At 65.1% G+C, this 225,320-nt stretch carries 218 protein-coding genes, 5 tRNA genes and 3 pseudogenes (2 of these 226 only partly in view); 114 read left to right on the plus strand and 112 right to left on the minus strand.

Annotation, left to right across the window (positions count from 1 at the left end; genetic code table 11):
• A protein-coding gene (locus Q5701_RS07335) for a peptide ABC transporter substrate-binding protein (protein WP_306754620.1) crosses the window boundary here: on the minus strand, positions 1–471 show its 5' portion. It extends 1,131 nt beyond the left edge of the window; 471 of the gene's 1,602 nt are visible here — the first part of the coding sequence; its start codon is at positions 469–471; the stop codon falls past the left edge of the window.
• A 598-nt stretch (positions 472–1,069) separates the two neighbouring features.
• Between Q5701_RS07335 and Q5701_RS07340 the strand changes: the two genes are divergently transcribed.
• Positions 1,070–1,711 (plus strand): TRAP transporter small permease subunit, encoded by a 642-nt coding sequence (locus Q5701_RS07340; RefSeq protein ID WP_234853081.1) that lies wholly within the window; start codon positions 1,070–1,072, stop codon positions 1,709–1,711.
• Positions 1,708–3,567 carry a TRAP transporter large permease gene (locus tag Q5701_RS07345; protein WP_306754621.1) on the plus strand — a complete coding sequence of 620 codons (1,860 nt, stop codon included), beginning with the start codon at positions 1,708–1,710 and terminating at the stop codon, positions 3,565–3,567. The genes Q5701_RS07340 and Q5701_RS07345 overlap by 4 nt, the downstream gene beginning before the upstream one ends.
• 102 nt (positions 3,568–3,669) lie before the next feature.
• Here the strand turns inward: Q5701_RS07345 and Q5701_RS07350 are convergent, their stop codons facing one another.
• The 4 genes from Q5701_RS07350 to Q5701_RS07365 all read right to left on the minus strand — a co-directional run bounded on the left by Q5701_RS07350 (position 3,670) and on the right by Q5701_RS07365 (position 8,494).
• The gene (locus Q5701_RS07350) at positions 3,670–4,791 is read right to left on the minus strand and encodes a TRAP transporter substrate-binding protein (protein WP_234855787.1); all 1,122 of its coding nucleotides are present in this window, start codon (positions 4,789–4,791) and stop codon (positions 3,670–3,672) included.
• Between the two features lie 196 nt (positions 4,792–4,987).
• Positions 4,988–6,262, minus strand: a complete 1,275-nt coding sequence (gene eno / locus Q5701_RS07355) for a phosphopyruvate hydratase (protein WP_306754622.1) — start codon at positions 6,260–6,262, stop codon at positions 4,988–4,990.
• A gap of 68 nt (positions 6,263–6,330) precedes the next feature.
• Positions 6,331–7,011 carry an endonuclease/exonuclease/phosphatase family protein gene (locus Q5701_RS07360; protein WP_306754623.1) on the minus strand — a complete coding sequence of 227 codons (681 nt, stop codon included), beginning with the start codon at positions 7,009–7,011 and terminating at the stop codon, positions 6,331–6,333.
• Between the two features lie 82 nt (positions 7,012–7,093).
• Positions 7,094–8,494: a protein adenylyltransferase SelO gene (locus Q5701_RS07365; protein ID WP_306754624.1), complete on the minus strand. Its 1,401-nt coding sequence runs from the start codon at positions 8,492–8,494 to the stop codon at positions 7,094–7,096.
• 112 nt (positions 8,495–8,606) lie between these two features.
• On the opposite strand from Q5701_RS07365, the gene obgE reads away from it, so the two are divergent.
• From obgE to Q5701_RS07380, 3 genes are all read left to right on the plus strand, one after another.
• Entirely contained in the window at positions 8,607–9,638 is a 1,032-nt protein-coding gene (gene obgE, locus Q5701_RS07370; RefSeq protein ID WP_234853076.1) for a GTPase ObgE, read from the plus strand.
• Positions 9,638–10,738 carry a glutamate 5-kinase gene (gene proB / locus Q5701_RS07375; protein ID WP_306755365.1) on the plus strand — a complete coding sequence of 367 codons (1,101 nt, stop codon included), beginning with the start codon at positions 9,638–9,640 and terminating at the stop codon, positions 10,736–10,738. The genes obgE and proB overlap by 1 nt, the downstream gene beginning before the upstream one ends.
• A gap of 101 nt (positions 10,739–10,839) precedes the next feature.
• Complete coding sequence (locus Q5701_RS07380; RefSeq protein ID WP_306754626.1) at positions 10,840–11,115, plus strand: hypothetical protein; 276 nt, start codon at positions 10,840–10,842, stop codon at positions 11,113–11,115.
• 58 nt (positions 11,116–11,173) lie between these two features.
• Here Q5701_RS07380 and Q5701_RS07385 read toward each other — a convergent pair whose 3' ends face one another.
• The 7 genes from Q5701_RS07385 to Q5701_RS07415 all read right to left on the minus strand — a co-directional run bounded on the left by Q5701_RS07385 (position 11,174) and on the right by Q5701_RS07415 (position 18,620).
• On the minus strand, positions 11,174–13,357 hold the full coding sequence (locus tag Q5701_RS07385) for a 3-hydroxyacyl-CoA dehydrogenase NAD-binding domain-containing protein (protein WP_306754628.1): 2,184 nt from the start codon (positions 13,355–13,357) through the stop codon (positions 11,174–11,176).
• Positions 13,354–13,821, minus strand: a complete 468-nt coding sequence (locus Q5701_RS07390; protein WP_306754629.1) for a cupin domain-containing protein — start codon at positions 13,819–13,821, stop codon at positions 13,354–13,356. The genes Q5701_RS07385 and Q5701_RS07390 overlap by 4 nt, the downstream gene beginning before the upstream one ends.
• Positions 13,821–15,032, minus strand: coding sequence for an acetyl-CoA C-acetyltransferase (locus tag Q5701_RS07395; protein ID WP_306754630.1), 1,212 nt, complete (start codon positions 15,030–15,032; stop codon positions 13,821–13,823). The genes Q5701_RS07390 and Q5701_RS07395 overlap by 1 nt, the downstream gene beginning before the upstream one ends.
• Positions 15,029–15,670 (minus strand): glutathione S-transferase family protein, encoded by a 642-nt coding sequence (locus tag Q5701_RS07400; RefSeq protein ID WP_306754631.1) that lies wholly within the window; start codon positions 15,668–15,670, stop codon positions 15,029–15,031. The genes Q5701_RS07395 and Q5701_RS07400 overlap by 4 nt, the downstream gene beginning before the upstream one ends.
• A 272-nt stretch (positions 15,671–15,942) precedes the next feature.
• Positions 15,943–17,715: an acyl-CoA dehydrogenase C-terminal domain-containing protein gene (locus Q5701_RS07405; RefSeq protein ID WP_306754632.1), complete on the minus strand. Its 1,773-nt coding sequence runs from the start codon at positions 17,713–17,715 to the stop codon at positions 15,943–15,945.
• A gap of 4 nt (positions 17,716–17,719) precedes the next feature.
• Complete coding sequence (locus Q5701_RS07410) at positions 17,720–18,118, minus strand: MerR family transcriptional regulator (protein ID WP_234853069.1); 399 nt, start codon at positions 18,116–18,118, stop codon at positions 17,720–17,722.
• A 121-nt stretch (positions 18,119–18,239) separates the two neighbouring features.
• Positions 18,240–18,620 (minus strand): MerR family transcriptional regulator, encoded by a 381-nt coding sequence (locus tag Q5701_RS07415; protein ID WP_234853068.1) that lies wholly within the window; start codon positions 18,618–18,620, stop codon positions 18,240–18,242.
• A gap of 154 nt (positions 18,621–18,774) precedes the next feature.
• Here Q5701_RS07415 and Q5701_RS07420 point away from each other — a divergent pair, with 154 nt between their 5' ends.
• From Q5701_RS07420 to Q5701_RS07430, 3 genes are read left to right on the plus strand one after another with little or no spacing between them, the layout of a single operon-like run.
• Positions 18,775–19,197, plus strand: coding sequence for a PaaI family thioesterase (locus Q5701_RS07420; RefSeq protein ID WP_234853067.1), 423 nt, complete (start codon positions 18,775–18,777; stop codon positions 19,195–19,197).
• 3 nt (positions 19,198–19,200) lie between these two features.
• Complete coding sequence (locus Q5701_RS07425) at positions 19,201–19,701, plus strand: PaaI family thioesterase (protein ID WP_306754633.1); 501 nt, start codon at positions 19,201–19,203, stop codon at positions 19,699–19,701.
• A 10-nt stretch (positions 19,702–19,711) separates the two neighbouring features.
• Positions 19,712–21,010, plus strand: coding sequence for an MATE family efflux transporter (locus Q5701_RS07430; RefSeq protein ID WP_306754634.1), 1,299 nt, complete (start codon positions 19,712–19,714; stop codon positions 21,008–21,010).
• Between the two features lie 33 nt (positions 21,011–21,043).
• Here Q5701_RS07430 and Q5701_RS07435 read toward each other — a convergent pair whose 3' ends face one another.
• Complete coding sequence (locus Q5701_RS07435; RefSeq protein WP_234853064.1) at positions 21,044–21,361, minus strand: DUF1476 domain-containing protein; 318 nt, start codon at positions 21,359–21,361, stop codon at positions 21,044–21,046.
• Positions 21,362–21,486: 125 nt separating this feature from the next.
• On the opposite strand from Q5701_RS07435, the gene purC reads away from it, so the two are divergent.
• From purC to Q5701_RS07470, 7 genes are all read left to right on the plus strand, one after another.
• Entirely contained in the window at positions 21,487–22,248 is a 762-nt protein-coding gene (gene purC, locus Q5701_RS07440; RefSeq protein WP_234853063.1) for a phosphoribosylaminoimidazolesuccinocarboxamide synthase, read from the plus strand.
• 14 nt (positions 22,249–22,262) lie between these two features.
• A complete protein-coding gene (purS, locus tag Q5701_RS07445; RefSeq protein WP_234853062.1) occupies positions 22,263–22,502 on the plus strand; it encodes a phosphoribosylformylglycinamidine synthase subunit PurS in 240 nt (79 codons plus the stop codon).
• Positions 22,503–22,583: 81 nt separating this feature from the next.
• The gene (locus Q5701_RS07450) at positions 22,584–23,381 is read left to right on the plus strand and encodes an ABC transporter ATP-binding protein (RefSeq protein ID WP_373568624.1); all 798 of its coding nucleotides are present in this window, start codon (positions 22,584–22,586) and stop codon (positions 23,379–23,381) included.
• A 28-nt stretch (positions 23,382–23,409) separates the two neighbouring features.
• Positions 23,410–24,132: a transporter substrate-binding domain-containing protein gene (locus tag Q5701_RS07455; protein WP_306754636.1), complete on the plus strand. Its 723-nt coding sequence runs from the start codon at positions 23,410–23,412 to the stop codon at positions 24,130–24,132.
• 48 nt (positions 24,133–24,180) lie between these two features.
• On the plus strand, positions 24,181–25,062 hold the full coding sequence (locus Q5701_RS07460) for an ABC transporter permease (protein WP_234853060.1): 882 nt from the start codon (positions 24,181–24,183) through the stop codon (positions 25,060–25,062).
• On the plus strand, positions 25,059–25,883 hold the full coding sequence (locus tag Q5701_RS07465) for an ABC transporter permease (RefSeq protein WP_234853059.1): 825 nt from the start codon (positions 25,059–25,061) through the stop codon (positions 25,881–25,883). Before Q5701_RS07460 ends, Q5701_RS07465 begins: the two co-directional genes overlap by 4 nt.
• A 4-nt stretch (positions 25,884–25,887) precedes the next feature.
• Positions 25,888–27,219 carry a glutamine synthetase family protein gene (locus Q5701_RS07470; protein ID WP_306754637.1) on the plus strand — a complete coding sequence of 444 codons (1,332 nt, stop codon included), beginning with the start codon at positions 25,888–25,890 and terminating at the stop codon, positions 27,217–27,219.
• Between the two features lie 31 nt (positions 27,220–27,250).
• Here Q5701_RS07470 and Q5701_RS07475 read toward each other — a convergent pair whose 3' ends face one another.
• The 4 genes from Q5701_RS07475 to surE all read right to left on the minus strand — a co-directional run bounded on the left by Q5701_RS07475 (position 27,251) and on the right by surE (position 30,259).
• The gene (locus Q5701_RS07475) at positions 27,251–27,547 is read right to left on the minus strand and encodes a PRC-barrel domain-containing protein (RefSeq protein ID WP_306754638.1); all 297 of its coding nucleotides are present in this window, start codon (positions 27,545–27,547) and stop codon (positions 27,251–27,253) included.
• A gap of 66 nt (positions 27,548–27,613) precedes the next feature.
• Complete coding sequence (locus Q5701_RS07480; protein WP_306754639.1) at positions 27,614–28,750, minus strand: LysM peptidoglycan-binding domain-containing protein; 1,137 nt, start codon at positions 28,748–28,750, stop codon at positions 27,614–27,616.
• 37 nt (positions 28,751–28,787) lie between these two features.
• Positions 28,788–29,450: a protein-L-isoaspartate(D-aspartate) O-methyltransferase gene (locus tag Q5701_RS07485; RefSeq protein WP_306754640.1), complete on the minus strand. Its 663-nt coding sequence runs from the start codon at positions 29,448–29,450 to the stop codon at positions 28,788–28,790.
• Positions 29,447–30,259: a 5'/3'-nucleotidase SurE gene (surE, locus tag Q5701_RS07490; RefSeq protein ID WP_306754641.1), complete on the minus strand. Its 813-nt coding sequence runs from the start codon at positions 30,257–30,259 to the stop codon at positions 29,447–29,449. Before surE ends, Q5701_RS07485 begins: the two co-directional genes overlap by 4 nt.
• 170 nt (positions 30,260–30,429) lie before the next feature.
• On the opposite strand from surE, the gene Q5701_RS07495 reads away from it, so the two are divergent.
• Together Q5701_RS07495 and Q5701_RS07500 are read left to right on the plus strand one after the other, a co-directional pair.
• On the plus strand, positions 30,430–31,344 hold the full coding sequence (locus tag Q5701_RS07495) for a sulfite exporter TauE/SafE family protein (protein ID WP_306755367.1): 915 nt from the start codon (positions 30,430–30,432) through the stop codon (positions 31,342–31,344).
• Positions 31,344–32,183 (plus strand): TIGR02186 family protein, encoded by an 840-nt coding sequence (locus Q5701_RS07500; protein ID WP_306754642.1) that lies wholly within the window; start codon positions 31,344–31,346, stop codon positions 32,181–32,183. Before Q5701_RS07495 ends, Q5701_RS07500 begins: the two co-directional genes overlap by 1 nt.
• On the opposite strand, the gene Q5701_RS07505 is transcribed toward Q5701_RS07500, so the two are convergent.
• Positions 32,180–33,136: an L-malyl-CoA/beta-methylmalyl-CoA lyase gene (locus tag Q5701_RS07505; protein ID WP_306754643.1), complete on the minus strand. Its 957-nt coding sequence runs from the start codon at positions 33,134–33,136 to the stop codon at positions 32,180–32,182. The two genes, Q5701_RS07500 and Q5701_RS07505, sit on opposite strands and share 4 nt — an antisense overlap.
• A gap of 147 nt (positions 33,137–33,283) precedes the next feature.
• Here Q5701_RS07505 and Q5701_RS07510 point away from each other — a divergent pair, with 147 nt between their 5' ends.
• The gene (locus tag Q5701_RS07510; protein ID WP_306754644.1) at positions 33,284–34,144 is read left to right on the plus strand and encodes a D-amino-acid transaminase; all 861 of its coding nucleotides are present in this window, start codon (positions 33,284–33,286) and stop codon (positions 34,142–34,144) included.
• Here the strand turns inward: Q5701_RS07510 and Q5701_RS07515 are convergent.
• Positions 34,141–35,049, minus strand: a complete 909-nt coding sequence (locus tag Q5701_RS07515; protein ID WP_306754645.1) for a 1-acyl-sn-glycerol-3-phosphate acyltransferase — start codon at positions 35,047–35,049, stop codon at positions 34,141–34,143. The genes Q5701_RS07510 and Q5701_RS07515 overlap by 4 nt on opposite strands.
• A gap of 42 nt (positions 35,050–35,091) precedes the next feature.
• Complete coding sequence (gene pepN, locus Q5701_RS07520; RefSeq protein WP_306754646.1) at positions 35,092–37,683, minus strand: aminopeptidase N; 2,592 nt, start codon at positions 37,681–37,683, stop codon at positions 35,092–35,094.
• Between the two features lie 199 nt (positions 37,684–37,882).
• On the opposite strand from pepN, the gene Q5701_RS07525 reads away from it, so the two are divergent.
• The 5 genes from Q5701_RS07525 to Q5701_RS07545 all read left to right on the plus strand — a co-directional run bounded on the left by Q5701_RS07525 (position 37,883) and on the right by Q5701_RS07545 (position 43,570).
• On the plus strand, positions 37,883–38,512 hold the full coding sequence (locus tag Q5701_RS07525) for a hypothetical protein (RefSeq protein ID WP_306754647.1): 630 nt from the start codon (positions 37,883–37,885) through the stop codon (positions 38,510–38,512).
• A 176-nt stretch (positions 38,513–38,688) separates the two neighbouring features.
• Positions 38,689–40,260 (plus strand): Re/Si-specific NAD(P)(+) transhydrogenase subunit alpha, encoded by a 1,572-nt coding sequence (locus Q5701_RS07530; RefSeq protein ID WP_306754648.1) that lies wholly within the window; start codon positions 38,689–38,691, stop codon positions 40,258–40,260.
• A 10-nt stretch (positions 40,261–40,270) separates the two neighbouring features.
• Positions 40,271–41,713 carry an NAD(P)(+) transhydrogenase (Re/Si-specific) subunit beta gene (locus tag Q5701_RS07535; RefSeq protein ID WP_306754649.1) on the plus strand — a complete coding sequence of 481 codons (1,443 nt, stop codon included), beginning with the start codon at positions 40,271–40,273 and terminating at the stop codon, positions 41,711–41,713.
• Positions 41,714–41,773: 60 nt separating this feature from the next.
• Positions 41,774–43,081, plus strand: coding sequence for a DUF3422 family protein (locus tag Q5701_RS07540; RefSeq protein WP_306754650.1), 1,308 nt, complete (start codon positions 41,774–41,776; stop codon positions 43,079–43,081).
• Between the two features lie 147 nt (positions 43,082–43,228).
• The gene (locus Q5701_RS07545; protein WP_306754651.1) at positions 43,229–43,570 is read left to right on the plus strand and encodes an arsenate reductase family protein; all 342 of its coding nucleotides are present in this window, start codon (positions 43,229–43,231) and stop codon (positions 43,568–43,570) included.
• 3 nt (positions 43,571–43,573) lie between these two features.
• Here the strand turns inward: Q5701_RS07545 and Q5701_RS07550 are convergent, their stop codons facing one another.
• From Q5701_RS07550 to Q5701_RS07565, 3 genes are all read right to left on the minus strand, one after another.
• The gene (locus Q5701_RS07550) at positions 43,574–44,059 is read right to left on the minus strand and encodes a protein tyrosine phosphatase family protein (protein ID WP_306755368.1); all 486 of its coding nucleotides are present in this window, start codon (positions 44,057–44,059) and stop codon (positions 43,574–43,576) included.
• Positions 44,060–44,476: 417 nt separating this feature from the next.
• A complete protein-coding gene (gph, locus tag Q5701_RS07560) occupies positions 44,477–45,157 on the minus strand; it encodes a phosphoglycolate phosphatase (RefSeq protein ID WP_306754653.1) in 681 nt (226 codons plus the stop codon).
• Positions 45,154–45,519: a thioredoxin domain-containing protein gene (locus Q5701_RS07565; RefSeq protein WP_306754654.1), complete on the minus strand. Its 366-nt coding sequence runs from the start codon at positions 45,517–45,519 to the stop codon at positions 45,154–45,156. The genes gph and Q5701_RS07565 overlap by 4 nt, the downstream gene beginning before the upstream one ends.
• Before the next feature lie 417 nt (positions 45,520–45,936).
• Here Q5701_RS07565 and acs point away from each other — a divergent pair.
• From acs to Q5701_RS07580, 3 genes and pseudogenes are all read left to right on the plus strand, one after another.
• Positions 45,937–47,466 (plus strand): annotated as a pseudogene (acs, locus tag Q5701_RS07570) (acetate--CoA ligase); the annotation flags it as partial.
• A 181-nt stretch (positions 47,467–47,647) separates the two neighbouring features.
• Positions 47,648–49,444, plus strand: coding sequence for an MFS transporter (locus tag Q5701_RS07575; RefSeq protein WP_306754655.1), 1,797 nt, complete (start codon positions 47,648–47,650; stop codon positions 49,442–49,444).
• A gap of 65 nt (positions 49,445–49,509) precedes the next feature.
• The gene (locus Q5701_RS07580; RefSeq protein ID WP_234855237.1) at positions 49,510–49,872 is read left to right on the plus strand and encodes a response regulator transcription factor; all 363 of its coding nucleotides are present in this window, start codon (positions 49,510–49,512) and stop codon (positions 49,870–49,872) included.
• A gap of 4 nt (positions 49,873–49,876) precedes the next feature.
• On the opposite strand, the gene Q5701_RS07585 is transcribed toward Q5701_RS07580, so the two are convergent.
• The 6 genes from Q5701_RS07585 to Q5701_RS07610 form a co-directional block, all read right to left on the minus strand.
• Positions 49,877–50,149, minus strand: coding sequence for a hypothetical protein (locus tag Q5701_RS07585; protein ID WP_306754656.1), 273 nt, complete (start codon positions 50,147–50,149; stop codon positions 49,877–49,879).
• Positions 50,150–50,200: 51 nt separating this feature from the next.
• Positions 50,201–50,593 (minus strand): hypothetical protein, encoded by a 393-nt coding sequence (locus tag Q5701_RS07590; RefSeq protein WP_306754657.1) that lies wholly within the window; start codon positions 50,591–50,593, stop codon positions 50,201–50,203.
• A gap of 136 nt (positions 50,594–50,729) precedes the next feature.
• Entirely contained in the window at positions 50,730–50,960 is a 231-nt protein-coding gene (locus tag Q5701_RS07595) for a hypothetical protein (RefSeq protein WP_306754658.1), read from the minus strand.
• A 197-nt stretch (positions 50,961–51,157) separates the two neighbouring features.
• Entirely contained in the window at positions 51,158–51,940 is a 783-nt protein-coding gene (locus tag Q5701_RS07600) for a metal ABC transporter permease (RefSeq protein ID WP_306754659.1), read from the minus strand.
• Positions 51,940–52,686: a metal ABC transporter ATP-binding protein gene (locus Q5701_RS22820; protein WP_373568625.1), complete on the minus strand. Its 747-nt coding sequence runs from the start codon at positions 52,684–52,686 to the stop codon at positions 51,940–51,942. The genes Q5701_RS07600 and Q5701_RS22820 overlap by 1 nt, the downstream gene beginning before the upstream one ends.
• Positions 52,683–53,180: a Fur family transcriptional regulator gene (locus Q5701_RS07610; protein WP_306754660.1), complete on the minus strand. Its 498-nt coding sequence runs from the start codon at positions 53,178–53,180 to the stop codon at positions 52,683–52,685. Before Q5701_RS07610 ends, Q5701_RS22820 begins: the two co-directional genes overlap by 4 nt.
• A 94-nt stretch (positions 53,181–53,274) precedes the next feature.
• Between Q5701_RS07610 and Q5701_RS07615 the strand changes: the two genes are divergently transcribed.
• Positions 53,275–54,213, plus strand: a complete 939-nt coding sequence (locus tag Q5701_RS07615) for a zinc ABC transporter substrate-binding protein (protein WP_306754661.1) — start codon at positions 53,275–53,277, stop codon at positions 54,211–54,213.
• Between the two features lie 103 nt (positions 54,214–54,316).
• On the plus strand, positions 54,317–54,493 hold the full coding sequence (gene hemP, locus Q5701_RS07620) for a hemin uptake protein HemP (protein WP_306754663.1): 177 nt from the start codon (positions 54,317–54,319) through the stop codon (positions 54,491–54,493).
• A gap of 54 nt (positions 54,494–54,547) precedes the next feature.
• Here hemP and Q5701_RS07625 read toward each other — a convergent pair whose 3' ends face one another.
• Complete coding sequence (locus Q5701_RS07625) at positions 54,548–56,212, minus strand: pseudouridine synthase (protein WP_306754664.1); 1,665 nt, start codon at positions 56,210–56,212, stop codon at positions 54,548–54,550.
• A gap of 113 nt (positions 56,213–56,325) precedes the next feature.
• On the opposite strand from Q5701_RS07625, the gene Q5701_RS07630 reads away from it, so the two are divergent.
• Together Q5701_RS07630 and Q5701_RS07635 are read left to right on the plus strand one after the other, a co-directional pair.
• Positions 56,326–56,778 (plus strand): nucleoside deaminase, encoded by a 453-nt coding sequence (locus tag Q5701_RS07630; RefSeq protein ID WP_306754665.1) that lies wholly within the window; start codon positions 56,326–56,328, stop codon positions 56,776–56,778.
• 41 nt (positions 56,779–56,819) lie between these two features.
• Positions 56,820–56,893, plus strand: a tRNA-Gly gene (locus Q5701_RS07635).
• 13 nt (positions 56,894–56,906) lie between these two features.
• Here Q5701_RS07635 and Q5701_RS07640 read toward each other — a convergent pair.
• The 6 genes from Q5701_RS07640 to Q5701_RS07665 all read right to left on the minus strand — a co-directional run bounded on the left by Q5701_RS07640 (position 56,907) and on the right by Q5701_RS07665 (position 63,118).
• Positions 56,907–57,227 (minus strand): hypothetical protein, encoded by a 321-nt coding sequence (locus Q5701_RS07640; protein ID WP_306754666.1) that lies wholly within the window; start codon positions 57,225–57,227, stop codon positions 56,907–56,909.
• A gap of 72 nt (positions 57,228–57,299) precedes the next feature.
• Positions 57,300–58,166: a 3-hydroxyisobutyrate dehydrogenase gene (gene mmsB, locus Q5701_RS07645; RefSeq protein WP_306754667.1), complete on the minus strand. Its 867-nt coding sequence runs from the start codon at positions 58,164–58,166 to the stop codon at positions 57,300–57,302.
• A complete protein-coding gene (locus Q5701_RS07650; protein ID WP_306754668.1) occupies positions 58,163–59,170 on the minus strand; it encodes an enoyl-CoA hydratase/isomerase family protein in 1,008 nt (335 codons plus the stop codon). Before Q5701_RS07650 ends, mmsB begins: the two co-directional genes overlap by 4 nt.
• 3 nt (positions 59,171–59,173) lie before the next feature.
• Entirely contained in the window at positions 59,174–60,319 is a 1,146-nt protein-coding gene (locus Q5701_RS07655; protein WP_306754669.1) for an acyl-CoA dehydrogenase family protein, read from the minus strand.
• Positions 60,320–60,352: 33 nt separating this feature from the next.
• Positions 60,353–61,516 (minus strand): carboxylate-amine ligase, encoded by a 1,164-nt coding sequence (locus tag Q5701_RS07660; protein WP_306754670.1) that lies wholly within the window; start codon positions 61,514–61,516, stop codon positions 60,353–60,355.
• A gap of 102 nt (positions 61,517–61,618) precedes the next feature.
• Complete coding sequence (locus Q5701_RS07665; RefSeq protein WP_306754672.1) at positions 61,619–63,118, minus strand: CoA-acylating methylmalonate-semialdehyde dehydrogenase; 1,500 nt, start codon at positions 63,116–63,118, stop codon at positions 61,619–61,621.
• Between the two features lie 97 nt (positions 63,119–63,215).
• Here Q5701_RS07665 and Q5701_RS07670 point away from each other — a divergent pair, with 97 nt between their 5' ends.
• The 4 genes from Q5701_RS07670 to Q5701_RS07685 all read left to right on the plus strand — a co-directional run bounded on the left by Q5701_RS07670 (position 63,216) and on the right by Q5701_RS07685 (position 66,090).
• A complete protein-coding gene (locus Q5701_RS07670) occupies positions 63,216–64,127 on the plus strand; it encodes a LysR family transcriptional regulator (protein WP_306754673.1) in 912 nt (303 codons plus the stop codon).
• Positions 64,128–64,184: 57 nt separating this feature from the next.
• A complete protein-coding gene (locus Q5701_RS07675) occupies positions 64,185–64,646 on the plus strand; it encodes a CBS domain-containing protein (RefSeq protein WP_306754674.1) in 462 nt (153 codons plus the stop codon).
• A gap of 76 nt (positions 64,647–64,722) precedes the next feature.
• Positions 64,723–65,217: a pantetheine-phosphate adenylyltransferase gene (gene coaD, locus Q5701_RS07680; RefSeq protein WP_306754675.1), complete on the plus strand. Its 495-nt coding sequence runs from the start codon at positions 64,723–64,725 to the stop codon at positions 65,215–65,217.
• 72 nt (positions 65,218–65,289) lie between these two features.
• Positions 65,290–66,090 carry a DUF2189 domain-containing protein gene (locus Q5701_RS07685; protein WP_306754676.1) on the plus strand — a complete coding sequence of 267 codons (801 nt, stop codon included), beginning with the start codon at positions 65,290–65,292 and terminating at the stop codon, positions 66,088–66,090.
• On the opposite strand, the gene Q5701_RS07690 is transcribed toward Q5701_RS07685, so the two are convergent.
• The 5 genes from Q5701_RS07690 to Q5701_RS07710 form a co-directional block, all read right to left on the minus strand.
• Complete coding sequence (locus Q5701_RS07690; protein WP_306754677.1) at positions 66,087–66,809, minus strand: SDR family oxidoreductase; 723 nt, start codon at positions 66,807–66,809, stop codon at positions 66,087–66,089. The two genes, Q5701_RS07685 and Q5701_RS07690, sit on opposite strands and share 4 nt — an antisense overlap.
• 1 nt (position 66,810) lies before the next feature.
• Positions 66,811–67,659, minus strand: coding sequence for a fumarylacetoacetate hydrolase family protein (locus Q5701_RS07695; RefSeq protein ID WP_306754678.1), 849 nt, complete (start codon positions 67,657–67,659; stop codon positions 66,811–66,813).
• Between the two features lie 154 nt (positions 67,660–67,813).
• The gene (locus Q5701_RS07700; RefSeq protein ID WP_306754680.1) at positions 67,814–68,314 is read right to left on the minus strand and encodes a bactofilin family protein; all 501 of its coding nucleotides are present in this window, start codon (positions 68,312–68,314) and stop codon (positions 67,814–67,816) included.
• The gene (locus Q5701_RS07705; RefSeq protein WP_373568626.1) at positions 68,304–69,602 is read right to left on the minus strand and encodes a DUF5930 domain-containing protein; all 1,299 of its coding nucleotides are present in this window, start codon (positions 69,600–69,602) and stop codon (positions 68,304–68,306) included. The genes Q5701_RS07700 and Q5701_RS07705 overlap by 11 nt, the downstream gene beginning before the upstream one ends.
• A gap of 180 nt (positions 69,603–69,782) precedes the next feature.
• The gene (locus tag Q5701_RS07710; protein ID WP_306754681.1) at positions 69,783–71,180 is read right to left on the minus strand and encodes a helix-turn-helix domain-containing protein; all 1,398 of its coding nucleotides are present in this window, start codon (positions 71,178–71,180) and stop codon (positions 69,783–69,785) included.
• A 175-nt stretch (positions 71,181–71,355) separates the two neighbouring features.
• Between Q5701_RS07710 and Q5701_RS07715 the strand changes: the two genes are divergently transcribed.
• From Q5701_RS07715 to Q5701_RS07785, 15 genes are all read left to right on the plus strand, one after another.
• Entirely contained in the window at positions 71,356–72,612 is a 1,257-nt protein-coding gene (locus Q5701_RS07715) for a helix-turn-helix transcriptional regulator (RefSeq protein WP_306754683.1), read from the plus strand.
• Between the two features lie 66 nt (positions 72,613–72,678).
• Positions 72,679–73,035 (plus strand): response regulator transcription factor, encoded by a 357-nt coding sequence (locus Q5701_RS07720; RefSeq protein ID WP_306754685.1) that lies wholly within the window; start codon positions 72,679–72,681, stop codon positions 73,033–73,035.
• Between the two features lie 5 nt (positions 73,036–73,040).
• Positions 73,041–73,322 carry a hypothetical protein gene (locus Q5701_RS07725; protein ID WP_306754687.1) on the plus strand — a complete coding sequence of 94 codons (282 nt, stop codon included), beginning with the start codon at positions 73,041–73,043 and terminating at the stop codon, positions 73,320–73,322.
• The gene (locus Q5701_RS07730; protein WP_306754688.1) at positions 73,312–75,972 is read left to right on the plus strand and encodes an ATP-binding protein; all 2,661 of its coding nucleotides are present in this window, start codon (positions 73,312–73,314) and stop codon (positions 75,970–75,972) included. Before Q5701_RS07725 ends, Q5701_RS07730 begins: the two co-directional genes overlap by 11 nt.
• 60 nt (positions 75,973–76,032) lie before the next feature.
• Entirely contained in the window at positions 76,033–77,103 is a 1,071-nt protein-coding gene (locus Q5701_RS07735) for a FliM/FliN family flagellar motor C-terminal domain-containing protein (RefSeq protein WP_306754689.1), read from the plus strand.
• 86 nt (positions 77,104–77,189) lie between these two features.
• Positions 77,190–77,408: a translation initiation factor IF-1 gene (infA, locus tag Q5701_RS07740; protein WP_036636451.1), complete on the plus strand. Its 219-nt coding sequence runs from the start codon at positions 77,190–77,192 to the stop codon at positions 77,406–77,408.
• 13 nt (positions 77,409–77,421) lie between these two features.
• On the plus strand, positions 77,422–78,030 hold the full coding sequence (locus Q5701_RS07745) for a Maf family protein (RefSeq protein WP_306754693.1): 609 nt from the start codon (positions 77,422–77,424) through the stop codon (positions 78,028–78,030).
• Positions 78,027–79,076: a ribonuclease E/G gene (locus Q5701_RS07750; RefSeq protein ID WP_306754694.1), complete on the plus strand. Its 1,050-nt coding sequence runs from the start codon at positions 78,027–78,029 to the stop codon at positions 79,074–79,076. The genes Q5701_RS07745 and Q5701_RS07750 overlap by 4 nt, the downstream gene beginning before the upstream one ends.
• The gene (locus Q5701_RS07755) at positions 79,076–79,282 is read left to right on the plus strand and encodes a DNA gyrase inhibitor YacG (protein WP_234855269.1); all 207 of its coding nucleotides are present in this window, start codon (positions 79,076–79,078) and stop codon (positions 79,280–79,282) included. Before Q5701_RS07750 ends, Q5701_RS07755 begins: the two co-directional genes overlap by 1 nt.
• 38 nt (positions 79,283–79,320) lie before the next feature.
• A tRNA-Phe gene (locus Q5701_RS07760) sits at positions 79,321–79,396 on the plus strand.
• A gap of 216 nt (positions 79,397–79,612) precedes the next feature.
• Positions 79,613–80,731, plus strand: coding sequence for a 3,4-dihydroxy-2-butanone-4-phosphate synthase (gene ribB, locus Q5701_RS07765; protein ID WP_306754696.1), 1,119 nt, complete (start codon positions 79,613–79,615; stop codon positions 80,729–80,731).
• A 3-nt stretch (positions 80,732–80,734) separates the two neighbouring features.
• Positions 80,735–81,208: a 6,7-dimethyl-8-ribityllumazine synthase gene (locus Q5701_RS07770; RefSeq protein ID WP_306754697.1), complete on the plus strand. Its 474-nt coding sequence runs from the start codon at positions 80,735–80,737 to the stop codon at positions 81,206–81,208.
• A gap of 91 nt (positions 81,209–81,299) precedes the next feature.
• A complete protein-coding gene (locus Q5701_RS07775; protein ID WP_306754698.1) occupies positions 81,300–82,286 on the plus strand; it encodes an ABC transporter substrate-binding protein in 987 nt (328 codons plus the stop codon).
• A complete protein-coding gene (locus tag Q5701_RS07780) occupies positions 82,279–83,055 on the plus strand; it encodes an ABC transporter permease (protein WP_306754699.1) in 777 nt (258 codons plus the stop codon). The genes Q5701_RS07775 and Q5701_RS07780 overlap by 8 nt, the downstream gene beginning before the upstream one ends.
• Positions 83,045–83,635, plus strand: a complete 591-nt coding sequence (locus Q5701_RS07785) for an ABC transporter ATP-binding protein (protein ID WP_306754700.1) — start codon at positions 83,045–83,047, stop codon at positions 83,633–83,635. The genes Q5701_RS07780 and Q5701_RS07785 overlap by 11 nt, the downstream gene beginning before the upstream one ends.
• A gap of 127 nt (positions 83,636–83,762) precedes the next feature.
• On the opposite strand, the gene Q5701_RS07790 is transcribed toward Q5701_RS07785, so the two are convergent.
• Entirely contained in the window at positions 83,763–84,026 is a 264-nt protein-coding gene (locus Q5701_RS07790) for a hypothetical protein (protein WP_306754701.1), read from the minus strand.
• An 83-nt stretch (positions 84,027–84,109) separates the two neighbouring features.
• Here Q5701_RS07790 and Q5701_RS22825 point away from each other — a divergent pair, with 83 nt between their 5' ends.
• Together Q5701_RS22825 and Q5701_RS07800 are read left to right on the plus strand one after the other, a co-directional pair.
• Positions 84,110–84,649, plus strand: coding sequence for a hypothetical protein (locus Q5701_RS22825; RefSeq protein WP_373568627.1), 540 nt, complete (start codon positions 84,110–84,112; stop codon positions 84,647–84,649).
• Positions 84,646–85,311 (plus strand): DUF542 domain-containing protein, encoded by a 666-nt coding sequence (locus tag Q5701_RS07800; protein WP_306754702.1) that lies wholly within the window; start codon positions 84,646–84,648, stop codon positions 85,309–85,311. Before Q5701_RS22825 ends, Q5701_RS07800 begins: the two co-directional genes overlap by 4 nt.
• A 76-nt stretch (positions 85,312–85,387) precedes the next feature.
• Here the strand turns inward: Q5701_RS07800 and putA are convergent, their stop codons facing one another.
• Entirely contained in the window at positions 85,388–88,789 is a 3,402-nt protein-coding gene (gene putA, locus Q5701_RS07805; RefSeq protein ID WP_306754704.1) for a bifunctional proline dehydrogenase/L-glutamate gamma-semialdehyde dehydrogenase PutA, read from the minus strand.
• A gap of 109 nt (positions 88,790–88,898) precedes the next feature.
• Here putA and Q5701_RS07810 point away from each other — a divergent pair, with 109 nt between their 5' ends.
• Entirely contained in the window at positions 88,899–89,363 is a 465-nt protein-coding gene (locus tag Q5701_RS07810) for an Lrp/AsnC family transcriptional regulator (RefSeq protein ID WP_306754706.1), read from the plus strand.
• A gap of 350 nt (positions 89,364–89,713) precedes the next feature.
• On the opposite strand, the gene Q5701_RS07815 is transcribed toward Q5701_RS07810, so the two are convergent.
• A complete protein-coding gene (locus Q5701_RS07815) occupies positions 89,714–90,655 on the minus strand; it encodes a phosphatidylglycerol lysyltransferase domain-containing protein (protein ID WP_306754707.1) in 942 nt (313 codons plus the stop codon).
• A 139-nt stretch (positions 90,656–90,794) separates the two neighbouring features.
• Positions 90,795–95,645: a CapA family protein gene (locus Q5701_RS07820; protein ID WP_306754709.1), complete on the minus strand. Its 4,851-nt coding sequence runs from the start codon at positions 95,643–95,645 to the stop codon at positions 90,795–90,797.
• Between the two features lie 111 nt (positions 95,646–95,756).
• Here Q5701_RS07820 and Q5701_RS07825 point away from each other — a divergent pair, with 111 nt between their 5' ends.
• On the plus strand, positions 95,757–96,098 hold the full coding sequence (locus tag Q5701_RS07825) for a hypothetical protein (protein WP_306754710.1): 342 nt from the start codon (positions 95,757–95,759) through the stop codon (positions 96,096–96,098).
• Here Q5701_RS07825 and Q5701_RS07830 read toward each other — a convergent pair.
• The 5 genes from Q5701_RS07830 to Q5701_RS07850 form a co-directional block, all read right to left on the minus strand.
• Positions 96,073–97,398, minus strand: coding sequence for an HlyD family type I secretion periplasmic adaptor subunit (locus Q5701_RS07830; RefSeq protein WP_306754711.1), 1,326 nt, complete (start codon positions 97,396–97,398; stop codon positions 96,073–96,075). The genes Q5701_RS07825 and Q5701_RS07830 overlap by 26 nt on opposite strands.
• Positions 97,395–99,110, minus strand: coding sequence for a type I secretion system permease/ATPase (locus Q5701_RS07835; protein WP_373568628.1), 1,716 nt, complete (start codon positions 99,108–99,110; stop codon positions 97,395–97,397). Before Q5701_RS07835 ends, Q5701_RS07830 begins: the two co-directional genes overlap by 4 nt.
• A 12-nt stretch (positions 99,111–99,122) precedes the next feature.
• A complete protein-coding gene (locus Q5701_RS07840; protein WP_306754713.1) occupies positions 99,123–100,898 on the minus strand; it encodes a transposase in 1,776 nt (591 codons plus the stop codon).
• A gap of 274 nt (positions 100,899–101,172) precedes the next feature.
• The gene (locus Q5701_RS07845; protein ID WP_306754714.1) at positions 101,173–102,051 is read right to left on the minus strand and encodes an alpha/beta hydrolase; all 879 of its coding nucleotides are present in this window, start codon (positions 102,049–102,051) and stop codon (positions 101,173–101,175) included.
• 182 nt (positions 102,052–102,233) lie between these two features.
• Entirely contained in the window at positions 102,234–103,184 is a 951-nt protein-coding gene (locus tag Q5701_RS07850) for a phosphatidylglycerol lysyltransferase domain-containing protein (RefSeq protein ID WP_306754716.1), read from the minus strand.
• Between the two features lie 951 nt (positions 103,185–104,135).
• Between Q5701_RS07850 and Q5701_RS07855 the strand changes: the two genes are divergently transcribed.
• Positions 104,136–105,293, plus strand: a complete 1,158-nt coding sequence (locus tag Q5701_RS07855) for an alpha/beta hydrolase (protein WP_306754717.1) — start codon at positions 104,136–104,138, stop codon at positions 105,291–105,293.
• Between the two features lie 427 nt (positions 105,294–105,720).
• On the opposite strand, the gene Q5701_RS07860 is transcribed toward Q5701_RS07855, so the two are convergent.
• Positions 105,721–105,810 (minus strand) — tRNA-Ser (locus tag Q5701_RS07860).
• A gap of 94 nt (positions 105,811–105,904) precedes the next feature.
• On the opposite strand from Q5701_RS07860, the gene Q5701_RS07865 reads away from it, so the two are divergent.
• The 4 genes from Q5701_RS07865 to Q5701_RS07880 all read left to right on the plus strand — a co-directional run bounded on the left by Q5701_RS07865 (position 105,905) and on the right by Q5701_RS07880 (position 111,333).
• Positions 105,905–106,756 carry a hypothetical protein gene (locus tag Q5701_RS07865; protein ID WP_306754718.1) on the plus strand — a complete coding sequence of 284 codons (852 nt, stop codon included), beginning with the start codon at positions 105,905–105,907 and terminating at the stop codon, positions 106,754–106,756.
• Positions 106,753–107,808, plus strand: coding sequence for an NUDIX domain-containing protein (locus Q5701_RS07870; RefSeq protein ID WP_306754719.1), 1,056 nt, complete (start codon positions 106,753–106,755; stop codon positions 107,806–107,808). The genes Q5701_RS07865 and Q5701_RS07870 overlap by 4 nt, the downstream gene beginning before the upstream one ends.
• A gap of 80 nt (positions 107,809–107,888) precedes the next feature.
• Positions 107,889–108,920, plus strand: coding sequence for a cysteine synthase A (locus Q5701_RS07875; RefSeq protein ID WP_306754720.1), 1,032 nt, complete (start codon positions 107,889–107,891; stop codon positions 108,918–108,920).
• Positions 108,921–108,924: 4 nt separating this feature from the next.
• Entirely contained in the window at positions 108,925–111,333 is a 2,409-nt protein-coding gene (locus tag Q5701_RS07880; RefSeq protein ID WP_306754721.1) for a DUF3772 domain-containing protein, read from the plus strand.
• Positions 111,334–111,337: 4 nt separating this feature from the next.
• Here Q5701_RS07880 and Q5701_RS07885 read toward each other — a convergent pair whose 3' ends face one another.
• From Q5701_RS07885 to Q5701_RS07895, 3 genes are all read right to left on the minus strand, one after another.
• On the minus strand, positions 111,338–112,405 hold the full coding sequence (locus tag Q5701_RS07885) for an AI-2E family transporter (RefSeq protein ID WP_306754722.1): 1,068 nt from the start codon (positions 112,403–112,405) through the stop codon (positions 111,338–111,340).
• A gap of 50 nt (positions 112,406–112,455) precedes the next feature.
• Positions 112,456–115,191: a DNA gyrase subunit A gene (gyrA, locus tag Q5701_RS07890; RefSeq protein ID WP_373568652.1), complete on the minus strand. Its 2,736-nt coding sequence runs from the start codon at positions 115,189–115,191 to the stop codon at positions 112,456–112,458.
• Between the two features lie 116 nt (positions 115,192–115,307).
• Positions 115,308–115,772, minus strand: a complete 465-nt coding sequence (locus tag Q5701_RS07895) for a disulfide bond formation protein B (RefSeq protein WP_234855290.1) — start codon at positions 115,770–115,772, stop codon at positions 115,308–115,310.
• 175 nt (positions 115,773–115,947) lie between these two features.
• On the opposite strand from Q5701_RS07895, the gene ypfJ reads away from it, so the two are divergent.
• Positions 115,948–116,793 (plus strand): KPN_02809 family neutral zinc metallopeptidase, encoded by an 846-nt coding sequence (ypfJ, locus tag Q5701_RS07900; protein ID WP_306754723.1) that lies wholly within the window; start codon positions 115,948–115,950, stop codon positions 116,791–116,793.
• A gap of 96 nt (positions 116,794–116,889) precedes the next feature.
• On the opposite strand, the gene Q5701_RS07905 is transcribed toward ypfJ, so the two are convergent.
• On the minus strand, positions 116,890–117,096 hold the full coding sequence (locus Q5701_RS07905; RefSeq protein WP_234855292.1) for a hypothetical protein: 207 nt from the start codon (positions 117,094–117,096) through the stop codon (positions 116,890–116,892).
• 79 nt (positions 117,097–117,175) lie between these two features.
• On the opposite strand from Q5701_RS07905, the gene Q5701_RS07910 reads away from it, so the two are divergent.
• Positions 117,176–117,646, plus strand: coding sequence for a type II toxin-antitoxin system RatA family toxin (locus Q5701_RS07910; protein ID WP_306754725.1), 471 nt, complete (start codon positions 117,176–117,178; stop codon positions 117,644–117,646).
• Positions 117,647–117,679: 33 nt separating this feature from the next.
• Here Q5701_RS07910 and metK read toward each other — a convergent pair whose 3' ends face one another.
• From metK to Q5701_RS07945, 7 genes are all read right to left on the minus strand, one after another.
• Entirely contained in the window at positions 117,680–118,855 is a 1,176-nt protein-coding gene (gene metK / locus Q5701_RS07915) for a methionine adenosyltransferase (RefSeq protein ID WP_306754726.1), read from the minus strand.
• A 3-nt stretch (positions 118,856–118,858) separates the two neighbouring features.
• Entirely contained in the window at positions 118,859–120,250 is a 1,392-nt protein-coding gene (ahcY, locus tag Q5701_RS07920; RefSeq protein ID WP_306754727.1) for an adenosylhomocysteinase, read from the minus strand.
• Between the two features lie 333 nt (positions 120,251–120,583).
• Positions 120,584–121,258 carry a TetR/AcrR family transcriptional regulator gene (locus tag Q5701_RS07925; protein WP_306754728.1) on the minus strand — a complete coding sequence of 225 codons (675 nt, stop codon included), beginning with the start codon at positions 121,256–121,258 and terminating at the stop codon, positions 120,584–120,586.
• A 270-nt stretch (positions 121,259–121,528) separates the two neighbouring features.
• Positions 121,529–123,349: a translational GTPase TypA gene (gene typA, locus Q5701_RS07930; RefSeq protein WP_306754729.1), complete on the minus strand. Its 1,821-nt coding sequence runs from the start codon at positions 123,347–123,349 to the stop codon at positions 121,529–121,531.
• Positions 123,350–123,494: 145 nt separating this feature from the next.
• A complete protein-coding gene (locus Q5701_RS07935; RefSeq protein ID WP_306754730.1) occupies positions 123,495–124,646 on the minus strand; it encodes a hypothetical protein in 1,152 nt (383 codons plus the stop codon).
• A 206-nt stretch (positions 124,647–124,852) separates the two neighbouring features.
• Positions 124,853–125,614, minus strand: a complete 762-nt coding sequence (locus Q5701_RS07940; RefSeq protein WP_306754731.1) for a hydroxypyruvate isomerase family protein — start codon at positions 125,612–125,614, stop codon at positions 124,853–124,855.
• Complete coding sequence (locus Q5701_RS07945) at positions 125,614–126,156, minus strand: DUF1285 domain-containing protein (RefSeq protein WP_306754732.1); 543 nt, start codon at positions 126,154–126,156, stop codon at positions 125,614–125,616. The genes Q5701_RS07940 and Q5701_RS07945 overlap by 1 nt, the downstream gene beginning before the upstream one ends.
• A gap of 65 nt (positions 126,157–126,221) precedes the next feature.
• Between Q5701_RS07945 and Q5701_RS07950 the strand changes: the two genes are divergently transcribed.
• The 8 genes from Q5701_RS07950 to lpxB are packed head-to-tail and all read left to right on the plus strand — an operon-like array spanning position 126,222 to position 136,275.
• Positions 126,222–127,229, plus strand: a complete 1,008-nt coding sequence (locus Q5701_RS07950) for an AAA family ATPase (RefSeq protein ID WP_306754733.1) — start codon at positions 126,222–126,224, stop codon at positions 127,227–127,229.
• 7 nt (positions 127,230–127,236) lie between these two features.
• Positions 127,237–128,121 carry a DUF58 domain-containing protein gene (locus Q5701_RS07955; protein WP_306754734.1) on the plus strand — a complete coding sequence of 295 codons (885 nt, stop codon included), beginning with the start codon at positions 127,237–127,239 and terminating at the stop codon, positions 128,119–128,121.
• Positions 128,121–130,871, plus strand: a complete 2,751-nt coding sequence (locus tag Q5701_RS07960) for a DUF4159 domain-containing protein (protein WP_306754735.1) — start codon at positions 128,121–128,123, stop codon at positions 130,869–130,871. The genes Q5701_RS07955 and Q5701_RS07960 overlap by 1 nt, the downstream gene beginning before the upstream one ends.
• Positions 130,868–132,979 carry a hypothetical protein gene (locus Q5701_RS07965; protein ID WP_306754736.1) on the plus strand — a complete coding sequence of 704 codons (2,112 nt, stop codon included), beginning with the start codon at positions 130,868–130,870 and terminating at the stop codon, positions 132,977–132,979. The genes Q5701_RS07960 and Q5701_RS07965 overlap by 4 nt, the downstream gene beginning before the upstream one ends.
• Before the next feature lie 59 nt (positions 132,980–133,038).
• Positions 133,039–133,518, plus strand: coding sequence for a 3-hydroxyacyl-ACP dehydratase FabZ (fabZ, locus tag Q5701_RS07970; RefSeq protein WP_306754737.1), 480 nt, complete (start codon positions 133,039–133,041; stop codon positions 133,516–133,518).
• Positions 133,511–134,293 carry an acyl-ACP--UDP-N-acetylglucosamine O-acyltransferase gene (gene lpxA, locus Q5701_RS07975; protein WP_306754738.1) on the plus strand — a complete coding sequence of 261 codons (783 nt, stop codon included), beginning with the start codon at positions 133,511–133,513 and terminating at the stop codon, positions 134,291–134,293. The genes fabZ and lpxA overlap by 8 nt, the downstream gene beginning before the upstream one ends.
• Positions 134,290–135,096 carry an LpxI family protein gene (locus Q5701_RS07980; protein ID WP_306754739.1) on the plus strand — a complete coding sequence of 269 codons (807 nt, stop codon included), beginning with the start codon at positions 134,290–134,292 and terminating at the stop codon, positions 135,094–135,096. Before lpxA ends, Q5701_RS07980 begins: the two co-directional genes overlap by 4 nt.
• A gap of 24 nt (positions 135,097–135,120) precedes the next feature.
• Complete coding sequence (gene lpxB, locus Q5701_RS07985) at positions 135,121–136,275, plus strand: lipid-A-disaccharide synthase (RefSeq protein WP_306754740.1); 1,155 nt, start codon at positions 135,121–135,123, stop codon at positions 136,273–136,275.
• Here lpxB and Q5701_RS07990 read toward each other — a convergent pair.
• Both Q5701_RS07990 and Q5701_RS07995 read right to left on the minus strand, forming a co-directional pair.
• The gene (locus tag Q5701_RS07990; RefSeq protein ID WP_234855309.1) at positions 136,259–136,606 is read right to left on the minus strand and encodes a RidA family protein; all 348 of its coding nucleotides are present in this window, start codon (positions 136,604–136,606) and stop codon (positions 136,259–136,261) included. The genes lpxB and Q5701_RS07990 overlap by 17 nt on opposite strands.
• 2 nt (positions 136,607–136,608) lie before the next feature.
• Positions 136,609–137,364 (minus strand): sulfite exporter TauE/SafE family protein, encoded by a 756-nt coding sequence (locus Q5701_RS07995; RefSeq protein WP_306754741.1) that lies wholly within the window; start codon positions 137,362–137,364, stop codon positions 136,609–136,611.
• 277 nt (positions 137,365–137,641) lie between these two features.
• Between Q5701_RS07995 and Q5701_RS08000 the strand changes: the two genes are divergently transcribed.
• From Q5701_RS08000 to Q5701_RS08025, 6 genes are all read left to right on the plus strand, one after another.
• A complete protein-coding gene (locus tag Q5701_RS08000; RefSeq protein ID WP_306754742.1) occupies positions 137,642–138,745 on the plus strand; it encodes an ABC transporter ATP-binding protein in 1,104 nt (367 codons plus the stop codon).
• A 68-nt stretch (positions 138,746–138,813) separates the two neighbouring features.
• Positions 138,814–139,884, plus strand: coding sequence for an ABC transporter substrate-binding protein (locus Q5701_RS08005; protein ID WP_306754743.1), 1,071 nt, complete (start codon positions 138,814–138,816; stop codon positions 139,882–139,884).
• 93 nt (positions 139,885–139,977) lie between these two features.
• The gene (locus Q5701_RS08010; protein ID WP_234855313.1) at positions 139,978–141,054 is read left to right on the plus strand and encodes an ABC transporter substrate-binding protein; all 1,077 of its coding nucleotides are present in this window, start codon (positions 139,978–139,980) and stop codon (positions 141,052–141,054) included.
• Positions 141,055–141,109: 55 nt separating this feature from the next.
• Complete coding sequence (locus tag Q5701_RS08015) at positions 141,110–142,195, plus strand: ABC transporter substrate-binding protein (RefSeq protein WP_306754744.1); 1,086 nt, start codon at positions 141,110–141,112, stop codon at positions 142,193–142,195.
• Between the two features lie 61 nt (positions 142,196–142,256).
• The gene (locus Q5701_RS08020) at positions 142,257–143,555 is read left to right on the plus strand and encodes an ABC transporter permease (RefSeq protein WP_306754745.1); all 1,299 of its coding nucleotides are present in this window, start codon (positions 142,257–142,259) and stop codon (positions 143,553–143,555) included.
• 3 nt (positions 143,556–143,558) lie between these two features.
• Positions 143,559–144,509 carry an ABC transporter permease gene (locus Q5701_RS08025; RefSeq protein ID WP_306754746.1) on the plus strand — a complete coding sequence of 317 codons (951 nt, stop codon included), beginning with the start codon at positions 143,559–143,561 and terminating at the stop codon, positions 144,507–144,509.
• A 61-nt stretch (positions 144,510–144,570) separates the two neighbouring features.
• Here Q5701_RS08025 and Q5701_RS08030 read toward each other — a convergent pair whose 3' ends face one another.
• From Q5701_RS08030 to Q5701_RS08070, 9 genes are all read right to left on the minus strand, one after another.
• Positions 144,571–145,515 carry an AEC family transporter gene (locus Q5701_RS08030; RefSeq protein ID WP_306754747.1) on the minus strand — a complete coding sequence of 315 codons (945 nt, stop codon included), beginning with the start codon at positions 145,513–145,515 and terminating at the stop codon, positions 144,571–144,573.
• Positions 145,512–146,330 (minus strand): MBL fold metallo-hydrolase, encoded by an 819-nt coding sequence (locus tag Q5701_RS08035; RefSeq protein ID WP_306754748.1) that lies wholly within the window; start codon positions 146,328–146,330, stop codon positions 145,512–145,514. Before Q5701_RS08035 ends, Q5701_RS08030 begins: the two co-directional genes overlap by 4 nt.
• On the minus strand, positions 146,327–147,136 hold the full coding sequence (locus Q5701_RS08040; protein ID WP_306754749.1) for a TatD family hydrolase: 810 nt from the start codon (positions 147,134–147,136) through the stop codon (positions 146,327–146,329). Before Q5701_RS08040 ends, Q5701_RS08035 begins: the two co-directional genes overlap by 4 nt.
• Before the next feature lie 3 nt (positions 147,137–147,139).
• A complete protein-coding gene (locus tag Q5701_RS08045; RefSeq protein ID WP_306754750.1) occupies positions 147,140–148,240 on the minus strand; it encodes a DNA polymerase III subunit delta' in 1,101 nt (366 codons plus the stop codon).
• The gene (gene tmk / locus Q5701_RS08050) at positions 148,237–148,833 is read right to left on the minus strand and encodes a dTMP kinase (protein ID WP_306754751.1); all 597 of its coding nucleotides are present in this window, start codon (positions 148,831–148,833) and stop codon (positions 148,237–148,239) included. Before tmk ends, Q5701_RS08045 begins: the two co-directional genes overlap by 4 nt.
• Entirely contained in the window at positions 148,833–149,978 is a 1,146-nt protein-coding gene (locus Q5701_RS08055; RefSeq protein WP_306754752.1) for a D-alanyl-D-alanine carboxypeptidase family protein, read from the minus strand. The genes tmk and Q5701_RS08055 overlap by 1 nt, the downstream gene beginning before the upstream one ends.
• A gap of 90 nt (positions 149,979–150,068) precedes the next feature.
• The gene (locus tag Q5701_RS08060; protein ID WP_306754753.1) at positions 150,069–150,638 is read right to left on the minus strand and encodes a thymidine kinase; all 570 of its coding nucleotides are present in this window, start codon (positions 150,636–150,638) and stop codon (positions 150,069–150,071) included.
• Between the two features lie 127 nt (positions 150,639–150,765).
• The gene (locus Q5701_RS08065; protein ID WP_306754754.1) at positions 150,766–150,933 is read right to left on the minus strand and encodes a hypothetical protein; all 168 of its coding nucleotides are present in this window, start codon (positions 150,931–150,933) and stop codon (positions 150,766–150,768) included.
• On the minus strand, positions 150,902–152,251 hold the full coding sequence (locus Q5701_RS08070) for a DEAD/DEAH box helicase (RefSeq protein ID WP_373568629.1): 1,350 nt from the start codon (positions 152,249–152,251) through the stop codon (positions 150,902–150,904). Before Q5701_RS08070 ends, Q5701_RS08065 begins: the two co-directional genes overlap by 32 nt.
• A gap of 361 nt (positions 152,252–152,612) precedes the next feature.
• Between Q5701_RS08070 and Q5701_RS08075 the strand changes: the two genes are divergently transcribed.
• Positions 152,613–153,485: a calcium-binding protein gene (locus Q5701_RS08075; RefSeq protein WP_306754755.1), complete on the plus strand. Its 873-nt coding sequence runs from the start codon at positions 152,613–152,615 to the stop codon at positions 153,483–153,485.
• Between the two features lie 83 nt (positions 153,486–153,568).
• Here the strand turns inward: Q5701_RS08075 and dtd are convergent, their stop codons facing one another.
• A complete protein-coding gene (gene dtd / locus Q5701_RS08080; protein WP_306754756.1) occupies positions 153,569–154,018 on the minus strand; it encodes a D-aminoacyl-tRNA deacylase in 450 nt (149 codons plus the stop codon).
• Positions 154,018–154,242: a hypothetical protein gene (locus Q5701_RS08085; protein ID WP_306754757.1), complete on the minus strand. Its 225-nt coding sequence runs from the start codon at positions 154,240–154,242 to the stop codon at positions 154,018–154,020. The genes dtd and Q5701_RS08085 overlap by 1 nt, the downstream gene beginning before the upstream one ends.
• A gap of 111 nt (positions 154,243–154,353) precedes the next feature.
• Between Q5701_RS08085 and Q5701_RS08090 the strand changes: the two genes are divergently transcribed.
• The 5 genes from Q5701_RS08090 (at position 154,354) to dusA (ending at position 158,241) form a co-directional block, all read left to right on the plus strand.
• Positions 154,354–154,605: a DUF2312 domain-containing protein gene (locus Q5701_RS08090; RefSeq protein ID WP_234855326.1), complete on the plus strand. Its 252-nt coding sequence runs from the start codon at positions 154,354–154,356 to the stop codon at positions 154,603–154,605.
• A 156-nt stretch (positions 154,606–154,761) separates the two neighbouring features.
• Positions 154,762–156,642 (plus strand): DEAD/DEAH box helicase, encoded by a 1,881-nt coding sequence (locus Q5701_RS08095; RefSeq protein WP_306754758.1) that lies wholly within the window; start codon positions 154,762–154,764, stop codon positions 156,640–156,642.
• A 129-nt stretch (positions 156,643–156,771) separates the two neighbouring features.
• Complete coding sequence (locus Q5701_RS08100; protein WP_306754759.1) at positions 156,772–157,098, plus strand: HU family DNA-binding protein; 327 nt, start codon at positions 156,772–156,774, stop codon at positions 157,096–157,098.
• A 56-nt stretch (positions 157,099–157,154) separates the two neighbouring features.
• Positions 157,155–157,229, plus strand: a tRNA-Val gene (locus Q5701_RS08105).
• 25 nt (positions 157,230–157,254) lie between these two features.
• Positions 157,255–158,241 carry a tRNA dihydrouridine(20/20a) synthase DusA gene (gene dusA / locus Q5701_RS08110; protein WP_306754760.1) on the plus strand — a complete coding sequence of 329 codons (987 nt, stop codon included), beginning with the start codon at positions 157,255–157,257 and terminating at the stop codon, positions 158,239–158,241.
• Positions 158,242–158,301: 60 nt separating this feature from the next.
• On the opposite strand, the gene mazG is transcribed toward dusA, so the two are convergent.
• Positions 158,302–159,120, minus strand: coding sequence for a nucleoside triphosphate pyrophosphohydrolase (gene mazG / locus Q5701_RS08115; protein ID WP_306754761.1), 819 nt, complete (start codon positions 159,118–159,120; stop codon positions 158,302–158,304).
• 61 nt (positions 159,121–159,181) lie between these two features.
• Here mazG and Q5701_RS08120 point away from each other — a divergent pair, with 61 nt between their 5' ends.
• From Q5701_RS08120 to Q5701_RS08165, 10 genes are all read left to right on the plus strand, one after another.
• Positions 159,182–160,348 carry a M20 aminoacylase family protein gene (locus tag Q5701_RS08120; RefSeq protein ID WP_306754762.1) on the plus strand — a complete coding sequence of 389 codons (1,167 nt, stop codon included), beginning with the start codon at positions 159,182–159,184 and terminating at the stop codon, positions 160,346–160,348.
• Between the two features lie 122 nt (positions 160,349–160,470).
• Positions 160,471–160,806 (plus strand): preprotein translocase subunit YajC, encoded by a 336-nt coding sequence (yajC, locus tag Q5701_RS08125; protein WP_234855332.1) that lies wholly within the window; start codon positions 160,471–160,473, stop codon positions 160,804–160,806.
• A 36-nt stretch (positions 160,807–160,842) separates the two neighbouring features.
• Positions 160,843–162,507 carry a protein translocase subunit SecD gene (gene secD / locus Q5701_RS08130; RefSeq protein WP_306754763.1) on the plus strand — a complete coding sequence of 555 codons (1,665 nt, stop codon included), beginning with the start codon at positions 160,843–160,845 and terminating at the stop codon, positions 162,505–162,507.
• Positions 162,508–162,517: 10 nt separating this feature from the next.
• A complete protein-coding gene (secF, locus tag Q5701_RS08135; RefSeq protein ID WP_306754764.1) occupies positions 162,518–163,498 on the plus strand; it encodes a protein translocase subunit SecF in 981 nt (326 codons plus the stop codon).
• Positions 163,498–163,851, plus strand: a complete 354-nt coding sequence (locus Q5701_RS08140) for an Mth938-like domain-containing protein (protein ID WP_306754765.1) — start codon at positions 163,498–163,500, stop codon at positions 163,849–163,851. The genes secF and Q5701_RS08140 overlap by 1 nt, the downstream gene beginning before the upstream one ends.
• On the plus strand, positions 163,848–164,474 hold the full coding sequence (ccmA, locus tag Q5701_RS08145) for a heme ABC exporter ATP-binding protein CcmA (protein ID WP_306754766.1): 627 nt from the start codon (positions 163,848–163,850) through the stop codon (positions 164,472–164,474). Before Q5701_RS08140 ends, ccmA begins: the two co-directional genes overlap by 4 nt.
• The gene (gene ccmB, locus Q5701_RS08150) at positions 164,471–165,127 is read left to right on the plus strand and encodes a heme exporter protein CcmB (RefSeq protein ID WP_306754767.1); all 657 of its coding nucleotides are present in this window, start codon (positions 164,471–164,473) and stop codon (positions 165,125–165,127) included. Before ccmA ends, ccmB begins: the two co-directional genes overlap by 4 nt.
• Before the next feature lie 42 nt (positions 165,128–165,169).
• Positions 165,170–165,895, plus strand: coding sequence for a heme ABC transporter permease (locus Q5701_RS08155; RefSeq protein WP_306754768.1), 726 nt, complete (start codon positions 165,170–165,172; stop codon positions 165,893–165,895).
• The gene (gene ccmD, locus Q5701_RS08160) at positions 165,892–166,035 is read left to right on the plus strand and encodes a heme exporter protein CcmD (protein WP_234855339.1); all 144 of its coding nucleotides are present in this window, start codon (positions 165,892–165,894) and stop codon (positions 166,033–166,035) included. Before Q5701_RS08155 ends, ccmD begins: the two co-directional genes overlap by 4 nt.
• On the plus strand, positions 166,028–166,570 hold the full coding sequence (locus tag Q5701_RS08165; protein ID WP_306754769.1) for a DsbE family thiol:disulfide interchange protein: 543 nt from the start codon (positions 166,028–166,030) through the stop codon (positions 166,568–166,570). The genes ccmD and Q5701_RS08165 overlap by 8 nt, the downstream gene beginning before the upstream one ends.
• Before the next feature lie 35 nt (positions 166,571–166,605).
• On the opposite strand, the gene Q5701_RS08170 is transcribed toward Q5701_RS08165, so the two are convergent.
• From Q5701_RS08170 to Q5701_RS08195, 6 genes are all read right to left on the minus strand, one after another.
• Entirely contained in the window at positions 166,606–166,950 is a 345-nt protein-coding gene (locus Q5701_RS08170; RefSeq protein WP_306754770.1) for a DUF2934 domain-containing protein, read from the minus strand.
• A 20-nt stretch (positions 166,951–166,970) separates the two neighbouring features.
• Entirely contained in the window at positions 166,971–169,046 is a 2,076-nt protein-coding gene (gene glgX, locus Q5701_RS08175) for a glycogen debranching protein GlgX (protein ID WP_306754771.1), read from the minus strand.
• 13 nt (positions 169,047–169,059) lie between these two features.
• Positions 169,060–170,193 carry a sugar phosphate nucleotidyltransferase gene (locus Q5701_RS08180; RefSeq protein WP_306754772.1) on the minus strand — a complete coding sequence of 378 codons (1,134 nt, stop codon included), beginning with the start codon at positions 170,191–170,193 and terminating at the stop codon, positions 169,060–169,062.
• 86 nt (positions 170,194–170,279) lie between these two features.
• Positions 170,280–172,526, minus strand: a complete 2,247-nt coding sequence (gene treY, locus Q5701_RS08185) for a malto-oligosyltrehalose synthase (RefSeq protein ID WP_306754773.1) — start codon at positions 172,524–172,526, stop codon at positions 170,280–170,282.
• Positions 172,523–174,235: a malto-oligosyltrehalose trehalohydrolase gene (gene treZ, locus Q5701_RS08190; RefSeq protein WP_306754774.1), complete on the minus strand. Its 1,713-nt coding sequence runs from the start codon at positions 174,233–174,235 to the stop codon at positions 172,523–172,525. Before treZ ends, treY begins: the two co-directional genes overlap by 4 nt.
• Positions 174,235–175,092, minus strand: a complete 858-nt coding sequence (locus tag Q5701_RS08195; RefSeq protein WP_306754776.1) for an SDR family oxidoreductase — start codon at positions 175,090–175,092, stop codon at positions 174,235–174,237. The genes treZ and Q5701_RS08195 overlap by 1 nt, the downstream gene beginning before the upstream one ends.
• A 177-nt stretch (positions 175,093–175,269) precedes the next feature.
• Here Q5701_RS08195 and Q5701_RS08200 point away from each other — a divergent pair, with 177 nt between their 5' ends.
• On the plus strand, positions 175,270–175,485 hold the full coding sequence (locus Q5701_RS08200; protein ID WP_306755523.1) for a hypothetical protein: 216 nt from the start codon (positions 175,270–175,272) through the stop codon (positions 175,483–175,485).
• A 7-nt stretch (positions 175,486–175,492) separates the two neighbouring features.
• A complete protein-coding gene (locus Q5701_RS08205) occupies positions 175,493–175,726 on the plus strand; it encodes a hypothetical protein (protein WP_234855347.1) in 234 nt (77 codons plus the stop codon).
• On the opposite strand, the gene Q5701_RS08210 is transcribed toward Q5701_RS08205, so the two are convergent.
• The 3 genes from Q5701_RS08210 to Q5701_RS08220 all read right to left on the minus strand — a co-directional run bounded on the left by Q5701_RS08210 (position 175,723) and on the right by Q5701_RS08220 (position 177,674).
• Positions 175,723–176,352 (minus strand): cysteine hydrolase family protein, encoded by a 630-nt coding sequence (locus Q5701_RS08210; RefSeq protein WP_306754778.1) that lies wholly within the window; start codon positions 176,350–176,352, stop codon positions 175,723–175,725. The genes Q5701_RS08205 and Q5701_RS08210 overlap by 4 nt on opposite strands.
• A 93-nt stretch (positions 176,353–176,445) precedes the next feature.
• Positions 176,446–176,994 carry a response regulator gene (locus Q5701_RS08215; protein WP_306754779.1) on the minus strand — a complete coding sequence of 183 codons (549 nt, stop codon included), beginning with the start codon at positions 176,992–176,994 and terminating at the stop codon, positions 176,446–176,448.
• A gap of 242 nt (positions 176,995–177,236) precedes the next feature.
• On the minus strand, positions 177,237–177,674 hold the full coding sequence (locus Q5701_RS08220; RefSeq protein ID WP_373568630.1) for a pseudoazurin: 438 nt from the start codon (positions 177,672–177,674) through the stop codon (positions 177,237–177,239).
• A 197-nt stretch (positions 177,675–177,871) separates the two neighbouring features.
• On the opposite strand from Q5701_RS08220, the gene dinB reads away from it, so the two are divergent.
• Positions 177,872–178,990 carry a DNA polymerase IV gene (gene dinB / locus Q5701_RS08225; RefSeq protein WP_306754780.1) on the plus strand — a complete coding sequence of 373 codons (1,119 nt, stop codon included), beginning with the start codon at positions 177,872–177,874 and terminating at the stop codon, positions 178,988–178,990.
• A gap of 133 nt (positions 178,991–179,123) precedes the next feature.
• Here dinB and Q5701_RS08230 read toward each other — a convergent pair whose 3' ends face one another.
• The 7 genes from Q5701_RS08230 to Q5701_RS08260 all read right to left on the minus strand — a co-directional run bounded on the left by Q5701_RS08230 (position 179,124) and on the right by Q5701_RS08260 (position 184,508).
• Positions 179,124–179,957, minus strand: coding sequence for a shikimate dehydrogenase family protein (locus Q5701_RS08230; protein WP_306754781.1), 834 nt, complete (start codon positions 179,955–179,957; stop codon positions 179,124–179,126).
• A 9-nt stretch (positions 179,958–179,966) separates the two neighbouring features.
• Complete coding sequence (locus Q5701_RS08235; RefSeq protein ID WP_306754782.1) at positions 179,967–180,710, minus strand: amino acid ABC transporter ATP-binding protein; 744 nt, start codon at positions 180,708–180,710, stop codon at positions 179,967–179,969.
• A gap of 18 nt (positions 180,711–180,728) precedes the next feature.
• Positions 180,729–181,757, minus strand: coding sequence for a Gfo/Idh/MocA family protein (locus tag Q5701_RS08240; protein WP_306754783.1), 1,029 nt, complete (start codon positions 181,755–181,757; stop codon positions 180,729–180,731).
• Complete coding sequence (gene aroQ / locus Q5701_RS08245; RefSeq protein ID WP_306754784.1) at positions 181,754–182,200, minus strand: type II 3-dehydroquinate dehydratase; 447 nt, start codon at positions 182,198–182,200, stop codon at positions 181,754–181,756. The genes Q5701_RS08240 and aroQ overlap by 4 nt, the downstream gene beginning before the upstream one ends.
• 57 nt (positions 182,201–182,257) lie before the next feature.
• Positions 182,258–183,076 (minus strand): transporter substrate-binding domain-containing protein, encoded by an 819-nt coding sequence (locus tag Q5701_RS08250; protein ID WP_306754785.1) that lies wholly within the window; start codon positions 183,074–183,076, stop codon positions 182,258–182,260.
• A 105-nt stretch (positions 183,077–183,181) separates the two neighbouring features.
• Positions 183,182–183,832 carry an amino acid ABC transporter permease gene (locus Q5701_RS08255; RefSeq protein WP_306754786.1) on the minus strand — a complete coding sequence of 217 codons (651 nt, stop codon included), beginning with the start codon at positions 183,830–183,832 and terminating at the stop codon, positions 183,182–183,184.
• Positions 183,833–183,845: 13 nt separating this feature from the next.
• The gene (locus tag Q5701_RS08260; protein WP_306754787.1) at positions 183,846–184,508 is read right to left on the minus strand and encodes an amino acid ABC transporter permease; all 663 of its coding nucleotides are present in this window, start codon (positions 184,506–184,508) and stop codon (positions 183,846–183,848) included.
• A 207-nt stretch (positions 184,509–184,715) separates the two neighbouring features.
• On the opposite strand from Q5701_RS08260, the gene Q5701_RS08265 reads away from it, so the two are divergent.
• The 3 genes from Q5701_RS08265 to Q5701_RS08275 all read left to right on the plus strand — a co-directional run bounded on the left by Q5701_RS08265 (position 184,716) and on the right by Q5701_RS08275 (position 188,037).
• On the plus strand, positions 184,716–185,558 hold the full coding sequence (locus Q5701_RS08265; RefSeq protein WP_306754788.1) for a 3-oxoadipate:acetyl-CoA acetyltransferase: 843 nt from the start codon (positions 184,716–184,718) through the stop codon (positions 185,556–185,558).
• Between the two features lie 216 nt (positions 185,559–185,774).
• The gene (locus Q5701_RS08270; RefSeq protein WP_306754789.1) at positions 185,775–187,403 is read left to right on the plus strand and encodes a Na/Pi cotransporter family protein; all 1,629 of its coding nucleotides are present in this window, start codon (positions 185,775–185,777) and stop codon (positions 187,401–187,403) included.
• 130 nt (positions 187,404–187,533) lie between these two features.
• Complete coding sequence (locus Q5701_RS08275; protein WP_306754790.1) at positions 187,534–188,037, plus strand: YciE/YciF ferroxidase family protein; 504 nt, start codon at positions 187,534–187,536, stop codon at positions 188,035–188,037.
• Between the two features lie 159 nt (positions 188,038–188,196).
• Here Q5701_RS08275 and Q5701_RS08280 read toward each other — a convergent pair whose 3' ends face one another.
• Positions 188,197–188,355: a hypothetical protein gene (locus Q5701_RS08280; protein ID WP_373568675.1), complete on the minus strand. Its 159-nt coding sequence runs from the start codon at positions 188,353–188,355 to the stop codon at positions 188,197–188,199.
• On the opposite strand from Q5701_RS08280, the pseudogene Q5701_RS08285 reads away from it, so the two are divergent.
• Positions 188,302–188,418: pseudogene (locus tag Q5701_RS08285) on the plus strand (IS5/IS1182 family transposase); the annotation flags it as partial. The gene Q5701_RS08280 and the pseudogene Q5701_RS08285 overlap by 54 nt on opposite strands.
• 73 nt (positions 188,419–188,491) lie before the next feature.
• Here Q5701_RS08285 and Q5701_RS08290 read toward each other — a convergent pair.
• The 6 genes from Q5701_RS08290 to Q5701_RS08315 form a co-directional block, all read right to left on the minus strand.
• Positions 188,492–189,043 carry a VPLPA-CTERM sorting domain-containing protein gene (locus Q5701_RS08290; RefSeq protein ID WP_306754791.1) on the minus strand — a complete coding sequence of 184 codons (552 nt, stop codon included), beginning with the start codon at positions 189,041–189,043 and terminating at the stop codon, positions 188,492–188,494.
• A 263-nt stretch (positions 189,044–189,306) separates the two neighbouring features.
• On the minus strand, positions 189,307–190,863 hold the full coding sequence (locus Q5701_RS08295) for a 2-isopropylmalate synthase (protein ID WP_306754792.1): 1,557 nt from the start codon (positions 190,861–190,863) through the stop codon (positions 189,307–189,309).
• Between the two features lie 217 nt (positions 190,864–191,080).
• Positions 191,081–192,340: a DUF2254 domain-containing protein gene (locus Q5701_RS08300; protein WP_306754793.1), complete on the minus strand. Its 1,260-nt coding sequence runs from the start codon at positions 192,338–192,340 to the stop codon at positions 191,081–191,083.
• Between the two features lies 1 nt (position 192,341).
• Positions 192,342–193,727 carry an ABC transporter substrate-binding protein gene (locus Q5701_RS08305; RefSeq protein ID WP_306755373.1) on the minus strand — a complete coding sequence of 462 codons (1,386 nt, stop codon included), beginning with the start codon at positions 193,725–193,727 and terminating at the stop codon, positions 192,342–192,344.
• A gap of 92 nt (positions 193,728–193,819) precedes the next feature.
• Positions 193,820–194,512, minus strand: a complete 693-nt coding sequence (locus Q5701_RS08310; RefSeq protein ID WP_234854053.1) for a CDP-alcohol phosphatidyltransferase family protein — start codon at positions 194,510–194,512, stop codon at positions 193,820–193,822.
• Positions 194,513–194,561: 49 nt separating this feature from the next.
• Positions 194,562–195,287, minus strand: a complete 726-nt coding sequence (locus Q5701_RS08315; protein WP_306754794.1) for an SseB family protein — start codon at positions 195,285–195,287, stop codon at positions 194,562–194,564.
• A gap of 123 nt (positions 195,288–195,410) precedes the next feature.
• Between Q5701_RS08315 and Q5701_RS08320 the strand changes: the two genes are divergently transcribed.
• Positions 195,411–196,409, plus strand: coding sequence for a serine hydrolase domain-containing protein (locus tag Q5701_RS08320; protein ID WP_306754795.1), 999 nt, complete (start codon positions 195,411–195,413; stop codon positions 196,407–196,409).
• Between the two features lie 33 nt (positions 196,410–196,442).
• Here Q5701_RS08320 and Q5701_RS08325 read toward each other — a convergent pair whose 3' ends face one another.
• Positions 196,443–196,892 carry an outer membrane protein assembly factor BamE gene (locus Q5701_RS08325; protein WP_234854056.1) on the minus strand — a complete coding sequence of 150 codons (450 nt, stop codon included), beginning with the start codon at positions 196,890–196,892 and terminating at the stop codon, positions 196,443–196,445.
• A gap of 146 nt (positions 196,893–197,038) precedes the next feature.
• Between Q5701_RS08325 and Q5701_RS08330 the strand changes: the two genes are divergently transcribed.
• From Q5701_RS08330 to Q5701_RS08345, 4 genes are all read left to right on the plus strand, one after another.
• Positions 197,039–197,569 (plus strand): YceD family protein, encoded by a 531-nt coding sequence (locus Q5701_RS08330; protein ID WP_306754796.1) that lies wholly within the window; start codon positions 197,039–197,041, stop codon positions 197,567–197,569.
• Positions 197,570–197,804: 235 nt separating this feature from the next.
• A complete protein-coding gene (rpmF, locus tag Q5701_RS08335) occupies positions 197,805–198,011 on the plus strand; it encodes a 50S ribosomal protein L32 (protein ID WP_234854058.1) in 207 nt (68 codons plus the stop codon).
• Positions 198,012–198,033: 22 nt separating this feature from the next.
• A complete protein-coding gene (gene plsX, locus Q5701_RS08340) occupies positions 198,034–199,146 on the plus strand; it encodes a phosphate acyltransferase PlsX (protein ID WP_306754797.1) in 1,113 nt (370 codons plus the stop codon).
• Positions 199,143–200,117, plus strand: coding sequence for a beta-ketoacyl-ACP synthase III (locus Q5701_RS08345; protein ID WP_306754798.1), 975 nt, complete (start codon positions 199,143–199,145; stop codon positions 200,115–200,117). The genes plsX and Q5701_RS08345 overlap by 4 nt, the downstream gene beginning before the upstream one ends.
• 4 nt (positions 200,118–200,121) lie before the next feature.
• Here the strand turns inward: Q5701_RS08345 and Q5701_RS08350 are convergent, their stop codons facing one another.
• Positions 200,122–200,400 (minus strand): DksA/TraR family C4-type zinc finger protein, encoded by a 279-nt coding sequence (locus Q5701_RS08350; RefSeq protein WP_306754799.1) that lies wholly within the window; start codon positions 200,398–200,400, stop codon positions 200,122–200,124.
• Between the two features lie 157 nt (positions 200,401–200,557).
• Here Q5701_RS08350 and ihfA point away from each other — a divergent pair, with 157 nt between their 5' ends.
• The 4 genes from ihfA (at position 200,558) to Q5701_RS08370 (ending at position 202,712) form a co-directional block, all read left to right on the plus strand.
• Positions 200,558–200,860, plus strand: a complete 303-nt coding sequence (gene ihfA / locus Q5701_RS08355) for an integration host factor subunit alpha (protein WP_234854062.1) — start codon at positions 200,558–200,560, stop codon at positions 200,858–200,860.
• Positions 200,861–200,875: 15 nt separating this feature from the next.
• Positions 200,876–201,430, plus strand: a complete 555-nt coding sequence (locus Q5701_RS08360) for a MerR family transcriptional regulator (protein WP_306754800.1) — start codon at positions 200,876–200,878, stop codon at positions 201,428–201,430.
• A gap of 79 nt (positions 201,431–201,509) precedes the next feature.
• Positions 201,510–201,587: transfer RNA gene (locus Q5701_RS08365), tRNA-Pro, on the plus strand.
• A gap of 57 nt (positions 201,588–201,644) precedes the next feature.
• Positions 201,645–202,712 (plus strand): 2'-deoxycytidine 5'-triphosphate deaminase, encoded by a 1,068-nt coding sequence (locus Q5701_RS08370; RefSeq protein ID WP_306754801.1) that lies wholly within the window; start codon positions 201,645–201,647, stop codon positions 202,710–202,712.
• Between the two features lie 73 nt (positions 202,713–202,785).
• Here the strand turns inward: Q5701_RS08370 and Q5701_RS08375 are convergent, their stop codons facing one another.
• From Q5701_RS08375 to argS, 7 genes are all read right to left on the minus strand, one after another.
• Complete coding sequence (locus Q5701_RS08375) at positions 202,786–203,886, minus strand: THUMP domain-containing class I SAM-dependent RNA methyltransferase (RefSeq protein ID WP_306754802.1); 1,101 nt, start codon at positions 203,884–203,886, stop codon at positions 202,786–202,788.
• A gap of 38 nt (positions 203,887–203,924) precedes the next feature.
• Positions 203,925–204,128: a hypothetical protein gene (locus Q5701_RS08380; RefSeq protein ID WP_306754803.1), complete on the minus strand. Its 204-nt coding sequence runs from the start codon at positions 204,126–204,128 to the stop codon at positions 203,925–203,927.
• Between the two features lie 4 nt (positions 204,129–204,132).
• Complete coding sequence (gene scpB, locus Q5701_RS08385) at positions 204,133–204,732, minus strand: SMC-Scp complex subunit ScpB (RefSeq protein ID WP_306755374.1); 600 nt, start codon at positions 204,730–204,732, stop codon at positions 204,133–204,135.
• A 59-nt stretch (positions 204,733–204,791) separates the two neighbouring features.
• Entirely contained in the window at positions 204,792–205,631 is an 840-nt protein-coding gene (locus Q5701_RS08390; RefSeq protein ID WP_306754804.1) for a segregation and condensation protein A, read from the minus strand.
• 116 nt (positions 205,632–205,747) lie between these two features.
• Entirely contained in the window at positions 205,748–206,737 is a 990-nt protein-coding gene (locus Q5701_RS08395; RefSeq protein ID WP_306754805.1) for a glycoside hydrolase family 3 N-terminal domain-containing protein, read from the minus strand.
• Complete coding sequence (locus Q5701_RS08400; protein WP_306754806.1) at positions 206,737–207,867, minus strand: SPOR domain-containing protein; 1,131 nt, start codon at positions 207,865–207,867, stop codon at positions 206,737–206,739. The genes Q5701_RS08395 and Q5701_RS08400 overlap by 1 nt, the downstream gene beginning before the upstream one ends.
• Positions 207,868–207,940: 73 nt before the next feature.
• Positions 207,941–209,683 carry an arginine--tRNA ligase gene (gene argS, locus Q5701_RS08405; RefSeq protein WP_306755375.1) on the minus strand — a complete coding sequence of 581 codons (1,743 nt, stop codon included), beginning with the start codon at positions 209,681–209,683 and terminating at the stop codon, positions 207,941–207,943.
• A gap of 276 nt (positions 209,684–209,959) precedes the next feature.
• On the opposite strand from argS, the pseudogene Q5701_RS08410 reads away from it, so the two are divergent.
• Together Q5701_RS08410 and lnt are read left to right on the plus strand one after the other, a co-directional pair.
• Positions 209,960–211,576, plus strand: a pseudogene (locus tag Q5701_RS08410) (DEAD/DEAH box helicase); the annotation flags it as partial.
• A 480-nt stretch (positions 211,577–212,056) separates the two neighbouring features.
• The gene (gene lnt, locus Q5701_RS08415; protein ID WP_306754807.1) at positions 212,057–213,520 is read left to right on the plus strand and encodes an apolipoprotein N-acyltransferase; all 1,464 of its coding nucleotides are present in this window, start codon (positions 212,057–212,059) and stop codon (positions 213,518–213,520) included.
• 73 nt (positions 213,521–213,593) lie between these two features.
• Here the strand turns inward: lnt and Q5701_RS08420 are convergent, their stop codons facing one another.
• Positions 213,594–214,220, minus strand: a complete 627-nt coding sequence (locus Q5701_RS08420) for a J domain-containing protein (RefSeq protein ID WP_306754808.1) — start codon at positions 214,218–214,220, stop codon at positions 213,594–213,596.
• Positions 214,221–214,289: 69 nt separating this feature from the next.
• Here Q5701_RS08420 and Q5701_RS08425 point away from each other — a divergent pair, with 69 nt between their 5' ends.
• From Q5701_RS08425 to Q5701_RS08445, 5 genes are all read left to right on the plus strand, one after another.
• Positions 214,290–214,541: a BolA family protein gene (locus Q5701_RS08425; protein WP_306754809.1), complete on the plus strand. Its 252-nt coding sequence runs from the start codon at positions 214,290–214,292 to the stop codon at positions 214,539–214,541.
• 77 nt (positions 214,542–214,618) lie between these two features.
• A complete protein-coding gene (gene glpX / locus Q5701_RS08430) occupies positions 214,619–215,584 on the plus strand; it encodes a class II fructose-bisphosphatase (protein ID WP_306754810.1) in 966 nt (321 codons plus the stop codon).
• 67 nt (positions 215,585–215,651) lie between these two features.
• Positions 215,652–217,388, plus strand: a complete 1,737-nt coding sequence (gene recJ / locus Q5701_RS08435; RefSeq protein ID WP_306754811.1) for a single-stranded-DNA-specific exonuclease RecJ — start codon at positions 215,652–215,654, stop codon at positions 217,386–217,388.
• Positions 217,389–217,465: 77 nt separating this feature from the next.
• A complete protein-coding gene (locus Q5701_RS08440; protein WP_306754812.1) occupies positions 217,466–218,158 on the plus strand; it encodes a metal-dependent hydrolase in 693 nt (230 codons plus the stop codon).
• Positions 218,155–219,963 carry an aminopeptidase P family protein gene (locus Q5701_RS08445; RefSeq protein WP_306754813.1) on the plus strand — a complete coding sequence of 603 codons (1,809 nt, stop codon included), beginning with the start codon at positions 218,155–218,157 and terminating at the stop codon, positions 219,961–219,963. The genes Q5701_RS08440 and Q5701_RS08445 overlap by 4 nt, the downstream gene beginning before the upstream one ends.
• A gap of 57 nt (positions 219,964–220,020) precedes the next feature.
• Here Q5701_RS08445 and Q5701_RS08450 read toward each other — a convergent pair whose 3' ends face one another.
• From Q5701_RS08450 to gltX, 3 genes are all read right to left on the minus strand, one after another.
• Entirely contained in the window at positions 220,021–220,671 is a 651-nt protein-coding gene (locus Q5701_RS08450) for an SDR family NAD(P)-dependent oxidoreductase (protein ID WP_306754814.1), read from the minus strand.
• A gap of 88 nt (positions 220,672–220,759) precedes the next feature.
• Positions 220,760–222,052 (minus strand): citrate synthase, encoded by a 1,293-nt coding sequence (gltA, locus tag Q5701_RS08455; protein WP_306754815.1) that lies wholly within the window; start codon positions 222,050–222,052, stop codon positions 220,760–220,762.
• A gap of 77 nt (positions 222,053–222,129) precedes the next feature.
• Entirely contained in the window at positions 222,130–223,524 is a 1,395-nt protein-coding gene (gltX, locus tag Q5701_RS08460) for a glutamate--tRNA ligase (RefSeq protein ID WP_306754816.1), read from the minus strand.
• A gap of 98 nt (positions 223,525–223,622) precedes the next feature.
• Here gltX and Q5701_RS08465 point away from each other — a divergent pair, with 98 nt between their 5' ends.
• Positions 223,623–225,320, plus strand: the 5' portion of a protein-coding gene (locus Q5701_RS08465) for a ComEC/Rec2 family competence protein (protein ID WP_306754817.1). It continues 471 nt past the right edge of the window; the window shows 1,698 of its 2,169 coding nt (coding positions 1–1,698); the start codon lies at positions 223,623–223,625; the stop codon falls past the right edge of the window.

Here is a 225,320-nt window from a genome sequence, read left to right on the forward strand (position 1 = left end):
GCGCACGCCAAGCTGGTCGGGCGTCATCTCGCCCGCGATGATCTGGGTGGCGTTCTGGATGTTCATCAGTTCCAGGAACCAGGCGTATTCGGACGCGGTTTCGGGGTTCACAACGCGCTGCCAGGCATAGACAAAATCCCCCGCCGTGACCGGATCGCCGTTCGACCACTTGGCGTCGCGCAGGGTGAAGGTATGGGTCAGCCCGTCGTCGCTTTCCGCATGGCTTTCCGCCATGCCGGGGATCATGGCGCCGGTCTGGTCCTCGTTCATCAGCCCCTCGAACAACTGGCGCAGCACGTCCGAGCCTTCGACATCGGTGTTCTTGGCCGGGTCCAGCGTCTTGATCGCGTCCAGCAGCCAATAGGTATAGGTCTGGCTGTCGGCCAAAGTCTCACCCTCGGCGGGTTGCACGGCTTGGGCGGGCAGGGCCAGAGCGGCCAAAAGGGCGGTGGTCGTGAACAGCTTGGACATCGGCTCCCCTTGTCGTTGAATGGCGGCATCGTGATGCACGCAGGCGCAAAGCCTAGCCCATCAAGCGCGGCGGTAAAGATCGAACGCACCGTTCCCGGTTCCCATCCTTGTGAAGGGGCCGTATCGGCGTCAGATGCACGACCGGTGTCGGCCCGCTGGCGGCAAAGGCTCCGAGAGCAGGGTAGGTCGTGGGCTGAGCCACAGGACAGACGCTGAACCCGATCCACGCGAGGGTGTCTGCCGGGTAAGGGATCGGCGGAATGTTCAATTGGAACAACGTCCGTCGCCATCTGGCATGAGGGATCGGGAGGGGCGGGACGCTGAACTCGTGCTTTGCGCAGCGACCGCCAGACGGGACCGTGATCCGGCACGAAACTGGGCCAATGCGCCGGGACTGCACCAGGCAAGCGCCCTGGTCGCGACGTGGCGTCAGATGCGGACGGATGCCGATCCGGTGGCAAGATCGCCATGCGTGCAGCCCACATTACCCACCAGACACCGAACTTCTTGACCGGTTTTGGCGGTTCGCGCATATGCGAATGAATGAACAGTCGGCCAAATGGCTCATAAGGCTGGTATTCAAGGGGGAGTAATCTTGATGAACGGCCTTTTGGCCCTGTCGCGCGGCATCGACCGCGTCAACACAGTAATCGGACGCAGCGCGGCCTGGCTGATCCTGCTGGCGATCTTTGTCAGCGCAATCAATGCCGTCGTCCGCAAGGTGTTCAGCGTGTCGTCGAACGCCTATCTGGAATTGCAGTGGTATCTGTATGGCGCGGCGTTCCTGCTGGCGGCCGCCTATACGCTGCTGGAAAACGAACATATCCGCATCGACATCGTGTATGGCGCCTTTTCGCGCCGGGTGCAGCACTGGATCGACCTTCTGGGCACGATCTTCTTTCTGATGCCGGTGGTCTTGCTGACGCTGTATTTCGTCTGGCCTTGGCTCATGCGCAGCATCCGCGGCGGAGAGATGTCGATGAACGCGGGCGGGCTGATGCTGTGGCCCGCCAAGGCCATGCTGTTCGCGGGCTTCGTGCTGCTGTTCTTTCAGGGCATTTCCGAGATCATCAAGAAGATCGCCGTCATGCGCGGGCTGATCCCCGATCCCTTCCCGGCGACCAGCCACCATGCCCCGTTGGAGATCGACCCCGACCTGGCCGCCCAGGCGGGCTTCGCCGATCCCGACCATCCGCTGACCGATCTGGTCGATGACGTGCGCAAGGAACCCCGCAAATGATGGAGCTTATTGCGCAGAACATGGCGCCGATCATGTTCGTCTCGCTGATCGCCTTCTTGCTGGTCGGCTATCCAGTGGCCTTCGCCCTTGGCGCCAACGGGCTGTTGTTCTTCATCATCGGGGTTGAACTTGCGCCCCTGTCCAACGGCTCGATCAACCTCAGCTGGCCCCTGCTGGGGGCGATCCCCGACCGCTTCTTCGGTGGTGTTGTCGCGAACGAGACATTGCTGGCGGTGCCATTCTTTACCTTCATGGGGATCGTGCTGGAAAAATCCGGCATGGCCGAGGATTTGCTGGACACGATTGGCCAGTTGTTCGGCCCGATCCGGGGCGGCCTGGCCTATGCGGTGATCATCGTGGGCGCGCTGCTTGCTGCGACCACGGGCGTGGTGGCGGCATCCGTGATCGCGATGGGCCTGATCTCGCTGCCGATCATGCTGCGATACGGCTATGACCGGCGGATCGCGTCGGGGACGATTGCCGCGTCGGGAACATTGGCGCAGATCATCCCGCCGTCGCTGGTGCTGATCGTTCTGGCCGACCAGCTGGGCCGGTCGGTGGGCGATATGTACAAGGGCGCGATGATCCCCGGCCTGGTGCTGACCGGGCTGTATATGCTGTATATCTTCGTCATGACGATCCTGCGGCCGAATGCCCTGCCGGCCCTGCCGCCCGAGGCGCGGACTCTGGGATCGGGCATCACGTCGCTGCTCGTGGCGCTTTTGGTGGCGGGGGGCATTTTCTATGGGATGTGGCACTGGCTGCACGACACCCATGGCGCGGATGCCGACATCCTGGCCGTGGTCGTCGCGGTGCTGGTCATCTATGCGGCGGCATTGATCGACAAGACCATGAAGATCGGCCTGATGTCGCGGTTGGCCCAGCAGGTCATCATCGTGCTGATCCCGCCCCTGGCCCTGATCTTTCTTGTGCTGGGCACGATCTTCCTGGGCATCGCCACCCCGACCGAGGGCGGCGCGATGGGCGCGGTCGGCTCGTTGTTCCTGGCGGGTGTCAAGGGACGGCTGAACCTTGGCGTCATCAACCAGGCCCTGGCGGCGACCACGCGTTTGTCCGCCTTTGTGATGTTCATCCTGATCGGGGCGCGGATCTTCTCGCTGACCTTCTATGGCGTGAACGGGCATCTGTGGGTGGAACACCTGCTGACTTCGTTGCCGGGGGGTGAGCTTGGCTTCCTGATCGCAGTGTCGTTGCTGGTGTTCCTGCTGGCATTCTTCCTGGATTTCTTCGAACTGGCCTTCATCATCGTGCCCCTGCTGGCGCCTGCCGCCGAAAGCCTGGGCATCGACCTGATCTGGTTCGGCATCATCCTGGGCGTGAACATGCAGACCAGCTTCATGCACCCGCCCTTTGGGTTCGCGCTGTTCTATCTGCGGTCCGTGGCGCCCAAGGCGCCCTACAAGGACAGGGTAACCGGCCTGATGATGGATCCGGTCCGAACCGGCCAGATCTATTGGGGGGCGGTGCCCTATGTCTGCATCCAGATCGTGATGATCGCGGTGGTGATCGCCTTTCCGCAGCTGGTCATGCACTACAAGGGGCCAGCGATCGATCCATCAGGCGTGCGGCTGGAAATTCCGGCAGGCGGTTCGGGCGGCTTTGGCGGACTGGGCGGCGGTCTGGGATCGCCCTTCGGCCAGGGCGCGGCCCCGGGGGACGGCCAACCCGCGCCAGGCGGTCTGGGTGGCGGCTTAGGCGGCGCGCCGAGTTTCGGCACGCCAGCAACCCCCGCCGCGCCGCAAGCCCCGGCACCTGCGGCACCGCAGCCCGATCAGACCCAAGGCAGCGGCGGTCTGGGCCTAGGCGGTCCGCCGCCGGGCCTGGGCGGAAACTGACAGGATTGCAAAGGGCCGGGAGACCGGCCCTTTTTCCTTGCCGCAGTCACGAAAAAACCGCCACAGGCTGGGCTGCGGCGGTTTTCCATTCAGAAGATGGCCTCAGCCCTGGGTGGGGGCCAGCTTGCCGTTGCGCTGCTGGATCATCATGAAGGTATCGAAGGTGTATTCCGCAGTCTGGTTGTACAGATACCAGTCGTCGCGGAATTGCAGCTGCGCCTCGTATTGCCGCTTGAAGTGTTCGTTCTGCGTGGACAGCTCGGCATAAACCTCGTTCGCCGCCTGGAAGGCCGCGTTCATGATTTCCTCGCTGAACGACCTCAGCTGCGCGCCCGACGCGGCCAGTTCCTTAAGCGCAGTCGGGTTCTTGAAGTCGTATTTCGCCAGCATATTCTGATCGGCCGCCTGGCAGCAGGTGCGCAGAAGCGATTTGTAATGTTCGGGGAGCTCGTCAAACTTGCCCTTGTTGACGAAGAAGCTGACCGTCGGCCCGCCTTCCCAGAAGCCAGGGTAATAGTAATAGGGCGCGACCTTCTGGAAGCCGAGCTTGTTGTCGTCATAGGGGCCGACCCATTCGGCGGCGTCGATGGTGCCCTTTTCCAGCGACGGATAGATGTCGCCGCCCGCGATCTGCTGGGGCACCACGCCCAGTTTCTCGACGACGCGCCCGGCCAGACCGGAAATGCGCATCTTCAGGCCCTGCATATCGGCAAGGGTGTTCACCTCCTTGCGATACCAGCCGCCCATCTGCACGCCGGTGTTGCCGCTGGGATAGGCCACCAGTCCGACCGTTTCCAGGAACTGGTTATACTGGTCGATCCCGCCGCCATGATAGTTGTAGGCAGCCTTGGCGCGTGCGCTGAAGGTAAAGGGCAGGTCGGCGCCGCAGGCGAAGGCAGGATCCTTGCCCCAGTTGTAATAGCCCACGGAATGGGCGCATTCCACGGTGCCGTCCGCGGCAGCATTGATCGCGTCCAAGCCCGGAACGATCTCGCCCGCGGCAAAGACCTGAAGGTTGAACTTGCCATCGGACGCTTCACGCAGGCGCAGCGCGACCTCTTCGCCGCCGCCATAGATCGTGTCCAGCGACTTGGGGAACGACGAGGCAACCCGCCAGTTGATCGTCGGCGCCTCCTGCGCGATGGCGGGGGCGGCCAGCGTGGCACCGGCTGCGGCGGCAACGCCGCCCACCGAAGCCGTTGTCAGGAACGACCTGCGGTGCAGCGTCTTGGAATCTTTCATGAACTCTCCTCCGATCAGGGCTGTCGGGATGGCCTCCTCAGCGGGTTCCCGGCCCGAATGGGATGCAGTTTAGCCCGTGATCCTCGTCTGTCGAGGGGGCTGCGCCCTGTCCGCAGAAAAAATGAGGCCGCCCCGGCAGATGCAGGGGCGGCCTTGATGCTGGAACAGGTTTGGGCGATCAGCGCAGGATGCTGCGCCCCGCATATTCGGCGGTGGCGCCCAGCATTTCCTCGATGCGGATCAGCTGGTTGTATTTCGCCAGCCGGTCGGACCGGGCAAGGCTGCCGGTCTTAATCTGGCCGCAGTTGGTGGCGACGGCCAGATCGGCGATGGTCGCGTCCTCGGTTTCCCCGGAACGATGCGACATCACCGATGTATAGCCGGCCCGGTCGGCCATGCGCACGGCGTCAAGCGTTTCGGACAGGGTGCCGATCTGGTTCACCTTGACCAGCAGGCTGTTGCCGCAGCCGCGCTCGATCCCCTGGGCCAGCCGGGTCGGGTTGGTCACGAACAGGTCGTCGCCGACCAGTTGCACGCTGCCGCCCAGACGGTCGGTCAGCAGTTTCCAGCCGTCCCAGTCATCCTCGGCGCAGCCATCCTCGATCGACAGGATCGGATAATCGGCGCAAAGCGCGGCCAGATAGTCCACGTTCTCGGCTGAGGTCAACGACTTGCCTTCGCCCTTCATCTCGTAGCGGCCGTTCTTGAAATATTCGGTCGCTGCGCAATCAAGCGCGAGCATGATGTCGTCACCCGGCTTGTAGCCTGCCTTCTCGACCGCGCGCAGGATGAAATCCAAGGCGTCGCGGGTCGAGGACAGGTTGGGCGCAAAGCCGCCCTCGTCGCCGATCCCGGTCGAAAGCCCCGCCGCCGACAGTTCCTTTTTCAGCGTGTGGAACACCTCGGATCCCATGCGCACGGCATCGCGGATGTTTTCCGCAGCAACCGGCATGATCATGAATTCCTGGATGTCGATGGGGTTGTCGGCGTGTTCGCCGCCATTGATGATGTTCATCATCGGCACCGGCAGGATCCGCGCGGCCGTGCCCCCGACATAGCGATACAGCGGCTGGTTGGTGCCGTCCGCCGCGGCCTTGGCCACTGCCAGCGAAACGCCTAGGATCGCATTGGCGCCCAACCGGCCCTTGTTGGGGGTGCCGTCCAGTTCGCACATCATCGCGTCGATGGCGCGCTGTTCGGTCGCGTCCTCGCCGATCAGGTTCTCGGCGATCTCGCCGTTCACGGCGGCGACCGCTTCCAGCACGCCCTTGCCCAAATAGCGCGCCTTGTCGCCATCGCGCTTTTCCACCGCCTCATGCGCGCCGGTGGACGCGCCCGAGGGCACCGCCGCCCGGCCCATGGTGCCGTCTTCCAGCGTCACGTCGACCTCGACCGTCGGGTTGCCGCGGCTGTCCAGGATCTCTCGCGCGAAGATGTCGATGATGGCGGTCATGTTGCCCCTCCGGTGTTTGATGCCGGCGTCTTCATAGCTGCCGCAAGGGCAGGCCGAAAGCGGCAATTTCAGGGCTGCTCGATCTCGGCCCAGATGGGCAGGTGATCGGATGCCTCGCGTGCCCTTGCCCCTGTAAAGACGCCATGATCCAGCAGGCTCAGATGCTGGGACATTGCGATGCGGTCGAACCGGAACTGCGGCATGGGCGCGGGATAGGACGGGCCGGGCGCAACGACCCGAAAGCCCGCCAGCGATTCCAGCCCCCGGCTGTCGTGCCATTCGTTGAAATCGCCCATCAGGACGATGTTGTCGTCCGCGATCCGCGCCGCCTGCGCCGTAATCCGGGCGAGTTGCGCGCGCCGGGATGATCGGGCAAGGCCCAGATGCACCCCTATCACGGTCAGCTTGGGCAGGCGCAGGACCACGGCCCCGCGCGGTTCAAGCCCAGGCAGGGGCAAACGGCGCAGCACAGCGTTGTCAGCCAGATCGGGACGCATCAGGATCGTCTGCCCGTGCCAGCCCAGCGAATTTTCGCCCGTCGTCGTCATGTCGGCCGGGACCAGGCCTGTCGCCTCGCGGATCAGGCGGCGGGGCAGGGCCTCGGGGCGGGCGCCCAGGCGAAAATCCACCTCTTGCAGGGCGATGATGTCGGGCTTCAGCGCGGCGATGACGGCAAGGTTGCGTTCAGGGGCATGGGGGCCGGTCAAGCCGCGACATTTGTGCAGATTGTAACTTGCCAGTCTCAACAAGAACGTGCCGCCTTTCGTGCTTGCGCGCAGGATAGCCGGGGAAGGGGACGTTGCAAGGGGATCGGGCGGGCTGACTGACGGGTCAGGTGCCGCAAAAGGTGTTGCGCACGATCTGTTCGTCGCGCGGCGCATGGGCAAGGTCGTCCCAATCCGCCCGCCCCTGGCGCGGATGCGTCACCGCATCGAACAGCCGGTGGAAGGGGTCCAGGTCGCCGGACACGGCTGCGGCGATGGCTTCCTCGATCCGGTGGTTGCGCGGGATGCGGACGGGGTTGGCATGGCGCATCAGATCCGGATCGGGATCCTGCGCCCGCCATTCGGCGGCCCAGGCATCAAAGGCATCCCGGTCGACGAATTCGTCGCGAGCGTTGCCATCGGCCAGTCCCGCGAAGACGCGGGTGAAATCCGCCCGCTGCTGCGCCATGATGGTCAGCAGGCGTTCGACCAGAGGCTGCACGTCTGCGCCTTCGGTCAGGCCCAGCTTTTCTCCGAAACGCCGCAGCCAGGCGGCCTGATACAACGGCGCGAAGCTGTGGACGGATTTCGTCGCAGCCTCGATCGCGGCGTCGCGGTCGCCCATCAGGGGGATCAGGCTGGTGGCAAGCTGCGCCAGGTTCCAGACGGCGATCTGCGGCTGCTGCGCCCAGGCATAGCGCCCGCCCCGGTCGATGGATGAAAACACCGTGTCGGGGTGATACACGTCCATGAAGGCGCAGGGACCATAGTCGATTGTCTCACCCGACACGGCCATGTTGTCGGTGTTCATCACGCCGTGAATGAAGCCAAGCGCCATCCAGTGCGCAATTGTTTCCGCCTGCCGCGCCACGACATGATCCAGCAGCGACAATGGGCCATTGGCTGTTGGATAGTGCCGGGCAATGACATGGTCGGTCAGGGCGGCCAAGGCGTCCTCCTGACCCCGGACGGCGAAGTACTGGAAGGTGCCGACCCGAATATGGCTGGAGGCGATGCGGGTCAGGACCGCGCCCGGCAGGGCGTCTTCGCGCCACACTGTTTCTCCGGTTGCGACGGCGGCCAGGGCGCGGGTGGTGGGCACGCCCATCGCGTGCATGAATTCGCTGACGACATATTCCCGCAGCACCGGCCCGACCCAGGCCCGCCCGTCGCCGCGCCGTGAAAACGGCGTTGGCCCGCTGCCCTTCAGCTGGATGTCGAAACGGGCGCCATCGGGGGCCACGACTTCGCCCAGCAGCACGGCGCGGCCGTCGCCAAGCTGGGGCACAAAGCCGCCGAACTGGTGGCCGGCATAGGCCTGGGCAAGAGGTTCGGCCCCCGCAGGCACGGCATTTCCCGCCAGCATCGCAAGGCCCTCGGATCCAGCCAGCCAGTCCGCATCCAGGCCCAGTCTGCGCGCCAGCCCGTTGTTCAGCGCCAGCAGCCGAGGCTCGGCCACGGGCGTGGGCGAAACGCGGGCGAAGAAGCCCTGCGGCAGGCGGGCATAGCTGTTGTCGAAGTGGATCATGGGGACCTCCTTGATAAGCTTTACATAGGACAGACCAGCCGCATTGCCAGACCGCGCCCTTGCACGACCGAAACCAAGCGCGTATCGCATTTCCTGAACAGGAGCCTTTGCCATGAAATTTCTTGACCTCGCCAAAGTCTATATCCGCTCGGGCGGGGGCGGTGCGGGCTGCGTGTCCTTTCGGCGCGAGAAGTTCATCGAATACGGTGGCCCCGACGGTGGGGACGGCGGCAATGGCGGCGATGTCTGGGCCGAGGCAGTGGAAGGGCTGAACACCCTGATCGACTTTCGCTATCAGCAGCACTTCTTCGCGAAATCCGGCCAGCACGGCATGGGCAGCCAGATGACCGGCAAGTCGGCGGATGATGTCGTGCTGAAGGTGCCGGTCGGGACCGAGATCCTGGAAGAAGACGAGGAAACCGTCATCGCCGACCTGACCGAACCGGGGCAAAGGGTCCTGCTGGCGCGCGGCGGCAATGGTGGGTGGGGGAACCTGCATTTCAAGACCTCGACCAATCGCAGCCCGCGCAATGCCAATCCTGGCCAGGAGGGGGTGGAGCGCACGATCTGGCTGCGGCTGAAGCTGATCGCGGATGCCGGCCTGGTTGGCCTGCCCAATGCGGGCAAGTCCACCTTCCTGGCGGCCGTGTCGAACGCCCGGCCCAAGATCGCGGATTATCCCTTTACCACGCTGCATCCGAACCTGGGCGTTGTGGGCATCGACGGCCATGAATTCGTCATGGCCGACATCCCCGGCCTGATCGAAGGCGCCAGCGAGGGCAGGGGTCTGGGGGACCAGTTCCTGGGCCATGTCGAACGATCCCGCGTGCTGTTGCATCTGGTTGATGGCACGTCCGATGATGTGGCAACCGATGCCCGCACCATCCTGACCGAGCTTGCGGCCTATTCCCCAGTCCTGATGGAAAAGCCGCGCGTCACGGCGCTGAACAAGATCGACGCCATGGATGATGAAACCATCGCCCTGCGCAAGGCAGAGCTTGAAGCAGAGATCGGCACTCCGGTCCTGCTGATGTCTGGTGTCGCGAAACTGGGCGTGACCGAGGTTCTGCGCGCCTTGTGGTCCCAGATCGAACCATCCCGCAGCGTCAGGAAGGACGAATCAGAGGCGCCATGGCAGCCGTGATCCCGACCCTGGCGCAAGCCCGGCGGTTGGTCGTCAAGGTCGGATCCGCGCTGCTGGTCGATGATCGGGGCTTGCGGGGCGACTGGCTGCGGGGGTTGTGCGACGACGTGGCCTTGTGGCGCGGGCGCGGCTGCGACGTGGTGCTGGTGTCGTCGGGGTCAATTGCGCTTGGGCGGCGGGTGCTGGGCTTGCCCAGCGGTGCGCTGCCGCTGGAACAGGCGCAGGCCGCCGCCGCCGTGGGCCAGATCCGGTTGGCGCGGGCTTACGAGGAAGCCCTGGCCCCGCATGGCGTCACCACCGCGCAAGTGCTGCTGACGCTGGAGGACAGCGCGGACCGGCGCCGGTATCTGAACAGCCGCGCGACCATGCAGACGCTGCTGGGCTTGGGCGTCGTGCCCATCGTCAACGAGAACGACACGGTCGCCACCGACGAGATCCGCTTTGGCGACAACGACCGCCTGGCCGCGCAGATTGCCGTCACCTGCGGCGCGGACCAGTTGCTGCTGCTGTCGGACGTGGACGGGCTTTACACGTCTAATCCCAAAACCGACCCGACCGCCCACCACCTGCCGGTGATCGAAGCCCTGACGCCCGAGATCGAGGCGATGGGCGGCGATCCGGTATCGGGCCTGTCCAAGGGCGGCATGAAGACCAAGCTGATGGCCGCGCGCACGGCCATTGCGGGGGGATGCGCCATGGCAATTGCCGAAGGATCGGTCATGCGCCCGCTGTCGGCCGTGGCGGACGGCGCGCGGTGCAGTTGGTTCCTGCCCGAAAGCGACCCCCAGCTTGCCCGCAAGCGCTGGATCGCGGCCATGAAGCCCAAGGGCGCGCTTGTCGTCGACGAGGGCGCCGTGCTGGCATTGCAAGGCGGGAAATCCCTGCTGCCCGCCGGGGTCCAGACGATTGTGGGCGAATTCGGGCGTGGCGATCCCGTGGCGATCACCGGGCCTTCGGGCCAGACGCTGGCGGTTGGCCTGACCCGCTATACTGCGGACGAAGCGCGGCGGATCGCGGGCCACCGGTCCGACCGGATCGAGGCGATCCTGGGATACACCGCCCGCGCGGCCCTGGTGCATCGCGACGACATGGCGCTGTAGGGCGCGGGCCACGTTTTTTCGTCGCTGCGGGAATAATCCTGCGCCCCATCCGTCATCATCCCGCAGGCAGGATGGCCTGTGACAGATGAAGGACCGCAGCCATGACACGACACAGCCTTCTGCTCGCTTTGGCGACAAGCGCCGGACTTGCCATGCCGGGCGCCGCCCTGGCCGATGACAACGACGACAGCAACCGCATCCTTCGCGGACTTGCCACCTCGCAGTTCGATATGCAGGGCCGGAATCGGAACGACGACCGCTGGTGGGGCGGCGCTTATCGCGTCGGCCATGACGACGACTATGACGATGATGATCGCTGGGATGATGACGACGATGACGACGATGATCGCCGTGGCCGGTGGGGCGATGATGACTGAATAAAAAAAGGGGCAGGATCAGGCACGCCCCGGCCGCAAGGCCGGGGCGTTTCCTTTGTCAGGCGGCCTGCTTGCCGCTGCCATAGCGGTCGTAGAAGCCTTGGCCACTTTCGGCCATGTCGCGCAACAGCCTGGGCGCGGCAAAGCGATCGCCATGATCCGCCGCCAGCCGGTCGCAGATCTGGACCGCTCGGGCCGGGCCCATCATGTCCAGCCATGCAAACGGCCCGCCCGACCAGGGCGCAAAGCCCCAGCCCAGGATCGCGCCAACGTCGCCTTCGCGAATATCCTCCAGTACGCCGTCCTCGAAGGCGCGCACGGCTTCGAGAGTCTGGGCGAACATCAGGCGGTGCTGAACGGTGGTCAGATCCGGCTGGTCCTCGGCTTGGGGATGGCGCGCGGCCAATCCATCCCACAGCCCTTGCCGCTTGCCGTCCTCGCCATAGGCATAAAAGCCTGCGTTGGATTTGCGCCCCAGGCGACCCTGGTCGGCCATCCAGAACAGCACCTCATCGACCGACCCGTCCGGATAGGCGTCGCCCATGGCCGCGCGCGTGGCCTTGGCGATCTTCACGCCAAGGTCGATGGATGTCTCATCCACCAGTTGCAGCGGTCCCAGTGGCATTCCCATCATCTTGGCGGCGTTTTCGACCAGAACCGGATTCACCCCCTCGGCCACCATGCGGATGCCTTCGTTGATATAGGGGATGATGCACCGATTGGCATAAAAGAACCGTGCATCGTTCACGACGATGGGCGTCTTGCGGATCTGGCGCACGAAATCGAGCGCCTTGGCAACGGCAACAGGGCCGGTCTGCTGGCCCTTGATGATTTCCACCAGCATCATCTTGTCCACGGGGCTGAAGAAGTGGATGCCGATGAACCGGTCGGGCCGGGCACTGGCCCGCGCCAGGTCGCTGATCGGCAGGGTCGAGGTGTTGGTGGCAAAGATCGCATCGGGCGGGATGACGGCCTCGGCGCGCTTCGTGACCTCGGCCTTGATGGCGGGATCCTCGAAAACGGCTTCCACGACCAGGTCGCAGTCTTCAAGCGCGGCATAATCGGTGGTGGCGGTGATGCGGTCCAGCACCTCGGCCTTTTTCTCGGCCGTCGATTTTTTGCGGCTGATGGCCTTGTCCAGCAGGCCTTCGGAATAGGACTTGCCCTTGTCGGCGCTGTCCTGCTTCGCGTCGATCAGCACCACCTGAATCCCCGCCATGGCGCTGACATAGGCGATGCCGGCGCCCATCATCCCGGCGCCCAGGATGCCGACCTTTTTCACCGACTGGTCCGGTGCCTCGGGACGGTTCGCGCCCTTTTCCAACGCTTCCTTGTTGATGAAAAGGCTGCGGATCATCGCGGTGCTGGAGGGGTTCATCAGCACGCTGGTGAACCAACGCGCCTCGATCTTCAGCGCCGTGTCAAAGGGCACCTGCGCGCCTTCATAGACCGCCGACAGCAGCGCCTTGGCCGCCGGATAAACGCCCATCGTCTTGCCGTTGACCATGGCGGACGCACCGACGAAGGTCATGAAGCCCGCCGGATGGAACGGCTCTCCCCCGGGCATCTTGTAGCCCTTGGCGTCCCAAGGCTTGACCAGGTCCGCGTCCTTGGCATTCAGCACCCATTCGCGGGCAGCGGCAACCGGATCGGCCACAACCTCGTCGATCAGCCCGGCAGCCTTGGCCTTCTTGGGGTCCGACAGCTTGCCCTCCAGAAGGAAGGGGGCGGCTGCCATGGCGCCCAGCTTGCGCGACAGGCGGATGGTTCCGCCGCCGCCGGGGAAGATGCCGACCATGATCTCGGGCAGGCCGATCTTCGCCTTGGGATTGTCGGCGGCAAAGATGCGATGCGTGGCCAGCGGCAGTTCCAGGCCAATGCCAAGCGCGGTGCCCGGCAGGGCCGCCGCGACGGGCTTGCCGCCCTTGAGCGTCTTGGGGTCCATGCCCGCACGCTCGATCTTGCGCAGGACATGGTGCAGCGACATGATCCCGTCAAATACCTGCTGCGCTCCACCCTCCTTCATCTGCGCGATGACGTTCAGGTCCATCCCGGCGGCGAAATCCTTCTTGCCGCTGGTGATGACGATGCCCTTGACGGCCTCGTCGGCCAGAGCGTCGTCGATCAGCGCGTTCAGTTCGGACGCGCCTTCCAGCGACAGCACGTTCATCGACTTTCCGGGCACATCCCAGGTGATGACGGCGACGCCATCTGCGTCCTTCTGCATGGTGAAATCGGTCATTCGTTCTCTCCCTCGGTCGGGTAGGGGGTGCCGTCCAGGTGCGTGTACCCCGCAGGCGTCGCCAGCATATCGAGGCCCGGATAATGCGTGATGTTGTTCGGATTCCGGCTCCCCGCGATCAGATAGACGGCGGGCTGTCCGGTGTGGTTTTTCAGGGTGTGGGCGACGGGTGTGCCCGCCTTCCAGCAGCAGGCGTCGCCAGGGTGGATAACGGTTTCCACGCCAGCCTCGACAACGGTCAGCGTACCTTCAAGCAGATAGAGGAACTCGTCCTCGTGCTGTTCCCAATGGGGCTGGCTTGACTGCTTGCCGGGATGTAGGGTTTCAAGCGCGATCCCGAACTGGGTCAGCCCACCCACCTCGGTCAGGTGACGATAGGACAGGAAGCCGCGACCCAGGTTGAACGGCCGGGGATAGCCCGAGACGGCCTCGGTCACGGGCACGCTGTCCTTGCGGATGATCATCACACGCGCTCGATGATGGTGGCCGCGCCCATGCCGGACGCGATGCACAGCGTGGCCAGGCCCATGGTCTTGTCCTGCCGTTCAAGTTCGTCCAGCAGCGTACCGATGATGATCGCGCCGGTCGCACCCAGCGGGTGGCCCATTGCCATGGCGCCACCATTGACGTTCACCTTGCCGGGATCGACCTGGAACGCCTGCATGAATCGCAGGACCACGGCGGCAAAGGCCTCGTTCACCTCGAACAGGTCGATGTCGCTGATCGACAGGCCGCTGTCTGACAGGATTTTCTCGGTCACGGGCACCGGGCCGGTCAGCATGATGGTGGGATCGGTGCCGATCTTGGCGGTGGCACGGATGCGGGCGCGGGGCTTCAACCCATGGGCACGGCCGAACTCCTCGTTCCCGATCAGCACGGCGGCGGCGCCGTCCACGATGCCGCTGCTGTTTCCGGCGTGGTGGATATGTTCGATCCGGTCAAGATGCGGGTATTTCAGCATTGCGACCTTGTCGAAGCCGGGCATCATCTCGCCCATGTCCTTGAAGGCGGGCTTCAGCTTGGCCAGATCCTCCATGGTGGTGCCGGGCCGCATGTATTCGTCGCGGCCCAGGATGGTCAGGCCATTCTGATCCATGACCGGAACAATAGAGCGAGAGAAGCGGCCTTCCTCCCATGCACGGGCGGCGCGGCTCTGGCTTTCGACGGCCAGCTTGTCGGCCTCCTCGCGCGTGAAACCGTATTCAGTGGCGATGATGTCGGCGCTGATGCCCTGCGGCACGAAATAGGTCTTCATCGCCAGCCCGGGATCCACGGCGATGGCCGCGCCGTCGCTGCCCATGGGAACGCGGCTCATCATCTCGACCCCGCCCGCGATATAGCCGTTGCCGGCGCCAGCCTTGACCTGGTTGGCGGCCAGGTTCACGGCCTCCATGCCGCTGGCACAGAAGCGGTTGATCGACAGGCCGGGAATGCGTTCGTCCAAGTCCGAGGCAAGAACCGCCGAGCGCGCAAGGCAGCCTCCTTGTTCCTTGACCTGGGTGACATTGCCCCAGATCACATCCTCGACGGCGTGGCCTTCCAGATTGTTGCGTTCCTTGACGGCATTCAGCAACCGGGCCGATAGCGCCAAGGATGTCACTTCGTGCAGGCTGCCATCCGGGCGGCCCTTGCCGCGCGGCGTGCGGGCCGTGTCATAGATGAATGAGTCGGTCATGCGTCCTCCTTGGGCGCCCGGTCGGCAGGGTTGCCGGGCATCAGGTCATAGGGGTGTTTCCAGCCGGGCAGGGCGCTGATCGCGTCCAGCCAGCGGTCGATATGGGGCCAGTCCTTGCGGTCAAAGCCGAAGGGTTCGGGATAGAACAGGTATCCGCAACAGGCGAAATCGGCGAGCGTCGGTACGCTGTCGGCAACCCAGTCGCGGTTGGCCAAGTGGTCGTCCAGCACCCGGTAGGTCGCCTTCAGCCGCCCCTGCAGATATTCCGCCGCGCCTGCCGGGCGTTTGTCCGCAGGCAGGAAGTTCAGCAGGAACCGCGCCGGGCCGGCCTGGCCCGACAGCTTGTGATTGTCGAACATCAGCCAGCGGAGAGTTTCGTTCCGGTCACTTCCCAGGAACTTCCCTGTGCGTTCCGCCACATGAAGCTGGATCACCGCCGATTGCGTCAGAGTCAGGTCGCCTTCGCGAAAGACAGGAACCTCGCCCATGGCATTGATCGCGCGAAAGGTAGGGTCTCGTGCCTCGCCGTTGAAGAAATCGACAAAAACCGGGGTCCAGTCGTAATGGGCCAGATCCAGGGTCAGGGCCGCCTTGTAGGCATTGCCGGATTCGCCAAAGCACCACAGTTTCGCCGTCATCCTGTTCCTCCAACCGCCGGGGGCTTCGCGCCCCCGGACCCCCGCGGGATATTTTCGTGAAGAAGAAGGGACGGGTTAATCCTTCTTCAACATTCTGCGCCTAATTTCGGAACTGCGGTACAGGCTGGGAAGCCAATGACCGCTGAAGGAGACGTTTCCGGCCTGCGAGTCTGATGCCGATGGCCGAGCGCGGGCCGGAAATGCCGCTTCTTCTTCACTTAAATATCCCCGCCGGAGGCTCCGGCTCGTGAAGCCAGAGCCACGATAGGGTATCAGAACGCCTCCGCCTCCAGTTCCATCACCGGCGCGGCGCCCGATTGGATGCGGGCCAGATGCGTCGCGGTCATCGGCAGCTGCCGCTTCATGTAGTATCGCCCGGTCGCCAGCTTGGTCCTCAGGAACGCCGCATCCCGATCACCCGCATCCAGGGCCGCTTGCGCCGCGACCGCCATCTGCGCCCACATGAAGCCAAGCGCGACATGACCGAACAGGTGCATGAAGTCATAGCTGCCCGACAGCGCGTCGTTGGGGTTCTTCATGCCCCGTTCCATGAAGAACATAGCGGCGGTCTGCAGATCCTTGGACGCGGCCTTCAGCGGCGCGATGAAGTCGTCCGCGATGGCGCTGTCGCCATGCTGCCTGCAGAAGGCCTTGACCATCTCGAAGAAAGCCATCACGTGCTTGCCGCCGTCCTGGGCCAGCTTGCGGCCCACCAGATCCAGGGCCTGAACGCCGTTCGCGCCTTCATAGATCATGGTGATGCGGGCATCGCGGACGAACTGGCTCATGCCCCATTCCTCGATATAGCCGTGGCCTCCGAAGACCTGCTGGGCCAGCACTGCCGTCTCGAATCCCTTGTCGGTCAGAAATCCCTTAATAACGGGGGTCAGCAGCGACACCAAGCCTTCGGCATCCGCATCGCCATTGTGACCCTTGTCGATCAGGTGTGCGCCCCACAGGGCCAGCATCCGCGCGCCTTCCAGGAAGGATTTCTGGTCCATCAGGCTGCGGCGGATGTCGGGGTGGACGATCAGCGGATCTGCCGCCCCGGCAGCATTCTGCACACCCGTCACCGCACGGCCTTGCAAGCGGTCCTTGGCATAGGCGACGGCGTTCTGATAGGCAGGCACCGCGCAGGCATAGCCCTGCAGGCCCACGCCCAGGCGCGCCTCGTTCATCATGGTGAACATGGCCCGCATCCCCTTGTGCAATTCGCCCAGCAGCCAACCCTTTGCGCCGTCGAAGTTCATCACGCAGGTAGCATTGCCGTGGATGCCCATCTTTTCTTCCAGGGCGCCCACGGACACGCCGTTGCGCTCGCCCAGGGATCCGTCGGCATTCACAAGGAACTTCGGCACGATGAACAGGCTGATGCCCTTTGTGCCTTCGCCCCCGCCGGGTGCCTTGGCCAGGACCAGATGGATGACGTTTTCCGCAAGATCGTGATCCCCGGCCGAGATGAAGATCTTTTGCCCGGTGATCAGATAGCTGCCGTCGCCCTGGGGTTCGGCCCTGGTGCACAGCAAGCCCAGGTCGGTGCCGCAATGCGGTTCCGTCAGGTTCATGGTGCCGGTCCAGTCGCAGCTGACCATTTTCGGCAGATAGGTCTGCTTCTGGTCGTCGGTCCCATGGGCATGGATGGCGGAATAGGCGCCGTGGGTCAGGCCCTGGTACATGTTGAAAGCCATATTTGCCGAAACGAACATCTCGCCCGTGGCGACACCCATCACATAGGGCATTCCCTGCCCGCCATAATCGGGGTCGCAGTCGAGCGCGGTCCAGCCGCCTTCCTTCATGGCCTGGAAAGCCCGGTCGAACCCGTCGGGCGTGCGCACCACGCCGTTTTCCAGGCGGCATCCCTGCCGGTCGCCAACGGCGTTCAGCGGTGCCAGAACCTCGGCCGCCAGCTTGCCTGCGGCGTCCAGCACCGCTTCGGTGAAGTCGCGGTCCAGATCCTCGTGCCCCGGCAGGCCGGATTGCGACAGCTTCAGCACGTCATGCAGCGCAAACTGCATGTCGGTGACAGGCGGGATGTAAATCGTCATGGCTCTACCCTGTGGTCGTGTCGTTGGACGCGGCGGCAAGTCGGGTTTCTGCATCGGAAAGCTGGGTCTTGAGTTCGACGATCGCCTCACTCAGTTCAGCATATTGACGTTCCATGTCGCCAAGGCGTTGGCGCCCGACCGAGATGGTCGCGGCGATCTGCGCCTTGTTCGTGCCGCCGGGTTCATACAGTTCAAGCAACTGGCGGATTTCCTCGAGGCTGAAGCCGAACCGCTTGCCGCGCAGGATCAATGTCAGCCGCGCCCGGTCCCGGCGGTCATACAGGCGATGCTGCCCGCGACGTTCGGGAAAGATCAACTCGCGCGCCTCATAGAAACGCAACGTGCGGGGGGTGACATCGAACGCATCGCACATCTGGCGAATCGTCATCATTTCGTCGGACATGGATCGCGGTTCCTCCTCATTCACCGTCTGCCGTCCTTGACCACAATATAGGGGCAAGTTGACGCGAACGTAAGCAAGACGCCGCGTCACAAGTGAAGTCAAGGCTAACCGTGACGCAGGGTCAACCCATCTTGCTCAGGTCTTGGGCGGCGGTATCGCGCAGGGCTTCCAGATCGGCCCGGGCTGCAGTCAGATCGGTGATCTGTTCGTCCAAGACCTTCAGTTGCCGGTCCGCCAGATCCAGCCAGACCTGGTACTGTTCGCGCGATCCCTTTTGTTCATAGATCAGCAGCCATTGCCGGATATCCTCCAGGGAAAATCCGAAGCGGCGGCCGCGCAGGATCAAGGTCATGCGGGCGATTTCCCGGGGTCCATAGAACCGGGACCGTCCTTCCTTCCGGGGGTTCAGCAGTTCGATATATTCGTAATAGCGCAGCGTCCGGGGCGTCACGTCGAAGCGTGTGCACATATCCTTGAAGCTGATTGTCTGATCGCCCGGCATCCGCCCCCCTTCCGTCAGCATCTGGGGCAAGGCTAACGGGTTGGCACGCGCTTCTCAACCGGTGCGAACATCGGGAAGGGGTTGAGCGTGCGGCCCGGTCGCGGATAGCGTGTCGGCTGCAAGCAGGGGGGCGGCGATGGACAGGACCAAGGGCATGACGGACACGGACCAGACCCGAATCGCGCAACAGTTCATCGAGGCGATCCCTCATGCCCGCGCCCTGGGGATGCAGGTCGATGCGCTTGGTGCCGGAACGGCCACCATCAGCATGCCCTGGGCCGAACATCTGGTGGGCGATCCACGCAGCGGGGTGGTGCATGGCGGGGTGGTGTCGGCGCTGATGGATACCTGCTGCGGGGCGGCCGTGATGGCCCATCCGTCGGGTCCGGGGTCCACCGCGACCATCGACCTGCGCATCGACTATATGCGCTCGGCCACCAAGGGACAGCGGATCACGGCACGGGCCGAATGCTATCACATCACGCGAACCGTGGCCTTCGTTCGCGCCGTTGCCCTGGACGAAAGCGGCGACAACCCGGTTGCGGCCGCAACCGGCGCCTTTACGGTCGAAAGGTAAGCGATGATGGACCGACGCGAACCCCTGGACCAGATCAAGTCGCGCCGCGATTCGGCGCTGGCGGCCCTGGTGGGCGGGGTGCCCTATCTGGCCTGGCTGGGTATCCGCTTTGACAGGCGCGGGGATGAACTGACGGCGATCCTGCCTTACGACCGGAAGCTGATCGGCAACCCGTTGCTGCCCGCGATCCATGGCGGTGTCACCGCGGCGTTCCTGGAAACCACGGCGATCATCGAGCTGGCCTGGACCGCAATGTGGGAGGATATGGAATCAGGCCGCACCGTTCCTGACGCCGCGATGGCCGCCAGCGTGCCGCGCCTGCCCAAGACCATCGACTTTACCGTGGATTACCTGCGCAGCGGGCTGCCGCGCGACGCCTATGCACGGGCGCGGGTGGTGCGGTCGGGACGGCGGTATGCAAGCGTCCGGGTCGAGGCATGGCAGGACAACCGCACCCGCCTTATGGCGCAGGCAACCGGGCATTTCCTGATGCCGCAGGGATAAGCGGCCTGGGATGGACAGGCTGACCAACCGGCGGGTGCTGTCGATTGCCCTGCCCATCGTGCTGTCGAACGCGACGGTGCCGCTGCTGGGGCTGGTCGATACCGGCGTGATCGGCCAGTTGGGCCGACCCGAGGCGATCGGCGCCGTTGCCATCGGCGCGGTGATCCTGACCTCGATCTACTGGATCTTCGGCTTCCTGCGCATGGGCACGTCGGGCCTTGTGGCCCAAAGCCATGGCGCGGGCGACGGGTCCGAGGCGGGGGCACATCTGTTGCGCGCCCTGGCCATTGCCGGAGCGGCGGGGCTTGCCATGATCCTGCTGCAGGGCAGCATCTTTGCGGCGGCTTTCCGCATCGCCCCGGCTTCGGCTGCGGTTGAAAGGCTCGCGGGGGAATACCTGGCAATCCGCATCTGGGGGGCGCCCGCCACCATTGCCCTTTATGCCATTACCGGCTGGCTGATCGCAGTTGAACGCGCGGGGTCGGTCCTGCTGCTGCAACTGGTGCAGAACGGGGCGAATGTCGTCCTGTCAGTCTGGTTCGTCCTGGGGCTGGACCTGGGCGTGCCGGGCGTGGCTGCGGCCACGCTGATTGCCGAATACGGCGGGTTCCTGCTGGGCTTGTGGATGACACGGCGGGCCTTGCGGGACGGATTTCGGGCGGCGCATCTGTTCGGGCGCAACAAGCTGGCGCGACTGGTGCGGGTCAATGGCGACATCATGATCCGGTCGGTGCTGCTGCAGGCCAGCTTTACCAGCTTCGTGTTTCTGGGCGCGGGGCAGGGCGATGTGACCCTGGCCGCCAACCAGGTGCTGCTGCAATTCCTGTCGATCACGGCTTATGCCCTGGACGGCTTTGCCTTTGCCGCCGAAAGCCTGGTGGGCCAGGCGGTGGGGGCGCGCAGGCCCGATAGGGTGCGTCGCGCCGCGATCCTGACATCGCGATGGGGCGTGGCCGGGGCGGCGGTCCTGGCGGCCGTCTTCTGGTTCGGGGGCGGCGCCATCATCGACCTGCTGACGACATCCCCCGCGGTCCGCACCGAAGCGCGCGCCTATCTGCCTTGGCTGGGCTTGGCGCCGCTGATCGGGGTGGCAAGCTGGATGCTGGACGGGATCTTCATCGGCGCGACCCTGACCCGGGAAATGCGCGTCGCCATGATCCAGTCGGTCGCGCTGTTCGGGGCCGCGGTGATCGTCCTGCCGCCGGCAATGGGCAATCACGGGCTGTGGCTGGCGCTGATGATCCTGAACGCCGCGCGGGGGCTGACCATGGCGCTCCGTTACCACCGGGCCGAGGCCGCAGCGACCTGAAGGATCGCATCGCCCCGTGCCCGAACCCGGAGCCTATTCTTTTTCTTCAAGCACCTGGAGGCGAGCCGGGTGCACCAGTTCAGCCATCTTGGCGCGGATCGTCGCGGCATCGGCCAGCCCGGCCAGATCGGCCTCCAGCTTGCGGAACACGTCCTCGTCGCCCGGTTCGCTGAAATCCGATGTCACCACCGCCATTGCATAGGTCCGGGCATCGTCGCCCGTCTTGCCCAGAAGCCCTGCCGCCCATTCGCCCAGCAGGCGGTTCCGGCGGGCCTCGGCCCGAAAGCGCAGATCGGCGTCATGCGCGAATTTCGCCTCGTAACCGCGTTCGCGGTCGTCAAAGGTGGTCATTGCAGTCTCCAGTCCATTTGCCCGGATCTTAGCCCGCCCACGGGCGCTTGCAAGCCTTGTATTGCCCCCGGTGCCGCTTGTGGGGTAAGGCGCTTGGGATAAGGGACATGCGAAAGGACGCCGCCATGGCACCGCGCCGGAAGAAAGTTTACGAAGGTAAGGCGAAGATCCTGTACGAAGGCACCGAACCCGGCACGCTGGTCCAATACTTCAAGGATGACGCCACCGCTTTCAACGCGCAGAAAAAGGCCGTGATCGAGGGCAAGGGCGTCCTGAACAACCGCCTGTCCGAATTCTTCATGAACGGTTTGACGAATATCGGCGTCCCCAACCATTTCATCCGCCGCATCAATATGCGCGAACAGCTGATCCGCCAGGTCGAAATCGTGCCGCTGGAAGTGATCGTGCGCAATTTCGCCGCAGGATCCATTTCCAAGCGCCTGGGGCTTGAGGAAGGCACGCTGCTGCCCCGTCCCATCGTCGAATACAGCTTCAAGAACGACGAGTTGGGCGACCCGATGGTGTCCGAGGAATACATCATCGCCTTTGGCTGGGCGACCCAGCAGGATCTGGACGACATCGTGTCGCTGGCGCTGCGGGTGAACGACTTCCTATCTGGCGTCTTCTATGGCGTCGGGATCAAGCTGATCGACTTCAAGATCGAGATCGGCCGCGTCTGGGACAACGACTTCATGCGCCTGATCGTCGCCGACGAGATCAGCCCCGACAGCTGCCGTTTGTGGGACATGAAGACCGGCCAGAAGCTGGACAAGGACGTGTTCCGCCGCGACCTGGGCAACCTGACCGACGCCTATACCGAGGTTGCGCGGCGCCTGGGCCTGATGCCCGCCAACACGACCAGCCTGAAGTCGGCCACGATCAACTAGGAAGGACTGCCACCATGAAAGCCCGCGTCACGATCATGCTGAAGGATGGCGTCCTTGATCCGCAAGGCGAGGCGATCCGCCACGCGCTTGGCGGGCTGGGCCATCGGGGCGTCTCGGGCGTGCGCCAGGGCAAGCTGATCGAGCTGGATCTGGATGCGACCGATGCCGACGCCGCCCGGACCGAGGTTGCGCGGATGTGCGAAGGCCTGCTGGCCAATACCGTGATCGAGAAATACTCGGTCGAAATCGTCTGACGCAGCGGCAACCTGCGTTTATCGTCAGGTTGCCCTGCAGACCCCGTTGCAAAAGCGCCGGGATTATCGCCCAATGCGCCGATGATGAACGATAAAGCCGCACCGAAGGACGCCGCCCCCGTGATCCAGATCCAGGGGCTGCACAAGGCCTATGGATCGGTCGAGGTGCTCAAGGGCGTGTCCATGTCCGCGCCGCGCGGCCATGTGGTCAGCCTGATCGGGTCGTCGGGTTCGGGCAAATCCACCCTGCTGCGCTGTTGCAACCTGCTGGAAAACAGCCAGGCGGGCGAGTTCAGCTTTGAAGGCGAAGCCGTGCGGTGGAAAGGGCAGGGCATGGCCCGCGTGCCCGCCGACCGCGCGCAGGTGATGCGGTTCCGCACCAACCTGTCGATGGTCTTCCAGCAGTTCAACCTGTGGTCCCACATGACGATCCTGCAAAACGTCATGGAGGCGCCCGTGACCGTTCTGCGCGAAGACCGTGCGGCAGTCGAAGCCCGCGCCCGGATGCTGCTGGACAAGGTGGGCATCGGCGACAAGACCGAAGCCTGGCCCGCGCAGCTGTCGGGCGGCCAGCAGCAGCGCGCCGCCATCGCGCGCGCCTTGTGCATGCAGCCCAAGGCCTTGTTGTTCGACGAACCGACAAGCGCCCTCGATCCCGAGTTGCAGCAGGAAGTCGTGCGCGTCATCAAGGATCTGGCGGGCGAAAGCCGCACCATGATCATCGTGACGCATGATATGCGCCTGGCGGCCGATGTCAGCGATCATGTGGTCTTTCTGCACCAGGGCCTGATCGCCGAGGAAGGCCCGCCCGACCAGCTTTTCGGCGCGCCGAGAACCGACCGGCTGCGCCAATTCCTCAGCGCCTCCCTGGCGCATTGAACAAGACGACCAACAGGAGTGTTTGAGAATGAAGAAACTGCTGCTTGCCGCGACCGCCCTGGCCTTGACCGCCGGGTTGGGGATGGCCCAGACCGTCCGCATGGGGACCGAGGGCGCATACCCCCCCTATAACTTCATCAATGAGGCGGGCGAGGTCGCGGGCTTTGAACGCGAACTGGGCGACGAGCTGTGCAAGCGGGCCGAACTGGACTGCACCTGGGTCAAGAACGACTGGGACTCGATCATCCCGAACCTGGTGTCGTCGAACTATGACACCATCATGGCCGCGATGAGCATCAACGAGGAACGCAAGGCGGTCATCGCCTTTACCCAGGATTACCTGCCGCCCGCGCCTTCGTCCTATGTCGCGCTGCAGGATGGCGTGGATCTGGAGGGCGGCGTGGTTGCCGTGCAGACCGGCACCGTGCAGGCGTCCCATGTCGCCGAAACCGGCGCGACGATGCTGGAATTTCCCAACATCGACCAGGTTCTTGCCGCCATCCGCAACGGCGAGGCCGACGCGGGCTTTGGCGACCACGAGGTCATGCGTCCCTTTGTCGAGGACAGCAACGATCTGGTCTTCGTGGGCGAGCAGGTGAACCTGGACGAAGGCATCGGCGTGGGCCTGCGCCAGTCCGATACCGAATTGCGCGAAAAGCTGGATGCGGCCATTACCGCGATGAAGGAAGATGGCAGCCTGAACGCGCTGATCAAGAAGCACTTCGGCGACGACGCGCAGACTTACGAATGATCTGATACCGCCGCGGGGTTCACCTGCGGCGGCCAACGGGACAGGCGAATGTTTTCCTATTGCAGCGACCCTTCGGTGCTGGACGGTTTTGCGTGGTTGTCGTGCTATCTGACGACCGGCACGCATATGCTGTTCTATGCCAGCTTCCTTGTGGTGCTGCTGCTACTGGCAATCACTGCCCCCATTGCGCTGCTGTTCGGATATGGCGGGGCAATGGCGTCGCGGTCGCGGATCTTGCCGCTGCGCTGGCTGGGCAAGATCTATACCTCAATGGTGCGGGGGGTGCCGGATATCGTCTTCTTCCTGTTCGTGCCCATTGCGCTTGACCAGGGGCTGGAATGGCTGCGCCACAAGGCGCTGTGCGACAGTGACGCCCCGGTGCGGCAGGGCAATGATTTCGTTGTCTGCGCGGCGGCCAAGCTGCCCTTGTCAACCAGCCCGGAATGGGTCCACGACATCTATGCCATGTCGCTGGCCGTGATCGCCTTTTCGGTGGTCTTCGGAGCCTTTGCGGCGAATGTCCTTTATGGCGCGATGCAGGCGGTTCCGCGCGCGCAACTGGAAACGGCCGAGGCTTATGGCATGACCCCTCGGCAGGTGTCGCGCCGGATCCTGGTGCCGCAGATGTGGACCTATGCCCTGCCGGGGCTGTCGAACCTGTGGATGATCCTGATCAAGGCCACGCCCCTGCTGTTCCTGCTGGGAATCGAGGATATCGTCTATTGGGCGCGGGAACTGGGCAGTGCCAAGACACGGTCCTTTGCCTATCCCCATCCCGATTGGCGGCTGTATTACTTCATCGCGGTGCTGGTCTTCTATCTGCTGATGACCTGGGTGTCGGAACGGGTGCTGGACCGGGTGATCCGGCGCCTGTCCGCAGGCCAGGCGACCATGGCCGGCGAGGCGCAGCGCAAGGCAGGCGTGGCATGACCTGCGCGCAGACGATCATCGACTATGGCCTGCGGTCGCTGGGCATTGGCGAACGGTTGCTGCCGCGCAGCGATTTCACGTTGTGCCAGCAGGTGACGCTGATCGGGTCGGGCCTGATCTGGAACCTGTATTTCGCCTTTTTCGCGCTGTTGTTCGGGTTCTTCCTGGCAACTGCCCTTGCCCTTGCCAAGACCAGCACGAACCCCTTCCTGCGCAAGCCTGCCGACGCCTTCATCTTCCTGTTCCGGGGCAGCCCGCTGTTCATCCAGTTCTTCCTGGCCTACGAGGCCCTGGTGCTGCTGCCCCGCGCGGGCATCGAAATCTTCGGCATGACGGTGGCGACAAGCTGGCTTGCGAAAGCCTGGGCCGGTGCGTTGATCGTGCTGACGCTGAACACCGCCGCCTATTCCGCGCAGATTTTCCACGGCGCGCTGATGGCAGTGCCCAAGGGCGATATCGAGGCCGCCGAGGCTTACGGCATGACGGGCTGGACCAGGTTCCGCCGCGTCCTGTGGCCCACCATGCTGCGGCTGGCCTGGCCTTCTTACACGAACGAGGCGATCTTCCTGTTCCATGCCACCACGCTGGTGTTCTTTTCGGGCTTCCCGGCCTTCCAGCAGCGGGGCGACAGCCTGTATTATGCCAGCTATTTCGCGGGCCAGACCTTCAACCCCTTTGTCGCCTATCCGATCGTGGCAGGCTATTTCGTCCTGTCGACCCTTGCGCTCATCGGCTTGTTCGGCATCGTGAACCGGCGCCTGAACCGCCACCTGCCCGGTGCCGTGGGGCGCATCCGTTATCGTCCGCAAGTGATCCGGTGAAGTTATGGACTGGCTGAAAGAACATCCCGAGGTCAAGACGATCCGCGTGGCCGCAGCCGACCTGAACGGCGTGGCGCGCGGCAAGCGCATCCCTGCGCGCTATGCCCACAAGGTCTTTGATGAAGGAACCAAGTTTCCATATTCCGTCCTGAACCTGGATATCTGGGGCGAGGATGTCGAGGACAGCCCCCTGGTTTTCGAGATCGGTGACCCGGACGGCTTGCTGCTGCCCACTGAACGGGGCTTCCTGCCCATGCCCTGGCTGGATGCGCCGACGGCGTTGCTGCCCTTATGGATGTTTCATACCGATGGCCGCCCTTACGAAGGCGATCCGCGCCAGGCCCTGGCCCGCGTGGTCGAACGCTATACCCAGGCGGGCCTGACACCCGTCGTGGCAACGGAACTGGAATTCTTCCTGATCGACGATTCAGGGCGCCATTTGCGCGTCCCCCCTAGCCCGCGCTCTGGCAAGCGCCGCACGGGGGGCGAAGTGCTGAGCCTGCGCGCTCTGGATGCCTTCGACCAGTTCTTCACCACGCTGTATGATGCCTGCGAAAGCATGGACATCCCCGCTGACACAGCCATTTCCGAAGCCGGGCCTGGCCAGTTCGAAATCAACCTGATGCATCAGGCCGATCCCCTCAAGGCCGCGGATGACACCTGGTTCTTCAAGATGCTGGTCAAGGGCATCGCGCGCCAATATGGATTCGCGGGCAGCTTCATGGCCAAGCCCTATGAGACGTTTTCGGGCAACGGGATGCATATGCATTTCTCGATTCTGGACAAGGACGGGCAGAACATCTTCGACAATGGCGGGGACGAGGGGACGGAACAGTTGCGCCATGCCGTTGCGGGTTGCCTGCGCGCCATGCCGGGATCGACGTTGCTGTTTGCACCCCATGAAAACAGCTATGACCGGCTGGTGCCGAATGCCCATGCGCCGACCGGCATTGGCTGGGCGTATGAAAACCGCACGGCGGCGATCCGTATTCCGTCATCGGGACCAAAGGCGCGCCGCATCGAACACCGGGTGGCGGGGGGCGACGTGAACCCCTATCTGACGGTGGCCGCGATCCTGGGGGCGGCGCTGAACGGAATCCTGGACCGGCTGGAGGCGCCTGCGCCGTTCCGGGGCAATGCCTATGACCAGAACCTGGCCCAGCTTCCTGCAAGCTGGGGCGAGGCGATTGACGCCTTCGACACCTGTCCTGAAATGCGCCGCATCTTTCCTGCCCACCTGATCGAAAACTTTGTCATGACCAAGCGCCAGGAACTGCACTACATGGCGGAACTTTCGGACGAGGAAACGGTGGAACTGTATCTGGACACCGTTTGAAAAGGCGGCGGGAAAGCCGCCGCCTTTCGCGTCAGTCCCGGTGTTCAGGCAAAGCCTTCAAATCGTCCTTTGTCCAGCGCGACACCGCGTGAACGACCCCGTCGCCGTCGCGCATCACGTCCAGATCCGATACCGGCACCAGCACGGGCTTGGACCCGATGCCCAGGAACCCGCCCACGTCGATCACCACCTGCGCGCTGCTGCCCGACCCATGCACATGGGATACGGTGCCGACCGTGCTGTCGCCGGGGCCGTAAACGGTTGCGCCCGTCAGCACGGCATCGGTCATCTCATCCGGCAACAGCCGGGGATGTTCGGAATGATCCATGTCCTATCCTCCGTTAGCCTTGATCATGTCGGGCCAACGTCTGGGACGGTCGGGTGTTCCGTCAGGTCAGTTCAGGTATTTTTCGGGATCCACGCTGTCAAAGCCCTGGCGAACCTCGAAATGCACGAAACCGCCGCGGCCTGCCGTGCCGATGGACTGGCCCGCCGACACGCTGTCGCCCTTGGCTATATCCAGGGCGTCCAGCCCGGTATAGACCGTCATCAGATTGCCGTCATGGCGAACCACGACGATGGGCGCGCCGGACGTGTCCGTTGTCACGGCCGCAACCGTGCCGCGGCCCGCTGCCTTGACGGCTGTTCCGGCGGTGGCGGAAATGTCGATGCCGTCGTTCTTGCCCTTTTCATAGACCCGGATGATCGAGCCCGACACCGGCATCTGGAACCGCCCCCCCGTGGACGCTGCGGTCCGGGTCGCGCCCAGATCGGTCGCTGGTGCCTTTGGGCCGGGTTCGGCGGCAGGAATGGTCGTTTCCGAAGGCAAGGGCTGCGCGGCGGAGGGCGGGCGCGGGGTCGGGCTGCCGGTGCCGGGCGCGGTCGTGACCACCGCCGGATCGGGGGCCTTCTGGCCCGCGACCGGCACGATCAGCCGCTGTCCCACCCGCAGCGTCATCGACACGGGAAGCCCGTTCCAAGTTGCCAGATCCTGCACGCTGACGTCGTATTTGCGCGCGATGGACCAAGCCGTCTCGCCCGAGGCGACGACGTGCTGCGCCGGATTGGCAGGACTGGCCTGAGGTTTGGGAGCACTTGCAGCCGCAGGTGCCGCCTGCCGGGCAGGCTGGCCCGCAAAGGGGTCTGCCACGGCCCCCGACGCGGCTCCACCCGCTGCCGCCCCCCCGCCTGTCACGCGTTGCGACAGGACCAGTGTCTGCCCTGCGGCCAAGGGGGCGTTGGCGGGCAGGGCATTGTGCTGTGCCAGCCGCGCGGCATCGATGCCCAGCCGGGACGCGACGGTCGAAACCGTATCGCCATTGCGGGCCACGACGACCTGATAGGTCGGGAATGTTATCACGCCCCGATCATCGGGCTGCGGGCGGGGTGCCGCGCGGGCGGCGGCGTCAGCAGTGGTCAATGCGCCAGGCATCCAGCCGCGCAGGTCGGGGTCAAACCCGGTCGCCCCGCACGAAGCCAGAAGCAAGGCAGCCGCCCCGAGGCTGGCGGCTTGTCTGAAAGTCCTGCTCATTTCCGTCGTCCTTAACCTGCCATGCCGCAGATCCGGGTCATGTCGGTCCCAACCCTTCGACCAGCGGCACAAATCGCACTTGACGCAATTCGTCATAGTCATAGCCGGCTTCCGTCCGTGTCACGCGGATCAGCGTCTGGACCGCATCGGACTGTCCCACCGGCACAACCATGATACCGCCGATCTTCAGCTGTGCCAACAGCGGCCCCGGCGGATCCTCGGCTGCGGCGGTGACAAGGATGCGATCAAAGGGCGCCTGATCGGGCAAGCCTCGCGATCCGTCGGCCACCTGCGCGGTGATGTTCGACAGGCCGAGCTGGCGAAAGATCGCCTCGGCCTCGGTCACAAGGCGGCGGTGGCGGTCCACGGTATAAACGCGGCGACACAGACCCGACAGGATCGCCGCCTGGTATCCCGATCCGGTTCCGATCTCCAGCACGGTGTCGCGAGCGCCGGGGTTCAGCGACTGCGTCATCAGGCCAACGACCGAGGGCTGGCTGATCGTCTGGCCGCATGGGATGGGCAGGGGGGTGTCCTCATAGGCCCGGTCGGCGAACTGCCCGCGCACGAACAGGCCCCGGTCGATCTTTTCCATCGACGCCAGCACGCGCGGGTCGGTCACACCGCGCGACCGCAACTGGAACAGAAAGCGCATCTTGCGCTCGGCCGGGTCGTCGTTGCCGTCGGGGCCTTCGGTCATGGCATCTCTGCCTTCGAGGTATCGTCGAACAGATCCGCCATGTCTTGCAGCGAGGCATGGCAGGTCAGATCGGCCCGCATCGGGGTGACCGAGATAAAGCCGTCCAGGTTCACCGCCACATCGGTGCCGGCTTGGGCCGGGGCATTCTGCGCCCCGCCGGCCGCCCACATGAAGCGGCGGCCGTTGGGCGCGGTATAGGGCACGACGCTGAAATTCGTTCCCTGCCTGCGTCCTTGGCGGACAACGCGGGTGCCGCGCACCCCTGCCGCGGGGACAGGCGGAAAGTTGATGTTGTAGAACAGCCGGAAATCCGCGTCCGAGGTCCAGTCGCCATGATCCAGCAGCCGGCGGATGACCGCCGCGCCGTGCTGGCGCGCGCCCTCGAACGGATCGGCCAGCGCCGATGTCTGCGGGCCGAGGTATTGCGACAGGGCAATGGCGGGCAGGCCTTGCAACGCGGCCTCCATCGCGCCGCCGATCGTGCCCGAATACATGGCGTTTTCACCCGAATTGTTGCCCCGGTTCACGCCCGACAGCACAAGGTCCGGCGGCGCATCGGTCATGATGTCGCACAGGGCGGCCAGCACGCAATCGGCGGGGCTTCCCTCGGTCGCGTACCGGCGTTCATCCAGGCGCGCGACCATGGTCGGATGGGAATAGCTGATGCAATGGGCGACGCCCGATTGTTCGAATGCCGGGGCCACCGTCCAGACCTGTCCCGAGGGACCGGCAAGGGTTGCGGCGATTTCCGCCAGAACCGCCAGGCCCGGTGCGTTGATGCCGTCGTCATTGGTGATCAATATGCGCATCTTCCGGCCGTTCTTGGACGCTGCGGCAGCGTCAGTTCACGTCTTCGTTCCTGCTTAGCCGGGCGACCCGCCCGCTTCAAGCGTCAGAGGGGCCAGCGATGCCCGAAAGCGGTTTGACGGGACTGCCGGGCCGTTGCATCCTTTCCGCCAACGCAACCGGCGCGCGGGTCATGCAGATTTATCTTCCCATTGCAGAAGTATCCGTGAACGCCTTCACGCTGATCGGGCTTGGCGGGCTTGTCGGACTGATGAGCGGGCTTTTCGGCGTGGGCGGGGGTTTCCTGATCACGCCGCTGTTGTTCTTCATCGGCATCCCGCCCGCCATTGCCGTGGCAACGGGCGCGAACCAGGTCGTCGCATCCTCGGTTTCGGGCGTTCTGGCCCATGTGAAGCGCAAGAGCGTCGATTTCAGGATGGGCGGCGTGCTGCTGGCGGGGGGGCTTATGGGATCCTGGATGGGGGTTTGGGTCTTTACCCTGCTGCAGCAGGTGGGCCAGGTCGATCTGGTCGTGCAGCTTTGCTATGTCGTGTTCCTGGGCCTGATTGGCGCCATGATGTTGCAGGAAAGCATCCGCGCCCTGCACCGATCGTCCAAGCCCGGCCATCGCAAGCGGCTGCATCAGCACAACTGGGTCCATCGGTGGCCGCTGAAGATCAAGTTCCGTACCTCGGGCCTGTATATCAGTGCCTTTCCTCCGCTGCTGGTGGGGGTGGCCGTGGGGGTGCTGGCCGCGATCATGGGGGTGGGCGGCGGCTTCATCATGGTGCCTGCGATGATCTATCTGCTTGGGATGCCGACCCGGGTCGTGGTCGGCACGTCGCTGTTCCAGATCACGTTCGTGACTGCCTTTACCACGCTGATGCACGCGGTCAGCTATAACACCGTGGACATGATGCTGGCGGTGCTGCTGATCATCGGCGGGGTCGTGGGCGCACAGTTCGGCACCACGCTCGGTGCAAGGCTGCGGGCCGAACAGTTGCGGATCCTGCTGGCGCTGCTGGTGCTGGCCGTTTGCGGCAAGCTGGCGCTTGACCTGTTCCTGACGCCCGACGACCTGTACGTCATCCAGCCGGGGATCGGCTGATGCGGATGCGGATGGCGGCGCTGATGATGCTGGTCCTGGCCTGCACTGCAAGCGCGCAATCAACGGTGCCGCAGGGCAATGCCGATGCCTTGCCCCTCCAGGCCACGCCTGTTGCCGAACCGCCCCCGGCCGAGAGCGTGGTGGCGGGCCTGTCCAGCGACAGCGTGGCGATCACGGCCAGCTTCAACGGATCGGACATCCTGATCTATGGCGCGATAAAGCGCGAAGCCCCCATCCCATCCGGCCCGCCCTTGCAGGTGATCGTCACGGTCGAGGCCCCGTCCAGTGCCGTCACCGTATGGCGCAAGGAACGCAAGGCGGGGATCTGGGTCAATTCCGAAGCCGTCAGGATCGGCGCCGCGCCCGGTTTCTATGCGGTCGCCACATCGGCCGCCTTGGACGATATCCTGCTGCCCGAATGGGACAGCCGGTATCGGATATCCCTGTCCCATGCCATGCGGGCCTTTGCGGGCCAGATCGCCGTCGAAAGCGCCGTTCCCTTTACAGAGGCGCTGATCCGCATCCGCGAAGACGAGGGGCTGTATCGCCTGGACGAAGGCAGCGTGTCGCTGATCGACCAGACCCTGTTCCGCGCCGATGTCAGCCTGCCCGCCAACCTGGTCGAGGGGGCCTACAAGACCCGCATCTTCCTGCTGCGCGATGGGCAGGTCATCGACGTGTTCGTGGCCCCGATCAATGTGCGCAAGGTAGGACTGGAACGCTGGCTTTATCGGCTGGCCTTTGACCAGCCGTTTCTTTACGGGCTGATGTCTCTGGCCGTGGCGGTCTTTGCAGGCTGGGGCGCGTCCGCCGCCTTCAGAAAGCTGCGCCGTCCCTAACCCGCGATCAGCTCCGCCTGCCGCACGATCACCTCGGCCTGCTTGATCGAGGCGATGTCGACCAGCCGGCCCTTGTAGACGGTGGCGCCCGCGCCCTCGGCCTTGGCCTTTTCCATGGCGGCCAGGATCTCTCGCGCCTCGGTCACGGCGGCGTCGCTGGGCGAAAACACCTCGTTCGCAAGCGCCACCTGGCTGGGATGGATTGCCCATTTGCCAACCATGCCCAGCGTGGCAGACCGGCGGGCCTGTGCGACGAAACCGTCTGTATCGCTGAAATCGCCGAACGGGCCATCGACCGGCAGCAATCCGTGGGTGCGGCAGGCGGCGACAATGGCGGTTTGCGCCCAATGCCAGGGATCGGGCCAGTATTTCTGACCGTCGCGGATCATGTAGTAGTTTTCCTGCGTCCCGCCGATGCCGGTCGTCGCCATCCCCATGGAGGCCGCAAAATCGGCGGCGCCCAGGCTGATCGCCTGCATCCGGGGGGACGATGCCGCAATCTCCTCGACATGGCAGATGCCTGCGGCGCTTTCGATGATGACCTCGAAATCGATGCGCTTGGCTCGTCCCTTGGCGCGTTCGACCGCCGTCACCAAGGCATCGACAGCATAGATGTCGCTGGCGCTCCCGGCCTTGGGGATCATGATCTGGTCCAGCCGATCACCGGCCTGTTCCAGCAGGTCCACCACGTCGCGATACCAGAAGGGCGTGTCCAGTCCGTTGATACGGACCGACAGCGTCTTGTCACCCCAGTCGATGTCGCCAATGGCCTGGATGATGTTCTGGCGCGCCCGGTCCTTGTCGTCTGGTGCCACCGAGTCTTCCAAGTCCAGGTTGACAACATCGGCGGCGGATTTCGCCATCTTTTCGAACAGGCTTTCCCGCGATCCGGGGCCGAACAACTGGCAGCGGTTCAGGCGGGCAGGCGGCAAGGGTTGGGGGCGAAAGCTCATGCAAGGATCCGTTCCGAAAAGATTTGCGTTGCAGCAAGCAATATTGTTTCGCACCTGCAGCATCAAGCCCGCAGTTTGGTTTGGCTTGACGCGCCGGTTCTTTGGGCGCAGGACCGCTGCCACAACCGCTGAACACAAGGGGACACCATGACGCGCACGGTCTATGTAAACGGCGACTACCTGCCCGAGGATCAGGCCACCATCTCGATCTTCGACCGGGGGTTCCTGATGGCTGACGGTGTCTACGAGGTTGTCAGCGTCCTGAATGGCAAGCTGCTGGATTTTAACGGCCACCTGGTGCGGCTGAAGCGGTCGCTGTCCGAACTGGCGATGGACAATCCGCTGCAGGATGACGATTACCTGACGGCCTTCCGCGCGTTGGTGGACAAGAACGCGATCACCGACGGGATGATCTATCTGCAAGTGACGCGCGGCAACCCTGGGGATCGCGATTTCGCCTATCCCCCCGCAGGCACCCGGCCCACGGTGGTGATGTTCACCCAGTCCAAGCCCGGACTGGCCGATGCGCCCGCCGCCAGGACCGGTTGGAAGGTCATCAGTGTCGAAGATCAACGGTGGGCACGCCGCGACATCAAGACGGTGCAGCTGCTGTTCCCATCCATCGCCAAGATGGAGGCCAAGGCCCGCGGCGTGGACGACGCCTGGATGGTCGAGGATGGCAAGGTGACCGAAGGCACCAGCAACAATGCCTATATTGTCAAGAACGGCACCATCGTGACCCGCGCGCTTTCCAACGACATCCTGCACGGCATCACCCGCGCCGCTGTGCTGCGGTTTGCCACCGAGGCGCAGATGCAGGTCGAGGAACGCAGCTTTTCCATCGAGGAAGCTCAGGGTGCGGATGAGGCTTTCATCACCTCGGCCTCGGCTTTCGTGATGCCGGTCGTGGAAATCGACGGGGCGGCAATTGGCACGGGGCAGGTGGGTCCGGTCGCCACGCGGCTGCGAGAGATCTATCTGGAAGAAAGCCGCAAGGCCGCGATCTAGGCCAGCCCTTCGGACCCGCGCACAAGCCGCGCGCCGCTGCGATCCTGCATCAGGCGCGCGGCATCCGGCCCCGGCGCGGGCAGGGCCAGCACCATGTCGCGCAGGACGTTGATCGTGTCCTCGCCCTTGGGCAGGGTGGCGGGGTCAACGGGGGCACCGACCGTGATGCGGTATGGCTGGCGGCGCTTGTTCAGAACCTCGTTGAACAGTGTCACGTCGCGCAGCGTCGGATGGATCGCGTCCAGCAGATAGAACAGCGCCGAATTGCGGGCGCGGATGTTCATGGGAATGATCGGCACGCCGAACTTGCGCGCGATCATCGCGGCGCTTGCCATCCAGGGCCGTTCGTGCAGCGTCAGACCGTGGCGTTTCGCCAGGCGGCCTGACGGGAAGATCAAGCCGATCCGGCCCGCCGCCAATGCCTCGCGCGTGTAATCCATCGTCGCCTTGGTCTTGGCGTGGCTGCGCTTTTCCAGGCGCCATTCCACGCCTGCGATCAGATCGGCAGTCTGCGGCAGCACGCGGATCATGTCGTGGTTGGCATAGATGAACAGGTCGTCGCGCAGTTGCGACATCAGCGCATGAACGACGATTCCGTCCGCGATGCCGGTAGGGTGGTTTGCCACGATCAAGGCCGGGCCGGTCGCGGGAATATGCTCCATCCCCTCGACCCGGACATCGCGGACGATCAGGTCCGTCATGCGCCGCATGATCTCGATCGTGGGCAGGTCACGGAAATCGGCACCAAGGCGCAGGGTGGTGGGATAGCGCAGCAGGCCCATCATCGCCCATTTCGCCAGCCGGTGATGGGGCTTGCCGGAGTAAAGCCAGGGCGCCCGCTCGGCGATCAGCGGGTCCAGACGGGCCTGCATCTCGGCCTTGGCAATGGCGTCACGGTCAGTCATTCCGGTCTTTCTGCCCCGCTGCCTGGGTGCCTGCAAGCGGCATCACCGGCCTGCAGCGATCATCCGCGACACCATCTCGCGGGTGTTCTTGCTCAAACCTTCGACGGCGGCGATTCGTTCCAATGCGGCCAAGGCCTTGGCACGGCGGCCTGCGTCGTATCGGGTCCAGGTTTCGAACGCGGTGGACATCCGCGCGGCGATCTGCGGGTTGACCGGATCCATGCGCATCAGCCATTCGGCCACGAAGTCATAGCCCGAGCCGTCGGCGGCGTGAAAACCGGCATGGTTGCCCGACAGCCCGCCGATCAGGGCGCGGAAGCGGTTGGGGTTCTTCCAGTCGAAATCCCGGCGCTGCGACAATGCGCCGGCGATAGCGGCGGCGTCAGAAGGGCGCGCGGCCATGGGCTGGATCGCAAACCACTTGTCCATGACCAGACGGTTGTCAGCAAACTGATCATGCAGCGCAGCCAGTTCCGCCTGTCCGCGTCCGCGCCGCAGCAAGGCTGTCAGGGCCGCCATGCGCTCGGTCATGTTTCCGGCGATGCCGAACAGAACCTCGGCCCGTTCGCCGCCGTCAATGCGGCTCAGCAGCGCCAGCACGGCATTGCGCAGCGAACGGCGCGCCGCGTCCGCCGCGTCGGGGCGATAGGGGCCGTCCACGGTCATGTCGTCGTAGAGCCGCGACAAAAGATCCAGATGGGTCTTGGCAATTTGATGGGCCAGGGATTCGCGCGCGGCGTGGATCGCATCGGGATCGGGGGTGATGCCATCTGCAGACAGGCGGGTGGCGATCTCTTCCTCGCCCGGCAACGTCAGGCACAGGGCGCGGAAGGCGGGGTCGGCGGTATCGTCGGCGATCAGGCGCCCGATGGATCGCACATAATCGTCGCCCGCAGCCTGGCCCTGCGAGGCCGCGATCAGGGCGGACAGGGCCAGTTCCCGTCCGGCTTCCCAACGGGCGAAGGGATCGGTGTCATGGGCCAGCAGGAAGGCGCGGGTCGCGTCGTCCAGGTCGCGCAACAGAATCACGGGGGCGGAAAATCCGCGCAGGGCGGATACCATGGGACGCGCACCCAGCCCGTCAAAGGCAAAGGCTTGGCGACTTTCAGTCATTTCCAGAACCTGCGTGGCCACGACCTCATTCCCGTTGGGACCGATCAGACCCAGGGCGATGGGGATCACGCGGGGCAGTTTTTCGGTCTGGCCGGGCGTGGGCGGCGTGTCCTGCGCGAAGGTCAGGACCAGGGTGCCGCCAGCCTCGGCCCCCTGCCAATCCTCGGTCATGGTCAGGCGGGGCGTTCCCGCGTCGGTATACCACCGCTTGAACTGGGCCAGGTCGCGGCTTGTCGCATCCTGGAAAACCTGCAACCAGTTCTCGATGGTGGCTGCATCGCCGTCATGACGGTCGAAATACAGATCGAGCGCGCGGCGATAGCCGTCATCGCCCACAAGGCGCTTGAGCATCCCGATCACCTCGGCGCCCTTTTCATAGACGGTCGCGGTATAGAAGTTGTTGATTTCCTCGTACCGATCAGGGCGCGGGGGATGGGCCAATGGACCCTGATCCTCGCGGAACTGTCGGGCGCGCAGGGCGCGGACATCCTCGATCCGCTTGACTGCCGCGCTGCGCATATCGCCGGTGAACTGCTGGTCGCGGAAAACCGTCAGGCCTTCCTTGAGACACAGCTGGAACCAGTCGCGGCAGGTGATGCGGTTGCCGGTCCAGTTGTGGAAATATTCATGGGCTATCACCGCCTCGATGCGCTCATAGTCGCCATCGGTCGCGGTCTCGGGGCTTGCAAGCACCAGTTTCGAGTTGAAGATGTTCAACCCCTTGTTTTCCATAGCGCCCATGTTGAAGTCATCGACGGCAACGATGTTGAACACGTCCAGGTCGTATTCGCGGCCATAGACATCCTCGTCCCACCGCATGGACTTGATCAGCGATTCCATCGCGAACCCCGCACGGTTCTGATCGCCCGGCCTGACCCAGACGTTCAGGGCCACGCTGCGCCCCGACCGGGTGGTAAAGCTGTCGCTGACGGCCACCAGATCGCCCGCGACAAGCGCGAACAGATAGGACGGCTTGGGCCAGGGATCGTGCCATTCCGCGCGGCCCTGCGATTGGCCGACCGGGTTGCCGTTCGACAATAGCACCGGCAAATCGCTGTCGATGGTCACGTGGAACGTGGCCATCACGTCGGGACGGTCGGGATAGAAGGTGATGTGCCGGAACCCTTCGGCCTCGCACTGGGTGCAGAACAGGCCGTTCGACATATACAGGCCTTCGAAAGCAGTATTGGCGGACGGGTCGATGCCGACCTCGGTTTCCAGAAGGAAAGGATGGCGGGGCAGGGCGGCTGCGGCAATCGTCAGGGTTTCGTCGCTGCGCGTCACATGGGCGGGGTCAGGGGCCGTGCCGTTGATGGTCAGCGACAAAAGCCTGACCGCCTTGCCGCCATCCAGAACCAGGTCCGCGGACTGTTCGTGATCGCGCGGCGCTAGCGACAGTTCGGTGCGTACCCGCGTATCGGTCGGAGAAAGCCTGAATCCCATGCGTGTCGCCGACAAAACAAAGGGATAGGGCCGATAATCGGCAAGAAGCTGCACATTTTGCCCTTGGGTCGTGGTCATCGCATCCTCGGCATGAAGAAAGCTGCTCCGGCTGGCGGAACCTGATCTTGACCAAGGTGTTAGTCGCATGAAGGCCGGGTCGCAAGTCGGCTGGTACCACCGATGGTCCGACCGATCGAATTGACGGCGGGCGACAGGCGGGACACACCGCACGCGACACTGAAACCGGTGTCTCAACACAGAACTTTGGAGGCCAGCAATGACCCATGATCCGAACGACCCGAACCGTACCCGGCCTGTCGATCCCGCCCGTCCCGTTGATCCGCTGGTTCGCAATGAAACCTATGTCGAACCGGTCGAACGTCGCTCTTCGCCGCTGCCGCTGATCATCGGCGTCCTGCTGGCACTGGCCTTGGCGTATTTCGTGCTTCAACGCTTCACAGGCGATGACACGGTGGCAGTCGATGGCGACACAACAACCGTGACCACGACCGACGCGCCTGCCAGCGACGCGGCCAGCAATGCCGCAGCCGATGCGGAAGCCGCGGCCGACGATGCTGAGGCCGCAGCCGACAGCGCCGCCACGGCGACGGAAAACGCCGCGGACAATGCAGCCGATGCGACCCAGGATGCGGCCGAAAATGCAGCCGATGCTGCTGAAAGCGCCGCCGAGAGTGCAGCTTCGGCAGCTGACAATGCAGCCGATGCCACTGGCACCGCGCTGGAAGATGCAGCCGATGCCGCCAGCACTGCAGCGGACAGCGCAGCCGAGACCGCAGCCGATGCCGCAAGCGATGCGGGCGAGGCCGTGGATGACGCGATCTCGGTCGAAGAAGCACCTGCGACCGGTACGACCCCGGCCCCCACAGCCCCCGCGCCTGCGAACTGATCGAGGCTTTACGTTGAAGCTGGCGCCCAAGGTCTTTCGGCCTTGGGCGTTTTCTTTTGCGGCTTTCCGTCCCAAGACATTCGTATTGAACAGGTGATGCACGGACTTGTGAAAGATTATTTCGCGGTGCTATCAGTCGTGCGACCAAAATGAAGCGAGCGGGGGACAACACAGCCATGAAGATCGGCGCGTTGAAGGAAGGTTTCGAGGGGGAAGCGCGGGTCGCGATTACTCCTTCCTCTGCCGGGCATCTGATGAAGCTGGGGCACGAGGTTTTCATTGAAAGCGGCGCGGGGGCGCGGGCCGGGTTTTCGGACGACAGCTATCGTGCCGCAGGCGTGACGGTGCAGCCCAGTTCCGCCGATCTGATCCGGTCGGTCGATGTGGTGGCCAAGGTGCGCCAGCCCTCGGATGCCGAAATCCGGCAGATGCAGCCCGGGCAGACGCTGATCAGCTTTTTCTATCCCGGCCAAAGCCCCGAGATGCTGGCCCTTGCCAAGGAACAGGGCATTACCGCCATCGCGATGGACATGGTGCCGCGCATCAGCCGCGCGCAAAAGATGGATGCGCTGTCGTCGATGGCCAACATCGCGGGCTATCGCGCGGTGATCGAGGCCGCGAACAACTTCGGCCGCTTCTTCACCGGCCAGGTCACGGCGGCGGGCAAGGTACCGCCGGCCAAGGTTCTGGTTGTCGGGGCAGGGGTCGCGGGTCTTGCGTCCATCGGCACGGCGGTCTCCCTGGGCGCGCAGGTTTATGCCTTCGACGTGCGCCCCGAGGTGGCCGAGCAGATCGAATCCATGGGCGCCGAGTTCGTCTATCTCGACTTCGAGGAAGCGCAGGACGGGGCCGCGACCGGTGGCTATGCCGCGCCTTCCTCGCCCGAGTTCCGCGATAAGCAGCTTGCCAAGTTCCGCGAGCTTGCGCCGCAGATGGACGTGGTCATCACCACCGCGCTGATCCCCGGGCGCGATGCGCCGAAGCTGTGGACCCGCGACATGGTCGAGGCGATGAAGCCCGGCAGCGTGATCGTGGACCTTGCGGCCGAACGGGGCGGCAATTGCGAACTGACCATCCCCGACGAACGCCATGTGACGGAAAACGGCGTGACGATCATCGGCTATACCGATTTCCCGTCGCGCATGGGCGCCCAGGCATCCGAGCTGTATGGCAACAACGTCCGTCATTTCCTGACCGATCTGACGCCCAAGAAGGACGGCGTGATCCTTCACAACATGGAAGATGACGTGATCCGGGGCGCCACGGTCACGCGCGACCATGACATCACCTGGCCGCCGCCGCCGCCCAAGATCGCGGCCATTGCCGCCCAGAAGCCCAAGGAAAAGCCAAAGGCCCTGACGGTCGAGGAGCGCCGCGCCGCCGAGGTCGCAGCCTTCAAGGCCGAAACCCGCTCACAGGTCACGCTGCTGGTGGTGGGTGCGGCGGTGCTGCTGCTGATCGGGCTGTTTGCGCCCTTCAGCTTCATGCAGCACTTCATCGTCTTCGTGCTGGCCTGCTTCATCGGCTTCCGCGTGATCTGGAACGTCGCCCATTCGCTGCACACGCCGCTGATGGCGATCACCAACGCGATCAGTTCCATCATCATCCTGGGCGCGCTGATGCAGATCGGGTCCGGGTCCTGGTGGGTCGTCGGGCTGGGCGCGCTGGCCGTGCTGATGGCGGGCGTTAATATCTTCGGCGGCTTCATGGTCACGCGCCGGATGCTCGCCATGTTCCAGAAGTCGTAAGGGGACAGCAATGGAATACGGATTCACCACCGCGGCCTATGTGGTCGCAGCCGTGCTGTTCATTCTCTCGCTGGGGGGATTGTCGGGACAGGAAAGCGCCAAGCGCGCGATCTGGTACGGGATCGTCGGCATGGGCCTGGCGGTGCTGGCCACGCTGTTCGGGCCGGGGGCAGGCAACTGGCTGTTGTCGCTGGTCATGATCGCCATTGGCGGGGCCATCGGCTGGGTCGTGGCGCAGCGCGTGCAGATGACGGAAATGCCGCAGCTTGTGGCCGCCATGCATTCGCTGGTGGGCCTGGCCGCGGTCTTTGTGGGCTTCAACGCCCAGATCGAACTGGCTCGCGTGCTGCGCGCCAAGGCCGAGGGCGGCGTGCAGGTCTTTCACGGCTTTGCCGCCGTGCTGGCCCACAAGACCCCGGCCGAGATCGCCATGCTGAAGATCGAGGTGTTCCTGGGCATCTTCATCGGCGCCGTGACCTTTACCGGGTCGGTCGTGGCCTTTGGCAAGCTGGCGGGCCGCGTCGATGGCAAGCCCAGGAAGCTGCCGGGCGGGCATATGCTGAACGCCGGCGCGCTTGCGCTGTCGGTGCTGCTGGGCATCCTGTACTTCACAGGTGTCGGACCTGCGATCCTGTGGCTGATCCTGATCACGCTGCTGGCCTTCTTCATCGGCTATCACCTGATCATGGGCATCGGCGGGGCGGACATGCCGGTCGTGGTGTCGATGCTGAACAGCTATTCCGGCTGGGCGGCGGCGGCCATCGGCTTCACCCTGGGCAACGACCTGCTGATCGTGGTCGGCGCGCTTGTCGGCTCAAGCGGTGCGATCCTGTCCTATATCATGTGCAGGGCGATGAACCGCAACTTCGTCAGCGTGATCCTGGGCGGCTTCGGCGGCGAGGCTGGCCCTGCGGCCGAGATCACCGGCGAACAGATCGCGATCGATGCCGATGGCGTGGCGGCGGCGCTGAACGACGCCGACAGCGTCATCATCGTGCCGGGCTATGGCATGGCGGTGGCCCAGGCGCAGGGCGCGGTCAGCGAACTGACCCGCAAACTGCGCGCGGCGGGCAAGACGGTACGCTTTGCCATCCATCCCGTCGCGGGACGCCTTCCGGGCCACATGAACGTGCTGCTGGCCGAGGCGAAGGTGCCCTATGACATCGTGCTGGAGATGGACGAAATCAACGAGGACTTCCCGTCCACGGACGTAGTGATCGTCATCGGCTCGAACGACATCGTGAACCCGGCGGCGCAGGACGACCCGAACAGCCCCATCGCCGGGATGCCGGTGCTGGAGGTCTGGAAGGCAAAGCAGGTGTTCGTGTCCAAGCGCGGGCAGGGCACCGGCTATTCGGGCATCGAGAACCCGCTGTTCTTCAAGGAAAACACCCGGATGTTCTATGGCGACGCCAAGGACAGCCTCAACAAGCTGCTGCCCATGATCGAGTGAGAGAAATGGGGGCGGGAAATCGCCCCCATTCGCCCCGGACTGGCACCAAAGGAGAATGGCTTGGGGCAGGAAATCGAACACCCGTTACGATACGATCTTGTCAACGAACTGCACGCCAGGCCGTCGCCCCGCCTGTCCGCGCCCGCGACCTGCACCTTTGTGGCCTTCAAGGAACCGCGCGACGCGGCCAACCGTGACAGGCTTCGGGATTTCGCGCACCTGACTGCGCTGACGACCCGCCACGGGGGACCGCGTCCCGATCCCGATGACAGCCATTATCAAGGCCGACTGGGCCGCCATGACCTGAAATGGGAGAGTCATACGGAATTCGTGACCTATATGGCCACGACGCCGGGCCTGCCGATCCGGCCCTTCGATCCAAGCGCGGGCGCGATCTTTTCGGCCGAATGGCAGGGGGATGCGCCGGGACGGCGTGTCGCCGCCGTGCTGGTCCAGATTGACATCCTGCCGGAAAATCCCGCAGACCTGCTGTCCCGGATCGAGAACTGGTTTGCCAAGGACAGCCTGACCGCCGTCTGGGTGCTGGAAGAAGCCGCGATGATTGCCGGGGATTTTCGCATCGATCCGGATGGATGGATGCGCTTTGCGGTCTTTGTGCGCCCCGATGTGGGTGCGGGGCGGATAGGGCGCATCGTGCATCGGCTGGTCGAACTGGAAACCTATCGCGCGATGTCGATGCTGGGCCTGGGCCGGTCGCGCAGCCTGTCGCGCCGGTTGAACGAATTGGAACCCCGTCTTTCCGCCATCGTGGACGGAATGCACGACAACGCCCGCCCGGCCGAGGCCGTGCTGCACGAACTGCTGGAGGTTTCCGCCGAACTGGAGGCACAGGCGGTCCAGCATTTCTTCCGCTTTGGCGCGACCAAGGCTTATGAGGCGATCGTCATGGACCGCGTAACGGCGCTGCGCGAAACGCGGTTCCTGGGCCGACAGATGCTGGCCGAATTTATGCGCCGCCGGTACCGACCGGCCATGCGCACCGTTGCCTCGGCCGAAGATCGGTTGCGCGCGATGATCGAACGAACCCGCCGTGCGGCCGACTTGCTGCGCACGCGGGTCGATGTTGAACGGTCTGCCCAGAACCAGGCCCTGCTGGAGCGCATGGACCGGCGCGCCGACCTGCAACTACGCCTGCAACACACGGTCGAGGGGCTGTCGGTGGTCGCGATCAGCTATTATGCGGTGGGGCTGTTGTCCTATGCACTCTATCCAGTGGCCTCGGCCATAGGGGTGGACAAGGCCTATCTGATCGCGGCACTGACGCCGGTCGCAGTGCTGATCGTGTGGGGGGCGATGCGGCAGGTGCGCCGCCGCCTGCACAAGCATGGTCCGGCAGGCGATTTGTGACTTGCCCTAGGTCTGCGGGATGGAAATAAGCCGTTCCATCCCATTTCGCCGGAGCCAATCGTGAAACTGATGCTTGCCCTTGCCGCACTTCTGACCCTGACCGCCTGCGGTGTGCCGCTGGTCCCGTTCGTCTGAGAGGATCCCGCGATGAAATCCCTGATCCTGTATGGACTGGCACACTGTTCCACCTGCCAGAAGGCGCAGGCCGACCTGGAACAGAACGGCTGGACGGTCGACTTCCGCGATGTCCAGAAACAGCCGTTGTCGGATGCCGAACGCGCCCGCCTGGCCGAGGAATTCGGTGACAAGATCGTCAACCGCGCCAGCCTGACCTGGCGGGCCATGTCGGAGGATGAGCGAGCGGCGGATTCGGTGGCAATGATGGGCGCGAAACCCAGTGTGATGAAGCGCCCGGCCATCGTGGCGGACAATCTGCGCTTGCTGGGTTGGACCGCCAATGTCAAACGGGCGCTGAACGTCCCGGTCTAGGCATCAGCGGCTGGCGCCCGCCAGCGACCGCATCAGCGGCACCACGCCGGACAGGTCATAGCCTGCCTGGGATGCTGTATTAAGCACCTCGGCTTCGGACAGCTTGCCTGCCTGGCCAAGCGCCCACAGGACCGTGGAGCGGTTTCCCGATCTGCAAAAGGCGATTGCAGGCTTTGGTCCATCCAGGGCGACGGAAAAGCCGTGGATCAGGTCGGGCGTAATTTGGCCGGGACGAAGCGGCAGGTAATGGTATTCCATTCCCGCATCCGCCGCGGCTTGGGCCATTAGCTGATGATCGATCGCGCCGTCCTCGTCGTCGGGGCGGTTGTTGATCAGGGTCTTGAAGCCCGACCGGGCCAGCAGGGCCACGTCCGGCAGGTCGATCTGCGGTGAGACTGCAAGGTTCGGGGTAAGCTGGCGCAGGTCCATGACAAGCCTTTCCGTGGCATAGTCCCGGATTGGCGCATCTGCGACCGCAATGTCAAGCACCCGCAAGAAGGCCAGCCAGCGGGGCGGGCAGGGGCAGCCGTCAGATCGGGCAACAGCCGGTCGGCTGCAGTGCAATCCTCGGCCCGCCTATAGCTAGAGGGTGTGACCAGAAGGCGCAGACCTGCCGCTTATGCGCAGGCAAGGCCCGGCGGGCTGTCTTCCATTGCGATGCAGCCGGACCGCACGATGCCAAGCCGGTGCAAGGCCAGCAGATAGACATCCGGCGCGGGCTTCCTGGCAGCCACCTTGTCGCCTGCGGCAGTGACCTTGAAGACTTGGTCGGCGGTTTTCTCAATATTGCCAAGACCAGAGCATCGACAACACCTGGGCCCAGTGCAACTGACCCAGATCGGATCACTTTTCATTAGAGCCTTCCCTCGGGCAAGGTGCCGTCCACGTCCCAGTTCGGGGCACGGATCATGCCAAGACCTGTGCTTCGATCAGGGCAGGCAGCGCGGAGAAATCGTCAAAGGCTGCAAGATGGGGCAGATCCTCGACTGGGGTCTGGCAATAGCCCTGGGTATAGATCAGGAAGGGCACCGGCACCGCTGCCGCGCAGGCCGCATCGAATTCGCTGTCCCCCACATAGATCGCCTTGGGCTGCCTCGGGTCTGCGCCCAGCCTTTGCAGTGCGGCTCGCAAGGGGGCGGGATAGGGCTTACGCTCGAGAACCGAATCCCCGCCGATCACGCAACCGAACAGATCCGTGATGCGGAAATGCGTCAGGATGGCCTGGGTCACGGCCAGCGGCTTGCTGGTGCAAATGCCCAAGGGATGGCCGCGATCCGCAAGCGTTTCCAGCGTTTGTGCAACATCGGGAAACAGCTGCGTCAACTGCGTCGCATCCTGATAACAGGTCATGAAGGCTGCGATATAGTCTGCCTTCTTCGCATCAAGAAGTTCCTGTGCAGCAATAACCTTGTGCCACAGCACATCCACGCCGCCGCCGATGAAGCTGCGCACCTGGTCCAGCGTCAAAGGCGGAGTCCCATGCTGGCCCAGAACGTCGTTCACGCAGGCATGAATGTCGGGGGCGCTGTCGATCAGCGTGCCATCAAGATCGAAAATGATCGGGCAGGGGGCAAGGCAAACATTCATGCGGATTCCCATTCGACTGAGCAGCCCATCGAGGGAACCTCATTCTCCGGCCACTTGCCAGTTTTGGTGATCTGAAGCATCGCCTCCAGCCGTTTCTGGCATATTTCGGTGGAGTCTGGTGTTTGTGCCGAGGCACCGAACCGGCCGCGATATTGCAACTCGCCAGGGGCGTTGTAGCAAAGGAAATCCGGCGTGCATTCTGTCCCGTAGACTTTGGCAATAACCTGCGTTTCGTCGTAAAGATAAGGGAGAGTGAAACCGTGGGGTGTAGCCAGGGCCTTCATGTGGTCAGGACCGTTCTGTGGATAATCCACAACATCGTTGGACGAGATCGAAACAGCTCCGATGCCCGCATTCTGCATTCACGCGCATCACGAACGACGCGGTCGATGATAGACTGGACATAGGGAGGTGATTGCAGATGAACATTACTAGCGTGCCGCCCGTGCCAGCCCCATCAGCCAGCCTGTACATCTGGCCATCTGTTCCCGACAACTAGAAATCATGCCAAGGCGCACCAAAGTTGCATGCTGGGTAAGACTGCCATGAATCCTTCTAGGAGTCAGGACAAGGTTTCCGAACCATGGCAATAACGACAAGTACGATAATAGCAACTGGACCTTTGTTCCATAATACGGATTATTAATATTGAAGCAAGGTAGGGGTGGATTCACAAACGAAGTGCAAATGCCAAAGTAATACAGGTATTTGCATTGAGGTTGACGAATGGCTTCCCACTACCAGCACCTGAGCTTTGAAGAACGTCGCAAGATTGCCAAATGGCCCCCGAGGCGGCCTATGCGATGCTGGCCTGCGCGCGGATCGGCGCGATCCATTCCATCGTCTTCGCGGGCTTTTCGCCCGATGCCCTGGCCAACCGCATCAACGACTGCGGCGCCAAGGTGGTGATCACCGCCGACACCGCGCCCCGCGGCGGGCGCCGCACGAACCTCAAGTCGAACGCCGACGCGGCCTTGCTGCATTGTTCCGACCGGGTGCGCTGCCTGGTGGTCAAGCATACCGGCGACCAGACGACCTGGATCGACGGGCGCGACGTGGACGTGAAGGCGCTGATGGAAACCGCCAGCCCCGATTGCCCGCCCCGTCCCATGGGGGCCGAGGATCCGCTGTTCATCCTCTATACCTCGGGATCGACCGGCAAGCCCAAGGGGGTCGTGCATACCACCGGCGGCTATCTGGTCTATGCCGCGATGACGCACCAATACACCTTCGACTATCATGACGGCGACGTGTTCTGGTGCACGGCGGACGTGGGCTGGGTCACGGGCCACAGCTATATCGTCTATGGCCCGCTGGCCAACGGCGCGACCACCGTGATGTTCGAGGGCGTGCCGACCTATCCCGATGCCGGCCGCTTCTGGGAAGTCTGCGCCAAGCACAAGGTCACCCAGTTCTATACCGCGCCCACGGCGATCCGGTCGCTGATGGCCAAGGGCACCGAGCCGATCGAGAAGCACGACCTGTCCAGCCTGCGCCTGCTGGGCAGCGTGGGCGAGCCGATCAACCCCGAGGCCTGGAACTGGTATAACGAAAACATCGGCAAGGGCCGCTGCCCCATCGTCGATACCTGGTGGCAGACCGAGACCGGCGGCCATCTGATCACGCCGCTGCCCGGCGCGACGGAAACAAAGCCCGGTTCCGCCACGGTCCCCTTCTTCGGCGTCACGCCCGCGATCCTGGAGGCCGAAAGCGGCAAGCTGGTCGAAGGCAACCCGGCCGAGGGCGTGTTGTGCATCGCCGACAGCTGGCCCGGCCAGATGCGCACGCTGTGGGGCGATCACCAGCGGTTCATGGAGGCCTATTTCCAGCAATATCCCGGTTACTACTTCACCGGCGACGGCTGCCGCCGGGACGAGGACGGCTATTACTGGATCACCGGCCGGGTGGACGACGTGATCAATGTCAGCGGCCACCGGATGGGCACGGCCGAGGTCGAATCGGCCCTGGTCGCCCATGAAAAGGTCGCCGAGGCTGCCGTGGTCGGCTATCCCCATCCGCTGAAGGGGCAGGGCATCTATGCCTATGTCACGCTGATGAACGGCGTGCAGCCCTCGGACGAGTTGCGCGGCGAGCTGGAGAAATGGGTCCGCACCGAAATCGGCCCCATCGCCAAGCCCGACGTGATCCAATGGGCGCCCGGCATGCCCAAGACGCGTTCCGGCAAGATCATGCGCCGTATCCTGCGCAAGATCGCCGAGAACGACTATGGCAGCCTGGGCGACATCTCGACCCTGGCCGAACCCGAGGTGGTCGACGACCTGATCGCCAACCGGATGAACCGGGCCTGACGCAAGGGGCCATGCGCGCCCCGCGATGACAAGGCGGCCTCCGAAGGAGGATCGGGTGCCGCCAGACCCGCCTGACGAGCAATCCCCCGCCCGCGTTTCGGCATCCGAAGCGCGACCGGAGAAGGCTTGACCGTCGGGATCCCATGCCAGCACAGGCGCTGGCCCAACAGGAGGAGGATTGATGGCTTACGCATCGCCCGACGCGACGACCCGTTCGCGTCCCATGACATCCGAGGAAAAGAAGGTCATCCTGGCCTCGTCCGCGGGCACGATTTTCGAATGGTACGATTTCTACCTTTACGGCTCGCTGGCCTCGATCATCGGCGCGCAGTTCTTCACGGCCTTCCCGGAAGCGACGCGCAACGTGTTCGCGCTGCTGGCCTTTGCGGCGGGCTTCCTGGTCCGTCCTTTCGGCGCGCTTGTCTTTGGGTCGCTGGGTGACATCATCGGGCGGAAATACACCTTCCTGGCCACGATCCTGATCATGGGCTTCTCGACCTTCCTGGTCGGCCTTCTGCCCGGATATGCGTCCTGGGGGATCGCAGCCCCGATCATCCTGATCGCGCTGCGGATGTTGCAAGGCCTGGCGCTTGGCGGCGAATACGGCGGGGCGGCGGTTTATGTGGCCGAACACGCGCCGCAGGGACAGCGCGGCTATTTCACGGCCTTCATCCAGACCACGGCCACGCTGGGTCTGCTGCTGTCGCTGGTGGTGATCCTGATGGTCACGGCCTATGTGAACGGCAACTATCCCACGGTGCCGCAACTGGGCCTGGACGGACAGCCGCTGCTGGACGCAACCGGCGCCCAGGTCATGCTGGAGCCGTTCCGGGCCTGGGGCTGGCGCATCCCGTTCCTGGGTTCGGTCTTCCTGCTGCTGATCTCGCTCTATATCCGCCTGCAGATGAACGAATCCCCCGCCTTCAAGAAGATGAAGGAAGAAGGCGCGCAGTCCAAGGCACCGCTGAAAGAGGCTTTTGGCAACTGGAGAAACGGCAAGATCGCCCTGATCGCGCTGTTCGGTCTGACCGCGGGCCAAGCCGTCGTGTGGTACTCGGGCCAGTTCTATGCCCTGTTCTTCATCCAGAACGTGGTCAAGGTCGACCAGTTCAGCGCCAACGTCTTTGTCGCCTGGTCGCTGATCCTGGGCACTGCGGGCTTCATCTTCTTCGGCTCGCTGTCCGACCGCATCGGCCGCAAGCCGATCATCCTGGGCGGCTGCGCCCTGGCTGCCGCGACCTATATGTGGGTTTTCCCGATGCTGACCAGCGTCGCCAACCCGGCGCTGCACGCGGCCCAGGAAACCCCGGTCATCGTGACCGCCGCGCCTGACGACTGCTCGTTCCAGTTCAACCCGGTCGGCACCGCGCAGTTCAACAACAGCTGCGACATCGTCAAGGCGGCACTGTCGCGGTCGTCCGTGAACGTGCAGGAGACGGTCGAAGCCCCGGCAGGCACCGTGGCCTCGGTCCAGGTGGGCGAGACGGTCATTCAGGCCTATGACGGCAACACACTGACGGGCGATGCCCTGGCTGCGGAAAAAACCCGCTTCACGGCCGAAGTCAACGCGGCGCTGACGGCGTCCGGCTATCCGCTGACGGCTGCCGACAACACCACCATCGCCAAGGCCAACCACTTCTTCGACATCTTCAACGGGCAGAACATCAAGGTCGTGCTGATCCTGACCTATCTGATCGTGCTGGTGACGATGGTCTATGGTCCGATCGCGGCGCAGCTGGTGGAACTCTATCCGACCCGGATCCGCTATTCCGGCCTGTCGCTGCCCTATCACATCGGCAACGGATGGTTCGGCGGCCTGCTGCCCGCGACCGCCTTTGCGATCTCGGCCCAGACCGGCAACATCTATGCGGGCCTGTGGTATGCCATCGTGATCGCAGTCATGACGGTGATCATCGGCACCCTGTTCGTGCCGAACGACAGCCACAAGAAGAACATCTTCGCCGACGACAACGTGTGATCCCTGTCCGGGCCGGGGGAGACCCCCGGCCCGGCGTCCCCTGTTAGTCCAGGAAAGCTTGGCTCATGGCGCGCATTCTTGTTGTCGAGGACGAGGACAACATCGCCATGGCCCTGGAATTCCTGCTGGCCCGCGACGGCCATGCCCATTCGCGCCATTCGCAAGGCGGCCCGGCGCTGAACGCGATCCGCAGCGAACGCCCAGACCTGGTGTTGCTGGACGTGATGCTGCCGGATATGTCGGGTTACGAGATCGTCGAACGGCTGCGCGCCGATCCGGGTCTTTCGGGTGTGCGCATCCTGCTGATGACCGCGCGCGGGTCCATTGTCGAAAAGCGCCGCGGCATGGCGCTTGGGGCGGACGGCTTCATCGCCAAGCCGTTCGAACTGTCCGAACTGCGGGCCGAAATGATGCGGCTGCTAAGCTGAAAACCTATCCGCGCTGCTTCCACAGCGACCAGAGGGCCAGCCCGATGGCAATATAGACCGCATTCACGACAAGTCCGGACAGCACTTGCATGGGCAGCGGCTCGGGCCGGGTGGTGGCGCCGGTCAGCGGAATGATCACCGCCACGAAGACGGCCCCTGCGGCCAGGGGCAGCAACATCCCCGTGATCGGGCGGTTGCGCAGGGTTGTCAGCAGCAGCGCCACCAGAAGGCCGATCCGAAACACATCCCCGGCTTGTGCGGCCAGCAAATCACCCATCACCGATTCCTTTGCATTTTCCGCAGCCTAGCCGATTCAGCAAGCCGGGGTCTATAAGGGGATCTCGGGCTGGTCGGGGTCTATGGGAACCTGCGGGTCATCCTCGCCGCCTAGGTCACGCAGCGATTCTCCGAGGGGAGGAGGCGGGGGCGCATCGGCGCGGCGGCGGATCAGGATGTCGCCGTTCTCCAACCGCTCGGGGGCCTGGTAATTGCCCAGGTCATCGACCAGAACCGCCAGATCCTGAAGGACCGGCCCCAGGTCGGTCAACGCCGCGCCCATGCCCTGGCCCAGTTGGCCCAGCTGCGGACCGAATTCGGTCCACAAGTTGTCGGCGATGATGCCAAGGCCGCGTTCGACCAGGCCAAGCCCGTCCTCGGTCTCGAGTTGCGCGGCCGCCGGACCGTGTGCCGCCAGAAAGGCCAGGATCAGAAGCCGGTGCATGGTCACCTCGCAGGTTTCCCGAACGGTCAGGGGACAGGTTACGCCCGACCTCGGTTCCTGTCCACCGGCGCAACGAAAAAGGGCTGGCCAAAGGCCAGCCCTTTATATCCGACGGAACCCGGGTTCCGTTCAGAAATCACTCGGCCGGGGTGGAATCATCATTATCATCATCGTCGTCGTCCGAAGCGACGGCGGCGATAACGCCCAGCAGCAGCAGGGCCGGGACAACCAGGCCAGCGTTGGTCGAAGCGGGACGCTCCTCCACAACAACAGGCTCAACGTCCACGATGGGGGCGACATAGCCACCGGCCAGAGCCGAAGTGGCGGTCAGGCCAAGAGCGGCAGCGAAAGTAGCGAATTTGGTCATGATCATGCTCCGTTTCGTTGAAAGCTGCCGTCACCGGCAACATCGAGGCGACAGTTACACAATCCCCAGACGTTTGAAAGCTGCATTGGTTCAAATCCGTCGCTGGCTCGTGCAGACTGTTGCATATTGGCCAACACCCCTGCCGACCCTTGGTTCCGCCATGGAAATGGTGCTGCTCGGGGTGTTGCAATCCTGCACTAAGTGCGGCGAAAAGCCTGCGAAATCAGGAAAATCATGGTGGCCGCGGCCACGATGGACGGACCCGCCGGAGTGTCCGCGCGCAGGCTGGTCCAAAGCCCCGCCATGACCGACAGGGCCGCGATCAGCGTGGCGTTGCCAACCATCCTTTCGGGACTGCGCGACAATCCGCGGGCGGCAGCCGCCGGAACGATCAGCATGGCAGAAATCAGCAGCGATCCGACCACCCGGATCGACAAGGCCACCACGACCGCCAACGCAAGGGACAGCACCAGCCGTTCGACTCGGGGGTCGATTCCCGCGGCCATGGCCAGCTCCTCGTTCAGGGAGGCGGTCAGCAGCCGTTGCCACCGCCAGACAAGAACGGCCAGCACCGCGGCCGCGCCCGCCCAGATCAGCGCCAGATCGCCCCGGCCCACCGCCAGGATGTCGCCGAACAGATAGGCCGACAGATCCGATCGCGCCGTGGGCACAAAGCTGATCGCGACCAAGCCGATGGCCAGGGCGGAATGCGACAAGACGCCAAGCATCGTGTCCATCGCCTGCCCCCGCGACACCAGCGACGAGATCGCCAGGGCCATCGCCAGGGCCACCAGCATCGTGCCGGCATAGATCGAGATCTGGAAGGCCAGGCTGATCGCCACGCCCAGGATCGCCGCATGGGCGGTGGCGTCACCGAAATAGGCCATGCGCCGCCACACGACAAAGCTGCCCAGGGGGCCGGCGACAAGGGCGATGCCAAGGCCCGCCAGAACCGCGCGGATGAAGAAATCGTCCAGCATCAATGCGCCCCGGCATGGTGGTGATCATGGTCGTGATCATGATCGTGGTGGTGGCGATACAGCGCCAGCGTACCCTCGGCCTCGGCCCCGAACAGGGCGCGGTATTCGGGGGCGGAGCTGACGTGCTGGGGGGTGCCCTCGCAGCAGATATGGCCGTTCAGGCAGATCACCCGGTCGGACGCGCGCATCACCACCAGCAGGTCGTGGCTGACCATCAGGATGCCGGCGCCGGTCTGGCGGCGCACCTCCTCGATCAGCTTGTAGAAGGCGACGATGCCGGGCTGGTCCAACCCTTGCGTGGGTTCGTCCAGCACCAGCAGTTCAGGGTCGTGCAGCAGCGCGCGGGCCAGAAGCACCCGTTGGAACTGACCGCCCGACAACTGCGTCAACTGGCGCGCGCCAACCCCATCGACCCCTGTCCGGGCCAGGGCCTGGGCGGCGTCGCGGTCGTCCACACGGCGGGGCAGGGACAGGAAGCGGCGCACGGTCATGGGGATGGTGGTATCGACCAGCACCCGCTGCGGCACATAGCCGATGCGCAACCCCGGCTTGCGTGCGACCTGGCCCCCTGCCAGCGGCATATGCCCCAGCAGCGCCCGCACCAGCGAGGATTTGCCCGATCCGTTCGGCCCGACCACCGTCACGATCTCTCCGGCCGCAATGCGGAAGTCGACGCCTTCCAGGACGGTTTCCTGTCCGCCCGGCCGGTGGATAGTCAGGCCCTGGGCCTGGATCAGGGCGGTCACGGCTGGGTTCCTGCGCAGGCGGGGCAAAGGCCCAGGGCCTCGATCGTGACGCGCTCGACCTGGAAGCCGTTTTCGGCGGCCAGAGCCGTCAAGGCGTCGCGGACCGGCGCGGCGGGCAGTTCGGCCAGCATATCGCAGGACCGGCAGATCAGAAAGGCGGGCGCATGGTCGTGGCCGGGATGCAGGCAGGCGGCAAAGGCGTTCAACCGTTGCAAGCGATGCGCCAACCCATGTTCCACCAGAAATTCCAGGGCGCGATAGGCCACTGGGGGCTGCCGGCCAAATCCCTCGGCCGCCAGACGGTCCAGAACCTCGTAGGCACCCATGGCCCGGTGCGATTCCAGCAGGATTTCAAGGGTCCGCCGCCGGACGGGGGTCAGTCGCGCGCCGTTTTCGGCCAGACGGTCGCGGGCCTGGTCAAGCGCGCGCGTTTCGCAGGCCTGGTGGTCGTGGGGGGCAAAGGCGGCGGTTGGATGGACAGCGTGATCGGTCAATTTGTTACTTTATCACATTTATGATTGACTTGTTATGATGTAACATGAAAATGCGCGGACCTGCAAGAAACCAAACCAAAGGTGCCCGATGCGCATGATGCTTTCCGTTCTGGCCTTGACGGCCGCTGGCCCGGTGGCCGCCCAGCCCTTGCAGGTGGTCGTCGATACCCCGATCACCGCATCCCTGGTCGCGCAGGTGGCAGGCGATCTTGCGCAGGTGCAGGTTCTGCTGCCGCAGGGGGCCAGCGCGCATCATCACCAGATGCGCCCCTCGGATGCGCGCGGGTTGCAGGATGCGGGCCTGCTGGTCTGGACGGGCCCGGAGTTGACCCCCTGGCTGGACCGCGCCGCTGCCTCGGTGGGGGCCGAGACCCCTCAACTGCGCCTGCTGGAGGTGCCGGGCACGCATCTGCGCGGATATGGCGACGATCATGGCCACGATCATGACGACCATGCGCACGACGACTATACGCATGACCACGGTCATGGCCATGACCATGACGGCACCGATCCTCATGCCTGGCTGGATCCGGCCAATGCAAGGCTCTGGCTGGAGGCCATCGCGGAAATGCTGGAGCAGACCGACCCCGGAAATGCCGATCTTTATGCCCGGAATGCGGCGGCGGCGGATCGCCGGCTTGCGGATCTGGATGCGCGAATCCAGACGGAACTGGCCCCTTATCGCGATGACGGCATTGTTGTTTTTCACGACGCCTATGGCTATTTCACCGACCATTTCGGATTGCGCCCCGCCATTGCGGTGTCCTTGGGCGATGCCAGCACCCCGTCCGCCGCACGCCTGAGCCAGATTCGCGACCAGATCGCCGAGACCGGGGCAACCTGCGCCTTTCCTGAATTTGGCGGCGATCCCAAGCTGGTGCAGACTGTTATCGAGGGCACTCCGGTCAGAATGGGGAACGAACTGGAACCGGAAGGAGGGATGCAGGAAATCGGGCCCGGATTATACGAACAAACGCTGGAGAACATGGCGGCTGTTCTGGCCGGATGTCTTGGCGGGGAACAGCCAAAATAGCACTGTTCAGACGCGGACCAGATTTCCGACTATTTTACTTTGACAATCCATATCGTTTTCGTCAGATTTGCTGCAATGCAAGGCTAACCCCAAGAGGCTGATCATGACCGCAGTACGTCCCGCAGATTTCCAGCACCCGGCGACCAGCGTCCTGACGCGCATCCCGCAGCATGACGCGACGCAACTGACGCGGGGCGGCAACCAGGCGCTGATCGTCCTGGATGAACAAATCTATCAACTGCGCATCACGCGCGCGGGCAAGCTGATCCTGACGAAGTGATCCCTCCTTCGTCCCGGACCGGCCCTTGTGCGCGGCCCGGGGGCGGGCGGCGGATCACCCGCGCGGCTTGCCTCCGGGACGACCGCCCGGTTTGCCTTCGGGCCGCCCGCGCGGCTTGTCGGTGAACCGGGCGCCCTGACCACCCCCGGCACCGCTGCGTGCGGGTTTCGGCCCGCCAGGTTTTCCAAAGGACTTGCGTTCGCCCGGCTTGCCGCCCCCATGCGGCCCATCGGTCCGAGGCCTGTCCCCACGCGGCCCGTCCCCACGCGGCTTGAACCCCCGTTCGCCCCCCGGCTTGCCCTCTCCTCGTGGCTTGAAGCCGCGTTCTGCGGGTTTTCCGTCGCCCCTGGGCTTGAAACCCCGTTCACCGTCGGCCCGATCACCATCCCGGCGAGGCTTGAAGCCCCCCTCGGGCCGGTCGCCCCTTGGCTTGTAGCCGCGCTCACCCTCGGGGCGATCACCGCGGGGCTTGTAGCCGCGTTCGCCTTCGGGCTTGTCGCCCCTGGGTTTGTAGCTCCGCTCGCCTTCGGGCCGGTCGCCCCTTGGCTTGAACCCCCGATAACCCTCGGGACGGTCGCCGCGCGGCTTGTAGCCCGGCTTGCCGCCGCGCGCGTCGCCCGTGGGCTTGTTGAAACGTGGCCGATCGCCGGCGCCATCGCGATCCTCGCGCGGCTTGCCGGACCAGGGGCGGGCAGGGCGGTCGTCGCCTTGCGGGCGCTTGTCCCGGAATTGCGGCCGGTCATCGCCGCCCTCGGGCCGGGGTTTGCCCGACCAGGGCCGTGCGGGGCGATCCGAACTGTCGCGCGGACCGCCGGGCTTGCGCGCAAAGCGGCCTTCCCCTTCGCCGCCGGCAGACCGGAAGCTGCGGCGGGGCGCTTCGCCCTCGTCCCGGCGCGGACGGGTGCCTTCGGCGCCGCGGGGACGCATTTCGCGGTCCTTGGGGGCGGTTTCCTCGCCCGTCAGCAGCCCGCCCAACTGGTCGCGCAACACGCGGCGCTTGACCTCGACCACCTCGTTCTTTTCCATGCCGGTCAGCTTGAAGGGACCATAGCCGATGCGGATCAGCCGGTTCACCTGCAAGCCCACATGGGTCATCGCCCGGCGGATTTCGCGGTTCCTGCCTTCGCGGATGCCGACAGACAGCCAGGCATTGGCACCTTGCTGGCTGTCCAGCTTGATTTCCATGGGGGCGAATTCCTCGCCCTCGATGGTGGCGCCCCGGCGCAGCGGGTCAAAGGTCATGTCGCTGGGCGTGCCATTCACCCGCACCCGATACCGCCGCAGCCACCCGGTCGAGGGAAGCTCCAACCGCCGCTTCAATTCGCCGTCGTTGGTCAGCAGCAGCAGGCCTTCCGAGGTCAAGTCCAGCCGCCCGATGGTCATCACGCGCGGCAGGTCGCGGGGCAGGGCGTCGAACACCGTTTGGCGGCCCTTTTCATCGGCCTCGGACGTGACAAGGCCAATGGGCTTGTAATACAGCCACAGCCGCGTTTCCTGCGGTTCGTCCAGCTTTTTCCCGTCCACGGTGATATGGTCGCTGGGCAGCACGTCCAGTGCGGGGCTGTCGATTTTCTTGCCGTTCACCGTGACCCGGCCTTCCAGGATCATGCGTTCGGCGTCCCGGCGGCTGGCCACGCCCGCACGGGCCATCACCTTGGCGATGCGGTCGGCGGATTGGCTGGCGGATTGGCGGGGGGCTGGCGTGGTGTCGTCGGTCATGGCGATCTCTCCTGCGCATCGCTGCGGTGGCAAAGGCGCGCTTCTAGCGGGCGCGCGGGACGGGGGAAAGGGCGACTTGCACGGTGGCCGCGCCCCTGCGACAAGGGGGTCATATGACCCGCTTCACCTCTCATATGGCCCTGGCCTTGGATCAGGCAAGGGCTGCGGCGCTGCGGGACGAGGTTCCGGTGGGCGCCGTCGTAGTGGCCCCCGACGGCCGGGTGGTCGCGGCGGCAGGAAACCGGACGCGCGAATTGTCCGATCCGACGGCCCATGCCGAGATCCTGGCGATCCGGGAAGCCTGCCTGGCGATAGGATCGGAACGGCTGCCCGGCCATGACCTGTGGGTCACGCTGGAACCTTGCCCCATGTGCGCGGCGGCGATTTCCGCGGCGCGGATCGGACGGCTGTATTACGGGGCAAGCGACCTGCGCATGGGCGGGGTCGAACATGGGGCGAAGGTGTTCGACCATCCGCAATGCCATCACCGCCCGCAGGTTTACGACGGGATCGACGCCAAGAACGCGAGGGCGCTGTTGCAGGGTTTTTTCCAGACCCGCCGATGACGGTTGCACGACCCGCGCGCCTAGCCTATACCACCGCCCATGCGGGTGTAGCTCAATGGTAGAGCAGCAGCCTTCCAAGCTGAATACGTGGGTTCGATTCCCATCACCCGCTCCAACCTTTCCCCCGATCAATCGAAGGCGACGCTGTCCTTGCGCAGGATGGATTGCAGTTCCATCGTCTGGGGGTCGATGCGGACCAGGTGCCCGTCAACGATCGCATAGCGGCTGCCGCGAAGGTCCGATCCAAGGCCATAGCGGCCGGGCTGTTCGATGAGGTTGATGTCTTCGGCCGACAGCCTGTCGCCGGGCGTCAGCACGCGCGGTTCCGTTTGCACTGCCGGAGTTTCCTGCGCTTGCGGGGCCTGGTTGCCGAGAATGGCGATCACGACGGCTGCCCCTGCGGCGGTCGCGATTGCCATGGTCTTGCGTATCATCGTCCTGCCCGGCATTTTTCGATCCTTCGCAGGGAAAACCGGGCGGGCGCCGTCCGGGTTCCCTGGTTTCGTCACAGTTCTGTCGTGTCAGCCGTTTTTTTCGACAAAGCGTGGCAACATTGCCGAAAAGTCCCGGCCGCGCCCGCCTTCCTGTTCGACGAACTGGTGGTAAAGCTGTTGCGCAAGCGCACCCATCGGGGTGTCCGCCCCGGCCGAGGAGGCAGCGGCCTGCGACAGGTTCAGATCCTTCAGCATCAGTTCGGCGGCAAAGCCCGGCTTGTAACCGCTGTCGGCGGGCGATTTCGGACCTACGCCCGGTGCCGGGCAATAAGCGTTCATGGACCAGCTGTAACCCGAGGATGTCGACACCACGTCGAACATCTTTTGCCGGTCGAGGCCCAGCTTGTCGGCCAGCGCAAAAGCCTCGCAGGTGGCGATCATGGTGACGCCCAGGATCATGTTGTTGCAGATTTTCGCGGCCTGTCCGGCGCCCGCATCGCCGCAATGGACGGCCTTCTGGCCCATGATGTCGAATAGCGGGCGGACGGTCGCAAAGGCATCGTCCGGCCCGCCCACCATGAAGGTCAGCGTGCCCGCCTGCGCCCCGCCGATGCCGCCCGATACAGGCGCGTCAAGCGCCCCCAGCCCTGCCGACCGGGCCTGGTCAGCCACCGCGCGGGCGCTGTCCACGTCAACGGTGGAACAGTCGCAAAGGATCGCGCCCGGTTTCATCGCGGGAATCACCTGGTCGGCCACGGTGCGCAGGATGGGACCGTTGGGCAGCATGGTGATGACCACGTCTGCGTCGGCTGCCGCAGACGCGGCGCTGTCGGCCAGGGTCAGGCCCTCGGGCCGGGCGGCGGTGTCGAAGCCCGTGACCTCGTGCCCGGCCTGCGCCAGGTTCAGGGCCATCGGCGCGCCCATGTTTCCAAGCCCAATGAATGCGATCTTCATGCCGGTTCCCTCCAGCTCAGTTCATGTGCGCCCAAGGGTGCCAGCAGCGCCGCCACATGGTCGGGGCTCGCGTCGGACATCCACTTGGGCTTGCGGTCCTTGTCGATGATCTGGGCGCGCACCCCTTCCAGGAAATCGGTTTCCCGCGTCGCGCGATAGGTGAAGCGGTATTCCCGGGCCAAGGCATCCTGCATCCGGGCGTCGCCGCGCGCCGCGCGCACCATGGCCAGCCCCGCCGCCATCGACAGGGGCGAATTGGCGTGCAGGATCTTCAGGGTCTGGGCATCGCCGTCCTGTTCCAGCGCGTCGATGATGTCGGCCACCGTGTCCTGGGCAAAGGCTGACAGGTCGCGGGTCTTCAAGGGGGCCGAGGGTGCGTCGCCGCCCTCGATCAGGGACAGATCGCCCGTGGCCTCCAGGCGGTCGATCAGATCGGGCCAGCGATCCTCGGGAAGATAGGTATCGGCAAACCCCGCGTGGATCGCATCGCCCGCGCCCATCCGCGCCCCGGTCAGCGCCAAGTATTCGCCGATCCGGCCGGGCGCACGGGACAAAAGCCAGGTGCCGCCCACGTCCGGGATCAGGCCGATCCCGGATTCGGGCATGGCGATCTGCGTCGTGTCGCCGACGATGCGATGGCTGGCATGACCGCCAACCCCCACGCCCCCGCCCATCACGAAGCCCCCCATGAAGGCCACGATGGGCTTTCGATAATCGGCAATCGCCGCATTCATGCGGTATTCGTCGGCAAAGAAACGCTGTCCCAGGGCATGGTCCCCCGCCAGGCCCGCGCGATAGACCGCGGCGATGTCACCGCCCGCGCAAAAGGCGCGATCCCCTTCGGCGTCGATGATGACCAGTTCGACCTGCGGGTCGTCGCGCCAGCCCTCCAGGGCGTCGTGGATCGCCAGGGCCATGTCGTGGCTCAGCGCGTTCAGCGCCTTGGGCCGGGTAAAGGTGATGCGCCCGGCGCGGCCGGATTTGCGGATGTTCAGGTCGTCCAATTCTTACCCCCGTTCGGCCAGCATCGCCCGTCCGACGATCAGGCGCATGATCTCGTTCGTGCCTTCCAGGATCTGGTGGACGCGCAGGTCGCGCACGATCTTCTCGATCCCGTAATCGGCCAGATAGCCGTAACCGCCATGCAGTTGCAGGCAGCCGTTCGCGACCTCGAAGGCGCGGTCGGTGACGTGCAGCTTGGCCATCGCGCAGAACTTGGTGGCATCCGGGGCGCGGGTGTCAAGCTTCCACGCCGCCTGGCGCAGGAAGATGCGCGACGATTGCAGGGCTGTTTCCATCTCGGCCAGGCGGAATTGCAGCGCCTGGAACTGGTCCAAGCTTTGCCCGAAGGCGCGGCGTTCGCCCATATAGGCCAGCGTCGCGTCAAGCGCCGCCTGCGCCCCGCCAAGCGCGGTCGCCGCGATGTTCAGCCGACCGCCATCCAGACCCGCCATGGCATAGGCGAAACCGCGCCCCTCATCGCCCAGAAGGTTGTCGGCGGGGATGTCGCAGTCGTCGAACTGGACCTGCGCGGTGGGCTGGGCGCGCCAGCCCATCTTGTCTTCCAATGCGCCAAAGGACAGGCCGGGGGTGCCGTCGGGGACGATCACGGCGCTGATGCCCCTGGGTCCGTCGCCGCCGGTGCGGACCATGGCGATATAAGCATCCGAATAGCTGCCGCCCGAGATGAAGGCCTTGGTGCCGTTCAGCCGCCAGCCGGCATCCGTCCGGTCGGCGCGGGTGCGCAGGGCGGCGGCGTCCGATCCGCTGCCCGGTTCGGTCAGGGCATAGCTGAAGACGGTGTCCATGCCGCACAGCCCCGGCAGCCAGCGGGCCTTGGCGTCCGGCGATCCGAATTTGTCGATCATGCCGCCACACATATTGTGGATCGACAGAAAGGCCGCGACCGAGGGGCAGGCCATGGCAAGCGCCTCGAACACCAGGGTGCCGTCCAGGCGCGACAGGCCCGACCCGCCGTATTCCTCGGCAACATACAGCCCGCCGAAACCCAGGGCCGCCACGTCGGACCACAGGTCGCGCGGGATGGTGCCCCGGGCTTCCCAGTCGCGGGCATGGAGGGCGATGCGATCCTGGCCGAAATCGCGCGCCATGTCGAAGATGGCCTGCTGTTCCTCGGTCAACGCGAAATCCATGTTCCCATCCCCTTGTCGAAATTGAACACGCGTTTAATTGCCCGGCCTGCCCGGATTTGGCAAGGGTTGCAGGCCGTGGTGGAATTCGGCGGCCAGGTGGCGGACCAGTTCGACCATCGCCTGCTCCCGCGTGGCGCCCGCAGCGGTGGCGCGGGCCAGGACGGCGCGCTGGCGCGCGGCGGACCCGCCCGATCCCACCATTTCGCGCGTATGGGCGACTTGGGGCTGGCTGCCCAAGGCATCGGCGTCCGGGGCGATCAGGGCCAGCCAATCCTCGATGGCTTCGGCAAAGGGGATGATCTGTCCGGCGCCAAAGTCGATCATTCCTTCGGTCATGCCGTAACGAACGGCCCGCCAGCGGTTCTCGCCCAGCAAAAAGGGGTCGTATTGCCGCCAGCGTTGGTTCTGCCGCGACAGGCGCCACAGCATCCGCAGCGTGGCCTGGTTCAGCGCCGCCAGCGTGATCGTGTCGTCCAGCCGAGGCGAGGCGTTGCAGACCCGCGTTTCCAGCGTCGGAAACCTGGACGAGGGCCGCAGATCCCACCAGATCTTGGAACTGTCCTCGATGATGCCCAGGTCGGCCAGCGCCCGGATCGACCGGTCGTATTCGTCCCAGCCCCCGAACTGCGGGGGAAAGCCGGTCCGGGGCATCCCGCCAAAGACGGTGGTGCGATAGGATGCAAGCCCCGTATCGCTGCCCTGCCAGAAGGGGCTGGAGGCCGACAGCGCCAGCAGATGCGGCAGGAAATAGGTCATCTGGTTCATCAGGTCGATGCGCATGGCGGGCGATTCGATGCCCACATGGACGTGCATCCCGCAGATCAGCATCCGGCGCGACACCGCCCCCATGTCGCGCGACAACTGGTGATAGCGGTCCTTGTCGGTGTGGAACTGGTCGCGCCAGTCCGCGAAGGGGTGGCAAGACGCCGAAATGGGCACCAGCCCGTATTCCCCCGCGATCCGCGCCACCGTCCGGCGCAGATGCGCCAGGTAATCGCGCGCCTGGGCGATGTCGGCAGATACCGGCGTTCCGACCTCGATCTGGCAGCGCAGGAATTCGGGGCTGACGGCGTCGCCCAGGGCGTCCCGGCAATCGGCCATCATGGCATCGGGGGCAGGGGCAAGCTGGCCCGTATCCGGGCTGACAAGCAGGTATTCTTCCTCGATGCCAAGGGTGAAAGGGGGCTCGTCGGACATGGGCTTCCTTTGCTGACTTGTGTGGGATGGAAGCGCGCGGCTGCCCGCAATGCAAGGGGCGGGTCAAGGAAAGGGCGGGGATGATCCCCGCCCTTTGTTGTCTCAGTCCATGGCGCGGAAGTTGAATTCCCCGCCTTCCTTGATGCCCGATGGCCAGCGGGCCGTGACCGTCTTGGTCCGGGTGTAGAACCGGAAGGCGTCCGGCCCGTGCTGGTTCAGGTCGCCGAAGCCCGATTTTTTCCAGCCGCCAAAGGTGTGGTAGGCCAGCGGAACCGGGATCGGCACGTTGATGCCCACCATGCCGATGTTGATGCGGCTGGCGAAATCGCGGGCGGTGTCGCCGTCGCGGGTGTAGATCGCGGTGCCGTTGCCGTATTCATGGCTCATCGCCAGGCCGATGGCTTCCTCGTATGATCCGGCGCGGACGGTCGACAGGACCGGGCCGAAGATCTCGGTCTTGTAGATGTCCATGTCGGGGGTCACGCGGTCGAACAGGTGAGGGCCGACGAAGAAGCCGTTCTCGTAGCCCTGCAGGTGGAAATCGCGGCCGTCGATGACGAGTTCTGCGCCATGGTCCACGCCCGTCTGCACCAGCCGCAGGATGTTTTCCTTGGCCGCCTTGGTGACAACCGGGCCGTAATCCACGTCATTGCCGGCGGTCCAGGGACCGACCTTCAGCTTTTCGATCCGCGGGATCAGGCGTTCGATCAGCGCGTCGGCGGTCTTTTCGCCCACCGGGACGGCCACGGAAATCGCCATGCAGCGTTCGCCCGCCGCGCCATAGCCCGCGCCGACCAATGCATCCGCCGCCTGATCCAGATCGGCGTCCGGCATAATGATCATGTGGTTCTTGGCGCCGCCAAAGCATTGCGCCCGCTTGCCCGTCGCCGCCGCGCGTTCATAGATGTACTGCGCGATCGGGGTCGATCCGACAAAGCCCACGGCCTGCACGGTCGGGTTGTCCAGGATCGCATCGACGCTGTCCTTGTCGCCGTTCACGACTTGCAGGATGCCGTCGGGCAGGCCTGCCTCTTGCAGCAGCCCGGCCAGCATCAGCGGCACGGACGGGTCGCGTTCCGACGGCTTCAGGATCATCGCGTTCCCGGCAGCCAGGGCCGGACCCATCTTCCACAGCGGGATCATGGCGGGAAAGTTGAAGGGCGTGATGCCCGCCACCACGCCCAGCGGCTGGCGCATGGAATACATGTCGATGCCGGGGCCGGCGCTGTCGGTGAACTCGCCCTTCAGCAGATGCGGCGCGCCCACGCAGAACTCGATCACCTCAAGGCCGCGCTGAACGTCGCCCTTGGCGTCGGGAAAGGTCTTGCCATGCTCGGACGACAGCGCCTCGGCCAGCTTGTCCATGTCGCGGTTGATCAGGCGCACGAATTCCATCATCACCCGGGCGCGGCGCTGGGGGTTGGTGGCACCCCATTTGACCTGCGCTTCGGCCGCGCGTTCGACGGCATGGTCCAGTTCGGCCTTGGTGGCCAGCGACAGGCGCGCCTGAATCTCGCCCGTGGCGGGGTTGAAGACATCGCTGAACCGGCCCGACGTGCCTTTGTATTCCTTGCCGTCGATCCAGTGGTGAATCTCTTTCATCGCATCCTCCTTGATTGGGCGCAGCCTAGCCTTGCGGAATTGCTGGATAAAGGGGCAGGGTGGCAAAGACGTTTTGCATAATTGCAAAGGGGCAAGGGTGGACTGGGACGACTTGCGCATCTTTCTGGCGGTGGCGCGGGCCGAAAGCCTGTCCGGCGCGGGCCGCAGGCTGGGCATGGACGCGTCCACGGTCGGGCGCCGAATCGCGCGGCTGGAGGCATCCGTCGGTGCGGCGCTGTTCGCCAAGACACCGCAGGGATACGCCCTGACGGCCGAGGGGGCACGCCTGGTCGCCCCCGCCGAGGCCGCCGAGCAGGGCGCCAATGCCGCAGCCGAGGCGACCCGCCGCGAGGCCGGCCTGACCGGCCAGTTGCGCATCGGCGCGCCGGATGGCTGCGCGAATTATTTGCTGCCGCAGGTGGCGCGCGACCTGTGCGCCGCCCATCCGGGGCTGGAAATCCAGATCGTCGCCCTGCCGCGCGTCGTGAACCTGACCAAGCGGGAGGCCGACATGGCTGTGGCGGTCTCGCCCCCGGATACGGGTCGGCTGACCGTGCAGCGGTTGACGGATTACCACCTGCACCTGGCCGCGCACGCCGATTACCTGCGCGCCGCCCCGCCGATCCGCGAACTGTCCGACCTGCGCGGGCATCGGATGATCGGGTACATTCCCGACATGATCTTCGACCGGGAACTGGACTATCTGTCGCAGACCGGGGTGCAGTCGGCGGCGATCACCTCGAACTCGGTGTCGGTGCAGATGCAGGCGATCCGGGCGGGGGCGGGCGTCGGCATCGTGCATGACTTCGCCATTCCCTTTGCGCCGGGGGTGGAACTGGTGCTGCCCGAACGCATCGCCCTGAAGCGCAGCTTCTGGTTGATCCGCCACGCCGACGACCGCGCGTCCCGGCGGCTGTCACTGCTGGCCGACCTGCTGGCGCAAGGCCTGCGGGCCGAGGTCGCGCGCCTGGAATCGCTGCTTTCGGCCTCGCGCCTTTGTAGCCCTTGACGGATCACGATTCGGGGAAAATGATGAACTAGCAATATCGCTATCGGAGAATGCCCCATGCTCGTCAATCAGCTGCTGTCGACCAAATCCAGCTCGGGAAAGCCGGGGATCGAGGCACAGACGATCGTGACCATTCGCCCGGATGCAACCTTGGGCGAAGCGGTGAAGGTTCTGTCCGAGCATCGCATCGGCGCCGTGGTCGTGTCCGAGGACGGAAGGAAACCGCAGGGCATTCTCTCGGAACGCGACATCGTGCGCCAGCTTGGCGCGCAGGGCGCCGGGGTTCTGTCCACCCCGATCAGCGACGTGATGACCCGCGCCGTGCAGACCTGCACGATGGGCGACGATGCCCTGGCGATCCTGGAACGCATGACCCAGGGGCGGTTCCGGCATATGCCGGTGGTCGATCCCGACGGCAATATGCTGGGCGTGGTGTCCATCGGCGATGCGGTCAGCGGGCGGCTCAAGGAACTGGCCGCCGAGAAAGAGGCCCTGACCGGGATGATCATGGGGGCCTGACAGCCTGCGCAATCGCTTGCAATCTTGGCAGGAATCCGCTTTTCCTGCAGGGCAGGCAAGCAAAGGACGCCCGTTCATGCGCATCGGTCTTTATCCCGGCACCTTCGATCCGATCACGCTGGGCCATGTCGACATCATCCAGCGCGCCATGGCGCTGGTGGATCGCCTGGTGATCGGCGTCGCCATCAACCGCGACAAGTCCCCCTTGTTCCGGCTGGAAGACCGCGTGGCGATGGTGCAGGCCGAATGCGCCCAGATCACCGAGCGCACCGGGGGCGAGATCGTCGTCCACCCGTTCGAGAACCTGCTGATCGACTGCGCCCGCGACGTGGGTGCCCAGGTCATCGTGCGCGGGCTGCGCGCGGTCGCGGATTTCGAATACGAATTCCAGATGGTCGGCATGAACCGCGCGCTCGATGCCAGCATCGAGACGGTGTTCATGATGGCCGACGCCCGGCGCCAGGCTATCGCATCCAAGCTGGTCAAGGAAATCGCGCGCCTGGGCGGCGACGTGTCGAAATTCGTGACGCCCCCTGTGGCCGAGGCCTTGACGGAACGGTTTCGCGGATAAGGCTTGCGACGAACTGTCGCGCTGCTAGCATCCTTCCGAACGCGCGCCTGCCATGACACCCGGAGGGATTCCTTGGCCCGATCCGACCTGCCCGCGCGCGACCATGCCAACCTGCCCGACATCCTGCCCGAGCCGGGCCATATCGCCCTGTCGGATTTGTCCGATGCCCTGACCCTGGGTTGGCGCGATTTCCGCCGCGCCCCCGCCTTCGGACTGATCTTTTCCGCCTTTTACGTCCTGGGGGGCTGGGCCTTGGCATCCGTTGCCTTTGCATCGGGACAGGACTGGTGGCTGATCCCCTTCATCCTGGGGTTTCCGTTGATCGCGCCCTTTGCCGCTGTGGGCCTCTACGAGGTCAGCCGCCGGATCGAGGCGGGCGAGCCGCTGGAAACCGCCCGCATCCTGCGCGTCGTCTTTGAACAGCGGCAGCGGCAGATCCCGTCCATGGCGATGGTGATCCTGCTGTTGTTCATGTTCTGGGTCTTTGTCGCCCACACGGTTTTCGCGCTGTTCATGGGTGTGTCGGCGCTGACCAACATTACCACCTCGCCCGAGGTGCTGTTTGGGGGCAGGGGGTTGGTGATGCTGGTTCTGGGCACAATGATCGGCGGGGGCTTTGCGGCCGTTCTGTTCTGCTTCACCGTCGTGGGCCTGCCCCTGCTGTTGGACCGAGAAGTCGATTTCATCACCGCCATCATCACGTCCTGCCGGGCGGTTGCGGAAAGCCCGGGCGTGATGGCCGTCTGGGGGGCGCTGATCGCGATCTGGCTGTTCGTGGCGATCGTTCCCGGATTTCTGGGCCTGCTGATCGTGTTGCCGGTGCTGGGCCATGCCAGTTGGCACATCTATCGCCGGGTGATGGGTGGCGGCTAACCCCGCCCGATAAAGGGCATGGTAGTGGCCATCACGGTCATGAACTGGACATTCGCCCCCGGCGGCAGGCTTGCCATGTGCAGAACGGCATCCGCCACCACGGACACGTCCATCAGCGGTTCCGCATCCGGCGCATTGGTGCTGACCTGGGTCAGCAATTCGGTCGCGGCATTGCCGATGTCGATCTGGCCGCAGGCGATGCCAAAGGGACGCCCGTCCAGCGACAGCGACTTGGTCAGCCCGGTCACGGCGTGCTTGGACACGGTATAGGCGACCGATCCAGGACGCGGGGCATGGGCGGAGATGGATCCGTTGTTGATGATCCGCCCGCCTTGCGGATTTTGCCCGCGCATCAGCCGAAAGGCAGCGCGGGCGCAAAGGAACATTCCCGTCACGTTGACCGCGATCACGTCGCGGAAGATGCCGGGGTCGACGGCGTCGGGCGTGGCGGGGCTCGCGCCGCGCCCGGCATTGTTGAACAGCACCTCCAGCCGCCCCCATTCCGCATGGCAGCGGTCGAACGCGGCATCCACCGCAGTTTCACTGGTCACGTCACAGGGCAGGATCAGCGCGGGGTTTTCCCCGGCGGTTTCCCGCAACGCATCGACCCGGCGTCCCAGAAGCGCGACCCGCCAGCCCGCCGCCAGAAAGCGCCGCGCGGTGGCCCGCCCGATGCCGCTGCCTGCGCCGGTGATGATGATGGATCGCGCGCTGCCCATGTCAGACCGCCCGTTGCCGCTGTTCGCCCAGGCCTTCGATGCCCAGCCGCATGACTTGGCCGCGCTGAAGGTAAACCGGAGGCTTCTGCCCCATGCCCACGCCCGGCGGCGTGCCGGTGGCGATCACGTCGCCCGGATGCAGCGTGGTAAAGCGCGAGGCATAGGCCACGATTTCCAAAGGCCCGAACACCATCGTCGCGGTCGTGCCGTCCTGGTAGCGATGCCCGTCCACGTCCAGCCACAAGCGCAGGGCAAGCGGATCGGGGATTTCATCGGCGGTGACCAGCCAGGGGCCGATGGGACCAAAGCCGTCATAGCCCTTGCCCTTGTCCCAGGTGCCGCCGCGCCGCAATTGCCAGTCGCGTTCGCTGATATCGTTGATGAGGCAATATCCGGCGATATGGTCCGCTGCCCGATCCTGCGGAATGTCCCGCCCGCCGTTGCCGATGACGATGCCCAGCTCGACCTCCCAGTCGGTCGTGGACGAATCTGGCGGCAGGGCGAGGTCGTCGTCCGGTCCGGCAATGCAGCTGGTCCATTTGGTGAACAGGATCGGCTCGGCCGGCACGTCCATGCCCGCCTCGGCGGCATGGTCCGCGTAATTGAGACCAACCGCCAGGAATTTGCCGACCCCCGCCACGCAAGCCCCCAGTCGCAGATCCTGCTGCGGGGCGCCCGAAACCAGCGGCAGCGATGCCGGGTCGATCGCGCGCAGCGCGGCCAGCCCCTCAGCCGTCAGGCAGGCGCCGGCGATATCCGCGACATGGGCCGACAGGTCGCGGACCCGGCCATCGCCGTCCAGAAGCCCCGGCCGTTCCGCGCCCTTTGCGCCATATCTGACAAGTTTCATGCATTCCCCCCAATTGCGATGATCGCAAGCCTAACCCATGTTGCAGCACGGGATTTTGCCCGATCGCCAGATGCTTTATGCTGCAGCCGAGGAAAGTCGGACATGGCAAAACGGCCCGCGCGGGACACGGGCCGGCCTGTCTGCACCAAAGTGCCTATTCCGACGCGGGCGGCGCCAGCTTCTTGGTCGGGCCATTGGCAATGGGGTCTTCCTGCCGCTGGACGGATCCTTCGAAATGCGCACCGGATTCGATGGCGATGGTCTTGTGGATAATGTCGCCCTCGACCCGCGCGCTGGCGGACAGGCGGACCTTCAAGCCCCGGACGCGGCCCACGACACGACCGTTCACCACGACCTCGTCGCCCACGATCTCGCCCCGGATGGTGGCGGTTTCGCCGATGACCAGTTGATGCGCGCGGATGTCGCCTTCGACGGTGCCTTCGATCTGGATGTCGCCTTCCGTGCGGATGTTGCCCGTGACCGTCAGGTCCGAGGACAGGATCGACGGCGCGGACCGGCGCGCGGGCGTCGCGGCAACGGCCGTTTCAGTCTTGTGGTCATAGGTGGGGGCGGGTGCCGAAGCGGCGGACCCATCGGGTCCGGGGGGCGTGGGATTTGTCTGCGGTTTCTCGGTTACGCGGGTCTTACTGAACATTGCTTGCAGCCTTGATGAAGCTCATCGGGTCAACGGCCCGACCCTTCATGCGCACCTCGTAATGCAGATGCGGCCCGGTCGAGCGTCCGGTATTGCCCATATCACCGATCCGCTCTCCTTGCGACACCCTTTGGCCGACCTTTACGCGAATCCGCGACAGGTGGCCGTAGCGCGTCTCGACGCCCAGTTCATGTTCGATCTTGATCAGGTTGCCATAGGCGCCCTGACGCCCCGCAAAGGTGACGACCCCGTCGCCCGGTGCATGGATCGGGGTGCCGACCGGGGCGGCCATGTCGATGCCTTCATGCGCGCGGCCCCAACGCCGCCCGAAGCCCGAGGTATAGCGGAACGAATCTTTTACCGGCATTGCCAGCGGCAGCTTTTCCATGGCGATGCGATAGGTGTTCATCTGGTCCAGCGTGACGATGATCTGGTTGGCCTTTGTCTCGCTGTTGGTCAGGGCGGCATTGCCGCGTGTGGAACGGCCCATCGGCGTCAGGGGGCCGCCCTGGCCGGAATAGCCCTCGCGGATGGTGTCCAGCACGTCGTCGGGGTTCATGCCCACCGACCGGAACACCTGATCCAGCGGTTCGACCGACACGCTGACCGCGTCTTCCAGCTGGGTCAGGATTTCATCGTTGCGCGCCAGGATCTGGTCGCGTTCCAAGGCCAGTTCCTCGGCCGTCTGGAGGGCGGCCTCGGCTTGCTGGACGGCAGTGGCGCGTTCGTCGGCGGTTTGGCGCAATTCCCCGGTGAGGATGTCCAGGGCGGCGGCGACTTCCTGTTCGCGGGCAGGCTCGGCTGCGTCGGATCCGGTCGCGTCAACCACGGCGCGGGCATCGTTGCGTTCGCTGATCGCGTCGCGCAGGGTGGACTGGACCATGCCAAGCCCGGCTTCCAACTCGCGGCTGCGCTCCTCGGACTCCAGCAGTTGGGACTGCATCTGCGACACCTGTTCCAGGGCCACGGCAAAGCGGTTCTGCGCGGCCAGCGCCTCGGCCGCGCGGGCGTCGCGTTCCTGGGACAGTTCGGTCAGGCGCGCTTCGAACGAATACTGGGTGCGGGTGATCTGGTCGCGAGCGGACCCTGCGCTGATCGCGTCGATGGCCAGAACCGAGCTTGCGACCAGCGTCCAGCCAAAGGCAAGGGTGATGCCGCTGATGCCGATCAACTGGGTCAAGGGACGGAGGCGGACGAACCGGGTATCGTCATCGGACCGCAGGAACAGGCGCTTTTCAGGCAGAATGCGTCCCAGCGAGGCGTTGAGGCGGTTCGTCACATTCGGCAAATCATGTCCCCCGACAATGCACCCCTGTTTGGCCGGGGCGATCTGGTTCCAGTTGCGGTCGGGTTAATCGCAACTGTGTCGTCCTGGCAACAACCGCAGTCACCTTGGTTCCTTACATGCGCGAAACACCGCCCCTCCGGGCGAAAATCCGCCGAACGCTTGTGCGGAAAACCTGCAACCCTATGAAATTTCATAAGGAAGCGGTCCATTGCGGTCGGCAGGGATACGCAGCGGGCGATCAATGGGCGGAACCGAGCGCTGGTGGCAATCCGGCCTGGGGCAGATCCGGCAAGAAATTCCGATCGGTTCGAAGGCGCGCGGCTTGGTCAGATCCAGCCCATCGGCGTAAACGACGCTGCCTGCATGGGACACCTCGCAACCCAGGCCGATAGCAAAGCGGCGGACCGGGGCGTTGAAGGCGCCTGCGTGTTTCGACACGTCGCGCGACATCAGCAGGTAACGCATTCCGTCCGGCGTTTCGGCCAGCTGGCGCAGGAAGCGCCCCGGCTGTTCGAAGGCCTGGTGGACGTTCCACAGAGGACAGGCGCCACCGAAACGGGCGAATTGCAGCCGCGTGGCGGAATGGCGTTTGGTGATGGTGCCTGCCTGATCGACGCGGACAAAGAAGAAAGGCACCCCCTTGGCGCTTGGCCGCTGGAGCGTGGACAGCCGGTGCGCCACCTGTTCCAGCGATGCGCCGAACAGATGGGACAGCCGTTCCAGGTCGTGGCGTTCCGCCTGGGCTGCGGCCAGAAAGGGGCGATAGGGCATCAGCGCCGCCCCGGCAAAGTAATTGGCCAGGCCCACCCGTGCCACGTCCCGCGCGGTCTGGCTGCGGAACCGTGCCAGATCCAGCGTCGCCTCCAGCAGGTCTGATTGCCGTTCCAGGGCCACCAGGTGCAGCAGCTGGAACAACTGGGTGGGCCGTTCGGCTGCGGCATTCACCTGGATGTCGGACCCTGTGCGGCGAAAGACCGCGTTGGCAGGCAGTTCGGCCCGCGTGACCCGGATTCCGCGTTGCGCCAGGGCGGCGACGCCGGCATCCCAAAGGTCCAGGCGCTGGCCCGCCGGGCAGGCAAAGCGTTCCGCCGCCCGGTCCACGGCGTCGATATAGTTGTCGCAATAATGGAAGAAGTCGCGCACCTCCTCCCACGGGGTTGAAAGGGCATTCTGGCTGGATGCGCCGATCGCCTCGTCCAGGGCGGCCAGGCGTTCCTGGCCTTGGCGGTGGGCGCGGTACAGATCCAGAAAGGCGCGCGCCAGGACCGGGGCGTTGGTCGCAGCCAGGCGCAGGTCGGCCAGGGGCGGGGCGGCGTCGAACAGTGGATCGGCCAGGGCTTCCTGCATGTCGATGACCATGCGTTCCGCATCGCCCGCCGCCAGCGTGGTCAGATCGACGCCGAATTCCTGCGCCAGGCGCAGCAGCACGCCCGCGGAAATCGGACGGTGGTTGTTTTCCATCTGCGACAGATAGGGCAGCGACACCCCCAGCCGTTCGGCAAAGCGCCGCTGGGTCAGCCCGCTGCGGCCCCGCGTTTCGCGCAGCGAGGTGCCTGCATAGATTTTCTGAGTGGCCATGATGATCCCCCATCTTTGCAAAAGCCGCCATAGCGTTTGCAAAGCGGTCCCCGCAAGGGCCGTGATAGGGGAAAGCGGCGGGGTGCAGGTCAGGATCATGGCGTGATCGTGGCCTAAAAACCCTAAGATATCGTTGCTGCTTGCGCGGCGCCCGAAGGCGGGCTTTCATCGCGGCATGAAGCAACGCCCTGGCAGCCGCATCCTGACCGGAACCCGCATTCGCGAACGCCGTCTGGCGCTGTCGCGGCGGCAGGCAGACGTGGCGCGGGCGGCAGGAATTTCAGCGGCTTACCTGAACCTGATCGAACACAATCGCCGTCCGGTGGGCGATCACCTGGTCCTGCGCCTGGCCGCCGCGTTGGAGGTGTCGGCCGCCGAGTTGGCCGAGGGGCGAGAGGAAGCCCAAATCGCCGCCCTGCGCGAGGCGGCGGTGCGCTTGCCCGACAACGTGACCCCGGAACTGGAACAGGCGCCCGAACTGCTGGCCCGATTCCAGGGCTGGGCGGCGGCCCTGATCGCCACCGCGCGCCGGGCCGATGCCCTGGAACGCCAGCTTGTCACGCTGTCGGACCGGATGCGGCAGGATCCCTATCTGCTGACCACCCTGCACGAGGTACTGTCGGCCGTCACCTCGGTCCGGTCCACCGCCTCGATCCTGGCCGAGGGGGGCGAGATCCCGGCCGACTGGCGGGCGCGGTTCCATGCCAACCTGGACGGCGACAGCCTGCGCCTGTCCAATACGGCGCAGGCCCTTGTGGCCTATCTGGACAGCTTTGACACCCAGGACGCCATCTTCACCCCGCAGGAGGAAGTGGAGGCCTGGTTAGCCGCAGGCGCGCCGCCGGTGGACGATGCAGGCGATCTGGCATCCGATGCGGCTCGCGCCCTGGCCCGCGCGCATCTGCGCCGGATGGAGGAGGAAAGGGCGGCCCTGCCGGACGCCGCCCTGGCCGTGGCGGCCGAAGATCCAGACCCCCTGCGCATGGCCGGGCGTTTGCGCCAGCCGCTGGATCTGGTCATGCGCCGCCTGGCGGTGCTGAAGCCCGCAGGCTTCGAATCCGCGGGCCTGCTGGTCTGCGACGGATCGGGGGCGCTGACGCTGCGCCGCCCCGCGCCGGGCTTTCCGCTGCCCCGTCCGGGCGATGCCTGCCCGTTGTGGCCGCTGTTCCAGGCGCTTGCCGTCCCCCAGACCGCCATCGCCAGGCTGGTCGAGGCGCCGTCCGGCCGCCGTTTCCGCACCCTGTCGCTGGCCACCCGCCATCAGCCGCTGGGCACGGATGGCCCGGTCCTGACCCGCGCGCAGATGCTGATCCTGCCCGACGAGGCAGGATCGCCCGCCCGGCCCGACCTGCTGATCGGCCCGGCCTGCCGCATCTGCCCGCGTGCGGAATGCGCGGCGCGGCGCGAACCCTCGATCCTGCTGACGGGGTGAACACAGGCTTTGACAGCAGCCGCCCGACCGTCACATTATCGTGCCATATGGGGGGCCATTCGCCGAATGCTCGATATCCTGATGATCGAGGACGAACCCAACATCGCCGAGGCGGTGCGGTTCATCCTGTCCCGCGAAGGCTGGCAGGTTGCCCTGCACGGCGACGGTCTGGGCGGGATCGAGGCGATCCGGGGGGCCAAGCCGCGTCTGGTGATCCTGGACGTGATGCTGCCGCATCGGTCGGGGACCGAGATCCTGGCCGAACTGCGCGGCGATCACGACCCAAGCCTGGCGGCGACCCCGGTGCTGATGCTGACCGCACGGGGCCAGGCGACGCTGGCGCTGCCGCAGGCGGATGCGGTGCTGGCAAAGCCCTTTGCCAATGACGACCTGCGCGCGATGGTGCGCCGGATGCTGGTCTGACCGCCGTGCCGGACCGGCCGCTGTTTCTTGAACGCGCCTCGTTCCGCCGCCGCCGCCTGGGCGACGCGGCCCGGGTGCTGCCGGTGCTGGCGGCGATCCTGGTCCTGGTGCCGGTCTGGTGGATGCCCGCCCAGGTCAGCTTTGCGGCAGGCGCGGTCTGGCTGTTCGGGATGTGGGCCGGGCTGATCATGGCCATCTGGGCGCTGCACCGCGCCTTGCGCCGGGCCGATGCCGCAACCCTGCGCGCCAGCCGGGAAATCGCCGGGCAAGACGACGATGCCCTTTGAGGCGCTGGTCGCGGGCTGCCTGGCCTATGTCGCGCTGATGTTCGGCGTGGCCTTCGCGGCCGACCGCGCGGCTTCGCAGGGCAGGGTGCGATGGCTGGATCACCCGGCCGTCTATACGCTGTCGCTGTCGGTCTATTGCTCGGCCTGGACCTTTTATGGCGCGGTCGGTTACGCCAGCCGGTCGGGGCTGGAATTCGCCACGATCTATCTGGGACCGACCGTTGTCTTTTGCGGGGCGTGGTGGGGCCTGCGGCGGCTGGTGCGGGTCGCGCGGATGCACCATGTCACGTCCATCGCGGATCTCGTCTCGGCGCGCTTTGGCAAATCCAACCGGCTGGCGGCCCTGGTCACGCTGATCGCGGTGATCGCCGCCACGCCCTATGTCGCGCTGCAACTGCAATCGGTCAGCCTGTCGTTCGAGGTGTTTGCCACCGACAGCCTCACGGACATCCCCATGGCCGGGGGTGGGGGAACGGCGCTGTGGGTGGCGGGCGGGCTGGCCCTGTTCACCATCATCTTCGGCACCCGCAACCTGGCCGCCGACGAACGCCACCACGGCGTGGTCACCGCCATCGCATTGGAGGCGCTGGTCAAGCTGCTGGCCTTTCTGGCGCTTGGGGCATTTGTCGTCTGGGGCCTGGCCGACGGCCCCCTGGATATGCTGCACCGGATCGAAGAAACGGCCGCAAGTCCTGAACATGGCGGCTGGATCCTGCGCCCGGACCGCTGGACCGCGCTGATCATCGTGTCGGGCGCGGCGATCATCGCCCTGCCGCGGATGTTCCAGGTGCTGGTGGTCGAGGCGGCGGACGAAGACCGCCTGAGCGTCGCGGGCTGGGCCTTTCCGGCCTATCTGTTCGCGATGTCGCTGTTCGTGCTGCCGATCGCCGTGATGGGCCAGCAGCTTCTGCCCGCAGATGCCAATCCCGACCTGTATGTGCTGACGCTGCCTGCGCAATCGGGCCAGAACTGGCTGGCCTTCCTGGTGTTCCTTGGCGGTTTTTCCGCGGCCACATCCATGGTGGTGGTTTGCACGATCGCCCTTGCCACCATGATCTCGAACCACTGGCTGGTGCCCTTGTGGCTGGGGCTTCGCCGCAAGCCGCAATCGGACGATCCCGAGGATCTGCGCGGCTTCGTCCTGGGTGCCCGGCGGCTGGCGATTTTGGCGGTGATGGCGGTGGGCTGGGTTTATTACCGGGCCACCGGGGGGACGACGGCGCTTGCCTCGATGGGGCTGGTGGCGTTCACCGGCATGGCGCAGGTGCTGCCGGCGATGATCGGCGGCCTGCTGTGGCGCGGTGCCAACCGGCATGGCGCTTATGCCGGGGTGGGGACCGGCTTCCTTTTGTGGCTGGCGCTGATCTTTCTGCCCTCGGTCGGGATCGGGGGGGCGCCAACCCTGCCGCCGGGGGTGGATCCGCTGGCCTTCGCGATCTTCCTGTCGCTGACCCTGAACACGCTGGCCTTTATCGCGCTGTCGATCTTTGGGATGCCCGACCCGGTGGAACGGCTGCAAGGCCTGTCCTTTGTCAGCGCCGTCGATCCGGTCCGCCACCGGCGCTTGTCGCGCGGCGCCGATCAGGTGGAACCGCTGCTGGTCATGGCCCGCCGCGTCTGGGGGGCCGAGGATGCGCTGCGCTTCTTTCAGTCCGAGGCCGCGTTCCAGGGCAAGTCCGGCTATCTGCCCGACCTGACCCCGCGGTTCCTGACGCGGCTGGAACGGCGGCTGGCAGGCTCGATCGGGGCGGCCACCGCCCACGCCATGATCGACAGCGTGGCGGGCGGGTCGGAACTGACCGTGTCGGACCTGATGCAGGTCGCGACCGAGGCACAGCGCGCCAAGGAGGAAACGCAGCGCCTGGAAAACGCCCGCGCCGAACTGGCCCGCACCGCAACCCAGTTGCGGGAAGCGAATGACAAGCTGACCGCGCTGTCGGTGCAGAAGGACGCATTCCTGGGCCAGATCAGCCACGAATTGCGCACGCCCATGACCTCGGTCCGGGCGTTTTCGGAAATCCTGCGCACGCCCGATCTGCCTGCCGCCGACCGCGACCGCTTTGCCAAGATCATCTATGATGAATCCGGGCGGCTGACGCGCCTGCTGGACGACCTGCTGGATTTGTCGGTCCTGGAAAGCGGGCAGGCGCAGCTTTCGGTCACCCCCGCCAACCTGCACAACCTGATCGACCGCGCGCTGTCCGCCGCATCCGCCACCCGCCCCGAACGCGTCTTCCGCATCGAGCGAGAGCCGCTGGCAGAATATGTCGGCATCATCACCGACGCCGACCGGCTGTTGCAGGTGCTGATCAATGTCATCAGCAATGCGCGCAAGTATTGCGACGCCGAGCCGCCGGTTCTGTCGATCAGGGTGCGCCGGACCCTGCGGGGCAGCGCGCAGATCGACATCATCGACAACGGATCGGGCATCGAGGCCGCGCGCCAATCCCTGATCTTCGAGAAATTCGCTCGCCTGAACGATCCGGCGCGGGCAGGGGGGGCGGGGCTGGGCCTGGCGATCTGCAAGGAAATCATGGCGAACCTGGGCGGGGAAATTTCCTATCTGCCCGGGCAGGGGGGCGCGGCCTTTCGCATCCTGCTGCCACGGCGTCCCCCGGTGCCGGTGAATGCCGGGCTGCGGCGGGCATAAACCCTTTCTCAACCGCTTTTTGCCACATTGCAGGTCAGGCAAGGGCGATTCGGGGCAATCATGGCGCAATCTGGTCAGGCAGGACTGCTAAGGACGCTGCTCCGGGCGCGGAACCGCGACGCGGACAAGCCGGGCCGAATTCCCCAGCCGCAGCCCTTGTCGCCTGCCCGCGCGGCGGCCAATGCGGTGGGGCGCGCTGCCGAACGGCTGTATCGCCTGCCTGTCCTGCCGGTCGAGATCAAGCCGGGCATGGCGACGCTGGCGGAATTGCCGGAACTGCTGCCCGACCAGTCGTTGCTGGTGGTCCTGCAGGGACCGGGCGACCAGATCGGCGTCATGGCGCTTGGGTTCGAAGCCGTAACCGCGCTGATCGAGGTCCAGGCCCTGGGACGCATCACCGCCCGCCCCGCCGAACGCCGCCGCCTGACCCGCAGCGACGCGGCCATCTGCGTTGATTTCGTCAATGCCCTGATGGCGGATCTGGGAACGGAAATGGCGGCGGTGGACGGATTCGGCCCTATCCAGGGCTATCGCTATGCGACCCATCTAGACGATCCGCGCCCGCTCATCCTGATGCTGGAGGATCGGCCTTATCGCAGCTTGGCCTTCGATCTGCGGTTTGGGGCTGCGGAAACCCGTGACGGCCAGATCCTGATCGCAGTGCCGCACAAGCCTGACGCGCGCCCTGCCCTGCCGCAGCCTGTTGCCCGGAATGCGGCCCCGTCCGCAAATGCCGGGGCGGCGCCGGCCGCGACCCTGGCCTCTGCCATGGCCGCAGCCCCGGTCGAGGTCGTGGGCGTCCTGTGCCGACGCACCATGACCCTGGGCGAATTGCGTGCCCTGGTTCCCGGCAAGCTGATGCCCCTGCCGCGCGTCACCCTGATCGATGCGCGTCTGGAAACGCCGGACGGCCAGTTGCTGGCCACCGGCAAGCTGGGCGAGGCCGAGGGATGCCACGCCTTGCGCCTGCATGACCCCGTCGATGCGGCGGCTTCCCCCCGGCTTGACCCGGTTTCCCAGCCCTCCGCGCTGCCCCCGGCAGACTTGGCCGACCGCGACCCGTTCCGGGCCGCGCTCGACGTGGGAACCGGCGGCGCGGACGGCATGGCGGCGCGTGCCCTTGGGGCATGAAATGTTCTTTACACTTGAAATCCTTGCGTTGTGGCCGCATTTAACCCCGGTCCCGAATCAGCCGGGTCGATCACGATGGAGTAGTCATGGCCAAGGAAGAAATGCTCGAATTCCCGGGTGTCGTGAAGGAACTCTTGCCGAATGCGACGTTCAGGGTCGAGCTGGAAAACGGCCATGAGATCATCGCGCATATGGCAGGAAAGATGCGCAAGAACCGTATCCGGGTTCTTGCCGGCGACAAGGTTCAGGTAGAAATGAACACCTATGACCTGTCCAAGGGACGGATCAATTACCGCTTCAAGTGATGCGGGCGCCGCGATGACCGTGCGCCCCCTGGCCGCATCGCGCCCGCGTCTGATCCTGGGTTCGGCAAGCCCGCGCCGTCTGGATCTTCTGGCGCAGATCGGCATCGTCCCCGACGACATCCGCAGCGCCGATATCGACGAAACTCCCATAAAGGGCGAGTTGGCGCGCGATTATGTGCGGCGCATCGCCATTGCCAAGGCGCAGGCTATCGACCTTGCGCCCGGTGACGTGCTGCTTTGCGCCGATACCACGGTTGCGGTGGGCCGCCGCATCCTGGGCAAGCCGGAATCGCGCCTGGAAGCCGCCGATTTCATGCGCTTGATGTCGGGCCGCCGCCACCGCGTCCTGACCGCCATCGTCCTGCGCCAGGATGGCCGTACGCGCGATCGTCTGGTGGAAACCACCGTGCGGATGCGCCCCATCGGCGTCACCGAACTGGAAGCCTATCTTGATATCGGCGACTGGCAGGGCAAGGCCGGGGGCTATGCCATCCAAGGGGCTGCCGCGGCGTTCATCCCCTGGATTCAAGGGTCGTTCTCGGCCGTTGTCGGCTTGCCGTTGTCGGAAACCGCCGCGATGCTGGCCGCCAGCGGCATTACCATGAAAGGATCCTGCCTATGAAGGGACGACAGGTCGTTCTGGGCCATCTGTTTGGCACCGAGGCTGCCGCCCTGATGCAGGACGGCGTGCTGACCGACCTGTTGGTGGATGCCAGCAGGCTGGCCCCCCTGGTGCCCGGCGATATCTGCCGGGGCGTGGTCGAGCGCCTGATGAAGGGGCAGGGCGGCGTCTTCCTGCGCCTGCCCGAGGGTCAGCGCGGCTATCTGCGCGACCGGTCCGGCCTGCGCGAAGGTCAGGCCCTGCTGGTCCAGGTGGCTGGCGTGGCCGATGAAGGCAAGGCTGTTCCCGTGACCTCGCGCATCGTGTTCCGTGGCCGGCACGCGCTGGTGACGCCCGGCGCGCCCGGCATCAATGTCTCGCGCCGCATCCGGGACGATGATCTGCGCGCCGAACTGACCGCCCTGGGCGAGACCGCTGCCCCCCCCGAAGGTACCGGCATCATTTTCCGCAGCCTGTGCGACGTGGCGCCAATGGACGAGATTGCCGGGGAATTGCGTAGCCTTCTGGATTTGTCCGCCAAGGTCGCGGGCGAACAGGCAGGACCACCCGAATTGCTGCTGGGGGCGCCTTCGCCCCATGAGCAGGCCTGGATGGATTGGGCCGATCCCGAACCCGACGCGATCGAGGAGGGCGAGGACAGCTTCGACCGCTGCGGCGTCATGGAAGCCGTCGATGCCCTGTTGTCCCCCGACCTGCCCTTGCCGGGCGGCGGCCATGCCATCATCGAGCCTACCCGAGCGCTGCTGGCCATCGACGTGAACACCGGCTCGGACGCCAGCCCCGCCGCCGCGCTCAAGGCCAATATCGCGCTTGCCCGCGACCTGCCGCGCCAGTTGCGCCTGCGCGGCCTTGGCGGGCAGGTGGTGGTCGATTTCGCCCCCATCCCCAAGCGCGACCGCGCCACGCTGGACCAGGTGCTGCGCGCCGCCTTCAAGGGCGAAAGCGCGGAAACGTCGCTGATCGGCTGGACCACGATGGGCCTTTACGAGATCAACCGCAAACGCGACCGCATCGCCCTGCACCGTCTGGCCGCGGGGGCGGACTGATGGCCTGCCCGATCTGCACCAAGAACAGCGTCCCGGCCTATCGTCCGTTCTGTTCGAAACGCTGCGCCGATGTCGATCTGGGCCGCTGGCTGCGCGGCGCCTACGTCATCCCTGGCCAGCCGGATGAGGATCTGCCCCCGGATCACGGCGGGGAAAGCGAAAAAAACAATGGTGAGGGACTGGACAGCCGCCCCAAGCGCCCGTAAACACCGCCCACACCACGCGCCCAACGGCGCGACAGGGCGCCCGGATAGCTCAGTTGGTAGAGCAGCGGATTGAAAATCCGCGTGTCGGCGGTTCAAATCCGTCTCCGGGCACCATTCACCCAGGCAGTTTTTCTTACGGACCACTGGCGGGAAAGCGCGTCTTGTCGCATCCTGCAAAGGTCGGTCGGGGCTTGCGCCGGAGGGGTTCGCGGTGCAGATGCAAGGGCGGCCTGCGCGTGTCGAGGATCGGCAAGGCCTTCAGTTGAATAACCGTGATTGTGGCGGAAGAAGGTTTTGTCACCCGCCATCAATCCCTTGCAGGAGCGGCGGATGTCCGACAACACTCCGGGACCAGTCGAACGCGACTGGTCCGACGCGATTTCCCCCATCGAGGAAATCATCAACGAGGCCCGCAATGGCCGGATGTTCATCCTGGTCGATCACGAGGACCGGGAAAACGAAGGCGACCTGGTGATCCCCGCGCAGATGGCCACGCCCGAGGTCATCAACTTCATGGCCACCCATGGGCGCGGTCTGATCTGCCTGTCCATGCCCGGCGCGCGCATCGACGCGCTGGGCCTGCCGCTGCTGAGCGCCAAGAACTCCAGCCGGCACGAGACCGCCTTCACCATGTCGATCGAGGCGCGCGAAGGCGTGACCACCGGGATTTCTGCCCAGGACCGCGCGCTGACCGTCGCCGTGGCCATCGATCCCACCAAGGGGCCGGGCGACATCGCAACCCCCGGCCACATCTTTCCGCTGCGCGCCCGCGATGGCGGCGTGCTGGTCCGCGCCGGCCATACCGAGGCCGCGGTCGATGTCGCGCGGCTGGCGGGGCTGAACCCCTCGGGCGTGATCTGCGAGATCATGAACGACGACGGCACCATGGCGCGGCTGCCCGACCTGGTGGCCTTTGCCCAGAAGCACGGGTTGAAGATCGGCACCATCAGCCAGTTGATCGCCTATCGCCGCCGCCACGACAACCTGATCGCCGAACGCGGGCAGATGGCTGTCCAGTCGGCGCATGGCGGTGAGTGGATGATGCGCATCTTTGCCGACGACACCACCGGCGCGGAACATATCGTGCTGACCAAGGGCGATCTGGCAGCACCCGGCCCGGTCATGGTGCGGATGCACGTGCTGGATCCCCTGCACGATGTGCTGGGCATCGGGCGCGAAAACGCCGGGTCTCTGGGCAGCGCCATGCAGGTCATCGCCGAGAAGGGCAGGGGTGTGGTCGTGCTGTTCCGCGACATCGAACCGCGCCTGCCGCGCCAGGACGAGGTGTCTTCCCATGTTCTGCGGCAATACGGGCTGGGCGCACAGATCCTGTCCGTGCTGGGTTTGTCGGAACTGATCCTGCTGACCAACTCGGCGCCGGTCCGGGTGATCGGGCTTGATGCCTATGGCCTTTCCATTCATTCCACCCATCCGGTTCCCAAGGGATAAGCCATGGCCGCCAGCATTGAACATTACCAACTGCCGCTGCCGCCCGCCGAGGGGGCCCGCCTGCTGATCGTGGTCGCGCCTTATTACCGCCAGATCGCCGACGGGCTGGTCGAGGGCGCGCGCGCCGTCGCGGTCCAGTCAGGCGCCACCGTCGATCTGGTCGAGGTGCCGGGCGCGCTGGAAATCCCCACCGCCATCGCGCTTGCCGCCAGCGGCGGTCTTTACGACGGCTATGTGGCGCTTGGCTGCGTGGTCCGGGGCGAGACGACGCATTACGACACGGTCTGCAACGACAGTTCCCGCGGGCTGACGCTGCTGGGCTTGCAGGGACATTGCATCGGCAACGGCATCCTGACGGTGGAAAACATCCACCAGGCCGAGGTCCGGGCCGATCCGCAGGGCCAGAACAAGGGCGGCGGCGCGGCGGCGGCTGCGCTGCACCTGATCGCGCTGAAACGGCGCTGGAACCCTGCGTGACCGTAGGGCGGCGGGGTGCGACTTCTAGTCGATTGTGACCGCCCCCCGCCCGTGCCACCTTTGTCGCCAAAGAAAGCCGAGGGGGGAAACCATGCGCTTTCCGTGGATTGGCCGGATTGCCGGTGTGGTCGCGGCTGTCCTGGTGCAGGCGGAGGCGGGCCTTGCGCAGCAGGCGCCGCTGCCCGTGGTCACCATCGGCACCCTGGAAAACGGCACCGTCAATTGGGAACTGCGCACCATTCAGGATCGCGGCTTCGACCGCGAGAACGGCTTCGAATTGCGGATGCAGCCCTTTGCCGGCAATCCCGCCACCCAGGTCGCCATGCAGGGCGGACAGGTCGATGCGATCGTGTCGGACTGGATTTGGGTGGCGATCCAGCGGGCCAACGGCGCGCCTTTCACCTTCTGGCCTTATTCCACCGCCGTGGGCGGGCTGGTGGTTCCCGCCGACAGCCCGGCGCGCAGCCTTGAGGATCTGGAGGGGGAAAGGATCGGCATCGCAGGCGGGCCGGTGGACAAAAGCTGGCTGATCCTGCGCGCCTGGCATCGCCGGCAGACCGGCCGCGATCTGGCCGATGTCACGCAACAGGTCTTCGGCGCCCCGCCGATGATCCAGAACGCGGCGGAAACCGGACAGGTCGCGGGGGCGATCAACTTCTGGCATTTCATGGCCAAGATGCAGGCGGCTGGGATGCGAGAGGTCGTCAGCGTGTCCGACGCCGCCAAGGGGCTGGGGCTGGATCCGGGCACGCCGCTTTTGGGATATGTGCTGCGCGACGACTGGGTGGCCGCGAACCCCGATCTGGCACGCGGGCTGGCGCGGGCTTCGCGCCAAGCCAAGGATCTGCTGGCAGCCGACGACGCGGCCTGGCAAGCCCTGCGCCCGATGATGGGCGCCGATACGGATGCGGAATTTGCGGCCCTGCGCGACGGCTGGCGGGCGGGCATCCCGCCAGAAGGCCCGGTCGATGCCGGGGACGCGCAAAGCCTGTTTTCCCTGCTGGCGGACCTGGGCGGCGACGATCTGACGGGCGGGCTGACCGAATTGCCGCAAGGGTTGTTCTGGCAAGGTGAGTGACGCGTCCCCCCGCAAGCGCCCCGGCCTTGTGCCGGGCATCCTGTCGGTCCTGGTGTTGCTGGCCTTGTGGATGGCGGTGGCGGGCGTGGCCGGTGATCCGCGCACCATGCCTTCGCCCCTGCTGGTGGCGGCGCGGATCGTCGATCTGGCTGTGACGGGGGAACTGTGGCTGCACGGGGGGGCGACGCTGTTGCGGGTGCTGGCTAGCTTTGCCATCGCCATGGCGGTGGGTGGGGCCCTGGGACTGTGGATGGGCCGGTCGCGTCGTGCGGATCACTGGCTGAACCCTGCCCTGGTGATCGCCTTAAACGTGCCTGCCTTGGTGGTGATCGTGCTGGCCTATATCTGGATCGGCCTGAACGAGGTCGCCGCCGTCACGGCCGTCGCCCTGAACAAGATCCCCGTCGTCACCGTGATGCTGCGCGAGGGCAGCCGCGCGCTGCGTCCCGACTTGGACGACATGGCGCGTGTTTTCGCGATGGGATGGTGGGCGCGGCTGCGCCATGTCGTGCTGCCCCAGCTTGGCCCCCATATCGCGGCGGCGGCGCGGGCGGGGATTTCGCTGATCTGGAAGATCGTGCTGGTGGTCGAATTCCTGGGCCGGTCGAACGGCGTCGGCTTCAAGATCCACCTGCTGTTTTCCTCCTTTGACGTGGCGGGCGTGCTGGCCTGGGCCTCGGCCTTCGTGGCGGTGATGCTGCTGATCGACCTTGCCGTCCTGCGTCCGTGGGAGGCTGGCGCGAACCGCTGGCGGCGCGATGAGGCTTGATCTGGCGGGTAAGTCCTTTGCGGACCGCCCGGTGCTGGGCGCTTTGAACCTGGCCGTCGAGCGCGGTCAGCGCGTGGCGATCTTGGGTCCGTCGGGCATCGGCAAATCGACGCTGCTGCGGATCCTGGCCGGGCTGGACCGCGATTTCCACGGTCAGCTTCAGGGCGGCGAAAAGCTGGCCCTTGTGTTTCAGGAGCCGGTCCTGCTGCCTTGGCGGCAGGCGGTGGCCAATATCACCCTGCCCACGGGTTGCGACCAAGCCCAGGCCCGCGCGCTGCTTGCCGATGTGGGCCTGGCAGGCCACGAGGACAAGTTTCCCCGCCAGTTGTCCTTGGGCCAGCAGCGCCGCCTTTCGCTGGCCCGCGCCTTTGCCGCACGTCCCGACATCCTGCTGATGGACGAACCCTTTGCCAGCCTTGACCCGGACACGGCAGGCCGGATGCTGGATCTGACCGCACGTCTGCTGGATCGCAGCGGCGCGGGGCTGATCCTGGTCACGCATGACGCGGCCGAGGCTGCCCGGCTGGGCGCCGCCCCGATCCGGCTGGCGGGCAATCCGGCGGCTGTCGTCCCCTGTTGACGCCCGCTTCTCGACCGGTCGCAGCCCCGGCGTGCCTGCAACAAAGGCGGCTGTCGGCATCATGGCCCGCGACCGCGACACCCCATCGTGCCGCCGCCTTGCCGCGACAGGTTCTCGCATAACCGCATCACTCCTGCAAAATCCGCGACTCGCAAAGACAGCCGGTTCGCACTGACGCCAGATCCGGGATCTGGCCCGCGACGGTGATATGGGCATGGCCCAGCATCTGCACGCCGTTCAGGGTCAGGAACGCCCGGCCGTCCAGCGTTTCCGCGTCGGGATCGTTGCCGCAAACGAACTGGCACCTGTCCTTGGCCTGGTCGTGCCGCCGGGCGTGGCGACATTGGCCCGGGCGCCGCACCAGCCGGGGGAGGGAGGCACGACGATCCAATTCGTCGACCTATTCCGGAAAACAGCGCCTTGCTTGACCATCGTCAAGAGAGCAGCCGATTTCCCGGGCTAGAGAGAAGCCCCATGATCCAGTCCCAGATCCCTCTCCGCAGCCGTTCCCCGTTTCCCGACCGGCGGGCTGTTCTGGCCTTCGCCAAAGCGCGGGGGCATCTGGCGCGGATCGGCGCATCCCTGTCCCTGCGTCACGAGATGACCGCCTTTCCGCCTGCCGCCCTGCGCCGCCAGGGGCCGATCCCGCCGCGCTATGCGCGACGCCCGGTCCCACTGGCGGATGAGGCGGGCGGCGTGGCCCATGGTGCGGCGCAATGCCCCCTGCAGCAGGAGGATCTGGCGGGCATCAATGCACTGCCCGTGCAGTTGAAGGAGCGCCGCCCGCCGGTCACGCTGGCCCGGGAAGCGCCGCTGACCCTGGCGCATCTGCGCACCATGCAGGCTGCGGCGGAACCGGGGGCGGTGATCCTGTCCCCGGTCCCTGCCTTTTACCTGCGACCGGCAAAGCCGGCATCACTGCCCGGATCGCGGCCCGCGCCGTCGATCTGCTGCATCCGGCCCTGCCGCCGGCGCGGTCCTGGACCCCCTGATCCCATCGGAGAAAACGCATGACCGACCCCCTTCTTTCCCCCGGCAACACCGTGGCCGACATTGCCGCCAAACTGCCCGGCGCGGCCCGCATCTTTCGCGAGGCCGGTATCAGCTTTTGCTGCGGCGGCAACCTGAGCCTGAGCCAGGCCGCAGACAAGGCGGGGCTGGATCTGGCGGCCCTGACCGCGCGGCTGCAGAGCCTGATCGACAAGGCCAGCCGGGATGCCCCTTCGGACACGCCCGCGCTGATCCAGCATATCATCGACCGTTACCACGTCACCCACCGCGAGGAACTGGACTTCCTGATCCCGCTGGCGAACCGGGTGGAAATCGTCCATGGCGATCATGACGATGCGCCCCTGGGCCTGACCCAGGCGCTGATCGCATTGCGCGAGGGTCTGGAAGCCCAGAGGACGGCCCAGGAAAACCTGCTGTTTCCTGCAATCCTGCAGGGCGAGGTTGCCGGATTGGCTGGTCATGTCAGAACGGCGATCGACCAGCACGACGAGATTGGAACAATCCTGCAACGGATCGAGCACGTCACCCATTCGATGCAGCTTCCCATCGGCGCCTGCGGATCCTGGACGGCGCTTTACACCGGATTGCGCAAGCTGTGCGCGGACGTTGTGGCGCATTTCTATGTGGAACAATCGCTGCTGCTGCCCCGCGCCGTGGCTGCCTGACGCCCTGGCTAGCCTTTGGGCCAGCCACGCCACCGCGTCTTGAAGATGGAAAAAGGGGGCCGTCCGGCCCCCTTCCTTATCCCGCCAGCAGCGCGGCGTTGCCGCCCGCTGCCGTGGTGTCCACGCATAGGTGGCGTTCATGCGCGACATGGGCCAGGTCGGGCATCCCGGTGACAAGCTGCACGATCTCGCCGTTGCGCGCGGCCAGGGCCTGGGCATAGGCGCGGCCCTGCGCCTCGTCGCCCCACCACAGGGCGGCGGCCATGGCGGGCAGGCGGGTCAGGGCCTCGGACGGCAGGGGACCACCATCCACGCCAACGGCATCCCCACCCAGGGCGGCGACCGCTGCCATCTGGGCCGCGACCGTCTGTGCGCCCGGGCCAAGGCACAGGACAGGCGGTCGGGTATGGGCGGTCAGGCGGTTCAGCTCTCCGGTCGGGCCGGGCATCAGGCGTTCGTCGATCTTTCTTGACCGATGGGCGGCAAGCTGGGCGCGAATGCGGCCTTCATCCGCATGACCCTGCCAACCGGCCCCTGCAACAGCGGGGGCCTCGGGGGCGAAGAAGCGCGGCACATAGCGCGGCCCGCCGGCCTTTGGTCCGGTGCCCGACAGCCCCTCGCCGCCAAAGGGCTGGCTGCCCACGACGGCGCCGATCTGGTTGCGGTTCACATAGATGTTGCCCACATGGATCGCGTCGCTGACCTCCTGCACGCGGCTGTCGATGCGGGTGTGAAGCCCGAAGGTCAGGCCGAAGCCGCGCGCATTGATCTCGGCCACCACCTTGTCCAACTGGTCCGCCTTGAAGGTTGCAACGTGCAGGACCGGACCAAAGATTTCGCGTTCCAGATCGTTGATGCCCCCCACGCGCAGCATGGTCGGCGGAACGAAGGTGCCGGTGCCGGGCGTGTCCAGCTTGTGGATGACGCGGTTGCCGTTGGCGGCGATATAGCCCGCGATGTCGTCCCGTGCGCCCGTGTCGATCACCGGGCCGACATCGGTCGCCAGATCCCACGGATCGCCCACGACCAGTTCGTCCATCGCGCCCCGGATCATCTCGATCACATGGGGGGCGATGTCCTCTTGGACATAAAGGCAGCGAAGGGCGGAACAACGCTGGCCCGCAGATCGGAAGGCGCCGTTCACGATATCGCGCACCGCCTGTTCGGGCAGGGCGGTCGAATCCACGATCATCGCGTTCAGCCCGCCGGTTTCGGCGATCAGCGGCGTGCCGGGTGCCAGCTTCTCGGCCATCGTGCGAGCAATGGTCCGGGCGGTGTCGGTCGATCCGGTAAAGACCACGCCCCTGACGCGCGGATCCGCGGTCAGGGCCGCGCCGACCACGCTGCCGCGTCCCGGCAGCAGTTGCAAGGCCGACAGCGGCACTCCCGCCTGATGCAGCAGCCTGACGCCATAGGCGGCAATGATCGGCGTGGCCTCGGCGGGCTTGGCGATCACCGCATTGCCCGCCATCAGCGCCGCCGCGATCTGGCCCGTGAAGATCGCCAGCGGAAAGTTCCAGGGGCTGATCGCGCCGACGATGCCGCGCGGGGCTTGCGGGCTGTGTTCGCCCTCGGCGGCGTAATAGCGCAGGAAATCCACCGCCTCGCGCAACTCGGCCACGGCATCGGCCAGGGTCTTGCCGGCTTCTTTCGCAAGGATGCCGAAGATCGGGCCGAAGTTTTCCTCGTAAAGATCCGCAGCCCGGCGCAGCACGGCGGCGCGTTCCGCAGCAGGCGCGTCCCAGGCGCGCGCATCGTCGATGGCCCGCGCGGCGGTTGCGCCATCTGCCATCGTCACCGTGGCGATCCGGCCGCCCGTGGCGGGATTCACCACGTCCTGCACAGTGCCCGTGGCGCCTGATACCGTCAGCGGCACCGCGTCGGGCATCGCCACGTCGCGCGCGGCGTTGATCCGGGCCAGGGTTTGCTCGTCGCTGATGTCGAACCCGGTGGAATTACGACGCGAGGCTCCGAACAAACCCGCGGGGGTCAGCAGGGATGCCGGGGCCTTGGCCGTGGCAAGCGCATCAAAGGGATCGCGGGCGACTTCCTCGGGCGTGACCGCCTCGTCCACAATCTGGTTGACGAAGCTGCTGTTCGCGCCGTTTTCCAGCAGGCGCCGCACCAGATAGGCCAGCAGGTCGCGATGCGCCCCCACAGGGGCATAGATGCGGCAGCGTCCCCCGGTTTCGCGCAACACGATGTCGTGCAGGCGTTCCCCCATGCCGTGCAGCCGCTGGAACTCGAAGGGGATGTCGCCCGCCATCTCCAGGATCGCGGCGACGGTATGGGCGTTATGGGTGGCGAACTGCGCATAGATGCGGTCAGCGTAGCCGATAAGCTTGCGGGCATTGGCGATATAGCTGACATCCGTGCCGGTCTTGCTGGTGAACAGCGGAAAGCCGGGGTGGCCGTCCACCTGGGCGCGCTTCATCTCGGCATCCCAATAGGCACCCTTGACCAGGCGCACCATGATGCGCCGGTCCAGCCGCGCGGCCAGGTCGTGCAGCCAGTCGATGGTCTGGCCCGTGCGCTTGCCATAGGCCTGCACCACCACGCCGAACCCGTCCCAACCGGCCAGTGATGGATCGGCCAGCACCGCCTCGATCACCTTCAGCGAGACGACCAGCCGGTCCTGTTCCTCGGCGTCGATGTTCATGCCCATGTTCGCGGTCTTGGCCTGCTGGGCCAGCCGCAGCACCACCGGCACCAGTTCGCGCATCACGCGGGCTTCCTGCGCGACCTCGTATCGCGGGTGCAGCGCCGACAGCTTGATGGATATCCCGGGGTTCTGTTCGACCGACCCCTTGGTGCAGGCTTTCGCAATCGCGGCAATAGCATCGCCATAGGCGCGGGCATAGCGCGCGGCATCCGCGCCGGTCATCGCCGCCTCGCCCAGCATGTCATAGCTGTAGGTGAAGCCCTGCTTTTCGCGCGTGCGGGCGCGGTCAAGCGCGTCGGCGATGGTCTGGCCCAGCACGAACTGGCGGCCCATTTCCTTCATCGCCCGGCCCACGGCGGTGCGGATCACGGGTTCCCCCAAACGGCGGACCATGCGGCGCAGCGTGCCTGCCTGATCGTCGTCCAGAACCTTGCCTGTCAGCATGAGCGCCCAGGTCGAGGCGTTGACCAGCGACGACGACGCCTCGCCCAGGTGGCGGCCCCAGTCGGACGGGGCGATCTTGTCCTCGATCAGGGCGTCGATGGTGATCTTGTCGGGCACGCGCAGCATCGCCTCGGCCAGGCACATCAGCGCCACGCCTTCGCGGGTGGACAGCCCGTATTCGGACAGGAAATGTTCCATCAGCGACGGACGCGCCTCGGCCCGGATGCGGCGGACCAGATCGGCCGCGCGGGCGGTGATGGCGGCACGCCGATCCGGCGGCAAGTCGGCTCCTGTGGTCAGGCGTTCCAGAAGCTGCGCTTCGTCCGCGAACTTGGCTTGGGTGGAAAAGACGCTGGAAGCAACAGGGGCCATGCCGATCTCCTTGACTGACCGAACAGGAATATCAAAGATCGGCTAGGCGGTGCGCCTGTCTTTGATATAACCGCTGGTCGGATCGAACATTGTTGGGGCGGTTTTCAGGATGAATGTCAAGCTGGATGCCCAGGACCAGAAGATCCTGGCCGAACTGACCCGCAATGCCCGCATCCCCATCGCCGAACTGGCGCGCAAGGTGGGCCTGTCCAAGACCCCGGTCGCCCTGCGCATCAGGCATCTTGAGGAGATCGGCCTGATCACCGGATACCGCGCGATCCTGTCCCCCGTGAGACTGGGCCTGACCCATGTCACCTATGTCGAGGTCAGCATGAGCGACACCCGAGAGGCTGCATTGCAGCAATTCAACGCCGCCGTCCGCGCCATCGCGGAAATCGAGGAATGCTACATGATTGCCGGGGGCTTCGACTACCTGGTCAAGGTCCGGTCCCGCGACATGGCCGATTTCCGGCGCATCATGGCCGAGAAGATATCCAGCCTTCCCCATATCAGCAACACATCCAGCTATGTCTCGATGGAGGCGGTGGTGGAACAGACCTTTACCTTCGGCTGACAAAGCCAAGGTCTCGGCAACTGCAAGCACTGCGCGGACGCTTTCCGGGAACTGGTAAGCCATTGAGTGATCTGGATCGAGCCAAGTGTCGAAATCCCGGCCAAGTAGGGACGTTCGCTTGTCCGGGAATGCAGATGCCGCCATTTCTGCTCGAATGCGGGGTCATGGCTCCGGCTTGGACGCTTCGCCATGCTCATCTCCCATCCTTGCGCACCATGTCGCCGCCAAGGCGGGTTAGGGGAGAAGTGGTTCAGCCCTTCCATGGCGCCTTCGATAGATGGGAAATTGCCTGTCTCTCAGGATCCCGCGAGGGCTGAGTCGAGCGACAAAGGGCAAGCAATGGTTCTGACCTAGTTCATCTGGGCACCGAAGCGACCGTGCATCCCGATGGGCCGGAACTGCATTTTGAAGTTGTGCAGTCCTTCGCGTCCGCTGTCCCCTGAACTGTTGAAATACGGAAGTTCTGGATGGGATTCCATCAACTGGTATCGCAGAAGCTGCGGAAGGCCGCGGAAGCGAATGTCTGTATAGCAGAGGTAAATACAGCCCATTTTCCCAAAAATTCGGCCTGCGAATGCAAAGCCCCGGACAGTTCCATCGATTTCGACGACCAGCCCACCAAGCAAGGGATGCGCAAAGCGCGATGCTTCTGCCAAGCAGGCCTTTGTCGCATAGGTGCCGACGGTTAGCTTTATGCCCTGCGCCGACACTCTCTTCTCCCAACCCTCCAGCACTGCCAGGCAGGCGGCCTTATCCTCCTCCCGATAGGGCCGCGTTTCAAGATTCTCCATCCTGCGGACGCGTGACAGGTCTTGCCTCAGGCTTCTGAATGAGGGGCCTTCCAGCTTCATAACCGCTGCGCGATCATGGATGAATTCATCTATCTTGAAAAAGACCGAAAATCCTGCGCGGGCGACAGTGAGAACCTCTTCTTCGCCGACCCAGATGATCCTGACCACCTTGCTTGCGTTGAAGTCCCGTATCCGGTCAGAGGCGTGCCGCAGGGCTTCGGGATCAAAAGGCATGGGTGGAAGATACAAGGTCATGTGCTTTCCCCCGGTCGGCCGCCGCCGGACCTGATAGATCAGGATCGAACCATGATATCGCTCCCATCGCAGACGTCCGTCACTGCCGTAGAAATGCAGAAACGGAAAATAATTGACATAGGATCGTCCTCCGGCAGCCTCGCAGGCTTGAACGAAGGTGTCGGCATACTGGATCTGGATACGAGCAAGGCCGCTCAGCGCGGCGGCCTGGTCGGGGATTGGCAAGGCCGCATCTTCTGGATGCATGACAAACCTCGAATATCAAGGGGTTTACCAAGGCGATCACGCCTTGTCTTGGGTCATTCGTGACAAGCCTGGCATCGTAAACCAAGAGGTCCGGCAGACGCAGACGCCGTTTTGTCCGCCCAGCCGGACTGTGTCAGGATTATCTTTCCTGCACCGTGCTTTCCGCCGCCTCCGTCTTCTCGGACGTTCGGAATTTGGCGATGCCGTCGATTTTGAATTCCAGGAACAGCCCTGCCTTAGATGATCGCCTGACGAACTGCGTCTTGACGCTCTGTCCTACCATTCCAACGGCCTCTGCAAATTCCTTCCTTGTTACAGGGCGGCTCTGGAAATTCGTCACCGTGTTGTCGGTAAGGATCGGGAAAAGCCGTAACGAGATGCCGCCCTGGCCTTGCTTGCCGTGGAAGACCAGTGCTGCGACCAGGCTGTAGGGCGGGGCGCCGAATTTGGTGTAATGGCCCGGCGTGTTCCAGACGAAATTGCCAAGGCCATAGACAACCGGACGACCGGCCACGATCTCGACAGCCTGGGCAGAGTGCGCCCCATGGCCGATGATCAGATCGACGCCCCCCTCGATCAGCCGGGCAGCCTGTTCGCGCTGTGCGTCGTTTACTTCGGAATAGTGATCGCCCCAATGCGGATAGGCCACGAAGACCGGCGCGGGCAGGCAGTCCCGCAAGACAGCGATGCTTGATGCGATGCGATCGGCTGAATGTCGGCTTACCCCTGGCGCCTGCGGCCGTGCATACCACCTGTAGCGGTCCTTGTAGCGTTCGCGATGTTCAAAGCCGCCGAATACCACAAGGCTTCGTTCCTGCCCCCCGACCATGAGGCGCCGGATCAGCGGCTGGTCGGCTGCCGCAAGGTCGGCGCCTGCACCGAAACTGGCGATGCCGGCTGCTTTCAGGCGGGCCAGCGTCTCGGCAAGGCCGATCGCGCCGCAATCAAGCGAGTGGTTGTTGGCCAGCGAGACCGCGCCAATGCCTGCCTGACCCAGGGCTGCCACGGTCCGTCTGGGATCCGACCAGCCAAGATTTTTCTTGTAGCTTCGCAGGGCAGTGTCGGGATGCAAGGAAAGCGGAACCTCAAGGTTTCCGATCACCAGGTCCGCCGACGACAAGAGGCCCTGCAGCCCCGCCAGGGAATAACCGTAGCCTTGGTCATCAAGCATATGCAGCAAGCCCGAGGCCTTGGGCAGATGCATATACGGCTCACCAAAGCCGATGTCGCCCACCAACAGGACCGTGGCATTTGCGGACTTGGGCCGCAGCACGTCGCTGGCCGGGGGCGAGCTGGCCGGATCAATGGCAGCGGCAACAGCGGGCTGCGCCGCCGGCGGCGTCTTTGTAGGTGCGGAAACCGGAGGCGTTTCGGTCCTTGCCTGCTCGATCCGGCCTGCCTTGGGCAAGCCCAGTGCTGCAAGGATCCGCTTTCGCGCCACGGGATCATCTGGCCGGAGGACGCGGTTGCCGGACAGCCGCGCCAGTGCATTGCGCGCCGCCGCCGAGATCACATCGCCCTCTGAGGCCTTCAGGACTGCCAGGTCGATCCGATCAAGGCCTAGGCCGCGATCAGCCACCACGCGCGGCGAAGCAAGAACAAGAACTGCGTCAATCTCCCTGTCCCATCCAACCGCCTCCACCCCCCCAAGATGCCGCGTCGCTGCAGCAAGGCTCATGGCACCCAGGGGTTCCGTCACCACGCCCAGAACCTTTCCAGCCTTGGCTGCCGCCCTTTCGGCGGAATGCACCAAGTCATGTGTCTCTGCATCCGTGCCGACAATGGCGACCACGGGGCACCGGCTTGGGCCGCCGTCGGGAAAGAGCATATCGAGTACATTGGCTGCGACATTGCGCGGCTTTCCATGCGAAACGCCATAATGCAGCTTGAGGCCGGGGCGCGTGTTGACCTCGCAGATCGCGCCGCCGGTTTCCTGAAAGGATCGGCTGATGTCGGTCGTGATGAAGTCAATGCCGCAGATGTCGATTCCCAGGATGGTCGCGGCCCGCTCTGCCATGCTTCGAAGGGACGGGTGGACCGCGTCGGTCACATCCACGCTGTCGCCCCCAAGCGCGTGATTGGACTGGCGACGAAGAAGAACCGTCTGATCCGGACCTGGCACCGCAGCCGGGCCGAACCCCTGTTCAGCCAGCAGTGCCAGGGCTTCGTCGTCGAGTGCGATCGGCACAAGCGACGTGGCGCGGCCGGCCAGTCGCCTGTCACGCTCGGGCCGGGCGTTTTCGCGCTCGACCAAGTCAAGGATGGTGCTGGCGCCGTCGCCCCGCACCTGCGCGGGCCGGCGATGCACGGCAGCGGCAAAGCGGCCGCCGATGACCAGAAGGCGGTACTCGTTGCCCGGAACGACCGATTCGATGATTGCCTTGGAGGAAATCGCCTGGGCACGGCCAAAGGCGACCAAGACACCAGCCTCATCGGTGACGCCTATCGAGACGGCCCGTCCCTTGAACCCCTCGGCAGGCTTGACCACGAGGGGAAAGCCGATGGCGCGGGCAGCCTCCAGGGCTTCCTCCTCGGATCGGGCGACCTGTTGGCGCGGCAGCGGAAATCCCGCCGTAGCCAGGATCCTGCCGGATGTATGCTTGGAGGCAGCGATAAGATTTGCGATCGACAAGGCTCGGGACGTCTTTGAACCCGCAACCATTTGCGCATACCGGCCCGAACCCAGTCTCAGGATGTTCGATCCTTCGACTACGGACCAGGATATGCCCCGCACTGTCGCCTCTCGCGCAATTTCCAGCCCATCCACATGGGGCCTTTCATGCACCGTTTCTTGCCTGAGGTCGTGCATGTGCTGCAACAGCATCGCCTGAAGCTCGTCAGGTTCCTCGCCATCCAGCAGTGCCGAGGCCAGCGCAAGCGCCACCCTGGATGCGACAATCCCGGTCGTCGGCGTTGCGACCTCGAAAACGGCACGGGCCGGGTTCCCCTCAGCCTGCGGCGATGGTGCTTTCCCTGGGGGTATCAAGCCAGTGTTGTCCTCGGATGGTTTCCAGGAACAAAAGCGCACCGGCCAGCCGGCATAGCGTTGCACGGCGACTGCCAGAACCTCGACCAGAGCCGCGACGGGAACGGGTTCCGTGGACGTGGTCACCCGCCGCCATCCCCCAAAATCGGGAACGCGTCCCGACAAAGGTGGAAGTATCGTGCTGACCGTCTGCGCCAAGGCGGCGGGAACCACGATCTCTGCGCCCCCGAGGATGGGAAGTTCGATCACCGGGCGGCGCGCGTGAATGTTTCCCGCGTCGAAAATCCGGGGTTCTTCGGCGCGCAAGCGTCCACTGCGCGCCCGGCGCACGTCTCCATCGCTGCGCGGTTGAAGGGGGGCGATCGCGACAGGGTTCTTGATGGCTGACTTTGGCAAAGCCTTGGATATGGACTTCCCCTTTGGGCTTTTCGACGGAGCGTCCTCGGCTGACTTGCCCAGGGCCTTTGGGCTTCGCAGCTTGCGTCCCAGGGCCAATGCCTCATAGCTTCTTCGTGCCAGGTCGGGGTCATCAAGTGCCAGGATCCGGCCCCGCGCCACTCTTTCCAGAATACGGCGCGCCCGCCGGTCAAAGTTGCTGGCCGCTTCTCCGGCAGGGACGACTGCAAGATCCACGGATTCATAGCCAAGACCCCAGTCGACAAGCTGGCGCGGCGCCAGGACGACGATGCCCAGGTCGGCTTCCGGGTCGAGGTCCAGGGCACGCAGGCGTTCCTCGAAAGCGGTCTGGGGGACGGTTCCGGTCCTGTCGCCCGCCGTGGCCAAGGCCGATGCGATGGCAACCTTGTAGCCCCGTCCTTCCCATTCGGTGCGCAGCGCGCCTTCGATGTCGCCGTCGGCCTCGTCCCGGAGGACCGCGATCACGGGGAAGCCCCATCCCTTGCCGGGAGGATAAATCAAATCAAGCACGGCATCGGCGGCGTCCCTGGGGGTTCCCGCCCTGACCTTGAGATGCACGCCCAGGTCGGGGAAGGTGTTGACCTCGCAGATAGCGCCGCCGGTTTCCTGATAAGGTCGGCTGATGTCGGTGGTGACAAAATCGATGGCCAGAACGTGGATGCCCATGACGGCGGCAACGCGCTCGGCCATGGCGCGGATGGTCGGATGGAGGATATCGGTCACGTCGCTCTTGTCCCCGAATGGCGGGTTAGGCACACGGCGCAGCAGCACCCAGCGGCCCGCTTGGGGAACGTCTTCGGGGGAAAGGCCTTGCTCGGCCAGCAGGTCCAGCATCTCCTCGTCCAGGACGATGGGCTTCATGCTGGCGATATAAAGGGCTTGGCGCTCGGGATTCTTGTTTTCCTCGACAATAAGATCGGCGACCGTGCTAGTGCCGTCACCCTGGACCCGTGGCGGGTGCCGTTCCACGACGCCGAAAAGGCGTCCGCCGATCACGGTCAGGCGGAATGTCGGACCCTTGATCATCGACTCGATCACCACCGCCGGAGAGATTTTAACCGCCAGTTCGAAGGCACGGGTGACCTGCTCGTCGGTCTTGAGATCGACCGAGACCCCCTGGCCCCCGTTGCCGTCCCTTGGCTTCACGACAACGGGGAACCCGATCTCGTGGGCGCCAGCGATGGCCCGGGCCAGGTTGCGGGCGTAACGCTGCTCGGCAATGGGCAGGCCCGCTGCCCTGAGCAGGCTGCTTGCGATCTCCTTGCGCTTGGCAAAGCCTGCGGCAATGCAGGGCGTAAGGCTGGTATCCAGGCCTCGCAGCAACTCGGCCTGGCGCCCTCGGCCCAGCCTTAGAAAGGCTTGGCCAGGCAGGGCTGTCCAGGGAATGCCCCGCCGCATCGCCCGCGAAGCCATCCACAAGGCAAACCGGTGGGGAGTCGTGCTTGCAGTCCGGCGCTGAAAGGTTGCGAATGCTTCGGCCAGGACCGCGGCAAAGCCGTCCTCGGGTGCTGTCATCAGCCTGTCGCACAGATCCAGGGCAAGCCGGCCTGCCAGAAGCCCAGCCGCCTTTTGCCGCGTCTCAAACACGGCGGTAAGCCGCTCTTCGCCCGGAAGGCTCGGGGACGCGCTGGAACGTTGGTCAGAACCGGGTGCCGTGCGGGAACTTGCCATAAAGGTAACGGGCCAGCCCATGGACCGTTGAAGAAGAAGGGCTACAAGTTCGACAAAGGCGACGAGGGGGATCGGCGTTTGGGCGTTGCAAGCAAGCTGCCAGTCCGGAAAGTCCATGACGGCCGGTGGCAGGATGGGAAGCGCCGCCGTGATCTTCTGCCACCGTTGTGGGGATACGCACCGGGCGCGGTCTTCCTCCAGGCGGAATTCCATGCGGATGACCGGCTTGCGCGAAGAACTATTGCCGGCGGCCAGCATCCGGGATCGGATTGGCTTTACAGGGATGCGGCCAAGCAAGGCTGCGTGATCGTCGGAATTCGTGGTCGGACCTGCGATATCCATATCAACTCTCCCGCAAAGCGAAACTGAGACTGCGAACAATGGGTGCGGACAGATAATCCCAGGCCGTGCGCGCGCCCGTCTTGATCATGACATCCGCGCTCATGCCGGCTTGCAGCGGGACGGCCGAATGCTCGACGGCCGCCGCCTCCATCTCGACACGCGCGAGATAATAGGGAAGGCCCGTGCGGGGATCGGTCAGGCGGTCGGCCGAAACCGTCTTCACCCGTCCCTCGATCCCCGTCTGCGTGCGCCGGTTAAGCGCCGACAGCCAGATTGTCGCTGGCAACCCTTCGGTTACCTGGTCGATGTCAAGCGGATCGATGGTCGCCTGAACCACAAGCTTGTCGTTCAGGGGCACCACGTCCAGCAGCGGTTGTCCCGCCGCGATCACGCCCCCTACCGTGTGGACATTAAGCCCCACTACGGTTCCCGCGATCGGCGAGCGGATCGTGGTTCGATCCAGAATGTCCCGCGCCGCCGCAAGCCGCTGGCCCAAGTCATAGGCGCGCGTCTGGATTTCGCGCAATTGTTCCTCGGTTTCGTTGGCCATCGTGGCCTTAAGCTCGGCCATGCGCAGCAACGCTTCCTCGGCTCGCTGCTGCGCGACGCCGATTGCCGCGCGGTGTTGGCTGATCGTTCCCTGCAATTCCGCCTGGGTGCGCCGAAGCCCAAGAACGCGCGGCGCTTCCATCAACCCGCGCGCAAGCAGGCTGTTGGCACTGGTAAGCTCTTCTTCGATCAGGGCAAGTTGCCGTTCGGCCGAACCTATTTGCCCTTCCAGTCCCTCGATTTCGTTGGTCAGGGCGCTTTGCGTGCGCTTCAGAATGTCAAGCCGATCACCAAGAAGCGAGCGGCGGCTGGCAAAGATGCTTTCTTGTCCCAACATTGAGGCTTGCGCCGCGCTATCGCCCACCTTGTCCCGAAGTTCCGGGGGAAATTCGATCCGGTCCAGCCCGTCGCGTTCTGCGATCAGCCGCGCCTCGGTGGCGCGGGCCTCGAAATACTGAGCCTGCATTTCGTTGAGGGCTGCGGTCGGGTGCGTGCTGCCAAGCCGGATCAACACGTCGCCCGCGGCTACGGAATCGCCTTCCTGGACCAGGATTTCCTGCACGATCCCGCCTTCGAGGTGTTGAACCGTGCGCACATTGCTTTCCACCGCAAGAACGCCTGGCGCCACCACCGCACCCTCGATCGGGGCCAGCATGGACCAGACCGCAAAGGCGCTGCAGAAAAGGCCGATGATGGCAAAGCCGCAGAAGGTGAGGCCGGCGCCGAACGGCGGGCCGGAACCGGCACCTGCCGATAGTCTTTCGTCGGAAGCGGTCATGTCACGCTCCTCAGACCGGTGGTGTCTTCGGACGCCGTTTCGGTCCTGTCGGTCTGCGCTTTTGTCACCTCTAGGCTTTTTCCGCCCAGGATCAGGAATTTGTCTGCAATGCGGCTAAGCGGCGTCGAATGCACCGCCTGGGTCATGACGATGGTGCATCCATCGGACTTCAGTTGCTTCAGCGCCGACCCAAGGGCCCGTCTTGTGGAATCATCCAGATTTGCCATCGGCTCATCCAGGACGATAAGGCGCGGCTTGCCGACAAAGGCGCGTGCAAGCGCGATCCGCTTGCGCTCGCTTCCCGACAGCCCCGTCACCTCCGGACCGATAAGGGTGTCATAGCCCTGCGGGAGTGCCACGATACGTTCGTGGATCCCGGCGAGCTGTGCTGCCGCAACAACCTGGCTGAACGGCAGGTCGCCCATGCGCGCGATGTTTTCCCGAACCGTGCCGCCGAAGATCTCCGTATGCTGGGGAAGATAGCCTATCAGTCGTGTCCTGAGGTCGGCGGGAATCCTCGATATTTCGATGTCGCCAAGCCTGACCTGCCCATAGCGCGGCTCGATCAGTCCCACGATGAGCCGCGACAGTGTGGTCTTGCCAGTGCCGGCCGTGCCGGTGACAAGAAGCCCTTCGCCCGCGGCCAGGGTCAGCGACAGGCGCCTGATCACGTCGTCGCGCTGTCCCTGATGACGGAACGATACCTTGTCCAGCACAAACGGCGCCCCGTCCGTATCGGGCAGAACCGATGTCTCGGTTTCCCTTTCCTCGGCAAGGCGCAGCTTGAGGTTCGCATAGGCCATGCGCGCCTCGCGCAGAGAGCGCCAGTTGCGCGCGGCACGTTCAGCAAGCGTGTAACCAAAACCTGCCATGACGCGTGCCGCAAAGATGCCGCCAAGCGTCAGGCCACCGGTCACCGCCAGCCACAAACCAAAGGCAAGCATACCGATGCGCAACACTTCCCCCAAGCCCCTGATCAGCGTGCGAAAGAAAGTCTGGCGGGCTTCGATGCGTTCACGCTCGGCCAGCCGACCCCCGGCGCTTCTTTGCCACCTCTCCGTCAAGGCCGATGACATGGACAGCCCGACCACGCTTTCGCGGTTGCGCTCTGCATCAAGCATCAGGTTTTCAGCTTCGCGCGAAGCGTCGTTCGACACGCGGCGGGCTTCACGGGTGGTGTATTCCTGCAAGACAGCCAGAACGATCAAAAGAACCGTCGCACCAACCGCCACCCCGCCCAGCACCGGATGGATCAAATAGGTTCCCAGCAGGAACAGCGGCGTCCATACCACGTCCATCCAGGATGCAGCCGACCGCGTCACGAACGACCTGACGCGGCCCAGGTCGCCAAGCGCGTTGTTCATGTCTGCGGACACCTGTGGTCCCGACCTTGACAGTTCCTGCTGGACGATGCGCGGCCCGAACCGGTGTTCGATCCAGGTGCCCCAGCGGGTCAGCATTCGGCGGCGGACAATATCCAGGGCAAGGCCCGCCGCAACCGCCGCCAGGACCATGACGGTCAGCATCACCAGTGTCTCGATGCTGCGGCTGACCGGGATGCGGTCAAGCACCTGCAGAAGATAAAGGGGCGTCGCAAATTTGAGAAGATTGATGAAGACCGTAAACAGGATTAGGGCGGCAAGCCCGCCGCGTGACGCCCGCCAGGCAGCCGTGATTGCTGTGTTGTTCCCGGCCCTGCGTCGCCTTGCCACCTGTGCCTGCCTTTACCTGGGCGGGGCCATGGCGAGAACATTGTCTCCGGCCATGGCCTCGGCCATTGAAGGATCTCTGGCAATGTCATCGGCAAAGCCCAAGGCCTCCTCGTCCTCGGCATCGGGGAGGTCGCCATTGACCTCTTCATCGTCTGGCCAGACATCCTGGGAACGAAAGTCGCTGCCGCTATTGGACAGAGCCAGGCCAGCCGCCTGCCTATCCCGCGCAGGCAAGGCGGGCTTGCCCATAAGGGCCATTACACTGGGGACAATCGCCGTCGCATCGCCGCGCCCTATCCCCAGGCCGCCCAGTGATCGCAAGATATCCAAGATCGCATTCTCGCAAGCGGCGATATCGGCTGCCTGCAGCACAGCCTCGACCTGGGCTGGCGCGATCTCGGTTCCCAGGAACGAGGGAACATAATATCCATGCCGCAGCCGCGGAACCGCAAGCTCGATATTTCCCAGGCTGCTGGTCCAGCATAGCCGCCGAAAGCCATTGCGGCGGTTCGTGCGGCAGGGGGGGTGCATTTCCCCACGGCGCAAGCCGCAATGGGCGGCCACCTCCATGTCCATCAGGTGTTTTGCCAGCACGGCCAAAACCTCCTTGGACTGATGCGCCGGAGGCCTGAAAGTCGGGGACGGGACCATTCGATCTTCGGAGTGAACGGCGTCCAGGGAGCCTTGCGACATCGCCTCCCGGGTCAGCACCAGCAATGATTGCCGCTGGAAACGCGAGGCGGCAAAAGCCTGGACTGCCCGGCGCTTGATCAGCGGGACAAGCGCACCCTGTTGCAAGTCCCAGGGTGAATAGCAGCGCAATCCGGTGGCCGCTTCTGCTTCCCGAACTGCCAGCGGGGACAGCCCCAGTCGGCCACTGATGCCAAGCACCTTGCGGCCCGCTTTGACCAGTTCGTGATATCCGCAGATTGCACCCATGGCGTCGTAAGCCGCGAACGTGCAGCCCAATGACAACGAGCAGAGCGCCTCGTTGCGGATAAGCTGTGCGGTTTCCCTTTGCTGCAGGCCATCGGCAATTTCGATCACCGCCACTTGGCAGCCGGCCTCGGCCGCAACGTTTATCAGGCGGAACGCGCCCTTCACGATCTCGTCGATCGGGGCCAGGTAAGTGCTGGCAAACCCAGCGTCGGTAAAGTCAAGCGCGACATCCGCGCCTGCGTCGCGCACGATCCACATATCACCGCCGGCACCAGTGCCTGTGATCTTCAGAGCTGCAACTCGCAGCCCCAGGCGCTTGAAACCACGCACCAGCGACGTGGAGGTCAGCGTCTTGCCGGCATTCATCGATGTCCCCAAGGACAGGACCACCGGCATGTCCGGGGTCTTGTCCGGCGCATCGACGCGAAACTGCGCCAGGTTGATGCGTTTGCCAGCGGCATCGCCGACCAGGCCGATCGGCGTTATTTGGGTCGGCGGAAGCATCCGGGCATGCCGCGACAGTTCCGTTCCCGCGATGCCACCCGCAGCGACCAAGTCGCAAGGCGCCAGATCGTCACAAACCACCGCCTCGAACTGGTCCGGTGCATATCGGTTGCCATAACTCACGATAATCTCGTCGCCAGGAAACATATGGGCGCGGCGACCATCCGTCAGCTCCAGCTTGGTCTGTTTTCCCAAGACATCCACCCTGGCCAGGACAACGTCGCCTGCAGCAGGGCGGATATTCCCGCTGATCAATGTCAACATGGCGTCCCGAGGAATACGGCGCGTGCTGAAGGCACATTTTGCTTTGTTGATACGATAACTATTCAACTGGATAAGAGACACGGCCTTTCCTCCCATGGACTGGCTGTCTTTTTCAGGTTCCGCATAGATTCGGAACTTTGTCGCACTGTTGTATTAACCACGATTAACAATGCGAATCATGAAATAAATCAAGAAGAATAAAATGTGGTCGCCTTGCTTCCGAAAACGCCGCGATGACAAGTCTGGTCGTCGATTTCTTTTCCTGATTGCATTCTTAAATTTCGATCAATTTTTGGAAGAGTATATTGTTTGCCTGCAATGCGCAGCAATTCTTCGGATAAAAACATCCGGGTGTTTATTTTCCAGACGTTATTGCATTCAGCATCTCTGGAGACCGCATCATCTGCCCGCCGGCATGTCCGATCCCATCTGCCTTGACCAGGCGCCAGTTGAACGGCCAACCCTTGTTCTGCGCGGTGCGGCGGGCGGCCTCGAACACGTTCAGGCCGCGTTCCAGGCGATTTGCGCCCTGGCGCCGCGCAGGCCTGGTGGTGACCAGGTCCTCGTCGCCCGTATCTATCGTTCCCAAGAACACCGTCACGGGCGCGGCAAGATACGCGCGAAGCAATTCATCTTCGAGGATGTCATCATCGATGCGGTCGAAGCCATAGGGCGCATCTTCCTCGAGGTCGGGCCAGACATAGGTCGAGGGGTTGGCAATGACGATGCGCTTGGCCTCGGATGGGGGATCATAGGCGGCAACGCGAGACAGGAACTGTCCGCCGGCAGAATGGCCGAACAAATACGCATCGGCTTCAGGTCGTCCTTCCTGTTCCTGGGCCCAGTCGATAAGGTCATCCACCAGTCCCACGGTCCAGCTTTCCCGCGGCTGAACCTCTCCTTCATGCACAATCCCGCCACTTTGATACCGCCAGTTCGGAAAGCGATCCTTGTCGAATAAAGGTGCATAGATGGTCAGGCATGCCTTGTCGGCCAATGGGCGCGCGGCGTCACGATAGGATTGTGCTGTTCGCCCGCTGCCGTGAAAGACCAACAGGATGGACGGCAAGGCGCAGCCCGGCGGGCGATAGGTAAAGACCTCGATATCTTGTCCCGCGACCTTGGCGGTGGCGCGTCCTTCCCCGGATTCTGACGGCGCCCCATTGGAAGCCAGGCCGCCAAAAACTAAGATACCCAGCAGCGCGATCATGGCCGGTGCGATGGGATGTGCCATGAAGCGTTCTCCTGAATAAGCCTGGCAATGGGGTGATTTCGGTTTCACCAGGGATAAATGCCACCTGTCATGAAAGGCTTGCAAACAATTTGATTTCCCCAACGATGCAGAAAGGGTTGATACCCGGGTCTTGGCGGGTCCGCCCCCGGCTTGTCATTCCTGCCAGTTCTCGCCGACGGCCATCACAACGAGGCCTGGCGTCTCGCCGCTCCTTTCACTTCCTGCGCCTTGAAGATGTTGTGCATTTCAATCGGCCGAAATCGTTGTTTCATTTCCCTCAGTCCCGGACGGTTGTTGTCTGTCGAGTCGTTGAAATAGGTGAGGTTCGGCCAACTCATCATCATCTGGTGGCGCAGCGCGTAGGCAAGGCCCGGAAAGTCATGGTCTGCCACCGTAAGGAAAGCACAACCATAGTCCGAATTGATCGGTCCGCCGAATGAATAGGCACGAATGGCGCCGCCCGCCTCGAACACCTGGCCCTGCAGGCGGGTCAGCGGAAGTCCGGTAGCGCCCTTGAGGCAGTTCACCATGGCGCTGAAGCCTTTCGGCTCGACACCTTTCGACTGAAGCTGGCCACGGAACTTTCGATAAAGCGTCATGCAGCCGTCCTCATCTGCCTGGGTAAAGCGCCGCACCACCAGATCGCCATATTTCTTGACGCTGGACAGATACCTGCGAACTCTGGCGAATTCAGGCCCTTGCAATGCCACAACGGCTGCGCGGTCATAGATGAATTCCTGTTCGCGCAGGCTGAGGGAGAATCCATGGCCCGCCATCAAGGCCGCTTCCTTCTCTTGCACCCAGTCGATCCGGCTCGGGCGTCCTTTGTTGAATTCTTGCATTCGCGCCAATGCCCACTGCAAGGCGGTGGGCTGAAATGGGATGGGCGGCACATAAAGGCCCAAATCAAGGCCGGAACTCCGCTCCTGCAAGCCATAGACAAGAATGGACCCGGAAACTTCCTCGAACAAAAGAACACGGCGTTCCCTTTGGCCGCTGAAAAGCAACCGCGGAAAGTAATAATGATGGGATTTTATGTTTGCCTGCTCAATAGCGGCCTGAAAACGGTCGTGATGGTCGGCCCTGATAATGGTCAGATCCACACAAGCGGCAGGAATATCCAACACCTTCATGGTTCTACCCTTTACATTATGACTCACTACATCAGGGAGATGGCTACCATATTTAAGCTGTCCACTGGAAACAGATGATGACGCTGTTATGCAAGAAATCAAAGCCATTATAGGCTATGTCCCTGAATATCGCTTGCCTCGCTTTTACTGCGCCGGAAGCTACAGGTCGAAGCATAGGCATTGGGTTTCTAAGGCTTTCATACCGACGATTGAGTTCAAACTTGGCAGCTTGTGAGGAGATACGACATTTCCCTTGGCGTTGCACAGATGGAGTGCAGCGCAAGTGAACACGCAGCGGATACAGGAGTCCAACACTGTCTTGGACAGCTTCGGCAGCCTTGATCTCGGTCTTCGCATAAGCGGTTCGGGGTGCTTTCGAACCTGTGTTCTCGCGGTGTTTGGCAGGGCCGCACCTACACAACGGACGTCATTGCACAATGCCCACTAGGTCACATTCGCTTTATTCGGGTACAAGATCGCGGTGATCGTCTGATCCTTGCCACTCGGCGTCCATGCGTCGGCAGCAATACGCCCCCTGCCGACGGCGGCGATTGCCCTTGGTGTTTTCCTGGGAAATAACCCTCAGCGGCAACTGTAACGGAGACGGTAACGCTGCCTTTGTTACAACGAATGTCGGGTACTGCCGGGAAGCCGGAGTTTGCCTGCCTGCCAAGAGGCCAGTGCTGCGGGATATCTGATAACCCGCAGATGCTGTCTTTCAGCCTGGCTGGTCAGCCGCCTGCCGGGCTTTGGAATGAGTTCAGCGATGCCCTGGGGGGACAGGAACCTTTGCAGGAACAAAAGCTACTGCTTATTAATACAACCTTAAGTTGTTTATGATGTGCAGTATCGATTGCAGCAGTGTGGAGCCGTTTTCAGAAAATACGCGGTTTCATGTGAGTGGGGTCCAGCAAACCGCCCAGCTCGAAAATCTTGAAGGATGATCCAGGAATGACGTTGAATTTGCCTGCTGCTCCCTTGGGGAAACAGGAACTTACAGTAACTTATGATGGTACGCCGCTTAAGACCTTCACCTATCGCCCTGATGGAGAGATCAAGGGCGTGTTGCTGAATTTCCATGGTGCCGGCCGCAATGCCGAGGCCGCTCGCGACACGGCCATCAAGGTTGCGAACGAGCATGGACTGTACGTGGTGGCCCCGATGTTTGAGGAGAAGGACTTCTCGTCTTCCGACTACAATCGGGGCGGCTTGTTTTCCGCGAACGGCAAGCTCTTGCCAAAGGAAGACTGGACCGTCTCGCTTGTGGATGACATTGCCGAATGGGCCCACGCAAAGATCGGCAACCTTCCAGGAGCCGAAACCATCGCTTTTGGTCATTCCGCAGGCGCTCAGTTCCTGAGCCGTGTCGCAGCCTTTGGACCGGATGTCTTTGACAAGATGATCATTGCCAACCCGTCCACGCATGTCCGTGCCAGCCTGACCGAGGATATGCCCTATGGCTTCGACGGAAACATGACATCGGCCGAACAGGAAGCCTATCTCAGGGACTATCTGGCCGATCCGGTCACCATCTATGCAGGTTCGAAGGACAACGATCCGAACGCGCCACAACTGTCGGGCGGGTCCGCCGCAATGCGGCAAGGCGACGACCGCCTGGAGCGAGCCCATGTCGTGTTCAACGAGGCCAAGGATCTTGCCGAGGCCAAGGGATGGCAATTCAATTGGGAACTTGTCGTCGCCGAAGGGGTGGCCCATTCCGAGCGCAATATGCTCAACGCTCCCGAATTTCAGAAGGCGTTCGACGGACGCACGGGCGAGGACGCCCCTTCGATCTCTGTGCCGAGCAAGACATACGAATTTGAGACTTCAGCGGACTGGCACGGTTCGATCATCAAGGACTATGTCGAGGGCGATGTGTTCGACTTCAGCGGCATTGACGCGAACATGGGAAAAGCTGGCGATCAGGCATTTGATTTTCTTGGTGTTGCAGGCACGAAAGCCTTTACGACTGATGGCGCTCAGATCCGGCTGCGTCATTATGACGGCGATACCTATATCTATCTCAACACGGATGGAGATACCTTCTACGAGGCCAAAGGAAGGATCGAAGGCATTCACCAGTTGAGCGCGGACGACTTGCTGCTCTAGGCGCGAGCCTTTGGGGTGTCCTCCGCGCAAGCGCCCCACACGCTTCACGCCGAGAAGGCCGGTATCATCCCCACTGGAGCGAATGCCGGAAGCGCGCCTTCACGCCCGGCGAGGCATGGACAGCAGCCACAGGCAGGGCCGACACCGCCGGGGTGTCGGCCAACAAGCGGCGCGCCGACATCCAAGAGGCTTTCGCGATCCCCGCCGCGCCTTCATCTGCCTCAACCAGACTAGAAGGCGTGTCAGGTACTCTCCGGCCGGTCAGTATGGGGACAACGCTGCTTTCCGCCCGCAACAGATCCCGGTTACCATTTTCCTAATGTCCCACAGGTCTTATTGGCAGATTAGAAAACACCCGGAGACAAGGAAATGAAAGCCCACCAAACAATGACTTCTGCGGGTTCCAGCGCGGCTGGAAACGCCAGAATGGCGGAGAGGGTGGGATTCGAACCCACGGAACCCTTGCAGGCTCAACGGTTTTCGAGACCGCCCCGTTCGACCACTCCGGCACCTCTCCGCGCTTTGGGTGGTGAGGCGGGGATTTAGAGAGGTGGGGGTTGAAGCGCAAGTGGTTTTGTCGAAAAAAACACTTGTGCCAGAAAGGATATCTGATGCTGCGGTTCCTGAGTCTTTGCCTGATGATCGCCCTTGCCGGACCGGGCCATGCGCAGCCGCGTGCACCCCTTCCGCAGCACCAGCAGACAGCCGTTGCGGTATGGGAGGTGATGCGCCTGGACAACCTTGCGCCGATCCTGCGCGACGAGGCCGTGGCCGAAGGAACAGAGATGGCTGCGGCCATGTTCCCGCGTGGCGGTACCGGCCGCTGGGTGGATGGGATCCGCGCCATCTATGACCCTGCCCGGATCAGGACACTGTTCGTGGCGGGCATGGCGGCGGCAATGCCTGCGGCGCGCCCGGAGGATGTGCAAAAGGGTCTGGCCTTTTACGGGACCGTTTTCGGGCAGCGGGTGCTGGCGCTGGAGGCTTCGGCCCGCGTGGCGATGCTGGATGCGGATGTCGAGGCAACGGCCCGCCATGCCTTTGCCAGGGCGGTCCGGCAGCGTGACCCCCGGGCTGCACGGATCATCCGGCTGATCCAGGTCGCCGACTTGATCGAACCGAACGTGGCCGGTGGTCTGAATGCCGCCGTTGCCTTTTCCCGCGGCTTCCAGGCAGGCGGGGGCTTTGCGATGCCGTTGTCGGACGGCGAGATCGTCCGGGATGCCTGGGCGCAAGAATCGCGGTTGCGGGCGGATACCGAAGGCTGGATCGGCGCCTATCTGTTTTATGCCTATGCCGTGCTGGGGGACGCGGAACTGGATAGATACATCGCCTATGCCGGATCGGCCGAGGGGCAGGCCTTGTCGCGTCTGATGTTTGCGGGATTTGATGCGGTCTTTGCGCAGACATCCCATGACATGGGCCTGGCTGCTGCGGCAGAACTGCGGGGGCGCCAGCTATGAGCGACACGGTCTTGCTGGTGGGCATCCTGGCGCAGCCCGATATGCTGGATGTGTTTGGCCTGACAGGGGCGCCCGAAAGCCTGCCCGGCGGATTGACGGGTGGCGCGCGGGCGGGGATCGACCGCGACGCATGGCCCCGCCTGGCGGCAGGGCAGGGGACGGTTGCCGCGATGCGCGTCGTGCCGAATGCGGCGCTGGCCCGCTATGCGGCCGTGATGGGGCTGATGGCGCAGGACGGGATCCTGGGCCTGGGCCATGGCACCGCCGAGGGAGAGCCGCAGTCCTCCCTGGCCACAGCCATCGCGCGCCATATCCTCGCGATACCAGCCGGCCGGTCCCCAGATGACATTGCCGCGCGGTTGCCGATGATTGGGGTCGTGGCGGCGTCTGAACTGCGCGGGGCAGGCAGCCCTCATTCGGGCGCGCCATTGGTCGAGCCGCGGCTGCCGGGCGATGTGCAGATCATGTCGCGCGATGAAACCCATTCGGGTTTTTTCTCGGTCCAGGTCTGCCGCCTGCGCCACCGTACCCATGCAGGCGGCATGACCCCCGTCCTGCGGAGAGAGGCGCTTGTATCCGGCGATGCGGTTGTCTTGCTGCCCTGGGATCCGGTCCGGGATCGCGTCCTTCTGATCGAACAGCTGCGGATTGCACCCGTGGTGCGCGCCGATCCGCAGCCCTGGCTGCTGGAACCGATCGCGGGCCGCGTCGATGCGGGCGAAACGGTCGAGGATGCCGCCCGGCGAGAAGCGCGGGAGGAAGCGAACCTGACGGTGACGCGACTGTTTCCGGCGATCCATCATTATCCCAGCCCCGGCGTGCTGGGCGAATACCTGTATCTTTATGTCGGCATCGCCGATCTGCCCGACGGGATCGAGGGCGTGCATGGCCTGGAAGCCGAGGCCGAGGATATCCGCGGCCACCTGACCAGTCGCGCCCAATTGACCCGGATGGCAATGTCTGGGCAGGTGAAAAACGGTCCGCTGGCGATGATCGCGCTGTGGCTGGAGCTGCGGCACACGGCATTGCGTGCGGGACTGGGCATGGCCTGACCAGACGGCGGGGTTGTGCCTTGGCGGCGGTCCTGTGTAGGTAGCGCGGAACCCTAGCCTGACCGAAAGGTTGCTTGTTTATGCGAATTTGCCCTGACCTGGCCGACATGATCGGCAACACGCCCTTGATCCGCCTGCGCCATGCCAGCGAGGCGACGGGCTGCGAAATCTTGGGCAAGGCCGAATTCATGAATCCCGGCCAATCGGTCAAGGACCGCGCGGCGCTGTACATCATCCGCGACGCGGTGGCACGCGGAGAGCTTCGTCCCGGCGGCACCATTGTCGAGGGAACGGCGGGCAATACCGGGATCGGTCTGGCCCTTGTCGGTGCGTCGATGGGGTTCAAATCGGTCATCGTGATCCCGGAAACGCAAAGCCAGGAAAAAAAGGATATGCTGCGCCTGGCAGGGGCGACATTGGTCGAGGTTCCGGCCGCACCCTACAAGAATCCCAACAACTATGTCCGTTATTCCGGCCGCCTGGCCGAGGCCTTGGCCCGCACGGAACCCAACGGCGCGATCTGGGCCAACCAGTTCGACAACGTGGCCAACCGCCGGGCGCATCTGGAAACCACGGGGCCGGAAATCTGGGAACAGACCAACGGCAAGGTCGATGGCTTTGTCTGCGCCGTCGGGTCGGGCGGCACGCTGGCTGGGGTTGCCATGGCGCTTCAGCCCAAGGGCGTAAAGATCGGCCTGGCCGATCCCGAAGGCGCGGCGCTGCATTCCTTTTACACGACGGGGGAATTCGACGCGCCCGGAAGTTCGATCACCGAAGGCATCGGGCAGGGACGCATCACTGCGAACCTGGAAGGCTTCACCCCCGATTACAGCTGGCGCATTCCGGACGAGGAAGCCTTGCCCGTGGTCTTCGACCTTCTGGAATACGAAGGTTTGTGCCTGGGCGGATCGTCCGGCGTCAACGTCGCGGGCGCGATCCGCATGGGCCGAGATATGGGACCGGGCCATACCATCGTCACGATCCTGTGCGATTTCGGCAGCCGTTATCAGACCAAGCTGTTCAACCTGGATTTCCTGCGCGCCAAGGGGCTGCCCGTGCCCGGCTGGCTGACGCGCGAAGCGCCCGACATTCCCGAAGTTTACCAAGGCTGAACTGATGATCCGCGCGTTCCTGGCTGTCGTCCTGACAGTCCTTGCCCTTTGTATGTCGCCTGCCTGGGCGCAGGATCCTGTCCTTCCGAATTACGAAACCTGGGACAGGATCGCCACGCAAAGCGAACAGCTGGTCGGCAATGGCGACACAACCGCCGCGCAACTGAACGACATCCGGGCGCGCATTGTCGATTGGCGAAAACAGTTCCAGGATGCCCAGGGCGTCAACGCCGATCCGATCGCCACGATCGGAAGCCAGATCGCCGCCCTTGGTCCTGCGCCTGCCGAAGGTCAGACGGAGCCTGACGACATCGCTGCGCGCCGGTCGGAATTGCAGGCCCGGCTTTCCGAATTGCAAGCCCCGCGCCTTGCGGCGGTCGAGGCATTCAGCCGCGCCGATACCATCGTGCGGCGGATCGACCAGGCCCTGACAGAACGCCAGGTCATGGAACTTGCGCGGCTTTCTCCCTCGCCCCTGCTGCCTGCCAATTGGCTGCTGGCTGCGTCGGAAACGACGCGGCTGGTCAATGGCATCGTGGAAAACACCAGTCAGAGGATTGGGGAGCGGGCAACCTGGGGGGAATTGCGTCCGCGCCTGCCGCAGGTGGCCGGCTATCTGATTGCGGCGCTGCTGCTGTTGACGCTGGGGCGATACTGGGTGGACACGCTGCCGCAGCGCCTGTCAGCCCGGACCAAGGATTATTCGCGCGGGGTCGTGGCCTTTATCCTGTCGCTGGCGCAAATCGCGCTGCCGATGATCGGGGTTTACCTGTTGATCAGCGCCCTGACGGCGACGGGCATCTTTGGCCTGTGGACCCGGCCTTTCCTGGATGCGCTGCCTGCTGCGGGCGTGATCCTGTTCGGCAGTGCCTGGCTTGCACGGCAGTTGTTTCCCAACAAGTCGGTTGCCTATGACACGCTGAATGTCCCGCATGATGAACGCCAGAAGGCCCGTTGGCTGGTCAATGCGTTGGGGATGGCGCTGGCGGTCCACCACGTCGCCTCGGTCGCCTTTCTGCCCTTGTCGGGCCTGGCCGAACGCAATTCCCGCTTGCAGCGCGTGCCGCTGGACTTTGCGGAAGGCGGAGCCGTCGTCTGGCACTTCGCCCTGATCGTCATTGCCGCGGCCCTGCTGTTCAAGCTGGGCATGATCCTGCGCGGCCTGAAGCCCTGGGCGGATCAGTCCAACACCAGCTATCGCCATCGGGTGCTGTCGCTTGCGGGCACGCTGACCCGGCCCTTGGCCATTTTGGCGGTGATCGCCGCGGCAATCGGCTATGTGAATGTCGGCAATCTGCTGATCTGGCCCTGGATACAGTCGATGGCGCTGCTGGGCGTGCTGATCCTGCTGCAGGACTTTATCGCCGACGTCTTCAACATGCTCAAGCGCGGGCAGGAGGGGGCGCGGGACGGGTTGGCACCGCTGCTGATCGGGTTCGCCCTGGTGCTGCTGTCGATCCCGGTCTTCCTGCTGATCTGGGGTGCCTCGGGCAACGAACTGGTCGAATACTGGAACCGCTTCCGGCAGGGCCTTACCTTGGGGGGCGTGCGCCTGTCGCCGGGCGCGGTGCTGATGTTCCTGCTGGTCTTTGCCATCGGCTATTCGATAACGCGGGCGGTGCAGGGGGCCTTGCGCACATCCGTCCTGCCCAAGACGAAACTGGATGCGGGCGGACAGAACGCGGTCGTGTCGGGCATCGGCTATGTCGGCATCATCCTGGCCGCGATTCTGGCCATCACCTCGGCCGGGATTGACCTGTCGTCCTTCGCCATTGTTGCGGGTGCGCTGTCGGTCGGCATCGGTTTCGGGATGCAAAACATCGTGTCGAATTTCGTATCGGGCATCATCCTGCTGATCGAACGCCCAATAAGCGTGGGCGACTGGATCAGCGCAGGCGGCCAGCAGGGCATCGTCAAGCGCATTTCCGTGCGCGCCACATCGGTGGAGACTTTTGACAAGCAGCAGGTGATCGTCCCCAACAGCGACCTGATCAGCCAGCCGGTGATCAACTGGACTCGGCAAAGCAAGACGGGCCGGATCATCATCCCCATCGGCGTCAGCTATGGCACCGACACGCGCAAGGTCCACCGCATTCTCAAGGAAATCATCGAGGATCAGCCCCTTGTCACCATCGACCCGGCCCCTTCGGTGCTGTTCCGGGGCATTACCGTCGATGCGCTGAACTTTGAAATCCGCGCGGTGATATCCGACATCGGATCGGGCCTTGGCGTCACATCCGAGGTGTACCACCAGATCGTCGAACGGTTTGTCCAGGAAGGCATCGGGATGCCATTCACGACCCGCGACATCTGGAAGGACGGCGATCTGCCAATTGGAGACGAGGCCGAGGATCAAATCCCGGCGCAGGTGGCTCAGGTGGCGCAACGCGAATTGCCCGACGACGGCAAGTAAGCCCTCAGCGGCTGGCCGTGTCGATATCGGCCAGCCCTTCGCGCGACAGCAGGATCGCCACGGGTCGCAGCCAGGGGATGTGCCAGCAGACGATCATGACCGCCACCATGATCGGCACGGCCAGGAAAGCCCCTGCAATTCCCCAGATCGCCCCCCAGAAGGCCAGGGACAGGATGATCCCGAAGCTGGACAGTTGCAGCGTTTGCCCGGTCAGCATGGGATCCAGGATGTTTCCCACCACGAAATGAACCAGCAGGCAGGCAAAGCCCACTGCGATGGTCGCGGTCGAATCGCCGGTCAGCACAAAGGCCAGGGCGACCGTGATCCCCCAGGCGATGACCGAACCGATATTCGGGATGAAGTTCAAGACAAAGGTCAGCAGGGCCATGGCCATCGCCAGTTCCAGCCCCGCCACCACATAGATCAGCCAGACGGCTGCCCCGGTCAGCGCGCTGACGAAGGTCTTGACCACCAGGTAACGGTTCACCCGCCGCATGATCGAGGCCATGATCAGCCTGATCCGCACGGCCTGCGCCGGATCGCCCGTCAGCCGTTCGACCTTGACAGGCAGCCAGGTGCGTTCGGCAAACATGAAGCCCACGAACAGGATCACCAGCAGGCTGCCCGACAACAGCCCCGAGGCTTGACCCGCAAGCGAGCGCAGCCAGCCGGTGATGTTGAATTCCGTCAGCACGGCCAGCAGGCGGGTCTGGGCGTCGGGACCGAACCGCTCGATCAGCGTAGTCAGGGCGATCTGCACGGATTCGGTATAGGCGATGGCGCGGCCCACCACCTCGTTGATCTGGGACATGATCGTTGTGGACAGCCAGATCAGCCCAAGGGTGATGCCGATCAGCGCCAGCGTCGTTGCCAACCAGTTCGGAACCTTCAACCGCGAGGAAATGGCCTGGATCGCGTCCGTGGTCAGCGAGAACAGGATGATCGCAATGGCCAGGCAGATCAGCACGAAGCGCGCCTGGAACAGCAAAAACAGGATCAGAGAAAAGGCGATGATACCCAGGAACCCGGTCTGAAGCCGTTGGCGCAGCACGTCTTCGCTGGATGGGGTCAATCCGTTCCTCGCATGGAAAAAGGCCCGGCCAGCCGCCGGGCCTTGGTGTTTCAGCCTTCTGCCGCTTCTTCGTCGCCCTGTTCCGCGATGCGGGCCACGGACACCACTTCCTCGCCCGCGGCGGTGTTGAAGACCCGCACGCCTCCCGCACTGCGCGACCGGAAGCTGATGCCGTCAACCGGCACCCGGATGGATTGCCCGGTCGATGTCGCCAGCATGATCTGGTCGTCCATGTCCACCGGGAAGCTGGCGACCAGGGCGCCGCCGCGCATCGCCTTGTCCATCGCCATCACGCCCTGGCCGCCGCGCCCGCGCACCGGGTAGTCATGGCTGGAACTGATCTTGCCCGCGCCATTGGCGGTGATGGTCAGGATCAGATCCTCGGCCGCGGACATCTCGGCATAGCGTTCCTGGGTGATTGCGGCCTCGACCACGGCTTCCTCGTCCTCATCCGCCTCGGCGCCGTCGTCCAGGGCGCCTGCCACCGCGCGGCGCATCTTCAGATAGGCGGCGCGTTCGGCCGGATCAGCCTCGAAGTGGCGGATGACCGACATGCTGACAACGCGGTCGTCCTTGGCCAGCCGGACGCCCCGCACGCCGGTCGAATCGCGGCCCTTGAAGACCCGCACATCCGTCGTGGGAAAGCGGATCGCCCGGCCCGATGCCGTGACCAGCATCACGTCGTCATCGGTCGTGGCCATGCGCACGCCGACCAGTTCCACGCCTTCCGGCAGCTTCATGGCGATCTTGCCGTTCGTGCGCACGCTGGTGAAATCAGACAGCGCATTGCGGCGCACGTCGCCCTCCGATGTCGCAAAGACCGCCTGATAGCTGTCCCATTCCGTTTCCGGCGCATCGACCGGCATCAGCGCGGCGATGGAGACACCCGGTTCGATCGGCAGGATGTTGACGATGGCCTTGCCCTTGGCCGTCCGTCCGCCCAAGGGCAGCCGCCAGGTCTTCATGCGATAGACCATGCCGTCGGTGGTGAAGAACAACAGTTCGGTATGGGTATTGGCCACGAACAGCGTGGTGACGACATCGTCTTCCTTAGTCGCCATGCTGGACAGGCCCTTGCCGCCGCGACGCTGGCTGCGGAATTCTGCCAAGGCCGTGCGCTTGATATACCCGCCCGAGGTGATGGTGACGACCATGTCCTCGCGCTCGATCAGATCCTCGTCCATCATGTCGCCGGACCATTCGGTGATCTCGGTCCGGCGGGGGACGGCGAACAGGCTGCGCACTTCGCGCAACTCGTCGCTGATGATGCCCATGATCCGTTCGCGAGACCCCAGGATCGCCAGGTAATCGCGGATCGAATCGGCCAGTTGCTGCAATTCGCTGGTCACTTCCTGCACGCCAAGCTGGGTCAGGCGTTGCAGGCGCAGATCCAGGATGGCGCGGGCCTGGGTTTCCGACAGGTTATAGGTGCCGTCGTCGTTGACCGGGTGTAGCGGATCGTCGATCAGGCGCAGGAATTCCAGAATCTCGTGCGCGGGCCAGCGGCGTTCCATCAGCCGTTCGCGCGCCTCGGAGGCATCGGCGGATGACCGGATCGTCGCCACGACCTCATCGACGTTGCTGACGGCCACGGCCAGGCCGCACAGCACATGGCTGCGTTCGCGGGCCTTGCGCAGTTCGTATGCGGTGCGGCGTGCGACGACTTCCTCGCGGAAGCTGAGGAAGTAGGTCAGGAAGTCGCGCAGCGTCAGTTGTTCAGGCCGCCCGCCGTTCAGCGCCAGCATATTGCAGCCGAAACTGGTTTGCAGCGAGGTGAAGCGGAACAACTGGTTCAGCACCACATCGGGCGTGGCGTCCCGTTTCAATTCCACCACGACCCGCACGCCCTGGCGGTCAGATTCGTCTTGGACCGAGGCGATCCCCTCGACCCGCTTTTCCTTGGCAAGCTCGGCGATGCGTTCGATCAGGCTGGACTTGTTCACCTGATAGGGAACCTCGTCCACGACGATGGCCCAGCGGTCCTTGCGCAGTTCCTCGATATGCGTCTTGGCGCGGATGATGACGCTGCCGCGCCCTTCCAGATATGCCTTGCGCGCCCCAGACCGGCCCAGGATCAGCGCCCCGGTCGGAAAGTCCGGGCCGGGAATGATCTCCAGCAGGCGCTCGGTCGGCAGGTCGGGGTTCTCGATCAGTTCCAGCGTGGCATCGATCACCTCGCCCAGGTTATGGGGCGGGATGTTGGTCGCCATGCCGACGGCGATGCCGCCCGCGCCGTTGACCAGCATATTGGGGAAACGCGCGGGCAACACGGTCGGCTCGCGGTCCTTGCCGTCGTAGTTGTCCTGGAAGTCGACCGTGTCCTTGTCGATGTCCATCAGCAGGAAGTTCGCTGGCTTGTCCATGCGCACTTCGGTGTATCGCATGGCGGCGGGGGGATCGCCGTCCATGGACCCGAAGTTGCCCTGGCCGTCCAGCAGCGGCAGCGACATGGAAAAGTCCTGCGCCATGCGAACAAGGGCGTCATAGATCGCGGCGTCGCCGTGCGGGTGATACTTACCCATGACATCGCCCACCGGGCGGGCCGATTTGCGATAGGATTTGTCGGGCGTGTTGCCGGATTCGTCCATAGCGTAGAGGATGCGCCGATGCACCGGCTTCAACCCGTCGCGCAGATCCGGGATTGCCCGGCTGACGATGACCGACATCGCGTAATCCAGATAGGATGTCCGCATCTCGGCGCTGATGTCGATGACCGGACCGTCATGGGGCATCACGGTCCGCGTCGCGGCGCCGTTTTCATCGCCTGCCTCGGGGGTGTCGGACAAGTCGTCTTCAGGGGTGTCGGCCACGGGATTTCCTCAACATCTTGTTGGGTTACATATAGGTGATGTGGCCGGTGGGGGCAATGTTTGCGGGGGGATTTGGCGGGTGAAACCCCACCTTAGGCCCGTTTCGCCGCCACCCCCCAGACCACCGCCAGAATGCCCGAAAACACCGCGTTCCAGGCGGCCATCGACAGGCCCAGGAACCGCCAGGCCACCTCGTCGCAGCGCACCACGGGGGTGGCGTTCAGCCGGGTCAGCAGATCCTGCGCGGACATGGTCGCCAAGTTTCCCACGGTCCCCGAACAATGCGTCGGTCCCGCCCACAGCTTCAGTTCAACCCCGGTGTGATAGATCGCAAGGCCCATGGCGACGCCAGCCGCGACCATGCCCAGGATGGCCAGGCCGCGTACCCTGCCGGTCCACCAGACCAGCACCGCGACTGCGATGGCAGCGACATGGGGCCAGCGTTGCAGGATGCACAATTCGCACGGAGCATAGCCCGCCGCCTGAAAGCCAAGCGCGGCGATCAGCAACCCCGCCGATCCAGCCCCGGCCAGCAGGGAAAGGTGTCGTCCGTCCATGGTGCACTCGTCCTTGTTTTGCCCTGTGGATCGTCCCCCGGAACGCCCGCGTCAAGCGCCTTGCGATCTTGTCGCGCCGCTGTGATCATCGGGCCATGCGGGGTTCGTGGAACCTGTGGCACGGCCCCGTGTTTTGGTCTGGAAGGCCGTTTCGGCCAATGGGGGATCACGGCTCATGCAATGGCGGGGACGGCGCGGCAGCAGCAATATCGAGGATCGGCGCGGCATGGGCGCCGCAGGGGCGGGGGGCGTCGGCATCGTGGGGATGCTGGCGATCCTGGCCGTCGGCTATTTCTTCGGCATCGACATCAGCCCGGTCGTGCAGGGGCTTGACCAGGGACAGTCCCGCCAAGGCCAGCCCCTGACCGAGGAAGACCAGCAATGGGGCGAGTTCGTATCCGTCGTGCTGGCCGATACCGAGGAGGTCTGGGGCCCGCTCCTGCCGGAACAGGCGGGCATCGACTATGTCGACCCGCGCCTTGTGCTGTTCAGCGGCGTTGTCCAATCGGCCTGCGGGGGCGCGTCGTCGGCCATGGGACCGTTCTATTGTCCGGGTGACCAGCGGCTTTACCTGGACACGGATTTCTTTGACATGATGGCCAGCCGCATGGGCGCGGGCGGCGATTTCGCCTATGCCTATGTCATCGCACACGAGGTCGGCCATCACGTGCAGAACCTGACCGGAACCCTGGCCGAGGTGAATCGCCTGCGCTCTCAGGTCAGCGAAAGCGACGCCAACCAGATATCCGTCCTGACCGAACTTCAGGCCGATTGCTATGCCGGTATCTGGGCGCGCCAGGCCCAGGATCGCTTCGGAACGCTGGAACAGGGCGATCTGGAGGAAGCGATGGGTGCGGCACAGGCCGTGGGCGACGACGTGATTCAGTCGAACGCCGGCCGGACCCCGGTTCCCGACAGCTTTACCCACGGCAGCGCGGCGCAGCGTCAGGAATGGCTGATGCGCGGCTTCAATTCGGGCGACATGGCCCAATGCGATACGTTCCAGGCAGCGGGGCGGTAACGCCCCAAGACAGGAGAAAGACGATGCTGACGATCATGATGATCCTGACAATCGGCTTAGGCGCGGCCGCGCTGCGCCAACACCGGGCGCAGCCTGTCAGGGCACGGGTCCGCTGACCTCTCGCGGGATGCGGGGGGCGCGGCCTTCCTCCAGGCGCGCCCAGTCCGGCCACAGGTTCAGCCATTCCAGGGCGGCAATGGCCAGTCCTGCCGCGACCACCAGCAGCACCAGGCGGACCATCCGTGCGCTTGGCGGGTTGCGCGCCCATTTGGACGCCCGCAGCAGCCAGATCAGGTTGTTCATGGTCGTTGCCTTTTGCTAGATCGGGGCGACTCGATCAAAAACCCGGTCGCGTGACAAGTCCGAACCCTGCGAGATACCATTGCCCCACCATCAGGATACCCGCGACCTTCCCTACAGCGCCCGGCAGATGTTCGACCTGGTTGCCGATATCGAAAGCTATCCCCAGTTCCTGCCCTGGAACAGCGCCGCCCGCATCCGGTCGCGCGAAACGCGCCCCGACGGGGCCGAAGAAATCGCCGCCGACCTTGTGATCAGCTTCAAGGTGTTTCGCGAACGCTTTGGCAGCCGCGTGGTGCTGTGGCCCGCCGATCCCGCCACGGGCGCGCTGAAGATCGACACCGAATATCTTGACGGTCCATTCAAATATATGCGCAGCGGCTGGATCTTCACCGACCGGCCCGGCGGCGGATGCCATGTCGAATTCTTCGTGGATTTCGAATTCCGCAATGCGCTTTTGCAAAGGCTGATCGGCGTGGTGTTCCACGAGGCCATGGTGCGGATCGTGCGCGCATTCGAGACGCGGGCAAAGGTGCTTTACGGGGCGGGGTAGGGCAGGCAGTGGGGTGGGTTCCACCCCACCATCCTATGACAGTGCCGCCTTCAAATCCTCGGCCCGATCGGTCCTTTCCCAACTGAACGCCGTTCCGCGGTTCAATTGATACGGCTGCCGCCCAAAATGGCCATAGCTGGCCGTGGAGCGATAGATCGGGTGCAGCAGGTCCAGGTCGCGGATGATCGCAAAGGGCCGAAGGTCGAAAACCTCGCGCACGGCTGCCACGATCTTGTCATGTGCCACGGTTTCGGTCCCGAAGGTGTTCAGCGAAATCGAGGTCGGCTGCGCCTCGCCGATGGCATAGCTGACCTGGATCTCGCAGCGGCTGGCAAGGCCGGCGGCCACGATGTTCTTGGCGACCCAGCGGCCGGCATAGGCGGCGGAACGGTCCACCTTGGAGGGATCCTTGCCCGAAAAGGCGCCGCCACCGTGGCGCGCCATGCCGCCATAGCTGTCCACGATGATCTTGCGGCCGGTCAGCCCGCAATCGCCCACCGGCCCGCCGATCACGAACTTGCCGGTCGGGTTGATGAAATACTTGGTCTTGTCGCTCAGCCACTCGGCGGGCAGGACCGGCTTGATGATCTCCTCGATCACGGCCTCGCGCAGGTCGGACAGCGTGATTTCGGGATTGTGCTGGGTGGACAGGACCACCGCATCGATCCCCTCGGGGCGGCCGTCCGCACCATAGCGCAGCGTGACCTGCGACTTGGCGTCCGGGCGCAGCCATTTCAGCGTGCCGTCGCGGCGGACCTTGGACTGGCGTTCCACCAGCCGGTGCGCATAGGTGATCGGCGCGGGCATCAGCACGTCGGTTTCGTCCGAGGCATAGCCGAACATCAGCCCCTGGTCGCCCGCGCCCTGATCTTCCAGATTTTCGCGGTCGACGCCCTGGTTGATCTCGGGCGACTGCTTGCCGATGATGTTGATGACCGAACAGGTCGCGCCGTCAAATCCCACGTCGGACGAGGTGTAGCCGATTTCGTTGATGACGCCGCGAACGATGCTTTCCAGATCGACCCAGGCATTCGTCGAAATTTCGCCCGAAATGATGGCGACGCCGGTTTTGACCATGGTCTCGCAGGCCACGCGGGCGCGCGGATCCTCGGCCAGGATGGCGTCAAGGATGGCGTCGGAAATCTGGTCGGCAATCTTGTCGGGATGGCCCTCGGACACGGATTCAGAGGTGAACAGTGAATATTCCATGCATCAATACCGGTAATGATCTGATTTGAAAGGGCCTTCGGGCGTCACGCCGATATAGTCGGCCTGTTCGCGCGACAGTTCTGTCAGCTTTGCCCCGACCTTGTCCAGATGAAGACGCGCGACCTTTTCATCAAGCGCCTTGGGCAGGATATAGACGCCGGGCGCGTATTCGTTGCCCTTGATCCACAACTCGATCTGGGCCAGGACCTGGTTGGTAAAGCTGGCCGACATCACGAAGGACGGGTGGCCCGTGGCATTGCCCAGGTTCAGCAGGCGGCCTTGCGACAACAGGATGATGCGGTTGCCCGAGGGCATCTCGATCATGTCCACCTGATCCTTGATGTTGGTCCATTTGTGGTTGCGAAGGCTGGCCACCTGGATTTCGTTGTCGAAATGGCCGATGTTGCCGACGATGGCCATGTCCTTCATCTCGCGCATATGCTCGATGCGGATCACGTCGCGGTTTCCGGTGGTGGTGACGAAGATGTCGGCGGTGGCGGCCACGTCTTCCAGCAGCACGACCTCGAACCCGTCCATGGCGGCTTGCAGGGCGCAGATCGGATCGACCTCGGTCACCTTCACACGCGCACCGGCACCCTGCAGAGAGGCCGCGGAACCCTTGCCCACGTCGCCATAGCCGCAGACTACGGCGACCTTGCCTGCCATCATCGTGTCGGTGGCGCGGCGGATGCCATCGACCAGGGATTCCTTGCAGCCGTATTTGTTGTCGAATTTCGACTTGGTCACGCTGTCGTTCACGTTGATCGCGGGGAAGGGCAGTTGTCCGCGCTTGTGCAGGTCATAAAGACGATGGACGCCGGTGGTCGTTTCCTCGCTGACGCCCTTGATGGCCTCGCGCTGCCGGGCAAACCAGCCGGGGGTTCCCGCGATGCGGCGGCGGATCTGGGCGAATAGGGCTTCTTCCTCCTCGCTGGTGGGGGTGTCGATCAGGCCGGTCTCGCCCGCCTCGACCCGCGCGCCCAGCAGGACATACATGGTGGCGTCGCCGCCATCGTCCAGGATCATGTTGCAGGTGCCTTCCGCGAACTGGAAGATCCGGTCGGTATAGGCCCAGTATTCGGCCAGCGTCTCGCCCTTGACGGCAAAAACCGGCACGCCGGAGGCGGCGATGGCCGCCGCCGCATGGTCCTGGGTCGAATAGATGTTGCAGGACGCCCAGCGGATATCGGCGCCAAGGGCCGTCAGCGTCTCGATCAGAACGGCGGTCTGGATCGTCATGTGCAGGCTGCCCGCGATCCGCGCGCCTGCCAGGGGCTTTGCCGCGCCATATTCCGCCCGCAATGCCATCAGGCCGGGCATTTCCGTTTCGGCGATGTCCAGTTCCTTGCGGCCGAAATCGGCCAGGGCAATGTCGCGGATGATGTAATCGGTCACGGCGGTTCGTCTTTCGTCTGCTGTGGTTGGGGATGGGATAGCCCAAGCCCGCCACGACCGAAAGCGAAAATACCCTGCCTGCACCTGCCGGTTCGGACAGGGTCATTGCGGCTGCGGCGGAACCCCAGTATCCGCCGCAGCCCGGAGAACGGCAGTGCGCTGCACGTTCCCCGTCGATGCGACAAGCCTTCGCGGCGGTCGGCACGGGCCATCCCGTCCTGCCGCAGGTTGTCAGAAGAATCTGAAAATTTGATTAAGCCGATGTCGGGTGGCGGCTGCGACCGGGCACGGGTTGAATAGGCAACGGTGAAACGCCGTCCGGGGCCTTGGACGTCAGCCCCGGGACAGGGAATGCTTGGCCGAGGCGCGGGCGATCCGCTTGACAAAGTCCGCAAGCGCCTGTTCAGCGGCCTCAAGGGGGGTGCGGGCCGGCAGCCAGGCATCCACCCGGCCATCGACCACCATTTGCGCCAGACCATGGGCAAAGATCCGCGACGACAGGACCAGCCTGGGGATGTCCTCGTCATCGCGCAGGCGACCGGCAGTGCGGGCGCGTTCCAGCATCCGCGTCATCAGGTCAACGACCGAATCAAGATATCGGCGAAGTTCCGGAACCTTGTCCGCGTTCAGCGTCGGGTGGCTGGAGATAATGCGAAACTGGACACTGTGATCCGCAGCCCAGCGGATGTAGGCGTTGCCGAGCGCGAGGAACTGCCCCACCGCATCGTCGGGGTTGATCTTGACGACCGCCTTTGTGCAGGAATCCATGAGCCTGATCAGCGCCTGCTCTGCCACGGCGATCATCAGGCTGTCATCGTCGGGAAAGATACGGCGCAGGGTGCCGGGTTCGGCGCCGATCCGGCTGGCAACCTGGTCCAGCCCCGGATTGCGCTTGCCCAGGTCGACCATCATTTCCAGGGCCGCGACGACGGCTTGGCCGTGCAGCCCCAGTCCCTTCATGATGTCGTCATGTCTGCTCACGTTCAGATCCTGGTCCACAAGGCTCATGTCGAGCCAAACCAACGGACGTTCCGCCCGTTGTTCCTTCCCGTACAGGAACCGATCACATTCCTTGCAGTTCCCTGCCGCTGCCCGGAACCGGCGGGCGAATGCCCGGACGGCTGCATGAACAGGAGTGCCGGACAAGGCGACGAAACCGGATGACCAGATACCACGAACATGCGCCGACGATCCCGACACGGGCTCCACCATTCAAGGATACCACGCGGCCGGGCGGCTGCGAACCTCGCTAAAACGACAGGTTGACGTGGGGGAAGCTTATGCCTCCGCCCGTGCCTGACGCTTGCGTTCGTGAGGGTCTAGGTGGCGCTTGCGCAGGCGAATGTTCTTGGGCGTCACTTCGACCAGTTCGTCGTCGTCGATATAGGCGATGGCTTCTTCCAGCGACATCCGCACCGGCGGCGTCAGGCGAACCGCCTCATCCGTGCCCGAGGCGCGGACGTTGGTCAGCTGCTTGCCCCGCAGGGGGTTCACTTCCAGATCGTTGTCGCGGGAATGTTCACCAATGATCATGCCCTGATAGATCTGTTCCTGCGCGCCGATGAAGAACTTGCCGCGATCTTCCAGCTTCCACAGCGCATAGGACACAGAAACGCCGTTTTCCATCGAGATCAGCACGCCCTGGCGACGCCCCTGGATCGGTCCCTTGTGCGGAACCCAACCATGAAAAATGCGGTTCAGGACGCCGTTGCCGCGCGTGTCGGTCATGAATTCGCCGTGATAGCCGATCAGCCCGCGCGACGGCACATGGGCGATGATCCGGGTCTTGCCGACGCCTGCCGGGCGCATGTCCACCATCTCGCCCTTGCGTTCGCCGGTCAGCTTTTCGATGACCACGCCGGTATAATCATCGTCCACGTCGATGATGACTTCCTCGACCGGCTCCAGCCGCTGGCCGTCTTCCTCGCGATAAATGACGCGCGGACGGCTGATAGACAGTTCGAATCCTTCGCGGCGCATATTCTCGATCAGCACGCCCATCTGCAATTCGCCACGGCCGGACACGACAAAGGCGTCGCCGCCCGGCGTATCCTCGACCTTGATGGCGACGTTGATCTCGGCCTCGCGCATCAGGCGCTCGCGGATGACGCGGGACTGGACCTTTTTGCCGTCCTGACCGGCCAAGGGAGAATCGTTGATGCCAAAGGTCACGCTGATGGTGGGCGGGTCGATCGGCTGGGCGGGCAGGGCGGTGTCCAACTCCGGCGCGGCGATGGTATCGGCGACCGTGGCCTTGGACATCCCCGCAAGCGTCACGATGTCGCCTGCCTGCGCCTCGTCGATCGGGGTCTGGGTCAGGCCGCGAAAGGCCAGCACCTTGCTGATGCGGAACTGCTCGATCCGCTCGCCGTCGCGCGACAGGGCCTTGACGGTATCGCCCGCCTTGGCGCGGCCCGCCTCGACCCGGCCGGTCAGCAGGCGGCCCAGGAAGGGGTCGGCCGACAGCGTGGTCGCCAGCATCTGGAACGGTTCACCAACGCGCGCGATCTGCTTGGGCGGCTGGACATGGCTCAGGACCAGGTCGAACAGCGCCGACATATCCTTGCGCGGGCCGTCCAGCGTCGCATCAGCCCAGCCGCCGATGCCCGAGGCATAGACATGGGGGAAATCCAGCTGTTCGTCGCTGGCACCCAGGTTCGCAAACAGGTCGAAGACATCGTTCAGCGCATTGTCAGGTTCTGCCGCAGGCTTGTCGACCTTGTTCAGCACCACGATGGGGCGCAGCCCAAGCGCAAGCGCCTTGGCCAGCACGAACTTCGTTTGCGGCATTGGCCCTTCGGCGGCATCGACCAGCAGGCAGACGCCATCGACCATGGACAGGATCCGTTCGACCTCTCCGCCGAAATCGGCGTGGCCGGGCGTGTCCACGATGTTGATGCGGGTGCCCTTCCATTCGACCGATGTCGCCTTGGCCAGGATGGTGATGCCCCGTTCGCGTTCGATGTCGTTGCTGTCCATTGCCCGTTCGGCGACGGCCTGGTTTTCGCGAAACGACCCCGACTGGCGCAACAGCTGATCGACCAGCGTCGTCTTGCCGTGGTCAACGTGAGCGATGATGGCGATGTTGCGGATATCCATGGGCGACCTTTGTGATTTGCGGTGGCCCTAAACAATCACAGGCCAAAAGGCCAGATGAAAACTGGGCAAGGCGGATGGGCTGAATGCCACGAAAAACCCCGCCACGGGCTTGTGGCGGGGTCGATATAACCTTTGACGACAGGGGTCAGCGGTTGCGGATGCCGCGATGCAGGCCAGACCAGACGCGGCCTTCGTCGCGATCCCGTCCGCCGCGGATGGCGGAAAGAAAGGCCACAGCGCCCGCGATCAGGGTCGATGCGGCCAGCAGGAACGCCGACCAGACGGCGGCGCTGCGGGCAGCCTCGGCCGCGTCGATGGCAGCCTGGCGGGCTTCTTCAAGGCGCTGTTCGGCCTCTTGCTGCAGGCGCTGCGCTTCGGCTTGCGCCGTATCCAGGGCCTCTTGGGCCTGGGCCTGGACATCGGCCAGGCGCTGCTCGGCCTCGGCCCGCAGATCCTGCACCTCGGTCACGGCCTGGTCGACGCGGGCCTCCACCTCTTGCGGGGAAAGCTGGGTCCGGGCAGCCACGGCGCGCACCAGATAGTCGCGGTCTTGCTGGGGCAGTTCGCCGGTGCGCAGAACGGTGCCGACAATGCCCGCGATCTCGCCACGGATCGCCTCGTCCGAGAAGGCGTTGGGGGCGGTTTCCTGCGGGCGCAGCAGGCGGTTTGTGATGTAATCCATCGGGTTCTGCTGCATTCCTTCAGGCAGCATATCCTGCAGAGTGTCGCCGCCTGCGGCCTCGTCCGCGCCTTGCAGGGCACCGCCTGCCGCCTGGCCCGCGCCGCTGATGACGCCGCCTGCGACCTGGCCCACGCCGCCCGCAACGCCGCCTGCCAATTGGCCCGCCCCTTGAAGGGCACCGCCGACGGCGGATCCGCCAGCCTCGATGGCGGTGCTTGCCGCCGATCCCACGGCGCGCACGCCGCCCGACACGATGCCAATGGTCAGCATGGCACCGACCAGCGTGCCGATGGCCCAGACGGTCAGGCCATGGACGCCGTCACGGGCATGGGTTTCATCGGCCGCGATGCCGGAAACGGGGGTGCGCATCTGCCCGGCGACATAGCCGCCCAGGGCATAGGACGCCAGCGTGCTAAGGAATGCGAACAGGCCAACCAGGATGCTGGCGAATGTCCCCAGCCCTTCGCCCGGTTCCGCTGAAACCGACCCCAGGCCGATGGCGGCGGTGAATCCTGTAAAGACGACCATGGCCCCTGCGGCGATGGCCGCGCCCGACAGGATCGCGGGCCAGTCCATGATGCTGCGGGGCGGGGTCGCGTCGGGGGTGATGCTCATGTCGGATCAGCCTTGTGTGGGCCGCGCTTCAGCGAAGGCCAAGGAAGGACAGGATGAACAGGACGACGACCACCAGGCCGACAATATAGATGATGGAATTCATGGGTTGTCTCCGCTGTTGATCATGCGCCAGGAATGGGTTTTTCCGAACGGCGTCATGGCGATAACGCGGGCCGGGAACCCCGGTTCCCTGCAGGCGGCCTTTGTCAGGAAAGCGGGGGCCGCAGCCAGTCCAGACCCTTGGCCGTCAGGCCGGAAGGTTCGTATTCCGCGCTGACCCAGCCACGATAGCCTGATCGGTCCAAGGCCGCGAAAAATCCAGGATAGTCGATCATCCCGCCCGACGGTTCGTGCCGCCCGGGCACCCCCGCAATCTGGATATGGCGGGTGATGCCCGCGTGCCTGCGCCAGACGGCCATCGCGTCGCCGGTAATCAGCTGCGCGTGATAGGTGTCCAGTTGCAGCCCCAGGTTGGTGGCGCCGATCTGCGCGATCAGATCGGCGGCCACATCGAAATCGGCCAGGAAATAGCCCGGCTGGTCGATGGGATTCAGCGGCTCGATCGTCAGGCTGACATGGGGCGCGCGTTCTGCGGCCCAAGCGAGGTTGCGGATGAACGTCTGGCGTGCCTCGGGTCCTTGGGCATAGCCCGCCATGATATGGATATGGCGCGTCCGCAACACGCCTGCAAAGCGCAGGGCGCGGTCGAAATCGCTGCGGAAGCGGTCCTCGCGCCCGGGTTCGGCGGCAAAGCCGCGCGGGCCGCCCGCCCAGTTCGGCGGCGGCGTGTTCATCAGCACAAATTCCAGCCCGGCGGCAATGGCGGCGCGAGACAGGTCGCGGGCCGGGATGTCATAGGGGAACAGGATCTCGACCCCGGCGAAACCCGCATCGGCGGCGGCGGCGAATCGGTCCAGCATCGGCAAGTTGGTAAACAGCATCGTCAGGTTGGCAGCGAAACGGGGCATCAAGGCTCCAACGGAAAAAAGACACCGCCGGATCTGATGCCGCTGCGTCCCGCATCATCGGTCGCGGCGGCGGCAAGGCGATAGAATGTCTTGCGGTCGATCAGCGCATCCAGCCCCGCGCGGACATGGACATAGGGGCGGGGCGCGTCCCCGGTGCCGCGCAGCCTAATGGGATTGTCCGGTCCCGCCGTCACCCGGTCGCCGACATTGGTGGTGAATGTCACCGCATCGGCAAGGATATCGGCATCGACCGCCACAAAAGGCGCGTCAACCACGCGGATCCCGACCTTTTCCACCGGCGTCACCAAGAAGAAGCCGTCCCCCTCGCGCTTCAGGATCGTGGAAAAAAGCCGCACCATGGCAGGCCTGCCGATGGGCGTGCCTTGATAGAACCAGGTGCCGTCCGCCCGGATCTCCATGTCCAGGTCGCCGCAAAAGGGCGGGTTCCACAGATGGACCGGCGGCAGGCCCCCCTTGGCGGCCTTGCTGGCGGCGCTTGCAATGCCCTCGGCGCTCACAGCTTTGTCACCGCGATCTGCCATTCGCTATAGTCGCCTTTCGGTTATCTGCTTATGGTCCGGGTGTAGAGCAGTCAGGGGGCATTGTCATGGCTTCGGATGAAATTCTGGTGCAGCGTGTGGAACAGCTTGGGCAAACCCTTGCCGATGCCCGCGCCAGCATCGAGCGACGCTTTGTCGGACAGCACCAGGTGGTCGAACAGGTGCTTGCGGCGATCCTGGCGGGCGGTCACGCGCTGCTGGTGGGCCAGCCGGGCCTGGGAAAGACCATGCTGGTCGATACGCTGTCCACGGTCCTGGGCCTGGGCAGCCAGCGGATCCAGTTCACCCCCGACCTGATGCCCGCCGACATCCTGGGGTCCGAGGTTCTGGACGTGCTGCCCGACGGATCGCGCGCCTTCCGCTTTATCGAAGGCCCGGTCTTCACCCAGCTTCTGATGGCCGACGAGATCAACCGCGCATCCCCGCGCACGCAATCCGCGCTGTTGCAGGCCATGCAGGAACGAGAGGTCACGATCAGCGGCCAGCACCGCCCCCTGGGCCGCCCGTTCCATGTTCTTGCGACCCAGAACCCCATCGAGCAGGAAGGGACATATCCCTTGCCCGAGGCGCAGCTTGACCGCTTCCTGTTGCAGATCGACGTGGACTATCCCGACCGCGACACCGAACGCGCCATCTTGCTGGCCACCACCGGGGTCGAGGATGCCCGCGCCCATGCGGCCTTCGATGCCGAGGGCCTGATCGCCGCGCAACGACTGATCCGCCAGATGCCCGTGGGCGAGGGCGTCGTGGAATCGATCCTGGATCTCGTCCGCGCCTGCCGTCCCGGAGAGACGGATTCGGCCTCGTTCCTGGGCGACGCGCTGCTGTGGGGGCCGGGGCCGCGTGCCGCGCAGGCCTTGATGCTGGTCACGCGGGCGCGCGCCGTGCTGAACGGCCGTTTCGCCCCCACGCTGGAGGATGTCGAGGCCCTGGCTGCCCCCGTGCTGCGCCATCGCATGGCGCTGTCCTTCGCCGCCCGCGCGCGGGGCGAGACGGTGGACGGCGTGATCGCCCGCCTGCTGGGTGACCGTTTCGGCAGCCGCCAGGCCGCATGAGGGTGTCTTGACCCGGTCCCCCGCCGATCTTCGCGCAGCCACGCTTCGATCAGGGGCGCAGACGGCCAGCGGCCATCTGCCGGCGCTGATCCTGTCCGCCGAACGGCTTGCGGCAATGATCGCGCCCGGCGCCCACGGGCTGCGCCGCAGCGGCCCGGGCGAGGATTTCTGGCAATACCGTCCCGCCGCCCAGGGCGATTCCGCCCGTGCCATAGACTGGCGCCGCTCTGCCCGTTCGGACGCCCAGTTCGTCCGAGACAGGGAAGCGCAGACGGCGCAGGCGGTGGGGTTATGGATATCGGCGGGGCAGGGGATGGGCTATTCCGGTGCGCCGGATCGCCCGGCCAAGGCGGACCGCGCACATCTGCTGGCCCTGGCCCTGGCGATGGTCCTGCTGCGGGGCGGCGAAAAGGTGGGCCTGCTGGGTCTGCCTGCCCGCGCGGGGCGGGTGCAGGCAGACTGGCTGGCGGAACAGATCGCCGCGACGGCGCTGACCGGAACCGATGATGACGCCCCTTCGCCCGACACGCTGCGCCCCAATCAACGGCTGGTGATCCTGTCGGATTTCCTGGGCGATCCTGCCTGGGTCGATGCGCTGCTGTCGCGGGCATCGGGCATCGGTGTGACGGGCGTGCTCATGCAAGTCCTGGACCCGGACGAAGAGGCGTTTCCCTGGTCCGGCGCCGTCCTGTTCCGGTCCCTGTCGGGCGCCGTCCGCCATGACAGCCGCGATGCAGGAGGGCTGCGCGATGCCTATCTCGCGCGGCTTGCGGAACGGCGCGACTGGCTGCGCCACCGCGCCATGGGGGCGGGCTGGCAGTTTGGGCATCATTCGACCGGCCATCCGCCTGCAACCGCGTTAAGCTGGCTCTATCAGGTGCTTGCGGGCTGATGCTAATCCTTGGTCCCATAGGCTTCGCGGCCCCCTGGGTGCTGACCGCCCTGATCGCGTTGCCGGTCCTGTGGGTGATCCTGCGCGCCCTGCCGCCCGCGCCGCGCCTTGTGGACTTTCCCGGCGTGGCGCTGTTGCGCGGATTGGTGGACCGCGTGCCCATCGCGCGGCGCACGCCCTGGTGGCTGCTGCTGCTGCGCTTGGCGGCGGTGGCCGCGCTGATCCTGGCCTTTGCCGGGCCAAGCTGGAAGCCGGCGGTGCCCAGCGGGCAGGACGGCTCGCTGCTGGTGGTGCTGGATGCCGGCTGGTCCGCCGCCCCCGACTGGCCCGCCCGGCTGACCCGCGCCGAGGCCGTGTTGAACGATGCCGCCGCCCAGGGCCGTCCCGCTTCCCTGCTGCTGGCCGATGGCCGCGATGTTCCGGCGGCGCTGCCCTTCGCCCCTGCAGATACGCTGCTGGCAAGGCTGCGGGCCGCGCAGCCGGTGTCCTGGGGAACCGGCCTGCCCGAGGATCCCGCCGCTGCCCTGGCCTCTGTTCCCGAGGGCCAGCTTGCGACCTTGTGGATCAGTGACGGGCTGGACCATCCCAACCGCGCGGCCTGGCTGTCGGCCTTGGCGGACCGTGGTCCGGTCACGGTGGTCCCGCCTGCCCGTGCGCTGCGGTCGCTGTCCCTGCACGGGGGCGACACGCCGTCCCTGACGCTGACAATGACGGACGACGCCGCGCCCGCGATCCTGGCCATCGGTCCCGATCCCCAGGGCGTGGAACGCGAACTGGCCCGCCTGACCCCCGGTGATGCCGCCAATGCCGCCGGGATCGCCACGCGCCCCACCGCCATCGACCTGCCGCCGGAACTGCGCAACCGCATCACCCGCTTCCAGATCGAGGGCGAGGCTCATGCAGGCGCCGTCGTGCTGGCCGACGACCGGGTCAAGCGCCGGAAGGTGGGCCTTGTGGGCGAGGCCGACCGTCAGGCGGAAGGCCAGGAACTGTTGTCGCAACTTCACTATCTCCGCCGTGCCCTGACACCCACGACCGATCTGGTGGAAGGCGGCCTGGGCGACGTTCTGGACACCGCGCCCGACGTGATCGTGCTGGCCGACCAGGTCGATCTGGCCGAAGCCGACGACCTGTCCGCCTGGGTCGATGACGGCGGGCTGCTGATCCGTTTCGCCGGTCCCCGCATGGCTGCCTTCGAGGAGTTGCAGACCGAACCGCTGGTTCCCGTTGCGCTGCGGCAGGGCGGGCGCGACATCGGCGGGGCGCTGTCCTGGGGCGACCCCCGGGGGATCGCCCCCTTTGCCGCCGACGGCGTCTTCGCGGGGCTGACCGCGCCCGGGGATGTCGCGATCCGCGCGCAATTGATGGCCCAGCCCGCCCCCGATCTGGCCGACAAGACCCTTGCCGCGCTGTCGGACAACACGCCCCTGGTCACGCGCGACCGGGTGGGGCAGGGGCAGGTGGTGCTGTTCCATGTCACCGCCAATGCCGAATGGTCGAACCTGCCGATCTCTGGCCTGTTTGTGGAAATGCTGAACCGCCTGGTCCAGACCGCCCGCGTTGCCCCGTCCGAGGAAGGAACGGACGACCGCGACCAACCCTTCTGGACGCCGGAAACGGTGCTGGACGGCTTTGGCCGCGCCGCGCCCGCGGACGGTCTGGCCCCGGTGGCGGCAGCGGATCTGGCGCTCGGTCCCGGTCCCGACCGCCCGGCGGGCATTTATGCGGCAGGCGACCGGCGGGTTGCGCTGAATGCAGGCGGGCCGCTGGTCCTGGCCGACTGGCCGGGCGCCACGGTCGAGGCTTCCGGCGCCGCTGCGGGCCAAGACCTGCGCGGGCCGCTGCTGGCACTGGCCGCGCTGATCCTGGCCCTGGATGCGCTTGGATCGGCGATGATCGCGCGGGGCGGGCGGGTTGCGGCGGCGCTGCTGCTGGCGCTGCTGGTCCAGCCCGCGCCCCCTGCCATGGCGCAGGATCCGAACCCCGAACTGGCCCGTGCCGCGAACGAGGTGGCGCTGGCTTATGTGATCACGGGGGAGGAACGGATCGACGAAACGTCGCGCGATGGCTTGCGCGGGCTGTCGATGCTGCTGGCAAGCCGCACCTCGGTCGAGCCGGGGGATCCGGTGGCCATCGACCTTGACGCGGACGATCTGTCGGTGCTGACGTTTCTGTACTGGCCTATCACCGACACCCAGGCCCCGCCCTCGCCGCAGGCCTATGTCCGGCTGAACCATTTCATGCGGTCGGGGGGCATGATCCTGTTCGACACGCGCGATGGCGATGTGGCGGGCGTCGGCGGGCCGGATATGTCGCAGGGGCTGCAAGCCCTGGCCTCGCCTCTGGAGATACCCCCGCTGTCGCCGGTCCCCGAGGATCATGTCCTGACGCGCAGCTTTTATCTTCTGGGCGACTTTCCGGGCCGTTGGCAGGGTAACCCCGTCTGGCTGGAAGCCCCGCCCGCCGGGGCCGAGGCTGCCGAGGGTGTGCCCTTCCGCCAGTTGAACGACGGCGTCAGCCCGGTGGTGATCGGCGGCAATTCCTGGGCCGAGGCCTGGGCCGTGGATGAAAACGGCTATCCTGCCTTTCCCATCGGGCGCGGCTGGGAAGGCGAGGCGCAGCGCGAGATGGCGTATCGGTTCGGCGTGAACCTGATCATGTATGTCCTTACAGGCAATTACAAATCCGACCAGGTCCATGTTCCCGCCCTTTTGGACCGGATGCGGACCGAGGAGACGCTTGGCCCATGACCCAGCTTCGCTTCGATCCCTTGTTGCCCTGGTGGGCCATTGCCGCGCTTGCCGTTCTTGCGCTGCTGGTGGCGGGGTTTGCGCTGTGGCGGGGCTTGCGGGGCTGGGCCTGGCGCGGTCTTGCGGGGCTTGCCGCAGCCCTTGCCCTGGCCGGTCCCGCCCTGGAAATCGGCAGCCGGTCCGGGCTGTCGGACATCGTGATCCTGATCGACGACCGGTCCGCCAGCCAGGGCCTGCCCGAACGGACCGCGCAGGCGGACGCGGCGGTGGATGCCATGACGCGCCAGATTACCGCCCTGCCCAACACCGAACTGCGCCGCGTGACGGTGGGCGACAACGACGACGGCACCTTGCTTGCCACCGAAATGGCCCGCGCCATTGCCGCCGAACCCGAAACCCGGCTTGCAGGCGTGATTGCCGTCACCGATGGGCGGCTGCACGATCCGGCCATGCTGCCGGTCGCCGTTCCCGCGCCGGTCCATGTCCTGCTGACCGGACGCCCGCAGGACTGGGACCGCCGCCTGGTGATCGAGGAAGCCCCGGCCTTTGGCCTGATCGACCAGCAGGTCGCCATCCGCCTGCGGATCGAGGATCAGGGCGCCGTCCCGGCCCAAGTCCAAACGGGTTCCGTCAACCTGCGCCTGTCCATCGACGGAGAGGACGAGCAGGTGGTGGCCGTGCCGGTGGGCCAGCCGATCACCTTGCCGCTGACGCTGGACCATGCAGGCCAGAATGTCGTCCAGATCGCCTTTGACGCGCCCGAAGGGGGCGAGCTGACCGACCGCAACAACAGCGCGGCCATCAGCATCAACGGCGTGCGCGACCGGCTGCGCGTGCTGCTGGTGTCGGGCGAACCGCACGCGGGCGAACGGACCTGGCGCAACCTGCTGAAATCGGATGCGGCGGTGGACCTGATCCACTTCACCATCTTGCGCCCGCCCGACAAATCCGACGGCGTGCCCGTCAACGAGCTGTCGCTGATCGCCTTTCCGACCCAGGAACTGTTCATGGAACGGATCGGCGACTTCGACCTGATCATCTTCGACCGCTACAGCGTGCGGGGCATCCTGCCGCCCGATTATTACGCCAACATCGCCCGCTATGTCGAAGGGGGCGGGGCAATCCTGGTTTCCGCCGGGCCGGAAATGGCGGGAGTGGAAAGCCTGTATCTGTCGCCGCTGGGCCAGATCCTGCCTGCACGCCCCACGGGCGGGGTGCTGGAACAGCCCTTCCTGCCGCGCCTGACCGAAGAGGGCCAGCGCCACCCCGTCACCGCCGCCCTGCCGGGATCCGAGGGAGAGGATCCCACCTGGGGCCGCTGGCTGCGCATGGCAACGGTCCAGCCCGACCCGGATGCGCAGGTCGCCATGACCGGCATCGACGGCGAACCCCTGCTGATCCTGGACCGCGTGGGCGAGGGGCGGGTGGCGCTGCTGACCTCGGACCAGGTGTGGTTGTGGGGGCGCGGCTTCGAAGGCGGCGGGCCGCAATTGGAATTGCTGCGCCGCATCGCCCATTGGTCGATGAAGGAACCGGAGTTGGAGGAGGAGGCGTTGCTGGCCGATGTCTCGGGCGACATGACGGTCCGGTTCACGCGCCGCACCATGGCCGAGGACGCCGGGCCGCTGGTCGTCACCCGCCCGGACGGCGAAACCGAGGAGGTTCCCCTGACCAAGGCCGGGCCGGGCCGCTTTACCGCAGACTGGGCCGCACCGGAACCGGGGCTTTACCGCCTGCAGGACGGCGATCTGCGCCGGGTGCTGGCGCTTGGCCCGGCGGCACCGCGAGAGTTCGAACAAACCGTCGCCAGCGCCGCCCTTCTTGATCCGCTGGTCCAGGCCACCGGCGGCGGCGTGATCGCCCTGTCCGACGGGATCCCCGATCTGCGCACGGTGGCGCCGGGCCGCAATGCCCATGGCGCCGCCGCCCTGGGCGACTGGATCGCCATCACTCCGCGCGATGCGGCATCGGTCACGGGGCTGGAACGCCGCCCCTTGCTGCCCGGCTGGGCCTGGCTTTTGCTGGTGTCGGGGTTGATCCTGACAGGCTGGCTGCGCGAGGGCCGGGCAGGCAAGGCCGCGCCCATTGTCCCTGCCGCCCCCGGCTGAACGCTTGCCAAGGGGCAGGCGCATTGCTAACCGGGGAAAAATGTCCCGAAGGAACGCTCATGGCCGATGAAACGCGCGCCCCCGCCCTTTATGCCGGGGCCGACCTGTCGCTGATCAAGCGCATCATTCCGCACCGCTATCCGTTCCTATTCATCGACAAGGTGCGCGACATCGTCTCGCACGAAAGCGGCGTGGGCATCAAGATGGTCACCTGCAACGAGCCGCATTTCCAGGGCCATTTTCCCGACGAGCCCGTCATGCCGGGCGTCACCATCGTCGAGGCGATGGCCCAGACGGCGGCGGTGATCGTGGGCATCAGCATGAACATCATCGACAAGCCGCTGGCGACCTATTTCATGGGCATCGACAAGTGCAAGTTCCGCCGCATGGTGGTGCCGGGCGATATGCTGGAACTTCATGTGAAGGCCCTGCGCGGCGGCGGCAAGATCTGGAAGTTCGAGGGCCGTGCCCTGGTGGACGGCCAGCTTTGCGCATCCGCCGAATTCACCGCCATGATGGCCCTGAAGGCCAATGCTTGACATCCATCCCACCGCCGTGATCGAGGACGGCGCGCAGATCGGCGCGGGCGTCCAGATCGGCCCGTTCTGCGTTGTCGGACCCAAGGTGCGGCTGGCCGATGGCGTGGTGCTGAAATCCCATGTCGCCATTGCCGGGGATACTGCGATCGGCGAAGGGACCGTGGTCTTTCCCTTTGCCTCGATCGGCGAGGTGCCGCAGGATTTGAAATTCAAGGGCGAGGATGTGCGCCTGGAAATCGGCGCGCGCAACCGCATCCGCGAATACGTCACCATGAATCCCGGAACAGGGGGCGGAGGCGGCGTCACGCGGATCGGCGACGACGGGCTGTTCATGGCGGGCTGCCATGTGGGCCATGATTGCCAGCTGGGCGACCGGGTGATCCTGGTCAACAACGCCTCGCTTGCGGGGCATTGCCAATTGGACGACGACGTAATCATCGGCGGGCTGTCGGGCGTGCATCAGTTCGTGCGCATCGGGCGCGGCGCAATGATCGGCGCGGTGACGATGGTGACGGCGGACGTGATCCCTTACGGGTTGGTCCAAGGACCGCGCGGGCATCTGGATGGGCTGAACCTTGTGGGCCTGAAACGCCGGGGCGCCAGCCGGGCCGACATCCTCGAACTGCGGGAAATGCTGGACCGGCTGGGCGGCGGCAGCTTCCGCGACACCGCGCGCCATCTGGCCGAAGGGGAAAGCGGCGCGATGGTCCGCGACGTGCTGGATTTCATCCTTGGCCCGTCCGACCGCAGCTTCCTGACGCCGAGGCCCGCATGACCCGCACCGTCGTCATCGCGGGCCAGGGCGCCCTGGCCCCCGCCGTCATCGCCGCCCTTGACGCGCCGCTGGTCTATGCCCTGGACGGATTCGCGCCCGAAGGGGTGGATGCGCAACCCTTCCGGCTGGAACGGCTGGTGCCGTTTCTGGACAGCCTGCTGGACCAGGACGCGTCGCAGGTGGTTTTTGCCGGGGCCATCCGCCGCCCCCGCCTGGACCCGGAACTGTTCGACAATCGCACGGCGCAACTGGTGCCACGCATCATGATGGCGATGCAGTCGGGCGACGACGGCGCGCTGCGGGCGGTGCTGGAGGTGTTCGAGGAACACGGGCTGGCCATCGCCTCGGTTGCCGATGTCGCGCCCGACCTGATCCCCGGAGAAGGCGTGCTGGCGGGCGAACCGTCCGCCGCCGACCGGCGCGATGCAGCGCGGGCGGCGCTGATCCATGCAACGCTGGGACCGCTGGACGTGGGGCAGGGGAATGTGGTGGCGCAGGGCCAGTGCCTTGCCATCGAAACCCTGCCCGGCACGCAGGCGATGCTGGACTTTGCCGGGCGTCATGCCGGGCTGCGGCCCAACCCGGACGGCGCGAAGGGCGTGTTCTTCAAGGCCCCGAAGCCCGGCCAGGATATGCGCATCGACTTGCCCACGCTTGGTCCCGACAGCGTGACCCAGGCCGCCGACGCCGTGCTTGCCGGCATTGCCTGGCAGGCGGGCGGTGTGATCCTGCTGGACCGGGACGAGGCCATCCGTCGCGCGCAATCGGCAGGGTTGTTCTTGTGGGCCATGCCTCCTGCCTGACATAATCGTGCCGGAGGTAGGCGCATGAAGTTCTTCCTGATCGCGGGCGAGCCTTCGGGCGACCAGCTTGGCGCGGCGCTGATGGCGGGCTTGCGGGAACTGGCGCCTGACGTGGAAATCGTCGGCATCGGCGGCGATGCGATGGCCGCCCACGGCCTGGAGAGCCTGTTTCCCATGAGGGAACTGAGCCTGATGGGGATATGGGAGGTTCTGCCGAAATACCGCCACCTGAAACGCCGCATCGCGGAAACCGCAGCCCGTGTCGTCGCCGAAAGCCCGGACGCGCTGATCGGCATCGACAGCCCGGATTTTTGCCTACGCGTGGCCCGCGCGGCACGGGCGCAGCGGCCCGACCTGCGGGTGATCCACTATGTCGCGCCCTCGGTCTGGGCCTGGCGGCCGGGGCGGGCCTTGAAGATGGCCGAGGTGGTGGATCACGTGCTGGCGATCCTGCCCTTCGAGCCGCCCTTGATGCAGGCCGCAGGCATGACCTGCGATTTCGTGGGTCACCCCATTGCCACCATTCCTGTGGCTGGCCCCGACGAGGCTGCGCTGTTTCGGGCGGGCCACGGGATCGCCCCCGAAAGCCCCGTGGTCCTGTGCCTGCCCGGATCGCGCGCGGGCGAGGTCGGGCGGCTGCTGCCCCGCTTCGGGCAGGCGCTGGCCGATCTGCGCCGTCATGTCCCTGACACGCAGGTCGTGCTGCCGACCGTGCCGGGTGTTGCGGGTCAGGTGCGGCACCTGACTGCCGGGTGGCCGGTCCGTCCCCTGGTGGTCGAGGATGCGGACCAAAAGCGCGGAGCCTTTGCCGCAGCCGATTTGGCGCTTGCGGCGTCGGGGACGGTCAGCCTGGATTTGGCGGCCAACCGGGTGCCGATGGTGATCGGCTATGACATGGCGCCCCTCAGCCGGATGCTGATCGGGATGTTGCTGAAGACGGACACGGTGACGCTGGTCAACCTGGTCAGCGATACTCGCACGGTGCCCGAATTCCTGGGCCGCGATTGCCAGCCCGCGCCCATGGCCCGGGCGCTGCTGCGGTTGCTGGACGACCCCCGGGAACGGCAGGCCCAACTGGATGCGATGGACCTGACCATGGACCGGCTGGGCAAGGGCGGCGAGGCGCCGGGCCTGCGCGCCGCCCGGTCCGTGCTGCGGGCGGTTAAAGAACCGCGGTGACGATCACCTCGACCTTGTAGTCGGGGGTGGCCAGCTTCGCCTCGCCCGTGGCACGCGCAGGGGTATGGCCCTGCGGCACCCATCCGTCCCAGACTGCGTTCATTTCCGCGAAATCGGCCATGTCGGCCAGCCAGATCTGGGCGGACACGATGCGCGTCTTGTCGGTTCCGGCCAGGGCCAGCAGGCGGTCCACCTGTTCCAGCACGACGCGGGTCTGGTCGGCAACCGACGCGCCCGGCTCGCCCACCTGGCCTGCCAGCCAGACGGTGCCATTGGCGATGACCGCTTGGCTCATGCGCGGGCCGGTTTCGATGCGCTTGATGTCGTTCATGCTCATGCTCCTTGAATGAGACGCCAGAAAAAGATTGCGGTCATGCCAAAGCCGATCACGGCGATCAGCAGGCGTAGGATATTGCGGGGTATGCGCCGGGCCACGGGCGCGCCGGCATAGCCGCCGGTGATGGTGCCCACGGCCATGATCGCCGCTGGTCCCCAGGCCACCGACCCGCCCGCCGCGAAGATAGCAAAGGCCACCGCGGATAGCGCGAAGCTCAGCCAGCATTTCAGCCCGTTCATCTGATGTAGGTCCGTCATGCCCCACATGGCAAAGACCGCCAGCAGCACGATCCCCAGGCCGCCGTTGAAATAGCCGCCATAGATCGCAACCGGCAGCAGGATGCCCAAGCCAAAGGGCAGGACCACCGACCGCCACCGCGACGCCATGCGGCGCACGTCGTCGGCAAAGGAAAACACCAGCGTCGCGACCAGCAGCAGGAACGGCACAAGGGCCGAGAAAGCCTCGTTCGAACTGACCAGCAGCAAGCCGCTGCCAATGGCGCCACCGATCATCGTCCAGATCGTCAGCTTGGCGAAGGGCGCGTCGTGGATGGCGCGGATGTCGCCCCGGAACGCGATGGCCGAGGAAAGGTAACCGGGCAGCGCCGCCACGGTGCTGGTCGCATTGGCGACGACCGGGGGAATGCCGGTAAAGACAAGCGCGGGAAAGGTGATGAATGTGCCGCCACCGGCGACCGCGTTCAGCATCCCGCCGAAAAACCCGGCGGCGAACAGAAGCAGGGCTTCCAGCATGGCAGTCCTTCGGTCAGGCGCGAAGGACGGGTGTCCTTGGCAGGTGGCGGATTCGGATCGGCCGCGACGCTAGCCGCAGGGTTGCAGGGACACAAGGCCATGCGCCAGTGCCCGCATTCCCGGCAGGGACGCCGATTGCATGGGCGGGCACCGCCAATGACTGTAAGCGACCTTCACCCCGCAAGAAATGTCGCAAACAGTGTTGCACAGACGCCAAGCCGCCGCGTAACCTGTTGATGCGCTGAACAACGAAAATCGATAACAGGGAGAGCGCCTTTTGCTGGACGACCGCCACGGCGATACCTTCGTTGCCTTTGAGCACGTGCAAAAAAGCTATGATGGACAGACTCTTGTCGTCAAAGATTTGAACCTGTCCATCGGCAAGGGAGAGTTCCTGACGATGCTCGGACCATCGGGTTCGGGCAAGACGACCTGCCTGATGATGCTTGCGGGGTTCGAAACCGCGACTCATGGGGAAATCCGGCTGGCCGGGCGGCCGATCAACCAGGTGCCCCCGCACAAGCGCGGCATCGGCATGGTGTTCCAGAACTATGCCCTGTTTCCGCACATGACCGTGGGCGAGAACCTGTCCTTCCCGCTGGAAGTCCGGGGAATGTCCAAGGCCGACCGCGAAACCCGTGTCGCCCGCGCATTGGACATGGTGCAGATGGGCAAGTTCATCAACCGCCGCCCCGCGCAACTGTCGGGCGGCCAGCAGCAGCGGATCGCGCTGGCCCGTGCCCTAGTCTTCGACCCCGAGTTGGTGCTGATGGACGAACCCTTGGGCGCCCTGGACAAGCAGTTGCGCGAACACATGCAGTTCGAGATCAAGCACCTGCATGAACGGCTTGGAATCACCTGCGTCTATGTCACCCACGACCAGGGTGAGGCGCTGACCATGTCGGACCGCGTGGCGGTCTTCAACGACGGCCGCATCCAGCAGCTTGCAGCGCCCGCCGACCTCTATGAACGCCCGGAAAACAGCTTCGTGGCCCAGTTCATCGGCGAGAACAACAAGCTGCCCGGCGTGATCGAGGAAATATCGGGCGACAAGGCCCTTGTGCGCCTGTCCACCGGTGAGGTGATCGACGCCACCCCGGTGAACGTGACTTCCAAGGGACAGCAGGTGCTGGTGTCCATCCGGCCCGAACGGGTCGAGTTCAAGCCCGAGATGATGCCCCCCGGCGCCCACATGATCGGCGCCGAGGTGTGCGAGGTCGTCTATATGGGCGACATCCTGCGCGCCCGCCTGAAGGTGGCGGGCAGCGCCGATTTCGTCATGAAGATGCGCAACACCATCGGCCAGACCCGGCTGGAGCCGGGCCAGCAGATCAAGATCGGCTGGCATCCCGCCGATGCCCGCGCCCTCGACCCGGTCTGAGGGCCAGGGGATACCCTTGGGCCACGAATGACGGCAAATGCCGCGTATCCTTGCAGTTGGAGTGATAGATGAAAAAGACGCTTGCCCTGACCACCGCACTTGGCCTGGTCGCCTTTCCCGCGCTGGCGGATGTGAACCTGCTGTCCTGGGGGGGTGCCTATGGCAACAGCCATGTCGAGGCCTATGCCAAGCCGTTCGAGGCCGAGACCGGCATCAAGGTGAACATCGCCGACGCCGACAACCCCGCCACCCCCATCAAGGCCATGGTCGAGGCGGGCAACGTGACCACCGATGTGGCCTCGGTGGAATACGCCGATGCGGTGCGGCTGTGCGATGAAGGGCTGCTGGAGGAAATCGACCCGTCGATCCTGGTCGCTGCCGAGGATGGCACGGCCGCGACCGACGATTTCATCGAAGGCGCGATCACAGAATGCTTTGTCGCGACCGACGTTTATTCGATGGTCCTGGCCTTCGACGAAAGCAGGTTCCCGGATGCCAAGCCCGCCAGCCCGGCGGATTTCTTCGACCTGGAAAAATTTCCCGGCAAGCGCACCATGCGCAAGGGTGCCAAGTTCAACCTGGAACTGGCGCTGATGGCCGACGGCGTTCCTGCCGCCGAGGTGTATGAGGTCCTGGGCACGCCAGAAGGCGTGGACCGGGCCTTCGCCAAGCTGGAAACCATCAAGGACGACGTGATCTGGTGGGAAGCCGGTGCCCAGCCGCCGCAACTGCTGGCGGATGGAGAGGTCGTGATGGCCTATGCCTTCAACGGCCGGATCTTCAGCGCAGCCCAGGAAGAAGGCAAGCCCTTCCAGATCATCTGGGATGGCCAGATCTATGAGATGGAAGGCTGGGTCGTGCCGAAAGGCGCAAACAACCTGGAAGACGCGCTGAAATTCGTGGCCTGGACGACATCGCCCGCCCCGCAGGCGCGCGCGGCCGAATTCATCAGCTATGGTCCGCCGCGCAAGTCGGCGGCCGCCCTGGTCGGCAACATCGAAGGCTCGGACACGCCCATGGGTCCGAACCTGCCCACGACCGAGGCGAACATGACCAATGCGTTGGGATCCAACCTGGAATTCTGGGTCGATCGCGATGCGGAACTGAACGAACGCTTCAACAGCTGGCTGGCCAGCTGACCGGATCGGGGCGGGCAGACCAATGCCCGCCCCTTGCCCCAAGGGGGCCAAGAACATGGGGCAAAGACCCCTCATCAACGGGAGTTCGAGAACGTGAAAACCACACTGGTCCTATCCACCGCCCTTGTCGGCATGGCGTTTGCGGCCACCGCGCAAGAGGTCAATGTCGTGTCCTGGGGCGGCGCCTATGAGGTCAGCCAGGTCGAGGCCTATAACAAGCCCTTCACCGAGGCGACCGGCATCAAGGCCAACATGATCGCAGCCGACGATCCGGCCACCCCCCTGAAGGCGCAGGTCGAGGCCAGAAATGTCACCGGCGATGTCTTCGATCTGGCGATGGCCGATGCGATCCGGCTGTGCGACGAAGGCGCGCTGATGGAATTCGATCCCGCCGATCTGCCCGCAGGCGCCGATGGCACCCCTGCCGCCGAGGATTTCGTCGATGGCTCGCTGGGTGACTGCGCGGTGGGCAATATCGTCTGGGGCACGGTGATCAGCTACGACAAGACCAAGTTCGAAGGCGAGGCTCCGACCACCGTCGCCGATTTCTTCGACACCGAGAAATTTCCCGGCAAGCGCGGACTGCCCAAGTCGCCCAAGCGGACGCTGTATCTGGCGCTGATCGCCGATGGGGTGGCGGCCGACGACATCTATGACACCCTTGCTACGCCCGAAGGCGTGGACCGCGCCTTTGCCAAGCTCGACACGATCAAGAACGACGTAGTCTGGTGGGAAGCCGGCGCGCAGCCCATGCAACTGCTGGCTGATGGCGAGGTGGCCATGACCACCGTCTATAACGGCCGTGTCTTCGATGCGATGGTGGGCGAAGGCAAGCCCTTCGACGTGATCTGGGACGGCCAGTACCTGGAGATCAACGCCTTTGTCGTGCCGAAGGACGCCCCCAACCCCGAGGCTGCCCTGGAATACGTGAAGTTCGCCACCGGCACCCAGCCCTTGGCGGATCAGGCGAAATACATCGCCTATGGCCCGGCGCGCAAATCCTCGGCGCCGCTGGTCGGGATGTATCAGGACGGCACGACCGAAATGGCGCCGCATATGCCGACCGAACCCGACCACCTGACAACCGCCGTCGTGGACAACCCGGAATTCTGGGCCGACCACGATGCCGAACTGTCCGAACGCTTCAACAGCTGGCTGGCTGGTTCCTGATCGGGCGGCGCCGGCATGGCGCCGCCTTCACCCAAGGGTTTCGAAAGAGCAAAGCATGACCAGACGACTGATTGCAGGCACGGCCCTGGCGCTGATGTCCGGGGTTGCGGCACAGGCCCAAGAGGGGCCAATCAACATCACCACCTATGGCGGCGCCTTTGGGGCCGCTGTGAACGAGGCCTTCGTCAAGCCCTTCACGGCCGAGAAGGGCATCCAGGCCACGATGGTGGACAACGACAATCCGCCTGCAACGCTGAAAGCCCAGGTCGAGGCGGGCAACATCACCAGCGACGTCTTTGACGTCGAGCAGTCGGACGTGCTGAGGCTGTGCGACGAGGGCCTGATCGAGCCGATAGACCCTGCGATCCTGCCTGCCTCGGCGGACGGCACCCCTGCGGCCGAGGATTACCTGCCCCAGGCGCTGCATGAATGCGCAACGGCGATCATGGTCTGGTCCACGGTCATCGCCTATAATACCGAAGCCTTCCCGGACGGTGCGCCCACGAGCGTTGCCGATTTCTTCGACACCGAGAAATTCCCCGGCAAGCGCGGCATTATCAAGCGGCCGAAATACGCCATGGAATTTGCCTTGCTGGGGGACGGCGTGCCGGCCGACCAGGTCTATGACGTGCTGTCCACCACCGAGGGCGTTGACCGCGCTTTCGCCAAGCTGGACAGCATCAAGGACGAGGTCGTCTGGTGGGAAGCGGGCGCCCAGGCGCCGCAGCTTCTGGCCGACAAGGAAGTGACGATGACGCTGGCCTATAACGGTCGGATCTTCGATGCCATCGTCGATGAAGGCAAGCCCTTCGCCTTTGTCTGGGATGGTGCGAACCTGGACATGGACTATTGGGTCGTGCCGATGGGTGCGCCGAACAAGGAGGTGGCGATGGACTTCATCGCCTTTGCCTCGGACCCGACGCGGCAGGCGGACCTGTCGAAATACATCGCCTATGGTCCGCCGCGCGAATCGGCCTCGGCCAGTGTCGGCACCTACAAGGACGGCACCACGGAAATGGCGCCGTACCTGCCGACGACACCCGAGAATGCCGAGCGCGCCCTGGTCAACGATGCAGGATTCTGGGCCGACCACGATTCCGAACTGACCGAGCGCTTCAACAGCTGGCTGGCCGGTTCTTGACAGAATGATTGCCGCCGCCCGTGCCGGTGCCGGGCGGCGGCCCTGATACTTTGAGGAATTCATGGCAAACGCTCTTGATCCGCACGCAGCCATTGCGACAACGGCCACCGGCCTGACCGACGGGGCGCTGCGGACCACCGATGGCATGCCGTTGGTCCGCGCCCTGGCCCGGTCGCAAAAGCGCGCACGCCGCCGCGCCTTTCTGCTGGTGCTGCCGCTGCTGGCCTTTATCCTGATCACCTTCGTGGTCCCGATCGGGCAGATGCTGCAACGGTCGTTCTATAACGACGGTTTTTCGGCCCATATGCCGCAACTGTCGCAATGGTTCGACGGCAATCCGCGCGGCGCGGAACCCGACGAGGCCGCCTGGGCCGCCCTTGCCACCGACCTGCAGGCTGCGGCCGAGGCACGCACCATCGGCATCGTCGGCACCCGCATCAACTATGACGTGCCTGGCACGCGGTCGCTGTTCACCTCGACCGGCAGGCAGGTCCGCCGGGGGCTGGAGCCGCCCTATCAGGCGGCCCTGCTGGACATCAACGAGGACTGGGGAAGTCCTGCGCTGTGGTCCGCAATGCGCGAGGCGTCCAGTCCCATCACCAGCAACTTCTATCTGGCCGCGGTGGACCGCACCCGCGCCGACGACGGCAGCATCGCCCCCGTCGAGGAACGCCAGCAGGTTTACGTGATGCTGTTCATGCGCACCTTCTGGCTGTCGCTTGTCATCACCGCCACCACCTTTGTGCTGGGCTTTCCCATCGCGCATCTGCTGGCAACGCTGCCGATGCGGAAATCGAACCTGCTGATGATCCTGGTGCTGCTGCCCTTCTGGACCTCGCTTCTGGTGCGGACCACAAGCTGGATGGTGCTGCTGCAACAGCAGGGGGTCATCAACGACATCCTGGTCTGGCTGGGGGTGATCGGGGGCAGCCAGCGGCTGCAGATGATCTATAACCAGACCGGCACGATCATCGCCATGACCCATATCCTGCTGCCCTTCATGATCCTGCCGCTGTATTCGGTGATGCGCACGATCAACCCGTCCTATGTCCGGGCGGCGCGCAGCCTGGGGGCGACAAGCTGGACGGCCTTCCGCCGGGTCTATTTCCCGCAAACGCTGCCCGGCCTTGGGGCAGGGGCGCTGTTGGTGTTCATCCTGGCCGTCGGATATTACATCACGCCCGCGCTTGTGGGTGGATCGTCGGGGCAGCTGATTTCCAACATGATCGCGATGCACATGACCGATACGCTGAACTGGTCGATGGCCGCCGCGCTTGCCGCGCTGCTGCTGGGCGCGGTTCTGCTGCTGTATTGGGTGTACGACCGGATGGTCGGCATCGACAACCTGAAGCTGGGGTGATCCATGGCTGTTCCGACCTATGCAAGCCCGCTGGAGCGCATCTGGCACTATTCCTATCTGGTGATCTGCGGGCTGATCTTCTTTTTCCTGATCGCGCCCATCGTGGTGATCATCCCGCTGTCCTTCAACGCCGAGCCGTATTTCACCTTTACCGACCGGATGCTGTCCTTTGACCCCGAAGGCTACAGCACCCGGTGGTATCGCAGCCTGCTGACCTTCGGGATGCAGAACCCGGACGCGACCGGCTGGGCCTTCTGGTCGGATGCCTGGAACAACGCCAACTGGGTCAAGGCCGCGAAGAACTCGATCATCATCGGGGTATTCTCGACGATCCTGGCCACGGTCCTGGGGACACTGGCCGCGCTTGGCCTGTCGCGCCCCGAGATGCCGTTCCGCCGGGCGATCATGGCGATCCTGATCTCGCCCATGATCGTGCCGCTGATCATCACGGCGACGGGGATGTTCTTCTTTTATTCGAACCCTTGCGAGTTGCTGGGCATCTTTGGCCTGCCCACCAATTGCGGGCGGCTGGCCGGCACCTATCTGGGCGTGATCCTGGCCCATGCGACGCTGGGGATCCCCTTTGTCATCATCACCGTGACCGCGACGCTGGTGGGGTTCGACCAGTCGCTGAACCGGGCGGCGGCGTCGCTGGGGGCCAATCCGCGCACCACCTTTTTCCGCGTGACCATGCCGCTGATCCTGCCCGGCGTGATCTCGGGCGCGCTGTTCGCCTTTGTCACCTCGTTCGACGAGGTGGTGGCGGTGCTGTTCATCGCCGGACCGGAACAGCAGACCATTCCACGCCAGATGTGGAACGGTATTCGCGAGCAGATTTCACCCGCCATCCTGGCGGTGGCGACGCTGCTGGTGATCTTCTCGATCGCGCTGCTGACCACGGTGGAACTGCTGCGCCGCCGGTCGGAACGGATCCGGGGCGTGACGCCAAGGTAAAGCCGGGGGTTTCACACCCCCGGACCCCCGCGGGATATTTGGCCAAGGCAAAAGGGCCGGGTCAGGGCAGGATCGCCAGCCACATCCAGATCGACAGGATCGAAACGGCGGTGCCGACAAGGACCGTGGTCGCCGCGACCCGCTTGGCGGCGCCGTAAAGATTGGCGAACAGGTAGGCGTTCACGCCCGGCGCCATGGCGGCGGTCATCACCGCCGATCGTAGGCCCGCATCGTCCAGGCCCGTGATGCGACCCAAGGCATAGGCGATGCCCGGATGGACCAGCAGCGAACAGGCGCAGCACATTGCAATGGCGCCCATGTCGCCTTCGGGGCGATAACGGTAGAGGACGCCGCCCAAGCCGAACAGCGCGGCGGGCAGGGCGGCAGCGGCGATCATGTTCACGGCGGCCCAGAAGCCCTCGGGCATGACAAGGCCCGCCTGTTGCAGCACGTTCATGGCCATGCCCGCCATGATTCCGATCACCAGCGGCGTTCGCAGGACGCCGGTGATCGCGCGCAGAGCAACCCGGCCCACTGACAGGCCGCTGCCATGGGCACGGGTGAACTCCATGAAGGTGATGCCGAAGGTGTATAGCAGCGGCGAATGGATCGCTATGATCGCCCAGTTGCCCGACAGCGCGTCCGGCCCATAGGCGCGCTCCATGATCGGAATGCCCAGCAGCAGGCTGTTGGAAAACAGGCAGACGAAGCCGATCGCCACGCAATCCATGGGCTGACGGCTGAACAGGAAGCGGGCCCCGGCCCAGCCGACGAAGAAGCTGGAAAAGGCCCCGACATAGAAAGGAAGCAGCAGGGCGGGGCGGAACTCGGTTCCCAGGTCCAGCCGCGACATCGACGCGAACAGCAGCGTGGGCGCGGCAAAGTTCTGGGCGAAGACCATCAGCCCGTCCACCGCGCTTTCGCGGAAGATGCCGCGCCAGGCCACGAGATAGCCGAAGCCCACGATCAGGAAGACCGGGACGATGATGTTGAACAGCGCGCTCATAGCGCGGCGGGATGGTCGGGGGTATCCGATGTCGTTTCGATCACCATGCCGTCGAAGGCAGGGACGACATGGTCGGGCGTGATGGCCGCGACGGTGGCGTAATCCATGTCGATATGCATATTCGTCAGCACCGCGCGCGGGGTTTGCGCATGGGCTATCCAGTCAAGCGCCTGGGCCAGATGGGCATGGCTGGGATGAGGCTGCGGTCGCAGGGCGTCGCAAACAAAGACCTCGGCCCCGTGGACAAGGGGCCAGGCGGCGTGGGGGATATCGGACACATCGGGCAGATAGACCAGCCCGCCGATGCGCAGGCCCAGGGCGGTGATCTCGCCATGCTGGACGCGGAACGGGATCAGCGTGACCGGACCGCCGGTGCCATCCACGACGATGGGGCCGTCGATCACGTGCAGGTCGCAGATCGGCGTGTAATAGCTGCCGGGCGGGGTCTTGAAGATATAGCCGAAGCGGTCCAGCAGCTGTTCCGAGGTGGACATATCGGCCCAAACAGGGATCAGGCGGCCGGCGTTATAGGCCACCTGCCGCAGGTCGTCGATGCCGTGGATATGGTCGGCATGGGCATGGGTATAGACCACCGCGTCCAGCGTCGCGACATTCGCATCCAGCAGCTGCGGCACCAGGTCGGGGCCGGTATCGATCAGCACCTGCGTTGTGCCATCGGGACCGGGACGTTCCACCAGCAGCGAACAGCGGCGGCGGCGGTTCCTGGGCTCGGCCGGATCGCAGGCACCCCAGCGGTTCCCCAGCCGGGGCACCCCGCCCGAGGAGCCGCAGCCCAGGATCGTTGCCCGGATCATGCGGCCGCCTTCGGGAACAGACGGTTGAAATTGGCCGAGGTCTGGGCGGCGAACTGGGGGTAATCCATGCCAAAGACCTGGGCGACAAGGGCCGCGGTCTTCGCCACATAAGCCGGTTCGTTGCGCCGCCCTCGATGGGGGGGCGGAGCCAGGTAGGGACTGTCGGTTTCCACCAGGATGCGATCCACCGGGGCCGCAGCAAAGATCGAACGCAATTCGGTTGAACGGGGAAAGGCAGCGATCCCGGACATCGACAGATAGAAGCCCAGGTCAAGGGCCGTCTGCGCCAAGTCCGCGCCCGAGGTGAAGCAGTGCATCACGCAGGCAAAGGCGCCGGCGCGGTGTTCCTCGGTCAGGATCCGGGCCATGGCTTCGTCAGCGTCGCGGGAATGGATGATGAGGGGCAGGCTCGTGCGGCGCGCGGCCTCGATATGGATGCGGAGGCTTTCCGCCTGAAGGGCGGCGCTTTCGGCGGTATAGTGGTAATCCAGCCCAGTCTCGCCGATCCCCACGAATTTCGGATGGTCCGACAGGGCGACAAGCTGGTCCAGCGTGGCCATTGGTTCCTCAGCCACGCTCATCGGGTGGGTGCCGGCGGCGTAGAAGACGCCATCGTATCGTTCGGCCAGGGCGCGGACCTGGGGTTCCTGCCGCAGGCGGGTGCAGATCGTGACCATGCGGGTAACGCCTGCCGCGCGGGCGCGGTCGACCAGGGCGTCGTGTTCGCCTTCGAAATCGGGGAAGTCCAGATGGCAATGGCTATCGACGATCGGCGGAGGGGCCGACTGAAAGGCCTTTTGGGACATGGATCAACCTTTGGCTGGCGGGGCGGATCGCGCGGGCGGCAGATGCGCCAGTTCGATCAGCATATCCATCACCAGCGCGGCGGGGTCAAGGTTGACCGCCCGCCCGGTCCGGGCGCGGGCCGACAGCCGCGCCTGCGCATCGGCCCAGGCGCGCGCAGCCGTGTCGTCGGGGGACAGGCGGGCCAGCAGCGCGCCCTCGCCCCGCGTGGCCTGGGGCAGGGGGGCACCCATCAGGCCCGCTCGGGCAGTCCGGGCCAGAAAGCGGTCCAGCACCGTCATCGTCAGGTCGAAAGGATCGCCATCGACCCCCGCCCGCCCCGAGGCACCCTCGGCAAAGGCGGCGGCCAGAGGACGGTCCAGTCGAGGCAGGGTGGACATCAGTTCGGTCAGTTGCTGGTAACGGTCAAGGCCTCCCTGGCCCGCCAATCGCAGAGCCTCGCCCACCGAACCGTCGGACAAGGCGGCCAGCGCCTCGGCATCGTCGTCGATCCCCAGATGGGCCAGCACGTTTCCCATCCGCGTGGGATCCAGCGGCAACAGGCGCAGGGTGCGGCAGCGGGACCGGATGGTCGGCAAAAGACCCGCAGGCTGGTGGGCGACGATCAGGATCAACGCGTCTGCGGGCGGTTCCTCCAATACCTTCAAAAGGGCGTTGGCGGCATTGGGGTTCATGTCGTCGGCGGCGTCGATGATGGCGACACGGCGCCCGCCCTCGGCAGCCGACAGGTGGAAGAATGACAGCAGCCGCCGGATTTCATCGACCGTTATCTGCGCTGACAGGCGGCCTGCCTTGTCGTCCCAAGGGCGGCGGACCAGATGCAGACGGGGTTCGGACAAGGCGGCGATGCGCCGCGCCTCGGGCGTGTCGGTGGTGCCAAAGGAACCGGTCCCCAGCATCCAGCGGGCGATGGCCCAAGCCAGCGTGGCCTTGCCCACGCCACGCGGGCCGGTCAGCAGCCAGGCATGGTGCAGGCGTCCGCCCTGGGCGGCGTCCATGAATTCCGCAATGGCCCTGTCCTGGCCGATCACCCGGTCGGTGTGGCGCGGATGGGGGACCCCCGGCACGCGGTCGGGTTCGGGAATGTCGTCGGGATCGGCCTTCACAACGCGGCCCGGATGCGGGCTGCGACATCGCCCGCGCTGCCGCTGCCGTCGATCAGCCGGACGCGCAAGGGAAATTCCCGGACCAGGGCGCGAAAGCCTTCTGCCAGCCGTTTCTGAAAATCCAGGCCCAGGCTTTCGAAGCGGTCCTCGGCCCCGCCGCGCGCATTGCCCCGGCCAAGGGCGGTCGCCGGGTCCAGGTCGATCACAAAGGTCAGGTCAGGCTCGACCCCGATCGCAAGGTCGTGCATCCGGTCCACAAGCCCGCGCAGATCGCCGCGCGTGGCACCCTGGTAAACGCGGGTGCTGTCGGCAAATCGGTCGGTGATGACGGTGTTCCCGGCATCCAGGGCGGGGCGGATCGTTCGTTCCAAGTGATCGCGGCGGGCGGCGGTGAACAGCAGGCATTCGGTTTCCGCCGACCAGCGTTCGCCCGCGCCTTCCACCAAAAGGCGTCGGATCTCCTCGGCCCCCGGGCTGCCGCCCGGTTCGCGGGTCAGGACGACCTTGCGGCCGTCGCTGCGCAGGGCATCGGCCAGCAGGCGGGCCTGGGTGGACTTGCCGCAGCCGTCGATCCCCTCGAAGCTGATGAACATCAAAGGCCTGCGGCCTCGACCGCCTTGTGGCCCAGGCGCATGACGGCGCCCTTCATCCGGCCTGCGAAACCTGCTTCGGGCACATCCTCGGCGGCCAGCAGGGGGGTGATGGCATCCTGCGCGCCAGGGACGGTCACGACCAGGCGACCGATCTGGTCGCCCTTGGCGATGGGGGCGGGAATGGGAGAATCGTACACGGCCTCGACCTTGACCTGATCCTTGGATCCGGCGGGCACCAGCACGTTGACGCCGTCCCTGGTGGTCATTCCGATCCGGGCCGCAGTACCCAGCCAGACCGGAGCCTCCAGCACCGTATCCCCGGCAGGCACCAGGGTTTCCATGCTGAACTGGCGGAAGGCCCAGTTGACAAGGCGTTCGGATTCCTCGGCCCGCGCGGTTTCGCTTTGCAGTCCGCTGATGACAAAAATCACCCGGCGCCCGTTCTGGACGGCGGATCCGACCAGGCCATAGCCCGCTTCCTGCGTATGGCCGGTCTTCAGGCCGTCCGCGCCGATGTCCAGCTTCAGGATCGGGTTGCGGTTGAAGCGGTTCGATGGCACCCGGTCCATATAGCGGAATTCGGTCAAGGAAAAATCGCCGTAATATTGCGGGAAATCCTGGATCAGGTGCATGGCCAGCATCCCCAGATCCTCGGCCGACATGACATGGCCCTCGGCAGGCCAGCCGGTCGAGTTCCTGAAGACCGAATGTTTCAGGCCCAAGGTCTTGCCACGCTCGGTCATCTGGCGGGCAAAGGCTTCCTCGGTTCCTGCCAGCCCTTCCGCCAGGACCACGCAGGCGTCATTGCCGGACAGCACGATCACGCCCTTGATCAGTTGTTCCACTGTCGGCGTGTCGCGGGGTTCCACGAACATCTTGGATCCGCCCATCTGCCAGGCCTTCGTGGACACGGGCAGGGTGTCTGTCAGTTTCAGGCGGCCGTTCTCCAGCGCCTCGAACACCATGTACAGCGTCATCAGCTTGGACATGGATGCGGGCGGGATCGGCGCTTCGGCATTCTTGGACATCAGCACGGTGCTGGTGTTCACGTCATAGACCCAGGCAGATGTCGCGGTTGTTTCGAACGCCTGCACCGGGGCGGCCAGACACAAAAGGGCGAGAAGCCGCAGCAGGAACGCGCGCATGGAAGATCCTTTGCCTGTTTGGGGCCGATGGTTACAGCAAGGCCAGGGCTGTCGCAACGCGGGCGATACAGCTTCCAATAGAATTGATGCTCAGTTGCCCGTCGCCTCGCGCCAGTGGCGGCGGCACAGGGACACATAGGTCTCGTTGCCCCCGACCTGGACCTGCGCGCCCTCGGTTATCGCGCGGCCTCCTTCGTCGCGGCGGATCACCATGGTGGCCTTGCGCCCGCAATGGCAGATGGTGCGGACTTCGCGCAGATCGTCGGCCAAGGCCAGAAGGGTTGCCGATCCGGGAAACAGCTCGCCCCGGAAATCGACGCGCAGGCCATAGCACATGACGGGGATATGCAGGTCGTCGGCCACGCGCGCCAGTTGCCAGACCTGGGCCGGGGTCAGGAACTGCGCCTCGTCCACAAAGACGCAAGCGCAGCCCGGGCGGTCCCCGATCAACGCGGCCATGTCGGTTTCCGCGTCGAAGGTCAGCGCATCGTCCCCGATGCCGATGCGGCTGGCGATGCGGCCCCGGCCCGCGCGGCTGTCCAGGGCGGCGGTCAGCAACAGCGTGTCCATTCCCCGTTCGCGATAGTTATAGGACGCTTGCAACAGCAGCGTGCTTTTGCCCGCGTTCATTGTCGAATAATGGAAATACAGCTTGGCCATGCCGCCAGATAACGCCGGACCCGGACGGCATCAAGGCTTGCGAAAAAGCCGCCGGGCGCGAACCCGGCGGCTTCTTCTTCATTCAAATATCCCACAGGGGGTCCGGGGGACGTGAAGTCCCCCGGCCTTACGCCATACGGCTTTTCGGCTGACGCGACGGGCGGCGGGCCGGACGCTTGTTTGCACCCGCACCCATCGGCTTGCCCATGCCCGAACCACGACCGCCCTGCGGACGGGCCGAAGGGACCGGACCCACCGGAACCTCACCGCCGATCACCGGAATCGCGGCTTTCATGGCCTTCTCGATGACCCATCGGCTTGCCCATGCCCGAACCACGACCGCCCTGCGGACGGGCCGAAGGGACCGGACCCACCGGAACCTCACCGCCGATCACCGGAATCGCGGCTTTCATGGCCTTCTCGATGGCGCGCAGTTCGCCAACCTCGGCAGGCGCGCACAACGCCACGGCGCGGCCATCGCGGCCCGCGCGCGCGGTGCGCCCGATCCGGTGGACATAGTTTTCCGGCACGTTCGGCAGGTCATAGTTATAGACATGCGCGACCTCGGGAATATCCAGGCCCCGCGCGGCCACGTCGGTTGCGACCAGCACCCGCGTCTGCCCCTTGCGGAAGGCGTCAAGCGCGCGTTCCCGCTGGCCCTGGCTTTTGTTGCCATGGATCGCGGCCACGGCAAAGCCCCACTTCTCCAGTAGCTTGGCCAGCTTTTCGCACCCATGCTTGGTGCGGCCAAAGACCATGGCCAGTTCATCCGTGTGCTTGGACAGGTATTCCGCCAGCAGAGTCGCCTTGTCGCCCTGGCCCACGAAATGCACGCCCTGCTCGATCTGCTTGGCCGCCTGCCCCGGAGGGTTCACGGCGACCCGGACCGGATCCGTTAGATAGGTATCCGACAGTTCCGACATCAGCTTCGGCATGGTGGCCGAGAACATCAGCGTCTGGCGTTCCTTGGGCAGCATCCGGGCGATCTTGCGCAGGGTGTGGATAAAACCGATGTCCAGCATCTGGTCGGCCTCGTCCAGCACCAGATAGGTGGTGGCCTCGAGGCTGATCGCGCGGCGCTCGATCAGGTCCATCAGACGGCCCGGTGTGGCGATCAGCACATCGACGCCACGCGACAGACGCTCGGTCTGGGTGTTGATGGATGCGCCGCCGACGACGCGGAACGACCGGATCGGCGTGCCTTCGGCATAGGCGTCGATATTGGTGGCGATCTGGGTCGCCAGTTCGCGGGTCGGCGCAAGGATCAGCGCGCGGCAGGTCTTGGGATCGGGCTTCTTGCCGAAATTGATCAGCCGGGTCAGCATCGGCAGACCGAAAGCCGCCGTCTTGCCCGTGCCCGTCTGGGCCAGTCCCAGCACGTCGCGTCCCTGAACGATCGCGGGGATCGCCTGGTCCTGGATCGGCGTGGGCTTGGTCAGTCCGATGGCGGCGATATTGGCGTTGATGCGGTGGTCGATGCCCATGTCCGCAAAGGGACCGGTGGGCAGCGGTTCGCGCGCGGGCGCCCGACGGCCTTCGTTCGCGTCGAAATGGGGCGCGGTGCGGGGCTTCGGTTTGTGGCCGCGTGCTGGGCGGCGGGTATTGTTGTCCATCAAAGGCTTTCGTGCCCCGTCCCCCGTATCGGACGCAAGGCAATGGCCGCGACCAATGCGCGGCGTTCAGCAGGGATGCGGGCGCGATACGAGGATGCCCGCAAGCCTCCCCGCGTGAATGGGAAACTGGAATGAGGTGCCGGACCCTTGGGCGTAAAACGCGGCTGCTCACGCGGCAGCAGGCATCGGCTGGACCCCACATGGGGCGGTTTGACGTGAAAGTCAAGTCGTACCGGCAGGCCTGCCAATTTGTTAACGATGTTTAACAATGGCAGTGGCAAGGCTTCTCCGCCAATGGCAAGATGTGCAGACAAAGCCGCTTTGACTTTGTTCCAGCTTACGTTTTTCAGGAGTGTGGGTCATGGCGACCGTTAAGGCATATTACGGCATCGACAGCCAGATGCTCGATCTCAACTTCTATTCCCGCCATTTTTTTGAGGATTTCTTCTACGAGGACATCGACCTCCGGTATGAAGGCCGGACGTATCAAGACATCTATTCTATCAACGGATGGGACTTGCAGAACGACCTTATGATTTCGGTCCTGGGCAGGGGCTTCGGCTTCAATTCGTGGGGCACGGTTATCCAGGGAACCGTGACCGCAATAACGGAAGAAATCTATGACGGTGACATGATCTGGATCGCCCAGGATGTGTCCGTCTCCGCAGCAAAGCTCTATGATGCCGGGCTGACACCCGGAGATGCCGACGACCGGGCTGTGTTCGCCTCGATGATGGCAGGGAACGACACCGTCAACCTCAGCGCCTTTGACGACCGGTTCGAGGGATGGGCAGGCCATGACCGGATGTTCGGGCATGGCGGCAATGACACGCTGATCGGCGGTTCGGGCAATGACGTGCTGGACGGAGGGTCCGGCATCGACAGGCTTGTGGCTGGCGACGGGCAGGACCAGTTGCGGGGCGGGACGGGCAAGGACCGGCTGGAAGGCGGCGGCGGGGCAGACACGCTGGAAGGCGGCGCGGGCCAGGACCGGATGCTGGCCGGTCTGGACACCGCGCGGGATGTCTTCGTCTTCCGCAGCACCGGTGACAGCGTGCGCGGGTCGCAGCGCGACACGATCCTGCAGTTCCGGGCGGGCCAGGATGACATCGACCTGTCGGGCATCGACGCCCATGCTGGGCGGGGCGGAAACCAAGCCTTTGCCTTTGCCGGCACCAAGGCCGCCGCGCATTCGGTCTGGTATGTCAAGCAGACCGATGGAGTTCTGGTCTAGGGCGACACGAATGGCAACAAGACCGCCGATTTCGAGATTTGGGTGGACGATGCGACGCGACTGGGCGCCACCGATTTTCTGCTCTAGGCCCGGTCGGCCGTGTCCAGCCAGATCGTCACCGGCCCGTCATTGACCAGCCGCACCGTCATGTCGGCGCCAAAGCGGCCGGTTTCGACCGTAACCCCCTGCGCGGCAAGGCTGGCGGCGAAGCGTTCGTAAAGCCGCCGCCCGTCGTCCGGTGCGGCAGCGGATGAAAAGCCAGGGCGGTTGCCGGTGCGGGTGTCGGCCGCCAGGGTGAACTGGCTGACGACCAGGGCGCCGCCGCCCATGTCCAGCAGGGATCGGTTCATGCGGCCCCCGTCGTCGCGGAAGATGCGCAGCTTGGCCACGCGCAGGGCCAGCCGGTCGGCGCCGTCCTCGTCATCCCCTGCCATGGCGCAGACCAGCACCAGCAGGCCCGGACCGGTCTGCCCGACGACGGCGCCGTCCACCTCGACCGAGGCTTCTGTCACGCGTTGGACCAGGGCGCGCATCAGCCCAGCACGATCCCGGTGATGACCAGCAGCAGCCCGATCATCGACAGCGCCAGGGCGCCCATGTTGACCGCCAGCACGGGCCGCATCCGGTCGCGCAGCGCGGCGTCGTGCAGGCCCGCCCGGCGCGCGCGCGCCACTGCCAGGATGCACCAGATCAGCGCCGCAACCCCCGCCAGCGTCAGCACGGCGCCACCCCAGATCAACCCGTCAAAGACCGTCATCGGATCACTCCGCCAATATCCATCCCGCGCCCTAGCGGCGATTGCGCCTCCCGGCAAGACCGCCTAACAGATGCCGCCAAGAACGGGCAGGATCAAGCGGAAGGACACCCCATGATGGATGATCAGGCATACAGCGTCGCGGCCGATGAGCTGCGCCAGTTCATCGAACAATTCGAGCAGCTGGAGGCGGAAAAGAAGGACATCACCGAACGCCAGAAGGAAGTGATGGGAGAGGCGAAGGCCCGTGGCTATGACACCAAGGTGATGAAAAAGATCGTCGCCCTGCGCAAGCGCGACCGCGACGACATCGCCGAGGAAGAAGCGATCCTGGAAATGTACAAGCAGGCCCTCGGCATGGGCTAAAGGCCACGCACGGCCTTTATTCCTTTGACTTTTGCCCCCGGTCTGTCTAGAAGCGCCCTTTCGGCTTCGGATTTCCGGGGCGGCGGGCTTGGGAGATGTCTGTCGCAAGGATCGCGGTGCCTTCACGGGTGTCCGCACCCCCATTCTGGCGAAGACATGACAAACAACACAATAGCCGCGCCCTTGGCTGCGGCCCTGGCAGCCAAGGGCTATGCCAGCCTTACCTCGGTTCAGCAGGCGGTCCTGGAAAGCGCTGCCGATGGCCGCGACCTGCTGGTGTCGGCCCAGACCGGGTCGGGCAAGACCGTGGCATTCGGCCTGGCCATTGCGCCGCAACTGCTTGACGGCGACACGCTGCCCGACGCTTCTGCGCCGCTGGGCCTGGCCATCGCGCCGACCCGAGAGCTTGCCTTGCAGGTCGCCGCGGAACTGTCCTGGCTTTACGCCGATGCGGGCGCCCGCATTGCCACCTGCGTCGGCGGCATGGATTACCGGGGCGAACGCCGTGCCCTGGAACGAGGCGCCCATATCGTCGTGGGCACCCCCGGCCGCCTGCGCGACCACATCGAACGCGGGTCGCTGGACCTGACCGCCCTGCGCGTCGCCGTTCTTGACGAGGCGGACGAGATGCTGGATCTGGGTTTCCGCGAGGATCTGGAGTTCATCCTGCAATCCGCGCCCGAGGAACGGCGCACGCTGATGTTTTCGGCCACCGTGCCGCCTGCGATCGAACAACTGGCCCGCACATTCCAGGACGATGCTCTGCGCATCATGGCCCAGGGCGAATCGCGCCAGCACGTCGATATCGAATACCGCGCCTTCACCGTTGCCGCACGCGACCGCGAGCCCGCGATCTTCAACCTCCTGCGCCTGCACGAGGCGCAAACCGCGATCATCTTCTGCAAGACGCGGGCCAACGTGAACCACCTTCTGGCCCGCATGGCCAATCGCGGCTTCAAGGCCGTCGCGCTGTCCGGGGAACTGAGCCAGCAGGAACGCACCCATGCCTTGCAGGCGTTGCGCGACGGGCGGGCGCAGGTCTGCGTGGCGACTGACGTGGCCGCGCGGGGGATCGACCTGCCGGGGCTGGAACTGGTGATCCATGCCGACCTGCCCACCAATTCGGACACGATGCTGCATCGGTCGGGCCGGACCGGCCGTGCAGGAGCCAAGGGCGTGTCGGCCCTGATCGTGACGCCCGCCGACCTGCGCAAGGCGCAAATGCTGCTGAAGCGTGCACGCGTGGACGCCGAATGGGGACCGGCGCCGTCCGCCGACGAGGTTCGCGCGCAGGACGACACCCGGATGCTGGATCATCCCGCCCTGAAGGAAGGGGCGGAGGATGATGCCGCGATGGCCCAGATGCTGCTGGACCGCTTCGGTGCCCCCCGGCTGGCCCAGGCCTTTATCCATCTGTGGCGCGAAGGCCGTCCCGCGCCCGAGGAACTGACGGTGCTGCATCAAGGCAGCACCGCCCCTGCCGCTGCACGCGAACGCCCGCCGTTCGGCGAATCCGTCTGGTTCTCGCTGTCGGTCGGACATACGGGCCGGGCCGAGGCCCGCTGGCTTCTGCCCAAGATCTGTGATGGCGGCGGCATCACCCGCGACGCCATCGGCGCCATCCGCGTGCGCGGGGACGAAAGCTTCGTCCAGATCGCCGTGGCGCAGGCAGGCCAGTTCGGCAAGACGATGGAACTTGAGCCGGGCCTGACCATGCGCCGCCTGGATGGCGAACCCGATCTTGACCGCGCCCCCCGCGCGGCCGATCCGCGCCCCGCCCGCCGCAAGCCCGAGGGCGACTGGAAGAAGCCGTCCCAAGCCGAGGCGCCAGCCGATCCGGCAGCCAAGCCCCGCAAGGCCCGCTGGACCCCCGAGGATCGTGCTGCAAAGGGCGGCAAGCCACCGCGCGCGGCCGGATCCTTTGACAAGCCGGGCGGGTTCAGGGCGGGTGCATCCAAGCCCGGCGCAGCCAAGGATCGCGGCGCAAAATTCGCCGCCCCCAAGAAGGGCGGCAAGCCGCGCAAGGGCGACCACTGACGGCTGCGCGGCCTCCCCGGCTTGGGGGTGCCTTCGCGCAACCTGCGGTAGAAGTTAACGAATAATGTTGACCTTGGGTCAAACAAGTCTCACGCTGGACCTCGTATTCCCGTTTTGGTGGAGTGTGTGATGATTAAGCGTGTTTTCCCCCCCGGCAAGGACTCGGGAACGGTTCCTCGCAACCCGCAGCCTGCGCATGTTCTTCAGAAAAAGGATTTCGTGGACCGTGTGGTCGCCGCCAGCGGGGCAAAGAAGGCCGACGCCCGCCCCATCATCGAGGCGACGCTGGCCCAGCTTGGCAAGGCCCTGTCTGCGGGCGAGACGCTGGCCGTCCCGCCCCTGGGCCGCGCCCGCGTGAACCTAGAGCGTGACCAGCGGGGGGGCGAAATCATCACCCTGCGCCTGCGCCGCCGCCCGTCCAGCATCCGGCAATCCGTCCACCCTTCGGCCGAGTGAAATCGGCCGATTCGCCCTTGCGATCACCCTGTGCCCCTGCTAGATGCTGCGCCCACGGGTGATTAGCTCAGCGGTAGAGCGCTTCGTTCACATCGAAGATGTCAGCGGTTCAAATCCGTTATCACCCACCACCTTTTCCTTTTGCGCGTTCGTCAGATGATGAAAACCTTTGTCACGAACGCAGCGACCTTGTCCGTTGCACCGATGATGGACTGGACGGACCGGCATTGCCGCGTCTTTCACCGGATCATGTCCCGCCGGACCCTGCTTTATACGGAAATGGTCACGGCACCTGCCATCGTTTATGGCGACCGGCCCCGGCTGCTGGATTACGACGCCGCCGAACATCCGGTAGCCCTGCAACTGGGTGGTTCGGATCCGGCGGAACTGGCGCAGGCCGCGCGGATCGCAGGCGACTGGGGCTATGACGAGATCAACCTGAACGTCGGCTGCCCCAGCGACAGAGTGCAATCGGGCTGCTTCGGCGCGGTCCTGATGAAGACGCCTGACCTGGTCGCCGGTTGCGTGGCGCGGATGATGGACGCCAGCCCGGTCGAGGTCACGGTGAAATGCCGCATCGGCGTGGATGATCAGGTGCCCGATGATGTGCTGCCGGCCTTTCTGGACAGCATGCGCGGGGCGGGCGTGCGGCGCATTGCGATCCACGCGCGCAAGGCCTGGCTGCAGGGGCTGAGTCCCAAGGAAAACCGCGACATTCCGCCACTGGATTATTCCCTGGTCCACCGGATGAAGCAGGAATTCCCCGCCTTGCACCTGTCGGTCAACGGCGGGATCGGCAGCTTCAACGCAGTCCGCGATCACTTGCGGCTCATGGACGGGGTGATGGTGGGCCGCGCGGCCTATCACCAGCCTTGGGACATCCTGGGCGGGGCAGACCGTCTGTGGGGCGACACCCCTCCCTTCGACAGGCCGGAACAGGTCGCCCAGGCAATGCGCCCTTATATCGCCCGGCATCTGGCGGCAGGCGGGCGGCTGCATCAGGTCACGCGGCATATGCTGGGGCTGTTCCACGGGATGCCAGGGGCGCGGGGCTGGAAACGCACCTTGTCCGAAGGCGCCTCCAAGGGCGGGATCGAGGTTTATGACGCGGCCCTGCGCCAGGTCACGCAACTGGCAGCCTGATCTTCTTCACCAAAATATCCTGGGGTGAGGCCCCGGCACGGGGCCGAGGGGCAAAGCCCCTTACTCTGCCGCCTTTTCGGCCGCCTTGGCCTGATCCCACAGCCGGTCCATCTCGGCCAGGTCGCTGTCCTCGGGGCGGCGTCCCTGGGCAGCCAAGGCGGCCTCGATGGCCTCGAACCTCCGGGTAAATTTCGAATTCGCCCGACGCAGCGCCTGTTCCGGGTCGATCTTCAGATGCCGCGCCAGGTTCGCCATGACGAACAAAAGGTCGCCGAATTCTTCCTCGCGCGCGTCGGGGCCAAGGCTGTCGCGTGCTTCGACCAGTTCGGCGGTTTCCTCGGCGATCTTGTCCAGAACCTCGGCGGAGCCGGGCCAGTCGAAGCCCACGCGGGCGGCACGGTTCTGCAGCTTCACGGCACGGGTCAGCGCGGGCAGACCCATCGCCACGCCGTCAAGCGTGCCTGCTTCGGCCTTGCCCGCGCGTTCGATGGCCTTGATCGCTTCCCAATCCTTGACCTGCTGTTCGGCGGACTTGTCGCGGTTCTCGGTGCCGAAGACATGGGGGTGGCGGAAAACCAGCTTCTCGGAAATTGCTGCTGCGCAATCGGCGAAATCGAACATTCCGGCCTCGTCCGCCATCTGCGCGTGAAAGACCACCTGCAACAGCAGGTCGCCCAGTTCGCCCGGCAATTCGGCCCAGGCCTGCCGGTCTATGGCATCCGAGACCTCGTGCGCTTCCTCGATCGTGTAGGGCGCGATGGATGCGAAATCCTGTTCGACATCCCAGGGGCAGCCGGTCCGGGGGTCACGCAATTGCGCCATGATGTCGATCAGGCGGGCGATCTCGGCGCTGGCGTCGCGGCGCGTGTCTTCGGTCATTGCGATTTCCCCTCGCTTCTGTCCTGATGGGCCATTGCCACAGCCAAGGTCGTTAGTCCACATGCCCGTCGTGAACCGCATTGCCGAATTTTCCGGCGACATGATCCAGTGGCGGCGTCACCTGCACCAGCATCCCGAACTGGGCTTCGAATGCTATCAGACCGCCGCCTTCGTGGCCGAACGGTTGCGCGAGTTCGGGGTGGACGAAATCCACGACGGGATCGGCAAGTCCGGGCTTGTCGCCATCATCGAGGGGCAAGGTCCGGGGCCGACCATCGGCCTGCGCGCGGACATGGACGCCCTGCCGATGGACGAGGCAACCGGCCTTGACTACGCCTCGACCGTTCCGGGGCGGATGCACGCCTGCGGCCATGACGGGCATACGACCATGCTGCTGGGCGCCGCGCGATACCTGGCTGAAACCCGCAATTTTGCGGGACGCGTCGCGCTGATCTTCCAGCCGGCCGAGGAAAACGGCGGGGGCGGCCAAGCGATGGTCCAGGACAGGATGATGGACCGGTTTGCCATCACCAATGTCTTTGCGATGCACAACACCCCCGGCCTGCCCGTGGGCATAATGACCACCACGCCCGGACCGATCATGGCGGCGGTAGATACGTTCGAAATCCACGTCCAGGGCCGGGGCGGGCATGGCGCGATGCCGCATCTGACCGCCGACCCCGTCGTGGCCGCCGTGGCCGTGGTGAACGCGATCCAGACGATTTCCAGCCGCAACCATTACGCCCTGGACGACCTTGCCCTGTCGGTCACGCAAATCCACACGGGCAGCGCGGACAACATCGTTCCCGACGGCGCCTATGTCTGCGGCACGGTGCGGACCTTTGCGCCCCATGTGCGCGACATGGTGCGCCGCCGCATGGAGCAGATCTGCGACGGGCAGGGCGCGGCCTATGACGTGACGATCCGGCTGGATTACGTCGAAGGCTATCCGGCCACCGTCAACGACCCCGGCCAGACCGCCTTTGCCGTGGGGGTCGCCCAGGAAATCCTGGGACATGAGAATGTCCTGAGCGATGCCGGGCGGGAAATGGGGGCCGAGGATTTCAGCTATATGCTGAACGAACGGCCCGGCTGCTACCTGTTCATCGGACAGGGCGACACTGCGGGCGTCCATCACCCGGCTTATGATTTCAACGACGAAATCTCTCCGGTCGGGGCAAGCTTCCTTGCGCGCCTTGTCGAGCGCGCGCAGCCCTTGTCGCGCTGACGTTCACGATCCTGTTCGTCGCGGGCCACGCGCCCGGCCTTCCTTGCCAAGCCCGGGCCGCGGCGATAGGTTGCGCGCCAATCCGGGCGGGTTCGACCGCCATGACAGCCGAAAGGATAGCCATGCTCGTATCCCCCGCCTATGCCCAGGCCGCCGCAGGCGGTGCAAGCCCCACCGCAGCCTTTGCGCAGTTCATCCCGCTGATCCTGATCTTTGCGATCATGTATTTCCTGATGATCCGCCCGCAGCAAAAGCGCGTCAAGCAGCACCGCGAAATGGTCGCGGCTGTGAAAAAGGGCGATCAGGTCGTTACTTCGGGCGGCATCATCGGCAAGGTCGCATCCGTCCGCGACGAGGAGCTGGAGGTCGAGATCGCGACCGGCGTCCGCGTTCGCGTGGTGCGCAGCACGGTATCCCAGGTCTTGAACAAGACCGAACCCGTCGCCGCGAACGCCTGACGCTTTTCCTATTACCATTCAAGGGCTTCGGCAAAGATGCTTCAGATCGACCGTTGGAAACGCATCCTGATCGTCGGGCTTTGCGTCCTGGGCATCGGCTTTGCCGTGCCAAACCTGTTCTATCAACGGGTCGAATCCCATAACGACGCCCTGGCCGAGATCGAGCGCAACGGCGTCGAGACGCCCGAGCTTGCCGCCGCCCGCGATGCCTGGCCCGGCTGGCTGCCCAGTTCCGTCGTGGCGCTTGGCCTGGATCTGCGCGGCGGCGCCCATCTTCTGGGAGAGGTGCGCGTGGCCGAGGTTCACAAGGCGCGCATGGACGCGCTGTGGCCCGAACTGCGCCGCGCCCTGGCTGACGAACGCGCGACCCTGGGCGCGATCCGCCGCCTGCCGTCCCCCGAAGGCACCCTGAAGATCGAGGTCGAGAACGCCGACGGGATCGCCCGCGCCACCGAAATCGTGCGCGGCTTTTCCACGCCCGTCACGACCCTGACCGGCGCGGGCCAGCAAAGCCTGGCGATCCAGCAGCAGGGCAACACGTTTACCATCCAGTTGTCGGACGCCGAAAAGGCCGTGACCGACGACCGCACCGTCCAGCAAAGCGTGGAAATCATCCGACGCCGCGTGGACGAGGTCGGCACACGCGAACCGACCATTGTCCGTCAGGGCGCAGACCGCATCCTGATCCAGGTGCCGGGCATCGGCTCGGCCGAGGAACTCAAGGCGCTGATCGGCACCACGGCCAAGCTGACCTTCAATTCGGTCGTCGCTACCGGCACTGATCCGCAGGCGCGGCCGGGCGTGGGCCAGGTCATCCTGCCTGCCGCCGATCAGGAAGGCATCTATTACACGCTGGAAGAAAGCCCCGTCGTTACCGGCGAGGAATTGACCAATGCGATGCCGGGAACGGATCCGAACGGCCAGCCCGCCGTTGATTTCACCTTCAACCCGACCGGCGCGCGCAAGTTCGGCGCCTATACGTCGGCCAATATCGGCCAGCCCTTTGCAATCGTTCTGGACAACCAAGTGATCTCGGCCCCGGTGATCCGGTCGGCCATTCCGGGCGGAACCGGCCAAATCTCGGGTTCCATGGATTTCGAGGGCGCGAACCAGTTGGCCGTGCTGCTGCGTGCGGGCGCGTTGCCTGCGCAACTGGATTTCCTGGAAGAACGCACCATCGGCCCGGAACTGGGCCAGGACAGCATCGACGCGGGCCGCCTGTCGTCGGTCATCGCCACGGCGGCGGTGGTCGCCTATATGATCGCCAGCTATGGGCTGTTCGGGGCCTTTGCCTCGGTGTCGGTGGTCCTGAACGTGGTCCTGATCCTGTCGATTATGTCGATCATGGGCGCCACGCTGACCTTGCCGGGCATCGCCGGGATCGTACTGACGGTGGGCACGGCGGTGGATGCCAACGTCATCATCTATGAACGCATCCGCGAGGAATTGCGCGCGGGCAAACGCGTGGCCAAGGCCATCAGCGACGGCTTCGACGAGGCGATGAGCGCGATCATCGACGCGAACGTCACGTCCTTCATCGCGGCGGCGGTGATGTTCTTCCTGGGTTCTGGCCCGGTCAAGGGCTTTGCCGTGACGCTGACCATCGGGCTTGTCACCTCGGTCTTCACCGCCATCTTCCTGACGCGGCTGATGATCATCTGGTGGCTGGAATGGCGCAAGCCCAAAGAACTGATCCTGTAAGGGGACCGATATGGCATTCCGTCTGAAACTTGTCCCCGACAATACCAACATCAACTTCTTCCGCTGGCAATTTCTGACCTTCGGCGCGTCGATGGCAGCTATGGTGGCATCGGTCATCCTGATCTTCACGATGGGGCTGAACTTCGGCATCGACTTCAAGGGCGGCACCACCATCCGCACCGAAAGCCCCACCGCCTTCGAGGTTGGCGATTACCGCGAAGCCCTTGACGACTTGGGCTTCAGCGACCTTGCCATCACCGAGGTGTTCGATCCCAGCTTCGGCAGCGATCGCCATGTCGCCATGATCCGCATCGGCACCACGGACGAGACCGGCTCTGTCAGCCCCGAGCAGTTGAACCAGATCGAGGCTGCGCTGCACGAGGTCGATCCGCAGATTACCTTTGCATCCGTCGAATCTGTCGGTCCGAAGGTGTCGGGCGAATTGATAAAGACGGCCTTCTATGCGGTGGGGGCCGCCTGCCTGGGCATCATGGCCTATATCTGGCTGCGCTTCGAATGGCAGTTTTCGGTCGGGGCCGTCGTGTCGCTGATCCATGACGTCCTGCTGACGGTCGGGCTGTTCTCGCTGTTTCAGTTGAAGTTCGACCTGACGACCATTGCCGCGCTTCTGACGACCTTGGGCTTTTCCTGCAACGACACGGTCGTGGTCTTTGACCGGCTGCGGGAAAACCTGATGAAGTACAAGACGCGGCCCTTGATCGACCTGATGAACCAGACGACCAACGAAACGCTGTCGCGCACTATCATGACCGCCGTGACCACCGGTATCGCCCTGACCGCGATGCTGATCTTTGGCGGCGACGTGATCCGCGACTTCGTGATCGCCATGCTGTTCGGGGTGATCGTCGGCTGTTATTCCACGATCTATGTCGCCAAGAACATCGTGCTGTGGCTTGGCGTCAAGCGCGACTGGTCTAAGAAGGATCCGAAGCTGGCGGCGTCCCCGTTCGAAAACGCGGAACGTCCCTGATGAAGCTGACGCCCACCGATTTTGGCGGGGCGATGGCTGTGGACAGCTATGGCCCAGGCTTTTTCCGGGTTGGCAGGACGGTGTATCACGGCCCCGTGCTGGTCACGGCCACAAGCGCCGGGGCCTGGGGCGGACTGGATGACCGCGCCGCGCTGATGGCCCTGGCGGGGCAGGTGGACGTCTTGTTCCTGGGCATGGGGGCGGATGTCGCCCATGCCCCCGCCGATCTGATCGCCACCCTGCGCGAGGCGGGGATTGCCGTCGAACCCATGGCCTCTCCCACTGCCGCGCGCTCCTATAACGTCACCCTGTCCGAGGGGCGGCGCGTCGCCTGCGCCTTGCTGCCCCTGTGACATTGCTGTCCGTCCATGACCTTGCCGTCTCGCGCGGGGGATTGCGGACGGTGGAAGGGGTGTCCTTTACCCTGGCTACGGGGCAGGCGCTGATCCTGCGCGGGCCGAATGGCATCGGCAAGACGACGCTGCTGCGCACGGTCGCGGGCCTGCAGCCCACAGTGACGGGCCGGATCGAGATGCCCGATGACGCTGTCGCCTATGCCGCCCATGCCGACGGCCTGAAAGGCGCGCTGACCGTGACCGAGAACTTGGTCTTTTGGGCGCAGGTCTTTGGCGGCGGCGATGTGATCGGCGCAATGGATGCCATGGACCTTGCCGCCCTGGCCGACCGTCCTGCCGCGGCCCTGTCGGCAGGGCAGAAGCGGCGTCTGGGCCTTGCGCGCCTGCTGGTTTCACGCCGTCCGCTGTGGGTGCTGGACGAACCGACCGTGTCGCTGGATGCGGCATCCGTCGCGCGCTTTGCCGATGTGGTGCGCACCCATCTGGATCAGGGCGGGGCGGCGCTGATCGCCACCCATATCGATCTGGGATTGGAAGCGCAGGTGCTGGACCTGACACCGTACCGCGCGAAAGCTGACAGCGCCGCCCGTCCCGCGGGCTTCAACGAGGCTTTCGCATGATTGCCCTGTTGCGGCGCGACCTGTCGCTTGCGGTGCGCGCGGGGGGCGGGTTCGGACTTGGCGTCGCCTTCTTCCTGATCCTGTGCGCGCTTGTCCCCTTTGGCGTCGGCCCGGACACCAGCGCGCTGCAACCCATCGCGCCGGGCATCCTGTGGTTGGGCGCGCTGCTGGCCTGCCTTTTGTCGCTGGACCGCGTCTTCGCGCTGGATTACGAGGATGGCAGCCTGGACCTGCTGGCGACATCCCCCCTGCCGCTGGAAGGGGCGGTGGCGGTCAAGGCGCTTGCGCACTGGATCACCACCGGGCTGCCGTTGATCCTGGCCGCGCCGCTGTTCGGCATCCTGCTGCACCTGCCCCCTGCCGCCATCCCGCCGCTGCTGGCGTCGCTGGCTCTGGGCACGCCCGCGCTGTCGATGCTGGGCGCTTTCGGGGCGGCCGTCACGGTGGGATTGCGGCGCGGGGGGCTGCTTTTGTCGTTGCTGGTGCTGCCGCTTTATATCCCGACACTGATCTTCGGGACCGAGATGATCCGGCGCGGGCAAGAGGGCGGCGACATGGGACCGCCGCTGCTGTTTCTGGCGGGCATCACGGCGGGCGTGCTGGCCGTGATACCTTTTGCCGCAGCCGCCGCGCTGCGGGTCAATCTGCGGTGAACCGGCTTGAGCCGGAACGGCGCGGGCGCTAGGGGATTAGTCATGTCGATCTGGGAATACGCCAACCCTGTCAAGTTCATGCGCACCTCGGGCGCGATCCTGCCATGGGTCGTCGCAGGGGCCGCGGTCTGCACCGTCACGGGGCTGATCTGGGGCTTCCTCACGCCCGAAGATTTCCGCCAGGGATCGACAGTCAAGATCGTCTTCCTGCACGTCCCCGCCGCGATGATGGCGATCAACATCTGGGTCATGATGCTGGTGGCGTCGCTGATCTGGCTGATCCGCCGCCATCATGTCAGCGCGCTTGCCGCCAAGGCCGCAGCCCCCATCGGTGCGGTGATGACGCTGATCGGGCTGATCACCGGGGCGGTCTGGGGCCAGCCGATGTGGGGCACCTGGTGGGAATGGGATCCGCGGCTGACCAGTTTCCTGATCCTGCTCTTGTTCTATATCGGCTATATCGCGCTGTGGTCCGCCATCGACGATCCCGACAGCGCCGCCGACCTGACCGCCGTCCTGTGCCTGGTCGGGTCGGTCTTTGCCCTGTTGTCGCGCTATGCCGTGTTTTTCTGGAACCAGGGCCTGCACCAGGGCGCCAGCCTGTCCGTCCAGCCGGGCGAAAGGATGAGCGCGGTTTACCGATACCCGCTGTATCTGACGATGCTGGGCTTTGGCCTGCTGTTCCTGTCGCTGCTGCTGATCCGCACCCGCACCGAAATCCGCAAGCGGCGACTGGCCGCGCTGCAAGCAAGGGAAATGCGCGCATGATCGAGTTGGGTAAATATGCGGGCGCGGTCATGGGTGCCTATGGCTTGTCGCTGGGCCTGCTGGGCGGGCTGATCTGGCATACGCTGGCCGCCAATGCCCGCGCGCGGCGCGCTTTGGAAAGGCAGGAAAACCGTGGCTAGGATTTCACCGCTTGTCGCCGTTCCGCCCTTGGCTTTCGCCGCTTTGGCCGGAATGTTCCTGTGGGGCATGGGGCGTGACGATCCGAACACGCTGCCCTCGGCCATGGTGGGGCGTCAGGCGCCCGCCGTTCCCCTGACGACGCTGCCTGGAAAGACCCAACTGACAGACGAGATGCTGCGCCAGCCGGGGGTAAAGCTGGTGAACTTCTGGGCCAGCTGGTGCCCGCCTTGCCGCGCCGAACATCCGACGCTGACCGATCTGGCCCAGCGGATGCCGGTCTATGGCGTCGATCTGCGCGACAACGATGCCAATGCGCTGGCCTTCCTGGATCAGGATGGCGATCCCTATGCCGCCATCTCCACCGATCCCAAGGGGCGGGCCGCCATCGACTGGGGCGTCACCGCCCCGCCGGAAACCTTTATTGTCGACGGGGACGGGACGATCCTTTACCGCTTTGCCGGTCCCCTGGTCCGAGAGGATTACACCGGACGCTTCCTGCCGGAACTTGAAAAAGCCTTGGCAGCCGAGGATTAGGCCCACCCCAGAAAGGGGGAGGGCACAAAGCGCCCTTACGGCCCGTCGTTCAGATAAGGGGTCGAAGCCGAGGCTGCCGTTTTTGCCGACTTCCGGGTTTTCTTCGGTGTCTTGCCCGCCATGGCGTCTGCCGCATCCGGCTGGCTTTGGTTTTTCCGGGTACTCTTGCCTGCTTGCCCGCTGCCGCTTTCCTGCCCGCCGCCCGGCTGAACGCCGCTGGATTGATCGCCTCCACCAGTCTGGTCGCCTTCGCCCGTCTGGCTGTTCAATTCCTGTTCGGCCTGGGACCAATGATCAGCATCCCGGCCTTCGGGGCGACCCTCGCGTTCCCAGATTTCATGGGCGCGTTGCTTGATCCGGTCCTGATGGTCGTGGTCCATGTCGTCCTCCTTGATTTTGGTTATGCCTGCGTCTGTGGGGCGCGCATAAAGGCCATGACTGTCTGCCAGGACACCGCCACCGTGCCGCTGACCAGTGTATCCTGTGCCACCCCTTCGGTCGAGGTGTCGATGCGCAGGGTCCATTCCCCCTCGGGCAAGGCGAATTCCGCATCCTCGCCCGCGTTGACCAGGATCAGCAGGTCCGGCCCGTCGGGAAGGGCCTGGTGCAGGGCAAGGCAGCGCAGTTCGCCGTCCTGCCAGTCGCCGTCCTCCATCGCGCCGCCGCGCGGATGCAGCCATGTGATGGCCGGCTGACGGGCCTGGGCGTCATCGGGTGCCGCGCCAAAGCGGGATTGCGACAACGGCACCTCGCGCCGGAATGCGGCCAGGGCCTGCACGGCAGTCATGATATCCTGGTTAGCCTTGGGCCATTCCAGCCAGCTGATCGCGTTGTCCTGGCAATAGGCGTTGTTGTTGCCGTCCTGGGTATTGCCAAAATCGTCGCCCGCCAGGATCATCGGCACCCCTTGGCTGAGCATCACTGTCGCCAGCATCGCCCGCACCCGCCGGATGCGTGCGGCGATTATGCCCGGTTCGTCCGTCGCGCCCTCGGCCCCCAGATTGTCGGACAGGTTGTGGTCGTGGCCGTCGCGGTTGTCCTCTCCATTCGCATCATTGTGCTTGTCGTTGAAGCTGACCGTGTCCCACAGGGTAAAGCCGTCATGGGCCGCGACGAAATTCACGCTGGATGTCGCGGGGCGGTGGCTGTGGTTGAACTGCACTGGCGATCCCGCCAGCCGTTCAGAAAAGGCAGGCAACAGCCCCGGATCGCGGCGCCAGAAGGCGCGGGTGTCGTCGCGGAACTTGTCGTTCCATTCGCGGAATGGCCAGCGGTATCCGCCGACCTGGTATCCGCCTTCGCCGATGTCCCAGGGTTCGGCGATCAGCTTGGCACTGGACAGGATCGGATCCTGGCGGATGGCGTTGAAGAACGACCCGTCGCGTTCGAACCCTTGCAACTCACGCCCCAGGGTCGATGCCAGGTCAAAGCGGAAGCCGTCGACGTGCATCGCCTCGACCCAGTAACGCAATGAATCCATGATCATGCGCAGGACCATCGGATGCGCGACGTTCAGGGTGTTGCCCGTGCCGGTGGTGTCGAAGCTGTGGCGGGGGTTGTCGGGCGACAGCAGGTAATAGGACGCGTTGTCGATGCCCCGGAACGACATCGTCTGGCCCAGTTCGTTGCCTTCGGCGGTGTGGTTGAAGACCACGTCCAGGATCACCTCGATCCCCGCCTTGTGCAGCCTGCGGATCGCCTCCTTCACTTCGCGGATCTGGCCGGATTTCAGATAGGGGGCATGGGGCGCGAAGAACGACAGGGTGGAATAGCCCCAGTAATTCGACAAACCCTTTTCACCCAGGAAGCGGTCATTGGCAAAGGCGTGGATCGGCAGCAATTCGATCGCGGTGACGCCGATCTTGTGCAGGTGCTCGATCACCGCCTCGCTGCCCAAGCCGCGAAAGGTGCCGCGATCGGTTTCGGGAACATCGGGGTGCAGTTGCGTCAGACCCTTCACATGGGCTTCATAGATGAAACTGTTCTGCCAGGGTGTGCGGATGGCGCGGTCGGTATCCCAGTCGAACTTGGCATCCACCACGACCGCCTTGGGCATGAAGGGCGCGCTGTCGCGGGTGTCGAAGCTCAGGTCATCCTCGCCCACCTGATAGCCGTGCAGCGCATCGTCCCATTCGATCTGCCCGCGCAATTCGCGGGCATAAGGGTCCAGAAGCAACTTGTTCGGGTTGAAGCGGTGGCCTTGTTCCGGCTCGTACGGACCATGGACGCGATAGCCGTACACCTGGCCCGGCCCTATGCCGGGAAGATAGCCGAACCAGATCCCGCCTTCCATGTCGGGCAATTCCAGGCGGTGCAGTTCCTGTTTGCCGCTGTCGTCGAACAGGCACAGTTCGACCTTGGTGGCATGGTCCGAAAACAGGGCGAAATTCGTCCCTTCGCCCAGGAACTCGGCGCCCAGGATGTCGGGACGTGTGACGGATAGGTCAAAGGCGGGTGTGTCTTTCAAATCGCGCATCGCGTTCCCCCGATCATGCGACATCTTGGGGCCGCAGCGCATAGCGCGCCCCGGCGGGCAGGGTCATCGGCACGCGCATCGCGTCCCGCCGGTCCAGCATCGCCTGGGTGATCAGAAGGGTGTCCTTGTCCCGGCGGAACCAGAGGGAATCCTCGTCTGGATCCTCGCCCGCGACCAGACCGGAAGGCACCTGGGTGCCAGGGGCCACAAGGCAACCCGTCAACCGAGCCGAGCCGGGGACAAGCGCGCCCGGCATCGCCACGCTGCCCCGTCCCAGATACCATTCGGACAAGGTGGACATACGCGGCAACCGGGCAGGCTGCTGGCCCACGAAATCCAGATGGGACAGGCGCAAGGCATCCAGCGTGCCGACATCGCGCCAATAAATATGGCCCGACGGGCCCGCAGGCAGGCGATAGGCCGCGGCAATCCCCTGGGCCACCGCCACGGGAATGACATCGTGCCCGAAATCCATGGGCTTGATATCGCCCTTGAACAGGGCATCCCTCAGCCAGTCGGTCTTGAACACATAGACGCCCATGGACACCATGGCACGATCCGGCTCGCCGGGGATGGCGGGGGGGTGGGCGGGCTTTTCCAGGAAGGACAGGATGCGGCCGCCGTCATCGGCCTGCATCACGCCAAAACCGCCGGCCTGATCCAGAGCGACGACGTCCACGGCGACCGTTACCGCCGCGCCTGATGCACGATGCGCCGCGATCAGCGGGCCGTAGTCCATATCATAAACGTGGTCGGCTGCCAGAACCAGAACCTGTTCCGAACCCCAGTCCGCGATCTGCGGCCAGTTGTGGCGCACCGCGTCGGCAGTTCCAAGATAGCGGTTGCCCCCGTCGCACAGCACCATGCCGCCTTGCGGAAAGTGGCCCTCCCACCGGGCGGGCAGATGGTCGTGCAGGGTGGCGGGCGCGTATTGGCTGGCGACCAGCATCCTGTCCAACCCCGACCGGACGATGTTCGCCATGGCGAAATCCACGATTCGGTTGCGGCCTGCGAAATGCACGGCAGGCTTGCTTTCGGCGGCGGTCAGTTCGTGCAGGCGGCTGCCTTGGCCGCCCGCCAGCAGGACGGTCGCAACCCCTTGATCCGAGGGGGTAATGATGGACGAACGGGAATGCGTTGCTGACACCGGACAAACCTTTGTTTTGGAAAACAAGCGCCCGAGGGGCGGCTTGCTTTCCAAACTGAAACAACGCGTGATTGTTCCGGCCGTTATCAAATGTTAGCAGGATTTTCGCTGCTTGGCACGGTGACGCTGACGCTTGTGCCATCGGCGAAGGCGCGGGCCAGGAACCGGTCGCCCGGCAAGGCGGCGTTGCCCGAAAACTCGGCAATCAGATGCCGGTCGCCCATGCTGCGGATCAGGCGCAGCCGGTCCCCGTCGATCTGCACCCGCGCATCCGCATCGCGAAGGAAATCCCCTTGTGTCCTGCGCAACGCCAGAAGCTGCCGGGTCCAATGCAGCTTGGCGTCCGTGTCAGCCCCCTGGTCCTGCAGGGCGTCCCAATCCACCGCCAGGCGATTGTCGGGGTCGGTCAGGGCCAGCAAGCCTGCTTCGTCCCCCCGATAGATGTCGGGAAATCCCGGCATCAGCATCTGGAAGGCCAGTTGGGCAAAAGCCAGGGCCGTTCCCCGGTCCAGCAAGGCTTGCAGGGCAGGACCGGGGCGGCTGGTCCATTGGTCCAGAAGGTCGCGTGCAAAAGCCTGTGCGGCAGCCTCGGCGGTTTCGTCGGGGTTGGTCCAGAAACTGGTCAGCTTGGCTTCGCGCATCGCCTTTTCGATATGGCCGTTCAACCTGTCCGCGGCCGGTCCCGCCCGTCCATCCCAGATCGCTAGGGCCGATTGCAAGACATACCACCGCCAGCGGGGTTCGACCCGGCTGGCCGAGGGCAGGCTGTCCGCCGCATCGTACAGCGTCCGGAACGCCTGGGGCAGGTGGCTGATCGCGACCAGCCGCATCCGGGAATCGCCCGACCGTTTCGTGTCATGCGTGGACACCAGCGTCATGTCCGCCGGACGCCGCGCGGACAGGAAGGCCGTGGCCTCCTCGACAGTGGCCGTCGGCTCGTCGGGTTCAGCCCCGACTTCGTTCGCGGGCAGATAGCGGGTCCAGCGAAAGCCCGCCGTGTCTTCCTGCGCCTTGGCAAGCAGGGCGCCGGACACTTGCTGGAACCGGCGCACAAAGGCACGCGCGGCATCGGACTGGGGATCCAGCATGACCTCGGCAAGCAGATCCACGACCGTCCGGCTGCGCAGCCCTTGGGCCGCATCCTCGGCCACGGCACGCAGCAGGTCGCGATCATCGGGACGGGCCGTATCCGTGACATAGCTGCGATAGCGCGGCATGGCCATGAGAAGGGCGGTCACTGCCTCTCGCAGGGATTCCGGGCCGGGTTCCGCCAGGGGGGATCCTTGCGCTGCCAGGGCGGCCATGTCGCCGAGTTGCCGCCGCTCGGCCGCCAGTTCATTGTCCAGCACGTCCAGCTTGGCTTGGCGCAGTTCGTCGCGAAAGCCGGTTTCGATGCCGGTGGCCTGACGCCAGGCGCGGTCCAGTTCCTCGATCCCCGCAGGGTCGGTGAACAGCCGGGCGATCAGGCGCGCGGCCTCGTATCCGGTGGTGCCGACGGTCTGCCATTCAGGGGGCAGCGTCTCGTGCCCCACAAGGATCTTTTCCACCCAGACGGGCGTGTCGGGCAGTTCGTCATGCAGCCAGTCCAGATAGGTGGCAGGGTCGGCCAGCCCGTCGATGTGATCCACGCGCAGCCCCTGGACCAGGCCGTTGCGGACCAGATCGAAGATGAGGCTGTGGGTGTCGTCAAAGACCGCGCGATCCTCGACCCGCATCCCGATCAGGCTGGTGACGTTGAAGAACCGCCGATGGGTGATGCCGTCGCGTTCCAGTTCGAAATGAACCAGCCGCCAGTGCTGGGTATCGTGCAGGGCGCGCAAATCGCCGGTGACCGGGCTATCTTCGGCCAAGGGCAGGGACACGTCTCCGAAATGCCACATCCCGTCCGCCGCATGAAAGGCGCCGTCGTCCAGCATCTTTTCGAAGGGTTCCGGCAGGAAGGGCAGGACCAGCGGCCCTGCGTCCCAATCGATGTCGAAATGGCGGGCATAGCGGCTGGCGGGACCGTGCTTCAGCACATCCAGCAGCCAAGGGTTCTCCAGCGTAAAGGCCGTGTGGTTAGGCACGATGTCCAAGATGATCCCCAGGCCCTTTTCGCGTGCGGCACGGGCCAGGGCATCGAACCCCTCGCGCCCGCCCAGGACGGGATCGATGCGCGTCGGGTCGATGATGTCATAGCCGTGGGTCGACCCCGATCCCCCCAGGAAGATCGGCGACAGATACAGGTGCGATATCCCCAGGTCGGCCAGATAGGGCAAAAGCTGCGTCACGCGGGCAAAATCCACGCCGTCGCGCATCTGGATCCGATAGGTTGCCGTAGGGATATGGGTCATGTGAACCTTGTGGTGATGGAAAGGGCAAAGGGATCGGTGCCGATCCGGCCCAGGGAAAACGCGGCCTCGTCCAAAGGTGGCAGGCCCGGTTCAGCCTGACCCAGGCTCAGCCGCAGATCCAGTGTTCCCTTTTGGAACTGCCAGGTCGCGGCCAGCGATGCCGCACCATGCCGCACGACCTGCGCGGGCCTGCTGCGGCCGCTTGTCAGCAAAGGCACCACATGGTCGCGGCGGAACGAAAGGGCACGGCGCGTCACGTCCAGCCAGTGGCGCGCCGTGGCGGTGTCGTCCCAATCCAGGCGCGACCGGGCGAATGTGTCGGGCGCCAACGGATCGGGCACCCTGGATCCCAGGCTGGCGATGCCTGCAAATTCGGCGGCCCGGCCCTCGCGCACGGCGCGGGCGAGATCGCCAGTAAAGTCGGCGAAGAACAGGAAAGGGGTGGTGGCGCCCCGTTCCTCGCCCATGAAGATCATGGGGATATAGGGCGCTGTCAACAGCAGGACAAAGGCCACCTGCACGCCCTGCGGATCGGCCAGCGACAGCAGCCGTTCGCCCATGGCGCGGTTGCCCACCTGATCATGGGTCTGGGTTGAATTGACAAAGCCCGTGGGCGGCAGATGCCCGCAAGGCTCTCCTCGTGGTTCGTCGCGGCCGGGGCGGGGCTGGCCTTCCTCGATATGGCCGCGTGCCAGGGCCAGGCACAGGTCGCCCACGGGATCGTGCGAGAAGCTGGCGTAATAGCTGTCGGATTCGCCGGTAAGCTGGCAATGGACCGCATGATGGAAATCGTCATTCCAGCTTGCGTCATAGCCGTTTTCGCGCAGCGAAGCCTCGTTTCTCTCATCCTCGACGATCAGGTGGATGGGACGGGCGGGATCCACGGCGCGGGCACGCCGGGCGAACTCTGCCATGAAATCGGTTGCGCCCGGCCCGGCGATCTGGTGGACCGCGTCCAGCCGCAGCCCGTCCAGCCGGTATTCGCCCAGCCAGTATTCCGCGCCTTGGATCCAGTATTCCCGGACCGCGTGTTGCGAAAAGTCGATGGCGGCGCCCCAGGGGGTATGGCGGCCTTCGTCGAAAAAGGGCGGGGCGGCGTGGTGCAGATAGGCGCCTTCCGGGCCGAAATGGTTCATCACAAGATCCAGGATCACCATCAGCCCCAGCGAATGCGCGTGATCCACAAAGCGGCGCAGATCGTCCGGGCTGCCATAGGCCGGATGCAGCGCATAGGGCAGCACCCCGTCATAGCCCCAGCCGCGTTCCCCCTGACACTGGCCGATGGGCATCAGTTCGACCGCCGTGATCCCCAGGTCGGCCAATTCCGCCAGCTTGCCGGTCGCCGCAGGCAGCGTCCCCTCGGGCGTGAATGTGCCAAGGTGCAGCTCATAGATCACGGCCTCGGCCCAGGGGCGGCCTGCCCAGGGGGCTTGCCGGGCATCGTCGGATGGTTTCACCACGACCGATGGCGCATGGACATCGCCCGACTGCAACCGGCTGGCAGGATCGGGAATGTCCTTGCCGTCCACGCGCAGCAGATAGGTGTCGCCCGCCCGCGCGTCGACCGTGGTCGACCAGAACCCGTCCGCCAGCCGTGTCATCGGACAAGGCTTGCCATTCAGGATCAGCGCGACCTGATCCGCCAGCGGCGCCCAGGTGCCCACCGTCCATCCCGCATCCGTCCAGTATCCCCCCCACATCTGTGCCATCACATCATCGGCTTGCCGCCGGTCACGGCAATCGTGGCGCCTGATACAAAGCTGGACATCGGCTCTGCCAGCATCACATAGGCCGAGGCGAGTTCCACCGGCTGGGCAGGGCGCTTCATCGGATAGTTCTCGCCGAATTTCGACACTTTCTCCGGCTCCATGCTGGCGGGGATCAGGGGCGTCCAGACGGGACCGGGGGCCACGACATTGGCGCGGATGCCGCGTTCGGCCAGCAGTTGCGCCAGACCCATGGTAAAGTTCTGGATCGCGCCCTTGGTCGTGGCATAGGCCAGCAGGTTCGGGCTGGGATCGTCGGAATTGATCGAGGCCGTGTTGATGATCGAACTGCCGGGTTGCATATGCGGGACGGCGGCCTTGGTCAGATAGAACATCGCGTCGATGTTGGTGGCAAAGGTATAACGCCATTCCTCGTCCGGGATGTCCTCGATCTTGTCGAAGGTGCGCTGGTGGGCGGCGTTGTTCACCAGGATGTCGATCCGCCCGAATCTTGCGACCGTGTCGGCGACGATCTTGCGGCAATGCGCGGCGTCCGAGATGTCGCCGGGTAGGGCCAGGCATTCGCGCCCTGCATCGCGGACCAGTTGCGCGGTGGATTGCGCATCGTCGGTTTCGTCCAGATAGGACATCGCCACATCCGCGCCCTCGCGGGCAAAGGCGATCGCCACCGCCCGGCCGATGCCGCTGTCGCCGCCGGTGATCAGGGCCTTCATCCCTTCCAGCCTGCCCGCGCCGCGCCAGCTTTCCTCGCCATGGTCGGGCTTGGGGTCCATCTTCTGAAAGGTGCCGGGCAATTCCTGCTGCTGTTTGGGGAAGGGCGGCTTGGGATAATCGCGCATCGTGCGGCCTTTCTGATCTGAAGGATGCCGCCCGGTCCGGGCGGCCTGCCCCCTTTGAACCATCGGGGGACCATCGGGTTTCCACCTTGCTGTTTATCAGTCGAAATAACCCTCCGCCCGTTCGGGGAACAACTGCCGCCGCGAGGTCGTTGATTCCCGAACAACAGGAGCAATGACATGCGCAATTGCGACATTCTGATAGCAGCGGGCGGGTTCCTGCTGGCAGGGGGACTGATTACCAAGGCGATGAGCGGCGGCTCGGGGTCGCAGGGCCACCGCTATGTCCGCCCCGCGGGACGCCGCGAGATGTCGGCGCCGCCCCGTGACTGGGACCGCGTGGACGAGACGGCGGACGAATCCTTTCCCGCCAGCGATCCCCCCGGCACCTACTGAGGCCGCCATGGGACAGGACGCCAGGGCCATCGCCCATGCCAAGCTGATCGAGGCTTTGCCGAACCTGCTGACGCCAGATGCCCGCCGGTCGCTATGCGACTGGCTGGCCGAACGGCAGGTCTTGCATGACGGCCAGGAAGACCCCGGCGCCGTGATCGTCGAAGGGCTGGAAACCGAACTGGCCATTGCCGAGACATTTCGCCAGATCGCCGAGCGTCTGGACTGCCGCACGGACAGCTAGACCATCGCGGCGACCAACTGGTTCGTCGCGACCATCTCGATCTGCTGACCGAAGCGCTTGGCATACATCTCCATCGCGGCGTCATGGGTTTCGTCCGTGGACGAGCAGACGGCATCCGACACCACGATCACCCGGTATCCCAGATCGACGGCGCCGATGATGGCGGCCAGCAGGCAGACATCGGTCTCGCCGCCTGTCATGATCAACGTGTCGATCCGGTCCTGTTGCAGCATCTTGTGCAGCCGCCCGTCCATCCAGGGGGAATAGACCGGCTTGTCGAAGACCTGGGCCGTCGGCAGGTGGATTTCCAGTTCCGGCAGCAGCCGCAACCAGTCGGGATCCAGGTTCCGGCGCAGCATCTGCGGCCATTTTTCGTAATAGCGCCGCCAGCTTCCCGGCGCGTCGTCCAAGGTTTCGGGCGTGATGAAGCGGGTGAAGATCGTGCGCGCGGGAAACATCTTGACCAGGTGGCAGACATTGGGCAGCACCCGCCGGATCCATTCGACCTCCCATTCCGAGCCCTTGTCGAACAGCCGCTGCATATCGATGCACAGATGTACGGCCCTGTCGCCCGGCGGGCCATATCTCAGGCCTTCGTTCACCTTGTCGGCGTCCTGCATGGTCATGTCGTCACCCGATCCTGAATCCTGTTCCAGAACCGCGGGGCAGGCGAGAAGTTTCCGATTCCGCCCGCCGCCAAACATTTGTTCCATGGACGATCAGTGCAGATGCGACCGGCCCCGCATCCGGTATTCCTGATCCAGCAGATGCAGCAGCCATGGTCCGACCTCGGCCGAACCGTCCCTGACGGATCGTTCGGCCACGGCACGCTGCAAGGTCGCCTCGACCAGGCGTTCGGCCGAGGAAGCGTCGGGCATGACCCGGCGTGACTGCTGCATCATCTGGACCACAATGGTCTGGATGGCATCATCGTCCTCGGGGATCCCGACACGGCGTTGTCCCAGCAAATCATTCAGCAGGGGCGCCGCATGGCGATGGCGGGGATAGGCGCGGTGCCCCTTGAACCGGCGCGGAATGGCGCCGGAACCGGCGTCGGTCAGAAAGACAAAGGGCACGTCGCTGTGGCGCAGGGTATCAGCCACCCAGAAACAGCCTTCGGTCCGGGCCGCCACGTCCAGGATCGCGGCCTGCACGCTGCCCGCGATCTGGATCGCCTCGTGCACGTCCGCGAAGGGGCCAACCACCACATGGCCGCACTCGCGGACCTCGGCAGTCAGCCTTTGGGCATGGATAAGATCATCCTCCATGACCATGACACGCAATGGTTCGACTGTCATTCGTCCCCCCTGACCGGCGTGACAGGACATCCAGTCCCATCACAGGTTTTTCCGCGCCTTCCCAAAGGGAAGCCTAGCGTCAGGTTCGGGCAAATCCAGTCATATCAGACTTAAGGACTAATTGATCTTTAGCAGCCGTCGATTTGGGCAGGAATCTGCCGACTGGGCCAGGACAGGACGGCCGTTCGCCTGTCCTGTCCTGGCAATCTCGGTCACTTGACCTGGGCGATTTCCGCGTCCATGCGCTCGCGCGCCTTCTTGGACAGCTTCACGGTCTTGGCCGCCTCGAGGTTCGCAGGCGCGTCGCCCACCTGGATCAGACCCACCATGCCCATCGCGAAATGCGGCGTGCACTTGACGCCGTACAATCCCGGCTCGGTCACCGTCAGCGAAAACTCCTCGTTGATCTTGCTTTTGAAGGTTTCCACGCCCTCGGGCAGGATGTCCTTGATGGCTTCGACGTTGTGGCTCTTGTCGGTGGGAATGAAATGGATCACGTCGCCAGGCTCGGCCTTCACGAAGGCGGGTTCGAACACCATCATCCCGGCCTCGCCCTTGTTGAGCATATGCACCTCGTGTTCGGCGGCAAGGGCCGTGCCCCCCAGGGCCAGCATCAGGGCGGGGGCGGCAAGCAGCAGGGACAGTTTCATGGTCATTCTCCGTAAGGACGCGGGCCAGGAGGCGGCCCGTTCGCCCAAGGACTTAGGGCTTCCATCCGGCCCCCACCTTGACCCACCGCAAACTGCGGCGCGAAAACGCGGCGTCACAAAGACCATTTGTTCCATCTTTGTTTCTTTTTCCCGTTCGGTTAGGCTGGCCCGGCGGAAAGAAAGGACGCAAAGCCCAGATGGCGGAGCCAAGGGAACAGCCTGAACAAGCGCCACCGGCCGTGATCCGCAAGATCATCCATGTGGACATGGACGCCTTTTATGCCTCTGTCGAACAACGCGACGATCCTGGCTTGCGCGGCAAGCCGGTGGCGGTGGGCGGGTCTGCCGCGCGTGGCGTCGTTGCCGCCGCCAGCTACGAGGCGCGGGTTTTCGGGGTCCGGTCGGCCATGCCCTCGGTTACGGCGCGCCGCCGCTGTCCCGACCTGATCTTTGTCAAGCCGCGCTTCGATGTTTACCGCGCCGTATCGCAGCAGATCCGCGAGGTCTTTGCCGAACATACCGACCTGATCGAGCCCTTGTCCCTGGACGAGGCCTATCTGGACGTGACCGAAAACAAGCAGGACATTCCCCTTGCTACAACCATTGCGCTGATGATCCGCGACAGGATCCGGGATGTGACGGGGCTGAACGCCTCTGCAGGGATTTCCTATAACAAGTTCCTGGCAAAGCTGGCCAGCGACCTGAACAAGCCCAACGGCCAGGCGGTCATCACGCCTGCGCGCGGGCCCGCCTTCGTGGCCGAACTGCCCGTCAAGAAATTCCATGGCATCGGTCCCGCCACGGCGGCCAAGATGGAACGGCTGGGCATCGTCACCGGTGCCGACCTGCGCACCAAGTCGCCCGATTTCCTGCGCCATTATTTCGGAAAGTCGGGCGACTGGTATCACCGCATCGCGCGCGGCATCGACCACCGTCCGGTCGAACCCCACCGTGTCCGTAAATCCGTGGGCGCCGAGGATACCTTTTCCGTCGATATCCACGATTTCGACCTGGCCCGGCGCGAGATCACGCCGCTGGCCGAAAAGGTGTGGCGGGCTTGCGAAAACAAGCGGCTGACCGGGCGGACCGTCACACTGAAAGTAAAATACGCCGATTTCCAGCAGATCACCCGCAGCCGCACGCTGACCGGCCCGGTCCATGGCGCCGAGGATCTGGAAACCATTGCCATCGGCCTGTTGCAGCCTCTTTTCCCTGTTGCCAAGGGGGTGCGGTTGCTGGGCGTCACGCTGTCGTCGCTGGAAGACGACGAAGGGCAGGGACCGCAACTGACCCTTTGCCTGCCGGGCTTCGACTGACACCAGGATCGGTCCTTGCCCGTTATTCCCGGCGGGGCATCATGAACGAGTCTGCTCGGCTGGACCCTCCCAAGAAATCCTGGATCGCCGCAAACTGGCTTGGGCCGGCGCGGGACGATTGGAATGATGCCCCCTAGTAGCTGATCGCAGCGGTCCGGCGCAGATCGTCCGCCAAGGGTTTGCCGAAGCCGAAAAAGTCCAGATAGGCGGGGATCTGTTCGAACAGCATATCGGTGCCGACCTGATACCGGCAGCCGCGTTCGGCGGCGGCGGTCAGGAAAGGCGTCATCTCGGACTTCATCACCACCTCGCCCACGAAGGCTAAGGGGTCGATGCGGGTCACGTCCAGCGGCAGCGGATCCTCCGGGTTCATGCCCAGGGGCGATGCGTTAACGACCAGTTCGAACCCGGCGGCATCGCGGCTGCCCGTTTCCACCCGCAAGTCGGGATAGGCCGCGATCAACCGTCCGGCCAGGGCCTGCGTCGCCGCCGGATTGAGGTCGAACAACGCCAGCCGCGAGACGCCCGCGCGGGCCAGCGACGCCGCGATGGCCGATCCGACCCCGCCCGCGCCAACCACAAGCGCGCCGATCCCGTCCAGCCGCTGACCCTTGGCCTGCACCCCCAGGACAAAACCTTCGCCGTCGAACATGTCGGCCTCCAATGCGCCATCGACGCCCAGCCGCAGGGCATTCGCCGCTCCTGCGATCCGGGCCGTGACCGACACCCTGTCCGCCAGACCCAGGGTGGCTACCTTGTGGGGCATGGTGATCAGCGCGCCGTGGATGTTCGACAGCCGGAACACCAGCGGCAGGAAGGCTGCGTAATGCTCGGCCCGGCAGCCCATCGGCACCACCACGGCGTCGATGCCCTGGGCGTCGAACCAAGGGTTATAGATCATCGGCGATTTGAAGGTATCGGTGGGAAAGCCGATATGCGCAATCAGCCGGGTCGTGCCGCTTATCATTGTTGGTCCCTAATGGTGCAGGATTTCGCCCAAGAAGTTCCGGGCGCGTTCATGCCTGGGCGCGCGGAAGAATTCCTTTGGGGTGTTTTCTTCAAGGATCTCGCCCTCGGCCATGAAGATCACCCGGTCGGCGACCTGGCGGGCAAAGCCCATTTCATGCGTGACGCAGATCATCGTCATGCCGTCGCGGGCCAGGCTGACCATCGTGTCCAGGACCTCCTTGACCATCTCGGGGTCGAGCGCGCTGGTCGGTTCGTCGAACAGCATGGCGATGGGCTCCATGCAGAGCGCACGGGCGATGGCGACGCGCTGCTGCTGGCCGCCGGAAAGCTGGGCCGGGTATTTCTGGGCCTGGTCGCCGATACGGACACGTTCGAGGTATTTTCGCGCGGTCGCCTCGGCCTCGGCCTTGCTGAAGCCGCGCACGCGCATGGGGGCGAGGATGCAGTTTTCCAGAACCGTCATGTGCGGGAACAGGTTGAATTGCTGAAACACCATGCCGACCTCGCGGCGCACGGTGTCGATGGCCTTTTGCCCGTCGTCCAGCCTGGTGCCGTCCACGATTATGGTGCCGGACTTGATCGCCTCAAGATGGTTGATGCATCGGATCAGCGTCGATTTGCCGGAACCGGACGGACCACACAGCACGATCTTTTCGCCCCGCCGGACGGTCAGGTTGACGTTCTTCAGGGCATGAAAGTCGCCATACCATTTTTCCACATTCTCCATGCGGATCAGATAGTCTTGGGTCATGATCTCCTCCCCTGGGGATCACAGGGTCACGCGCGCGCCGATGGCGGCGGATGATTTGACGGCTTCGATGACACGCAGAGTTTCCAGCCCCTCGCGGCCTGACACCAGGGGCGGTTCCTGCCCCTTGATGACCCGGACGAACTGGCTGACCTGGCGGGCCAGCGGGTCTTCGTCGGGAACCTGGGCGCGGCTGATGTCCAGGGGCGAATACCAGCTTCTCTCGCCCTGTGCCCGCCGCAGTGTCAGCGACGGCAGGGCCAGCGACCCATGCGTGCCGCCAATCAGGTAACAATCCTGGTCGGTCTGGGGATAGGCGGGGTTTTCCCCGCTGTTCGCCTCCCAGCTCCAGGCCGCGACGGTCGCGTCGCAGACGCTGGCGGTGGCCAGGACGCCGCTTGCGAATTCCAGCAGGATGACCGAGGTGTCCTCGACCGCGTTGCCGCGCACCGTATTGGATTCACGCGCGGTCACGGCGATGATGTCGCCCAGCAGAAAGCGCAGGTTGTCTATGTCGTGGATCAGGTTCAGAAAGACCGGACCCGCGCCCTTTTCGCGCCGCCATTCGACCTCGAAATAGTCGTCGGGCTTGTAGATCCAGAACATCGCATTGGCGACGACCGGCCTGCCGATGGCGCCGTCGTCGATGATCTGGCGCGCCCGCTGCATCAGCGGATTGTGGCGGCGGTGGTGCCCGGTCAGAAGGGGCACGCCCGCCGCCTCTGCCGCGGCCACCAGCCGTTCGCCGTCCGCCACGCTGTCGCACAGCGGCTTTTCGATCAGCGCGGGCAGACCTGCCGCAACGCAGTCCAGTCCGTTCCGCATGTGCATCTGGTTGGGCGTCGCCACGATCACCCCATCCGGCCGGCCCGCCGCCAAGGCATCCTCCAGCGACTGCATCCAGGGCGCGCCGAACTCCTCGGCCACGGCCTGGCCGATGGGCGAGGGGTCGATGACGCAGGTAAGGTCCGCATCGGGCGATGCCGCGACGTGCATCGCGTGCCGCCTGCCGATCAGGCCCGCGCCCATCACCGCGATGCGGGGTGTCACGCGTCGGCCCCGGCCAGCGACACGATCCGGCGCAGGGCCAGCCTGTAACCCTCGGTCCCGCAGCCTGCGATCACGCCGTCGGCGCGCAGGCTGACATAGGATTGGTGGCGGAAGCTTTCGCGCTTGTGGACGTTCGAGATATGGACCTCGATCACGGGGCCGTCAAAGGCGTTCAGCGCGTCCAGGATCGCGACCGAGGTGTGGGTATAGGCGGCGGGGTTGATGACGATGCCCACCGCCTCCTCGCGCGCGGCATGGATCCAGTCGATGATCTGGCCTTCGGCGTTCGATTGCAGGAAGCGGATTTCCACGCTCAGATCGGCCGCCAGGGCGGTGCAATCGCGTTCCACATCGGCCAGAGTCTCGGATCCATAGATATGCGGCTGGCGCTTGCCCAGCAGGTTCAGGTTCGGGCCGTTGAGGATATAGACGAGCTTTGTCATGGGATGACCTTGAGGCGCAGGGGATGCCCGGCGACACGAACCGCCGGGCGAGGGGGGTTACTGGGCAATGGCGAAGGGCACGCCTTCCATTTCCGCGGGCAGTTGCGGCGGATCCATCTTCATCCAGGTGTTGTAGATGCCCTTGAATTCGTCCGTCGCCATGAATTCGGTCAGGAAGGCGTTCACGTTCTGGTTCCAGTCGGCCTCGCCCAGACGGGTGCCCACGCCGTTATACAGCGCAGTCAGCGGCATCTTGTTTTCGAACTTGCCGGGGGCGCCGGCCTCGATCCGGGTGATATAGAACTGGTTGCCGCCCACGGCATCGACCTGTCCCGACATCAGCGCCTGGATGGTCGCGGCGTCGTCGTCAAAGCGCATGATGGTGGTGCCTTCGGGCGCCATGGCTGTCAGCGCGGTATCCTGGGCCGCCGAACGCGGCACGCCGATGCGGTAATCGGCCAGCGATTCCGGCGTGGACAGGTCGGCGTCCTTTGGACCCACGACCGACATCTGGTTCGCGGCATAGGGGACCGAGAACTGGATCGACTGGGCGCGTTCCGGGCTCATCGCCATGGTGGCGAACAGCACGTCCACCTTGTCGGTGGTCAGGGCGGGGATGCGGTTCGCGACGGCCAGGGGCAGGAACTCGGCCTCGACGCCCAGGTATTCGGCAAAGGCGCGGCCCATAGCGGCGTCGTATCCGTCGGCCTCGCCCGCCGAATTGATGCAGCCCCAGGGGCAGTTGTCGCCCTGGATGCCGATGCGGATGGTGCCGGACGCCTTGGCTTCCTCGACCGTGCGGGCATCGGCCTGGGTGCCGGCCATGGCGGCAAGCGCCACCACCGCAGCGGCGGCGATGCGGGTAAAGTGCAGCATGGATATCCTCCCTGATATCTGGACCGGCTGGGGGTCCCTTTTGAACTTAGAACCTATTGTCGCGCCACAGTGAAGCTGACGCGTAAGGCGGCAGGGGCTTGTGGTTCATCGGCGGTCGCGTGCCATGCGGCGTTCCATGCGGCCGCCCCACAGCGACAAGGGCCAGCACAGCAGGAAATACAGCAGGCCCACGATGCCAAAGACGATCAGCGGCTTGAAGGTCTGGTTCGACACGATTTGGCCTGCGCGGGTCAGTTCGATAAAGCCCACGATGGCCGCCAGCGAGGTTCCCTTCAGCAGCTGCACCAGAAAGCCGATGGTGGCGGGCAGCGACAGCCGGAACGCCTGGGGCAGGATGATGTCGCGCATCAGGCTGCGATACTTGATGCCCAGGGCGTGCGCGGCCTCGGACTGGCCCAGGGGGACGGCCTGGATGGCCCCGCGCCAGATCTCGCCCAGATAGGCAGAGGCATGGGCGGTCAGCGCAACCGCAACTGCACCCCAGGCGGGCGGGTCCAACCCCAACAGCGGCAGGCCGAAATAGAAGACGAACAATTGCATCAGCAGCGGCGTGCCCTGGAAGATGGCGATCCAGGCCATGGCGATGGTGCGCATCCACCGCCTGCGGGACACTCGCGCCAAGGCCACGACCAGGCCAAAGGCGATGCCGCCCACAAAGCCAACGGCAGTCAGCGCCAGCGTCCATCCCAGGCCGCGCAGCAGGAACAGCAGTTCGGGGGATCCGATAGTTGACATGGACGGCCCTTCTTCAGCGCGTGGGATAGGTGAAGGCGGCGCGGGAAATCAGCGCGAACAGGCTCATCACGAACCAGGACAGCAGCAGATACAGGACCGTGATGGTGAAATAGACCTCGAAGCTGCGGAAGGTGTCGCCGTCGATGCGCTGCGCCACGCTGGTCAGTTCGTATGCGGAAATCGAGGTGGCGATGGACGTGGTCAGAGTGAGCAGGACGAACTGGCTGACCAGCGACGGGAACACGGCGCGCAGCGCGGGCTTCAGGATGATGCGGCGGAAAACCTCGGCCGGGCGCAGGCCCAGGGCCAGTCCGGCTTCGGTCTGGCCCCTGGGGATGCTTTCGACCCCGCCCCGGATGATCTCGATCGCATAGGCGCCGCCGTTCAGGCCCAGGGCGATGATGGCGGTGACGGTGGGGTTCAGGCGCACGCCCGCCAGCGGCAATGCGAAGAAGATGAAGAAGATCTGCACCAGAAACGGCGTGTTGCGGATCAGTTCGACAAAGGCGATCACCAGGGCCGATCCGATGCGGCTGCCTGACCGGCGGATCGCCACGCCCAGAACACCGATGGTCAGCGCCAGGATCATGCCCGACAGGGCCAGGAACAGCGTGCCGCCCAGTCCCATCAGCAATTCGGGCCACCGCGCCCAGACGACGCCAAAATCCAGTGTCATGGTTCCCCTTCCCCAAGGTGCAGGGTGCTTCAGGCACAGTCGCCCGTGTGGGGAAACTGACCGGGGAAGGCCACTCCGTCAAATGCCAATGCCGCATTTTCTTGAGCTCGCATTGATTTGGCTGGCACGCGCGGGCATGGATCCAGGCTGGCGGTAACGCGGCTTTTGGCAGATCATGGCCACCACCTTCTGCGAAAGGACCGGCCCATGACCAATCCCTGCATCATCTGCGTGGCGATCACCGGATCGCTGCCGACCAAGGACAACAATCCGGCGGTGCCGATCACCATCGCCGAGCAGATCGAATCCACCCAGGAAGCGTTCGAGGCCGGAGCGACCATCGCCCACTGCCATGTCCGCGATGACCAGGGCAAGGCTACCAGCGACCCCGACCGCTTCGCGCGGCTGAAGGAAGGGCTGGAGCAGCACTGCCCCGGCATGATCGTGCAACTGTCCACCGGCGGGCGGTCCGGGGCAGGGCAGGCGCGGGGCGGAATGCTGCCCCTGCGGCCCGACATGGCGTCCTTGTCGGTGGGCTCGAACAACTTTCCGACCCGCGTTTACGAAAACCCGCCCGACCTTGTGGACTGGCTGGCATCCGAGATGCTGGCCCATGACGTGAAGCCGGAAATCGAGGCCTTTGACCTGTCCCATATCCTCAAGGCGCATGGGATGTGGAAGGCGGGCCAGATCAAGGACCGGCCCTATGTCCAGTTTGTGATGGGCGTGAAGAACGCCATGCCTGCCGACCGCGAGGTGTTCGATTACTACATCCACACCGTCAAGCGCCTGTTCGGCGAGGACGTTCCCTGGTGCGCGGCTGGCATCGGGCCGAATCAGATCGTGCTGAACGAATGGGCCATCGGCGCGGGCGGCCATGCTCGCACGGGGCTGGAGGATAACGTGCGCCTGGATCGCGACCGGCTGGCGCCGTCGAACGCGGCCCTTGTGCGACGCGCGGTCGAGATCGTCGAAAAGCACGCCCGGACCGTGGCGACATGGCAGCAGGCGCGGCAGATTCTGGGGCTGCGGATGCCGCAGGCGGCGTGAAGGAATGGTCAGGGGCCTGGTTGCAGACTGGCAATGCAGTGCCGCGTTTGAAGGCTGCGGCGGATCGACAGGGCTGACCTGATGCCACGGAGTGTGGAGTTGCGGCGCATCCGCCGGCAGACCGGCCGTCTTGGTTGATCGGCAAGGAAACTTTTATGCAAACCGGTGATTGGCAAAGGGGGCGTTGCGTGTTTCCCTAAAGGGAAAGGGGGTGGCATGGCATCGTTGATGATCATCCTGCAACTGGGCGGCGCCGTGGCCTTGCTGCTGTTCGGCCTGAACCTGGTGCGCGACGGCGTGACCGAAGGGTTCGGGATCCGGTTGCGCATGGCGCTGGGGGTGGGCACCCGAACCGGGCCGGGGGCGTTCCTGGCGGGATTGGCGGCCACCCTGGGCCTGCAATCTTCGACCGCCACTGCCTTGCTGACCGCGTCCTTTGTCGATCGCGGCATGGTCCGCCCGCGCATGGCACAGATCGTCCTGCTGGGCGCGAATGTCGGCACGGCGCTGACCGCCTGGGTGGTGTCGTCCGGCGCAGGGGCGCTGACACCGGCGTTGTTGTTGACGGGCTATGCCCTGTCCCGGCGGAAAGGGCCGGTGCTGGCGGGGACGGGGCGCGCACTGATCGGGGTCGCGCTGATGCTGCTGTCGTTGTCGTTGCTGGATCACGCGGCGGCACCCTTGCGCGAATCTCCCCTTCTGGCGGCCTTCCTGCCGATGCTGGACCAGGCTTGGCCAGTGGCCCTGCTGCTGGCGGCAGGGCTGGCCTTTGCCTGTTCATCGTCCTTGGCGGCCGTGCTGCTGGTGCTGTCGCTGGGCCTGCCTGCGGGGCTGACCGTGGTTCTGGTCCTTGGCGCCAACCTGGGCGGTGCCGTGGTGCCGGTGATGCTGACCGCGGCCCTGGGGGCGCCCGCGCGGCGTGTTGCGGTGGGCAACCTGGTGATCCGGGCCATCGGCTGCCTGATCGCAATGCCCTTTGCGGGCTGGATCGGCCCCGCGCTGCACCGGGTGCCGCTGCCCTGGACCGGCCTTGCTGTCGAGGCGCATCTGGCCTTCAACCTGACCTTGGCCTTGCTGATCTGGCCCTTTGCCGGGCTGATCGCGCGGATGCTGGACCATCTTGTCACGGGTGACGAACGCCACGCCGAACCCGGTCCCTTGTGGCTGGACGAGGCTGCGCTGGACACTCCCATCCTGGCCTTGACCGGCGCCGCCAGGGAAGTTCTGGCCATCGGCGATACGGTCGAACGGATGCTGGCCCAGACCCGGCTGGCCTTTCAGCAGAACGATCCCGCGCCCCTGGCCGAAGTGACGGAACTGGAACGCCGCGTCGATCGCCGCCAGCAAGAGGTCAAGACCTATCTTTCCCGCCTGGGCAGCCAGGCCACCGAAGGGGAACGCCGCCGCGCCATCACCATCTTGGATTACGTCATCAACCTGGAACACGTGGGCGACATCATCGACAAGGGCCTGGCATCCGAGGTGCGCAAGAAGATCGGACTGGGCCTGCGCTTTTCCGACGAAGGCTTTGACGAACTGGAGGCGATGTTCGTCATGACCCAGGAAAACCTGCGCATGGCGCAAACGGTCTTCATGACCCGCGACCGCGACATGGCGCGCCGGCTGATGGAACTGAAGGTCGAAATCCGCAACCTTGAACGCCAGTCCGCGCAACGCCACCTGTTCCGCCTGCGCGAAGGGCTGGCCGCCAGCCGGGAAACATCGTCCCTGCACCTGGACATCCTGCGCGATCTGAAGCGCGTGAATGCCCATGTCGTCTCGGTCGCCCATCCCATCCTGGACGAGGACGGGCTGTTGTTCGAAAGCCGGTTGCGCAGCGGATGATCGCGGGAACGGGCTAATAATTGTGATTTCGTTTCAACGCATCGGGAACAGTCGCGGCGCCGGGTTGTTGTGATGGCAACGCCCCCTGCCATTCCAGGCATCGGGGGCGGCTAACCCCAAGGAGTTTTCCATGGCCGACCAAACGCTTGACACGCTGTTCCACGAAACCCTGAAGGACATCTACTATGCCGAGCGCAAGATCGCGACCTCGCTGCGCAAGATGGCGCGCGCCGCACAGAACCAGGATCTGAAAGCCGCGTTCGAGATGCACGAACAAGAAACCCAGACCCAGATCGAACGCCTGACCCAGGTCTTCGAACTGATCGGCAAGCGCCCGCGCGGCAAGACCTGCGACGCCATCGAAGGCATCATCTCCGAAGGCGAGGAGATCATGGACGAATTCAAGGGCAGCCCGGCGCATGACGCGGGCCTGCTGGCGGCGGCCCAGGCGGTCGAGCATTACGAGATCACCCGCTATGGCACCCTGAAATCCTGGGCACAGGCCTTGGGCATGGACGAGGCGGTGACGCTGCTGGACGAAACCCTGCAGGAAGAATCCGCGACCGACGAGAAACTGACCGCTTTGGCGGAATCCGTGATCAACGCTGCGGCCCAGACGGGCAAGGCGGCCTGATCCCTGAAAGGCCCGCGTCCTGTGCGCGGGCCTTTTCCCCATAACCTCATTCAAAGAAGACCTGCCACAGTCGGATGCCGAAAAGCTCTGCTCTCGGCCTATTGCCGCCATCAGGTATATCCGCAAGGCGCAACCTGACTTGGCTAGAGCCTGTTGCACTCAATCGGCCTCATAACCTGCGGCTTTGAAGTAGTTGTAGCATTCCTCGTCGGAGAACAGATCGCAGACCTGGCCGACCGCAGCCCATAGTTGATCGTAGGTTCGTTGAACCGCTTTCGCCGCCTCGCCATCCGCTACGAGCGGCGCGCCGACATCCACGAGGCCTTCGTGATCCTCGGCTGCGCTCTCATCTGCCTCAACCAGATCAGACGGTTTTGTTAGGTGTTCTTAGGACGAACGCATGAAAAAGGCGCCCATGACTGACATGGACGCCTTGGAATTTCTTTAGTCTGTCTCAGGCTGCGTTGCGGCGGCGACGCAGGAAGGCCAAAGCGGCCAGTCCGGCCGGCAGCAGCGCCGCGCCGGCAGGCAGCGGGACCGGCGCCGGGGCAGGCTCACCCGAGAAATAGACCGAAGCGTGGGACAGCCCGCCCGTCGACTTGCCCGGCCCTTGGGTAAACCAGTTCCCCGACAGGTCAGCGGCCGAATCCAGCAAGAACGCTGCAAACGAACTGCCCTGCTTGAGAGTGACCATAACGAAGTCATAGCCAAGCGGGTTCAGCACCGACCAGCTATAAGTGGGAGACATCGTGAAGGTATCAAACCCACCGTCCAGGTACGCGTTACCATCGTCGGTCTTGTCAGCCAGCATCCAGCCGGTCTGACCGCCGAAACTGAAAGTGGCATCGATCGTGTTGGTATCGTTGCCGGAATAGCACTGGACTGACTGAACAGCATCCGGGCTACCCTGCGTAAGGGTGTACGTCACCGAATCCTGCGTGCAGGTCGCAGCCTGCGCAACACCACATGTCAGCGCCAAAATCGACGCCGCAATAACCGTCTTCATCGTTAAATCTCTCCTTTGGCACGCGCCCGCTGCCCATGACCGAACAACGGTTTACTGTAACCCGCCCATATAGAAAAAGAAAATTTGAACTTTTAGGCAGGCAATTACGCTTTATCTATCCAATAATCATCCGCCGGATTTAGCGACCTCGGTCGAAACACTCTGCGGTTGTTTTCTTAGCTTCATCCGAAAGCGGCAAGACTGCCGCCGGGTAGCGGAAAGGCATTTCGCCCAGTCCTGGCGAATCAGGACCGGGCATTATTTCAATGCGAATACATGCTGATTTCCTTGCCGTCGCGCCCTGCCCGCGTGCGCCGCACGATCAGGTGGTTCAGCGCGCCGACATAGGCTTTCACCGATGCCAGGATCGTATCGGTGTCAGAGGCCTGGCCGTTCACGATGCGGCCCTCTTCCTCCATCCGCACGGATACGGTTGCCTGCGCGTCCGTTCCCTCGGTCACGGCATGGACCTGATACAGCTTCAGCGTGGCGCTGTGCGGAAAGATCTGCTTGACCGCATTGAAGCAGGCATCGACCGGGCCGTCGCCGGTGGCGTGGACGGTCTGTTCCGTGCCATCCACGATCATCGTCAGGTCGGCGGACTGCCCGTCGCTGCCGCAGACGACGCGCAGATGTTTCACTTGCAGGAAATCGTCGCCGGTATTGGCCGAGGCGTCCTGGACCAGGGCCACGATATCCTCGTCGTAAACCTCTTTCTTGCGGTCGGCGAGCGCCTTGAACCGCACGAAGATGTCCTTCAACTGATTGTCGCCCACATCGTATCCCAGGTCGGACAGCTTGGCGCGCAGGGCGGCACGGCCGGAATGCTTGCCCATGGCGATGTTGGTTTCATTCAGCCCGATATCGGCCGGGCGCATGATCTCGAAGGTTTCGACATTCTTCAGCACGCCGTCCTGGTGAATGCCGGATTCGTGCAGGAACGCGTTCTTGCCGACGATGGCCTTGTTGAACTGGACCGGGAAACCGCTGACTTGGGCCACGCGGCGGGAAATACCGATGATCTTCGTCGTGTCGATACCTGTGGTGAAGGGCATGATGTCGTGGCGCACCTTCAGCGCCATCACGACCTCCTCCAGCGCGGTATTTCCTGCGCGTTCGCCAAGGCCGTTGATGGTGCATTCGATCTGGCGCGCACCCGCCTCGACCGCGGCCAGGCTGTTGGCGGTCGCCATGCCCAGGTCGTTGTGGCAATGGGTGGCAAAGATCACGTCATCAGCGCCCGGCACGCGTTCCAGCAGCATTCGGATCAGGTCGGCCGATTCGCGGGGCGCGGTATAGCCCACCGTGTCGGGGATGTTGATCGTGGTGGCGCCCGCCTTGATGGCGATTTCCACCACGCGGCACAGGTAATCGTGTTCGGTGCGCGTGGCGTCCATGGGCGACCATTGCACGTTGTCGCACAGGTTGCGGGCGTGCGTCACGGTCTGCTCGATCCGTTCGGCCATCTGGTCCATGTCCAGGTTCGGAATGGCCCGGTGCAGGGGCGAGGTGCCGATAAAGGTGTGGATGCGCGGGCGGCGGGCGTGGCGTACGGCTTCCCAGCAGCGGTCGATATCGGGCAGCTGCGCACGGGCCAGGCCGCAGATGACGGCATTCCTGGACTGCTTCGCGATCTCGCTTACGGCAGCGAAATCGCCTTCCGAGGCGATGGGGAAGCCGGCCTCGATGATGTCCACGCCCATCTCGTCCAGCATGGAAGCGATTTCCAGCTTTTCCTCGTGGGACATGGTGGCGCCGGGCGACTGTTCACCGTCGCGGAGCGTGGTGTCGAAGATGACGACGCGGTTCTTGTCGGTCATGGGTTCTGCTTTCTTGCGGGGTCTGTCACGGGATGACCGGGCACTTCCTGGCTGAGCGGCGGCCCGGAGACCCGCTCAGCGCAGCGTAAGAAGCAGCAGACCGCGGAGGTTCACGACCACGCGCGCGCCAAAGGGCGCGGTCGGGGCGGCGGGAATGTCCAGCATCCGGGTCATGGCGCGGACTATGCCGCGTGAGGGGGCAAATGAAAAGCGGAAATCATGCCGCGCCCTGGCCCATGTCCAGATCGTCGATTAATCGCCGCAGCCGGTCCCGGTCCGGTGCGGGCAGGCACTCCATCCCGCGCGCGCAAGCGATGCGCAATTGCGCCGCGGCGGCCTGGCGCGCGCCGTCGGGGCCGATGCGGGCCAGGGCGTCCAGGGCCTTGATGACGCGGGTCAGCACGTCGATCTGGCCCGCCGCGTCCCGTGCGATCAGGCGGAAGGCGTCGTCGTAAAGGTCGTCATGGCGCAGCGGCGGGACGCGCAGGCGGGGATAGTCGGCCTTGTGCAGTTCCGCCTTGTGCCAGCCTTCGGACCACAGCGTCAGCAGGCGCACCTGCCGACCGATCACGTCGATGGCGGTGCCGGGGTCGTTCACGGCCGGGGACAGGGCGCGCAGCGCGACCTCGGACAGGGTGATGATGCCAAAGTGCGGATCCTGGTCAAAGGATCGCGCCCTGGAAATCGTGAAGGCGCGGCGGATATCGGCGGCCAGATCCTCGGCAAGGGGCTGGCCCTGGATCACGGCCAGGGGGGTGCCATGGTAAAGGAAGGTGCCGGGCAGAACCCGGATGTCCAGCCGCAAATCGCGGTCGTCGCACAGCTTCGACAGGGCTGCGGTGTCGATGAATTCGACATAGCCCACCTTGTCCAACAGGATCGCGGGCGCAATCGGCGCGTCGTCGGGCAGCGGATGCCCGCCCAGGAAAGGCAGGTCCAGCCGCGCCTGCATGGACTTGCGGGTCGCGTCCTCAAGCCGGTCGATGGTGTCGCCGACCCGGCCCAGCTTGGTCAACTGGTGGATCCAGCGCAGCAGCGCCAGCACGATCAGGATGATGACCAGAACCGTCACCACGAACAACAGCGCCCTGCCCTGGGGGCCATAGACGCTGACCCGCAGCGTCACCAGTCCCACGATGCTGAACAGGAACGACCCGATGAATGTCGCCAGCACCGACTGGATGAATTCGTCCTCGGTCAGCAGGCGCGTCGCGCGGGGGGTCGCGTTCGACGTGGCCGAGCCATAGGCCCCCGTCAACGCCATGACCGAGAAGGTCGTGACCGCCAGCATGGACGAGGCGATGACGTTCAGCAGGCTGTCGATGGCCTCGGCGCTGATGTCGATGGGCAGCGGCCAGGGCAGGAACGCCGCCAGCGTGGCGGCAATGGCGGCGAAAAAGCCCAGCACCGCATAGAGCGAGACGCGGATCCACAATGTCCGGCGCAGCCGCGACAGGATCCACCGCAGTCGCGACATGCTATGGTGTCCACCGCACCCGTGTCAGGTCGTTGGCCTGCGTGGGCGCGTTTTCCCACAGGCCCTCGATCCGGGCATTGGCCACGCCGGTCTTGGCAAGCTGGAACAGGAAGGCGTTGACGTAATCGCCCGCGATCATCTCCTGCGCCTGCCGGTACAGGTCGCTGCGCTGCTGGGGCGTGACCGCACCTTGCAACTGGTCCATCAACGCCACAAATTCGGGCCGCGCATAGCTAAAATAGTAATCGGGCCGGGCATAGATATCGATGTCCAGCGGCTCGGTATGGCTGATGATCGTCAGGTCGAAATCGCCGCCCTTGAACACGGTTTCCAACCACTGCGCCCATTCCATGTTGGTGATCTGGGTCTGGATGCCCACGGCAGCCAGTTGCGCCTGCACGATCTCTCCGCCGCGCCGGGCATAGGGGGTGGGCGGCAGGGCCAGGCGCAGGATGATGGGACCGGCGGCAGCCTCGGCCAGCAGGGCCTTGGCCTTTTCGGGATCATGGGCAGACAGCCCGGTCAGATCGACGTAATCCGGGTGGTGCGGCGCGAAATGGCTGCCGATGGGCGTGCCGTATCCGAACATCGCCCCGTCGATGATGTCGGGGCGGTTGATCGCGCGGGCGATGGCCTGACGCACCCGGATGTCGTCCAGGGGCGCGTGGGCGTTGTTCATGGCCAGGATCGTCTCGCCCTCGGTCGTGCCGACGATCACCTGGAACCGGGGGTCGGCCTGCAACTGCGGCAGCGTCTCGGGCGCGGGGAAGTTCGGAAAGGCATCCACATCGCCCGCCATCATCGCCGCGAAGGCGGCCGTGGGATCGGGGATGAAGCGGAAGGTCGCGGTGCGCAGCGCGGGCTTGTCGCCCCAATAGCCGTCGAAAGCAGACAGCACGATCCGGTCGCCCTGCACCCATTGGTCAAGGCGGAACGGCCCGGTGCCTATGGGCGCTGTGGCAAGACCGGCGGCGCTGGCCGGATCCAGCATCACCGCATCGCCCCAGGCCATCTTGAAGGGGAAGTTGCCGTCCGGCGCCGTCAGCGTGACGCGGACGGTCAGGGGGTCCACGGCCTCGACGGTTTCAATTCCCTCAAACAGCACCTTCTGGGCATTGGTCGAATCCGCCGCCCGCGCGCGGTCCAGCGTGAACACCACGTCGCTGGCGTCAAACGTCGCGCCGTCGTGGAAACTTACGCCGTCATGCAGGTGAAAGACATACACGCGGCCGTCTTCCTGAACATCCCAGCGTTCGGCCAGTGCGGGCTCAACGGTGCCGTTCGGGCCAAATCGGGTCAGGCCTTCGAAGAGATTGGCATAAACCACCTCGTCCGTCGCCGCCGCCGCCCCGCCGGTCGGATCCAGGTTGGGGGGTTCCAGCACCATTCCCAGGGTGATCGCATCCTGCGCGGCGGCGGGCAGCGCCAGTGCGATCAGAGCGGCCAAGGATCTTGCGGCATGGATCACGGGCGTCCCCTTCAGGCGCGTTTCGGCATCAGTTGCTGCGCGGGACCGGCCAGCAGCAGCCAAAGCGAGGTCACGACCAGCCCCCAGTTGGCCCAGCTGTCGGGGTGGAAATCGACCCATGCCGCGCGCGCGGCAAAGACGCACCACAGCACCGCCACGGGCAAGGAAATGGCCCGCCAGCGTTCGGTGCGGACCGGGTGGATGAACTTGATGGGCAGGAACATTCCCACTGTCAGCGCGACAACGATCAGCAGGATCACCGTCCAGTGCGGATCGGTCGCGAACAGGACCAGCACCACCATGTTCCAGCAGCCCGGAAAGCCGGAAAAGGAATTGTCCTTGGTCTTCATGCGGCTGTCGGCCCAATAGATCACGCTGCCATAGATGATGGCGATGATCGCGAACCAGCCGGTCCAGCCAGACAGCAGGCCTGACTTGAACAAAGCATAGGCCGGAATGAACGCATAGGTCAGATAGTCGATGATCAGATCCATCAGCACGCCGTCGTAATTGGGCGAATGGATCTTAACGTCGTATCGACGCGCCAGCGGACCATCGATGCCATCGACAACCAGGGCCACGACCAGCCACAGGAACATCAGGGACCATTTCCCCTCGACCGCGGCCAGCATGGCCAGCATCGACAGGACCGCGCCCGTGGCGGTCAGCAGGTGGACGGACAGGGCTTTGTGCTGCGACTTCATGACGGGGTTTTGGCAGCTTGGCGGCGATCACGCAACCGTGCTTGGACGATCAGCGCAGGATAGGCGGGCCTTTGGGACGCGGCGCAGGCTCGGGCACCTCGGGCGGCGTCAGGTCGAAGCGCAGGATCCCTGCGGGCAGGGTGGCGTCGGTAAAGCTGACATCGACGCCGCCGGACTGGGGCGGCAGGAAGGCCAGGGCCTCGGCCAGGGCCTTGGCGATGGCGGGCTGATGGGGGGGATCTGCGCCTGCGATCAGGACGACATGGCCGTCCCCCGCCCCGGCCAGGGCGGCGCCCGCGATCAGCCCGCGCATATCGGCCAGACGTTCGGCCAGGGGCTGGGCCAGGGTTTCGACAACGGCGGGCGCGGGCGCGGTCAGGCGCAGCCGGGCGTCCGTTGGTTCGGGGGCGGCCGCAAGGGCGCTGGTCAGCCAGTCCAGCATCGCGGCGTCCAGCAGCATTTCCGACGGATGTCCCGGATTGACCAGCAGCCCCGCGCCTTCGGATTTCAGCAGCCCCGCCAGCACCCGCCCCGGCATCGCGGCATAAGCCACGGGGCCGCCCAGGAAACCGGCCAGCCGATCCTCGGCGTCGCAGGCAAGCGCCACGGGGCCTGCGTCCAGCGGGAAGATCCGCAGGTCCACCCGGTCGCCCGCAGGCTCGGTCACCAGGGCCACGGCCAGTTCGGTATCCGCCAGCCGGGACAGCATCCGCGCACGCTGCGGTGCATCGGCGTCGTGGAAGGGAACCGGGGCAAGGTCGTCAAGCGCGGTCATGGCGGGCCTTCATGCTGCGTGAACGGGCGTGGCCCTGCCCTAATCGCGCGACGGCCCCCCGACAAGCCCAAGCTGACGCAAGCGTGATTCCGCAAGGACGCGCAGCGCGCACATATACCCGTTATGAACCGACGCACCCTTTTGCTGACAGCCAGCCTTTCCCCGCTGCTTGCCGCGCCCGCCTTCGCGCAGACGGACCTTGCGCCGGTCCTGGAGGATGCCGCGCGGCTGGAAAACCTGCGCGCCGTCGCCGTCTGGCGGGGCGGACAGGAAATCGCCGCCCGCGGCTATGGCGGCTTTACCCCGGACAGTCCCACAAACATCAAGTCCGCGTCAAAGTCGATCATCTCGGCCCTAGCGGGCATCGCCATCGACCGGGGCGATCTGGAAGGCCCCGGCCAGCCCATCGCGCCGATCCTGCAAGACCAGTTGCCCGACGATCCCGACCCCCGGCTGGCCACGGTGACGCTGGGCAACCTGCTGTCGATGCAGGCGGGGCTGGAACGCCAGTCGGGCGCGAATTACGGCGCCTGGGTCAGCAGCCGCAACTGGGTGCGCGCCGCCTTGGCCGCGCCCTTCACCCAGGATCCGGGCGGGCGGATGCAGTATTCGACGGCCTCCACGCATCTGGTGTCGGCGATCCTGACGCGGGTGACGGGCCGGTCCACGCTGGAGCTGGCGCGCGACTGGCTGGATGCGGTGCCGGGCTTTGCCATTACAGGATGGGAGCGCGACCCCCAGGGCATCTACCTGGGCGGCAACCAGATGGCGATGAGCACGCGGTCCTTGCTGGCCTTTGGCGCCCTGTATGCGGACGGGGGCCGCGCGGGCGGACAGCAGGTCGTGCCCCAGGCGTGGATCGAGCAAAGCTGGCAGACGCGCACCGCGTCCATCTTTACCGGCCAGGGCTACGGTTACGGCTGGTTCATCGGACAGGCCAGCGGGCGCCCGGTAAGATACGGCTGGGGCTATGGCGGGCAGATGATCTATGTCTTTCCGGCGACGGGTCGCCAGCCTGCGGTAGCCATCGCCATGACCTCGGATCCCGACCAGCCATCGGCGCGCACGGGATACCGCAACGACCTGCACATGCTGGCCGACCGGATCATCCAGCTGCTGTAGGGTGGGTGCTTGCACGCACCGCACCCACCGCCGTCAGTCGATGATATCGGCCGCCTGGAAATTGCCCAGGTTGCCCAGCAATTGCCCGATCAGCGAAATTTCGGTCACGCTGCCTTCGGTCACGCGGCGCGACAGGGTGACGACACGGCCGCGTTCCAGCCCGAAGCGTTCGACATTCGTGACGGTGCCGCCAGGCGCAAAGGACACGGCCACGACCTCCCGGCTGACCTCGCGCGGTTCCAGGGCACCGAAATGCCGCCAACGGGATCCGACGTAATACCAGCCCGAACCAGTCAACAACCCCTGGGCCGAGGGACGGCCGATCAGGCCCGCCAATTCGTCCACGGTGGTCTGGCCCACGACGACCTGGGACAGATCCTCGGGCGCGGGGATGAAGCCGTGGTTGCGATAAACCGGCGCGCAAGCCGAAAGGCCAAGAACGGCCAGGAAAGCCAGGATCACGATATTCCTGATGGCTGTCATTCCGTCTTTCCTTTGCAAGGGGCTGTTGACGCGGCCCGCCCGGCTTAGCAAACTCGGGCACCGCGCTCAAGAATGACAATCCTGTCGGGGATTTGCCGCCGGTTGCCGGTGCCGTTCCCCTGGACAACATGACACGAAGGCCCGCCATGACCACCCCCAATCCGCAGCCCGAACGCCTGCGCGTGGCGCATCTGAACGCGCGCGCGCCCACGCCCTTTTCGCTGACACCCGATGCGGACCGTTGCGCCGCCATCGCGGCCGAGCTTGGGATCAGCGGCCTGTCCAGGCTGACATTCGCCGGAGAGATTCGCGCCGAAGCGGGCGAGGCCTGGGCGCTGACGGGCCAGTTGCGTGCCCGCGTCACCCAGCCCTGCGTCGTCACCCTGAGGCCCGTGAAGACCGCCCTGGACGAGCCTGTCGAGCGGCATTATTCGCCCCATGTGACCGCCCCCGAGGGGGACGAGGTGGAAATGCCCGACGATACGCTGGAACCCCTGGGCCAGTTCATCGACCTCGCCGCGGTGATGATCGAGGAACTGGCCCTGGCCCTGCCCGAATACCCCCGCGCCGAGGGGGCCGAACTGGGCGCCGCGCCCCAGGACCCTGCCCCCGACACCCGCCGCCCGTTCGAAGGGTTGGACAAGATGCTGCGCGGCCGGGACACGGATCAGGGATGATTCCCGGATGCAAAGCGTTGCGCAGGGGCCACATCGGACAAGGATTCCTGCGACATGGCGTCCTTGACGCTGGCGGAAACCCGGCGCCCTGGTGCAATTAGCCCTGCCTGCCCCGATGCAAGGGGTTGCGGGCAGGTCCGTCATGGCGTATCTGCGCGGTTCATTTTCGAATTCAAATCCCCGGGGTGCGCAGGACGCCTGCGCGTCGCACCCCATACAAGCCCGAGGTTGTGACATGGCTGTCCCTCAGAATCGCGTTACCCGGTCCCGCCGGAACATGCGCCGCGCCCACGATGCCCTGGTCGCCGGGAACCCGAACGAATGTTCGAACTGCGGCGAACTGAAGCGTCCGCATCACGTTTGCCCGTCCTGCGGCCATTATGCCGACCGCGAGGTCGTGGCCCAGGCGAACCCGACCGACCTGGACGACGACGCGGCCTGATCGGGCTTGGCATTCGCGCCAGATGACCGTTCGTGACGTGACCCCGCCTGCCACGCCCGCCCCCGGCCACCGGGGCAGCGTGGTGATTTCGGTCGATGCCATGGGCGGTGATCGCGGCCCGGCGGCGGTTGTCGCGGGAATGGCTGAAAGCGCGTCCAAGAACCCGGAAATCCGGTTCATCGTGCATGGCGATGAAGCAGAGCTTCGCCGCCTTGTCGGTCGCCGCAAGGACCTGGCGGGACGCTGCGATATCCGCCATGCTGGGGGAGTCGTCTCCATGGACGACAAGCCCAGCCAGATCGTGCGCAAGGGCGATGGCACATCCATGTGGTCGGCCATCGAATCGGTCAAGACGGGCGAGGCGGGCGCTGCCGTCAGTTGCGGCAATACCGGCGCGCTGATGGCCTTGTCGATGCTGCGCCTGCGCAAGCTGCCGGGCGTGAACCGTCCCGCCATCGCCTGCCTGTGGCCGTCGCTGAACTCCCAGGGCTTCAACATCATGCTGGACGTGGGCGCCGATATCCGTGCCGATGCCCATGATCTGCTGCAATATGCGCTGATGGGCGCGTCCTATGCGCGCAACGGCCTGGGCCTGACACGGCCCCGCGTCGGTCTGCTGAATGTCGGGACCGAGGAACACAAGGGCCGGGCGGAGCTGAAGCAGGCCCAGGATATGCTGGCGGCGGCGGCCGATGCCGGCCAGTTCGAATACATGGGCTTCGTGGAAGGCGGCGACCTGCCATCGGCGCGCGTGGATGTGATCGTGACGGACGGCTTTACCGGCAACATCGCCTTGAAGACGGGGGAAGGCACGGCCAAGCTGGTCGGCACCCTTCTCAAGGACGCATTCGCGAATTCGATCATGTCCAAGTTTGCCGCCGTGCTGGCGATGACATCCCTCAAGCGCCTGCAAAAGCGGATCGACCCGCGCCGCGTCAATGGCGGAATTTTCCTGGGCCTGAACGGCACGGTGATCAAGTCGCATGGATCCGCCGATGCCACCGGCGTTTCGGCAGCGATCAAGCTTGCCTTCCAGCTGGCGAAATCCGGTTTCCAGGACCGGCTGGCCGCCCGCGTGGCCCAGGGCGCCGCCGCATCCGTGACAACCGGCCCCCAGAACGAGGCTGCATCGTGACCTTGCGATCCGTAATCCGGGGCACCGGCCATTACCTGCCTGACAACGTGGTCGAAAACAGCTGGTTCGAGGACAAGCTGGACACGACCGACGAATGGATCCGGTCGCGCACGGGGATCGAACGGCGCCATTTCGCAGCCGAGGGCCAGGCCACCAGCGACATGGGCCTCCGCGCAGCCCGCGCGGCGCTGGACAAGGCGGGATTGCGTCCCGACGACATCGACGGGATCGTGCTGGCGACCTCGACCCCTGATTATACCTTTCCGGCATCCGCGACGATGATCCAGCACGGCCTGGGCATGACCCACGGCTTTGCCTATGACGTACAGGCGGTTTGCGCGGGCTTTGTCTTCGCGCTCGCCAATGCCGACGCGATGATTCGCGGCGGCCTGGCCAAGCGCGTCCTGGTCATCGGGTCCGAGACCTTTTCCCGCATCATGGACTGGACCGACCGGGGCACCTGCGTGCTGTTTGGCGACGGCGCGGGCGCGGTGGTGCTGGAGGCGCAAGACGGCGCCGGCACCAGCGACGACCGGGGCATCCTGTCCTGTGACCTGAACAGCGACGGCCAATATCGCGACCTTTTGTATGTCGATGGCGGCGTCGGGACCACCGGCACGGCGGGACAATTGCGGATGCAGGGCAACCTGGTGTTCCGCCATGCCGTCGAAAAGCTGGCCAAGACCGCGCATATCGCCTTGGACAAGGCCGGGCTGGCGCCTTCCGCCGTGGATTGGCTGGTGCCGCATCAGGCCAATGCGCGCATCATCACGGCGACCGCGCAAAAGATGGGCCTGCCGATGGACAAGGTGATCCTGACGGTCGCCGATCACGGCAATACCTCGGCCGCGTCCATTCCGCTGGCCCTGTCGGTGGCCGATGGTCAGGACCGCTTCGCCCCCGGCGATCTCATCGTGACCGAGGCGATCGGCGGCGGCCTCAGCTGGGGGTCGGTCGTTCTTCGCTGGTAGGCGGCTATTTCAACTGCGAATCCTTGCTAGCCCGCCGGTTGATTCCGCCTGCGGGACGCCAGGCGCGGTCACGGTCGGCCTGGCATTCCACGCATAATTGCACCCCCGGCAGGGCCTTGCGCCGCGCCTCGGGAACGGGTTCGTCGCAGTCGATGCAGACCAGGGCGCTGTCCCGGACAGCCTTGACCTGTCCGGCACGCAGCCGGGCGCGTGCCACCGCCTCGGCCGTGCTGATCTCGATCTGGTCATTCACCGCGTCGTCACGCGCCCATCCACCGGCCATGTCCTGTCCTCCGTGATCCTGAAAAGATAAGATGCCGCAGCCAGGTTGCAACGCCGCCTGCCGTGCAGCCCCCGGGGGATCGGAACGAAATCCTCCTGCTTCTCGTTGACAGGGGGCGTAAATCCAACCATCCTAGTGATATAAAAGGGGAAAACTCATGGGTGAGAAGACGCTGACTCGGATGGATCTTGCGGAAGCCGTTTTTCGGGATGTCGGCTTGTCGCGTCATGAATCCGCCCAGCTTGTCGAATCAGTCCTGGACCATATTTCCGACGCCCTTGTGAACGGCGAACAGGTGAAGATTTCGTCCTTCGGAACCTTCAGCCTGCGCGACAAGAACGAACGCATCGGCCGCAACCCCAAGACGGGCGAGGAAGTGCCGATCACCCCCCGCCGCGTCCTGTCCTTTCGTCCTTCGCACCTGATGAAGGATCGCGTGGCGGCGGGAAACAAGGGCTAGAGGCGTCCGGACTGAATGACAAAAGGCGCAGACGCATTCCGGTCGATCGGCGAAGTCGCAAACCTTCTGGGCGTGGCGCCCCATGTGCTGCGCTATTGGGAAACGCAGTTTCCGCTGCTCAAGCCGATGAAGCGTCCCGATGGGCGGCGCTATTACCGCCCCGATGACGTGCGGCTGGCGGCGGGCCTTTGCACGGTTCTGCGGGACGAAGGGCTGACCATCCGGGGTGCCAAGATGCTGCTGGCCCGCGACCGGGGCGCCAGCTTGCGAGAACGCGGGTCGCTGCGCCTAGCCGATTTGCCCGAACCGGATGGCGACCCGGATGAAACCGTTCAGGACAGTCCCCGTGAAAACGACCCGATGTCCCATGGGGGGCCGAAATCGCGCCATCGCAGGCGCCGGATCAGCCCTGCCGGAATGCCGGCAGAGGATCGGGGTCCGCATGACTGGCTGGGCCGGCTGGTTGCCGTGAATGCCCGATTGGGCGCGCTTCGGCCCGAAGATCCCGCAGCCCTGCGTGGACGGCAGGCCTTGTCGCACCTGCGCGACGGCCTGGGGCGGTTTTGCTGACAGATCCGGCATTTGGTTCGCAAATTTCCGCATTGCGGCCCTTGTGCAGCCGGGCCGGATCGCTTTATACGATGCGCGTCGGGCCGTGGCGCAGTCTGGTTAGCGCGTCCGTCTGGGGGGCGGAAGGCCGAGAGTTCGAATCTCTCCGGCCCGACCATTTCGAAAACGCCCATCCCTGTTCCGGGGTGGGCGTTTTCGCATCAAAGGTTTCGGCATGAACGGCGTTCTTCCCGACAGCGGCATCCGCACCCTGATCCAGTCCAACGCCATCACGGCCGATTCTGCGATCATCCCCGACCAGATCCAGCCTGCGTCGCTGGATTTGCGCCTGGGAACGGTCGCCTATCGCTTGCGCGCCAGCTTTCTGGCGGGGCGCGGGAACAGGGTCATGGATCGGCTGGCCGATGTCCAAATGCACCAGATGGACCTGTCTGGCGGCGCGGTGCTTGAACGCGGCTGCGTGTACCTGATCCCGCTGATGGAACATATGTCGCTGCCTGAAGGGCTGACGGCTGTGGCCAATGCCAAGTCCTCGACCGGCAGGCTGGATCTTCTGACCCGGCTGGTGGCCGACGGGGGCACCGAATTCGACCGCCTGCCCGAAGGCTATGACGGCCCGATCTATGCGGAAGTCTGCCCGCGCAGCTTTTCGGTCCTGGTCCGCCCGGGAATGCGCCTGAACCAGTTGCGGCTGCGCCAAGGCCAGGCGGTGCTGTCGGACAGCGAGTTGGGCGACCTGAACGCCCGCGAACCGCTGGTTGGCGGCCAGGCGTTGATCGACAATGGCCTGGGATTTTCCGTCGATCTGAAGCCTGCCAGTGGCAATCTGGTCGGCTATCGCGCGCGCCCGCACAGCGGGGTGATCGATCTGGACCGGATCGGCGCCTATGAGGCCGCCGAATTCTGGGACGAACTGCGCACGACCCAAGGCCGCCTGATCCTGGATCCAGGCGCCTTCTATATCCTTGTCAGCCGTGAATCGGTGGCAATTCCTGCCGATTACGCGGCCGAGATGGCCCCCTATCTGGCCATGGTGGGGGAATTTCGCGTCCATTATGCGGGCTTTTTCGACCCCGGCTTCGGCATCGGCGACACCGGCACCGGCGCACGCGGGGTGCTGGAGGTCCGATGCCACGAAGCGCCCTTTGTCCTTGAACACGGCCAAGTCGTGGGCCGCCTTGTCTATGAACGCATGGCCGCGCGCCCGGACCGGCTTTACGGGGCGGGCATCAAGTCGAACTACCAGGGACAGGGCCTGAAGCTTGCCAAGCAATTCCGCTGAACGGCGGCGTTATTGCCTTGGCTGAAGTATCCTCTGGGGGTCCGGGGGGCGAAGCACCCCCGGCCTTGGGGGGCTACAGCACCTCCGATTGCCACAGCCTCACCTTCAATCCGCCATGCGCCACGACCGGCCCCGATTCCAGCGGCAGCCCGGTCGCCTTGGCCAAGGCCCCGTCGGTGGTCACGATCCCCACCCGCCAGCCTTTCAGGCGTTCCCGAAACACCTGCCCCATCGCAGCGTGCAGCCCGAACAGCGGCCCCTTGTTGCCAATGCGCGCGCCATAGGGCGGGTTCACGATGACGAGGCCGGGCGCGCAGTCAGGACGCTTCAGATCGCCGATGGCCCGACAGTCAAAGCGGGTCAGGCCCTCTATCCGTGCCCGTTCCGCATTCTGGATGCTCATGCGGATGGCGCCAGCGTCGCGGTCGCTGCCAAGGAACTGCGCGGGCGCCGGGCGGGACGCCACCGCGGCGCGCATTCCATCCCAGGTGGCAGGGTCAAAGGTCGCAAGCTGCTGAAATCCGAACGCGCGGCTGCGGCCCGGGGCCAGGCCCGCCGCGATCTCGGCGGCCTCGATCACAAAGGTTCCCGATCCGCACATCGGATCCAGCACCGGCTGGCTGCCATCAAAGCCCATCTCTCGCAGAAACATCGCGGCCATGGTTTCCCGCATGGGCGCCTTGGCAACGGCTTCCTTGTGGCCGCGCTTGTGCAGGGACTCTCCGGTCGTATCCAAGCTGAGGGTGACAAGATCATCCTCGATCCGCGCCTTTACCACCATCGTGGCGTCAGCCGCGATCGGCGCGCCCAGTTCCTCGGCGATAGCGCGTTCGATGCGCTGCGTGGCCGCACCCGCATGATAGATGCGGCTGGCCTTGCAGGTGGTTTCCACCCGGACGGGCGCATCGGGCCGCAGCACCGAACCCCAGGGGAACTTCCGCGCCCGCTTGTCCAGTTGCGCCAGATGCATCGCACGAAAGCTGCCCACCCGCGCCAGAACCCGCGTGGCCCCGCGCAGCCACAAGTTCGCGCGCCAGACATCCGGCCAGCCGCCGGTGATCGTCACGCCGCCCGGCTGCACGACCGGCTGCCAGCCCAAACCGGCAACCTCGGCCGCCAGTGGCGCTTCCAGGCCCGGCGTCGCCACCAGGAAAATCTCGAATCGGTCATCCATCGCGCAGCCCTAGCCCGGCTGCGCCGGAAAGGCGAGTGTCAGCGCCCGATGCGGCGGGTCAGCCGGGCGGCCTGGCGGGCGCGCTTGACAGCCGTGCGCATATCCCGGGCCTGCTTGGCCGAAACCGGCGCGGGCTTGCCCCCGGACTTTGCAATCTTGTCGATGCCCTTGTTGATGCCCCAGTTCATGGCGCGGCGGCTGACCATGCGGGTCAGCATATGGATGATCCGGTTCAGGCCCATGCGGTCATTCGTCCTTGGAAAAACAGTCTGCGGATTGGGTTGCATCCATATCATCATCCCCCTCCTGCGGCACAAGGGGCAAGACCAGCCCGTCGGCAGGCGGACGCGATTCCAGCAGTCCCGCCGCCCGCAATTCCGCAAGCCCCGGCAGGTCGCGTGCGGATTCCAGGCCGAAGTGGTCCAGGAATGTTTCCGTCACCACGAAGGTCGCGGGCCGCCCGGGGGTCATGCGGCGGCGGCCGATGCGTACCCATTCCATCTCGATCAACTGGTCCAGGGTGCCGCGGGACACGGCCACGCCCCGGATTTCCTCGATCTCGGTGCGGGTGACGGGCTGGTGATAGGCGATGATGGCAAGCGTCTCGATGGCGGCGCGCGACAAGCGGCGCTGTTCGACGGTTTCCGTCTGCATCAGGAAGGACAGGTCGGGGGCGGTGCGAAACGCATATCCGTCGCCGATCCGTTCCAGCACCACGCCCCGCCCGGCATAGGTCCGTCCCAAGGCCGCAAGCGCCTGCACCGGATCGCAGCCGGGGGGCAGGCGATCCGACAGGTCGCGCAACGTCAGGGGCTTGCCGGATGCGAACAGGATGGCTTCCACCATGCGTTCCTGGTCCGCAAGGGACGGCGGGAACAGCTCGGGCTGGGGATCGGCGGGCTGGGTCACGGGGTCTCGGACGTGTCGGATTTGCGCCGAAAGCGGATCGGCGCGAAGGGATCGGACTGGCGTATCTCGATCCGGCCCTGCCGCGCAAGTTCCAGCGAGGCAGCGAAAGTCGCCGCCGTGGCCGACCGGCGGCGCGTGCCCTGCGTCCCCCAGCCATCCGGCAGAAAGTCGGACAGATCGGTCCAGTCGCCCACATATCCGATCATCCCGCGCAGCCGGTCCAAGGCCTGTTCCATCGTGAACACGTCCCGGCGATCAAAGGCATAGGGGCGGAATTCGCTGCGCGTCTTCAACCGGGCATAGGCACGCATCAGGTCGATCAGCCCCGCCCGCCATTCGGTGCGCCGCGTCCTGGCCACGGCTTCCGGCGTGCCGCGCGGAAATCGGCTGATCCCCAGCCGGTCGCGGGCCATCAGTTGCGCCGCCGCCTGCCGCATCGCCCCCAGCCGTTCCAGTTGAAAGGCCAGATGCGCGGCCATGTCCTCGGCCGACGGTCCCTCGGCCTGGGGGTCGGGGGGCAGCAGCAGGCGCGATTTCAGAAAGGCCAGCCAGGCCGCCATGACCAGGTAATCGGCGGCAAGTTCGATCCGCAACGCACGGGCCTGTTCGACAAATGCCAGGTATTGTTCCGCCAGATGCAGGACAGAGATCTTCATCAGGTCGACCTTCTGCACCCGGGCCAGAGTCAGCAGCAGGTCCAGCGGGCCTTCATAACCGTCCAGGTCGACGATCAGCGATTCATCCGCGCGCCGCTGCGCGACGTGGTCTGCCTCGGGGACAGGCCTCAGGTAGGGGACATCGCTGATGGTGCGGGCCACGGGGCGTCTTTCGGTCATGGGGCATCAAGGTCGGCGCTGCCCAGGCCGGAGTCAAGCGGACAGCGTTGCGGGGGCGTTCCGCCCCCGTCCCCTTCGGGGACTCCCCCCGAGGATATTTTCGTGAAGAAGAAGCGTCAGGCAGTAGCCCCTGCGAGGCTGTGCCATTCCGCCATCAACGCGCCGGGGTCGAGTTCCTGCGGCAGGCGGCGCTGCGCCAGGGCGGCATCGGCGCGGCGTTGGGCATCCGGCGACATGGCGCCTGCGGCTTCGACCACCGGTTCCATGTCCGCAACCGTGCCGTTGCAATGCAGCACCAGGTCGCAGCCAGCGGCAAGGGATGCCGTTGCCCGTTCGGCTTGTGTTCCCGACAGGGCGTTCATGGTGATGTCGTCGGTCATCAGCAGACCATCAAAGCCGATCAGGTCGCGGATCAGGCCAATCATCCGGGGGGATGCCGTGGCCGGGGCGTCGTCCAGGGCCGTAAAGCGGATATGCGCGGTCATGCCCATCGGCAGGTCGCGCAAGGCACGAAAGGGGGCAAAATCCAGGACTTCCAGGTCTTCCACCGCAGCCGCGACAATGGGCAGGTCGTGGTGGCTGTCGGCGACGGCGCGCCCATGGCCCGGCAGATGCTTCATCACCGGCAACACGCCTGCGGCCAGCATCCCGTCGGCGCCTGCGCGGCCAAGAACGGCAACCGTGGCAGGGTCCGTGCCAAGGCAACGGTTGCGCAGAAACGGATGGGTGTCGGCCTGCGCCACGTCCAGCGTGGGGGCGCAGTTGCTGTCGATCCCCACGGCCCGCAGTTCGCGTCCGATCAGGTGATAGCGCAGCCACATCGCGCGCGGCCCGGCAGCCGCCTGATCCAGAGGCGCGGGCCAGTCGGCCCAGTGGGGCGCGCGCAAACGCTGCACTCGTCCGCCTTCCTGATCGACGGTGATGACGGCATCGCGGCCTACCGCGTCACGCAGATCACCTGTCAGGCGGCGCAACTGATCGGGACTTTCGACATTGCGCCCGAACAGGATAAAGCCCCAAGGGTCGGCCGCGCGGAAAAATGCCCGCTCGGCCGCTGTCAGTCTGGTCCCGGCGATGCCGCCGAGGATCGTGGCACTGGCAGCCATCAGTTCAAGGCAAGGCAGTCCGTGCCCGCCGATTTCAGCGCGGCGCAGAACTGGCGTGCCTCGCCCAGCGAATCGAAGCCTGCGACGCGGAGCCGCCAGAAGGTGCGGCCGTTCGACTGGTGCTGCTGGATCACCTGCTGCTTGCCGCCAAAGACGACATGCTTGTTCATCAGGCGGTTCCATTCGCTGGCCGCGATGGAATCGCTGTCAAAGGCGCCCAACTGGACCTGCGGGCCGCTGGCCTGGGACACGGGCGCGGGCGCGGGCGCAGGCGCCGCCTCGGGCCGCGCCTCGGCGGCAACGGGACGCGCATCGGTCGCGGTTGTCCCGGCCGAGGCCACGCGGGTGCTGCGCGGGCGCGGCGTGGGCCGGGGGGACGCGGTCAGCACGCCGGGATTGGCCTGGGCCTGGGCTTGGACCAAGGCCTCGGTGATGGCGGCGGCCTGCGCGGGCGCGCCATTTTCGTCGGTCAGCGCCTCGTTCACCGGGCCTTCGCTGGCGGGGGCGTCGATGATCGTGGCGTCCTGCACGGCGCTGTCGGCCAGGGCCAAGCGCTGCGCCTCGGCCTGGGTTTCCGCCAGGGCGCGCGCTTCGCTGTCGGACAAGGGCAGGACAGGTTCGCCGTCAAAGCTGAGCGGCGTTTCGGATACGACCGAAGGCTGGCGGGACGTGGCGCCAAGCTGGCCCATCGCCACGTCTTCGTCCGACAGACCGACCGGCGCGGGGGCAATGGCCACCTGCTGGGTTGGCTGGTGGTCGATCCCCTCTGCCACGGTATTGACCGCATAGCCGGTATAGTTCGTCAGCTCGCCGCCGGGATCGGACGGAGTGGTGCGCGCATCGCCCGTGATGGCGCGGATCACCGGCACGCCCGACACGTCGCGCGACACCAGTTGCCATCCCCAGACCATCAGCCCGACCATCAGCGCAACCGAGGCGACCGCGCCCAGGTAATGCGTCAACCGCGCGAACCGGGCGGTCAGGCTGTCGTTGCCCTGGGGGTCCGACGCCGATCGCGCCCCGTCCCGGTGCGGCTGGTCGTCCCGGCCGCCCCCTTCATAGGAAAATTCGCGCTTCACCTTGTGCCGCGAGAAAACATAGCCGCCTTCGCGGAAATCCATCACTGCCATAGCCTGCCTGCCTGCCGGTTGATCCGACTTGAACTTGACTGCCCGTTCCGACCGGTGGGGGCGCTTTGTGAAGTCAGCGCATTTCCTTGACCGGCGTGACCCCAAGGATAGCGAGACCACATGAAATAACAACGCCAACTGCACGCACCAGCGCGATTTTTGCTTGCGACGTGTCCGGATTGCCATCTTGCACAAAGCGCAACGACGGATCGTCATTGCCGCGGTTCCAGAGCGAATGCAGGTCGGATGCGATGTCGTACAGGAAAAAGGCGATGCGATGCGGTTCATGCGCACGGGCCGCGTGTTCGACCAGGCGCGGCCATTCGGCGACTTTCCGCGCCAGATCCAGCTCGGCCGGATGGGAAAGCTGTGTCAAATCCGCCGAGGCGAGAACCGAATCACCGACCTCAATCCCCGAATCAGTTGCCCGGCGCAGGACGGAATGAACCCGCGCGCTGGCATACTGGACATACCAGACCGGGTTGTCCTTGGACTGTTCCAGAACCTTGGCAAAATCGAAATCCAGCGCCGCGTCGTTCTTGCGCGTCAGCATGATAAAGCGGGTCACGTCGGCGCCCGCCTCCTCGACCACGTCGCGCAGGGTGACGAATGTGCCCGCACGCTTGGACATCTTGAACGGCTCGCCGTTCTTGAACAGCTTGACCAGTTGGATCAGCTTGATGTCCAGCGGCACCCGGCCGTTCGACAAGGCCGCGACCGCCGCCTGCATCCGCTTGACATAGCCGCCGTGATCGGCGCCGAACACGTCGATCAGCTGGTCGAAGCCCCGGTCGATCTTGGACCAGTGATAGGCGATATCGGGCGCGAAATAGGTCCAGGCCCCGTCCGACTTCTGGATCGGCCGGTCCACGTCGTCGCCATGGGCGGTGGACCGGAACAAAAGCTGCTCACGCTCCTCCCAATCCTCGGGCAGTTTTCCCTTGGGCGGCTCCAGCACGCCGCGATAGATCAGGTCCAGCGACCGCAACCGCTCGATCGCGGCCTCGATCTGGCCGGTGCCGTAAAGCGCCTTTTCGCTGGAATAAACATCCATGCGGACGCCCAGCGCCGCAAGATCGCCGCGGATCATCTCCATCATGGCCAGGATGGCGAAATCGCGCACCTCGTCCAGCCATTCGCCTTCGGGCCGATCCAGCAGACGGGTGCCGTACTTGTCCTTCAGCGCCTCGCCCACGGGGATCAGGTAATCGCCCGGGTAAAGTCCTTCGCGGATTTCAGGTTCCAGCCCGTTGGCCTCGCGGTAACGCTCGTATGCCGACCGGGCCAGCACATCGACCTGTGCGCCGCCGTCGTTGATATAGTATTCGCGCGTCACCTCGTGGCCCGAAAACGCCAGCAGGTTCGCAAGCGCATCGCCAAAGACGGCGCCGCGCACATGGCCTACGTGCATCGGGCCGGTGGGATTGGCGCTGACGAATTCGACATTGACCTTTTGCCCCGCGCCGATATCCGAACGTCCAAAGGCATCCCCTTCGCGAATGGCGGTGCCGACGACGCCCTGCCAGACGGCGGGGGACAGGCGCAGGTTCAGGAATCCCGGTCCCGCGACTTCGGCTGCGGCAATGCGCGGATCGGTCAGGCGGGCGGCCAGGCGCTCGGCAATGTCGCGAGGCTTCAGCCCGGCGGGCTTTGCCAGCACCATCGCGGCATTGGTGGCCATGTCGCCATGGGCGGGATCGCGCGGCGGTTCGACCGCGACATTGCCAAAATCCAAACCCTCGGGCAATTCGCCCGCCTGCGTCATCTGCTGCAACGCGGCCAGCACGACGCCGCGCAGATCGGTGAATAGGTTCATCATCGCTTTCCTGACTGTCCGGTGCCGGTTATCGCCTGGGGCGGGGTTTGGTCAACACAAAGCCCGAAAACCTGCATTTTTCGTAAGGTTTCCGGGGCGAAACATTGACGTGGCGGTCCACTTGGTCTAAGTCGCTGCATGGTTCGCATCCGGCGGGCCGACTGAAGGGGCGTGCGAGTCTGCGTCCCATTGCAGGCCGCAGCAGCCACCCGGGCGACGCGGCAATGGAACGCCACGCGCCGGCCTGCCGCCGCGCAAGCCTTGGAAAGCCCCCGAATGACGAAATTCTCCGATCTCAAGCTCGATCCCAACGTGATCAAGGCCATCGCCGAGGCCGGGTATGAAACGCCGACGCCTATCCAGGCCGGCGCCATCCCCCCGGCCCTGGAAGGCCGCGACGTTCTGGGGATCGCGCAGACCGGCACGGGCAAGACGGCAGGCTTCGTGCTGCCGATGATCACTCTTCTGGGGCGCGGACGCGCGCGTGCGCGGATGCCGCGCAGCCTGGTCCTGTGCCCGACCCGCGAACTGGCGGCCCAGGTGGCCGAGAACTTTGACACCTATGCGAAACATACCCGCCTGACCAAGGCGCTGCTGATCGGCGGCGTGTCCTTTGGCGAACAGGACAAGCTGATCGACCGGGGCGTGGACGTGCTGATCGCCACGCCGGGCCGGCTGCTGGACCATTTCGAACGCGGCAAGCTGTTGCTGACCGGCGTGCAGATCATGGTCGTGGACGAGGCCGACCGGATGCTGGATATGGGCTTCATCCCCGATATCGAACGCATCTTCCAACTGACGCCCTTTACCCGCCAGACGCTGTTCTTTTCGGCCACCATGGCGCCGGAAATCGAACGCATCACCAACACCTTCCTGCACGCCCCCGAACGGATCGAGGTCGCGCGCCAGGCCACCACAAGCGAAACGATCACCCAGAAGCTGGTCGAACTGACCCCCACCCGCCGCGACATGGCCGCCAAGCAGAAACGCGACCTGCTGCGCGCGCTGATCGACGCCGAAGGCCCGGAAACGGAAAGCGGCGGGCTGAAGAACGCCATCATCTTCTGCAACCGCAAGACCGACGTGGATATCCTGGCCAAGTCCCTGGCCAAGCACGGCTATGACGCGGCGCCGATCCATGGCGACCTGGACCAGAGCCACCGCACCCGCACCCTGGAAAGTTTCCGCGAAGGCAAGCTGAAATTCCTGATCGCCTCCGACGTGGCGGCGCGGGGCCTGGACATTCCGGCGGTCAGCCATGTGTTCAACTATGACCTGCCCTCCCATGCCGAGGATTACGTCCACCGCATCGGCCGCACGGGCCGGGCGGGCCGCCTGGGCAGCGCCTTCAGCATCGCCACCCCGTCGGACGAGAAATATCTGACCGCTATCGAAAACCTCGTGAAACAAGCCCTGCCCCGCGTTCCCTTGCCCGAAGGCTTCACCTTGTCCGACACAGACCGCAACGCGGGCCGCGATGACCGCCGCCCCGCCCGCGACAAGACCCGTGGTCGCGACAAGGCCCGTGGCCGCGACGAGAGCCGCAGCCGCGATGACGAACGGCGCGAACCCCGCGAAGAGCGCGCCGCCGAGCCTGTCGCGCGCGAGGAAACCCGCCGCGAACCCGTCCGCGAGGAACGCAAGGAGGAACGGCGCGAGGATCGCGGTCACGAGCGCCGGGAAGAACGGCGCGACGACCGCCGCGATCAGGGCCGCGAACGCCGTGGGCGGCGCGACGACAATCGCGGTCCTGCGGTGATGGGCATGGGCGATCATGTCCCGGAATTCATGCTGGTGGAACTGCGCCGCGCCCTGGCCTCGACCTCGCAGGACAGCGACGAACGTGCCCGGCCGGCGGAACCTGTCCAGCCGGTCACGGCAGACAGCCAGTCCGACAAGCCGCGCCGTGGCCGCAATCGCCGCAAAAAGCCCGAGGCCATGGCCGTGGCAGAAACCGCCGTCGTGGAAAGCCCGGTCGATATAGCCGCGCCGGAAGTGGTGCAGGAAAGCCCGGCGCATGAAACGCCGGCTAGCGATCCTGTGGCGGAACAGGCCCCTGAGGCTTCGACGCCCGCTGCAGGTCCAGTGGCCGATCCCGCCACTGATCCCGTGGCGGAGGAAACGCCCAAGCCCAAGCGCACCCGCCGCAAGAAGGCCGAGGCAGACAGTCCAGCCGAGGCCAGCGAAACCCCGGCCGAGCCTGCGGAAAAGCCGAAACGGACCCACCGCAAGAAAGCCGAAGCCCCCGCGGATGCCCCGCAGGCCGAAGCAGAAGCCGCGCCCAAGCCCAAGCGCACGCGCCGCAAGAAAGCCGACGAGGCGGCCCCCGAAGCGCCCGCCGACAAGGCCGAGGCCGAGGCCTGAGCACAGCCAATGCGCGGCCGTCCGCCTCTGCGGCAGCTTTGGGCCCCGCTTGCGCTTGGCTTGATCGCGGCGCTTGGCCTGGCACCCTTTGACATCTGGATCGCCACGCCTCTGGCATTGGCGGTCCTGATCCGGCACGTCGCGCGGTCGGGCGGGGTCTTCTGGCCCCTGCTGGCTGCGGGCTTTGGCTGGTTTGCCTTGTCGATGTCCTGGATCGTCGAGCCGTTCCTGGTCGAACCTGACATCTATGGCTGGATGGCCCCCTTTGCCTTGGTCATGATGGCCGGGGGTGGGGCGCTGTTCTGGGCAATCCCCGCCACCTTTGCCACGCGCCTGACCCCCCTTGGGCCGCGCCGGGCCATTGCGATTGCCGCATCCCTGGTGCTGTCCGACTGGCTGCGGGGCTGGATTTTTACCGGCCTGCCCTGGGCGCTGATCAGCCATGCCTGGATCGACACGCCGGTGGCGCAGGCTGCCGCCTGGACCGGCGCCATCGGGCTGAGTGCGATCACCTTGGGACTGGCGGTCCTTCCCTCGCTGATCCGCCCCTTGCCTGCCGCTGCGGTGGCCTTGACGCTGGCCGGCGGGTTGTGGGCGGCAGGGCAGGCGCGGCTGGCGCAACCGCTGCCTGCCGATACCCCCACGATCCTGCGCATCGTCCAGCCTAACGCCGAACAGCACCTGAAATGGGATCCCGAATGGGCCGCGATCTTTTTCCAGCGGTTGCTGGACCTGTCTGCGCAACCGGGACAGCGTGATTTGGTCATCTGGCCCGAAACAGCGGTGAACTTCCTGCTGGAGGACGCAGGCCCTGTCCTGCCCGCCATGGCCCAGGCCGCAGGCGCACCCCTGGTCATGGGCATCCAGCGCCGCGACGGCAGCCGGTTCTATAACAGCTTGGCCACGCTGAACCCCGATACGACTATCGGCGCATTGTATGACAAGTTCCACCTTGTCCCTTTCGGCGAATACGTGCCTTGGGGCGATGCCTTGTCACGGATCGGCATCACCGCCTTTGCAGCGCAACAGGGAAACGGCTACTCCTCCGGCTCCGGCCCATCGATCATGTCCGTGCCGGGCCTTCCGCCCTTCCAGCCGCTGATCTGCTACGAGGCGATCTTTTCCCACCACCTGCGGGGCCTTGACGGCCGCCCGGCCTGGCTGCTGCAAGCCACCAACGACGCCTGGTTCGGCCAGTTCTCCGGTCCCTACCAGCACCTCGCCCAGGCCCGGCTACGCACGATCGAATCTGGCCTGCCGCTGGTCCGCGCGGCCAATACCGGCATCAGCGCGGTCATCGACCCCCATGGCCAGGTCCGCCAATCGCTCGCCCTGGGAATGGAGGGAAAGATCGACGCGGCCCTGCCTGCCCCGCTGCAGGAAACCGCCTGGATGACATGGGGCAACGCGCCTGTCGTCCTGTTCGCCTTATTGGTTCTTCTTGCAGCGACGTTGCCCCGCAAGCGCCGTTGACCGCGTCTTCTTCACTCAAATATCCGCGGGGGAGGCCGCGCAGCGGACGGGGGCGGCAGCCCCCTGCCCGGCCTCAGTCCTTGAAGAACCGGCTGTCCTTGACCTGATCCCAGGCCCAGACCACCTCGGACAGGCGATCCTCGTCCGACCGGTCGCCGCCATTCATGTCGGGATGCAGGTCTTTCACCAACGACTTGTACTGCTTGCGGATCTCGGCCCGGGTCCAGCTGTCCTTGGCTTCCAGGATATCCAGGGCCTTGCGTTCGGTGGGCGGCAACTTGCGGCTGGCCTTGGCGCGGGCCTCGGGGGCAGTGCCATTGGCGCCCAGAATCTCCAAGGGGTCGCTGACGCCGTGGCGCGCCCACTTGTCCTCGGCCGCGGCGCGGCCAAAGGGCTTGGTGGGACGTTCCCAGACGGTGGCGTTGTCGATGAACTGCTGGAATTCTTCCTCGGACTGGCCCTGGAAGTAATTCCAGTTCGCATTGTATTCGCGGACATGGTCCTTGCAGAACCAGAAATAGTCGTCCAGATGCCGGGGGTTCTTGGGTGCCCGATACTGCCCCGGCTCGTCGCAGCCCTGCTTGTCGCAGATGCGGGTCGAGGTCTCGAAGGCGCCCGACATACCGCGACGGCCCTTGTTCTTGCGCTTCTTGTCCTTCGCGGCCGAAATGTCGAAGCCGAACGGGTCGTTACTGCTCATCCTGGGGCACCTTTGCGACTCGGAGGCGGCAGTTTAGGGTTTTTGACGCGACATGAAAGGTCTTGACGGATGATTGCAGATGAAATGCGCGAAAGGCTGGCCGCGCTGAACCCCACTCGGCTGGAGGTCATCGACGAAAGCGAAAGCCATCGGGGCCACGCCGGATACCGCGATGGCGGGCAAACCCATTTCCGCATCCGCATGGCCAGCCCCGCCTTTGCCGGGCTGAACCGCGTGGCGCGGCACCGGCTGGTCCACCAGACCCTAGGCGATATCGTGCCGCGCATCCATGCCTTGGCGCTTGATCTGACGGATGCCTAGGCGTTAGCGCCGACAGGCTTGCCGCTGCAGCGGGTGGGGCGTAAGACCCGTCCAAGCTGTCGCAACGAGGGATGGACATGACCGCGCCCAAGGACTTCAACGACCGGATGCTTTCGCTGGGCCTGGCCCGCGTCAGCGAGGCTGCGGCCCATGCCTCGGCCCGGCTGATCGGGCGCGGCGACGAAAAGGCCGCCGACCAGGCCGCCGTCAACGCCATGCGCGACCAGTTGAACATGCTGGACATCAAGGGCGTCGTGGTGATCGGCGAGGGCGAGCGCGACGAGGCGCCGATGCTGTATATCGGCGAGGAAGTCGGCACCGGCGAAGGCCCCGAGGTGGACATCGCCCTTGATCCCCTGGAAGGCACCACCTTGACCGCCAAGGACATGCCGAACGCGCTGACCGTGATCGCAATGGCCCAGCGGGGCACCCTGCTCCACGCGCCGGACGTGTATATGGAAAAGCTGGCCATCGGGCCGGGATATCCGACCGATGTGGTCAGCCTGGAGATGACACCCTCGCAGCGTATCCGCGCCCTGGCCGACGCGCGCGGCGTCAAGGACAGCGACATCACCGTCTGTATCCTGGAACGTCCCCGGCACGAGGATCTGGTGGCCGAGGTCCGGTCCACCGGCGCTGCGATCCGGCTGATCACCGATGGCGACGTGGCCGGTGTGATCCATTGCGCCGAGGCCGAACTGACCGGCATCGACATGTATATGGGTTCCGGCGGCGCCCCCGAGGGCGTCCTGGCGGCATCCGCGCTGAAATGCATGGGCGGGCAGATGTGGGGCAAGCTGCTGTTTCGCAACGACGACGAACGCGGCCGCGCGCGCAAGGCGGGCATCACCGACCTTGACCGCATCTATGCACGCGACGAACTGGTGACGGGCGACGTGATCTTTGCCGCGACCGGGGTCACGAACGGGTCGATCGTGGCTGGCGTCAAGCGCGAGCCCGGCTATCTGACGACCGAGACGATCCTGATGCGGTCCAAGACCGGATCGGTCCGGCGGATGATCTATCGCAACCCAATCAAGTAAAAGGGGGCTTTGCCCCCGTCCCTGCGGGACTCCCCCAGGATATTTTGATGAAGAAGAAGGTGCTGCCGTGACGTTTCTGGGAATCGAGCAATCGCTGACAAATCGGCGGTGGGTCGGCCCGGACGGCACGGCGGACCGCTTGGCGGAAGGGCTGGCCCAACGCACCGGCCTGCCCCTGGCCGTCGCGCGCGTCCTGGCCGAACGAGGGGTCGAGGCGGATGGCGCCGAAGGATTCCTGACGCCGCGCTTGCGCGAGTTGCTGCCCGACCCGCTGTCCCTGCGCGACATGGGGATTGCGGCGGAGCGGTTGGTGGCTGCGGCCGTCAATGGGGAACGCATTGCCGTCTTTGCCGATTACGACGTGGACGGCGGCGCCTCGGCCGCGCTGCTGCTGGACTGGCTGCGCGGTCAGGGCCGGGATGCCACATTGTATATCCCCGACCGCATCGACGAAGGTTATGGCCCGAATGCCCCTGCCATGGCGGCCCTGGCCGAGAACCACGACCTGATCGTCTGCGTCGATTGCGGCACCCTGAGCCATGACGCCCTGGCGGCTGCGGCAGGCACCGACATCATCGTGCTGGACCACCACCTGGGCGGCGAGACCCTGCCCCCTGCCCTGGCCGTCGTGAACCCTAACCGCGCGGACGAGGATGGATCGCTGGGCCACCTCTGCGCCGCAGGTGTGGTGTTCCTGACGCTGGTGCAGGCGGGTCGCGTGCTGCGCGCCATGGAACGACCCGAGCCTGACCTGATGGCGATGCTGGATCTGGTGGCGCTTGCGACCGTGGCCGATGTGGCCCCGCTGGTTGGCGTCAACCGCGCCTTTGTGCGGCAGGGCCTGGCCATCATGGCCCGCAGGCAGCGCCCCGGCCTGGTGGCGCTGTCGGATGTAGCGCGCCTTGACGGCCCCCCGAGCGCCTTCCACCTGGGCTTCCTGCTGGGCCCGCGCATCAATGCGGGCGGCCGCGTGGGCCGGGCCGATCTGGGCGCGCTGTGCCTGTCCTGCCGTGATCCGAGAGAGGCCGGCCGGCTGGCGGCGGAACTGGATATGCTGAACCGCGACCGCCGCGCCATCGAGGCCGCCGTGCGTGACGAGGCCTTCGCCCAGGTCGAGGCGCGGTCCGATGCGCGGCTGTCCTGGGCCGCAGGACAAGGCTGGCATCCGGGCGTCGTCGGCATCGTGGCCGCACGGGTGAAAGAGGCAAGCGACCTGCCCTCGGTCGTGATCGGGGTTGATGCCGGGATCGGCAAGGGCAGCGCCCGGTCGGTCCCCGGCGTTGACCTGGGGCGCGCGATCCACAGGCTTGCGGAGGAAGGATTGCTGATCAAGGGGGGCGGGCACACCATGGCCGCAGGCCTGACCGTGGCCGAAGACCTGATCCCCGCCGCCATGGCGCGCTTGGCCGACCTGATCGCCCCCGATCTGGCACAGCGGACGGGGGCGCGTGACCTGCGCATTTCGGGCCTGATGGAATGCGCAGGCGCCACGCCGCAAATCTATCGCCAGTTGGAGGATGCCGGACCTTACGGCCAGGCTGCCCCTGCGCCGCGCTTTGCCTTTGCCGACCAGTTGATCGACAGCGCCAGCACCATGGGCGACAACCACCTGCGCCTGTCATTCCGCAGCGCCGGTGGCCCGGTCCTCGAGGCCGTGGCCTGGGGCGCGATGACCGGCCCGCTTGGTCCCGCGCTGCTGGGCGCACGCGGGCGGCGCTTTCATCTGGCGGGCAGGCTGGATCTGTCCACCTGGAACGGGCGCGAACGCCTGCGCCTGCGGCTGGAGGATGCGGCGCCGGTCTGAATATGTCCCCTTCTATCGCGTCTGGTCACGGCACGGCCCCGCCGCTAACTTGCCCCCGCACTGTCAAGGGGAACGCGATGAAACTGACCTGGCTTGGACATTCGGGCTTTCGCCTGGAAATCGAGGATGCTGTAATCCTGATCGACCCCTGGATTTCCGGCAATCCGGTCTTTCCCGAAAACGCCCGCCCCGAGGCCATCAAGGGCGCGACCCATATCCTGCTGACCCATGGCCATGGCGATCATTCCGGCGACACGCTGGCCATCGCCAAGGAACTCAAGATCCCCGTCGCGGGCATCTATGACCTGATCGACAGCTGGTCCACCCATCACGACATAGACGGCATCGGCTTCAACAAGGGCGGCACGGTGGATCTTGGCGGGGCATCGGTAACGATGGTGAACGCCAGCCATTCCAGTTCGCTGAACGGGGCGGACGGGCCGATCTATGCGGGCCATGAATCGGGCTACATGATCGCCGGGGACGGCCATGTGATCTATGTTTCGGGCGACACTGACATCATGGCCGACATGGCCTGGATGGGCGAATACCACCAACCCGATATCGGCATCCTGTGCGCGGGCGGACATTTCACCATGGACATGAAGCGCGCGGCTTGGGCGGCCCGGAAATACTTCGACTTCAAGACCGTGATCCCCTGCCATTACAAGACCTTCCCCCTGCTGGAACAATCGGCGCAGGCGCTGATCGACGGGCTGCCCGGCGTGCAGGTCATCGAACCGGAAATCATGAAGGCGATCACGCTGTGAGGTTCCAAAGCTTCGACGACCCCGCCGGCAGCGCCGATCACCCGGCGCGGCTGGCGCAATTGCGCGCGCGGCTTGCAGGGGACGGGCTGGACGGCTTCATCGTTCCGCGCGCGGATGTCCATCAGGGCGAATATGTGGCCGATGCCGATGCGCGGCTGGCCTGGCTGACGGGATTTACCGGCAGCGCGGGCTTTGCCGTCGTCACAGCCGACCGGGCGGGCGTCTTCATCGACGGCCGTTATCGCGTGCAGGTCAAGGCGCAGGTGGACCTCGACCACTTCACGCCCGTGCCCTGGCCTGAAACCCGGCCTTCGGAATGGCTCCGGGAAGCCATGCCGGCGGGCGGGCGGCTGGGCTTCGATCCCTGGCTGCACACCCGCCAGGAAATCGAGACGCTGGAAAAAGCCCTGGCCGACAGCGGCATCGGGTTGATCGCGGTGGACCACAACCCCCTGGACGCGATCTGGACAGACCGCCCCGCCTTGCCGGTGGGCCGGGCACGAGCCCATGACGATGCGGTGGCGGGCGAAACATCCGCCGACAAGCGTGCCCGCCTGGCCGCCATGCTGCGCGACGAAGGACAGGCAGCGGCCCTGCTGACCCTGCCGGATTCGATCTCTTGGCTGCTCAACATCCGGGGCAGCGACGTTCCCAAGAACCCGATCGTGCAATCCTTCGCGGTGCTGTCCGACAATGGCCACCTGGCGCTGTTCGCGGATCCGGCCAAGTTCGACGATGCCCTGCGCGCCCATCTGGGCAACCAGGTCGCGATCCTGCACTCCGAAGGACTGGCACCCGCGTTGCTGGATCTGGAAGGCCCGGTCCGCGTTGATCCCGCTTCTGCCCCCGAGGCTGCCTTCCGCCTGCTGGAAAGCGCCAACACCCAGATCGCCCGGGGCCCCGATCCCGCGATCCTGCCCAAGGCCCGCAAGAACGCCGCCGAACTGGACGGAATGCGCGCAGCCCACCGCCGCGACGGCGTGGCGATGGTGCGGCTGCTGGCCTGGCTGGATGCCCAGGATCCGGCGGCCCTGACCGAGATCGACGTGGTCGAGAAACTGGAATCCCTGCGCCGCGAGGCCGGGATCACCGACATCAGCTTCGACACCATCTGCGGGTCGGGTCCGAATGGCGCCATTGTCCATTACCGCGTCACCCGTTCCACCAACCGTCGCCTGGCGCGGGGGGATGTGCTGCTGATTGATTCCGGCGGGCAATATCCCGACGGGACGACCGACATCACCCGCACCGTGCCGCTGGGCGATCCCCTGCCCGAGGCCGTGGCCCCCTATACCGCTGTCCTGCGGGGGATGATCGCCATCAGCCGGGCGCGCTTTCCCAAGGGCGTCGCCGGGGGACATCTGGACGCCCTTGCACGCCAGCACCTGTGGGCGCAGGGCCTGGATTACGACCACGGCACCGGTCATGGCGTGGGCGCGGCGCTGTGCGTCCACGAAGGCCCCGTGCGCATCAGCCGCGTCAGCACCCTGGCCCTGGAGGCCGGGATGATCCTGTCCAATGAACCCGGCTATTACCGCGAAGGCGCCTTTGGCATCCGCATCGAAAACCTGGTTGCGATAACCCAGGCCGAAGCCGAGCCGGGTCGCGCCATGCTAGGATTCGAGACGCTGACCCTCTGCCCCATCGACCGCCGCATGATCGACATCGCGGCCTTGCCGCGCGAAGAAATCCTGTGGCTGGACGCTTATCACGCGCAGGTGCAAAATACGCTGTCCCCGCACCTGGACGAGGAGACGCGGGCTTGGCTGGACCAGGCCACGCAGCCGCTTGGGTCTTCTTCATGAAAATATCCTCGGGGGGTCCGGGGGGCGAAGCGCCCCCGGCCACCGTGGGACACAAGCCTACAAGGCGTTCAGTATCCGGGCCGCCTCGTCCTTGCAGGGCGTAAGGCTGGCGCGATCCTCGCCCGGAAAGAACCGCGCACGGACGGCGGTCGGCATCGGCGCAGGTTCGGCAATGACCACGCGGGGGCCGACGGTGGCGGCCTCGGCCTGCCAGCTGCGGGCCAGGGCGATCTGCCCCGCCTTGGTGGCGCCATAGGCGCCAAAGAATTTACGCCCCCCGCGCGCGTCGTCAAAAAACAGCGCCGTGCCGCCCCGCGCGCGTAACAGCGGTTCCAGCAGCGCGATCAGCCCGCGTGTCACGTCCATGTTGACCAGCACGGACTTGGCCCAGTCCTTGCCATCCACATGGGCCGCCGGCGCCAGGGGTGCGGCATGGATCGCGCAATGCGCCCACACGTCCAGCCCGCCCCAGCGGGACATCGCCGCCTGGGCCAGTTGCTGCATGGCAGGCGCCTCGGCAACGTCCATCGGCGCCAGGGTCGCGCTGCCGCCTGCGCGGCGGATGCGATCGTCCAGTTCCTCCAATGCCCCGACCGTCCGGGCCACCGCCAGAACGTGATAGCCGCGCGCGGCCAAATCCTCGGCCAGGGCGGCGCCAAGGCCGCGCGATGCGCCGGTCACCAGCGCGATTTTGGGTGTCTTTGTCATGGCTTTGTCCCTTGCCACCAGCCCTGCGGCTTCGCAAGACCCGCCACGCAAAGAGGCCCCCGAAGGGGCCTCTGGAACCTGCGACCGATCAGCGCGCGGCGACGTCCAGATAGTCGCGCTTGTCCTCGCCCACATACAACTGGCGCGGACGGCCGATCTTGGCCTGCGGGTCGCCGATCATTTCCTTCCACTGCGCGATCCAGCCCACCGTGCGCGACAGCGCGAAGATCGGCGTGAACATCGAGGTGGGGAAACCCATCGCTTCCAGGATGATGCCGGAATAGAAATCGACGTTGGGATAAAGCTTCTTCTCGATGAAGTACTCGTCCTCAAGCGCGATCTTCTCCAGCTCCTTCGCGACTTGCAGCGTCGGATTGTCGTGGATGCCCAGCAGATCCAGAACCTCGTCCGCCGATTCCTTCATCACCTTGGCGCGGGGGTCGAAGTTCTTGTAAACGCGGTGGCCGAAACCCATCAACTTGAACGGGTCGGACTTGTCCTTGGCCCGCGCGATGAATTCAGGAATGCGGTCCACGGTCCCGATCTCTCGCAGCATCTCCAGGCAGGCCTGGTTCGCGCCGCCATGGGCCGGGCCCCACAGGCAGGCGATGCCCGCCGCGATGCAGGCAAAGGGGTTGGCGCCCGACGATCCCGCCAGCCGCACGGTCGAGGTCGAGGCGTTCTGTTCGTGATCGGCGTGCAGCGTGAAGATGCGGTCCATGGCACGGGCCAAGGCTGGATTGACGTTGTATTTCTCGGCCGGGACGGAGAAGCACATATGCAGGAAATTGCTGGCGTAATCCAGTTCGTTCTGCGGATAGACGAAAGGCTGGCCGATCGAATACTTGTAGGCCATCGCCGCGATCGTCGGCATCTTGGCGATCAGGCGGATCGCCGCGACCTCGCGCTGCCATGGGTCGTTGATGTCGGTCGAATCGTGATAAAAGGCGGACATCGCGCCGATCACGCCCACCATGGTCGCCATCGGGTGGGCGTCGCGGCGGAAGCCCCGGAAGAAGTTGTGCATCTGTTCATGCACCATCGTGTGGCGGGTCACGCGACGCTCGAAATCGTCCATCTGCTCGGCGGTGGGCAGGTTGCCATAGAGCAGCAGATAGCAGACTTCCAGGTAATGGGACTGGTCGGCAAGCTGTTCGATGGGATAGCCGCGATACCACAATTCACCCTTGTCGCCGTCGATAAAGGTGATGGTCGAATCGCAGCTTGCGGTCGAGGTGAAGCCAGGGTCATAGGTGAACACGTCCGCCTGCCCGTAAAGCTTTCGGATATCCAGCACGTTCGGTCCCTGGGTGGGACGAAGGATCGGAAGCTCGTATTCGGAGTCGTTGATCTTGAGTGTGGCGGTTGTCGCGTCGGCCATCCAAGGCGTCCTTTCCGGCTGGGCCGGGCCGACCTTCGACTTCGCGGGGGACGACCCTGGCATGTAAGGGCAGGCCGTCAGCCTGCCAAATCCGTCTGGTCTTGCAACCGGGCCAGCGATTCCTCGCGGCCTAGCGCCGTCATCATGTCGAACACACTGGGGGTCGCGGTCCGTCCGGCCAGGGCGGCGCGCAACGGCGCCGCAAGTTTGCCCAAGCCCACGCCGTTTTCCTCGGCAACCCGCTTGGCCGCCTGCTCCAGCTCGTCTCGGGTCCAGCTAGCATGCTGCACTGCGGCAGTCAACGCGGACAGCATACCACGGGATACCGAATCAAGAGACTTTGACGCTTTTTCGTCCGGTTCCACCGGCCGGTCGATCAGCGCGAAACGCGCCTGGTCCAGCAATTGCGGCAGGGTTCTGGCCTTTTCCTTCAGGGCTGGCAGTGCTGCCATGATCCGGCCGCGCTGTTGGCCGGTCAAGGGCGCGGCACCCGTGTCCGTCAGGAACTGATCCAGCACCGCCATCAGATCGTCCTCCGGCATGGCGCCGATATGATGGCCGCTGACATGTTCCAGCTTCTTGAAATCCAGCCGGGCCGCCGCACGGTTGATCCCCGACAGGTCGAACCATTCCCGAGCCTGAGCGTCGTCGAACAGTTCGTCGTCGCCATGGCTCCAGCCCAGACGGGCCAGATAGTTGCGCATCGCCGCCGGGGGATAACCCAGTGCCGCGAATTCATGCAGCCCCACCGCACCGTGACGCTTGGACAGCTTCTTGCCATCCTCGCCATGGATCAGGGGGATATGGGCAAAGACAGGGCGCGGCCAGCCCATCGCGTCGAAAATCTGCACCTGGCGGAAAGTGTTGGTCAGGTGGTCGTCGCCCCGGATCACATGGGTCACGGTCATGTCGCGATCGTCCACCACCACCGCCAGCATATAGGTGGGCGTGCCGTCCGACCGCAGGATGATCATGTCGTCCAGCTGGTCGTTGGCCACACGGACCATGCCCTGCACGGCATCGTCGATCACCGTTTCCCCATCGCGCGGGGCGCGCAGGCGGATCGCATAAGGCGCGTCCGGCAGATCGGTCACGTCGCGCCAAGGGCTTTGGAACGGCTGGCGCGGATGGGCCTCGCGCCATTCCGCAATCTCCTCGGGGGTGGAAAAGCACTTGTAGGCGGTGCCGTTGGCCAGCATCTGCCGCGCCACCTCGGCATGGCGGTCGCGGCGTTCGAACTGGCTGATCGGCTCGCCGTCCCAGTCGAGGCCCAGCCAGGTCAGCCCCTTCAGGATTGCCTCCGTGGCCTCGGGCGTGGAGCGGGCGCGGTCGGTATCCTCGATCCGCAAAAGGAACTTGCCGCCCCGGCCGCGGGCATAAAGCCAGTTGAACAACGCCGTGCGTGCGCCGCCGATATGCAGGTATCCCGTGGGCGAAGGGGCAAAGCGGGTGACGATTGGCGTGTCGGACATGGCGGCTTCCTGGATCGGGGCGGGCATTAACGCTTTGGTAAGCTGTCCATGCCAGTGTTCGCGCCGAGAGATAGCCAAGCCAGGGCGAAAGGACAAGAATGGCCGCTTCGGGCGACATGGCGGCGCTGCCGGGGTTTTCCGGTGCGCGCGCGGCATCGTGGCACATGGATGTGCGGCCCGCCCGAATGGCGGCCACCGTCCGCACCGGGCTGTTCGCCTGGGTGCCGGTGTGCCTTGCCCTAGGGATCGCGCTCTGGTTCGCGCTTCCTGCCGCACCTGGGCGCAGGATATGGATCGGGCTTGGCCTGCTGGCAGCCTTGGCGCTTGCGGTATCGCGGCTGGCCCTGCCATGGGCCGAACGGGGGCGCATCGGCTGGACCTTGGCGGATGCCCTGCGGATCGGATCCACCGCGCTTTTGCTGGTCATCGCGGGCTTCGGCCTGATCGGGCTGCGGTCGGCCACTGTCGCAGCACCGGTCATGGAATGGCGATATTATGGCCCCATCGAAGGGCGGCTGGTGGAAATCGACCGCTCCGCCCGCGACCGGGTCCGGCTGACGCTGGACCGGGTGGTGTTGCGTGACACCGCGCCCGCACGCACGCCCGGCAAGGTCCGGCTGTCGCTGATGGAGCAGTCCGATCCGCTGCCGCCCCTGGGCCAGCGGGTGATGCTGACAGGCCATCTTGGTCCGCCCCCTGCCCCGGCATCGCCGGGCAGCTTCGATTTCCGCTGGCTTGCCTGGTTCGAAGGGTTGGGTGCCGTCGGTTACACCCGCACGCCGATCATGACCGTCGAACCTGCCGAGGGCGGCATATGGGCCATGCACCGCGCCCGGATGGCTGTCAGCCAAGCGATCCAGGAGGGCATCGGCGGGCAGGAAGGCGCGGTGGCATCGGCCCTGATGACCGGCGACCGATCGGGGATCGCCGAGGCCACGAACGAGGTCATGCGGGCGTCGAACCTGTATCACATCATCTCGATTTCCGGCCTGCATATGTCGATGCTTGCGGGCTTCGTTTATACCGCGCTGCGCATGGCCCTGGTGCTGGGACAAGGCCTGGGCGCGCCCCTGCCGCAGGCGGTCCACAAGATCGCGGCCCTTGGCGCGTTGCTGGCATCGGCTGCCTATCTGTGGCTTTCGGGCGGCGGCGTTGCGACCGAACGGGCCTTTGTCATGGTCGCGGTGATGCTGCTGGCGATCATCGCCGACCGGCGCGCGATATCGCTGCGCACCATCGCCCTGGCAGCCACCATCATCCTGATCTATTCGCCCGAGGCGGTGACCCATCCCGGCTTCCAGATGAGCTTTGCGGCAACCGTGGCGCTGATCCTGTCCGCCGGTCCCTGGTCGAAGATATCGCCCCATATCCCCTTTTGGCTGCGGCCAGTGGCAATGCTGCTGGTCTCGTCGCTGGTGGCCTCGGTCGCGACCTCGCCGCTGGCGGCGGCGCATTTCAACCGGATGGCGCAGTATGGCCTGCTGGCGAACCTGCTGGTCGTGCCGGTCATGGGCGCCCTGGTGATGCCTGCGGGCGTGATCGGCGCCCTTCTGGCGCCCGTGGGTCTGGCGGGACCGGCGCTGTGGGTGATGGGGCTGGGGACCAGGTGGATGCTGTGGGTGGCGGAATATGTCGCAGGCTTGGGCGGGGCGGTGACGGCCCTGCCCCTGCCGCCCGCGCCGGTGATCCCGTTGATGTGCTTTGGCGCGACAATGGCGGTGTTGTGCTGGCGGGGCGGATCGGCCTTGCGACGGTTCAGCCTGACGGGCGGGGGTTTTTTGGCGGGGGTTGCGATG

The organism is Paracoccus actinidiae (assembly GCF_030863885.1).
Lineage (GTDB): Bacteria > Pseudomonadota > Alphaproteobacteria > Rhodobacterales > Rhodobacteraceae > Paracoccus > Paracoccus everestensis.

What these genes read in the sequence shown, in the direction of transcription:
- Q5701_RS08260 (WP_306754787.1), bottom strand. Translation starts at nt 184,508, where the DNA reads ATGACACTGGATTTTGGCGTCGTCTGGGCGCGGTGGCCCGAATTGCTG.
- Q5701_RS07655 (WP_306754669.1), bottom strand. Translation starts at nt 60,319, where the DNA reads ATGGATTTCGCGTTGACCGAGGAACAGCAGGCCATCTTCGACATGGCG.
- Q5701_RS07720 (WP_306754685.1), top strand. Translation starts at nt 72,679, where the DNA reads ATGCTCGATATCCTGATGATCGAGGACGAACCCAACATCGCCGAGGCG.
- Q5701_RS08250 (WP_306754785.1), bottom strand. Translation starts at nt 183,076, where the DNA reads ATGCTGCACTTTACCCGCATCGCCGCCGCTGCGGTGGTGGCGCTTGCC.
- ypfJ (WP_306754723.1), top strand. Translation starts at nt 115,948, where the DNA reads ATGCAATGGCGGGGACGGCGCGGCAGCAGCAATATCGAGGATCGGCGC.
- Q5701_RS07480 (WP_306754639.1), bottom strand. Translation starts at nt 28,750, where the DNA reads ATGAGCAGGACTTTCAGACAAGCCGCCAGCCTCGGGGCGGCTGCCTTG.
- Q5701_RS07380 (WP_306754626.1), top strand. Translation starts at nt 10,840, where the DNA reads ATGACACGACACAGCCTTCTGCTCGCTTTGGCGACAAGCGCCGGACTT.
- Q5701_RS07420 (WP_234853067.1), top strand. Translation starts at nt 18,775, where the DNA reads ATGACGGACACGGACCAGACCCGAATCGCGCAACAGTTCATCGAGGCG.
- Q5701_RS07505 (WP_306754643.1), bottom strand. Translation starts at nt 33,136, where the DNA reads ATGAGCTTTCGCCCCCAACCCTTGCCGCCTGCCCGCCTGAACCGCTGC.
- Q5701_RS08395 (WP_306754805.1), bottom strand. Translation starts at nt 206,737, where the DNA reads ATGGCTGCCAGTGCCACGATCCTCGGCGGCATCGCCGGGACCAGACTG.
- coaD (WP_306754675.1), top strand. Translation starts at nt 64,723, where the DNA reads ATGCGCATCGGTCTTTATCCCGGCACCTTCGATCCGATCACGCTGGGC.
- Q5701_RS07395 (WP_306754630.1), bottom strand. Translation starts at nt 15,032, where the DNA reads ATGACCGACTCATTCATCTATGACACGGCCCGCACGCCGCGCGGCAAG.
- Q5701_RS08025 (WP_306754746.1), top strand. Translation starts at nt 143,559, where the DNA reads ATGGCTGTTCCGACCTATGCAAGCCCGCTGGAGCGCATCTGGCACTAT.
- Q5701_RS07865 (WP_306754718.1), top strand. Translation starts at nt 105,905, where the DNA reads ATGCTGCGGTTCCTGAGTCTTTGCCTGATGATCGCCCTTGCCGGACCG.
- plsX (WP_306754797.1), top strand. Translation starts at nt 198,034, where the DNA reads ATGACCGTTCGTGACGTGACCCCGCCTGCCACGCCCGCCCCCGGCCAC.
- Q5701_RS07455 (WP_306754636.1), top strand. Translation starts at nt 23,410, where the DNA reads ATGAAGAAACTGCTGCTTGCCGCGACCGCCCTGGCCTTGACCGCCGGG.
- Q5701_RS07630 (WP_306754665.1), top strand. Translation starts at nt 56,326, where the DNA reads ATGACCCGCTTCACCTCTCATATGGCCCTGGCCTTGGATCAGGCAAGG.
- Q5701_RS07475 (WP_306754638.1), bottom strand. Translation starts at nt 27,547, where the DNA reads ATGGATCATTCCGAACATCCCCGGCTGTTGCCGGATGAGATGACCGAT.
- gltA (WP_306754815.1), bottom strand. Translation starts at nt 222,052, where the DNA reads ATGGCCGACGCGACAACCGCCACACTCAAGATCAACGACTCCGAATAC.
- mazG (WP_306754761.1), bottom strand. Translation starts at nt 159,120, where the DNA reads ATGACCGAAGACACGCGCCGCGACGCCAGCGCCGAGATCGCCCGCCTG.
- metK (WP_306754726.1), bottom strand. Translation starts at nt 118,855, where the DNA reads ATGGAATATTCACTGTTCACCTCTGAATCCGTGTCCGAGGGCCATCCC.
- aroQ (WP_306754784.1), bottom strand. Translation starts at nt 182,200, where the DNA reads ATGACAAAGCTCGTCTATATCCTCAACGGCCCGAACCTGAACCTGCTG.
- Q5701_RS07800 (WP_306754702.1), top strand. Translation starts at nt 84,646, where the DNA reads ATGACCGACCCCCTTCTTTCCCCCGGCAACACCGTGGCCGACATTGCC.
- gph (WP_306754653.1), bottom strand. Translation starts at nt 45,157, where the DNA reads ATGAATGTTTGCCTTGCCCCCTGCCCGATCATTTTCGATCTTGATGGC.
- Q5701_RS08090 (WP_234855326.1), top strand. Translation starts at nt 154,354, where the DNA reads ATGATGGATGATCAGGCATACAGCGTCGCGGCCGATGAGCTGCGCCAG.
- surE (WP_306754641.1), bottom strand. Translation starts at nt 30,259, where the DNA reads ATGCGCATATTGATCACCAATGACGACGGCATCAACGCACCGGGCCTG.
- Q5701_RS08375 (WP_306754802.1), bottom strand. Translation starts at nt 203,886, where the DNA reads ATGGATGACCGATTCGAGATTTTCCTGGTGGCGACGCCGGGCCTGGAA.
- Q5701_RS08360 (WP_306754800.1), top strand. Translation starts at nt 200,876, where the DNA reads ATGACAAAAGGCGCAGACGCATTCCGGTCGATCGGCGAAGTCGCAAAC.
- putA (WP_306754704.1), bottom strand. Translation starts at nt 88,789, where the DNA reads ATGGCCCCTGTTGCTTCCAGCGTCTTTTCCACCCAAGCCAAGTTCGCG.
- Q5701_RS07755 (WP_234855269.1), top strand. Translation starts at nt 79,076, where the DNA reads ATGGCCTGCCCGATCTGCACCAAGAACAGCGTCCCGGCCTATCGTCCG.
- tmk (WP_306754751.1), bottom strand. Translation starts at nt 148,833, where the DNA reads ATGTTCATCAGCTTCGAGGGGATCGACGGCTGCGGCAAGTCCACCCAG.
- treY (WP_306754773.1), bottom strand. Translation starts at nt 172,526, where the DNA reads ATGACCCATATCCCTACGGCAACCTATCGGATCCAGATGCGCGACGGC.
- Q5701_RS08350 (WP_306754799.1), bottom strand. Translation starts at nt 200,400, where the DNA reads ATGGCCGGTGGATGGGCGCGTGACGACGCGGTGAATGACCAGATCGAG.
- secD (WP_306754763.1), top strand. Translation starts at nt 160,843, where the DNA reads ATGCTTCAGATCGACCGTTGGAAACGCATCCTGATCGTCGGGCTTTGC.
- Q5701_RS07565 (WP_306754654.1), bottom strand. Translation starts at nt 45,519, where the DNA reads ATGCAGAATGCGGGCATCGGAGCTGTTTCGATCTCGTCCAACGATGTT.
- Q5701_RS08100 (WP_306754759.1), top strand. Translation starts at nt 156,772, where the DNA reads ATGATTAAGCGTGTTTTCCCCCCCGGCAAGGACTCGGGAACGGTTCCT.
- Q5701_RS07895 (WP_234855290.1), bottom strand. Translation starts at nt 115,772, where the DNA reads ATGGACGGACGACACCTTTCCCTGCTGGCCGGGGCTGGATCGGCGGGG.
- Q5701_RS08075 (WP_306754755.1), top strand. Translation starts at nt 152,613, where the DNA reads ATGGCGACCGTTAAGGCATATTACGGCATCGACAGCCAGATGCTCGAT.
- Q5701_RS08035 (WP_306754748.1), bottom strand. Translation starts at nt 146,330, where the DNA reads ATGATCCGGGCAACGATCCTGGGCTGCGGCTCCTCGGGCGGGGTGCCC.
- Q5701_RS07690 (WP_306754677.1), bottom strand. Translation starts at nt 66,809, where the DNA reads ATGGGCAGCGCGCGATCCATCATCATCACCGGCGCAGGCAGCGGCATC.
- Q5701_RS07830 (WP_306754711.1), bottom strand. Translation starts at nt 97,398, where the DNA reads ATGACCGCTTCCGACGAAAGACTATCGGCAGGTGCCGGTTCCGGCCCG.
- Q5701_RS08210 (WP_306754778.1), bottom strand. Translation starts at nt 176,352, where the DNA reads ATGACCATGCAGGACGCCGACAAGGTGAACGAAGGCCTGAGATATGGC.
- Q5701_RS08065 (WP_306754754.1), bottom strand. Translation starts at nt 150,933, where the DNA reads ATGAAAGCCGCGATTCCGGTGATCGGCGGTGAGGTTCCGGTGGGTCCG.
- Q5701_RS08060 (WP_306754753.1), bottom strand. Translation starts at nt 150,638, where the DNA reads ATGGCCAAGCTGTATTTCCATTATTCGACAATGAACGCGGGCAAAAGC.
- hemP (WP_306754663.1), top strand. Translation starts at nt 54,317, where the DNA reads ATGACCGCAGTACGTCCCGCAGATTTCCAGCACCCGGCGACCAGCGTC.
- scpB (WP_306755374.1), bottom strand. Translation starts at nt 204,732, where the DNA reads ATGGTGGAAGCCATCCTGTTCGCATCCGGCAAGCCCCTGACGTTGCGC.
- Q5701_RS07595 (WP_306754658.1), bottom strand. Translation starts at nt 50,960, where the DNA reads ATGACCAAATTCGCTACTTTCGCTGCCGCTCTTGGCCTGACCGCCACT.
- Q5701_RS08215 (WP_306754779.1), bottom strand. Translation starts at nt 176,994, where the DNA reads ATGGAGGATGATCTTATCCATGCCCAAAGGCTGACTGCCGAGGTCCGC.
- Q5701_RS07465 (WP_234853059.1), top strand. Translation starts at nt 25,059, where the DNA reads ATGACCTGCGCGCAGACGATCATCGACTATGGCCTGCGGTCGCTGGGC.
- Q5701_RS07460 (WP_234853060.1), top strand. Translation starts at nt 24,181, where the DNA reads ATGTTTTCCTATTGCAGCGACCCTTCGGTGCTGGACGGTTTTGCGTGG.
- ccmB (WP_306754767.1), top strand. Translation starts at nt 164,471, where the DNA reads ATGATTGCCCTGTTGCGGCGCGACCTGTCGCTTGCGGTGCGCGCGGGG.
- Q5701_RS08305 (WP_306755373.1), bottom strand. Translation starts at nt 193,727, where the DNA reads ATGGTGCTGGAACCCCCCAACCTGGATCCGACCGGCGGGGCGGCGGCG.
- Q5701_RS07810 (WP_306754706.1), top strand. Translation starts at nt 88,899, where the DNA reads ATGAATGTCAAGCTGGATGCCCAGGACCAGAAGATCCTGGCCGAACTG.
- Q5701_RS07510 (WP_306754644.1), top strand. Translation starts at nt 33,284, where the DNA reads ATGACGCGCACGGTCTATGTAAACGGCGACTACCTGCCCGAGGATCAG.
- Q5701_RS08195 (WP_306754776.1), bottom strand. Translation starts at nt 175,092, where the DNA reads ATGCGCGATTATCCCAAGCCGCCCTTCCCCAAACAGCAGCAGGAATTG.
- ribB (WP_306754696.1), top strand. Translation starts at nt 79,613, where the DNA reads ATGTCCGACAACACTCCGGGACCAGTCGAACGCGACTGGTCCGACGCG.
- purC (WP_234853063.1), top strand. Translation starts at nt 21,487, where the DNA reads ATGGCACCGCGCCGGAAGAAAGTTTACGAAGGTAAGGCGAAGATCCTG.
- Q5701_RS08300 (WP_306754793.1), bottom strand. Translation starts at nt 192,340, where the DNA reads ATGTCGCGACTGCGGTGGATCCTGTCGCGGCTGCGCCGGACATTGTGG.
- Q5701_RS08170 (WP_306754770.1), bottom strand. Translation starts at nt 166,950, where the DNA reads ATGGACCACGACCATCAGGACCGGATCAAGCAACGCGCCCATGAAATC.
- Q5701_RS07700 (WP_306754680.1), bottom strand. Translation starts at nt 68,314, where the DNA reads ATGTTCAGTAAGACCCGCGTAACCGAGAAACCGCAGACAAATCCCACG.
- Q5701_RS07435 (WP_234853064.1), bottom strand. Translation starts at nt 21,361, where the DNA reads ATGACCACCTTTGACGACCGCGAACGCGGTTACGAGGCGAAATTCGCG.
- Q5701_RS07990 (WP_234855309.1), bottom strand. Translation starts at nt 136,606, where the DNA reads ATGAACGACATCAAGCGCATCGAAACCGGCCCGCGCATGAGCCAAGCG.
- Q5701_RS08015 (WP_306754744.1), top strand. Translation starts at nt 141,110, where the DNA reads ATGACCAGACGACTGATTGCAGGCACGGCCCTGGCGCTGATGTCCGGG.
- Q5701_RS07615 (WP_306754661.1), top strand. Translation starts at nt 53,275, where the DNA reads ATGATGCTTTCCGTTCTGGCCTTGACGGCCGCTGGCCCGGTGGCCGCC.
- Q5701_RS07405 (WP_306754632.1), bottom strand. Translation starts at nt 17,715, where the DNA reads ATGACGATTTACATCCCGCCTGTCACCGACATGCAGTTTGCGCTGCAT.
- Q5701_RS08290 (WP_306754791.1), bottom strand. Translation starts at nt 189,043, where the DNA reads ATGAAGACGGTTATTGCGGCGTCGATTTTGGCGCTGACATGTGGTGTT.
- Q5701_RS07585 (WP_306754656.1), bottom strand. Translation starts at nt 50,149, where the DNA reads ATGGGTGATTTGCTGGCCGCACAAGCCGGGGATGTGTTTCGGATCGGC.
- eno (WP_306754622.1), bottom strand. Translation starts at nt 6,262, where the DNA reads ATGACCGCCATCATCGACATCTTCGCGCGAGAGATCCTGGACAGCCGC.
- Q5701_RS08400 (WP_306754806.1), bottom strand. Translation starts at nt 207,867, where the DNA reads ATGGCAGTGATGGATTTCCGCGAAGGCGGCTATGTTTTCTCGCGGCAC.
- Q5701_RS07580 (WP_234855237.1), top strand. Translation starts at nt 49,510, where the DNA reads ATGGCGCGCATTCTTGTTGTCGAGGACGAGGACAACATCGCCATGGCC.
- Q5701_RS08140 (WP_306754765.1), top strand. Translation starts at nt 163,498, where the DNA reads ATGAAGCTGACGCCCACCGATTTTGGCGGGGCGATGGCTGTGGACAGC.
- Q5701_RS07730 (WP_306754688.1), top strand. Translation starts at nt 73,312, where the DNA reads ATGCCCTTTGAGGCGCTGGTCGCGGGCTGCCTGGCCTATGTCGCGCTG.
- Q5701_RS07470 (WP_306754637.1), top strand. Translation starts at nt 25,888, where the DNA reads ATGGACTGGCTGAAAGAACATCCCGAGGTCAAGACGATCCGCGTGGCC.
- gltX (WP_306754816.1), bottom strand. Translation starts at nt 223,524, where the DNA reads ATGTCCGACACGCCAATCGTCACCCGCTTTGCCCCTTCGCCCACGGGA.
- rpmF (WP_234854058.1), top strand. Translation starts at nt 197,805, where the DNA reads ATGGCTGTCCCTCAGAATCGCGTTACCCGGTCCCGCCGGAACATGCGC.
- Q5701_RS08325 (WP_234854056.1), bottom strand. Translation starts at nt 196,892, where the DNA reads ATGACAGCCATCAGGAATATCGTGATCCTGGCTTTCCTGGCCGTTCTT.
- ccmD (WP_234855339.1), top strand. Translation starts at nt 165,892, where the DNA reads ATGATCGAGTTGGGTAAATATGCGGGCGCGGTCATGGGTGCCTATGGC.
- Q5701_RS08230 (WP_306754781.1), bottom strand. Translation starts at nt 179,957, where the DNA reads ATGATAAGCGGCACGACCCGGCTGATTGCGCATATCGGCTTTCCCACC.
- Q5701_RS07950 (WP_306754733.1), top strand. Translation starts at nt 126,222, where the DNA reads ATGGCTTCGGATGAAATTCTGGTGCAGCGTGTGGAACAGCTTGGGCAA.
- Q5701_RS07535 (WP_306754649.1), top strand. Translation starts at nt 40,271, where the DNA reads ATGGAATACGGATTCACCACCGCGGCCTATGTGGTCGCAGCCGTGCTG.
- Q5701_RS08040 (WP_306754749.1), bottom strand. Translation starts at nt 147,136, where the DNA reads ATGTCCCAAAAGGCCTTTCAGTCGGCCCCTCCGCCGATCGTCGATAGC.
- Q5701_RS08390 (WP_306754804.1), bottom strand. Translation starts at nt 205,631, where the DNA reads ATGACCGAAAGACGCCCCGTGGCCCGCACCATCAGCGATGTCCCCTAC.
- Q5701_RS08275 (WP_306754790.1), top strand. Translation starts at nt 187,534, where the DNA reads ATGGCCGACCAAACGCTTGACACGCTGTTCCACGAAACCCTGAAGGAC.
- Q5701_RS07960 (WP_306754735.1), top strand. Translation starts at nt 128,121, where the DNA reads ATGCTAATCCTTGGTCCCATAGGCTTCGCGGCCCCCTGGGTGCTGACC.
- Q5701_RS07770 (WP_306754697.1), top strand. Translation starts at nt 80,735, where the DNA reads ATGGCCGCCAGCATTGAACATTACCAACTGCCGCTGCCGCCCGCCGAG.
- Q5701_RS08005 (WP_306754743.1), top strand. Translation starts at nt 138,814, where the DNA reads ATGAAAAAGACGCTTGCCCTGACCACCGCACTTGGCCTGGTCGCCTTT.
- lpxB (WP_306754740.1), top strand. Translation starts at nt 135,121, where the DNA reads ATGAAGTTCTTCCTGATCGCGGGCGAGCCTTCGGGCGACCAGCTTGGC.
- treZ (WP_306754774.1), bottom strand. Translation starts at nt 174,235, where the DNA reads ATGGCACAGATGTGGGGGGGATACTGGACGGATGCGGGATGGACGGTG.
- Q5701_RS07995 (WP_306754741.1), bottom strand. Translation starts at nt 137,364, where the DNA reads ATGCTGGAAGCCCTGCTTCTGTTCGCCGCCGGGTTTTTCGGCGGGATG.
- Q5701_RS08070 (WP_373568629.1), bottom strand. Translation starts at nt 152,251, where the DNA reads ATGGACAACAATACCCGCCGCCCAGCACGCGGCCACAAACCGAAGCCC.
- Q5701_RS08155 (WP_306754768.1), top strand. Translation starts at nt 165,170, where the DNA reads ATGTCGATCTGGGAATACGCCAACCCTGTCAAGTTCATGCGCACCTCG.
- dusA (WP_306754760.1), top strand. Translation starts at nt 157,255, where the DNA reads ATGATGAAAACCTTTGTCACGAACGCAGCGACCTTGTCCGTTGCACCG.
- infA (WP_036636451.1), top strand. Translation starts at nt 77,190, where the DNA reads ATGGCCAAGGAAGAAATGCTCGAATTCCCGGGTGTCGTGAAGGAACTC.
- Q5701_RS07785 (WP_306754700.1), top strand. Translation starts at nt 83,045, where the DNA reads ATGAGGCTTGATCTGGCGGGTAAGTCCTTTGCGGACCGCCCGGTGCTG.
- Q5701_RS07660 (WP_306754670.1), bottom strand. Translation starts at nt 61,516, where the DNA reads ATGTCCGACGAGCCCCCTTTCACCCTTGGCATCGAGGAAGAATACCTG.
- Q5701_RS08310 (WP_234854053.1), bottom strand. Translation starts at nt 194,512, where the DNA reads ATGAAGTCGCAGCACAAAGCCCTGTCCGTCCACCTGCTGACCGCCACG.
- Q5701_RS07870 (WP_306754719.1), top strand. Translation starts at nt 106,753, where the DNA reads ATGAGCGACACGGTCTTGCTGGTGGGCATCCTGGCGCAGCCCGATATG.
- Q5701_RS07340 (WP_234853081.1), top strand. Translation starts at nt 1,070, where the DNA reads ATGAACGGCCTTTTGGCCCTGTCGCGCGGCATCGACCGCGTCAACACA.
- glgX (WP_306754771.1), bottom strand. Translation starts at nt 169,046, where the DNA reads ATGCGCGATTTGAAAGACACACCCGCCTTTGACCTATCCGTCACACGT.
- fabZ (WP_306754737.1), top strand. Translation starts at nt 133,039, where the DNA reads ATGGCCGATGAAACGCGCGCCCCCGCCCTTTATGCCGGGGCCGACCTG.
- dtd (WP_306754756.1), bottom strand. Translation starts at nt 154,018, where the DNA reads ATGCGCGCCCTGGTCCAACGCGTGACAGAAGCCTCGGTCGAGGTGGAC.
- argS (WP_306755375.1), bottom strand. Translation starts at nt 209,683, where the DNA reads ATGAACCTATTCACCGATCTGCGCGGCGTCGTGCTGGCCGCGTTGCAG.
- secF (WP_306754764.1), top strand. Translation starts at nt 162,518, where the DNA reads ATGGCATTCCGTCTGAAACTTGTCCCCGACAATACCAACATCAACTTC.
- Q5701_RS08265 (WP_306754788.1), top strand. Translation starts at nt 184,716, where the DNA reads ATGACCAATCCCTGCATCATCTGCGTGGCGATCACCGGATCGCTGCCG.
- Q5701_RS07385 (WP_306754628.1), bottom strand. Translation starts at nt 13,357, where the DNA reads ATGACCGATTTCACCATGCAGAAGGACGCAGATGGCGTCGCCGTCATC.
- Q5701_RS07845 (WP_306754714.1), bottom strand. Translation starts at nt 102,051, where the DNA reads ATGGCACATCCCATCGCACCGGCCATGATCGCGCTGCTGGGTATCTTA.
- Q5701_RS07525 (WP_306754647.1), top strand. Translation starts at nt 37,883, where the DNA reads ATGACCCATGATCCGAACGACCCGAACCGTACCCGGCCTGTCGATCCC.
- lpxA (WP_306754738.1), top strand. Translation starts at nt 133,511, where the DNA reads ATGCTTGACATCCATCCCACCGCCGTGATCGAGGACGGCGCGCAGATC.
- Q5701_RS08380 (WP_306754803.1), bottom strand. Translation starts at nt 204,128, where the DNA reads ATGGGCCTGAACCGGATCATCCATATGCTGACCCGCATGGTCAGCCGC.
- Q5701_RS07965 (WP_306754736.1), top strand. Translation starts at nt 130,868, where the DNA reads ATGACCCAGCTTCGCTTCGATCCCTTGTTGCCCTGGTGGGCCATTGCC.
- Q5701_RS07855 (WP_306754717.1), top strand. Translation starts at nt 104,136, where the DNA reads ATGACGTTGAATTTGCCTGCTGCTCCCTTGGGGAAACAGGAACTTACA.
- Q5701_RS07425 (WP_306754633.1), top strand. Translation starts at nt 19,201, where the DNA reads ATGATGGACCGACGCGAACCCCTGGACCAGATCAAGTCGCGCCGCGAT.
- lnt (WP_306754807.1), top strand. Translation starts at nt 212,057, where the DNA reads ATGCGCGGCCGTCCGCCTCTGCGGCAGCTTTGGGCCCCGCTTGCGCTT.
- Q5701_RS07735 (WP_306754689.1), top strand. Translation starts at nt 76,033, where the DNA reads ATGGCGCAATCTGGTCAGGCAGGACTGCTAAGGACGCTGCTCCGGGCG.
- purS (WP_234853062.1), top strand. Translation starts at nt 22,263, where the DNA reads ATGAAAGCCCGCGTCACGATCATGCTGAAGGATGGCGTCCTTGATCCG.
- Q5701_RS07905 (WP_234855292.1), bottom strand. Translation starts at nt 117,096, where the DNA reads ATGAACAACCTGATCTGGCTGCTGCGGGCGTCCAAATGGGCGCGCAAC.
- Q5701_RS08320 (WP_306754795.1), top strand. Translation starts at nt 195,411, where the DNA reads ATGAACCGACGCACCCTTTTGCTGACAGCCAGCCTTTCCCCGCTGCTT.
- mmsB (WP_306754667.1), bottom strand. Translation starts at nt 58,166, where the DNA reads ATGAAGATCGCATTCATTGGGCTTGGAAACATGGGCGCGCCGATGGCC.
- Q5701_RS07715 (WP_306754683.1), top strand. Translation starts at nt 71,356, where the DNA reads ATGAAGCAACGCCCTGGCAGCCGCATCCTGACCGGAACCCGCATTCGC.
- Q5701_RS08120 (WP_306754762.1), top strand. Translation starts at nt 159,182, where the DNA reads ATGCCCGTCGTGAACCGCATTGCCGAATTTTCCGGCGACATGATCCAG.
- Q5701_RS07600 (WP_306754659.1), bottom strand. Translation starts at nt 51,940, where the DNA reads ATGCTGGACGATTTCTTCATCCGCGCGGTTCTGGCGGGCCTTGGCATC.
- Q5701_RS07935 (WP_306754730.1), bottom strand. Translation starts at nt 124,646, where the DNA reads ATGAGCATCACCCCCGACGCGACCCCGCCCCGCAGCATCATGGACTGG.
- Q5701_RS07415 (WP_234853068.1), bottom strand. Translation starts at nt 18,620, where the DNA reads ATGCCGGGCGATCAGACAATCAGCTTCAAGGATATGTGCACACGCTTC.
- Q5701_RS07625 (WP_306754664.1), bottom strand. Translation starts at nt 56,212, where the DNA reads ATGACCGACGACACCACGCCAGCCCCCCGCCAATCCGCCAGCCAATCC.
- Q5701_RS08030 (WP_306754747.1), bottom strand. Translation starts at nt 145,515, where the DNA reads ATGAGCGCGCTGTTCAACATCATCGTCCCGGTCTTCCTGATCGTGGGC.
- Q5701_RS07345 (WP_306754621.1), top strand. Translation starts at nt 1,708, where the DNA reads ATGATGGAGCTTATTGCGCAGAACATGGCGCCGATCATGTTCGTCTCG.
- Q5701_RS07875 (WP_306754720.1), top strand. Translation starts at nt 107,889, where the DNA reads ATGCGAATTTGCCCTGACCTGGCCGACATGATCGGCAACACGCCCTTG.
- yajC (WP_234855332.1), top strand. Translation starts at nt 160,471, where the DNA reads ATGCTCGTATCCCCCGCCTATGCCCAGGCCGCCGCAGGCGGTGCAAGC.
- Q5701_RS07940 (WP_306754731.1), bottom strand. Translation starts at nt 125,614, where the DNA reads ATGCCCCGTTTCGCTGCCAACCTGACGATGCTGTTTACCAACTTGCCG.
- Q5701_RS07745 (WP_306754693.1), top strand. Translation starts at nt 77,422, where the DNA reads ATGACCGTGCGCCCCCTGGCCGCATCGCGCCCGCGTCTGATCCTGGGT.
- Q5701_RS07850 (WP_306754716.1), bottom strand. Translation starts at nt 103,184, where the DNA reads ATGAAGGTGTTGGATATTCCTGCCGCTTGTGTGGATCTGACCATTATC.
- Q5701_RS07675 (WP_306754674.1), top strand. Translation starts at nt 64,185, where the DNA reads ATGCTCGTCAATCAGCTGCTGTCGACCAAATCCAGCTCGGGAAAGCCG.
- Q5701_RS07400 (WP_306754631.1), bottom strand. Translation starts at nt 15,670, where the DNA reads ATGACGGCGAAACTGTGGTGCTTTGGCGAATCCGGCAATGCCTACAAG.
- Q5701_RS07980 (WP_306754739.1), top strand. Translation starts at nt 134,290, where the DNA reads ATGACCCGCACCGTCGTCATCGCGGGCCAGGGCGCCCTGGCCCCCGCC.
- Q5701_RS08270 (WP_306754789.1), top strand. Translation starts at nt 185,775, where the DNA reads ATGGCATCGTTGATGATCATCCTGCAACTGGGCGGCGCCGTGGCCTTG.
- Q5701_RS08420 (WP_306754808.1), bottom strand. Translation starts at nt 214,220, where the DNA reads ATGAGCAGTAACGACCCGTTCGGCTTCGACATTTCGGCCGCGAAGGAC.
- Q5701_RS08020 (WP_306754745.1), top strand. Translation starts at nt 142,257, where the DNA reads ATGGCAAACGCTCTTGATCCGCACGCAGCCATTGCGACAACGGCCACC.
- Q5701_RS08200 (WP_306755523.1), top strand. Translation starts at nt 175,270, where the DNA reads ATGCGCAATTGCGACATTCTGATAGCAGCGGGCGGGTTCCTGCTGGCA.
- Q5701_RS07545 (WP_306754651.1), top strand. Translation starts at nt 43,229, where the DNA reads ATGAAATCCCTGATCCTGTATGGACTGGCACACTGTTCCACCTGCCAG.
- Q5701_RS07945 (WP_306754732.1), bottom strand. Translation starts at nt 126,156, where the DNA reads ATGGCAGATCGCGGTGACAAAGCTGTGAGCGCCGAGGGCATTGCAAGC.
- Q5701_RS08440 (WP_306754812.1), top strand. Translation starts at nt 217,466, where the DNA reads ATGAAACTGACCTGGCTTGGACATTCGGGCTTTCGCCTGGAAATCGAG.
- Q5701_RS07775 (WP_306754698.1), top strand. Translation starts at nt 81,300, where the DNA reads ATGCGCTTTCCGTGGATTGGCCGGATTGCCGGTGTGGTCGCGGCTGTC.
- typA (WP_306754729.1), bottom strand. Translation starts at nt 123,349, where the DNA reads ATGGATATCCGCAACATCGCCATCATCGCTCACGTTGACCACGGCAAG.
- pepN (WP_306754646.1), bottom strand. Translation starts at nt 37,683, where the DNA reads ATGACCACGACCCAAGGGCAAAATGTGCAGCTTCTTGCCGATTATCGG.
- Q5701_RS08055 (WP_306754752.1), bottom strand. Translation starts at nt 149,978, where the DNA reads ATGCGCGCGTTCCTGCTGCGGCTTCTCGCCCTTTTGTGTCTGGCCGCC.
- Q5701_RS07695 (WP_306754678.1), bottom strand. Translation starts at nt 67,659, where the DNA reads ATGAAACTTGTCAGATATGGCGCAAAGGGCGCGGAACGGCCGGGGCTT.
- Q5701_RS07575 (WP_306754655.1), top strand. Translation starts at nt 47,648, where the DNA reads ATGGCTTACGCATCGCCCGACGCGACGACCCGTTCGCGTCCCATGACA.
- Q5701_RS07640 (WP_306754666.1), bottom strand. Translation starts at nt 57,227, where the DNA reads ATGCCGGGCAGGACGATGATACGCAAGACCATGGCAATCGCGACCGCC.
- Q5701_RS07410 (WP_234853069.1), bottom strand. Translation starts at nt 18,118, where the DNA reads ATGTCCGACGAAATGATGACGATTCGCCAGATGTGCGATGCGTTCGAT.
- Q5701_RS07515 (WP_306754645.1), bottom strand. Translation starts at nt 35,049, where the DNA reads ATGACTGACCGTGACGCCATTGCCAAGGCCGAGATGCAGGCCCGTCTG.
- Q5701_RS07495 (WP_306755367.1), top strand. Translation starts at nt 30,430, where the DNA reads ATGCAGATTTATCTTCCCATTGCAGAAGTATCCGTGAACGCCTTCACG.
- Q5701_RS08255 (WP_306754786.1), bottom strand. Translation starts at nt 183,832, where the DNA reads ATGTCAACTATCGGATCCCCCGAACTGCTGTTCCTGCTGCGCGGCCTG.
- Q5701_RS07665 (WP_306754672.1), bottom strand. Translation starts at nt 63,118, where the DNA reads ATGAAAGAGATTCACCACTGGATCGACGGCAAGGAATACAAAGGCACG.
- obgE (WP_234853076.1), top strand. Translation starts at nt 8,607, where the DNA reads ATGAAATTTCTTGACCTCGCCAAAGTCTATATCCGCTCGGGCGGGGGC.
- dinB (WP_306754780.1), top strand. Translation starts at nt 177,872, where the DNA reads ATGGCGGAGCCAAGGGAACAGCCTGAACAAGCGCCACCGGCCGTGATC.
- Q5701_RS07390 (WP_306754629.1), bottom strand. Translation starts at nt 13,821, where the DNA reads ATGATCATCCGCAAGGACAGCGTGCCCGTGACCGAGGCCGTCTCGGGC.
- glpX (WP_306754810.1), top strand. Translation starts at nt 214,619, where the DNA reads ATGACCGCGCCCAAGGACTTCAACGACCGGATGCTTTCGCTGGGCCTG.
- Q5701_RS07450 (WP_373568624.1), top strand. Translation starts at nt 22,584, where the DNA reads ATGATGAACGATAAAGCCGCACCGAAGGACGCCGCCCCCGTGATCCAG.
- Q5701_RS22825 (WP_373568627.1), top strand. Translation starts at nt 84,110, where the DNA reads ATGATCCAGTCCCAGATCCCTCTCCGCAGCCGTTCCCCGTTTCCCGAC.
- Q5701_RS07530 (WP_306754648.1), top strand. Translation starts at nt 38,689, where the DNA reads ATGAAGATCGGCGCGTTGAAGGAAGGTTTCGAGGGGGAAGCGCGGGTC.
- Q5701_RS07880 (WP_306754721.1), top strand. Translation starts at nt 108,925, where the DNA reads ATGATCCGCGCGTTCCTGGCTGTCGTCCTGACAGTCCTTGCCCTTTGT.
- Q5701_RS08295 (WP_306754792.1), bottom strand. Translation starts at nt 190,863, where the DNA reads ATGACCGACAAGAACCGCGTCGTCATCTTCGACACCACGCTCCGCGAC.
- Q5701_RS07710 (WP_306754681.1), bottom strand. Translation starts at nt 71,180, where the DNA reads ATGGCCACTCAGAAAATCTATGCAGGCACCTCGCTGCGCGAAACGCGG.
- Q5701_RS08450 (WP_306754814.1), bottom strand. Translation starts at nt 220,671, where the DNA reads ATGACAAAGACACCCAAAATCGCGCTGGTGACCGGCGCATCGCGCGGC.
- Q5701_RS07365 (WP_306754624.1), bottom strand. Translation starts at nt 8,494, where the DNA reads ATGATCCACTTCGACAACAGCTATGCCCGCCTGCCGCAGGGCTTCTTC.
- Q5701_RS07485 (WP_306754640.1), bottom strand. Translation starts at nt 29,450, where the DNA reads ATGACCGAAGGCCCCGACGGCAACGACGACCCGGCCGAGCGCAAGATG.
- Q5701_RS07590 (WP_306754657.1), bottom strand. Translation starts at nt 50,593, where the DNA reads ATGCACCGGCTTCTGATCCTGGCCTTTCTGGCGGCACACGGTCCGGCG.
- Q5701_RS08220 (WP_373568630.1), bottom strand. Translation starts at nt 177,674, where the DNA reads ATGAAACTGTCCCTGCTGCTTGCCGCCCCCGCCCTGATGCTGGCCCTG.
- ihfA (WP_234854062.1), top strand. Translation starts at nt 200,558, where the DNA reads ATGGGTGAGAAGACGCTGACTCGGATGGATCTTGCGGAAGCCGTTTTT.
- Q5701_RS08315 (WP_306754794.1), bottom strand. Translation starts at nt 195,287, where the DNA reads ATGACCGCGCTTGACGACCTTGCCCCGGTTCCCTTCCACGACGCCGAT.
- Q5701_RS08235 (WP_306754782.1), bottom strand. Translation starts at nt 180,710, where the DNA reads ATGACCCAAGACTATCTGATCCGCATGGAGAATGTGGAAAAATGGTAT.
- Q5701_RS07815 (WP_306754707.1), bottom strand. Translation starts at nt 90,655, where the DNA reads ATGCATCCAGAAGATGCGGCCTTGCCAATCCCCGACCAGGCCGCCGCG.
- Q5701_RS08095 (WP_306754758.1), top strand. Translation starts at nt 154,762, where the DNA reads ATGACAAACAACACAATAGCCGCGCCCTTGGCTGCGGCCCTGGCAGCC.
- Q5701_RS07500 (WP_306754642.1), top strand. Translation starts at nt 31,344, where the DNA reads ATGCGGATGCGGATGGCGGCGCTGATGATGCTGGTCCTGGCCTGCACT.
- Q5701_RS08205 (WP_234855347.1), top strand. Translation starts at nt 175,493, where the DNA reads ATGGGACAGGACGCCAGGGCCATCGCCCATGCCAAGCTGATCGAGGCT.
- Q5701_RS08370 (WP_306754801.1), top strand. Translation starts at nt 201,645, where the DNA reads ATGAACGGCGTTCTTCCCGACAGCGGCATCCGCACCCTGATCCAGTCC.
- Q5701_RS08085 (WP_306754757.1), bottom strand. Translation starts at nt 154,242, where the DNA reads ATGACGGTCTTTGACGGGTTGATCTGGGGTGGCGCCGTGCTGACGCTG.
- Q5701_RS08330 (WP_306754796.1), top strand. Translation starts at nt 197,039, where the DNA reads ATGACCACCCCCAATCCGCAGCCCGAACGCCTGCGCGTGGCGCATCTG.
- Q5701_RS07925 (WP_306754728.1), bottom strand. Translation starts at nt 121,258, where the DNA reads ATGAGCCTTGTGGACCAGGATCTGAACGTGAGCAGACATGACGACATC.
- Q5701_RS07430 (WP_306754634.1), top strand. Translation starts at nt 19,712, where the DNA reads ATGGACAGGCTGACCAACCGGCGGGTGCTGTCGATTGCCCTGCCCATC.
- Q5701_RS08425 (WP_306754809.1), top strand. Translation starts at nt 214,290, where the DNA reads ATGATTGCAGATGAAATGCGCGAAAGGCTGGCCGCGCTGAACCCCACT.
- Q5701_RS07750 (WP_306754694.1), top strand. Translation starts at nt 78,027, where the DNA reads ATGAAGGGACGACAGGTCGTTCTGGGCCATCTGTTTGGCACCGAGGCT.